The organism is Actinomadura decatromicini (genome assembly GCF_008121305.1).
GTDB lineage: Bacteria > Actinomycetota > Actinomycetes > Streptosporangiales > Streptosporangiaceae > Spirillospora > Spirillospora syzygii.
Window position 1 is genome coordinate 807,401 of the sequence record NZ_VSRQ01000001.1, and the last position, 227,454, is coordinate 1,034,854.

The following is a 227,454-nucleotide window of genomic DNA, read 5'->3' on the forward strand; positions in this document are numbered from 1 at the left end:
CTGGCCCGGGTGCTCGCGAAGTACCCCGTCACGGCCGTCGTCCACGCGGCCGGGGTGCTCGACGACGCGACCTTGGGCGCGCTGACCGCCGAGCGGGTGGACGCCGTCCTGCGTCCCAAGGTCGACGCCGCCTGGAACCTGCACGAGCTGACCCGCGACCGGGAGCTGAGCGCGTTCGTGCTGTTCTCGTCGGCGGCAGGGGTGCTCGGAAGCGCGGGCCAGGGCAACTACGCCGCCGCCAACACCTACCTCGACGCCCTCGCCCACCACCGGGCCGCGCTGGGGCTGCCCGCGACGTCGCTCGCGTGGGGGCTGTGGGAGGCGGCGAGCGGGATGACCGGCGCGATGTCCGGCGCGGACGTCGCCCGCATCGGCCGCCTCGGGCTCACCCCGCTCAGCACCGACGACGCGCTCGGCCTCTTCGACCAGGCGCTGTCCGCCGACCGGCCGCTGCTGGTGCCCGCGCGGCTCGACGTCGCGGCGGTCCGGAGCCGGGCCCGGCACGGCGCGCCGCCGCCGATGCTGCGCGGTCTGGTCCGGGCCCCGCGGCCCACCGGGCGGACGGGCGGCGGCGCGGGCGGCGCGGCGTGGCGGCGGCGCCTCGCCGGGATGTCCGAGGAGGACCGGGAGCGGGCGCTGCTCGACCTCGTCCGGACGCAGGTGTCCGTCGTCCTCGGGCACGCGACGGCCGGGACCGTCGACGCCGACCGCACGTTCAAGGAGCTGGGCTTCGACTCCCTGACGGCCGTGGACCTGCGGAACCGGCTGAACTCCGCGACCGGCCTGCGGCTGCCCGCCACGCTGGTCTTCGACCATCCGACCGCGACCGGCCTCGCCCGCCACCTCGCGGACGAGCTGCTCGACCGCGCCGCCGCCACCGCCGCCCCGATCGCGGTCACGGCGGTGGACGACGACGAGCCCATCGCGATCGTCGGAATGGCGTGCCGCTATCCGGGCGGCGTCCAGACGCCGGAGGACCTGTGGCGCCTCGTCGCCACGGAGACGGACGCCATCTCCGGCTTCCCGACCGACCGGGGCTGGAACCTCGAACAGCTCTACGACCCCGACCGCGAGCACGCCGGGACGACCTACACCCGGCACGGCGGGTTCCTTGCCGATGCCGCCGAGTTCGACGCCTCCTTCTTCGGCATCAGCCCACGCGAAGCGTTGGCCATCGACCCGCAGCAGCGGCTCCTTCTGGAAACGGCGTGGGAGGCGCTCGAACGCGCCGGGATCAGCGAGCCGTCCGTTCGCGGCAGCGCCACCGGCGTGTTCACCGGAGTCATGTACGGGGACTACCGGACGCGTTTCCTGAAGGCCCCGGACGGTTTCGAGGGATTCCTCGGCACCGGCAGTTACGGCAGCGTGGCGTCCGGGCGCATCGCCTACACGTTCGGGCTGGAGGGCCCGGCCGTGACCGTGGACACCGCGTGCTCGTCGTCCCTGGTCGCCCTGCACCTGGCCGCGCAGGCGCTGCGGCAGAGCGAATGCGACCTGGCGCTGGCGGGCGGCGTGGCGGTGATGGCCACGCCCGACACCTTCATCGAGTTCAGCCGCCAGCGCGGGCTGTCGGCGGACGGGCGCTGCAAGTCGTTCGCCGCGTCCGCGGACGGGACGGGCTGGAGCGAAGGCGCCGGAATGCTCGTCCTGGAACGGCTCTCCGACGCACGCGCGAAGGGGCATCCGGTTCTGGCGATCGTCCGCGGGTCCGCCATCAACCAGGACGGCGCGAGCAACGGCCTCACCGCGCCCAACGGGCCGTCGCAGCAGCGGCTCATCCGGCAGGCCCTCGCCAATGCCGGACTCCGGCCCGACGACGTCGACGCCGTCGAAGCCCACGGCACGGGAACGACGCTCGGCGACCCCATCGAGGCGCAGGCGCTCCAGGCCGTCTACGGGCAGGACCGGCCCGCCGGGCGGCCGCTCCGGCTCGGCTCCATCAAATCCAACATCGGCCACACGCAGGCGGCGGCGGGCGTCGCCGGGATCATCAAGATGGTCCAGGCCATTCAGCACGCCCGGCTCCCCCGGACGCTCCACGTCGACTCGCCCACCCCGCATGTCGACTGGTCGTCCGGCGCGATAACGCTGCTCGCCGAAAGCGAGGAATGGCCGGAGACCGAGCGTCCGCGCCGGGCCGCCGTCTCGTCCTTCGGGATCAGCGGGACGAATGCCCACGTCATCCTCGAACAGCCGCCCGCGGCCGAGACCTCGACCGGTGACGGCGACCCGCTGCCCTGGCTTCTGTCGGCCAAGACCGAACCGGCACTGCGCGAGCACGCCGCGCGCCTGCACGCCTACACCCGGGAGAATCCCGAACTCGATCTCAATAGCGCCGCTCGAGCGCTCACCACGCGGACGCATTTCCAGCACCGCGCCGCGATCCACGCCGCCGACCGCGGCGAACTGCTCGCGGCGCTCAGTGACCTCGCGAACGGAACGCCCTCGTCCGAGGCGCTCTACAACACTGCCCCGGCGCAGCCGAAAGTGGTGTTCGTATTCCCCGGGCAGGGCAGTCAATGGCCCGCGATGGCCACCGAACTCATCGAGAGCGCGCCCGCGTTCGCCGAGCACGTCCAGGCGTGCCACGACGCGCTGGCACCCCACACCACCTGGTCGCTCATCGACCTGCTCACCAACCCCGACCCCGAAGCGCTCAACCACGTCGACATCGTCCAACCCGCGCTGTTCGCGGTGATGACCAGCCTCGCCCACCATTACCGCACCACCTACGGGATCGTCCCGCACGCGGTCATCGGGCACTCCCAGGGAGAAATCGCCGCCGCCTACACAGCGGGCGCACTCACCCTCCCCCACGCCGCGGAAGTCATCGCGCAACGCAGCCGGGCGCTCACCACTCTCCAGAACACCGGGACGATGGCGTCGATCCCCGTCCCGCCGGACCGGATCCCGCGCCACCCCGACCTGCACATCGCCGCCACGAACGGGCCCAGCACCACCATCGTCTCCGGGCCGGTGAACCTTCTGGAAAGGCTGGTCGGCGACTACAACGACCAGAACATCCAGGCGCGGCTCATCCCCGTCAACTACGCGTCGCATTCGCCGAACATCGAGACCATCAGGGCCGAGCTGATCGGGACGATCTCCGATATCGAGCCGCGGGCGGCGAGCGTCCCGTTCTATTCCACCGTCACCACGTTCAAGCACGACGGTGAAGGACTCGACCCTGATTACTGGTATCGCAACGCGCGGCACACCGTCCGCTTCCAGGAGACGATCCACAACCTCCTCAACACCGGGCACACGCTCTTCATCGAAAGCAGCCCGCACCCCGTCCTGACCACGGCGATCCAGGACACGATCGACGCCACCGACCACGACGCGCACGCCATCGGCACCCTCCGCCGCGCAAAACCAGCCATTCACCACTTCACCCGCGCCGTCGCGACCGCCTACACCCACGGCGTGCATCCGACCTGGCCCACCGCCCTGGCCATCGCGCACGACCTCCCCACGTACCCCTTCCAGCGCGACCACTACTGGCTCAACGCGCCGAGCGGCGCGACCGACGCGAACGCGCTCGGCCTCGGCGGGGCGGGCCATCCGCTGCTCGGCGCGGTCGTCGACGCGCCCGAGGACGGCGACCTCGTCCTGACCGGCCTGCTGTCGCTCCAGGCGCAGCCGTGGCTCGCCGACCACGCGCTGAACGGGACCGTCCTGCTGCCGGGGACGGCGTTCGCCGAACTCGCGATCGCCGCCGGGGAACGCGCCGGATGCCGCCGGATCGAGGAGCTGACGCTGGAGTCGCCGCTGATCGTCCCGGAGCAGGGCGGCGTGCGGCTCCGGGTCACGGTCGGCCCGGCGGACGAGACGGGCCGCCGAAGCGTCGCCGTCCACTCGCGCCCGGACGACGAGCCGTGGACGCGCCACGCCGTCGGCCACCTCACCCCCGACGACGCCCCCGCCCATGCCCCCGCCGAGCGGGCCCCGGCCGAGTGGCCGCCGCCGGGCGCGGCGCCCGTCCCGCTCGACGGTCCCTACCTCACCCTCACCGAGCAGGGGTACGGCTACGGCCCCGCCTTCCAGGGCCTCCGGTCGGTCTGGAAGCGGGACGGCGAGGTCTTCGCCGAGGTGCGCCTCCCGGAGGAGGCGGGCGCGGACCCGTCCGGGTTCGGCGTCCACCCGGCGCTGCTGGACGCCGCGCTGCACCCGGTGATGCTCGGCGCGCTCGGCGCCCGCGAGTCCCGGCTGCTGCCGTTCTCCTGGTCCGGGGTGTCGTTCCACGCATCGGGCGCGGCCACGCTCCGGGTGAAGCTGACCGCGATCGGCGCGGACGGCGTCGGCCTGACCGCGACGACCGAGTCCGGCGCGCCGGTCGCGTCGGTGCGGTCGCTGACGCTGCGTCCGGCCGACCCCAAACGCCTCCGGCAGGGCGCCCGGCACCGGCCCCTCTACCAGGTGAACTGGGAGAAGACCGCACCGCCGACCGCCGCGCCGACCGGCGACTGGGCCGCGATCGGCGTGCCCGTCCCGGGCGCGCAGTCCTACCCGGAAAAGGACGCGATCGAGAACGTCCCTGACACGCTGTTCCTCTCCCCGCCTCCCGCCGCCGACGTCCACACCACCCTGAACGACCTCCTGACGTTCACGCAGGAGTGGCTCGCCGACGAACGGTTCGCCGACACCCACCTAGTCGTCGTGACACGCGACGCGATGGCCGTCCGCGACGAGGACACCGTCGGCGACCTGACGCACGCCGCCGTCTGGGGCCTGTTCCGCTCGGCCCAATCCGAGCACCCCGGCCGCTTCACCCTCCTCGACACGGACGCCGACCCGGACGACCCGGACGCGCTGGCCGCCGCCCTCGCCACCGGCGAGCCGCAGCTCGCCCTGCGCGGCGACGGCGCGTACATCCCGAGGCTCGGCCGCGTCGCGCCGGAGCCGGGGCCCGCGCCCGACCCGGACGGCACCGTCCTCGTCACGGGCGCGACCGGGGCGCTCGGCGGGCTGGTCGCGCGGCACCTGGTCACCGAGCACGGCGTCCGCCGCCTCCTGCTGGTCAGCCGGCGCGGACCGGCCGCCGAGGGCGCGGCCGAGCTCGTCGCGGACCTCACCGGGCTCGGCGCGGACGTCACCCTGGAGCCCTGCGACGCCGCCGACCGCGACGCGCTCGCCGCGCTCCTCGCCCGGGTACCGGCGGAGCATCCGCTGACCGCCGTGGTCCACACGGCCGGAGTGCTCGCGGACGGGGTGCTCGAAGCGCTCACCGCCGACCAGCTCGGCGAGGTGCTCCGCCCGAAGGCCGACGCCGCGCTCGCGCTGCACGACCTGACCCGCGACCTGGACCTGTCGGCGTTCGTCCTGTTCTCGTCCATGGCCGGGCTGATGGGGACGGCGGGCCAGGCGAACTACGCCGCCGCCAACGCCTTCCTCGACGGGCTCGCCGCACGGCGCCGGTCGGAAGGGCTGGCCGCGTGCTCGGTGGCGTGGGGCTGGTGGGAGGACGACGGCGGCATGATCCGCGACCTCGGCGACCGCGACCTGCGGCGGATGCGCCGCGCCGGGCTCGCCCCGATGTCCGCCGACTACGGCCTCGCCCTGTTCGACGCCGTGTGGACGGGCACTCGCCCGGCGGTCGCGGCGGCCAGGCTCGACGCGTCGCACGTCCGGGCCGGACGGGAGCAGATCCCGCCGCTGCTGCGTGGGCTGGTGCGCCCGGCGGTGCCGCGCGCCGACGAGGCGGCTGCGGGCGGCGCGGACGCGCTGCGCGAGCGCCTCGCCGCGCTGCCGCCGAAGGAGCGCACCGCCGCGCTGGTCGACCTGGTGCGGGCGAACGTCGCGACCGTCCTCGGGCACGCGACACCCGGTTCCGTCGAGCCGGACCGGGCCTTCAAGGAACTGGGCTTCGACTCGCTCACCTCGGTCGAGCTGCGCAACCGGCTGAACGACGCGACCGGGCTGCGGCTGCCCGCCACGCTCGTCTTCGACCACCCGAACCCCGGCGCGCTCGCCGCGTTCCTCGAAGACCGGATCCTCGGCCGGGACGACGACGCGCACCGGCCCGCGCGGGCGGCGGCGTCCGCCGACGAGCCGATCGCGATCGTCGCGATGGCCTGCCGCTACCCCGGCGGCGTGCGCGGCCCGCGCGACCTGTGGAGGCTCGTCGCGGACGGGGACGACGCGATCACCGGCTTCCCCGAGACGCGCGGCTGGCACGTCGAGGACCTGTACGACCCGGACCCGGACGCCCCCGGCAAGCTGTACGCGCGCGGCGGCGGCTTCCTCCACGACGCGGACGGGTTCGACGCCGACTTCTTCGGCGTCTCCCCGCGCGAGGCCCTCGCCACCGACCCGCAGCAGCGGCTCCTGCTGGAGACCGCGTGGGAGGCGATGGAGCGGGCCGGGATCGTCCCCGCGACGCTGCGCGGCACCCGCACCGGCGCGTTCGTCGGCGTCATGTACAACGACTACGCCTCGCGGCTGCACCGGGCGCCGGACGGCCTCGAAGGCTATCTGAGCACGGGCAGCGCGGGCAGCGTCGCGTCCGGGCGGCTCGCGTTCACGTTCGGGCTCGAAGGCCCGGCGGTCAGCGTCGACACGGCGTGCTCGTCGTCGCTGGTCGCGCTGCACCTGGCCGTCCAGTCGCTGCGCAACGGCGAGTGCGACCGGGCGCTCGCGGGCGGCGTCACGGTGATGTCCACGACGGACACGTTCGTGGAGTTCAGCCGCCAGCGCGGCCTGTCCCCGGACGGCCGGTGCAAGTCGTTCGCGGCGTCCGCGGACGGCACCGGCTGGGGCGAGGGCGTCGGCCTCGTCATCGTCGAGCGGCTGTCGGACGCGGTCGCGGCGGGCCACCCCGTGCTCGCGGTGATCAAGGGCTCGGCGGTCAACCAGGACGGCGCCAGCAACGGGCTGACGGCGCCGAACGGCCCGTCGCAGCAGCGCGTCATCCGCGCCGCGCTCGCCGACGCCGGGCTGGACCCGGCCGACGTCGACGCCGTCGAGGGGCACGGGACGGGCACCGTCCTCGGCGACCCGATCGAGGCGCAGGCCCTGCTCGCGACCTACGGCCGGGAGCGCCCGGCGGACCGTCCGCTGTGGCTCGGCTCGATCAAGTCGAACATCGGGCACGCCCAGGCCGCCGCCGGGATCGCCGGGGTCATCAAGATGGTCGAGGCGCTCCGCCACCGGACGCTGCCGAAGACCCTGCACGCGGACGAGCCGTCCCCGCACGTCGACTGGACGAGCGGCGCGGTCGGCCTGCTCACCGACACGATCCCCTGGCCGGACGCGGAGCGGCCCCGGCACGCGGCCGTCTCGTCGTTCGGGATCAGCGGCACCAACGCCCACCTGATCCTCGCCGAAGCGCCGGAGCCGGAGCCCGCCGCGGCACCGGTCGACGGGCCGCTGCCGGTCGTGCTGTCGGCGAAGACCGAGACGGCGCTCCGCGAGCAGGCGGCGCGGCTGGGCGAGTTCGTCAGGGAGAACCCCGACGCCGACCTGACCGAGATCGCCTACACCCTCACGGTCGGACGCAGCACCTTCGACCACACCGCGACGTTCACGGCCACCGACACGGGCGAGCTGCTCCGCGACCTGGACGCCTTCGCGTCCGGAGCCACCCCGCCCGACGTCCCCGAGGAGATCCCCGAGGACTGGCACGGGACGCTCAGCGCCCGCACCCACCACAACGCCGACGTCCCGACCTACCCGTTCGAGCACCGGCGGTACTGGATCCAGCCGACCGCGCCCGCCGGGGACCTCGGCCGCGCCGGGCTCGCCGCGACCCGCCACCCGTTCCTCGCCGCGGTGATCGAGCTGCCGGACGACAAGGGCCACCTGTTCACCGGGCAGGTCTCGCTCGACGCCCACCCGTGGCTCGCCGACCACCGGGTGCACGACACGGTCGTGCTGCCGGGCGCCGCGTACGCGGACCTCGTCCTGCACGCCGCCCACCACCTCGGCTGCGACACGATCGACGAGCTGGTGCTGCACGCGCCGCTGGTGCTGCCCGGCGAGGGCGCCGTCCAGATCCGGATCGTCACGAACCCGTCCGGGACGGACGGCCGCCACGACTTCACCGTCCATTCGCGGCCCGCCGACCGTCCGGGCGAGCGGGACGGCTGGACCCGCTACGCGGCGGGCGTCCTCCGCGCCGCCGACGAGACCGAGCAGGGCGGGCCGGGCACGACGCCGCCGCCGGACGCCGCGCCGCTCGACCCGGACGACGCCTACGACCGCCTCGCCGCGCTCGGCCTCCCCTACGGCCCCGCCTTCCAGGGCCTCGCCGCCCTGTGGGAGCACGGCGACGACCTGTACGCCGAGGTCAGGCTGCCCGAGGACGTCCCGGACGCGGCCGCGTTCGCGGTCCATCCCGCGCTGCTGGACGCCGCGCTGCACCCGTTCGCGCAGCGCGGCGACGCGCTCGCGCTGCCGTTCGCGTGGACGGGCGTCACGCTGTCCGCGACGGGCGCGACGGCCCTGCGGGTGCGGATCACCCCGACCGGGCCGGACTCGCTGGAGCTGGCCGCGACCGACGAGAACGGGCTGCCGGTCGTGTCCGTCCAGTCGCTGAGCACGCGCCCGGCCGGAGACGAGCTGTTCACGCAAGCGTCGCGTCCAGGCGGAGACTCGCTGTTCGAGCCGGTCTGGAAGCCCCTCCCCGCACCGGACGCCGCGCCGGACGGGGACCTCGCGATCCTCACCCCCGGCCAACTGGACGTCACCGGGCTCCGCGACTCGATCGCCGCCGGGACCCCGGCGCCCGAGTTCGTGGTCACGTCCTGGCGGTCGGACGGCGGCGACCCCGCCGCGGACGCGCACACGCTCACCCGCGCGCTGCTCGCCCTGCTCCAGGAATGGCTGGCCGACGACGCGTTCGCCGACACGAGGCTGGTCGTGCTCACGCACGGCGCTGTGTCCGCGAGCGACGGCGAGGCCGTCCGCGACCTGCCCGCCGCCGCGCTGTGGGGGCTGGTCCGCAGCGCGCAGGCGGAGCACCCCGAGCGCGTGCAGATCATCGACGTCGACGACGCATCCGGCGACGCGGCGATCAGCGCCGCCATCGCGAGCGGCGAGCCGCTGGTCGCCTTGCGCGACGGCGCTCCGCGCGTGCCGCGCCTCGTCCCGGCGGCGGACGCCGGCGCCGGGCCCGCGCTCGACCCGGACGGCACCGTCCTGATCACCGGCGGCACCGGGACGCTCGGCACGCTCGTCGCCCGCCACCTCGTCGAGCGGCACGGCGTCCGGCGCCTGCTGCTCGTCAGCCGCCGGGGCCCGGACGCCGAGGGCGCCCACGCGCTGGACGACCTCGACGCCCACGTCACCGTCGCCGCCTGCGACACCGCCGACCGGGACGCGCTCGCCGACCTGCTCGGCCGCGTCCCGGCCGAGCACCCGCTCACCGCCGTGGTGCACGCGGCCGGGCTCCTCGACGACGGCGTCCTGACCTCGCTCACCCCCGAGCGGCTGGCCGCCGTCCTGCGCCCGAAGGTCGACGCGGCCTGGAACCTGCACGAGCTCACCGGCGACCTGGACGCGTTCGTGCTGTTCTCGTCCGCCGCCGGGACGCTCGGCAACGCCGGTCAGGGCAACTACGCCGCCGCCAACGCCTACCTCGACGCGCTCGCCCGGCACCGCCGCGACCGCGGCCTGCCCGGCGTCGCGCTGCCGTGGGGGCTGTGGGCGACCGACAGCGGCATGACCGGCGGGCTCGACGCGGCCGACCGCTCCCGCCTCGGCCGGAACGGGATCCTGCCGCTGCCCACCGCGGACGCCCTGCGCCTGCTCGACCGGGCGCTCGCCGCCGGGGCGCCGCCGGTGCTCGTCCCGCTGAACCTGGACCGGGCCGCGCTGCGCGCCCGCGCCGAGGACGGGACGCTCCCGCCGCTGTTCGGCGACCTCGTCCGCGCCCCGGCCCGGCGCGCGGGGAAGGCGGCGCCGCAGCTCACCGCGCGGCTCGCCGGGATGTCCGGCGCCGAGCGGCGGGCGGCGCTGCTGGACCTCGTCAGGTCGCAGGCCGCCGCCGTCCTCGGGCACGGCGGGCACGCGGCGGTGGACGCCGACCGCGGCTTCATGGACCTCGGCTTCGACTCGCTCACCGCCGTCGAGCTGCGCAACCGGCTGAAGCGGGCCGTCGGGCTGCGGCTGCCGACCACGCTCCTGTTCGACTACCCGACGCCCGACACCCTCGCCGACTACCTCCGCGACCGGCTCGACGTGGGCGGCGACGCGCGGCCGTCCGTCCTCGCGGAGCTCGACCGGCTGGAGGGCTCGCTCGCGACGCTCTCCCCCGACCTGCGCGACGAGCTGGCCGGGCGGCTGTCCGGCCTGCTGACCCGGCTGACCGGCGCGGCGCAGCCCGCGAACGGGCCCGCGAGCGAGCTGGTCGGACGGCTCGGCACCGCGTCCGACGACGAGATGTTCAGCCTCATCGACGAGACGCTCAACGTGCCGGGCAAGGGCGGCGGCACCGGGACGAACGGCGAACAAGGGACGCTTTAGCCCGGGGTCCCACGATGGATCCCAAGCCGAAAACGTGCAGGAAAGGTGCCCGATGACCGTCCCCGACATCCGGCTACGCTCGGTCGCGACGACACTTCCGGGGCCCGCCGTCGACAACGCGACGCTGACCCGCAGGTTCTCCATGCCGAGCGCCTGGGAGACCTGGATCGACGACTTCGTCGGCACCAGGACCAGGCACTTCGCCGTCGATCTCGGCACCGGCGAGGTCCGGCACACGCTCACCGACCTCGGCGCGGCGGCGGGCCGCAAGGCGCTGGACGACGCGGGCGTCGCCCCCGGCGAGGTCGACCTGATGGTGCTGGCGACGTCGTCCCCGGACATGCTCATGCCCGCCACCGTCAACATGGTCGCGGACCGGCTCGGCATCGACGGGCTGCCCGCCTACCAGCTCCAGTCCGGCTGCACCGGCGCCGTGCAGGCGATCGACGTGGCCTGCCAGCTCCTGCGCGCCGGACGCGGCCGGACCGCCCTCGTCCTCGGCGCCGACTCCTGCGCCAAGCACCTCGACGTGACCGTCGACCCCGCCACGCTCACCCCCGCCGAGCAGATCAACGGCGTCCTGTTCGGGGACGGCGCGGGCGCGATGGTGCTCAGCACCGAGCCCGTGCCCGGCCGCGCCGTGCTGCGCGGGGTGCTGCTGAAGCTCGCCGGGCTCGGCCGTGCGCCGGGGCAGACCGTCGCCTGGTACGGGGAGCGCGGGCGCACCGGCGGGGACCGGCCGATCGGCGAGGACTACAAGGCGATCGAGGAGTCCGTCCCGGTCCTCGCGGCGGAGGCGCTCGACGAGCTGCTCGACGACCTGGACTGGAAGGAGTCAGACCTCGACTACCTGCTGCCGCCGCAGCTCTCCGGGCGGATGACCGCCCGCATCGTCGAACGGCTCGACGTGCCGGGCGCGCACGAGGTCTCCTGCGTCGCCGAGACCGGCAACACCGGGAACGCGCTGCCGTTCTTCCAGCTCGAACGGGCGCTGCCGCGGATGGTCGCGGGCGACCGCGCCGCCGCCGTCGCCGTCGAGTCCAGCAAGTGGATCAAAGCGGGCTTCGCACTGGAGAAGGTCTGACCCCCATGGACACTTCCGACAGCCGAGAGACCCTGCTCGACCTGCACCGCAGCGGCAAGCTCGTGGACCGCTACCCGGCCGTGCCGGGGCTGCTCGCCGAGCTGTCCGGCGCCGAGCTGGTCACCGCCGGGCGGCTGCTCGCCCGGCTCGACCCGGACGAGGTCGCCGCCGCCCATCCCGGCGTCCCGGCCGTGACCGTCGCCGTCACCGGGCACGGGACGCTGGCGCAGCTCGTCCCGCCGCTCACCGCCGAGCTGGCCAGGCACGGCCTGCTCGCCCGCCCGCTCGTCTCCGACTTCGACGGCTGGGTGTTCGACCTCGGCGACCCGGAGAGCGGGCTGTACGCGGCCGGGCCCGACCTGACGCTGTGCGTGCTCGACCACATGATCGTGTTCGACGAGCTGCCGCTGCCCTGGCGGCCGGACGACGTGGAGCGCGTCACCCGCGAGAAGGCCGGCCTGGTCGAACGGCTCGCGGAGCGGTTCCAGGAGTCGGGACGCGGGACGCTGGTGCTCAACACCGTCCCGCTGCCGCACCGGTTCGCCGCCCAGCTCGTCGACCACGGCTCGCGGGCCCGGCTCGGCGTGCTGTGGCGCGAGTTCAACGTCCGGCTGCTGCGGCTCGCGGAGCGGTTCCCGGCGGTGACCGTCCTCGACCTGGACCCGCTCGTCGCCGAGGGCGAGGCCGCGACCGACCCGAGGCTGAGCCAGTACGCGAAGGCGCACCTGTCCCCCGGCCTGCTCGCCCGGTACGCCCGCCAGGTCGGGCACCTCGCCCGGCACGTCACCGGACGGACGAAGAAGGCGCTCGTCCTCGACCTCGACGGGACCGTCTGGGGCGGCATCGTCGGCGAGGCCGGACCGGAGGGCATCGAGGTCGCGGACGGCTACCGCGGCGAGGCGTTCGCCGCGTTCCAGCGCGCCGTCAAGCAGATCGGCGCGCAGGGCGTCCTGCTCGCCGTCGTCAGCAAGAACGACCCCGAGCCCGTCGCCGCCGCGTTCCGCGACCTGCCCGGGATGACGCTGCGCGAGGACGACCTCGTCCGCATCGTGGCGAACTGGCGTCCGAAGCACGAGAACCTCACCGAGCTGGCCGCCGCGCTCGGCATCGGCGTCGACTCGTTCGTGTTCGTGGACGACAGCCCCTACGAGCGCGGCCTCGTCCGGCACGCGCTGCCCGGCGTCGCCGTCGTCGCGGTGGACGAGGAGCCCGCCCTGCACGTCGAGGCCCTGCTCCGGGACGGCTGGTTCGACGCCCGCGCGCTGACCGACGAGGACCACGCCCGCGTCGGCCGCTACCGCGCGGAACTCGACCGCAAGGACTTCCTCGACACCTTCGACTCCCTCGCCGACTACCTGCGGGGCCTGGACCTCAAGGTGCGCATCGCGGAAGCGGACGAGGCGCAGGTCCCGCGCCTCTCCCAGATCACGCTGCGGACCAACCAGTTCAACCTGACCACGGTCAGGCTCCAGCCGTCCGACGTGCGGGCCCTGCTGGACGGCCCGGACACGTCCGTCCTCGCCGTCGAGGCGGGCGACCGGTTCGGCGAGCACGGCGTCGTCGGCGCGCTGTTCCTGCGCCGCGACGGCGCCACGCTCCACATCGACAACTTCCTGCTGAGCTGCCGGGTGTTCTCCCGCGGCATCGAGCAGGCGTGCCTCGCGGCCGTCCTCGCGCACGCGCACGGCACCGGCGCGACCCGGGTGTCCGGGCACTACCGGACGAGCCCGAAGAACGGCAAGGTCGCGGACTTCTACCAGCGCAACGGCTTCGTCCCGGCCGGCGGCGACGAGCACGGCGACGGGACGGCCGCGCGCTTCGACCACGACCTCGCCGACATCCCAGACCCCCCGGAGCACATCCATCTGATCAACGGCCTTGGAGGCGAAGGTTCGTGAACACCATCGAGGAGTTCCGCGCGCTGCTGCGCGAGGAGCTCGGACTACCCGTGACCGACGAGGACCTGGCCGCGCCGCTCGACCAGGTCCCCGGCTGGGACTCCGTGCACGTCCTCTCCCTGCTCACCCTGCTGGAGCGGCGGACCGGCCGCAGCCTGCCGCTGAGCTGGTTCCTGGAGGCGAGCACGCTCACCGAGATCTTCGGGCTGGCCCGCACGGACACCCCCACGGGCACCCGGACGGACACCCGGACGACGGCGCCGTGAGCGTCGCGCCGATCGCCCGCGAGCGCCGCCCCACGCTGCGCTTCCTCGACGAGATCCGGTCGTTCGCGCCGGTCCACCTCGACACCGAGGTCGACATGACCGGCGTCCGGGCGCACCGGGCCGCCGCGCACGCCGCGGGCCGCCACTACTCGACCACGTCGTACGTGCTGCACGCCGCCGCGCGGGTGCTCGCCGCCCGGCCCGCCGCGAACGCGGCGATCCGCGGCCGCGTCCGGCCCAGGGTCGCGCGGTACGACACCGTGAACGGCAAGTTCACCATGGACCGGACGCTGGGCGGCGAACGCGTCGTCCTCTCCGCCGTGCTGGACGGCCTGGAGCGTGCGAGCCTCGACGACATCCAGGAGCGGCTCGACCGGTTCCGCGACGGCGACCCGGAGACGATGCCGGAGTTCGCCGGGGCCCGGCTGCTGCGGCGGCTCCCCTGGCCGCTCGGCACGCTCGCGTTCCGCGCCGGGGTGCGGCCGCTGCGCCGCCGCTCCGCGACCATGGGCACGTTCGCCGTCACGTCCCTCGCGCACCGTCCCGTCGACGGCTTCCACTCGGTCGGCGGGACGACGATCACGCTCGGGCTCGGCCGCACCGCGGACCGCCCCGTCGTCCGGGACGGGCGGGTCGCGGTCGCGCCGGTCATGCGGCTGAACCTCACGTTCGACCACCGGGTCATCGACGGCGCCGAGGCGGCCGACGTCCTCGCCGACCTCCGCGACGCCCTGGAGACGGTCAAGCCCGCAGACCTGCCCCCCGACCTGGCTCCCGTGGCCGGGGAGGGGCGGGAATGAACGATGTCCAGGAACTGAAGCGCTACGTCGGTGCGCACGCCCAGGGCCAGCGCATCAAGGGCTACCGCGAGCTGCTCGACCGGATCGAGGCGGACGAGGGCGGCGGCCCGGGGAGCTGGGTCGGCGAATGGGTCCGCGCGGGCGAGGCGCTGGAACGGCGCGGCCGCCACCTCGACGCCGCCCGCCACTACACGATGGCCAGGTTCCCGTTCGTGGACGGCCCCGACCGCCAGGACGCGCTGGAACGCGGCGTCCGCTCCATCGACCGGTGGGCGGCCGAGCGGCAGGACGTCGAACTCCTCACCATCGAGGCGGACGGCGGGACGGTGCGGTGCTGGGCGAGCGGCCTGTCCGCCGCCGACCCGAAGCCGCTGCTGGTGATCATGGGCGGGATCGTCACCGTCAAGGAGCAGTGGGCGCCGCTGCTCGCCGGGATGCGGCGGCTCGGCGTCGCCGGGCTCGTCACCGAGATGCCCGGCACCGGCGAGAACGGCCTCCGCTACGAGCCGGACTCCTGGCGGATGCTCCCCGCGATCCTCGACGCCGTCGCCGGCCGCGCCGACGTCGCCGACACCTACGCGATCGCGCTCAGCTTCAGCGGGCACATGGCGCTGCGCTGCGCGACCGAGGACCCGAGGCTGCGGGGCGTCATCACGGTCGGCGCGCCGGTCGGCGAGTTCTTCACCGACACCGGCTGGCAGCGGCGGCTGCCCCGGATCACCGTGGACGCCCTCGCGCACATGATCGGCGTCCCGTCCGGCGAGGTCGCGGGCGGGCTCGGCGAGTGGGCGCTGTCCGCCGCGCGGCTCGCCAAGCTGGACGTCCCCGTCTGCTACACCGCCAGCCTCCGCGACGAGATCATCCCGCCCGGGGACGTCCGGCTGCTGCGGGAGAACGTGCGGCGGCTCGAACTCGTCGAGCACGACGACGTCCACGGCTGTCCCGGGCACCAGCGCGAGACGCAGCTCTGGACGGTCGCGTCCCTGTTCCGCTGCCGGAACGTCCGCTCCCCGGCCGGCGGGCTGATCGGCCTGCTCCTGAAGGCCGAACGCGCCCGCGGCCGCCTCTCCCGAAACCGCTCCTGACCCCGCCCGGACCCCTCGCACCAGTGATCCCCGCCTCCCTGTCGCGAAGGGGAGGCGGGGACGGCCCGGGCCGCGCTCAGATGGCGCAGGCGTCGAGCCCGCGATCACCAGCGAGGATCGCCCGCTGGAGATCCTGCAACGCCCGGCACGGTTCGAGCCCCAACTCCTGGCTGAGGGTGTACCGCGCCGTCTGATAGACCTTCAGCGCGTCCGCCTGCCGCTCCGACCGGTACAGGGCGAGCATGAGCTGACGGTAGAAGGTCTCTCGCAGAGGATTCTCCGCGACCAGCGAATAGAGCCGCCCGACCAGCTCCCGGTGCCGGCCGAGCTGCAACTGCGCGTCGATCAGCAGCTCCATGCACTCCAGCCGCGACTCGGTGAGCCAGGTGACGAAGCCGTCGACGATCGGACCGGACCGCAGGCCCCCGAGGACCGGTCCGCGCCACAGGTTCAGCGCGTCGTCGAAACAGGCGATGGCCTCCGCGTGGCGACACTCCCGCGCGTGCGCCCGGCCCTGGTTCATGAGCTGCAGGAACACGTGGAAGTCGATCTCGTCGACGCCCTTGTGCAGGATGTAGCCCGACACCCGGGTGGCGACCGGGCTGTCCGCCCGGCCCGGACGGCGCAGGAACTTGCGGAGCTGGGACACGTAGACGTGCAACCCGGCGGTGGCCCGGCGGGGCAGCCCGTCGCCCCAGATCTCGGCCATCAGCCGGTCGAACGAGACGACCTGGTCGGAGCGGATCAGCAGCACCGCCAGTACCGTCTCGACCTTGCGCGCGCTGATCGCGGACGTCCCCGTCCCGTCGACCAGCCGCATCGGCCCGAGTAGCTCGTACCTCACGCTCTGCTCCCCCCAAGCGCCCGCGCGGCGCCGAGCGTTCCGACGACGGTGTCGATCACCTCGGCGGACGCGTCCTCAAGGTAGAAGTGCCCGCCGGGGAAGACGCGCAGGTCGCACGTCCCCGTGAAGTGCTCCTGCCACGCGATGGCCTCGTCCACCGTGGTCTGCGGGTCCGACTCGCCGACGAGGACGGTGACGGGGCAGTCCACGGGTGGTCCGGGCGTCCACGCGTAGCGCTCGATGGCCCGGTAGTCGTTGCGCACCGCCGGGAGGATGGACGCGAGCAGTTCCTCGTCGCGCAGCAGCCGCGCGTCGGTGCCGCCGACCCGGCCGAGTTCGGCGATCAGCTCGGCGTCGTCCATCGTGTGGACGGTCCCGGCCCGCCGCCGCGACGGCGCGCGCCGCCCGGAGGCGAAGAACCACAGCGGCGCCGTGCCCCGCTCGGCGGCGAACCGGCGCGCCACCTCGAACGCGACGACCGCGCCCATGCTGTGGCCGAAGAACGCGAACCGCGGCGACAGCCGGTCCGCGAGCACGGCGAAGATCTGGTCGGCCAGCCGCGGGACGCTGTCGACGGGCGGTTCGTGACGGCGGTCCTGGCGCCCCGGATACTGCAGGACGAGCGCGTCGATCTCCGGCGGCATGGCCTTCGACATCGGGAAGTAGTAGCTCGCCGAACCGCCCGCGTGCGGGAAGCAAACGAGCTGGACGTCACCGGGACCGTCCGGATGAAACCGGCGTATCCAACGGTCGTCCTCGCGGGAGCGTGGCATGTGCTGGTCCTTTCTCGGCCTGTGGACCGGCCTCGTCACTCTGCGATCTTGGTCCTGGTGGTCCACCGGAAGACCGCGGGTCCGTCCGCGGCGGCGTCCGCCGCGTCGACCAACTCGAAGTGCTCGTACCCTCCGCGGTGGGCCAGTTTGATCGTCCGCGCGCCGGCGTCCGCCCGGCACCGGCGCGTCGATTCGGGGATGTCCGCGGGGCCGCCGACGAGCGCGGCCTCCACCGTTCCGGGCTCCGCCGCGCGAGCGCCGGCGGACCTGCTGTCGGCTTCACTCATTTGACAGACCCTCCAACTCCCGAAGGTGGTCCGTGTCGACCACACCGCATCAATGATGCGAATATCACGGTTTGTAACGGAACACCCCTAGCACCCTTACTCCACCCCTAAGGCGATTCAGGGGGCCGAGTAGCGTCAGCGGCTGCCATAACATCGGCCCTCCCGATGGGGCCCGGCCACAACGCCCCAACTCGATGACCGAAACAAATCGACCCTGACTCTGTGATCAAGTTCCCAGATCTCGGTCCACTCCAGGTCAACCTTTGCGAATACCTGCTCAGAGCCTCATCGGCCGCCGCCCGATCCATTCCGGGCCCACATCACCGCTGGTCGCGCCGGAAGCCCGCTGATAGACTTACCGGTAATTAAGCATGATGCCTGGCACCGCGCGGGGGCGACTGCGCAGGGAATTAGAATTCGGTTCGGTTACGTGCGGGAACTTGACCGGGGGCTCCTCATGAGGCTGGTCGAACGAGATAACGATCTTCGTATGCTCGCCGACGCATTCGCCGGCCAGGGGGACGGCGACGGTTCACTGGCGCTGATCAGCGGGGCGCCCGCGACCGGAAAGACGGCACTGCTGCAAGAGTTCGCCGAGCAGGTCAGAGAAGTAGGGGCCGTATTTCTGGAGGCCATCGCCTCGCGCACCGAACAGGGCCAGCCCCTGGGTGTCATCGCGCAGCTCTTCCACGGTATGGAACTGCCCGCCGAGACCACCGAACACGTCGCCCGGCTCATCGACGAGGGCGTCCACTCCGCCGCGCGGGCCGGGTCCCCCGAACACCCCCCGACCGGAACGCCGCCGCATGTGCTGCGCGGCCTCTGCAATCTCATTCTCCACCTGGCCGAGAACCGCCAAGTGATCATCGGGATCGACGACGTCCACTACGCCGACCCGTTCTCCCTCGAATGCCTGCTCTACCTGGTCCGGCGCATGCGCACCACCCGGCTGCTGATCATCCTCAGCCAGTGCGACCGGCGCGTCCAAGGGCACTATCTGCAGTTCCGCGCGGAACTCTCCCGCCAGCCGCACTGCCGCACCATCCGGCTCGGCCTGCTCTCCGAGCAGGGGGTGGCGGGGCTCCTCGAAACCACCTACGGGCGGTCCGCCGCGCTCCGGCTGGCGCCGACCTTCCACGCGCTGAGCGGCGGCAACCCGCTGCTCGTGCACGCCCTGCTGGACGACCACCTCCCCACCTCGGTGGCCGAGGGCTCGGTGTCGTCCGAGGTCCCGCTCGGCGACGCGTTCACCCAGGCCGTGACCGCGTGCCTGTACCGGTGCGGCAGCGAGACCATGCAGGTCGCCCGCGCGCTGAATCTGCTGGGCGAGGAGGTCGCCCCGGCGGCGCTCGCCGAGGTGCTCGACCTCGACCCCGAGTCGGTCGGCCGGGCCGTCGGCACCCTGACCGCGGTCGGCCTGCTCACCGGCGGGCGGTTCCGGCACGACGCCGTCCGGTCCGCGATCTCCGACACGATCACCGCCGCCGACCGGGCCGCGACGCACCGGCGCGCGGCCCGCGTCCTGCACGACCACGGCGCGTCGGTCACGGTGCTGGCGCAGCACCTGCTCGGCGCCGACCAGGTCGACGAACCGTGGGTCGTCCCCGTCCTGGAGGACGCGGCGCAGGAGGCCCTCCAGCACGGCGCGATCGGCCGGGCGCTGGAGTTCCTCCGGCGGGCGCACGACCTCGCCACCAACGACGAGCAGCGGGCGGCGCTGAAGGCCGCGCTGGTCCGGGCCGAGTGGCGGGTCTCGCCGTCCGCCGCCGCCCGGCACCTGCCCGAGCTCATCCTGCACGCGCAGGAGGGGCGGCTGAGCTGGCAGGACGTGTCCGCCCTGATCGGCCATCTGATCTGGCACGGCCGGCTCGACGAGGTGGTCGGGCTGCTGACCGTCCTCGAACGGCGCCCGGCGCAGGGCACTCCCGGCGACGAGGCCCAGGTCGGGCTCGAAACGCTGCGGCTTTGGGTGTGTTGCCTGTTCCCTGAGCACCTTGGGGCGTTGCGACCCGATTGGAGCGTTCCCCAGCCCGCCGGGCTCGTCTCGTTCCGCGCCCTCGGCCAACTGCGCGCCGCCGACGTCCTCACCGACGCCCTCGACGGCGACATCGACGACAACACCGTCGTCGCCGCCGAGCAGGTCCTCCAGGGCGCGCAGTGGAGCAACACCCCGATGGCCTCCACGTTCGCGGCCGTCGCGGCGCTGATCTTCGCGGGCGAGCTGGACAAGGCCGCGCTCTGGTGCGACGCCCTGATCATGACCCCGGCGAACCGGCACGCGCTCGCGCAGCAGGCGCTGCTGTGGGCGATCCGGGGCGCGATCGAGGTCCGGCAGGGCCGGATGGCCGCCGCCGAGACGTCCGCCAGGACCGCGCTGAACCTGATCTCCCCGCAGGACTGGGGCATGTTCATCGGCCTGCCGGTGACGATCATGCTGGTGGCGACGACCGCGCTCGGCAAGTACCTGGAGGCCGCCCGCTACCTCGCGATGCCGGTGCCGGAGGTGCTGCTCCGCACCCCGCTCGGCCTGCACTACATGCAGGCCAGGGGACGGTGCAAGCTCGCCACCGACAACGGGCAGGCCGCGCTCGGCGACTTCGAGATGTGCGGCGAGCTGATGGTGAAGTGGGGGCTCGACCTGCCCATCCTCGTCCCGTGGCGGACCGACGCGGCCCGCGCGCTGCTCGCCATGGGACGGCGGCGGCAGGCGCGCGGGCTCGTCCACGAGCAACTCGCCCGGCTGACCTCCGAGCACGCCCAGGTCCGGGGCGTCTCGCTCGGCGTGCTCGCCGCCGCCAGCGACCCGGTCGACCGGCTCCCCCTGCTGAAGGACGCGGTCGCCACGCTCGACAGGTGCGGCGACCGCTGGGAGCTGGCCCGCGCGCTCGCCGCGCTGAGCCAGGCCCACCAGATGCTCGGCCAACGGGCCGAGGCGGCGGAGACGGCCGCCCGCGCGCGCCGCCTCGCCGAAGAATGCGGCGTTCCGGAAGAACAGTTGTCGCCGATCCATATTCCGCCTCCGGAAATGGCGTCGGACGTTTCGCTGGAAGAGGAGGAGGACGACCTCGGCGGCGGGCACTCGCCGGAGGAGCTGAGCGGCGCGGAACGGCGGGTCGCCGACCTGGCCGCACGCGGCCACACCAATCGGCAGATCGCCAGCATCCTTTTCATCACGGTCAGCACCGTCGAGCAGCACCTCACCCGGGTGTACCGCAAGCTCAACGTGAACCGGCGGTCCGACCTGCCGGGCAGGCTGCGCACCGGGGCTGAGGAACCCGAGCTGGCCGCCCACTGCGCCGGTCCGGGAGAGCATGCGACGGGCCGCCCCGAAGGCTGACTCAGCGCGACCGGACGACAACCCCTAGACGGCCGGGACAAGGGTCCCGGTTCCCCTGAATAGGGGTTTTGCGGCGAAAATCACGCTTATATTATTCGGGCACTGATTTTCGACCGAGAAACGGCGCGTTCGGCCGAGGAGGAAAATGGCATTCGCGGTCGGCCCGGTGGCGCCCCTGGGGGCGCGCGAATTCATGATCTTTCTGTTGCAGGTGGCATTGCTGCTCCTGCTGGCCCTGCTGCTCGGCGAGCTGGCGTCCCGGCTGAGGCTGCCGCCGATCGTCGGCGAGCTGTGCGCCGGGGTGATCGCGGGGCCGTCCGTCCTCGCCCAGCTCTCCCCCGAGCTGTCGGACTGGCTGCTGCCGCGGAACGCCGCCCAGTTCCACCTCCTGGACGCGGCGGGCCAGATCGGCGTGCTGCTGCTCGTCGGCCTCACCGGCATCTCGATGGACCTCGGGCTCGCCCGCCGCTACGGGACCACCGCGGCGCGGGTCAGCATCGCGGGGATCGCGATCCCGCTCTCGCTCGGCGTCCTCACGGGGCTCGCCCTGCCCGATTCGTTCGTCCCGGACGGGGCCGACCGGAGCACGTTCGTCCTGTTCCTCGGCGTCGCGATGGGGGTGAGCGCCATCCCGGTGCTCGCCAAGACGCTGATGGACATGAACCTCCTCCAGCGCGACATCGGCCAGCTGACGCTGAGCGCTGTGCTGATCGACGACATCGTCGGCTGGCTGCTGCTGTCGGTCGTCTCGGCCATGGCGACGACCGGGGTCCGGGCGGGCGAGGTCGCGCTCTCCTTCGGCTACCTGGGCCTCGTCATCGTGTGCGCGTTGCTCGCCTACCCGCTGGTCGGCAAGGCGCTTCGGCTGGCGGACGCCTCCGACCGCCGGGCCGGCGGCGGCGGAACCACGATCGCCGTCGTGACGACCCTGATCCTGCTCAGCTCCGCCGCCACCCAGGCGATGAAGCTGGAGGCGGTGTTCGGCGCGCTCGTCGCCGGCATGGTGATCGGCCGGAGCCCGGCCCTGGACCACGCGAAGCTCGGCCCGCTGCGCGGCGTCGTCCGGGCCGTCTTCGCGCCGCTGTTCTTCGCCACCGCCGGGCTCCGCATGGACCTCACCGCGCTCGGCCGTCCGAAGGTCCTGCTCGTCGGCGTGAGCGTGCTGGCCGCCGCGGTGGTCGGCAAGTTCCTCGGCGCCTACCTCGGGGCCCGGCTCAGCAGGCTCGGCCGCTGGGAGGCGGCCGCGCTCGGCGCCGGGATGAACGCGCGCGGCGTCATCGAGGTCATCATCGCGATGGTCGGGCTGCGGCTCGGCGTGCTGAGCCCCGAGATGTACACCATCATCATCCTGGTCGCCATCGTGACCTCGCTGATGGCACCACCCGTCCTCCGCGCCTGCATGGCGCGGGTGGAGACCACACCCGAGGAGTTGCGGCGCGCCGAACGCGCGCACTCCGTCCGTCTTCGTGAGGCTGATGAAGTTGCCTGAAGTCACCGCCGGTACCACCGGGCCCTGCCGATGAGTCCGCCGACGGAGGTCTACCGTCGGCGCACCGGCAGCGAGACCAAGACCGAGATCGAGAAGGTCGCCCTCGCGCTGTTCACCAGGAACGGCTACGAGGCCACCACCATGCGGGAGATCGCCGAGCAGCTCAAGATCACCAAGCCCGCCCTCTACTACCACTTCAGCAGCAAAGAGGAGATCATCCGGACGCTGTTCGAGGAGCACCTCGCCACCTGGGACGAGATCATCTCCTGGGCCGCGTCGCAGCCGCCGTCCCCCGACCTGCGCCGGGAGGTGCTCACCCGGTGGGCGAACGCCACCCGGCACCGGCGGATGGAGCTGATCAGGCTCGCCGTCGCCAACCAGGAGTCGATCAAGGCACTGGCGCCGCTGCGCACCGGCATGGCGAGCCGGCTGACCGAGCTGGTGACGATCCTGATCGGGCCGGACGCGTCCGTCCGCGACCGGATCCGCGCGCGGATGGCGGTGCTCAGCGTCAACATCGCGGTGATGACCGGTCAGGAGCTCGGCGCCGAGGAGAGCGAGATCCTGGACATCGCGCTGGAGGTCGCCCTCCGGGTGCTGCCCGACCTCGACGACGCCCCCGGGCAGCCGGACGGGTAGCCCCGCGGGCGACCGGACGGGCCGCGCGAGGTCTGCGTCACTGATGGGCAAAGTCGCCCGCTTCGGCGGCGTGTCGGCACTACGCTGGACGTCACAGAACGCTGTCGATACGCGCCGCACAGTAGTGCGTAGGAGCGGAAGTGAACGCACCCCGACCGGACGGCGTCCCGGAGCCGCGACGACTCGTCCACCACCCCGCCGTGAGCGGCCCGACAGTGCTGCGCATCCTGCTCGGCGGCCAGTTGCGGCGGCTGCGCGAGGCGCGGGACATCTCGCCCCGGGACGCGGGCGACGCGATCCGCGCCTCCGCGTCCAAGATCAGCCGGTTGGAGCTCGGCCGGGTCGGGTTCAAGAAGCGCGACGTCGCCGACCTGCTCACGCTGTACGGCGTGCTGGCCGACGACGAGCGCGAACCCCTCCTCGACCTGGCCGAGCGGGCGAACCGGCCGGGCTGGTGGCAGAGCTACAGCGACATCCTGCCGCCCTGGTTCGAGGTGTACATCGGGCTGGAGGAGGCGGCGTCGACGCTGCGCGTGCACGAGACGCGGCTCGTCCCCAAGCTGCTCCAGACCGAGGACTACGCCCGCGCCGCGCTCCAGATCATGCATCCGATGGCGTCCTCGAACGAGATCGAGTGCCGGGTGAACGTGCTGATGCGGCGGCAGCGGATCCTCGCCGGCGCCGCGCCCCCGCAGGTGTGGGCGCTGGTGGACGAGGCCGCCCTGCGCCGTCCGATCGGCGACGCCGACACCATGCGCGACCAGCTCGGCGCCCTGCTCGACGTGGTGCGCTCGAAGCGCGTCACCCTGCAGATCGTGCCGCCCGCGCGCAGCGCGATGACGGCGATGGTCGGCCCGTTCTCGCTGCTGCGGTTCGCCGAGCCCGACCTGCCGGACGTCGTCTACATGGAGCAGCTGACCAGCGCGCTCTACCTCGACAAGACCGCCGACCTCCAGGTCTACAAGCGGCACCTCGACCGGCTGTCGGTCAACGCGGCCCCGCCCGCCGACACCGAGCGCGTGCTGACGGAACTGCTCGCCGCGCTCCGCTGAGCCGGAACCGGAACGGGTCGGGTCATATTCTTTCCCGGTCGCCACTTTCATTGCACATTCCCCACGACCGGGCGAGAATTGGCGCCCAGCACGCTCATGCCCGATGGGCGCAGCCCTGAACGACCGCGACAGTGGGAGGCGAAGTCGTGACCGGCGACCCGTACGCCCCCGGCCAGGAGCCGGAGATCCAGATCGACACGAGCGTGGCTCACCCGGCCCGTGTGTGGGACTACTGGCTCGGCGGAAAGGACCACTACCCCGCCGACCAGGAAGTGGGCGACCAGCTCGAGGCGACCATTCCCGAGGTGGTGCTGTGGGCGCGCGCCGACCGCGAGTTCCTCGGCCGCCTGGTCCGCCACGTGATCGGCGAGGGCGTCCGGCAGTTCCTCGACATCGGCACCGGAATTCCCACCAACGACAACACCCACCAGGTCGCGCAGCGGCTCGCCCCGGAAAGCCGGGTCGTGTACGTCGACAACGACCCGATCGTGCTGGCGCACGCGCGGGCGCTGCTCACCAGTTCGCCCGAGGGCGCCACCGATTACATCGACGCCAATCTGCACGACCCCGACACGATCCTGACCGAGGCGGCGCGCACGCTCGACTTCTCCAAGCCCGTCCTCATCACGCTCATGGGCATTCTGGAGTTCAGCGTCACCGACGAGGCGTACACGGTCGTCGACCGGCTGCTCGAACCGTTCCCGGCGGGCAGCCATCTCGCGATCGCCTGTCCGAGCAACGAGACCAACACCGAGGCGATGGACGAGGTCGCCCAGAAATGGAACGACAGCGGCGCGACCCCGATCGTGATGCGCAGCGCCGCCGGGCTGACGCGCTTCTTCAAGAACCTCGAACTGCTGGAACCGGGGCTCGTCCCGCTGCCGAAATGGCGTCCCGACGCCGGCACCCTCTACGCCGACCGCGACATGGACTTCTACTGCGCCGTCGGCCGCAAGCCTTAGCGCGACGCCATGGCGGAACGTTTCATCCAGGCGAACGGCGTGGAACTCTGCGCCGAGGAGTTCGGCGACCCTGCCGACCCCGCGGTCCTTCTCGTGATGGGCCTCGGCGCGTCGATGCTGTGGTGGGACGAGGAGTTCTGCCGCCGCGTCGCGTCCGGCGGGCGGCACGTGATCCGCTACGACCACCGCGACACCGGACGCTCGGCGGCCTGGCCGCCGGGACGTCCCGGGTACACCGGCTCCGACCTGGTCGACGACGCGGCCGGGGTGCTCGACGCGTTCGGCGTCCCGGCCGCGCACGTCGTCGGCGTCTCGGCGGGCGGTGGCCTGGCGCAGCTCCTCGCGCTCGGCCGTCCCGGCCGCGTCCTCTCGCTGACGCTCGTCAGCACGTCGGCGGCGGTGCCGCCGGGACGTCAACTGCCGCCGCCCGCCGAGGCTTTCGGACGTTTCCTCTCCACCGCCGACGTCGACTGGTCGGACGCCGACTCGGTGGTCGAATACCAGGTCGGTTTCGCGCGGATGCTCGCCGGAGCCGAGCGGCCCTTCGACGAGGACGCGGCGCGGGCTCTGATCCGCCGCGACGTGGCGCGCGCCCGCGATTTCGCGGCCACGCGGAACCACGATTCCCTACCGGACGACGACCGGGAATGGGGAGCGCTCTCCACGATCGACGTGCCCACCGTGGTGCTTCACGGGACGGCCGATCCGATGTTCCCGATCGGCCATGGGGAGGCGCTCGCGGACGTGATTCCGGACGCGGCGCTCGTTCCGTTGGAGGGAGCAGGACACGGGTTGGAGCGGGCCGACTGGGAGACGGTCGTGGCCGCGGTCCTCGGGGTCAGCGAGCGCCGGGGACGGCGCCCATCGTCCACTGGCCGGTGGTGATGCGTTCGCGCAGTTCGTCGGCGCTGCCCGCGTGGACGATCAGGCTGCCGCCGCCGACGCCGCGCACGGCCGTCCAGCGGCGGCTGCGCCGGTCGAGCACGATCCCCCATCCACCCGCCGGCGTGCTGTTGAACTCGGCCCTGATCCGGGCCAGTTCCTGATCGCAGAGATCGTCGTCGCTCTGCTGATCCGTGCGCGGTCGGGCGCCTGACGCCGACGATGGTTCGGAGTGCATCGTGCCACTTCCTCGGGTTGTGGACTCCATCACATGCTGACCCGCGCGGGGGGCGATGCCCAATCCCACCCGCCTATAGCCGTGGGTTATGGCACGCGCGGACGGGGCGGGGCTGTCCGCCGCCGGGACCGGGTGCCAGGGTGGTGGCATGCGGATTCTCATCGTCGGCGCGGGGATCGTGGGGGCCGCGCTGGCCGACCGGCTCACCCGCCCGGACCGGGATGTCACCATCGTCGAGGAGCTATGGCCGGGTGGAGGGACGTCCGGCACGAGCTATGCCTGGCTGAACGCGAACGATCCTCACGACCCGGTGTACTACCGGTTCCGGACGGAGGCCCTGCGCACCTGGCGCGACCTGGCCGCCGGGCTCGGCGACCCGGACTGGTACCGCCCCACGGGGAACACCGTGTGGGCGACCGGCGGCGCGAAGGCCGAATTAGCGGACCGGGTAAGGCGCCTTACCGCCCTGGGCTATGCCGCCGAGCAGATCGACGCCGAACGGCTCCGGGCGATCGAACCGCACGTCCAGGCCCCGGACGACGCGTTCATCGCGCATTTCCCGGACGAGGGCCACATCCACGGGGAACCGGCCGCGCGCGGCCTCGTGCGGCGCGCGCACGACGCGGGCGCGGAGGTCGTCACCGGACACCGCGCCGTGCGCCTCACGCTCGACGGCGGCCGGGTGACCGGCGTCCGGCTGGACGACGGCCGGGACGTGCCCGCCGACCTCACCGTCTGCGCCGCCGGACGGCACAGCCCCGCCCTCCTCGGCACCGCCGGGCTCGACCTCCCGCTGGTCGACCCGGCCGCGCCCGGCTCGGCCGCACCCTGCCTCGTCGCGACCACCACGGCGACGGATAGCGTGCTGAACGGACTCGTCCACGCGCCCGGCCTGTCCGCACGGGCGACGGGAAACGGAGGGCTCGTGCTGGAGGCCGTCGAACTGGACGCCGGCATCGACGAGTCCGTCTCGCCGGAACGCGTCCAAGAGGTCGGCGAGGAGCTGCTCTCCCGTGCCAGGGCGGTCATCCCGGGACTGGACGCGGACGTCGCCGAAATGCGGCGGTGCGTCCGCCCGCTGCCGATCGACGGATATCCGCTGATCGGCCCGCAGGCGCCCGGCCTCTACACCGCCGTCACCCACAGCGGGATAACACTGGCGCCCCATCTCGCCAGGCTGATCGACCGGGAGATCGACGGCGATCCCGCACCCGAACTCGCTCCGTACCGGCCGGACCGGCCGCTCACGAATACCGGTGGATGACATGCGCTTCGCCATTTCCATTCCGCAGGACCTCGACGACCACAAGTTCGACCCGGACGAGTTCCGCGCGTTCATGCGGCGGGCCGAGGAACTCGACTTCGACAGCGCCTGGACGCAGGAGCAGGTGCTCGGGAAGGCGGCCCGGTCGAGCCCGCTGGAGGCGATGACGTTCGCCGCCGCGTGCACCGAGCGGATCCGGCTCGGCTGCTCGGTGCTCGTGACGCCGCTGCACAGCCCCGTCCATCTGGCGAAGAGCCTGAGCACGCTGGACCAGCTCAGCCGGGGCCGCGTCGAGGTCGGCGTCGGCTCGGGCGGGCAGGGCCGGATGTTCTCGGCGTTCAACGTCTCCCCGGACGGCCTGATCACCCGGTTCGTCGAGGGCCTGAACCTGATGAAGGCGTGCTGGACGCAGCCGTCCATCGATTTCGACGGGCGTTTCTGGCAGCTGCACGACGCGGCGATGGAGCCGAAGCCGTTCCAGAAGCCGCATCCGCCGATCTGGTTCGGCGCCCGGCATCCGAACGCGCTGCGCCGCGCCGTCGAGCACGGCGACGGGTTCTTCGGGGCGGGCTCGACGACGACCGAGAAATTCGTCGAGCAGGTGGGGATCGTCCGGGAGGCGCTCGCGGAATCCGACCGCGACACCGCCGGTTTCCGCATCGCCAAGCGCGTCTACGTCGGAATGGACGACGACGCCGACCGCGCGCGGGAAAGGTCGGCCGCCGCCCTCGAACGCATTTACGGGTCGGGCGACCTGCTTCCCGTCGCCGTCACCGGCCCGCCGGACGATTGCGTGCGCGGAATCCGCGACGTGGTGGACGCGGGCGCCGAACTCGTCCTCCTCACCCCGCTCTTCGACGACGCCGAGCAGATGGAGCGGTTCGCGGCCGAGGTCATCCCCGAGGTGCGCTGAGGACGGTCAGCCGCCCGTATAGGGGCGGGCGCTGGACTCGCGGATCTGGAGCTCGGGCGGCAGCGTGACCCGCTCGGGCTCCCCGCCGCGCATCATGCTGACGAGCAGGTCGACGCCCCGCGCCCCGACCTGCTCCATCGGCGAGCGGACGCTGCTCAGCGGGATCGTGAGCTGCGCGGCGATCGGCACGTCGTTGAAGCCGACGACGGCGACGTCCCGGCCGGCGCGCAGGCCGCGCTCGCGGAGCACACCGAGCACGCCGATGGCGGCGAAGTCGCTCACCGCGAAGATCGCCGACGGATGCGGGTCGTCGGCCAGCAGCCGCTCGGCGGCGAGCGCGCCGCCCGCCGCGTCGAAGCTCGCGTGGACGACCCGGTGCGCCGGCACGGGGTGGCCGCGGTCGGCGAAGTAGCGGGTGAAGGCGGCCGTGCGGTCGATGCCGTTGGCCGCGTACGGCAGCCCGGCCACCACCCCGACCCGGCGGTGCCCGAGCGCGTAGAGGTGCTCGGCGGCGAGCCGGCCGCCGAGCAGGTCGTCGCAGGTGACCGAGGGGTGGTCGGCGGCGCGCCGGTTGACCAGCACGAACGGGACGCCGTACGCGGCGAACTCGGCGACGAACGCGCCGTCCACGTGCGCGTCCCCGAAGATCATCGCGTCGACCCGGCGGGACAGCAGCATCTCGACGTGCGCCTGGCGGGTGGCGGGGTCGTCCCAGGAGTTGCTGACCATGGTGTGGAAGCCGTGCCGGGTCGCGGCCCGCTCGACGCCCTCGTAGATCGAGGCGAGCACCTGGTCGGTCAGCCGCGCCATCATGACGCCGAGCAGCCGGGTGCTCTGCCGCCGCAGCCCGGCCGCCTGGATGTCGGGCACGTAGCCGACCTCGCGGGCGACCTGCCGGACCCGCTCGGCGGTCGCCGCCGACGCGGCCCGCGCCCCGCTGGTCGTGCCGTTCAGGACCCGGGACACCGTCGACACGTGCAGCCCGGTCAGCTCGGCGATCGTCTTCAGCGTCGCCCGGCCGGGCGTCGCCCGCGGCGCCGGGCCGCCGGCCTCCTGCGGGGCCGCCCCTCGCATGACCACCCGAATCCCCTGGCCATCCACTCGCCGGACGATTCCGCGCACGGCTCTTGACAGGTCCCAGGTTAGCAGTCTCTTATTGTGCAAACGTTATAGCCAAACGTTTGCTCAGACGGTGTTCCCAGCCGGGAGGTGTGCGCATGGCGACCGGGATCCTCACCCCGCGGCGGACGCGGCCGGTCGCCTGGCCCCTCCTCCTCTGCGGCGGCGCCGTCCTGCTCAACGTGATCATGAAGGCGGCGGAGGACGCCCTGCCCGCCGCGCCGCCGGAGGCGGCGAGTCCCGCCGGACGCGGCCTGCGCGCCTGGGCCGTCTGGGTGCTGGGCGACACCAACGAGGCGCAGTTCTACAAGACCTCGCTGGCCGGGCTCGGGCTCCTGCTGTTCGCGGCGGGCGCGCACTACGCGGCGCGCCGCCGCCTGCGGGCCAGGGGCTTCGACATCGCCTACGGCACCGGCCTGTGGCCGTGGCTGCTCGCCGCGTCCGGGCTCTCGCTGCTGCTGTCCAACCTGCTGTGGGGCTGGACGCTCGCGCCCGACCTCTGGCAGCCGACGTTCGTGCCGTTCGTGTCGGTGGCGCCCTCGGTCGTCCTCATATACGGGGCCGGGTGGCGGGTCGCGCTGACCGCCGCCGGGCTCGGGGCCGTCCTCACGACGCCGGTGTCGATCCTCGTGGTCGAGCGTTTCTGCACGCCGCTGGATCTCCCGGCGGTGATCGGGAACGTCACCGGCATGTGGGTCGGCGCTCTGCTCGCGTTCGCGGTCTGCCGGGGGCTGCCCTGGATGACCGTCCCGCCGCCCCCGCCGGAGGCGGCCGCGCCGGAGGCGGCCGGGCGGGAGGAGCCGAGGGCGTGGCTGCCGCGCCGGGCGCTCGCCGACTTCAGCGAGGCGCAGTTCCACGGGAACGAGTGGGCGTCGCTCGGGCTGATCGGCGGCGCGGTGCTCGGCTGGGTCGTGAACACGGCCGGGCCCGCGTACGGCAGCGGCGTGTTCCCCGACCTGCTCACCGCGCAGATCCTCACGGCCGTGCTCGCCGTCTGGCTGTACTCGGAGCAGTGGCGGCGGCACGGCTGGTACCCGACGTTCGTGCCGGTCGTCTCCCTCGTCCCGGCGGCCGTGATCGCGGTCGGCGGCGGCTGGCCGGTGATCGTCCTCGCGTCGGCGGCCGGGGCGGTCGCGGGGCCGCCGCTGGCCCGCGCCATCGCGGTGCGGCTGCCCGCCGACTTCCATCCGTTCATCGGCAGCGTCATGTCGATGACCGTCATCACCCTGATCGGAGTGCCCGTGCTCAAGCTGCTCGACTCGGCGGGGCTCGTATGAGCGCGTCCCGCGTGAAGATCTTCTCGGCCCGCCGGATCGTCACCATGAACGGCGACGAGCCCGAGGCCGTCGCCACGCTCGGCGAGCGCGTCGCCGCGGTCGGGACGCGCCGCGACCTGCGCGACCGCTTCCCGGACGCGGAGGACGTCGACCTCGGCTCGGGCGTCCTGCTGCCCGGGTTCGACGACGCGCACGCCCACCCGTCCGTGCTGGCGGACGGCGGCCTCTACGTCGACCTCGCGCCCTCGGTCACCGGCAGCGCGGAGGAGGTGCGGCGGGCGCTCGCCGAACGCGCGGCGCGGACGCCCGAGGGCGAGTGGGTCGTCGGCCACAACTTCGACGTGTCCCGCACCGAGGACGGGCCGAGCGTCGACCGGGCGCTGCTCGACCGCGTCTCCACCCGGCACCCGGTGTTGATCATCCACTACTCGTACCACGGCGCGGTCGCGAACTCGCGGGCGCTGGCGGCGGCCGGATACGACGAGACGACCCCCGACCCGGTCGGCGGCGAGCTGGTCCGCGACGGCGGGCGGCTGACCGGCGTCCTGTACGAGCGGGCGTGGATGGAGGGCTACCTCGGGCACGGGTCGCGCCCGCCGCTGGTGCCGCAGCCGACCATGGACGCGCGGGTCGAGTCGCTGCGCCGCATGCTCGCCCGGATGAACGCGGCCGGGATCACCTCGGTGACCGACGCGATGGTCCACCCCGCCGACTGGGCGCTCTACCAGGCCGCGCGGGACGCGGGCGCGCTCACCGCCCGCGTCGGGATGCTGCTCTGGTACGAGTTCTTCGAGCCCGCGCGGGCCCTCGGCATGCGCACCGGCTTCGGCGACTCGATGCTGCGGTTCACCGGCGTGAAGATGATGACGGACGGCGCGGTGTCCGGCGGGACGTGCCTGTGCCGCGCCCCGTACCTGGGCACGCTCGGCGAGCGGACGGCCGGGATCCAGGTCATGCCGGACGAGGAGATCGCCGAGGTCGTCCACCGGGTGCACGCGGCGGGCAGCCGCCTCGCCGTCCACGCCAACGGGGACCTCGCGATCTCCAAGGTGCTGGACGCGATCGAGGCCGCGTCCGCCGCGACTCCCCCGCGTCCCGGCCAGACGCACCGCATCGAGCACTGCTCGGTCGTCGATCCCGAGCTGGTGGAGCGGATCCGGCGGCTGGGCGTGATCCCCGTGCCGTTCGGCGCGTTCATCTCCTACCACGGGCACAACCTCGTCCGGCACTACGGGACGGAGCGCGCCGCGCGCATCTCCCCGCACCGGACGTTCCGCGACGCGGGGATCACCGTGGCCGGGTCGTCCGACTACCCGTGCGGACCGCTGGAACCGCTGTTCGCGCTCCGGTCGATGACGACCCGCCGCGCGCAGGACGGGACCGTCCTCGGCCCCGACCAGCGGCTCACCCCGTACGAGGCGCTGGAGGTCTACACCGCCGGGTCGGCGGCGGCGTCCGGCGACGAAGCGGACAAGGGCCGCGTCGCCGTGGGCCGCCTCGCCGACTTCACCGTGCTCGGCGAGGACCCGCTGGGCGTCGAGCCGGAGGCGCTCGCGGACGTCCCCGTCCTGTCCACCTGGGTCGGCGCGGAGCGGGTCTGGCACGCCGATTCCGAGAGCGTCTGAGGAGGCCCCGATGCCCACCGTCCTGCCCGACGACCTGACCATCCGCCAGTTGCGCGAGCTGTACTCCCGTGGCGAGGTCACCCCGATGGACGCCGCCGACGACGCGCTCCGCCGTGTCGAGGCCGAGCCGGAGCTGCGCGCGTTCGCGCACGTCCGCGCCGACGAGGCCCGCGACGAGGCGCGGGCGGCGACGGCGCGGCTGGCGCGCGGCGAGCCGCTGGGCCCGCTCGACGGCGTGCCCGTCGCGGTCAAGAGCATGGTCGCGCTGGCGGGCCTGCCGCAGGACGCGGGCTCGCGCGTCCTGCAAGGACGCCTCGCGGGCCGGGACGCGACGCTGGTCGGCGCGTTGAAGCAGGCCGGGGCCGTGATCGTCGGCACCACCACCATGGACGAGTTCGCGCTCACCACGCTCGGCCCGGCCCGCAACCCGTTCGACCGGACCCGCACGGCGGGCGGCTCCAGCGGCGGGTCGGCGGTCGCCGTCCAGGCCGGGATGTGCTTCGCGGCCGTCGGGACCGACACCGGCGGCAGCGTCCGGATCCCGGCGGCGTGCTGCGCGGTCGTCGGGTTGAAGCCCACCTACGGCCTGGTGCCGACCGACGGGATCGTCCCGCTGGCCTGGTCGCTCGACCACGCGGGCCCGATCGGGCGCACCGCCGCCGACGTCGCGGCGACGCTGGACGTCCTGCTCAGCGGCACCGGGACGACGCCCCTCACGGCCGGGCTCGGCGGCGTGCGCCTCGGCGTGCCGTCCGAGGAGTATCTGAGCGTCACCGACCCGCACCTGCTGGCGGACTTCCGCGCCGCCCTCGCCGCCGCCGCCGACGCGGGCGCGGAGATCGTCGGGGTGGAGCTGCCCGACCAGGAGCGGGTGAAGGCCGTCCACTGGCCGGTGCTGTCCGCCGAGATGGCCGCCTACCACCTGCGCCGCTTCGGCACGGCCGAGGACCGCTACAGGCCGCCGATGAAGGACGGCATCGCCGCCGGGGCGACGGTGACGACGGAGGAGTACCTGACCGCCCAGCGCGGCCGTCCGGCGCTGCGCGCGGAGGTCGACCGGGTTCTCGGCAGGGTCGACGCCATCGTGCTGCCGACCCTCGCCATCGACCCGCCGGAGATGGGGCGCACGGTCGTGAAGCTGGGCGGGCGTCCCGAGGATGCCGTGGCCGCCATGGTCCGGTTGACCTCGCTGGCCAACCACACCGGGCACCCGGCGGTGTCCGTCCCGCCGGGCACCGCGCCGAAGGGCCGCCCGGCCGGGATCCAGCTCATCGGACGCCACTACGACGAGCACCGCCTCCTGTCGATCGCGGGCGGTTTGGAGGCCCTCTCCTAGCGCGGCACGTCGCCCGCTCGACGGGGCCGTACCGGTCGGTCGAGCGGGCGACGAGCGTGGCCGGGCCGGGCTACGGTTGGCCCGTGGCCACCTCGGGATACTCCGGCACTCCGCTCGCTAAGAAGATCGGCATCAAGGCCGGTCACCGGGTGCGATTCACCCATCGTCCGGAATCGTGGACGGTTCCGGACCTCCCCGACGGTTGCGCGGTCGCCGCCGGCGGGCCCGCGGACGCCGACGTCACCGTGGCGTTCTTCCGGGAGCTCGGCGACCTCGCGGCCGAGGGGCCGGACCTGGTCACCGACCTGGCCGACCACGCCATGCTCTGGATCGCGTGGCCGCGCAAGGCCGCCGGGCACGTCAGCGACATCACCGAGAACGACCTGCGCGACGTCTTCCTGCCGCTCGGCGTCGTGGACGTCAAGGTGGCCGCGCTCGGCGACGACTGGTCCGGCCTCAAGTTCGTCCGCCGGAAGGAGAACCGGAAAGCGTGATGCGGCGGCCCGGCTGCCTCGCGTGGCACGACACGGGGCGTTCTAGTGCCGGCGAGGCGGCCGGGCCGCCACGATCGGTGGGTCAGAGGGCGTGGATCAGGACGAGACGGCGCACTGGCCGCGGTCGGCGCGGCGCGGGCCGTCGGCCGTCGGCCGGATGTCGAAGTCGAAGATCTCGGTCGGCAGGTAGAGCGAGCAGCAGGCGTTCGGGATGTCGACGACGCCGCTCACCCGTCCCTCGATCGGCGCGGCGCCGAGCAGCAGGTACGCCTGCTCGCCGCTGTAGCCGAACGTCTTGAGGTACTCGATGGCGTTCAGGCAGGCGTTGCGGTAGGCGACGGTCGCGTCGTTGTAGAGGTTCGTGTCGGTCTCGTGGTCCACCGAGATGCCGATGAACGACACGAACTCCGAGTAGCGCGGCTCGACGTTGCCGGGCATGAAGATCGGGTTGTTCGTCACGCCGTACTTCTCCATGCCGCCCTTGATGAGGTCGACGTGGAAGTCGATGAAGCCGCCCATCTCGATGGCGCCGCAGAAGGTGATCTCGCCGTCGCCCTGGCTGAAGTGCAGGTCGCCGCCGGACAGCAGGCCGCCCGCGACGTGCACCGGGTAGAACACACGCGCGCCGCGCGTGAAGTTCTTGATGTCGTGGTTGCCGCCGTTCTCGCGCGGCGGGACGGTCCGCGCGCCCTCCGCGCCGACCTTGGCGAGCGCGTCCCCGGCGAGGTTCCCGGCGAGGACGCCCTCCGGCAGCGGCGGCAGCGCGAGCGGCGGCACCCGCGTCGGGTCGGTGTCGATCAGCGCCTGCTCGCGGGCGTTCCAGCGGGCGAGCAGCTCGGGGGACGGCGCCGTCCCGAACAGCCCCGGGTGCGTGATGCCGGTGAACCGCACGCCGGGGATGTGGCGGGACGTCGCCTGCTGGCCGTGGAAGTCCCAGATGGCCTTGTAGGCGTCCGGGTAGTGGTCGGTGAGGAAGCCGCCGCCGTTCTGCTTGGCGAAGATGCCGGTGTAGCCCCATCCCTGGCCGGGCCGCGGCCCGGTCTCCTGCGGGACGGGCCCGATGTCGAGGATGTCCACCACGAGCAGGTCGCCGGGCTCGGCGCCCTCGACCGCGATCGGGCCGCTCAGCATGTGGCACGGCGACAGGTCGACGTCGCGCACGTCGTTGGCGGAGTCGTTGTTGCCGATCTGGCCGTCCGTCCATTCGCGGCATTCGACCCGGAACTCCGCTCCCGGACGGACGGTCGCCGCCGCCGGGATGTCGGGATGCCACCGGTTGTGGCCGGGCGTGGCCTGCTCGCGCATGGATCGTGCCTGGTCGACGCTGAAGACGACTTCGGGCATTGCCTTACCTCCTGAAGATGTTTGCCGTGTGAACTTCTGGACCGCCGGGGCGGGCGGCGGTCAGGCTCCGGTGGCGGGTTCGGCGGGTTCGGCGGGTTCGGCGGGTTCGGCGGGCGCCGCGGCGCCGGTGCGTCCCGGCCGGGCGAGGACCCACAGCCCGGCGACGACGAAGACCGCGGCGACGGCGAAGACCGCCGCGAACGCGCCGGACGTCGAGTAGTGGTCGGTCAGCAGCAGGAACGCGGGCAGCACCGCCGTGCCCCACGCCGCGGCGAGGGTCACCCAGCCGGTGAAGGCGGTGAACTCGTCCCGCTTGAGCCCGAGGACGACGAAGAACAGGAACCACAGGAAGGACCAGCAGAGCCAGATGACCCCGAACGGATGGTCCTTGGCGTCGAAGAAGTTGATCCCCGCGAACACGATCGCGACCACGGACACGAACAGCGAGAACCAGCCGACGCCGGTGGTGTCGAGCCCGGCGAGCAGGCCGATGCCGACGTACAGATAGGTGAAGCCGAACAGGTAGATGCCCGCCGCCGCGGCGATCGCGGACACGTCGTCCCCCGCATTGACCAGCAGGATCGTCGGCAGGATCACCTGCATCGCGCCGACGAACAGGTTCAGCACGGCCGCCGCCCGCGCCTCGACGCGGCCGAGCAGCATCATCGCGTTGAGGAAGAGCACCGCGCCGACGTAGAGCAGGCCCACGCTCGCCATGGCGTCCTCCTCAGGGCCGTGGGAGCAGGGCGTGGCGCGGATCGGACGGCGGGGCGGGACGCCGCCGCGCCGGGGGCGGGCCCGACACGACCCGCGGCTCGTGCCTGCTCGCCTCCTGGGCGTCCAGCGCCCGGGTCAGCGGGGCGCCGGGACGGGTGAGCGACGGCGCCGTCCACACCCGGCGGGCGGTTCCCTCGCAGAGCGCGCAGCGCTGCTCGGACCGCGCCTCGCCCATCGGCAGCGCGAGGTCGAAGGGCCCGCAGCGCGGGCATCGGTACTGGTAGGTCACCATGACGAGCCTCCCATTTACTTTCCACAGAAAGTATTTCCTCCGGAAGCATCCGTCAATGAGGTCACCCGAAATACCGGCCGCGGTTCCGCGCCGGAGCGGCGCTGCTCACGGCCGTCCTCGCCCGGCGCCGGGCGGGGCCGACGCCCGCCCCGCCGCGCTCGGACGGATCTCGCGACCCACGCGCGGCGGCTTTTGTCAACGGCGGAGATCGCCTCCGGAACACCCGTGTGAAACGTACTAATTCGCCGTAGTTGCCCAGTTGAGGTGCTGCTTGTCTCGTGTGCGCGCCCGGCCGTCCGGCCGGGCGCGTCGAGCCTGGTCCGTCCCCCCGCTCCAGGAGGCACCTTGCCCAGGACACGCTTGACCGCCGCCACGGCGGTCGCGGTCTCCGGAACCCTTCTCACACTCGGCCTCGCCGTCCCCGGACGGGCCGAGCCGCCGCAGTCCCGTCCGCAACCGCCGCCAGGCGAGCGCGCCGAACTGGCGGACAAGGACGTCCGTCCCGGCCTGCTCGCGCCGACCGCGCGCCAGCAGAGCGCGGCGCGCGGCGTCACCGTCCGCTGGAACCGGCTCGGCACGCCCGCCGTCGTCACCCGCGACGGCGCCCTCGCCGACGGCCTGCCCGGCGGGCCGGAGCAGGTCGCGCGCGCGTACCTGACCGGCCACAGCGACCTGTTCGGCCTGGACGCCGCCGCCGTGTCCGCGCTGGAGAAGGTCGCCGTCAACCCCATCGGGGACGGCGCGGCCGTCCTGCTCCGCCAGCGCTTCGGCGGGCTGCCCGCCGGATACGACGGGCTCGTCGCGATCGGGGTGAGCGGCGGCAAGGTCGTCTCGGTCACCTCGACGCTGTCCCGCGACGGCGCGGCCCCGGCCCCCGCGACGCTCTCCCGGGACGACGCCGTCAAGGCCGCCGGGCGCGACGCGGGCATCGCCGCCAAGAGCGCCCGGGCGGCGCGGCTCGTCGCCGTGCCCACCGCGCAGGGTGCGCGCAGCGCCTACCAGGTCACGCTGATGGACGCCTCCGGCGCCGAGCCGAAGGCCGTCACGTCCTACGTCGACGCCCGCTCGGGCGCGGTGCTCGTCCGGGAGAACCTGGTCGACCACGACAGCGACAACCCGCGCTGGTCGGTGTTCCCGGCGACGCCGCCGGGCGACTACTCGTCCCGCGACACCCGCCAGACGTGGTGCTTCGCGCCCGCGCCCGGCTGCCGGTACGTCCCGGGCGGCGACCCGTCCAGCGGACGTCCGTGGGACGTCGACCCGGCGACCGGCGCGTCGACGAACACGAGCCTCGGCAACGCGGCCCGCACCTACGAGAACCGCGCGAGCAGCGACCCGTTCACGGTCGGAACGCGCACCAACGCGCCCAAGGCCGACCGCAACTACACCTACCCCTGGACCAACCAGTGGTTCCGGAGCAAGTGCGACCCGGCGACGCTGGACAGCCCGCAGGAGGCCGACCTCGAAGCGGCCATCTCGAACCTGTTCGTCCAGCACAACCGGATGCACGACTGGTCGTACCGGCTCGGGTTCACCGAGTCGGCCTGGAACATGCAGGTCGACAACGGGAACCGGGGCGGCAAGGGCGGCGACCCCGAGCTCGGGAACGCGCAGGCGGGCGGCCGGTTCGGGACCGTCCGCGACAACGCCAACCAGATCACGCCGCCGGACGGCACTCCGGCCATCACCAACATGTACCTGTGGCAGCCGATCGCGGGCTCGTTCTACTCCCCGTGCGTCGACGGCGACTACGACATGAGCGTCATCGGGCACGAGTTCAGCCACGCCATCTCCGGACGCATGATCGGCGGCCCGGACGGCGGCTGGCAGGGCGCGCAGGCCGGGGCGATGAACGAGAGCACGTCCGACCTGTTCGCCATGGAGTACCTCAACGAGTACGGGTTCCGGACGCCCGGCCTGACGCAGTACGTCACCGGCGCGTACGTGACCGGCGACCGGCGCACCGGCATCCGCAACTACGACATGAGTAAGAGCCCGCTGAACTACAGCGACCTCGGCTACGACCTCGTCGGGACGCAGGTCCACGCGGACGGCGAGATCTGGACGGCCACGCAGTTCGACGTCCGGCAGGCGTTCGTCGACGAGTACGGCCGCGGCAACGCGACCCTGCAGCGCAAGTGCGCCGAGGGGAAGGTCCCCGTCGCCAAGTGCCCGGGCAACCGGCGCTGGGCGCAGCTCTCGTTCGACGCGCTGCTGCTCATGGCGAGCGGCGCGGTCAGCTACGTCGACCACCGCAACGCGCTGCTCGCCGCCGACGCCATCCGGTTCGGCGGCAAGGACCACGAGCTGATGTGGAAGGTCTTCGCGCGGCACGGCCTCGGCAAGGACGCGGCCAGTACCGGCCCGAACGACGCCGACGCGCGGCCGAGCTTCGCGTCCCCGCTGTCGCGGAACGCCGACCTGACGCTCAAGCCCGGCGGCGACGCCAGGGGCGGCAAGGTCCGGCTGTACGTGGGCGACTACGAGGCGCGGGCCGTCCCGGTGGCCGACACCGACCCGGCCACGCCGCTCGGCGACTCGTTCCAGCTCGCGCCCGGCCGCTACTCGTTCCTCGCGGTCGGCGCCGGCTTCGGGCACAAGCGGTTCACCGCGACGGTCCGCGCGTCGCAGCGGACGCTGCCGGTGTCGATGTCCCGCAACGAGGCCGCCGCCGCGAACGGCGCGACCGCGTCCGGCGACGGGGGCTCGCAGCCCGCGCTGCTGGACGAGACCGAGACCACCAACTGGCAGTCGGTCGCGGCGCCGGTCGCGGGCCGGCAGGTGACCGTCGACCTCGCCGGGGACCGTCCGGTGCGGGTCGGGCGGGTGCAGGTCAGCGCGCTGCTGCGGCCGACCGTCGCGGACGACCCGGAGGGCCCGAACACCTCGCAGAACCGCTTCACGGCGCTGCGCGCGTTCCGGCTGCTCGCCTGCGACGCGACCAAGGCCGACTGCACGCAGAACACGTCGTACCGGACCGTCTACACGAGCCCGTCCGACGCCTTCCCCGCGGACCGTCCGCGGCCGACCGCGCCCGACCTGATCATGCGGTCGTTCGACCTGCGGGACGTCTCGGCGACGCACCTGCGGCTCCAGGTGGTCTCCAGCCAGTGCACCGGTGGTCCGCACTACGCCGGTGAGCAGGACGACGACCCGCGGTCCAACACCGACTGCGCGACCGCGAGCCCGCGGGCCGGGATCGTCCGGGCCGCCGAGCTCCAGGCGTTCGCCCGGTAGCCCGCCCGGCCCGCGCTGAACCGCGCTGAACCGCGCTGGACCGGCCGAAAGGCGGGGACGGAGCCCTCCGTCCCCGCCTTTCGCCTGCCGTGCTGACGGGAATGATCCGTTATGGGACAAGGCTGAGTCAGATAGTTTTCCTATCGAACAACGCTGCAATGATCGGGGCACCACGATTCCGCACGGTCTCTGACTGGGAGGACCACAATGAGACCCAGAACCGCCCTGAAGCTCGCGTTGTCCATCGTCGTCGCGGCCGCCGGGCTGACCGGCGCGCACGCCGCGACGGCGGCCCCGAACGCGGCGCCCGCCTGCTCGGACGGCACCGCCGTCCAGACCGACACCGGTCCGGTCTGCGGCATCGCGGGCAGCGCCGTCACGAACTGGCTGGGCGTCCCGTACGCCGCGCCGCCGCTCGGCGCGCTGCGCTGGGCGCCGCCCGCGCCGCACCCCGGCTGGACGACGCCGCTCCAGGCGACCGAGCTCGGCAGCCGCTGCCCGCAGCCCGCCGACTTCATGCCCGGATCCACCAACGAGGACTGCCTGAAACTGAACGTCCGGGTGCCGAAGGACGCGGGAAGCGGGCCACTTCCGGTCATGGTGCAGTTGCACGGCGGCGGGTTCCGGCTCGGGTCGCCGTCCGACGGGAGCAACCTCGCCGCCGAGGGCAAGGTGATCCAGGTCGAGGTGACCTACCGGCTCGGCATCATCGGGTTCCTGTCGCACGCGGCGCTCGGCGCGAACGCCGGGAACTACGGCCTCCAGGACCAGCAGGCCGCGCTCGGCTGGGTCAAGCGGAACATCGCGAAGTTCGGCGGCGACCCGGCCAACGTGACCATCTTCGGACCGTCCGCCGGGGGCTCCAGCGTGTGCGCCAACATGGCGTCCCCCACCGCGCACGGTCTGTTCGCCAAGGGCATCATCGAGAGCGGCGAGTACAACGGGCTGCTCGGCGTGAACACCACCTGGCAGCGCCAGGACTGCGCGACCAGGCTGCCCACCCAGGCCGAGGCGCAGCAGACCGGGGCCCGGTTCGCCGCCGCCGTCGGCTGCGGGACGGCCGCCGACGTCGCCGCCTGCCTGCGCCAGGTCCCGGTGCAGACGCTGCTGGACGCGGCCGGTGACGGCCTCGGCCCCGACAAGGGCACGCTCGCGCCGATCGTCGACGGGAAGACGCTGACGAAGTCGCCGGGCGAGGCGTTCGCCACCGGGGACTTCAACAAGGTGCCCGTCATCCACGGCGTGGCCAGGGACGAGACGCAGATGACCCCGGCCGAGACCCCGGCCCAGTACGAGGCGCTGATCAACCAGCACTACGGGACGCACGCCCCCGAGGTCCTGAAGCGCTACAAGCTGGCCAGGTTCCCGGACCCCGCGCCGTACATCGCGTCCCGGACGGTCCTCGCCGACGCCAGCTCCGTCTGCCCGGCGCTGCTCAACGACCGGCGGCTCGGCAAGCACGTCCCCGTCTACGCCTACCGGTTCGACGACACCAACGCGCCGCCGCTGCCGTTCATCGACAACTCGAAGCCCGTGGGCGCGTTCCACGTCGGGGAGTTCAGCTACCTGTTCCACGGCACGTTCCCCGGGCAGCCCCCGCTGACGCCGAACCAGAAGCCGATGCGGGCGCAGCTCGTCGCGGAGTGGACGGGCTTCGCCCGCGGCGGCGACCCGACCGTCAAGGGCGCCCCGCGCTGGACGCCGTTCACCTCGGCGAACCAGGCGCAGATGTCGCTGCTGCCCGCCGGGGACAGCCGGATGACCTCGGAGATCGCGAAGCAGCACCACTGCGGGTTCTGGTTGCGGTTCGCGCCGTTCACCGGCTGATCGGCTGAGCCCGACCGGGGCGTCGGGGCGACCGGAGATCCGGTCCCCCGGCGCCCCGGCTTCGTTCACATCGGCCGGTCCCGTTCACAACGGCACTCCCGTCCGTCCCGCCCCGCGACCGATCCACTCTCCCTCCAGTGCCTGTTGAAGACTTTTCACAATGGGTCAATAACGGCGGTCCGTTGGGAACCCGCGGCTCCTGCTCAGGACACGCTTCCTTTATCGTTGACGCATGTTCCGGCGCCGGTCCCGAACAGTGCCGACGCTCGGTCGCGTGCCGCCGGATCGCCCGCGCCCCCGGAGAATTGCGGGACAGTGCCATGAACGGTGATTTTCCGATGTACCGTGCCAACGGCCCGGCGTCCGACGCGAAAGCCGTCCGGGTGTTGGTGGTCAGCGACAATCCCATGTCGCGGATCGGGTTTCAGGCGTTGCTCGGCGCTTCTCCGGCGGTGCGCGTCACCGGCGGCGGAACGGTCGCCCGCGCGGTCGCCGGAGTCCGCGCGCACGCCCCCGACGTGGTGCTCCTCGACGCCTCGCCGCCGCCCGCGGGCGGGATCGGACGGCTCGCCCGGGCCGGCGGCCGGGTCGTCGTCGTCACCACCGCGCAGGACCCGCCGCTGCTCGTCCAGGCCATCGCCGCGGGCGCGCACGGCTGCCTCGTCTACGGCCACTTCGAGCCACAGGACCTCCCTGACCTGCTCGTCACCGCGGGTCGCGGGGAGGCGTGCCTGTCGCCGCCGGTGGTGACGGCGCTCGTCCGGTGGCTGCACGACGGCGGCGGGACACGCCGCCACGACAGCGGCCTCACCGCCCGCGAGGCGGAGATCCTGGAGCTGATCGCGGCGGGGCTCACCAACCGCCAGATCGCGCGCCGGCTGGTCATCTCCGAGAAGACCGTGAAGAACCACGCGCACCAGATCTACAAACGGCTCGGCGCGGACGGCCGCGAGCACGCGGCCGAGCGCTGGCTCGAACTTTATTCGGGCCCCCCTGCAACGGACCGGCCCTAACCAGGCAAAGCGCCGCGGAAAACCGATTTCCGCATGCCCGCGGAGTCCTAGGACCCGGCCCATCCCAAGATGGGCCCCCGCCGGGCTTTACTTGCCCGGCGAGGCCGCCGCATGATCTCTTAGGCCCGATCCAAAGGTTATTAATTCCATTTCTGCCAGCGTTGTGAACGGCTGTTGAATTTCGATTGCGGTCGTCATCCTGTCCAGGGAGGCTTGGTGAAACTCCTTCGCCGGCCCGCTCTCGGCGCCCTTACTGCGGTGCTGTTGGCGGGCGTCCTGACCGTCGGTCCACAGGGGGCGGCCTCGGCCGCGGGTCCCCGCGTCGACCTCAAGGTCCTCGTCGTCAGCGACGGCGGCGCCTCGGTGTCGGCCGTCGCCGGCCAGTTGGCGGCCGAGGGGGTGCCCTACAAGACCGTCGACCTGCGCGACGCGGGCCGCCCCAAGATCGACGCGGCCTTCCTCTCCGACACCGTGAACGGGACGCCGCGCGCCAAGTACCAGGGGGTCGTGCTTCCCAACTACGCGCCGTTCCAGGACACCGCCGAGATGACGGCCATCGCCGACTACGAGGTGAAGTTCGGGATCAGGCAGCTCGACGCCTACGTCTACCCGTCCGCCGCGGTCGGCCTGAACACCCCGACCTACTCCGGGATCCTCGACGGCACCGTCGCCGAGGTCCTCCCCGCCGGGCGCTCCGACGCGTTCCGGTACCTGCGCGGCCCGGTGCGGTTCAACGACCTCGCCCCCGACATCGACGAGAGCTACGGCTACGTCTCGACCCCGCTGCCGGACAACAAGGTCGCCGGGAAGACGTTCAAGCCGTTCGTGAACGTCGAGATCAAGGACAAGACGGGCACCATCGCGGGCGTCTACACCCACGACGGCCGCAGCGAGATGGTGCTGACCTACAGCGCCAACTACGAGCAGTGGCAGTCCAGGACGCTCGGCCACGGGCTGATCAGCTGGCTGACCAAGGGCGTCCACCTCGGCTACAACCGCAACTACCTCGCCGTCCACGTCGACGACGTGTTCATGCCCGACGCGCGGTGGAGCACCAAGGACAACTGCACGCCCGGCGAGGACTGCCCGAGCGGCGTCACGACGCCCGATATCCGCATGGACGTCGACGACGTGGTGCAGGCGACCATGTGGCAGCAGTACCAGAAGTTCAAGCTCGACCTGGCGTACAACGCGGGCGGCACCGTCGACTGGCGGAAGGATCACGGCCTCGACCTGCTGGGCGACTCCCTCCTCGCGGCCAAGGCCCAGTTCCGCTGGCTGAACCACACCTACGGGCACAAGTTCCTCGGCTGCAAGCAGGACACGTCGGTCCGGCCGTGGCAGTGCGTGAAGGACTCGGACGGCGACATCGAGTACGTCGACGAGAGCACCATCGAGCAGGAGATCACCAGGAACCTCGACTGGGCCCAGGAGAACGGCCTCTCGGTGCCGAAGACCGAGGTCGTCACCGGTGAGCACTCCGGCATGAAGGTCCTGCCGCAGCAGCCCAACGACAACCCGAACCTCGCCCCGGCGCTCGACCAGACCGACATCACCTGGCTCGCCGGCGACGCCTCCCGCGACCCCGCCATGCGCTCCATCGGGCAGGCGCGGACGATCCCCCGGCACCCGATGAGCGTGTTCTTCAACGTCGGGACCGAGCAGGAAGAGGTCGACGAGTACAACTGGATCTACACCAAGCGGGCGGACGGCGGAAGCGGCATCTGCGAGGACCACCCGGACGTGACCACCTGCATCAAGCCGCTCTCCACCGAGACCGGGTTCAAGTCCTACATCGTCCCGTCCGACACCCGGATCACGCTGTCGCACGTCACGGGCAACGACCCGCGCCCGCACTACGCGCACCAGTCGAACATCACCGAGGACCGGACCCTGTACACGCTGCTCGACAACGTCCTCGGCGAGTACCGGATGGCGTTCGACGACAACACCCCGGTCGTGAACGACCCGATGGCGTCGCTCGGCGCCGAACTGCGCCGCCAGGACCTCTGGAAGGCCGCGCTGAAGAACAACTCCAACATCACCGCCTACGTCCAGGACGGCAAGGTCACGGTCAGCGGGCCGGACGGCCTCAGCATCCCCGTCACCGCGCCGGAGGGGACGAAGGAGGGCACGGGCGGCAAGGTGTTCGGCCAGGCGTACGCCGGCGACCGGTCAGCCTACGTGCCCGGAGGAGTGACGCTCACGGTGCCCGGAGCCTGACCTTGGAGATCACCCTGGTGACGGAGGGGACCTATCCGCACAACTTCGGTGGTGTGAGCGTCTGGTGCGACCAGCTCGTGCGGGGCATGCCGGAACACCGGTTCAATGTCCTGGCGCTCACCACCACCGGAGCGGAGCCCACCGTCTGGGATCTGCCCGGGCACGTGACCGTGGAACCCGTCGCGATGTGGGGGCCGCCCTCCGGGCGGCCCCCGTCCCGCGGGGAGGCGCGGCGCTTCGAGCGGCTGTTCCGCTCGTTCCTCTATACCGTGCTCTCCCCGTCCGGCCGGATGGCGGACGTGTTCCCCCACATCCTGCGCGGGCTCTTCGACTTCGGGCGCACCAACGACCTCGGCGCCGCGCTCCGCACCGAAGGGCCCGTCCGCTGGCTGATGGACGCCTGGAACGACCAGCGCGCCCGGTTCGACGAGGTCGGCGTGCGGCCCACCGTCCACGACGCCCTGACCACCATCGACCTGCTGGAGCACATGCTCCGCCCGCTGCAGGGGCCGCCGCCGCGCGGCGACGTCGTGCACGCGGTGTCGAACGGCATCCCCGTCCTGCCGTGCCTCGCCGCCAAGTGGACCTACGGAACACCGTTCTGCCTCACCGAACACGGCATCTACCTGCGCGAACGCTACATCGGGATGCGCCGGGCGCAGTACCCGTACCCGGTGAAGTCGGTGCTGCTCGGCTTCATGCGGCTGCTGTGCGTCGCCGGGTACAAGGCCGCGGACCTGCTCACCCCCTGCAACCTCTACAACCAGCGCTGGGAGGTGCGCTGCGGGGCGGACCCCGAGATCATGGAGACCGTCTACAACGGCGTCGACCCGGCGCGCTTTCCCGCGGCCGGCGCCGAGCCCGCGGTGCCCACCCTGAGCTGGGCCGGCCGCGTCGACCCCATCAAGGACCTGGAGACGTTGATCCGGGCGTTCGCGATGGTCAGGGAGAAGGTCCCCGAGGCGAAGCTGCGGCTGTTCGGCGGCACCCCGGCGGGCGGCGAGCGGTACAAGACCCGCTGCGAGGACCTCGCCCGCGACCTCGGCGTCCTCGAGCACACCTCCTTCGAGGGACGGGTCGACGACATCAAGGACGCCTACGCGGCGGGCACGGTCGTCGTCCTGTCCAGCATCTCCGAGGGGTTCCCCTACACCCTGATCGAGGCGATGACCTGCGGCCGCGTGACGGTCTCGACGGACGTCGGCGGGGTCACCGAGGCGATCGCCGACACCGGGCTCGTCGTCCCGCCGCGGCAGCCGCGCCAGATGGCGGACGCCTGCCTGCGGCTGCTCGGCGACGAGATGTCCCGGCGGCGGCTCGGCCGGGCCGCCCGCGAGCGGGCGCTGGAGCTGTTCACCGTCGACCGCGCGGTGGACTCCTTCCGCGCGATCTACGACGGGCTGGTCGCCGCCGACGGGACGGAGCGGTGCGCGCCGGCCGAGGCGGAGGCGAGGCTCGCATGACCGCCGCGCCGGGGGACGTCGGGACGGGGCGGGAGCGCGTCGCGGAACTGCGCGAGCGCATGGCGGACCTGTGCGCCGGGGCCGTCGACCCGCTGGAGGTCACCGCCGGGCTGGAGGCGGAGGGGATCAACGACGAGGCGGCCCGCGGTTACGGCCACCCCGATGTGTTCTCCCTCGCCGAGGACCTCTACACGAGCACGCCGCGCCGCCCGCCGGAGGGCGAGCGGTCGGAGGCGCCGTGGCGGGCGGTGCCGTGGCGGCACCTGCTGCGCGGCGTCCTGTTCGGGCTGCCCGGACTCTGCTACGTCGTCGGCGCGCCGGTGCTGACGCGGACCGGGGCGGGCGTGCTGCTCGTCCTGTCCCTGGTGCTGGCCTGGACGGTCAGCCAGGGCACCGCCTACCTCGGGTACGTCCGGCTCGGGTACGGCAAGCGCGACGCCGCGTCGCTCGTGCTGCGGTACGGGCTCGGCGCCGGGCTGCTGCTCGTCGTGCCGGTGACGGTCGCGGCGGGCGAGCTGATGGACGCCGGGGCGATGGCGACCGCGATGTCCGCCGGGCTCGGCTGCTACCTGCTGTCCGCGACGGTCGTGCAGGTGCACGGCGGCGAGGTCCGGCTGTTCCTCGCGCTGCTGCCGGGCGTCGGCACGGCGGCCGTCCAGCTCGCCCGGCACCACGGCGGCCCGCTGCACTCGGTGCCCACCGCCGTGTGGGCGGCGTGGGCGATGTCGCTCGCGGCGACGACCGCGCTGGCGGTCCTCGCGACGCGGCGGCCGCGCGAGCCGGGCCGCAAGCGCGCTCCGGGGCGCAAGCGGGCCCCGGGCCGCGTCGTCACCCGCCGCGACCTCCGGTCGGCGCTGCCGTTCTCCCTGTTCGGCCTGCTGACCGGGGGGCTCCTCACGTACACGCTGCTGTCGGCGCTCGCCGGGCGGTCCGTCCCGGCGGGGACGACGACGGTGGCGGTGCTGTCGCTGTCGCTGTCGATGGGCGGCGCCGAATGGATCCTGTACGCCTACCGCCGCCGCGTCCACGACCTGCTCCGCACCCACACCGGCATGGACGCCTTCACGCGCGCCGCCCGCGCCGCGCTCGGCGGCGCCCTCGCCCGGTACGCGGCGTCGCTGCTCGGCCTCGTCGTCGCGGCGGCGATCGTCGCGCGGCTCCCCGCGACCGGGGTGAACCTGCGGACGCTCGGCGGCTTCGCCGAGCTCGGCTGCGCGTTCTTCCTCGCTCTGATCTTGCAGGCGTGCGCCCGGGTGGGCGTCGTCCTCGCCCTCTACACCTGTGCCCTCGCCGCCGAGGCCGGGGCCGCGCTGGCCGTGCCGCGCGTCGCGCCGGGCACCGTCCAGCTCGTCATCGCCGGAGTGCTGCTCGCCGCCCTGTCGGCGTACGCCGCACGTGTGTTAGCCCGCGCGACCTCCCACAGATAGTCCCCCCGCTGAAAGGCCAGGTTCCATATGAACAGCATGGTCGCCGTGACGGGAGCCGACGGTTTCATCGGCTCGCACCTCGTCGAAACGCTCGTGGACCGCGGGCACCGCGTCCGGGCAATGGTCCAGTACAACTCGTTCGGGTCGCACGGCTGGCTCGACTCGCTGGCGCCGGACGTCCTCGACGAGGTCGAGGTGGAGCCGGGCGACGTCCGCGACCGGGCCTCGGTGCGCGAGCTCGTCCGGGACGCCGAGGTCGTCTACCACCTCGCGGCGCTGATCACGATCCCCTACTCCTACCGGGCGCCGCAGTCGTACGTGGACACGAACGTCGCCGGGACGCTGAACGTCCTGGAGGCGGCCCGGGACCTGCGCACGCCGCGGCTCGTGCACACCTCCACCAGCGAGACCTACGGGACGGCGCAGCGCGTCCCGATCGACGAGTCGCACCCGATCCACGCGCAGTCGCCGTACGCGGCGACGAAGGTCGCCGCCGACCAGCTGGTCGCGAGCTACCACGCGTCCTTCGGGGTGCAGGCGGTGACGCTGCGGCCGTTCAACACGTTCGGGCCCCGGCAGTCGGCCCGCGCGTTCATCCCGACCGTGATCAGCCAGATCGCCGCGGACACCGGCGCCGTCGAGGTGGGGTCGCTGGCGCCGACCCGGGACTTCAGCTACGTCAAGGACACCGCGGACGCGTTCGTCGCCGTGGGCACCGCGCCCGCCGCCGACGTCGTCGGCGAGGTGTTCAACTCCGGCACCGGCCACGAGATCTCGATGGGAGACCTGGCCCGCACGATCGCGGGCCTGATGGGCGCCGCGCCGGAGTTCCGCTCGGCCGCCGCCCGGGAGCGGCCCGCGGCGTCGGAGGTCATGCGCCTCGTCTGCGACAGCGGCAAGCTGCGCCGCGCCACCGGCTGGCGGCACCGGCACACCCTCGAAGAGGGGTTGAAGGACACCGTCGAATGGTTCCTCGACCCCGCGAACCTGGCGCGCTACCGGCCGTCCACGTACAACATCTAGCCACTAGAGGCACGGAGAGAGACCATGCACGCCGTAATCCTCGCGGGTGGCAAGGGAGTGCGGCTCCGGCCGTACACGACGACCCTGCCGAAGCCGCTCGTCCCCATCGGCGACGAGTACGCGATCTTGGAGATCATGCTCCACCAGCTCTCCCGGCAGGGGTTCCGGTCGGTGACGCTCGCCATCGGGCATCTCGGCCACCTCATCCGGTCGTACGTCGGCGACGGAAGCCGCTGGGGCCTCCGCGTGGACTACGCGGTCGAGGAGGCGCCGCTCGGCACGATCGGCCCGCTGCTCACGATGCGGGACAGGCTCCCCGCCGAATTCCTCGTCGCGAACGGCGACATCCTCACCGACATCGACTTCGCCGCGCTGCTCCTCGAACACGCGGCGACGCGGCCCCCGCTGACCGTCGCCACGTACGCGCGGAAGGTGGACATCGACTTCGGCGTCCTCACGACGCAGGCCGGCCGGGTCATCGGCTTCAGCGAGAAGCCGACGCTCGACTACCAGGTCAGCATGGGCGTCTACGGCGTCTCGAACGAGGCGCTCGCCAAGTACGAGCCGGGCATCGCGCTCGGCTTCGACGAGCTCGTCCTGGACCTGCTCGCGGAGGGCCGGCACCCGCGCGAGTACCGGTTCGACGGGTACTGGCTGGACATCGGCCGCCCGGACGACTACGACCGCGCCAACGCCGAGTTCTCCAAGCTGCGGCCGCAGCTCATGGAGGGCCGCGTGGCGGTGACGGCGGGCGGTACGCCCGGCCAGAACGGGTCCGCCGGAAGCGGTGGCACGTGAGCCGGGTCCTGCTGGTCGGCGCGACGGGGTTCATCGGACGGCACGTCCGCGCGCGGGCGGCCGCCGCGGGCGTGGACGTCGTGCCGGCCGCCCGGACGCCCGAGCTCGGCGGGCTGACGCTCGACCTCGCCGAACGGGCCGGGCCGGTGGCGGACGCGCTCCGCGACGTCGGCCCGGACGCGGTCGTCAACTGCGCGGGCGTCACCCGCGGCGACCCGGCCGACCTCGTGCGCGGCAACGTCGTCGCCGTCGCGAACCTCGTGGCCGCGCTGACCGCGTCCCGCGTCGAGGCGCGGCTCGTGCACCTCGGGTCGGCCGCCGAGTACGGGGAGGTCCCGCGCGGCGTCCCCGTCTCGGAGGCCACGCCGCCGCGCCCGGTGTCGGCGTACGGCGTGACGAAGCTCGCCGGGACGGAGCTCGTCCGCGCCGCGGCCGGGGACGGCCTCGACGCCGTCGTGCTCCGCGTGTTCAACCCGATCGGCCCAGGGTCGCCCGAGTCGACGCTGGCCGGGCGGCTCGCCGCCGAGCTGCGCGGCGCGGCGGCCCGGGACGACGCGGAGGACATCCGGGTCGGCTCGCTCGCCGCGAGCCGCGACCTGATCGACGTCCGGGACGTCGCGGACGCGGTGCTCGCCGCCGTCCGCGCGGACGGCCCGCTGCCCCCCGTGCTGAACGTGGGCAGCGGGCGGGCGACGCCGCTGCGCGACCTCGCGGCCGGGCTGGTGCGCGTCACCGGCTCCGGGCGCCGGATCATCGAAGCCGCCGCCGGATCCGAACGATCGGCGGGCGTCGGCTGGCAGCAGGCCGACGTCAGGGCCGCCGGGCGCGCGCTCGGCTGGAAGCCCGCGACCGACCTCACCACCTCGTTGCGCGACCTATGGGCGGAGACGGCATGGCCTGGCAGATGAGCAGGACGCGGGGGCGGGTCTCGTCCGTCCTCGTACCCGCGTACTTCCATCCGGACGCCCCGGAATGGGCGGACCTCACGGACGAGCGCCTCAAGTGGGTGGTGTTCAACATCGCCAGCGGCCCCGGCAGCGTCCGGGACCGCGCGTGGGCCGCCGTCGCGCACCGCCTCGCGGCCAACGGCGTGGAGCTCGCGGGCTACATCGACACCGCCTACGGCGACCGCCCGCCCGAGGACATCGAGGACGACGTGGCGCGGTACCGGAAGTGGTACGGCATCCGGACGGCGTTCATGGACCAGGTGTCCGCGATCGCCGGGCACGTGCCCCGCTACTGCCGCGCCGTCGGGGCGGCGCAGGGGCGGGGCGCGGAGTGCGTCGTCCTCAACCACGGCATCTACCCGGACCCCGCGTACGCGCGGCTCGCCGACATGCTCGTCACGTTCGAGGGGCCGTGGTCGGCGTACCAGCACTTCCGGCCGCCCGCGTGGGCGGCCAGGGTCCCGGCCGAGACGTTCTGCCACCTCGTGTACGCGGCGCCGCAGGCCGTCCTCGCGGGGGCGCTGGCCCAGGCGGGACGCGGCAACGCGGGCGTCGTCTACGTCACGGACCGGGCGGGCGCGAACCCCTGGAGCGGTCTCCCCGACTACTTCGACCGCGAGATGGACCTCGTCTACCCGGACCGGTGACTCATCCGGACACGGAGCGCCCCGGCCGGCGGTACACGAACTCGTCGGCCCGGGGCGCCTCCGTCGCGGCGCGGACGAGGTCGTGGTCCGGGGACAGCGCGCACGCCGGATCGGTGCGCGCCGCGTCGCCGGTCAGGGCGTGCGCCTGGCAGCGGCAGCCGCCGAAGTCGACCTCGCGGCGCGGGCAGCTCCGGCACGGCTCGCTCATCCACCCGGTGCCGCGGTAGGCGTTGAACGCGGGCGACTCCGTCCAGATCCAGCCGAGCGGGCGCTCCCGGACGTTCGGCGCGTCCAGGCCGGGGATCGCGTAGGCGGCGGGGCACGGCAGCGCGGTGCCGTCCGGGCCGACCGTGATCGTCCGCGCGCCCCAGCCGCCCATGCACGGCTTCGGGACGCCCTCGTAGTAGTCGGGCAGCACCCAGACCAGCTCGGGCGCGTCCCGCTCCGCCCGCCACGCCGCGACCACGGCCTTCGCCGCGTCGAGCTGGTCGCGGGTCGGGAGCAGCGCGGCGCGGTTGCGCAGCGCCCACCCGTAGAACTGGGTGTTGGCCAGCTCGATCCGGTCGGCGCCCCAGCGGGCCCCGACCTCGATGATCTCCCGGAGGTTGCCGAGGTTGCGCCGGTGCAGGACGACGTTCAGCCCGAACGGCACGCCCGCGTCCCGGATCACCCCGGCGGCCTCCTCCTTCTCGGTGTAGGAGACCCGCCCGGCGATGAGGTCGGAGCCGGGGCGGCGCGCGTCCTGGAGGGAGAGCTGGACGCTGTTCAGCCCGGCGGCGAGCAGCTCGGCCAGCCGCCCGGCGGTGAGGCCGACGCCGCTCGTGACGAGCTGGGTGTAGATCCCGGAACGGTGCGCGGCCGCGACGATCTCGGCGAGGTCGGCGCGCAGCAGCGGCTCCCCGCCGGACACGTGCGCCTGGACGATCCCGAGCTCGGCGGCCTCGGCGAAGACCCGCGTCCACTCGGCGGCGGACAGCTCGGCGCTCGGCCGGACCAGTTCCAGCGGGTTGGAGCAGTACGGGCAGTGCAGCGGGCAGGCGTGCGTGACCTCGGCGAGCAGTCCCCACGGCGGGGGAACGTCGGCGGTCGTCATCGGAGCCATCCCTGCGCGCGGACGCGGTCCAGGAACGCGGGCACCTCGGCGTCGAGCGGCGCGTCCGGGAAGGTCTCGGCCAGCTCGGCGATGATGCCGTCGACGGTGCGGCTGCCGTCGCAGAGCCGCAGGATGCGGCCGCCGGTCCCGCTGAGCCGGACCGCGCGCTCGGGCATCAGCAGCAGGTCGGCGCCGCGGACGCGGTCGTACCGCAGGACGATCGAGCCGTCCAGCGCCGGACGCCACGCCGCGTCGGCGGAGTCGGCGGAGTCGGCGGGGGCGGCGGGGGCGGCGGAGCCGGCGGGGTCGGCCGGGGCGGCCGGGTCAGTCATCGGGTGCGGCCCCGCTCAGCTCGCACGCCTTCTCGACGGCGTCGAGCAGCGCCCACAGCACCTCGCACTTGAACGTGAACGCGGCCAGCACGCGCTCCTGGTCCTCCCGCGTCCGCGCCCAGGCGTGGACGAGCGCGAGCGCCTCCTCCGAGTCGCGGCGGCCCTGTCCCACGCGCACCTGGAAATAGCGCAGCCCCTCCGGGTCGACCCACGGGTAGTGGCGTTCCCACGCGGCGATCCGCGTGGCCATCAGTTCGGGCGCGTACAGCTCGGTGAGCGACGACGCGACCGCCTCAAGGGCGGAGCTCGTCCGGCAGAAGCCGACGTAGCCGTCCACGGCCAGCCGGACGCCGGGCAGCACGCCCTCGCCGGACAGCAGCGCGTCCCGGTCCAGGCCGACCGCCTCGCCGAGCCGCAGCCAGCGCTCGATGCCGCCGTCGCTCCCGTCTCCGTCCGGGGCGCCGTCGTGGTCGTGGATCCGGCGGATCCACACCCGGCGCAGTTCCCGGGACGGGAGCTTCGCCAGGATCAGCGCGTCCTTGATCGGGATGTTGCGCTGGTAGTGGAACCGGTTCAGCACCCAGAGGCGCAGCTCGGCCCGGGTCAGCGCGCCCTCGTGCATGCGCAGGTTGAAGGGGTGCCGGTGGTGGTAGCGGCGCTCCGCGAGGGTGTGCAGCCGCTCGTCCAGCACCGAGTCCGGCCAGGGCAGCGGCGCGGAGACGTCCTGCGCCGGCATCACCATGCTCATTCGTCGATCACCCTGCTCATTCGGCGGTCCGCGCTCATACGGTCCGCGCTCGTTCGGTCGGCGCTCGTTCGGTCGGCGCTCGTTCGGTCGGCGCTCATACTTCGATCACCGCTCCCTCTCCGGCGACCTCGATCCCCGCCGCGGCGAGCCGCCGGTGCCCGGGGTCGTCCGGGTCCACGAGGGGGTTGGTGTTGTTCAGGTGCGTGTAGAGGCGCCGCTCCGCGGGCAGCTCGCCGAGCCGCTCGACGGTGCCGTTCGGGCCGGTGATGGGCAGGTGGCCCATCTGGCTGGACGTCTTCTGCCCGATGCCGGTGCGGCGGGGCTCGTCGTCGTCCCAGAACGTGCCGTCGACGAAGACGCAGTCGGCGTCGCGGACGGCGCGCTCGAACTCCTCCGGCCAGTCGGCGAGGGCGGGCGCGTACACGGCGACCTTGCCGTCCCGCCGGTCGCGGACGCGCAGCGCGACCACCCAGGCGTCGTCCGGCTCCCTCAGGTCGGCGGCGTACCGGGGCCGTTTGCCCGACACGCGGACGCCCTGGATCTCCAGCGGCCCGCCGTCGATCGGCTCGGTCTCCTTCTGCGGGAGCGTCGTCCAGGAGACGCCCGCGTACGGGCCGAGGACCGCGTCCAGCCGGAGGCAGACCGACAGCGCCGACCGCACCGTGCCGGTCGCCGCGATCCGCAGCTCGGACGCCTCCCGGAGCCGGGCGATGCCGAGCGTGTGGTCCAGCTCGGCGTCGGTGAGGATCACTCCGGCGACCGGCGTGGCCCGCCGCTCCGGGCCGGGATGCAGGGCCGGATGGTCCTCGATCTGCTCGCCGATGTCGGGTGTGGCGTTGACGACGTACCAGCGGCCCGCCCCGGCCTCGACGGCGATGGAGGCGTGCCGCCGCCGCCAGGACGGGTTCGCGCGGGCGGCGGCGCACCCGGCGCAGGAACAGTTCCACTGGGGCACGCCGCCGCCCGCGGCGGTGCCGAGGACCAGCACGCGCATCGCGGGTCGGTCAGCCCTCGTCCGTCAGGTAGGCGGTGACCTCCATGGAGGTCTCCACGATCTCGTAGTCGGGAGTGACCCAGGTGTTCTCGGTCATGGTGCACCTTCCTCTCGGTTGCGGGGCCGGGCGGGCACGCCCACCCGGAGGCGCACCGAATCGTAAGGACGCGCCGGACCGCATTCCGAGGACGTGCGTGCCAGACATCATGAACTCCGTGCCAACCCGCCGCGCGCCTTCCGGCGGCGCCGTGGGCGCGAGTTGACCGGAACGTTGAGGCCCGGCGCGACAGACCGGGACGATCGTGGGTAGGTCAGGGGCGCTCACCATTCGGGAGGAGATTCGGCATGCGCGCCCTGACCGTCGAGCCGCCGAAGCGCGGGTCGCTGGCCGTCGTGGACGTCCCGGACCCGGAGCCCGGTCCGGACGACCTGCTCGTGGACGGCATCGCCGTCGGCGTCTGCGGCACCGACCGGGAGATCGCGGACGGCGACTACGGCAGCCCGCCGCCCGGCCGCGACCGGCTCGTCCTCGGGCACGAGTCGCTCGGCCGGGTGCTGGAGGCGCCGTCCGGCAGCGGGTTCTCCCCCGGCGACCTCGTCGTCGGCGTCGTGCGGCGGCCCGACCCGGAGCCGTGCGGGGCGTGCGCGCACGGCGAGTTCGACATGTGCCGCAACGGCCGCTACACCGAGCGCGGCATCAAGGGGCTGGACGGCTTCGCGAGCACGACATGGGCCGTCGAGTCCGCCTACGCGGTCGCGCTCGACCCGCGGCTCGCCGAGGTCGGGGTGCTGATGGAGCCGACGTCCGTCGTCGCCAAGGCGTGGGACCAGATCGAGAAGGTCGGCGCGCGGGCCTGGTTCGAGCCGCGCGTGGCGCTGGTGACCGGGGCGGGGCCGATCGGGCTGCTGGCCGCGCTGCTCGGCGTCCAGCGGGGGCTGGAGGTGCACGTCCTCGACCAGGTCACCGAGGGGCCGAAGCCGGGGCTCGTCGCCGACCTCGGCGCCGCCTACCACCACGGCACGCTGGACGACGCGGTCGCGGTCGCGACGCCCGACATCGTGATCGAGGCGACGGGGGCCTCGGAGCTCGTCCTCGGCGCGATGGCGAACAACGCGCCGTACGGCGTCGTCTGCCTGACCGGGGTGTCGCCCACCGGGCGGATGCTGCACGTGGACATGGGCGGGCTGAACCGCGACATCGTCCTGGAGAACGACGCGATCATCGGGTCGGTGAACGCCAACCTCGGGCACTACGCGGCCGCCGCCCGAGCCCTCGCGAAGGCCGACCCCGGCTGGCTCGGCGGGCTGATCTCGCGGCGCGTCCCGCTGGAGCGCTTCGCGGACGCCTTCACCCGCCACCGGGACGATGTGAAGGTCGTCATCACCCTGGCCGACTGACCGCCGCGCGGCCCCGGCTCTTGATCGAAAAAACAATTCATAATTAACCGCAGAAATAGGGCAAGCCGGGCCCGCGATATACGGAAAATCATGCGGTGAACGGGTACGGACGGCCAGGATGCGGGGCATGACCTTCCCGCTCATGCACGGGTACGACCACATCAATGTCGTGGCCGCGCTCGATCCGGTCGCGGCGGTGCGCGACCGGGAGCTCGGCGAGCGAATTCTGGAATACCCGAAGCTGCTCCCCGCCGGGTCCCCCGAGTTCGGGCACGCCGTGCAGGAGGACGGGGAGTGGCGGATCGGGTCGCTCGGCTCGGACGACCCGTCCTCGGCCAGATACGGCCTCGCCTTCGACCTCCGGACGGCCGCCGCCGACGAGCCGGACCCCGGCACCGCGGAGGCGATGCAGGCCGCCGCCGCGCGGCTCGACCCCGAGGAGGGCGACCAGCTCGCCAAGGACGAGTGGGAGCTCGGCCCCCGCCGCTACCGGATCGTCCGCGCGGAGAAGTTCATGCTGATCGGCGACCGGGTGATGGAGCCACCGCGCGCCACCGACGCCGACCTCGCCGCCGACGGCCTGCTGCGCGGCCACCCGCTCGACCCGGCCGCGCCGTGCGGGCAGTGGGAGGCGCAGCTGCGGCTGAACCTCGTCGGGTACATGCCGGTCGCGGGGACCGTCCCGGACGAGGTGCGCGCCGAGGCGCGGCACGCGATCCGCACGCACCCGGGCGTCGTGCTGCTGCCGCCGACGTTCGTCGTGGTGGAGGTGGCGGGCGACGCCTGGTCCCCGATCACCGGCGGGGACGCCCCGCACGAGGCCGTCGACCGGCTCGCCCGGCACTTCACCGACCTGCTGCCGAGGCTGCGCGAGTTCCAGGGCGACCCGGCGTCCGCCGAGGAGGTGGCCGAGTGGGAGGCGCTCGCCGCCGGGGTGCGGGCCGCGACCGGGCACCGGATCGTCGTGCGGGGACGCGAGTTCCGCACCGTCCGCGTGTCCCGGATGCTGCGGCTCGGCCGGGACGGCCCGGAGGCGCCCCGCCCCTGCGACCAGGCCCGCTACGGCCTGAACGCGGAAGCCTGACCCAGGTGCCCGATCCGGGCGCCTGACCGCCATTCTTACAGGCCAGATCAACCAATTCATGCACGCTTTAATTCCGGCCGCGCTATCAGCGGGTAAGGTGCGGACGAGGCGGTCCGCTGCCGAGCGGACGCTGATGGGATGGATGGGATCGTGCAGTCTCCCGACGAACCGGAAATCCGCGCCAACGAGCTCACCGGGACAATAGCGGGCTCCAGCGTCCAGGCCGGTTCCATCACGGGCGGCGTGCATATCAACACCGGGCTTCCGGCGTCGCTTCCGTCGCCCGCGCAACTCCCGGCCCCCGGATTGTTCGCGAACCGGCACGGCGAATTGGCGGAATTGCGGGCGCTCGCGGACGGCGCGGGCCTCGTGGTCGTCAACGGCCCGGGCGGCGTCGGCAAGACGACGCTCGCGCTGGCCTGGCTGCACGAGGTCAAGGCCGACTACGAGGGCCAGTTGTTCGTCGACCTGCGCGGCTTCTCGGGCGCCGAGCCGCTCCCGCCGGACGAGCCGCTCGGCCGCTTCCTGCGGGCGCTCGGCGCCGGCGCGGAGAGCGCGCCGACCGGGGTGGACGAGCAGGCCGCCCTGTTCAGGTCGCTGACCAGCGGCCGCCGCCTGATCGTGATGCTCGACAACGCGGCGTCGGCCGCGCAGGTCAGGCCGCTGCTGCCCGGCGCGGGCTCCTCGCTGGTCGTGGTGACGTCGCGGCGGCGGCTGTCCGGGCTGGTGGTGGACGGCGCGCGGTTCCTCGACGTCCCGCCGCTCGGCACCCGGGGCGCGCTGGAGCTGCTGGAGCGCCTCATCGGCCCGGACCGGATCGGCGCGGAGCGCGAGCAGGCCCGGTCGCTCGTCGCGCTGTGCGGGACGCTGCCGCTCGCGGTCTGCGCGTCCGGGGCCCGGCTCGCCGCCCGGCGGCGCTGGCCGATCGCCCGCGCGGTCGCGGAACTCGACGACGAGGCGCGCCGGCTGGCGGCGCTGCGCGCCGGTGAGGACGACATCTCCGTGGACGCCGTGTTCAACGCCTCCTACCAGGCCCTCGACGAGCCGCACGCGCGGGCGTACCGGCTGCTCAGCGTCCATCCGGGGCCCGACCTCGGGCTGGCCGCGGCGGCGTCGCTGCTCGACCGCGGCGCGGAGGCCGCGCGGGAGCTGCTGCAGGGCCTCGTCGAGGCGAGCCTCCTGCTGGAGGACGCCGACGAGCGCTACCGATTCCACGACCTCGTCCGTTTGCACGCGCGGGACAAGGCGCGCGAACCGGGCGCGGAGCCGGAGCGCGCGGCGGCGTTCGCGCGGCTCGCCGACTGGTACCTGACGACGGCGGTCGCCGCCGACCTCGCGCTGCTGCCCGGCCGCTGGCACCTCGGCCCCCGCTACGGGGCCGTCCGCCGCGAGGACGTCTTCCCCGACCGCCGGGAGGCCGTCGACTGGCTCGAACGCGAGCACCAGAACCTGTCCGCGGTGGCCCGCGCGGCGCACGACGGCGGGCTGCACGCGATGGCGTGGCAGCTCTGCGAGGCGATGTGGCCGCTGTTCGTCCAGCGCAAGCACTACCGGTCGTGGATCCGGACGCACGAGCTCGGCCGGGACGCCGCCGCCGCGTGCGGCGACCGGCGGGCCGAGGCGCGGATGCTCGAAGGGCTCGGCACGGCCCACCTCAACCTCCGCGACACCGCCGCCGCCCGGCCGTGCTTCGAGGCGGCGCTGGAGCTGGAGCGGGCGACCGGGCACCGGCTCGGCGAGGCGTCCGCCCTCGAAGGGCTCGGCAACGCGGCGCTCGCGACCGGCGACCCGTCCGGCGCGGCCGAGCTGTTCGGCGCGGCCCGCGACGTGCACGCCGAGCTGGACCGGCCGCGCGGCGTCGCGCTGATGCGGCGGCACCTCGGCGAGGCGCTCAGCGCGGCCGGCCGGCACGACGCCGCGATCGAGACACTGACCGACGTCCTCGCCACCTTCACCGAGCTGGACGAGCCGTACCACCGGGCCCGCACGCTGACCTGCCTCGGCAGGGCGCGGCTCGGCGCCGGGCGGCTGGACGAGGCCGCGCACGCGCTGCGCGGCGCGCTGGAGATCTCCCGCGCGGCGGGCGCGCCGCACGTGGAGGCCGACGCGCTGCTCGACCTCGCCGTCGTGGCGGCGCGCCGGGGCGACGCGACGGCCGAGCGCCGCGACCTCGAACGCGCCCTCACGATCTACGCCAGGCTCGGCTCGCCGCAGACGGAGGCCGTCAGGCGGCGGCTCGCCGGAACGCCGCCCGCCTCCTCCGGCGCCTGACCGCGGACGACCGTGAGCCGCGCCCCGGCCAGCGCGGCCGGCGGACGGCCCGAGCACACCCACAGGTGCAGGGCGGACGCGCAGCGCGCCACGTCGTCGTCGCCGCACGCGCCGCCGCCCGCGACGGGGACGAGCCGCGCCCGCCACCCGCGCACCGCGAGGAGGCATCCCCGAGGCGAGGCGACGGCGAGCACCAGGCACCCGGGGAAGTCCCCGGGGCCGCCGCCGCCCGGCCGGCGGACGATCACGTCCGCGCACGACAGCCAGGCCCACGACGTCACGCCGGGCCCGGCCACGAGGTGCTCGTCGGCCGCCGTCCCGTCCAGCCGCGCGGCATCGCGGACGGGTGAGCGCCGCAGGTGCACGAACAGCGGGGCCGTCCCGGCGGCGTCGATCAGGACGCCCTCCGCGCCGGAGCCCCGCCGGGCGCGGGGCCCGGCAGGGTCGTCCCAGGCGCGGACGAGCGCGACGTCCGCGCCCATCACGCCGCCCGCAGCGCGGGGAAGGGCACCGAGCCCGGCATCGGGACCGGGGTCACGTCGGGCGGACGGTCCCGGTCCGGCAGCCGTAACAGCCGGTACATCTCCCCCCGGATGAGCCGGGCGGCCTGCCCGGGACGCGAGCTGAGGTCGTGCCGGAGCGCCTCGTGCACCAGCGGCCCGTAGGCGTGGACGGCGTCGTCCACCTGCGGCGGCAGCGGCCGGTCCCAGTCGACGCGCGGCGCGACCGCGCCGAGCCGGGCGACGTGCGAGCCGGGCGCGACGCTGTCCTCGGGGAAGGCGCCGAGCAGCGCCGGGACGCCGAGGGCCGCGCCGTAGCAGGTCACCGAGCCGTGGTCGCCGATGACCCGGTCGGCGGCGACCAGCGCGGCGCGCCAGCCCTCCTCCGGCGGGACCAGCCGGACGCCGAGCCGCCGGCAGTCCGCGTACCACGACAGGATCTGCCGCCTGCCGTGCCACGTCCAGATGTGCGGATGGAGCGCGGCGACGACCTGGTACCTGTCGCGCGGCAGTTCCGCCGCGATCCGGTACAGCCGCTCCGGGTCGCCGCCGAGCAGCGAGTCCGGGCACCAGGTCGAGCTGACGAACACGAGGCACTGGTCCGGCCGGACGCCGAGCGCCGCGCGGTACGTCTCCCGGTACGGCACGCTCGCCACCAGCCGGTCGAGGCACGGGTCGCCGCCGACGAACGCGACCGGCAGCGCCTCCGGGCACTCGCGGGCGAGCCCGAGCAGGTGCCGGTCGTGCGGCAGGACGACCGACGACGGCACCACCCGCCCGGCGACGACGAGCCGTTCCCGGATCAGCCCCGTGACGGGGCGCTCCGCGGGCGGGCCGAGGCCGGGGCGCCGTCCGAGCAGCTTGCCGGGCCCCGAGCCGTGCGGCACGGTCAGGACCGGGGCGTGCAGGTTCTCCAGCATGCCGTGGCTCGCCGCGACCACGAGGTCGAAGCGCGACCGGACGGCCTGCGACCAGGGCATGACGAACCCGCCGAGGTCGCGGAGGAAGTCGTCCAGGCCGCCGGTGAACGGCGACGCGGGCGCGGCCGTGTAGGCGACGGCCACCCGGCGGTCGCTCTCCAGCAGCGGCAGGACGTCCGACAGCCGGGTCGCGGCCGTCAGGTGGTGCGCGACGGCGAGGACCGTGCGCCGCGCGGGCAGCGTCGATCCGCGCCGCGCGTCTAAACCGAAGGGACCGGACGCCCAGGCGTCCATCGTGCAGTCCATGCTCAACCTCCCTGGCAGGCGTGGCTCGGGCGGCCCGCCGGGCACACCCGCGCGGACGAAGTGGATGAAGTGGACGGAACGGACGGGGCGAACACGGTCTCGATGCGGTACGGCGGCGGCACCGGGTCCGCGACCGGGATGGTGGCGGGCTGCGGGAGCCGCAGCAGCCCGTACATCAGCCGGCGCATGTTGCGGTCGAACCGGCCGGGCGCGGAGGTGATCCGCTCCGCCACCGGCCGGACGCGCTCCGGCCGCCACCGCCCGGCCGCCTCGGCGAGCTGCGCGGCGACCGGGCGGTCCGGGACGAGCCGGACGGCGCCGTCCCAGCCCTCCCCCGCGTCCGGGGCGGCCCCGGCGAGCAGGACGGGGACGCCGACGAGCGTCCCGTACCGGGTGACCGGGCCCGGCGCGCCGACGATCCAGTCGGCGGCCACGAGCGCTGCGCGCCAGTCCGCGTCCGGCGGCAGGAGCCGCAGGCCGTCCCGCAGGTGGGCGCCCAGCCCGGGGGCCCCGGCGTCCCAGGCGCCGGGGCCGGGCTCCGGGACGCCCAGGACGTGGTAGCCGGACGCGGCCCCGCCGAGCAGGCGGCGCACGACGTCCAGACGTTGCGCGACGTCCGCCGACCGGCAGCGCGCGCCCGCGCAGGGAAGCGTCGCGTCCGGGAGCGCGACCACGGCGAGCCGGGCGCGCTCCCCCGCGCCGAGCGCCCGCCGGTAGAAGTCGCGCAGCGGCAGGCTCGCCACCAGCCGGTCGTGCGTGGCGTCGCCGACCACGACCGACGCCGCGCCCCGGACCGGGCGGTCCAGGTCGTGCGCGCACGCGTACACGGCCCGCGCCCCGCCCGGCACGGGCCGCGGCGTCCCGGGCCGGACGACCAGCGGGGCCCCCGCCCCGGCCGCCTGCGGCGACGCGGTGACGGCGAGGCCGAAGCCGCCGCCCTCGGCGTCCCGCCGGGACAGCGGCGCGGTGCCCGCGTCCCGGAGCATCGCCTCCACGGCGGCGGCGGACGGCCCGGGAGCCGCCGCGCACACCACGCGCAGCCGCGGGTCCGCGGCCGCGAGCCGCGCCACGTCGAGGGCGGGCTGCCCCGGCACGGGAGCGCCCACCACGATCAGCACTGTGCGCCGGTCGCCCGGGCGGCCCCACCAGCCCGGGTCGACGCCGGTCAGGGCCCGACGCCATTCGAAGCCGGACATCTTCGCCAATGAACCCCCTTTGACCTTGGATGCGGGAACCCGCTCTCCTCCGTCGCAGATCGAAATGACCTGCCCTCCGCATTCGAGTGTCGATCGGCGAACTTGACGAAAACTTGCAATCGTCCTGACTTGGTAAGTTGTCCGTCCCATGGTGGCCATGGGAGACGTGCTCGGGCCTGGCCATTGCGGACGGATGATGCAAAAATCGGCTCAGGAGGAGATTTCCACAAAGGGGCACCTGTGGAGTTCCGCGTGATAGGCCCCGTTGAGCTGTGGACAGACGGCCGGCGGCGCGACCTCGGAACGACGAAGGAACGGTGCGTCCTCGCCGTCCTGCTGCTGAGCCCGCGGCAGCCGGTGCCCGCCGACTCCCTCATCCGCCGCGTGTGGGGCGACCGCCCGCCCGCCAAGGCCAAGCAGGGCCTCTACACCTACATGGCCCGGCTGCGGGGGCGGCTCGCGGACGTCGACGGCGCCGCGCTGGTGTCCCGGCAGGGCGCCTACCTGATCGACGTGCCGGACGAGTCCGTCGACCTGCACCTGTTCCGGTCGCTGCGCATCCAGGCCAGGGCCATCGCCGAGAGCGGCGACGACGAGTACGCCCTCGACCACCACCGGCGCGCGGCCGAGCTGTGGCGGGGCGCGCCGCTCGCCGACCTGACCGGCGACTGGGCGGAGCGGACCCGGCAGACCCTGGAAGAGGAGTACCTGGCCGCCGCGATCGAGCGGATCGACATGGAGCTGTACCGCGGCAACCACTCCGACCTCGTCCAGGAGCTGGCGGAGCTGGCCGAGCGGTTCCCGCTGGACGAGCGGCCGGCCGAGCGGCTCATGGTCGCGCTCTACCGGTGCGGGCGCCCCGCCGAGGCCCTGGACGTCTACCGCGCCGCCCACGACCGCAACGTCGAGGAGTTCGGCACCGACACCGGGCCCGCGTTACAGGAATTGCAGCAAAAGATTCTGCGCAATGATCCGGCGCTGCTGCGCGTTCCGCGGACGCAGTTGAACGTCGATCAGCGTCCGCACAATCTGCCGCACGACCAGGGTTCCTTCGTCGGCAGAGAGGAAGAGCTGCGGCGCCTCCTGGACGCGGCGCCGACCGTCCGCGAAGCGGATTACGCGGCACCGCCGACGGGTTCGGTGACGACCGTAATCGCCATTGACGGAATGTTCGGAGTGGGAAAGACCGCGTTGGCCGTCCGGTTGGCGCACCGGCTCGCGGACCAATTCCCGGACGGCGCCCTCTTCCTCGAACTGCACGCGCACGACGCCCGGCAGGAGCCGGTCGACGCGGCCGCGGCGCTGGACACGCTGCTCCGCATGATCGGCGTGCCCGCGACCCGCGTCCCGCGCTCGCTGGACGAGCGGTCCGCGCTGTGGCGGTCGCGGCTCGCGGGCGGGCGGCTGCTCCTCGTCCTGGACGACGCCGCGGGCCACGAGCAGGTGCGGCCGCTCCTGCCCGCGTCCGCCGGGTGCCTGGTGGTGGTGACCAGCAGGCGGCGGCTGACCGGGCTGCACGACTCGGTGCCGCTGTCGCTGGACGTGCTGCCCGTCCGGGACGCGATCGCGCTGTTCATGACCATCGCCGGGCCCGGCCTGGAGGGCACCGACGCCGACCTCGCCGCCGTCGTCGGGCGCTGCGGGCGGCTGCCGCTCGCGGTCCGGATGGCGGCGAGCAGGCTGCGGCACCGCCGCGCGTGGAGCGTCGGCGACCTGCTCGCCCGGCTCGGCCCCGGCGACCGGCGGCTGGACGAGCTGCGCGTCGAGAACAACGAGATCACGGCCGTGTTCGAGGTCTCCTACCGCGGGCTGCCGGCGCAGCTCCGCGAGGCGTTCCGGGCGTTCGGGCTGCATCCGGGGCCGGACCTGACGGCGGCGGCCGCGGCGGCGGCGCTCGGCCGTCCCGTCCGGGAGGCCGAGCGGGTGCTGGAGGAGCTGCTCGACCGGCACCTGATCACCGAGCCGGTCAGCGGCAGGTGCCGGTTCCACGACCTCGTGCACGACTACGCGCGGCGGCTCGCCCGCGACGTCGACCCGGAGGACGAGCGGCGCCGGACCGTCCACCGCATCCTCGACTACTACCTCGCGGCGGCGGACCGGGCGGACCGGCTGCTGTCCCCGCAGCGGCGGTCGGGCCGCGTCCTGATCCGCTACCCGGCCCCCGAGCTCCCCGAGTTCGAGGACGAGGCGCAGGCCGCGGCGTGGCTCACCGCCGAGCACGACTGCCTGCTGAACGCCGCCGCCGAGGCGGACCGGAGCGGCCTGCCCGCGCACGTCGCCGGGCTCGCCCACGCCCTCGCCGGGCACCTGGAGTCGCGCGGCCTGTGGGACGCGGCGGCGCGCCTGCACACCCGCGCGATCGCCGCGCTGCGCGGCCTGGACGACGCGCCCGGCACCGCCCGCGCGCTCGCCGACCGCAGCCTCGTCCGGTTCCGCTGCGGCGAGTACGGCGCCGCGCGGGACGACGCCGAGGAGGCGCTGGCGATCCACCGCGCCACCGGCGACCGGCACGGCGAGGCCGACGTCCTCGGCCATCTGAGCCTGGTCCACTGGCACCTGTCGCGTTTCCCCGAGGCGCTGGAGCGCTGCCGCGAGGCGCTGGACATCCGCCGTTCCATGGGCGACCGGCACGGCGAGGCGCGCAGCCTCGACCACGCCGCCATCTTCCTCGAATTCACCGGCGACCACCGGGAGGCGGAGCGGCTGCGGCTGCGGGCGATCGACATGTTCACCGAGTTGGACGACCCGCGCGGCCGGACGATGGCGCTCAACAACATGGGCGATCTCCTGCTCCGCATGGGCAACGTCGACCGGGCGGTCGACTACTACGAGCGGACGGCCGCCGCCGCGGCCGAACTCGGCCGCCAGCACCAGGCGATCTCCCTGATCAATATGGCCAACGTGCACCGGCACACCGACGAGCCCGAGCCCGCGCTGCTGAATTACCGGAAGGCGCTCGCCATCTCCATGGAGATCGGCGACAAGCGCAGTTCTGTCGAGACGCTGATCGGCATCGGCGCGACCCTGCACAATATCGGCCGATTTCGCGAGGCGCTCATTCACCACGAGCGGGCGTTGGTCATTTCCCGCGCCATCAGCGAACGTTATGAGGAGACCCTCGCGCTCCGCCATCTTGGTGAAACTCTCGCGGCGTCCGGCCGTTATCCGGCGGCCGTCGACCATCTCCGGCGGGCGCACGCCTTGGCGACCGAAATAGGGGTGCCGTTCGAGATAGGCAAGGCGCTGGAGGGGCTGGGCACGGCGCTGCTTCACGTGCAGGGCCAGGAAGCCGCCCACGAGCACTGGCGCGACGCGGTCCGCGTGTTCGAGTCCATCGGCCTCCCCACCGACGACCTCCGTGGACGTCTCGCCGACTCGGACGAGATCACCGGCACCTAGGACAAACCACCCGTAACCATGCCAAGCAAAGTGGTAGGGGGACTGATCCCCTGATGATCCGAAATCTGCCACGCTGCCGGGACGGACCCGCTACAGTCAGGCGAAAGGCCGGGAAAGCCCCGGATTGTAGTGATAGATAGGAAAACTTCTTGCTTAAGCGCGTTTTCCTCGTGGCCGCCCTCGCCGCGACCACCCTGGCGGTGACCGCGGCCCAAGCGAGCGCAGCTGTGCTCGTCCACATGACGTAGCGGCGGTCAGCTCCTGGGCCGGGTGGGGTGGAACGTCCCACCCGGCCGCATTGTATCTCGCGAAGATCTTCCGGCCGTGGGAAACTCGCGGCGTCCACGACTTCCCCGCGTTGGAGGGACCCCATGACGGGGCATCCGGAGATCGACACGTCCGTCCCGCATTCGGCGAGGATCTGGAACCACTGGCTGGGCGGCAAGGACAACTACCCGGTCGACCGCGAGGTCGGAGACGACTTCGTCAGCATCTTCCCAGGCCAGGTCGATATCGCGCGCCATTCGCGGGCGTTCCTCGGCCGCGCCGTCCGGTACCTGGCGGGCGAGGCGGGGGTGCGGCAGTTCCTCGACGTCGGCACCGGCCTCCCGACCGTCGACAACACGCACGAGGTGGCGCAGCGCGTTTCACCCGACGCCCGCATCGTCTACGTCGACAACGACCCGCTCGTCCTCGTCCACGCCCGCGCACTGCTCACGTCCACGCCGGAGGGCGCCACGGCCTACGTGGACGCCGACATCCGCGACCCGGACGCGATCCTCGCGAAGGCCGCCGAGACCCTCGACTTCGACGAGCCGGTGGCGCTGCTGCTGCTCGGCATCCTCGGCCACCTCACCGACGAGGAGGACCCGGAGGGCGTGCTCGGCCGCCTCGTCGCGGCGCTCGCCCCGGGCAGCCACGTCGTGATCAACGACGGCACCGACGTGATCGGGACGCCCGGCGCGGACGGCGTCGACGAGAGCGCCCGCGCCCGCGCGATCACCCGGTACGTCCAGGCCGGGGGCGTCGCCTACAACCTGCGCTCGCCCGAGCGGATCACCGGCTACTTCTCCGGCCTGGAACTGCTGGAGCCGGGCGTGGTCACGGTGTCGCGGTGGCGTCCCGAGCCGTCCCCGTTCGGCGAGCCGCCCGCGGTGGACGCCTTCTGCGGGGTCGCCCGCGTCCCGTGACCGGGGCAACCCGAACTTCGAAATCTGTTGAGCCGTAGAACGCCCTGCCTTAATTCGCCATGCGTCATGATCAGCGGGCCGGTTACCCGTTGAGAGGAGCGTCGCGGTGCGAAGAGTGCTGGTCGGAGTGGTCGCCGCCGGGGTCGTCGTGGCCGGGGTCGTCCCGGCGTCCGCGGGCGCGCCGCCGCCGCCGGGAGCGCGGGGCGCGGACGGCGCCGGTTCGGGTGAGCGGCCGGACGCGCGGGCGCGGGCGCTGCCGCCGTCCGCCCGGGTCGGGACGCCGCGGTTCACGTCGTCGAGCAGTCCCGCGCCCGGCGTGGAGTTCCGGACGTTCGAGACGACCGGCGTCGGCGGCCCGGTGGTCGGCTACCTGGTGAACGTGGACCTGCGCAGTCCGGGCGTCCGGGTGGGCCTGCTGCATCCGCCCGCGATCGCGCAGCGGCAGACGGTGTCGGAGATGGCGGAGGCCCAGCGGGCCGTCGCCGGGATCAACGGCGACTTCTTCAACATCAGCGAGACGCATCCCGGGGTGCCGCCGACCGGCTCGTCGTCCGGCCCCGAGGTGGACGGCGGGCGGCCGCTCAAGGGCGCGGTGCCGGACGGCCAGCGGTTCGGCCCGGCGCTGCCGCCCGGCACGTCCGCCGAGGACGTCGTCGGGATCGCCGCCGACGGCCGCGCCCGCGTGGAGCGCCTGCACCTGACCGGCGTCGTCCGCACGGGCGGCGGCGGGAGGAAGGGCGTCGAGCTGCCGCTGCGCGGCCTCAACCAGTACGCGATCCCGGTCGGGAGCGCGGGCGCGTTCACCGCCGCCTGGGGCGCGGTGTCGCGGCGGCGCGCGGTCTGCGGGACGGACACCGCCCGCAACGCCCCGTGCAGCACCGAGACGGCGGAGGTCACCGTCCGGCGGGGCGTCGTGACGGCGGTGGCGGACGAGGTCGGCGCGGGCGCGATCCCCGCCGACACGGTCGTGCTGGTCGGGCGCGAGAAGGGCGCGGACGACCTGCGCCGCCTCCGTCCCGGCGACAAGGTGAAGGTCGACTACCAGTTCGCGACCCGCTACCGCTTCGCGGTGGGCGGGTTCCCGATCCTGCGGGACGGCGAGCCGCTCCAGGGCCTCGACCCGAAGGGCCCGGCCCCGCGCACGGCCGCCGGGGTGAGCCGCGACGGCCGCCGCGTGCTCCTCGTCGTGGTCGACGGACGCTCCGCCGAGAGCGCCGGGTTGACGGTCGCCGAGCTGGCGTCCCTGCTGGACGAGGTCGGCGCCGACGACGGCGTGAACCTCGACGGCGGCGGCTCGTCCGCGGTCGTCACCCGCGACGGCGACGAGATCGACGTCCGCAACGTCCCGTCGGACGGGAACGAACGGGCGGTCGCGAACGGCATCGGCGTCTTCACCGACGCCCGCCGCCGCTGAGAGCCGCACACAAGCGAAGGCGCGGGCGGCGCCGTGCACGACGCCGCCCGCGCGTTCTTCAGGGCACGATCACTGGCCGAAGGCCAGCAGGACGTAGCCCTTGTCATTCGGGTAGTTCACGAACATCTCGCCGGTCAGGACGTAGACCATCCCGTCGGCGATGACCGCGCCGCCGCCGCCGGAGAGGGCGCCGCCCCGTCCGGTGCCGCCGTTGACGGTCGGGAAGTCCGCGATCGTGTCGAACGCCCACAGCACCTTGCCGGTCTCGGCCGAGTAGGCGCGGAACTTGCCGTCCCCGCTGCCCTCCCAGACGATGCCGGGCGTGCTCGACACCGCGGGCGGGTGGGCGAGCCTGCACACGTTCGGGTACTGGGCCGCGCCGCCGGTGGTGCAGCCGTCCGACGGGTTCGGCGTGCTCCAGATGATGTGGCCGTTGACGGGGTCGATCGCGTACAGCGTGCCGGGGTTGCCCATGTAGGTCGCGACGTAGAGGCGCTGGCCGTCGAAGCTCGTCCCCCACTGGATGCCGCTCAGCCCGCCGCCGGGCTGCGGGGTGGAGAGCTGGCGCTGCCACACGATGTCGCCGGTGGCGGCGTCGAGGACGTGGTAGACGCCGACCTTCTGGCCGATGCCGACGAGCCGCTTGCCGCCCGCGGTGAACACGTTCGGGGCCGCGCCGAGGTCGAAGTCGAGCGCGGTGCCGTCCTTCAGGTTCGGGCAGTACTTCTGGTCCTCGGGGTTCTGGCTGTTGCACTCCCGGCGCCAGGTGTCGACGTCGGTCATCTTGCGCGTCCAGCGCTCCTTGCCCGTCGCGGTGTCGAGCGCGAGGACGGAGTCGAAGTGGCCGCCGCTGCCGGTGTAGTTCTGGCCCGTGCCGACGTAGATGGTCTTGGTCTCAGGGTCGATCGACGGGGTGCTCCACACGCCCGCGCCGGACGGCTCGTAGCGGGGCTGGCCGTTCGGCCAGGTGCCGTTCTGCTTCGGCTCGGGGACGGTGTAGTAGCGCCAGTCGAGCTTGCCGGTGTTGACGTCCATCGCGTCGAGGTGGCCGCGGAACGTGCAGCAGGCGTGGTCCTTGCCGAGGATGTTCTCGCCGCTGGACACGCCGACGTAGACCCGGCCCTCGTAGACGATCGGGGAGCTGGTCGTGTTGGCGCTGACGGTGGTGTCGACACGCTGCGACCAGGCGAGCTTGCCGGTCGCCTGGTCCACGGCGAAGAAGTAGCCGCGGGTGTCGCCGAAGAACACCTTGCCGCCCGCGACGGCGGCGCCGTCGCGGACCTGCGCCTGGCCGGTGCCGACGGTGCCGACGTTGAACTGCCACTTGACCTTGCCGGTCTTGGCGTCGGCCGCCCGGTAGATCCCGTCCGGGCCGCCGAAGTAGATCGTGTCGCCGACGACGGCGGGCTGGCTGTGCGGGGCGCCGGCCTGCTTCGGGAAGCCGAAGGCCCACTTGAGCTTCAGGTTGCCGACGTTCTCCGGCGTGATGGCGCGTTCGGCCGGGTTGTAGCGGGTGCCGTTGGTGTCCTTCTGCCAGGACGGCCAGTCCGCGGCGCGCGGGCGCCCGGACGCGGCCGGCCCGGAGGCGACGGCTCCGCTCACGACCAGGCACGCGGCGGCGACCAGCGCCGCCGCACGTCTCGTGAGACGCATGTCTCGATTTCCCTTCGGGAGCTGGACGCCTCGGGCCCGAGGCGATCGTGGGCCCGAGGCTGGCGGGGGTGCGAGGCTCCGGCGCGCCGGAGCCTCCGATCATCCGGACCCTCTGGGGCCAGGAGCTTGGCGGCCCACGGGCCGACGGCCCGGGGCGAGGGGTTTACTGGCGGGGTTTCAGGGGCTGGGCAGGGCCCGGGCGCCGCGGGGATCGCGCGCTCCCCGCGGTGCCCGGGTGTTGCGGGATGCCCCAGGCAGCACGCCCCGGACCAGCCGGTCCCGGAGCGCGCCCGTGTTGCGCCGGCTCACGGTCAACCGCGCGCCGCCGACCCGGAGCGTGCACCGCCCCGACTCGACGACCATCTCGTCGACGTGCGCGAGCGAGACCAGGTGCGACCGGTGGATGCGGACGAAGCCCGCGTCCCCCCATGCCTCCTCAAGGGCCGCGAGGGAGACCCGGACGAGGTGGCTGCCCGCCTGCGTGTACAGGCGCGCGTAGTCGCCCTGCGCCTCGGCGTACCGGACGTCCGACCGCCGGACGAACCGGACCGCGCGCCCCAGCCCGACGGGAATCAGCTCGTCGGCGCCGTCGTCCCTGCGGTCCCCGCCTTCCCCGGACCGCACGACGACCACGATCACTGTGGCTCCCATGGGTTCATGGAATCCGCGCGACCGAGGACGATCAAGGGGCGCATGCGACATCTGGCACGTACGGCACACGTTGCGGCATCCCACAACAACTCACTTCTTGAACGCGACGTACTTCGACCAGAAGTCGCAGTGGTGCTGCTGCGAGATCTCCCGCGTCAGCTCGCTGTCACCGGCCGAGACCAGCGAAAGCACCGCGTTGTCGGACGTGGTGAACGGCGTCCAGGCGGGCGTGCCGGGCACCTCGGGCGTCCCGGTGCGGGCGAAGCCCGTCCACTGGGAGACGACCTGCGCGGCGAGCGCGGCCTGGTTGGGGGTCAGTGCGGCCTGGTTGGGCAGCGGGCTGAGGAACGCGCTCTCGCTGATGTGGTACGCGCCGTTCGGCTTCGTCTTGTCCAGGAAGAACATCGGCGGCGCGTCGGCGTTGTCGTTCTGCCAGGCGTACACCTTGATCTTCTTGGCCATCCGCTGGTCGATGACCAGCGCGGGGCAGACGGAGTTGGAGTCGGCCACGATCGTCCGGTAGGCGATGAACCCGGTGGGGTCCGGGAACCGCTCGATCGGGTAGAGCTTCATGACCTGGTCCGCGATCGGCCCGTACTGCTGCTGGACGTTCGTCTTGTACTGCTCTGGCGTGGTGGCGGCCGGGAGCTGCGTCTCGTCGCGGTTCACCCCGTGCATCATCACGATGTCGTTGATGTTGCCGTCGGCGAACGCCTGGCCGGGCGACTGCGGGAGGACCTCGCCGTCCACGACCGGGCCCTGGGTGCCGACGTTGGCGCCGACGCCCCCGCCGGCCTGCTGGAGGAGCTTCTCCACCGGGACGGCCCGCAGGCACGCCGCCGCGTCGGCGACGTTCCCGCAGCCCACGGCGGCGGCGAAGCGGTCACCGGCCGCCTGCGCCTCGGCCTCGGTCGGCAGCTTGGCGGCGCAGTCCTGCGGCTGCCACTGGACGTCGTTGCCGAGCCGCGAGTTGTACTCGCCGCTCTGCGGGATGCCCTTCTGGAAGAGCCCCTTCGAACCCGGCGAGACGGCGTTGGCGCACACGCTCGACCCGCCCGCGGACGCACCGAAGATTGTCACGTTCTTCGGGTCGCCGCCGAACTTCGCGATGTTGGTCTGGACCCAGCGCAGCGCGGCCTGCTGGTCGCGGAACGCGTAGTTGCCCGCGTGCTCGCCGAAGCCCTTGTGCGTGAGGAAGCCCATCACGTTGAGCCGGTAGCGGACGCCGACGTGGATGACCGGCCCGGCCTTGACCAGGGTCTTGCCGTCGGACGGCCCGCCGAACCTGAAGCCGCCGCCGTGCAGCTCGACCATCACCGGCAGCGGGCCGGTGGCGTTCTGCGGCGCCGTGATGTTGACCTTCAGGCAGTCCTCGTTGGTCGACTGGTTGCCGAGCCCCTGCGGCTGCGCGCAGGGCTGGCCCTGCTCGGTGGCCTGGATCGGGGTCGTCCAGGCCGCGTGCGGCTGCGGCGCGGCCCAGCGGAGGTTGGCGAGGGGCGGCGCGGCGTACGGGACGCCGAGCCACGTCTTGACGCCGTCGGCGATGGTGCCGCAGACGGGGCCCTTGTCCGTGGTGACGGTCGTGCCGTCCGTACACGCCGCGATCTTGGCGGCGCCTCCTCCGTCGTCGGCCATGGCGGCGGGGATCGCGGGAGTGAGCGCGACCACCGCCGCGCTGACCGCCGGAAGCAGCCATCTCCGCGTTCTGCCCGGTGCTTTGCCCGGTGTCTTCATGCCTGTTTCCTTCACCGTCGGGAGCGGTTCGACGGGCGTCCGACATGCGCGCGGTCCTCGTGCCGACCTCGGCGTCGGCGGTCCCGTCGGCTGATCACCTCTCATCCTCGGTCGGGTGAGGACGGGCCTTGCCCCGGTGAGGCGGGCCGGATGAGAAGTGTTGACTCAGCGGCAGGACGATAAGTCCGCTCTCGGCGGGTTTGACAGATTCCGTCGGGCGGAGCGCGGCGGGCGGCGGCGTCCACTCGCCAAGCGGTCCCAAGGGGCGGTCCCCGGACGGCGCGGGCCCGGCGTCGCCGCGGCCCGTCCCGGAAGTCGGGAGGGGGGCTCGCGCGACCGGCCGCCGGGCGTTTACTCTACCAAACAATTGTTAGAAAGAAGGGGGGCGAGATGGACCTGGAGTTCGGAGCGGCGGACGAGGAGTTCCGCGCCGACGTGCGGGCCTGGCTGCGCGGACACGTCCCGGCCGAGCCGCTGCCGTCGCTGGAGACGGCGGCGGGCTTCGCCGCGCACCGCGAGTGGGAGCGGACGCTCGGCGCGGCCCGGCTCGGCGTCGTGTCGTGGCCGGCGGAGTACGGCGGGCGCGGCGCGTCCGCGCTGCGCTGGCTGATCTTCGAGGAGGAGTACTACGCGGCGGGCGCGCCGGGCCGGGTCAGCGCGAACGGCATCAACCTGCTGGCGCCGACGCTGCTCAAGCACGGCACGGCCGACCAGCTCGCGCGGGTGCTGCCGCCGATGGCGGCGGGCGAGGTGATCTGGGCGCAGGCGTGGTCGGAGCCCGGCGCGGGCAGCGACCTGGCCGGGCTGCGCGCCACCGCCACCCGGACGGGCGGCGGCTGGCTCCTCGACGGGCAGAAGACGTGGAGCTCGCGTGCCGCGTTCGCCGACCGCGGGTTCGGGCTGTTCCGCTCCGAGCCGGAGGCGGAGCGGCACCGCGGGCTCACCTACCTGATGTTCCCGCTGGACGCGGACGGCGTGACGGTCCGCCCCATCGGACGCCTGGACGGCAAGCCCGCGTTCGCCGAGCTGTTCCTCGACGGGGTGTTCGTCCCGGACGAGGACGTGATCGGCGACCCCGGCGACGGCTGGCGCGTCGCGATGGCCACGGCGGGCAACGAGCGCGGCCTCACCCTGCGCTCCCCCGGCCGCTTCACGGCGGCGGCGGAGCGGCTCGTCGCGCTGTGGAAGGAGCGGGCCGACCCGTCCGACACGGCGCTGCGCGACCGGGTCGCGGACGCCTGGATCAGGTCCCGCGCGTACCGGCTGAAGGGCTTCGAGACGATCTCCCGGGACGACGACATCGGCTCCGAGTCCAGCCTGAACAAGGTCTTCTGGTCGGAGCTGGACGTCGCGCTCCACGAGACGGCCCTCGACCTCCTCGGCCCGGACGGCGAGCTGGAGTCGGACTGGCTGGAGAACTACGTCTTCTCCCTCGCCGGACCGATCTACGCGGGCACCAACGAGATCCAGCGCAACGTGATCGCCGAACGCCTGCTCAGCCTTCCGAGGGGTTCACGATGAAGTTCGTTCTGTCGGATGAGCAGGCCATGTTCGGCGCGACGCTGCGGAAGCTGCTCGCGGAGGCGGGGACGCCGAAGGCGATCCGCGCGTGGGCGGCCGGGGACGCGGCCCCAGGCCGCGCCCTGTGGTCGGCGGTCGCGGAGGCCGGGGTGTTCGCGCTGGCCGTCCCGGAGGAGTTCGGCGGGGCCGGGCCGCTGCCGGTCGAGCTGGTCGTCGCGATGGAGGAGCTGGGGCGGGCCGCCGCGCCCGGCCCGTACGTGGAGACGCTCGCGGCGGCGGAGCTGCTGGGCGAGTCGCCGTGGCTGCGGCGGATCGCGGAGGGCGCGGCGGTCGTGTCGCTCGCCGTCCCGCACGCGCTGGACGCCGACGCCGCCGACCTCGTCCTCACCCTCGACGGCGTCGAGCGCGCGGCCGGGGAGCGGGCCGCGTCGCTGGACCCGGCGCGGCGGCTGTTCCGCGTCCCCGAGGGCGGCGGGTTCACCGATTTCGGGGCCCTGCTGTGCGCGGCGCAGCAGATCGGGCTCGGCCGCGCGCTGCTGGACGTGTCCGTCGAGTACGCGAAGACGCGGCGGCAGTTCGGGCGTCAGATCGGCGAGTACCAGGCGGTCAAGCACCATTTGGCGAGCGCGCTGGTCGAGCTGGAGTTCGCCCGCCCGCTGGTCTACGGGGCGGCGCTGTCGTACGGGACGCCGGACTTCGCGCGCGACGTCTCCGCCGCCAAGGTCGCCGCGTCGGAGGCGTCCTACGGGACGGCCAAGACCGCCCTCCAGGTGCACGGCGCGATCGGCTACACCGACGAGTACGACCCGTCGCTGTGGATCCGGAAGGCGCGCGCCCTGTACGCGGCGTGGGGCTCGGTGTCCGAGCACCGGGCGCGCGTCATGGCCGCCTTGTGACGAGGTCCTTCAGCTCGACGCGGCGGATCTTGCCGGACGCGGTCTTCGGGAGGTCGTCCACGAAGACGACCTCCCGGGGGACCTTGAAGTTCGCGAGCCGCTCCCGGCAGTGGGCGACGAGGTCGTCCGCCGTGGCGGCGCGGCCGGGGCGGAGCCGCACGTAGGCGCGCCCCACCTCGCCGAGCCGGGCGTCCGGGACGCCGACAACGCCCGACTCGGCGACGGCGTCGTGCCGGGCGAGGACGTCCTCGACCTCCGCCGGGTACACGTTGAACCCGCCGACGACGAACATCTCCTTCGTCCGTCCGGTGATGGCGAGGTTGCCGCGCTCGTCCAGGCGGCCCCGGTCGCCGGTGTCGAGCCAGCCGTCCTGGATCGCGGCGGCCGTCGCGTCCGGGTCGCCCAGGTAGCCCTTCATCACGTTGTAGCCGCGGACGAGGACCCGTCCGTCCGTCCCCGCCGGGAGCCGCCCGCCCGCCTCGTCGACGATCGCGACCTCCACGTCGGCGATGGGCCTGCCGCAGGTGGTGGCGATGGTCTCGGCGTCGTCGTCCACCGAGCAGGCGGACACCGTCCCGGTCGCCTCGGTCAGCCCGTACGCGGTCACGACCAGCGGGAACAGCTCGGCCCTCAGCCGCCGGACGAGCGCGACCGGCACGTCGGCGGCGCCCGTCACGGCGAGCCGCAGCGAGGACAGGTCGCGGCCGTCCCGGCCGGGCGCGTCGATCAGCGACGTGTAGATCGTCGGCGGCCCCGGCAGGACGGTGATCCGCTCCCGCTCGATCAGCTCCAGCGTCTCGGGGACGTCGAACGTCCGCTGGAGCACCATCGTCGCGCCCATCAGCAGGCACGCCAGCACGCCCGCCTTGTAGCCGAACGAGTGGAACAGCGGATTGACGATGAGGTACCGGTCGCCCGGCCGGACGCCCGTCCGTCCCGACCACGCCAGGAACGTGCGGACGTTCTGCTCGTGCGTGCACATCACGCCCTTGGGACGTCCCGTCGTCCCGGACGTGAACAGGATGTCGGCGATGTCATCGGGCTCGACCGCCGCCTCGCCGGGCGGCGCGGCCTTGGCGATGAAGTCGTCCCAGGCGGTGACGCCCGGCCGCGCGGGGCCGTTGAAGGTGACGATCGTTCGCAGCGCGGGCAGTCCGGGGACGTCGCCGGAGGCGTCGAGCCCGAGCATGCCCGGATAGTCGATGCCGAGGAACCCGTCCTCGACGAAGAGGATCCGCACCTCGGCCTTGGTGAGCGGCCAGCGGGCCTCGTCCCCCTTGAAGCGCGTGTTCAGCGGGACGAGCGTCGCGCCCGCGTGCAGCGCGCCGAGCACGGCGACGATCCAGCGCAGGCTGTTCGGCGCCCAGATGGCGATGCGGTCGCCCGACCGGATCCCGGCGGCGGCGAACGCGCCCGCCGCCTCCCGCACCCGCTCCCGAAGCTCGGCGTAGGTGACGCGGACGTCCCCGTCCACGACGGCCTCCACGTCCGGGAACGCCTCGGCCGCCCGCGCCAGCACACCCGGAATCGTCAGCTCGTCCATAACTTTCCATGATGACCACCACCCCGGCCCGCGAGCATCGCGCAGTCCCGCTCACCGATACCCCGGGCCGCGGGCGGCCGGACGCCGCCCGCGGCGCGGTCGTCAGCAGGTGCCGAGCATCGTGGTCAGGGAGTTCTTCTCGGCGCTGTCGACGGTGAGGCCGTAGTACCACTTGACCTGGATCCAGGCGCGGGCGTACGTGCAGCGGAAGGCGGTGCGCGACGGCTGCCACTCGGCCGGGTCCTTGTCGCCCTTGGCCTGGTTGACGTTGTCGGTCACGGCCCACAGCTCCGGGCCGCCGAGGTCGTTGGCGTAGGACTGGCGGCGGGCCGTCGTCCAGGACCAGGCGCCGGACGCCCACGCCTCCGAGAGCGGGACCATGTGGTCGATGTCGAGGTCGGACGCCTGCGTCCAGGTGGCGCCGTCGTAGGGCGAGTACCAGGAGCCGGACGTCGCGGCGCACGAGGAGTCGGTGACGACGTTCGTCCCGTCCCGCTTGAGGACCGTCTCGCGGGTGTTGCACGTGCCGGAGATGGTGATCCAGTGGGGGAAGAGGCTGCGGTCGTAGGTGTCGCCGTGGGACTCGGCGGCGACGGTCAGCTCGGCCAGCCGGGACGCGGCCGTGGCGGCGGACGGGATGTTCGGCGGGGTCGCGGACGCCGGTGTCCCGAGGACGCCGAGCAGCACCGCGCCGAGGACGGCGAGCAGCGGGAACAGGACCATTCGTCGCATGGGGTGCCCTCCTGCGGCCGTTCCCGGCCAGGGCCGGAGGCTCCTGAGGGGGGCGGGAACGGCGGCACTAGGACCGTGACATTTACGGTAAGTGTCTTAAATGTCACGCTTTGCCCAAGGCGCGGGGCGGGTTGGGCGGAAGCTGCCCTTGGCTCCTCGCGGCCGGGTGGCTGACCTGCGACGACGGCTGCCAGAAGGGGTGCCGGGAGGCGGTACGCGGGACCGTCGCGGCGGTGAAAACCTGGCTAACGCGCCCTTTCCGCGTCGGCTCGCTAGGCGTCGGCGCCGAGGATGAGGCCGCTCGTCGGGACGCCCGTCCCGGCGGTGACCAGGACGTTGTGCACGTCGCCCGGCTGGTTCGGCGACGTGCCGCGGACGAGCCGGACGCCCTCCGCGATCCCGTTCATCCCGTGGATGTACGCCTCGCCGAGCTGCCCGCCGTGGGTGTTGAACGGGAGCCGTCCGCCGATTTCGAGGTTGCCGTCCGCGATGAAGTCCTTGGCCTCGCCCTTGGCGCAGAAGCCCAGCTCTTCGAGCTGCGGCAGGACGAGCGGCGTGAAGTGGTCGTACAGGATCGCGGCCTGGACGTCGGCCGGGGTGAGCCGCGACTGCGCGTAGAGCTGCCGTCCGACGAGGCCCATCTCGGGGATGCCGGTGATCTCGGAGCGGTAGTAGCTCGTCATCATGTGCTGGTCGTTGCCGGACCCCTGCGCCGCCCCCCAGACCAGCGCGGGACGGTGCGGGAGGTCGCGGGCCCGCTCGGCGGACACGACGACGACGGCCTGCCCGCCGTCGCTCTCCTGGCAGCAGTCGAGGAGGCGGAGCGGCTCGGCGATCCAGCGGGACGCCTGGTGGTCCTCAAGCGTGATCGGGCGCCCGTGGAACCAGGCGGCCGGGTTGGCGGCGGCGTGGCGGCGGTCGACGACGGCGACGCGGCCGAAGTCCTCGCTGGTCGCGCCGTACTCGTGCATGTAGCGGCGGGCGAACATGGCGACCCACTGCGCGGGCGTCGCGAGACCGAACGGCGTCATCCACGAGTAGGCGGCGCGGTCCGCCCCGGCGCCCAGCGGACGGTCCGCCTGCCCCAGCCCGTACCGTTCGCCGGACCGCTCGTTGAACGCGCGGTAGCAGACGACCACGTCCGCGACGCCCGTCGCGACGGCCATCGCCGCCTGCTGGACGGTCGCGCACGCCGCTCCCCCGCCGTGCCCGATCCGGGAGAAGAACTTCACCTCGCCGATGCCCAGGTTGCGGGCGATGTGGATCTCCGAGCTGGTGTCGGCGGTGAAGGTGACCATGCCGTCCACGTCGGACGGCTGGAGCCCCGCGTCGGTGACGGCGGCGAGCACCGCCTCGCAGGCCAGCCGCAGTTCGCTGCGTCCGGAGTCCTTGGAGAACTCGGTCGCGCCGATGCCCGCGATCGCGGCGGCGCCCGGCAGCACGCTCATGCCCCGTCCTCTCCTACCAGTCGGACGACGACCGTGCCGGTGACGTGCGGGCCGATCGCGTTGACGCCGCGCACGGCGATCTCGACGCGGCGGTCCTCGGCGTGCTTGGCCGAGACCGATCCGGTCAGGACCATCGTGTCGCCGGGATAGTTCGGCGCGCCGAGCCTGATCCTGATCGCCGTGACGACGGCGGCGGGCCCCGCCCAGCCGGTCACATACCGGTCGACCAGCCCGTTCGTGGTCAGGATGTTCATGAAGACGTCCTTGGAGCCGCGCTCGACGGCGAGCGACGGGTCGTGGTGGACGTCCTGGTAGTCGCGGCTCGCGATGGCGGTCGCGACGATCAGCGTCCGGGTCAGCGGGATGTTCAGCGGGGGCAGCTCGTCGCCCACGGCGATGTCCTCGAAGCGGCGGCTCACAGGGCCGCCCCGAGCAGGGCCAGGTCGGCGGACGCGCCGCCGAGCGTCCCGGAGAGCTGCTTGCCCCACAGGAAGTGCCGGTGCACGGGGTAGTCGACGTCCACGCCGATGCCGCCGTGCAGGTGCTGGACGCGGTGGACGACGTTCAGCCCGCCCTCGTCCGACCACCACTTGGCGACGAGCACGGCCGTCTCGGCGTCCTCCCCGGCGGCGATCAGCGAGACGGCGTGCCACAGGCAGACGCGGAGCGCGTCGATCTCGATGTAGCAGTCGGCCAACTGGTGCTGGACGGCCTGGAACGCGGCGAGCGGGCGTCCGAACTGCTCCCGCCCGGCGAGGTGGGCGGCGGCCAGGCTCAGCGCGCCCTCGGCGACGCCGACCTGGGCGGCGGCGACCGCGACGCGCGCCAGCCTTAGCGCGGTGCCGAGCGCATCGGGGCCGAGGGGTTGGGCGGGGGCTGCGCTCAGGGTGAGGTGACCGGCGCTGTCGTGGGTGGTGGTCTCGGCGCGCTCCCAGGACGTGCCGGGCGCGGTCGCGTCGAGGAGGTAGAGGCCGGGGCCGTCCTGGGAGCGGGCCGAGACCAGCACGTGGCTCGCACCGTACGGCGTCGGGACGACCGCCTTCGTGCCGGTCAGAGCCCAGCCGTCGCCACCTGGTGCGGCGATGCAGCGCGGCTCGCCCGGGGTGAACTCTTCGAGCGCGAGGGTCGCGCGGTGCGAGCCGTCCGCGAACGCGGGCAGGAGTTCGCGCTGCTGAGGCGTGCCGTGCCCGGCGACGGTGAGCGCGGCGACGACGGCCGGCCACACCGGGACGGGCGCGACCGCGCGGCCCTGCTCCTCCAGCAGGACGGCGAGCCCGCCGACGCCGAGCCCCGCACCGCCCGCGTTTTCGGGGAGGGCGACGCCGAGCAGGCCCGCGTCGGCGAGCGCGGCCCAGAGCGTCTCGTCGAATCCGGTGTCCGATCGTTCCGCGGCCCTGATCCGTTCCTGCGTGGCGTGGTCGGTGAATATCCGCCGGGCGAGGTCCCGGACGGCCTCCAATTCCTCGCCAAGGGTGAAGTCCATTTAGCTGCCCTTCTTCTCGGCGGGACGGAACGCGGGCAGGGAAAGGTCGGGGTCCGGGTCGATCCAGTCGAGGACGACCGGCATTCCGATTTCGACGTCGGCGGGTTCGACGCCCGTGAGGTTGGCGATCAGTCGCGTCCCTTCCGCCAGCTCGATCACCGCGACGACCAGCGGGTAGTCGAATGCCGGGTGGCGCGGGTGGTGGTTGACGACGTAGGTGTAGACGTGTCCTTCGCCGGTCGACTCGACCGTGTCCCAGTCGAAGGAGCCGCATTGCGGGCAGCATGGGCCGGGCGGATGCCGCAGCGATTTGCATTCGACGCACCGCTGGATGACGAGGCGGTGCTCGCGGGCCGCGTCGAACCAGAATTCGTTGTCATGGTTGATCGCCGGTCGTGGGCGCAGGGGCTTCTTCGGCGGCTTTTCGGCGGGACGGAAGCGGAGTATCCGCCACAGTTGAGTCGCGACGACCTCGCCGTTCGCGTCCCGGTAGGTCTTCCGGGTGCTGATGAAGCGCCCGGGGCCGAGTGCGGTCTTCTTCTCCGGCGAGATCGACTCGACGGTCTCCTCCACGCTGACGCGGTCGCCCGGCACCAGTTCGCGGTGGAACTCGAACTCCGAATCGGTCGCGACGACGGACGTGTATCCGCCTTCGGCGAGCAGTTCGGTCAATTCATCGGCGGGCGAGCGGTCGGAGGACGGCCGGACGGACGCGGCGTAGCCGCGCATCGTCCACGCCTGCATCATCGACGCGGGCGCCACGATCCCATCGCGGCCCGTCGCCTCTGCGGCTTCCTCGTCCAAGTAGACGGGATTGTCGTCCTCCATTGCCTCGACCCAATGGCGGATCATCGGGACGTTCACCGCGTCCTGGCCGAAGCGGGGCGCCATCAGCTCGCGTCCCGTCCACGCTTGGAGGCGGGCCTCGTAGTCGGTCATGAGCGCCTCGACCTCGGCAGGCCCAGCCCTTGGACGGCGACCATGTCGCGCAGCACCTCGTTGACGCCGCCGCCGAACGTGTTCACGATTCCCTGTCTGGAGAGTTGCTCGATCTGCCCGTGCAGGACGGCGCCGGGCGACTCGGGGCGGATGCGTCCGGCCGCGCCGAGGATGCCGGTCAGCGTGCGCTGGACGTCGATGTGCGTCTCCGTCCCGTACGCCTTGGCGGCTCCGGCCTGCGCGCCGGTCAGCGTGCCCGCCTCCACGGCCATGGTCATCTTCCAGTTCATGAGCCGCATCGCCTCCAGCCGGGCGTGCGTGCGGGCCAGGTCGGCGCGCACCCAGGGCAGGTCGAGGACGCCGTTCTCGCGCGCCCAGTCGCGGACGTCCTCCCACAGCCGCACCATCCGGCCGCCGAGCGCGGCGAGGCCGATGCGCTCGTGGTTGAGCTGGGTGGTGATCAACGTCCAGCCGCCGTCGACGTCGCCGACCATGGCCGACGCGGGCACTTCGACGCCGTTGTAGTAGGTGGCCGTGACGACCATTCCGCCGACGGTCTGGATCGGGCTCCACGAGAAGCCGTCCGCGTCGGTCGGCACGATCAGGATGGAAATACCCTTGTGTTTGGGGGCGTCCGGGTTGGTCCGGGCGGCGAGCCAAATGTGGTCGGCGGTGTTCGCGCCGCTGGTGAACACCTTGCTGCCGTCGATGACGAAATGGTCGCCGTCGAGGACGGCCTTCGTGCGTAGGGACGCGAGATCGGTGCCCGCGTCGGGCTCGGTGTAGCCGATGGCGAAGACGATGTCGCCGGAGAGAATGCCGGGCAGATATGCGCGCTTCTGTTCGTCCGTTCCGTAGCGCATCAGCGTCGGACCGACCGTGTTCACGGTGACGAACGGGAACGGCAGCCCGGCCCGCTGCACCTCGTCGAAGAACACGAACTGCTCGGAGATCGACTTCCCCTGCCCGCCGTACTCCTCCGGCCAGCCGTAACCGAGCCAGCCGTCGTTGCCGAGCATCTTGACGATCTCGCGGAACCGGTCGCCGCCGACGCCCTGCTCCCCGGCGCGGCGGCGCACGTCAGCGGGCAGCAGGTTCGCGAAATAGGCCCTCAGCTCCGCGCGCAGTTCCCGGTGCGCCGCCGTCTCACGCAGATCCATACCAACCCCTCATGGAAGGAAGCGCTGACGTCCGGCGGCGGCGAACTCCGCGCGGAGCGCCTCCTTGTCGGCCTCGGTCATCAGCGCATATTCGGGCGCGCCCCGTCCGGCCCAGCGGTAGACGGGATCGGCGGTGCGCCAGCCGTCGAGCTGCATCTCCTTCTTTCTGAGCTTTCCGGAGCCGGTCGTCGGCAGCGCGTGCGAGACGCGGACGAAACGCGGTGCCCCCTTGGTGCCGAGATCGTCCTGAGCGGCGAGGAAGGCGGGGAAGTCGAGATCCTCGAAATCGACGCCGTCGGGGATTTCGATGGCCGCCATGACCTGGTCGCCGGAGCGCGGGTCGGGGACGCCGAACGCCACCGCGTCCACGACCTTCGGATGCCGCCGGACGACGTTCTGGGTGAGCAGCGCGGAGATGTTCTCCGAGTCGACCCGGATCCAGTCGCCGGACCGTCCGCCGAAATAGAGGAAGCCGTCGCCGTCGACGTAGCCGAGGTCGCCCGTCCAGTACCAGCCGTGCCGGACGCGCTCGGCGTCCGCCTCCGGGTTCTTGTAATAGCCCTCGAAGCGGTCGGCGCCGTCGATGTCGACGATTTCGCCGATGGCGGCTTCGGCGTTGGTGACGCGGCCGTGCTCGTCGAGGATGGCGGGGGCACAGATTTCGCGGGTCTCAGGGTTGACGATCCGGACGCCGTCGCGGGCCGGTCTCCCGAACGCGGTCGGCGGGGTGCCCGGCACCCGCTTGATCATCCCCGCGCTCTCGCTGGAGCCGTAGCCCTCCAGGAGTTCCGCGCCGAAGCGGCGGCGGAATTCGGCCTTGTCTTCCGGGGACGCTTCCGTGCCGAACCCGTGCGTGAGCGTGTTGTCGTTGTCGTCCGGCTGTTCCGGCGTGGCGAGAACGTAGCCGATGGCCTTGCCGACGTAGGTGAAGAACGTCGCGCCGTAATAGCGCACGTCAGGGAGGAATCCGGATGCGGAGAACTTCTCCGTCAGCACCACGGCCGCACCGACCGCGAGCGACGGCGCCCAGAGCGCCATCAGCGCGTTGCCGTGGAAGAGGGGCATCGGGCAGTAGCTGATGTCGTCGCGCTTGACGTCGTATTTGGCGGCGTTGTTGCGCCCCAACTCGGCGAGCCTGCCCTGCGAACAGCGCGCAGCCTTTGACGAGCCTGTCGTCCCGGACGTGAACAGCAGAAGCAGCTGCGTCTTGGGAGTAATCGAGGGGTCGTGCTCGGGCTCGCACACATGCGCCTCGACCTTGGCTCGATAACCGTCGTCATCGACGAGCAGGAAACGGTCGCGCGGGACGCCGATGTCGAGCCCGTCCAGCAGTTCGACCCCGGCGCGATCGGTGACGAGCACTTGGAGGTCGGTATGTCTGACCTCCTGCTCCAGATAGGAGCCGGTCCGGGTGGGGTTGATCCCGACGATCGTCGCGCCGCTCAGCGCCGCCGCGCCGAGCCACAGCACGTACTCGGGGACGTTGTCCAGCAGCACGCCGATGTGGAACGGTCCTTCCCGGCGCAGCGCGCGAGCCAGCCCGGCGCGGGTCGCGCTCTCCCGGACGACTTCGTCCCAGGTCCACGTCCGGTCCCGGCTGCGCAGGCCGGGACGGTCGTCTCCCAGCCTGGCCAGCAGCATCGCGGCGATCGTCTCGTCCCGCATGCGCGCTCAGCCCGGCTGCTCGACGAGGACGCAGCGCGTCCCGGTGTAGATCGTCGGCATGCACCTGTTGCAGTGGATGCAGAGCGACGTCGTGTCCGGCTTGTCCTTGATGCGGTTGATCAGGTCGGGCTCGCGCAGCAGCGCCCGCCCCATCGCGACGAACTGGAAGCCCTCCGCCATCGCCGTGTCCATGCCCGCCTTGTCGGTAACGCCGCCCAGCAGGATCAGCGGCATCTTCACCGCGGCGCGGATCCGCCGGGCGTCCTTGAGGAGGTAGAGGTCCTCGTAGGGGTACTCGTGCAGGAACCAGCGGCCGACCAGCCGCATGCCGAGCCGCACCGGCTGCGGCATGGCGGCGGCGAACTCGCGGAGCGGCGCGTCCCCCTTGAACAGGTACATCGGGTTGAGCAGCGAGCTGCCCGCGGTGAGTTCGAGGGCGTCGAGGGAGCCGTCCGCCTCCAGCCAGCGCGCGACCCGGGTCGCCTCGTCCAGCCCGAAGCCGCGGCGGACGCCGTCGTCCATGTTGAGCTTGGCGGTGATCGCGATGCGGTCGCCCACGGCGTCCCGGACGGCGCGCGCGATCTCCCTGGAGAAGCGGGCCCGGTTCTCCAGCGAGCCGCCGTACCCGTCCTTCCGGCGGTTGATCCGCGGGCTGAGGAACGAGCTGGCCAGGTAGTTGTGGCCCAAGTGGATCTCGACGGCGTCGAATCCGGCCTCGATCGCCATCCGCCCCGCGTGCGCGTGCCCCTGGACGACCCGGTCGATGTCGGCTTGCGTCGCCGCCTTGGTGAAGCCGGTGCTGGCGGCCGCGTAGAAGCGGCTGGGCGCGAGCGCGGGCAGGCGGTTGCTCCTCGACCCGGCGACCGGCCCCGCGTGCCCGATCTGCGCGGCGACGGCGGCGCCCTCGGCGTGCACGGCCTCGGTCAGCTTCCGCAGGCCGGGGAGGGCGTCGTCCGTCCAGAGGAGTTGCTTGCGCTCGGTGCGGCCGTCCGGCGCGACCGCGCAGTACGCCACGGTCGTCATGCCGACGCCCCCGGCCGCGTGCCGCACATGGAACTCGATCAACTCATCGGTGACCAGGCTGTTCTTGCTGAGCCCCTCGTACGTGGCCGCCTTGATCACGCGGTTCCGCAAGGTGACGGGCCCCAGTTTCGCGGGAGCGAGCACGTCGGGTATCGGGTCGTCCATGAGTCCTCCGTCCGGCCCACGACGTTAATCAGCGGGACGGCGGACGGCTCCGGAGATCCCGCTGACCGGGAGCGCTACCAGTCCCGGCGCGGGAACATGCGGTCCCTCAGGATGAGGTCCAGTGCCTTGGCCGCGGCCTCGACGTCCCCGCACGGCGAGACGAACCCCGCGCGCCCGTTCCCCGCCTCGAAGTACGCCCACGCCTCACCCGGCACCGCCCGGACGGTGACCACGGCCCCGACATCATCGGCCGCCCCACGCGCGTACACCCACAGCAACGGAACGGGAAACCGAAACTCCCGCTTCTCGTACAGCCCGACGCACCGCCACCCTTTCGGCACGAGCGCGACCCGCAGCAGCTCCAACCGCCTGACCGCTTCGTCGTGACCCAGGTGCGTCCGCAGTTCCAGGACGAGCCGCCACCGCGCGACCGCCTGACACACACCCCGCGCCACCTCACACACCCTTTCGCTCGACCCGGGCCCACACCCATTTCCCGTACGGCAGGGCCCGAAAGGCCCCGCACCCGGACGCCAGAGCCGCCACGAGCGGCAGCCCCCGCCCGCCGAGTCCGTCGTCGTCATCCCTGCGCACCGGCATGACGTCCGACGAGTCCCAGATCCCCAACCAGACGCCGCGCGCCTCCCGCGTGAGGCGCGCGCGGATCTCGCGCTCAGGCGTGTGCAGGACGGCGTTCGTCACCAGCTCACTGGCGATCAGCTTCACGTCATCGCGCAGCGCCGCGAGGCCCCAGGCGTCCAGCCGCAACTCCACCAGCATCCGCACCTGCGCGGGAGCCGTCCGCGCCGCGAGAAACCGCACGTCCAAGCACCCTGTCGCGACGTTCGCGGACGGGCACTCCATCACGACCACCGGAAGAGTTGCCGCAGCACCATGACGACCCGGTCCGCCGTGGCGGCCTCATGCCCGACGTCCCCGAGCACGTGCCCCCGCGTCCCGCCCCACCGGAACCACGTCCCGTCACAAGCGATCACGCGCTCCCCGTGAACCCCGAGCGAGGCGACCAACGTCCCCTCACACGACTCCACCCGAATCCCCCGCCGCCGAAGCTCCCCCGCCAACACCACCAGCGGCCCACCCTCGCAATCCGCCATGGATCCAGCTCCTTCCCAGTCGGCCCGAGGCCCTGGCCGGTGCGCCATCACCGCCCCAAGGCCGCTCGTTTCCCTGCGCCACGTGGTCACTCGGTGGCATTCTGTGTCCGCACAGCATGCACCCGATTGCAGCGCTCGTGCAATATGCTCGGCGAGAACAATTTGCACAGAGAGGTGATCATGGCAGGATCTCCGACCATGCGGCGGCGACGTCTGGCAGCGGAACTGCGACGGATCCGGACAGATGCAGGGATGTCGATAACGGAGGTGGTCGCGCAACTCGGCTGGCAGGGATCGAAGCTCTCCCGCATCGAGAACCGGCAGATCGGGATCAGCACCGCTGACGTGCGAAAGCTCCTCGACCTCTATGGCGTGAACGATCCTCGGCAGGTAGACCGCCTGGCGGAGATGGCACGTAGGGCGAAGGAGCGCGGATGGTGGGAGTCGTACGCCGCGACCTTGCCGACCGAGACCCGGACCATGATCGGCATAGAGACAGAAGCCTCGTTGATCTGCACCTACGAGCAGGCCCTTATCCCTGGCCTGCTGCAGACTCCCGACTATGCGAACGCCGTGATAAGCGCGGCACGTCCCACCGATTCACGGGAGGTCATCAACGAGCGCGTGGAGGTGCGGCTTGCCCGCCAGGCCCTACTGGAAGAGAACACCGCACCGCAACTCTGGGTCGTGATCAACGAAGGAGCTGCCCGGCAGATGGTTGGAAGCCGCGAGATCATGGCGTCTCAACTGAGGAGCCTGGCCGAGGCGCACAACAAGCGCAACGTTGTGGTCCAGATTCTTCCATTCACCGCCGGAGAGCACCCAGCCATGGTCGGGTCCTTCTCAGTCTTCACCTTCCCTGCCGAGGAGGATGCGGGTGCGGTCTACATCGAGACGATGAACAGCGCTTTGATCCTGGAGCAGCCGCACGATCTGCAGACTTACGGTGACGCCTTCAACCGCATCCGCGCAGCAGCGTTGTCCCCCAGGGACAGTCGGGACCTCCTCAGCTCGCTTACGGCAGATACGCTCTGACCGTAGAAGGGAGCACATATGCGGCCACGTCCAACTAAATCGATTTGGCGGACAAGCAGCCATAGCGGAGGAACTGGTAACTGTGTCGAGGTGGCAAGCCTCATAGCAGGCATCGGCGTGCGCGACAGCAAGGCACCCGGCACCGGTCACCTCTCGTTCAGCGCCAAGGCATGGGCCGCATTCGTGGCCAAGATACGAGACGGTCACCTCGACCTATCGTGAACCACGACTCAGGAGCGCGAGCCATGCCCTGCACGGACCTCTCCCACGTCATCGAGCGAAAGAGCACACGGTCCAACTCTGCGCCACGAGAGTGCGTGGAGGTCGCGGGGCTTTCCCACGCCGTCGCCGTGCGGGACAGCATAGACCCCATAGGCCCCATGCTGATGTTTCGCGCGCCGCATTGCGCACGTTCACGGACGCTGTGAGGCACGAGGAGTGCGCGTGACCTGCCGCGCGCTCAACGTGGCCGACCGATGCTGCCTTCACCGAGGCTGTGAGCCGCAGCGCTCACAATTTATCCTTACGACTTAGGCGCCGTCTTCCAGGACGCGGGGTGCTGCGATGAGCGCTCGGTCGGGTCCGCTCATACGGTCCGCGCGCATTGCCCTCGGTTGGTCGCAGGCGGACCTGGCTGATCGTCTCCACTGCTCACGTTCCACCGTGTCCCGTATCGAGACCGGTTCCCGGCTGCTGGACGATGTCGCCACCCTCCGGCGCCTCGCCGATGTATTGGAAATCCCTCCGGAGTTGTTCGGTGTGACCGCTACGGTGACAGGCGAGTCACCCGGGGAGGACGATGTGCGGCGCCGCGAGTTGCTGGCCACTCTTGCCGTCACCGCGGGCGCGACCGTCACCGGCCCTGCCCTCCGCTCCGCAGGCCCGGGCGGTACGAACGGGCAGGGTGCGCTGCTTGTGACGCGTCTCCGGGACGTTCTGCTCGGTACCGGTGCACGCGCCGAACCGATCCCGCCGTCCAAGTTGGCGGCCGCGCTGGCCGCCGCCTGCCGTGACTACGACGCCTGCGACTACGGTCGTCTCGCCGAGGGCCTGCCGCGTCTTCTGGCCGGTGGTCACGCAGCCGCGGGTGACGCGGGCGCCGCCACAGTGCTCGCGCAGACCTACAACCTGATCACCCGACTGATGATCAAGCTGGACGAGTCGCTGGGTTGGCTGGCCGGCGACCGTGCCCGAACTTTCGCCGAGCTCAGCGGTGATGTACTCGCGGCCGCCGAGGCGGCCCGGCAACTGGCGGTGCTCGCGCGTCGCAACGACTGGTTCGACCAAGCCACCGGCCTCGCCATGGCAGCGGCTGACGACGACGGGCTACAGGACGACCGGCCGGCGCACGTGGCGGCGCGCGGACAACTGGTGATGTCGGCGGCCTACACCGCAGCCCACGCTGGCGACCGAGGCGGGATGCGTGAGCTGACCGGTCAGGCCATGTCGATCGCCGCCCGGCTCGGCGGCGGCACGTTCCTCCGCCAAAACGGCGGCGGATTCGGAGTCACCGCCGTCCGTCTACACCTGATCTCGGCTGAGTACGCCGCCGGCGATCCGGCCATGGCGGTCCAGGCAGCCCGCGCCGTGCGACCACAGGCATTGCCGACCGCCGAACGCCGGGCCCGGTACTTCACCGATGTGGCACGCGCGTACGGGATGTGGGGACGCCGGGATGAAACACTGCGGGCGTTGCTGATCGCCGAGCGGATCGCACCCCAGGAAACCCGTACTCGCCCGGCGGTAAGGGAGCTGGTGAGCGGGTTGCTGGCCACCGGCCGCACCTCGCCGGACCTGCGCGGCCTGGCCGCCCGCTGCCGTCTCGGGTGAAGCGCCCCTTCGCCCTGAGCACGCCACTGGCCGCCGCACCAACTCGTGTGCACAATCCGCACACGATGTGCGCGACATGCACCAGCACCTGGTCGGTCGGTCTTACACGACGCACGGTAGAGCCACGACGACGGCGCCGACCAGGGTGCCGTACCAGCCACCATCGGGGAGGCATGTATGACGACCACCGTTCAGCCCACCACCGGTTCCGCTAGTACTCGCGCCAGACGCGACCCGCGCTCCTTCGTCACCCCGCAGGTCTGGGAGAGGCAGATTGCCCTTCTCGCCCGCGACCACCCCTTCGACACCGTGATGGCCGAACGCCTCTTCGGTCAGGCCGTCGCCTACCTCGTCACCGCCATGGAGATGTGGGACCGGAAACTGGAGATCGGCTGCGGTCCCCTGGTCGACATCGCCGTCCACGGGTTCATCCTCGACACCCGCAATTACCGCGACTTCTGCGACCGGCATTTCGGCCGGTTCCTCGACCACGTCCCGGCGATCGAGTTCAAGTACGACGGCTCGGTCGAGCGCACCGCCCACGTCATCGAAAACAACGGGTTCGCAATAGACCGACCGCTTTGGGAGGCCGACTTCGCAAAGTGCACCCCGTGCTACCCGGGAAGCAACTGCCACTGACGAGGCAGTCGACCGCCTGAGCGCACGGGCAGCAGGGCCGGAGCCGATGAACTCCGGCCCTGTTCCGCGTACGCGCGAGCGCGGGCGTCTGGTCAGCACTATCGTGGCGCGGGTTCCGTCGTAGCCGAGCCCGGGGACTCGCCCATGTCGTCCAGCCTTAGCGACCGCACCGGCTACTGGGATCGGTACGCCGAGAGGCAGGAAGAAGCGTCCAGTCCCGAGGAGGCGCTGAAGAACGCGTTCGGTTGGACTCAGTACCCCGGGCATGGGCCCGGCGACGAACTTCTCGGTGATCCTGTGACGGCCCTGGAACTCGGATTCGGACGTGGCGACGCCGTCGCCGCCCTGGCCGCCAAAGGGATCGCCGCGACCGGCCTGGACCTTTCGCCCGTGCAATGCGACCAGGCCCGTGAACACTGGGGCCACCTGCCCGGGGCCTGCTTCGAGCACGGCGACGCCGTGGAGTACCTCGCCCGTATCGACCGCCAATGGGACGCGATCTATTCCATTTGGGGCGCGCTGTGGTTCACCGATCCCGACGATCTACTCCCCCGTGTCCATGACCGCTTGGTCTCCGGCGGCAGGGTCGTTTTCTCCCATGCCCCGGCCGTTCCCAAGGCCTATGGCGTCCAGGGAATGTACGGCGACGGGCTCACCGGCCGACAGGTCTGGATCCATCGATGGGCCTACGAGCCCGAAACCTGGGCCGACATCCTCACCGACCACGGTTTCGCCGTCCTCGACGCCCATGTCGAGTCCGCCCTAGAACCCGACCACGTCGGGACCCTCATCGTCCAAGCCCTCAAGCCGTGAACATCTTGGGCTGAAGGCACTGGAGGTATCTGATGTCGGGGAACGTCCCCAGCTTTGCTGAGTTGCTCGGCTCGACGAAGTTCTCCGCGATTCACCTGGAGATGCGGGACACCTACACCCCGGCGGATCCGAAGTATCTGGCATGGCGAGAAACCGGCACGCTCGAAGGATTCGGCGCGGGCACCGCATGGTTCGACCTCATCCGCTCAGCGGTCGCCCGTGGCGTGACCGTCCGGCGGGCCCGCCTCGTCTCGGAGCCGGTCACCGACTACATCCGCTTCGAGCATGCCGTGACCGGTCGACACAACGTTCCGGCCGGAGAGCAGGTCCGATGGTTGTCCCGGCGCCGCGCCTCTGACCTGGCGCTGCCCGGCAACGATTTCTGGGTATTCGACGACCGGCTGGTGCGGTTCCACCACTTCTCGGGAGACGGACACGCTCTCGACGACGAGTTCAGCGAAGACCCGTCGGTGATCAAGTTGTGCGCCGACGCATTCGAGGCCGTGTGGTCGCGTGCCGTCGATCACGCGGATCACGCCCTGCGGTGATTGCGCCAGCCGCCGTCAGTGACCTGCCGCGTTGGCAGCGTGGCCGACCGATGCTGCCTTTACGGACGTTGTGAGCCGCACGCTCACAAATCATTCTTACGACTTAGGCGCCGTCTCCCAGGACGCAGGGTGCTGCGATGAGCGCTCGGTCGGGTTCAGGCAGGTGCGGCGACTTTTGCCTGGCAGGCGAAGCACAGCAGTGTGCGCTCCACCACGTGGCCCTGCGCGAACCGCTGGCCCAACTCGACGGCGTACTCGTCGCACTCAGGGCACGTCCAAGGGCCGAGCTGGCCCTGCTTCACCGAACGGATGATGCGATTCCACTCATCCTCGCTCATTTCGGGGAGCCTACCGTTCTCCGGGGCGTCGGCTCAGGAGCGGTCCGACGGTGTGCTGCTCATCAATGTGATCGGCGCCGTCGGGCAGTTCCAGCGCGACTTGCAGCACGAATTCACCGCTTTCGGGGCGCATCCCCCGCGAGAGCTACAGGAGCTGTCCATGTGCGGGTGATTCGCGGACGGCGCCGGATTTCTAGCGTGGCTTTCAGGTCGCAGCCGGTGCGACCGCTACAGAGGAGGCCACGATGAGTACAACGTCCACCGCACCGCACGCCGGAGGCCCCGGCCCGGACGTGGGCCCCGACGGTCACGACGCTCGCGGTGGTCGTCTCGGCCGGATCGTCCGCTCTCCGCTCGGCTGGATGCTGACGGGCATGGTCGGCGTCGGCGTGGTCTCGGGCCTGACCGCCACGGGTCCCGGTCCGGTTCCGGCACTGGGCGCGGTGGCCGCGGTGGCCGTGTACTGGCTGGTCATGCGCCGTCTCGCGCGACGCGCGACGCCGGAGATCGCCCGGCGGGGAGCCGGCCGGGAGGCGCTGCTGGGCGGCGCGATCGGCCTGGGCTTCGTCGCGGTGTCCGCCTTGCTGATCACGGCGTTCGGCGGCTACTCGTTCTCCTGGGCGGGCCATGGCTTCATGGCGGTCGTCTGGTCCGCGGTCATGGTGCAGATCGGCGCCGCGGTCACCGAGGAGTTGATGTTCCGCGGGCTCGCGCTGCAGGCTCTGGAACAGAGGTGGGGTAGCCGGGCCGCGATCGTGATCACCGGGTTGTTCTTCGGCATCGCCCATCTGGGCACTCCGGGAGCCAATGCGTGGAGTGCGCTGGCGATCGCGTTGGAGGCGGGCGTGATGCTCGGTGCCGCCTTCCTGTGGCGGCGTAACATCTGGTTCGTCGTGGGCCTGCACTTCGCTTGGAACACGACCGAGCAACTGCTCGGCATCCCGGTCTCCGGGCACGCATCCGAGGGCCTGTTCACCGTCGACGTGCATGGCTCCACTGTGCTGAGCGGCGGTGGCTTCGGCTTGGAGGCAGCGCTGGTGCCCGTCGTCATCGGTACGCTGCTCGCCTTCCGGATGTTCGTCCTCGCCCGCCGCGGCGGCCGTCTGCTGCCCCGCCGATCCGCACGACGCACTCAGACCGGTTGACCGGAGGAAACGGTAGTGATGTCCGCTCAGGCGCCCTGGAGCCGCGCGCTGCTCCGGGGGCCGCTCGACTGGTGGAAGGAGCAGGACGCCTTCCTCAAGGACGGCGTCCTCGCCCTCGCACTGGCCCTGTTGGCCTTCGTTCCCACCCTGTCCGGCATCGGAGCGCAGATCGGAGATCTGCCCGAGCGCCCGGCGAGCGCGCTGAGCGTCGGGCTGATCCTGGCCCAGACCCTGCCGCTGGCGGTCCGCCGGAGGTGGCCCGCGGGCTGTCTTGCCGTCGTCGCGGGCCCGTTCGCCGCGTACCAGGCGCTGGGCTTCGCGACGACGTTCGGGAGTCTGGGGCTCTACCTGGCCCTGTACTCGGCCGGGGCCCACCAGGTCCGCCTCCGCCATGGTCTGGCGGGCGCGGTGAGCGCGGGCTATGCCGTGCTCGCCCTCGTCCTGGACCGCCTCCGCTCACCGCTGGGCATCGCGGACTATCTCGCGTTCTACCTGGTTCTTGCCGCGTTCTGGCTGGTGGGGAGCATCGTGCGCACACGGCGGACGGAAGAGGCGCAGCGGCGGCGGCTGGCCGCCGAAGTGGCCACGGCCGCGGAGCGGGCACGAATCGCCAGCGAGCTGCACGATGTGGTCACCCACCACGTGACGGCCATGGTGGTCCAGGCGGACGCGGCACAGTTCGTGCTCACCTCCGCGCCGGACAAGGCGGGCGAGGGACTCTCGGCCATCAGCGACACCGGCCGCCGGGCGCTGACAGAGCTGCGCTACCTGCTCGACGTGCTGGAGGCGACCGGCGAGTCGGCGTCCGCGGACCCGGCGCGCGCGGACCAGGCACCCGCCCTGGGACGGCTCGGGGACCTCGTCGAACAGGCCCGCAGGTCGGGGCAGCCGATCGAGTTCAGCGAGCGGGGCGAGCGGCGAGCGCAGTCCGTGGACGTGGAACTGGCCGCGTACCGGGTGGTGCAGGAGGCGCTCACCAATGCGATGAAGTACGCCGCCGGGCAGCCGACACAGGTCCTGGTCCGGCACGGCGAGGAGCGCATCGAGATCACGGTGACCACCGACGCCTCCCCGGCGGCCGCACCCGCCGTCCGGGACGCGGCCCCCGCGGGCGGGCGTGGACTGGCGGGGCTGCGTGCACGGGCACGGATGGTCGATGGTGAACTGAAGGCCGGACCCCGGCCCGAAGGCGGGTTCGAGGTCCACGCCACGATTCCGTCCAAGCCCGCATCGGAGTGACCCCGTGAGCGATGCGCCGCCACCGATCCGTGTGCTCGTCTGCGACGATCAGGCACTGGTGCGCACCGGCTACGTCACCATCTTCTCCGCCCAGCCCGACATGGAGGTCGTCGGAGAGGCCGAGAACGGGCACGAGGCGGTCCAGGCCGCAGGGCGCCTGCGTCCCGACGTTGTGGTGATGGACATCCGGATGCCCCTGCTCGGCGGCATCCAGGCGACCCGGCAACTGGCCGGTCCCGACGCCGAGGCGCCACCGAAGGTGCTGGTCGTCACCACCTTCAACGTCGACGCCTACGTCTACGACGCGCTGCGGGCCGGGGCCAGCGGCTTCCTCCTCAAGGACGCGCCCCCGGCGGAGCTGGTCAACGGCGTCCGGACGGTCGCCAGAGGCGAGGCCCTGCTGGCCCCCGCCGTCACCCGCCACCTCATCGGCCACTTCGCCGAACACCTGCGCCCGGCCGATACGTCCCGGTCGGCCAGGGAGGACGTGGTCCGGGCACTGACCCCGCGCGAGTTGGAGGTACTCCAGCAGATCGCCGAAGGGCTGTCGAACGCGGAGATCGCCGCGAAGCTCTTCATCACCCCCGAGACGGTCAAGACCTACGTATCGAGGATCCTGTCGAAACTCGGCCTGCGCGACCGAGTCCAAGCCGTCGTCCTCGCCTACCGAATCGGCCTGGCACCCCCCACCGGCTGAACCTGTCACGGGGTGCGGAGGCGGCGGGTCAGGGTTGGGATCATTATTGTCGCGGGGATGAGGTGTAGGGCAATTAGGGCCGTGGTTGTGGCGGTGTTCGCTCCGGCGATTAGGGGTGGGATCAGCGAGATCGCGGTCAGGGACACCGTCGTCCAGAGGAATCGTGTGGCGGGGCGAGCGCTCCAGCGGAGGAGTGCGGCAGCGATTACGGTGCCCACTATCGAGAAGAAGCCGGTTACTACGGCGAAGCCGGGGAGCGGGATCGGCTCGCCTCCGTCGGGGATTTCGAAGTCGGCTCCGGCGGCGTGAGCGAGTGCGGCGGCCAGGGTGGTGGCCGCCATTGCTGCGAGTGTGGCGATCAAGCCGGTGGCTGCGAGGCCGCGGATTCGGTGTGATGCCGAGGGCGCGACGATCCCGGTGTCGTTCATGTTGTGCTCCATGGAGTGAATGGCGTCGGGGTTTGTTGAGGGGCGGGTGACGATGCGCACCGTCGCCGGGCGGCGGTCGGGGTTGCGTAGGGCGCGGACGCCGGTGCCGTGGAGCCAGAATCCGGCGTCGGGGCCGAGGACCGGGCCGGGCTCGCCGTCGCGGAGTTCCAGTTGCACCCGGCCCTGGATGACGACGGCGAACGCGTCGCGCCATTCGGTGGCGACAACCGCGACACGCTCGCCGCCGCGTAGCGCGAGCGTCGGCACCGGGGCTACTCGGCCGGGAGTCGCTCGGGGAGTCCGAGCTGCGGGAAACGGTCGCCGTGGAAGGTGGTGATCTCGGTGATCGTCCCGCCGGTGACGCGCAGGACGTCGATCGTCAGCGGCAGGTACGCGTCCTCGCGCCACTGGTAGAAGGCGACGGCGGGCTGCCGGTTCACGGCGGTCTGGACGCCGCGCAGGCCCTTCAGGTCCTCGAAGCCGCTGTCGACCCAATCGTTCACGATCGTGTCCCGGCCGACGTGCAAGCCCGGCGTGGGCGGCATCGAGAAGCGGACGTCCTCGCGCAGTAGCGCCGTGAGGCCGTCGATGTCCGTGGCCACGCTGGCTTCGGTGTAGCGGCGCACGAGTTCGCGCGTCCCGGCGTCCTCCGCGCCGCCGGTCCAGTCCTGGCGTTCGGCGGGCAGGTGCTCGCGCATGCCGGCGCGGGCCCGTTGCAGGGCGCTGTTCACGGAATTGACCGAGTCCCCGAGGAGTTCCGCGACGTCCTTCGCGGGCCAGCCGAGCACGTCCCGCAGGATCAGCACGGCCCTCGGACGCGGCGCGAGGTGCTGGACGGCGACCAGGTACGCCAGCTCGATCGTCTCCCGCGCGACGGCGACGCTCTCCGGCTCGTCGGCGTCGCCGGCAGGCAGCTCGTCCAGCAGCCGGTCGGGGTAGGGCTGCAGCCACGGCACCTCGCCGCCGGACGCGGGCTCCGGGCGGCGCCGGGCCAGCAGGTCCAGGCAGGCGTTGGTGGCGATCCGGTACAGCCACGCCCGGAACGTCGACCGTCCAACGAAGGTCTCGCGCCGCCGCCAGGCGCGCAGGAACGTCTCCTGGACGGTGTCCTCGGCGTCCTCGAACGACCCGAGCATCCGGTAGCAGTGGACGTGCAGCTCCCGCCGGTGCCGCTCCGCCAGCCCCGAGAACACCGGCTCGTCGACCTCGCCCAGACCGCTCACGCCCAGTTCCTCCAGCAGCGTGTTCGCGTTCATACCGTCACCCTTCCGCTTCGTCGCGTCCTTTCACAGGTAAGACGGGTTCGGGCGCGAGAACTCATCACCAGGGCCCTAACGGCGTCCGCCGCGGGCCGTGATCACCAGGGCGAGGACGGTCATCGCGGATAGGGCGCCCCAGACCGGTGTGAAGCTGTGGGTCGCGTCCTTGAGGAGGCCGAGGGACGGCGGGGCCAGGATGATGGCGACCTGGGTGACGGCCATGGCCAGGCCGAGGGCGAATCCGGTCTGGCCGGGCGGCGCCGATTCGGCCAGGTGGGCGACCCACGGGCCGTACCAGCCGATTCCGAAGAACCCGAGCCAGAGGAACAGCAGGGAAGCCGCGACGGGTGAGTGTCCGGCGGGGGTCATCAACGCGATCATCCCCGCGGTCACGGCGACCATGCAGGTCATGACGGTGCCGTAGCGTCCGGACGATCCGCCGCGGTCGCTCCAGGCCGCGAGGCAGACCCGTCCGGCGGCGCCCGCCCCTTGGGCCGCGACGAGGACGAGAGCCGCGTCGCCCGCCCCGATCGACGCCGCCTCGTGGAGATACAGCACGGTCAGGACGCCCACGGCGCTGTGCACGGAGACCAGGCACACCCCGGAAAGGACGATCCTCACCATGGGCGGTTCGCGGAGTATCCGCAGCCGGGCCCTGAGCGTGACGTCCTGATGTGCGCGCTCCTGGGGAGGGCCGTGGACGGGCGGCCTGCGGTAGAGGCCCATAAACGCGGCCGCTCCCGCGAGCGCGACGAGCCCGCCGAGCGTGAGCGTGGCCCGCCAGCCGAGGGCGGTGGCGAGGGCGGGCATCACGGCGGCGGCGAACACCCCGCCGAGCGGCAGGCCCGCTTGCCGGATGCCCATCGCCAGTCCGCGCTGGGACTCGGCGAACCAAGACGCCACCGATTTGCTCCCGCCAGGCTGGACGGTGCTGTACCCCGCGCCGACCATCAGCAGGACGAGGAGCAGCGACGCATATCCCGGCGCCATGCTGCCCAGGCCGAGGCTCACGGCGACGACGCTCGCGCCCGCGCCGACGACCCAGCGCTCGTTGTAGCGGTCAAGGAGTTCTCCCGCCACCAGCAGTCCGACCAGCGGGACCAGTTGGGCGGCCGAGAGGAGCAGTCCCAGTTGTGCCGTGCTCAGGTGCAGGTCACGTTGGAGATGGACGCCCATCGCGCCGATGCCCTGCACGAAGAACCCGGAGGCGGCTTGGGCGAAGGTGGCGACGCCGAGGATGGTCCACCGGTATCGCGGAGTCTGGTGCGACGTGGTGCCGGTCGGCGGGTGCGGGCGGACGTCCGTCACGGGCGCCAGCACAACGCGGGATCGGGATGGTCGAAGAAGCCGAGTTCCCGGTAGAGCGGCTCCCCGTCGTGCGACGCGTACAGATCCACTCGGACGGCGTCGCGCTCGCGGAACCAGGCGAGCAGTCCCTGCATGATCGCCCGTCCGTGGCCGCGCCGCCGATGGGCTGGATCGGTGACCATGCCGATGACGTGCCCGATGCGGCCGTTGCGCGAGTGCGGCCCGGGGAACCACTGCTCGACGGTCCCGATGCCGCAGGCGGCCAGGCCCCCGCCGTCGTCGCCGTCCACGACCAGGATCTGCGCGTCGTCGTCCTTCAGCTTCTCCTTGAAGACGCGGGCCAGCGCGTCGCGCCATTCATCGCCCGCTGAGGACGGGTTGAAGAAATCGCCGCCGAGGGTGTCGAACAGCAGCGCGCGGAGGCGGACGAGCTCGGCGATGTCGGTCTCCGTCGCCTGCCGGACCAGGGTGCCAGATGCCATGGCGCCCACGGTGCTGTAATAGGCTTATGCATCTCAACCCTTACGGCGCGGATGCCGTGAAACTGGCAGCCGACCTGGCCAACCGGCGTCCCGCGACAGCCGAAGAACTCGCGGACCGCTGCCGCGCCGCCGGCCTGGTACTGGAACGCCCCGTCACGCCGCGCGACCTGGACCAGACCCTGGCCCTCCTGGACGAGTGGGTGAAGATCGTCGACGCGGCGGCCGAACCCGAGCGCGCCGAGCGGGTCAACCGGCTGCTCGCGGCGGCCGTGGCCTACCCCCGGCTGACGGACCACGCGGGCAGCGGCTGGCATCTGCACTACCGCGACGACCTCCAGCCGCTCGGCGTCGTGCTGTCCGCGCTGATCCCCGTCGGCACCGCGCTGCACCTGACCGGACGCGGCATGCACCGGCTCAGGCGGTGCGCCGTCCGCGAATGCACCACGATCTTCGCCGACACGACCCGTCTCGGACGGCAGCGCTACTGCTCCCACCGCTGCGCCAACCGCGACGCCGTCCGCCGCCACCGCGCCCGAACCGCCCCGACACCCTGATCCGTCTTCACGCCCAGCGGGCGATGTCGCCAGGACGAAAGTGTCGTTCTGCCTTGACGCGGCACCCGTCACAAGTTGAACTCGGACGGGTCACGTCTTCAACGGGGGTGTGCGGGCTTCCTATGAAGCGGCGTCCACTCGGGGATTATTCGACTTAACCGTACGGGACGTTCCGCCGTGAGGAGATGGTGCACTGTGAGCATGTACCCAATGGGCAACCAGCCGGTCCTGCTGGCCATAGGGGACATCTCGCTCACGTCCACTCACGTAATCGTTCCGCACGGCCAGTACCCGCTCAACGGCACGGTTTGGACGGTGCAGGACTCCACCTACGTCCACGAGGGAATCCCGACCGTCGCGATCGTCCTGACGATCATTTTCGTGTGGTTCTGCCTTCTCGGCCTGCTTTTCCTGCTGATGAAAGAACGCCGCTATTCGGGGTTCGTGTCCGTATCGGTCACCGGCCCGGGGCTGTACCACACCGTCCAGTTCGCACCCGGCCCGCAAAGCGGATCATGGGCGGCGCAGATGGTCTCGCAGGCCCGAGCCATGGCCGCCGTCGCCCCACCCGTCTGATCCCTGCCGGTGGACCATTAGCCTTGGCGGTCAAGAGACCGGATGAGGTGGGTGGTCTGGTGCCGGAGTCTCGGGTCAATTCCGCTTCGGAGGCGGGGACCGACCTGCATCTCGAGGTGTCGGCCTCGGGGCCCCGGCGGGCGGCGGTGGCGGCGGGGCTGCGCGCGGCCGTGCGCAGCGGGCGGCTCGCGCCCGGGACCCGGCTGCCGCCGTACCGTTCGCTGGCCGCCGACCTGGGCGTCGCCCGCAACACGGTCGCGGACGCGTACGCCGAACTGGTCGCCGAGGGATGGCTGACCGCCCGGCAGGGCTCGGGCACCCGGGTGGCCGAGCGCGTCGCGGCCAAGCCGAAGCCCGTCCCGCGGAGGGGCCCCGAGCGCGAGCCCGCCGCCCACGACCTCCGGCAGGGGCAGCCCGACGCGGCGTCCTTCCCCCGCGCCGCCTGGGGCGCGGCCGTCCGCCGCGCGATCACCGCGGCGCCGCCCGACGCCTTCGCGCCCGCCGACCCGCACGGGCGTCCCGAACTGCGCCGGGCGCTCGCCGGATACCTCGCGCGGGCGCGCGGCGTGGCGGCCACGCCGGACCAGATCGTCGTCTGCGCCGGGTTCGCGCATGGGCTGCGGCTGCTCTTCGGCGGCGGCGTCCTGTCCGGGCCGCTCGCCGTCGAACCGTACGGCCTGCCGTTCCACCGCGGCATCCTCGCCGACGCCGGAGTGCGCACGCTCCCCCTGGGCCTGGACGACCGAGGCGCACGCACCGACCAACTGGCGTCTGGGCGCGGGCCGCGCGCCGTCCTGCTCACCCCGGCCCACCAGTTCCCGACCGGCGGCCCGCTGCTTCCGGCGCGCCGCGCCGAGGCCGTCGACTGGGCGCGCGGCCGGGGCGGCGTGGTGCTGGAGGACGACTACGACGGCGAGTTCCGCTACGACCGGGAACCCGTGGGCGCCGTCCAGGGGCTCGATCCCGACCACGTCGTCTACATCGGCTCGGTCAGCAAGAGCCTTTCCCCGGCGATCCGGCTCGGCTGGATGGTCCTGCCGCCGCATCTGGTCGGCGATGTGCTGGCCGCCAAGGGACAGCGCGAGGCGTGGACGGGCGTCACCGACCAGCTCGCGCTCGCGGAGTTCATCGAGTCCGGGCAGTACGACAGGCACGTCCGCCGCATGCGGCAGCGCTACCGCGCCCGCCGCGACCTGCTCGTCGCGGCGCTGGCCGAGCGCGCCCCGCACGTCGCCGTGACCGGCATCGCGGCCGGGCTGCACGCGGTCCTGCGCCTGCCGCCGGGCACCGAGGCGGCCGCCGTCGAGGCGGCCGCGCGGGCGGGCGTGGCGCTCGACGGCCTCGCGGCGTTCCGCCACCCGGACAGCCCCGAACCGCACCGCGACGGCCTGGTCGTCGGGTACGCCGCACCGTCCGAACACCGCTACCGACCGGCGCTCCACGCGCTGTGCCGAGTCCTTGCGGACGTCTGAACGACACTCCGCGGGTTCAGCCTTCGGCGAGCGCCTTCGACCACACGGGGCTCTCGAAGTAGTGGTTGTCGTACTGCTGCGAGCTGTCGCGGATGTCCTGCACCGTGGCCTCGCCCTGGTAGACGCGCTCCAGCAGCCGGTAGTAGTCGAAGCGCTGGAGGCCGGGCGTGAAGACCACCAGCAGTTCGGCCGCGCTGCCGGGGGCGGGCGCGAAGGCGTGCGGCACGGTCGGCGGGACGGTCAGGAAGTCGCCCTCGCCCAGGGTCACGATCTCCTCGTCCACCAGGACGCGCAGCGTGCCGTCGAGGACGAGGAACATCTCGGTGGCCTTGGTGTGGAAGTGCGCGGGAGCGCCCGGCGACCCCTTGTGGAGCGTGGCCTTGTTGGCGGTGAGTGCGCCGCCCGTCGCGTCCGCGTCGGCGAGCAGGGTGATCAGGCTCGTCGCGCCGTCCTGGAGCGACTCGGCGTGCTCGGCGCGGACCAGGACGGGCGCGGGCTGCTGGTTCGAGGTGGCGTTCATGGATCCTCCCGATGTCGGCCCCGGCTTCTCACCAGGAACTTCGTGCTGACACCGATGAATCTACGGCGCGCAGAGACCCATCTCATGGTTCATTCGGGGGCGAGATCCATGGGTCAATTTCATGGCGGTCGGCGCTCCGGGGCCCCGGTCGACCAGGCGGCGCGGGACCTCACATCCCGCTGACCCGGCGGGGGCCGGACGGCGTCCCTCACCCGAAACTGAACTTCTATTCCTATTTCCCCGGCGCCGGCTTCGACATCTGTGTTACGGAAAACAATTCGGCCGGAACTTATGCGGGAAACGGTCCTGGCCGGGCCGGTTTCATGCTGGCCGGATAAGGCAACAAAACGCGATCAAGCCTGCGGGTCGGAAGGTCCGCCCTACGCTGGAGGCGAGGTCAATTCCCGGCCGTGATCGGGGGCGTGTTTTGGTCGAGGCCTACCTCGCGTACGGGAGGGCGGATGCCCAATGGGTCCGGAAACTGTGGCGCCAACTCCACCGGCACGGGGTCGACGCGTTCTTCGACGAACTCGTCCTGCCAGGGGACAGCGTCATCCACTCGTTGGAACAGGCGCTCCGTGACACGACGGCGGGAATCGCGGTGTTCGGCCCCGGGCTCGCGGGCGACCGCTGGGCGCTCACCGAGTACGACGCGCTACTGGCCTCCTGCGCGGAAAAGGGGCTGCCGTTCATTCCGGTGACGTTCGGCGGCGCGCCGATTCCGCCCTTCGCCCGCGACTGGGCCTGGCTGGATTTCGCCGACGCCGACCCCGGCGGCGAGAAATTCGATCATCTGGCGGCCGGGCTGGCGGACACCCTCCGCGGCGGAGACACGACCGCCGGCCTGCACGAAGGGGACGTGCTGCGCGAGCCGCCCCGGCCATTGCGCGAACCCGCGCGGCGTTCCGTCGTGGTCTGCTACGCCCCGGCGGACGCCGAGTACGGCAGGAGCCTGGTGGAGCGCGTCCACGAGGCGGGCCTGCCGGTCTGGTCGGTGCGGAGCCTGCGTCCCGGCGACCGCCTCGTCTGGACGACCCGGCAACAGCTCCGCCACGCGACGGTGGTCGTGGTGGTGATGTCCCCGGCCGCGCAGGACTCCGAGGACGTCACCCGCATGATCCTCGAAGCCCAGTGGCACGAACGTCCCTTCTTCCCCGTGCTCGTCACCGGGCGAAGCCACTACCTGCTGGCCGATCTGTGGTGCGCGGACGCGCACGCGGGCGGCCCGCTCGGCGACGCGCCCCTCGCGCATCTCGTCGCGCTCCATGAGGCGTCGTCGCGCGGGCGTCCCCTGCCGGAGCCGGAGCTGCCGTCCGCGCCGCCCCCGTTCGCGGCCCGGTCGTCCGCGGGCCGGTCGTCCGAGGTCCGGTCGTCCGGGGCCCGGTCCGGCCGCGTTCCGGCGTCGTTCGCGTTGACGCGGCTGCGCGCCGCCCTGGCCGAGCGGGAGATCGAGCACGCCGACCTGCTCACGACGACGCTGCTGCTGGAGGCCGCGAACCGGCTCGAGTCCGGGGTGCTGCGGCGGCGCGACGCCGCGGCGCTGTCGCGCGACCTGCTGGTCGGGGTGGACGAGCTGTGGGCCGCCGCCACCGGCGGCCGCATGGGGTTCCGCGTCCAGGTGGGCATGGCGCCGATCGAGGGCAGGCGGCACTCCGACTTCCTCGCGCTGTCGAAGGAACTCGGCTGGCGCGTCTCGGACGACGAGGCGGTGCCCACCTATCGCGAGTTCGCCGCGCGGGCCCTCGACCGGTCCGGCTTCTTCCCGACGCTGCGCAACCCGCGCGGCGAACAGCGCATGGACTGGTACGACAACTGGACCCAGATGGCGCTGACCGTCCATGCCCGGCTACGAGAGTGCGGAGTCCGACCGTGAGCGTCTTCATCCTGTTACTGCTCCTCCTGCTGGCCGGAGCCGCGGCCGGTTACGTCTACTGGCTGGGCCGCCACGTCGTGCCCGCCGACCACGTCGGCGTCGTCCGGCGCGTGTGGGGCCGTCCGCACCCGGACGGGACGTACCGGAACGTGGTGCCGAACACCGGGCGCGGCGTGCTGGCGGGCACCCTCCCCCCGCAGCGGCCGACCTGGCTGATGCCCTGGCTCTACACCGTCGAGGCCGTGCCGCGGATCCACATCCCGGAGCGGATGATCGGCGTCGTCGTGGCGCGGGAGGGCCGCAAGCGCCCGCGCGACCGGCAGGTGGCGCTGCTGCCCAAGGGCGTGGACTGCGACCACTTCCAGAACGGCGAGGCGTTCCTCCTCCGCGGCGGCGAGGAGGGGACGCAGGCGGTGACGCTGCCCGGCGGCTCCTCCTACTCGATCAACACGGCGCTGTTCGAGGTGCGGACCGTGCCGCGCGCCTACGTCCCCGACGGGACGGTGGGCCTCGTGAAGGCGAAGGACGGCAGGGTCCGCGAGGCGGGCCAGCCGTTCGCGCGGCACGTCCCCTGCGACGACTTCCAGGACGGGACGGCGTTCCTGCGCGGCGGCGGCGAGCAGGGACGGCAGCTCGCCGTGCTCGCGGGCGGCACCTTCTACGACATCAACCCGGAGATGTTCGACGTGCTGACCACGGAGAACATCGGCGAGGGCAAGGAGGGGCTGGTCGCCGCGCAGCTCCAGCTGACGTCCGTCCCGGTGGGGCACACCGGCGTCGTGATCACCCGCGACGGCGCCGAGCCCGACGAGCAGGAGAAGGTCGGCCCGCGGGTCGACGGGCACCGCAACTTCCGGCTGCCCTGGGAGTTCGTCGCGAACGGCGGCCGCCGCGGCGTCCAGCAGGAGACCCTGAAGGAGGGCTCGGAGTACGCGCTCAACCCGTGGTTCGTCCGGGTGCTGCTGGTGCCGACGTTCCTGCTCAACATGGAGTGGAACAAGAAGGACTCCGCCAAGAAGGGCAACTACGACGCCCGGCTGCACGAGCTCGACCTGGAGACGAGCCAGGGGATCCGGCTGCGGGTCGAGGTGTCGCAGTCCCTGCGGATCCCGTCCGCCGTGGCGCCGCGGCTGGTCAGCGAGTTCGGCAGCTCCCCCGACTCGGGACGGCTGGCCGGCGGCGCGCTGACCGACGACCCGCAGCCCGTCCAGCGGTTCGTGGAACGGGTCCTCGGCGCCACCGTGGAGAACTACTTCGTGGAGATCACGGCCGACTCCACGGTGAAGGAGTTCCTGTCGGGCATCCTCGACATCCGCACGAACCTCAGCTCGCAGGTGCGCAACGCGCTCAAGGCGTGGGGAGTGGAGGCGGTCCGCACCAACATCGAACGGGTCAGGTCGCTTGACCAGGTGTACTACGACGAGCGGCAGCGGATCTTCAGCGAGGACACCCGGGGCGACCTCCTCACCAGGCAACTGGAGCACGCCGACGCCGAGCAGGCCATCGAGTTCAAGCGGATGGAGACCGAGAAGAAGCGCCTCGTCCTCGAGATCACGGCCGAGGCGGAGCTGCTCGGGGCCGACCACGTGCGGCTCTCGCGGATGATCCAGGACATGTCGAAGCTGCCCGTCCCGAACTACATCGGCGGCGACCTGTCGGGCTACCTGGAGTCCATGCCGATGAACCTGGTGCGCAACCTGCTGGAGCAGCTCCGCCAGGCCGAGAAGGACAAGGCGGTCGCCGAAGCGCCGCCCGTCCAGCAGATCACGCAGGCCGACAAGAAGCCCGATCCGCAGAACAATCCGTCGAGTCCGACCAAGCCGTCGGGCCCGGAGAAGCCGCTCCGCGCGGACGAACAGGACGTCGGCGAAGCGGGCGAGACCGTCTGACGGGGCGCGGCGACCGCGCGGCTCCCGGGCCGCGCGGCCCGGGGCTCACACGCGGGCGGGTCGTTGACCGCGCAGGGCCCGGACCAGCACGTCGAACCTCTCCTCGAACGGGGCCGGGGCGCGGAAGTCGACGCACCGGCGCGCGGCGAGGAACTCCGGCAGTTCGCCCGCGCCGTGGACGACGGGGATGAACCGCAGGCCGCGCTCGATCGACCGGGTCATCAGCGCGGCGTACTCCTCCCGGGTCACGGGCTCGTCCGGGGCGCGCGCCCCGACGATCATGAGCGCGTTCCGCGCCCCTCGGATCCCCGCCTCGACCCGCTCGACGAACAGGTCGCCTTCGCCGACGTCCCAGACGTCGAGCCACACCGTGAACCCTGCCGCCTCCAGCCGGACGGCGAGCCCCCGGGCCCACGTCTCGTCGTCGCGCGCGTAGGCGACGAACACGTCCCGATCATCACCGGTCTGTCCTCCGGCCGACGCGGCGGACGCCGACGACGCTCCCGCGGACGCCGCAGGCGAGGACGGCGGAGGGCCGGGGGACGCGGGAGGCGGGAGCGGGGTCGCGGCGCGCGACAGGCGGAACTGCCGGACCGCGTGGACGCTGCCGACGACGCCGGCGCTCGCGGCGACGACGCCCGCCGCCGCGCCGACCAGGGGGATGACCAGCGACAGAGTTCCCATCAGCGCCGTCCCGGCCTACCATCGGCAGCGAGCCATGGCGCGTCCGGATCATGCCCCGGGACGGCGGCTTTCCGCGATAAAAGACCGATTTCACGATTTTCTACTCCGGCGTCCGAATCATGGAGTGCCGGGACCGTGGTTGCCACCAATCCAGATTATTTGACCGTTACGCCAATGCGACAGCGCTTCCATTCGCCGGAGTCGGCCGAAGCGAGTGTCCGGACGGGGCCGTTCAAGACCGTCCCGCTGAGCGGTACGGCCTCGTGGACGACGCGGGCGGGGACGGAGAATGGGCCGTCCGGTGCGCACGAGGAGGTCGCGGGTGTCCAGTCCGATGGAGATCGTCCGGAAGCTGACCGGCCCCGGCGGTGAATTCGAGCTGCGGACCGAGGACGTCCTCGGCGCCCGGCTGCCCGTGTTCGCCAACCGCGCCCGGAGCCTCGGCGAGGTCCTCGAACGCTCCGCCGCGTACGGCGACCGCGACTACCTCGTCACCGCGTCCCGGCGGATCACGTTCGCCGAGCACGCGGCGGCGGTCGCGTCGATGGCGAAGGCGCTGCGGGACGATCTCGGCGTCGAGCCCGGCGACCGCATCGCGATCAACGCCGCCAACAGCCCGGAGTGGATCATCTCGTTCTGGGCGGCGATCGCGGCCGGCGCCGTCGCGGTCGGCTACAACGCCTGGTGGGCGCCGCGCGAGGTGGAGTACGCGCTCGGCCACACCGACCCGAAGATCGTCGTCGCGGACGAGAAGCGGGCGGCGCTGACGTCCGAGGACGTCCTCACCGTCGAGACCGACGTCCCCTCCCTGACCCGTCGCTATCCCGGCGCCGACCTGGACATTCCCGACGCCGCCGAGGACGACCCGGCCGTCGTCCTCTACACGAGCGGCACGTCGGGACGCCCGAAGGGCGCCGTCCACTCGCACCGCAACCTGACCTCGGTGATCGAGTACCACCGGTTCAACGACGCGATGCTGCGCGCGTCCGGGGACGACCCGTCCGCCCGCCGGTACCTGCTGGCGCTGCCGCTGTTCCACATCGCGTGCCTGCACAACCTGGCCGTCCCGCGGCTCGCCACGGGCACCGCGGTGGTCATGCACGAGGGCGGCTTCGACGTTGACGGGGTGCTCGGGCTGATCGAGAAGGAGCGGGTGACGAACTGGGGCGCGGTCCCGACGATGGCGCGCCGGCTGGTCGAGCACGGCGACCTGTCCCGCTACGACGTGTCGTCGCTGACGGCGTTCGCGCTGGCCACGGCCCCGTCGTCGGCCGCGTTCAAGGAGCGGCTGCGGTCGGTGTTCCCGCCCGCGAAGGGCGCGCTGGTCGACAGCTACGGCCTCACCGAGTCGTGCACCGCGATCTCCGTCGCGACGCCCGCCGACCTCGCCGAGGCGCCCGGCACGCTGGGCCGTCCGACGATCGGCGTCGAGCTGGAGATCCGCGGGCCGGACGACCGGCCGGTCCCGGACGGCGTCGAGGGCGAGGTCTGCGCCCGCAGCGCGTACAACATGATCGGCTACTGGCGGGACCCGGGCGCCACCGCGCGCGCCATCGACGCCGACCGCTGGCTGCACACCGGCGACATCGGGGTGCTGGAGCAGGGGCGGCTGCGGCTCACCACCCGCCGCTCCGACCTGATCATCCGCGGCGGGGAGAACGTGTACCCGGCGGAGATCGAGCACGTTCTCGCCGAGCATCCGGCGGTGCGGGAGTGCGTCGTCCTCGGCGTCCCGCATCCCGACCTCGGACAGGAGGTCGCGGCGGTCGTCGTGTTCACCGGGCTCCCGCCCACCCCGGAGGAGCTGACCGCCTATGTGCGCGAGCGCCTCGCCTATTTCAAGGTGCCGTCACATTGGCACATCACGTCCGACCCGCTCCCCCGCAACGCGACCGGAAAGGTCATGCGGAAGCAGGTCGAGGCGGACATGAACTGAATCCTCCGCCAGGCCGCGCCGCCGTATATCCGCCGACCTCGACCCGATTACCTGGACGCGGCGGGGGCCTTCGCGGGGCGGCTCACGTGTTCGGCGAGGAATTCCTCCCAGGTGTGGGTGCCATGGTCGGCGCCTTCCAGGACGAGGTTTTCGCCCGCGCGATAGACGCGGCCCACCTTGCCCGGGACGGGAATGGTCGGCAGCGCGCGGTGTTTCCCGCTCGCCCGCAGGTAGGTCCGGAGCAGTTCGTCCATCCCGTACACCCTGGGGCCGACCACGTCCGGCACCCGGCCGGCGGGGGCGCCGAGCGTCAGTTCCGCGAGCCGTTCCGCGACGTCGCGGGCGTCGACCGGCTGCATCCGGACTCCGCGAGGGACGGGGACGACCGGTGACTTCGTCAACGTCCGCACCACTTTCAGGATCAGGTCGTGGAATTGCGCGGCGCGCAGGATCGTCCACGGCACGCCGGATTCCCTCACGATCTTCTCGACCTCGTTCTGGGTCCTCACCCATTTCACCGGGAGCCGGTCCGCGGCGGTGACGGAGATCAGCACCAGGTGCTCGATATCGGCGGCCTTCGCGGCCCGCACCAGATTGCGCGCCACCACGTCGTCGCCCTTCGCGCCGCCCGCCAGATGCAGGACGACCGAGGCGCCTTCGACGGCCGCCCGCACCCCTTCGTCCTTGGCCAGGTCGCCGGTCGCGTAGTCGACGCCGTCCGCGGACGCGCGGGCGTGCCTGGTGAGCACGCGCAGGTCGCGGCCCGCGTCCCGCAGCAGCGGGACGACCTGCCGTCCGAGCGTTCCGGTGCCGCCGGTGACCAGGATCGTTGACGCCATGACTCCTCCAAGCCCTCGCCGGGGGATCGTCCCCGGCCGAACCGGTTCGATGCGCGGTTCACCACCAAGGACGGACCATCCACCGGTGGATGTGACATGGACTCTTGTGACATGGCCTTTTGTGACGTGAACCTCATCAGGCGCGGGCGCGGGCGCGGAGCCAATCGAGGGCCGAGGGCGCGGAACCGAGGACGGAGATGTGCCCATCATCCGGTGTGATGCGCAGCAGCGCGGTCGGGCAGTTCCGCGCCAGCCACCGGCCGTGGGAACTCGGGACGATCCGGTCCCGCTCCCCGTGGACGACGAGCAGCGGCGCCTTTATCGCGGCCGGGTCGAATCCCCAAGGCGCGACGTAGGCGAGATCGTCGTCGACCAGACCGCCGATTCCGTTCTCGACGGCGGGGCCGACCACGTCCTCGAACCACGACCATTCGCCTTGGAGGGCGGCGTGGTCGGCCGGAGTGAACATTTCCGGGTCGTATTCGGCGGCCGCTTCGTATCGCTCTTTCGCGGCCCGTCCGGCCGTGGCGGCGCGCAGCGAGGCGGCGCTGGAGGGGCCCATTCCCGCGAACCAGTCGAGCCCGTCCGCGCCGAAGGGCGCCAATGCCGAGACGCTGACCGCCCCGAGAACGCGGTCCGGCAGAAGCGCGGCGCAGGCCAGCGCGTGCGGGCCGCCGCCCGAATGCCCCATGACCGCGAACCGGTCGATGCCGAGCGCGTCGGCGACGGCCGCCGCATCGGCGGCGGCGGACGCCACATCGCGCCCCGGAACCGAATCCGAGCCGCCATATCCGGGACGGTCGAACGACACCCACCGAATGTCCGGGGCGCCCGCGAAAAGCGGACGCGGAGGCAGGCCGATGTTCGGTGTGCCGTGGTGCCAGAAAACGACGAGCGCACCGGCGGCGGCCGTCCCGGTGTCGTAGGCGTGCAGCCTTCGCCCGCCACCCGCGTCCACATCGAATTCGTCCACAGGCATGCCTCGACCGTACCGAATGGCCGGTTCGGCGTGGCCGTGCTGGTTGTGGGCGGGTTGTGCGCCTGGGAGCATCGGTCGCGAGCACGGAGAGCAGGGAGAGCAGCCGTGAGCAAAGACCCCGGGATCGACACGACCGTTCCGCATTCGGCACGCGTCTGGAATTACCTCCTCGGCGGCAAGGACAACTATCCCGTCGACCAGGCGGCCGGTGACGCCGTCTGCCAGGTCTTCCCGGGCATGGTCGACCTCACCCGCCATTCCCGCTACATGCTGGCGCGGGTGGTGCGCTACCTCGCCGCGGACGCGGGAATCCGCCAGTTCCTCGACATCGGGACCGGCCTCCCGACCGTGGACAACACCCACGAGGTCGCGCAGCGCATCGCGCCGGAATCGCGCATCGTCTACGTCGACAACGACCCGCTCGTGCTCGTCCACGCCCAGGCTCTGCTGACGAGCACGCCCGAAGGGGCGACCGACTACATCCAGGCGGACGTCCGCGATCCCGAGGCCATCCTGGAGCAGGCGGCCAAGACCCTGGACTTCAGCCGTCCGGTCGGGTTGATGCTCATGGGAATCCTCGGTCTCGTCGCCGATCACGACGAAGCGCTGTCGATCGTCGACCGGCTGATGTCGGCATTGCCCTCGGGCAGTCATCTCGCCGTCTACGACGGCACCGACGTCGATCCCGGATATGTCGAGGCCATCCGGCGGTACAACTCCGGCACCGGCGCCGTCCCCTACACGCCGCGTTCCATCGAGCAGATCGCGCGGTACCTCGACGGGCTGGAGGTGCTGGAGCCCGGCGTCGTCCTCGTGCCGGACTGGCGGCCCGACCCCAACCCGTTCGGCGACCCGCCCCTGGTGTCCTGCGCGGGCGGCGTGGGCCGCAAGACCTGAACCGGGCCCGCCCCTCGGACCGTGGTTGAATGAAATTCGGTTCTAGGAAAGGGCGACGGGAATGCGGGAGATCGCGGCGGCGGTGGCGGAGCCGATCGGACGGCTGGGCGGGGCGTTCATGATCTCCCGGGAGGCGAAGGCCTTCGCGGCGGAGACGGGCCTGTCCGGCTGGACGCCGTACTTCCGCGGCCGGTTCGGCGTCCTGGGCGAGGTCGACGCGGACGTCGTCCTGTCCGCCGCCGGGTTCTTCCCGGCCACGACGGTGCGCCACGCGTGGGAGGCGGGCGCGGGCCTCCCCGCGGCGGACGCCGCCGGCCGGTACGCCGCCGTCGCGCACGGCTTCGGCCGCCGCAAGCTCGCCGGCTTCGCCGCCGCGGACCGGCTGGCCGACCTGCTCCACCGCGTCGCCCGCACGGCCGACGTCGTCGGCGCGCCGGTCGCCGCGGGCTGGCGGGCGATGCCGCTGCCCGAGGACGGCCCGGCCCGGGTGATCCAGCTCGCGCACGTCGTCCGGGAACTGCGCGGGGGCCTGCACGTCGTCGCCGTGCTGGCGAGCGGGCTGAGCCCGCTGGAGGCGGTGCTGAGCGGCCGTTCGCCGCTGCTCCCGGACGGCGAGCCGAACGCCGAGTACTTCGGCTGGCCGCGCCCCTATCCCGAGGTCACGGACGAGATCCGGCGCCGCCACGACGAGGCGGAGCGCCTCACCGACGAGCTGATGGCGCCCGCCTTCGCGTCCCTCGACAAGGCGGAGGCCGACGAGCTGACCACCCTCCTGAACCAGGCGGAGAAGACCGTCTTCGGCGGGTGAACCGATAGTTAGCCCTTGCGCTAACCATCGTCTGCTCGCAATACTTTGCCTCATGGCACAGTATTCGGCGGAGCTGGACGGCGTGTTCGTCGCGCTCGCCGACCCGACCCGGCGGGCCGTCGTCCGGCGCCTCGGGCACGGGCCCACGAGCGTCGGCGACCTCGCGCGCGAGTTCCCGATGACCCTCCCCTCGTTCCTGAAGCACGTGCGGACGCTCGAAGCGAACGGGCTGATCCGCACGGTGAAGTCCGGACGGGTGCGCACCTGCGTGCTCAACCGCGAGCGGCTCGCCCTCGTCGACGACTGGCTGGCGGAGCAGCGGCGGGTCTGGGCGGAGCGCGCCGACCGCCTGGAACGGTTCGTCACCGAGGAGGACACCCCGTGAACCCCGATCTCGATCTCGCCTTGGAGCGCGTCATCCGCGCGCCGCGCGCGACCGTGTGGCGCGCCTGGACGGACCCGTCCCGGCTGGAGCGGTGGTGGGTTCCGGCGCCGTCCCGCTGCCGGGTGGAGCGCCTCGACCTGCGTCCTGGCGGGGCGTTCGTGACGCGGCTAAGCGAGGACGGGACGGCGGAGTTCGTCCCGCACTTGGACGCCTGTTTCCTCGCCGTGGACGAGCTGGAGCGGATCGTGTTCACCAACGCGATCGACGGCGCCTGGCGTCCGGCCGCCCCGGACCCCGTCGCGATGACCGCGACGATCACGCTGCGCGACCACCCGGACGGCACCGACTACCGGATGCTCGTCCGGCACGGCGACCCGGAGTCCCGCGACCGGCACGCGAAGCTCGGCTTCGCGGACGGCTGGGGCACGACCGCCGCCCAGCTCGCCGCACTCACCGAGGGGGAACAATGAAGATCACGGTCAGCCAGTTCGTCACGCTCGACGGGGTCAGCCAGGGCCCCGGCTCCCCGGACGAGGACACCAGCGACGGTTTCGCGCGCGGCGGATGGCTCGTCCCGCACATGGATGCGACGTTCGTCCGGCGCGCGTCCGGCTGGCTCGACCTCGCGGACGGCCTGCTGCTCGGCCGCCGCACCTACGAGGCGTTCGCCCGCGACTGGCCGAAGGTCACCGACCCGGCCGACCCGTTCGCCGAGCGCATGAACACGCTCCCGAAGTACGTCGTGAGCAGCACGCTCACCGAGGGGCCCTGGCACCCGACGACCGTCCTCGCCGGAGATCCGGTCCGGACGGTCGCCGAGCTCAGGACGCGGCCGGGGCGGGAGATCCAGGTCCACGGCAGCGCCCACCTGGCCGACACGCTCCTGGAGGCGGGCCTGGTCGACGTGCTGCGGCTCGTCGTCGCGCCGACGGTGCTGCGCGGTGGACGGCGGCTGCTGTCCGGGGCGGGCGACCCGTCCGGGCTGCGGCTCGTCCGGCATGAGGCGACGCCGAACGGGCTGCTGCTCCTCGAATACGAGACGACCGGCCGGGCCCGACAGGGTGAATACGAGGGCTTGAGCGCCTTCGTCTGATCACGCGGAGTTCCGGTAGGTGTGGAAGGCGCGCGTGGACAGCAGACCCGTCGCGACGGCCGCCGCCGCGAGCAGTCCCAGGCGCGCCGACACCGTGCTCCAGTCGGGGTGGGCGAGCATGGCCTCCCGTGCCGCGGCGACCGCCCATTCCACGGGGTTGTAGTCGGCGACGCGGCCGACCCAGGCGGGCGCGAGGCCGAGGTCCATCACGGCCGAGCTGAGGAACATCAGCGGCAGCGTGGTGAACTGGGAGATCGCGATGAGCGTCGCCTGCTGGCGGGTCAGCAGCGCGACGGCGCCGGACACCGCCGAGAAGATCACCGTCAGGAGCACCGCGGCGAGGACGGTGACGCCGACCCCGGCCGCGCCGCCCGAGAAGCGGGCACCGGCGGCCAGGGCGACGGCCATGATGACCAGGCTTTGGACGAGTGTCTGCACCGCCTGATAGGCCAGGGACGCGATCACCAGGGCTCCCCGATGGACGGGGGACGTGAGCATCCGGTCCATGACGCCACGGTCGATGTCCTGGAGGTGGGTCGTCCCCGCCCACGCGCTCGCGAACAGCGCGGTCATCATCACCACTCCCGGGGTGAGGAACTGGAGGAAGCCGCCGTGCGCGAACCCGGGAAGGTCCACGACCGAACGGAAGAGCTGCCCGAACAGCAGCAACCAGATCACCGGCTGGACGAGGCCGATGACGAGGAAGGCGGGCATCCTCCTCAGGCCGCGCAGCAGACGGCCGGTCAGGAGCGCGGAGTGGACGATCAAGGGTGCGGTGGTCACTCCGCCGCCTCCAGGGTCTTCGGGGCGGCGCCGGAGTCGAGGGCGCGGCCGGTGTGCCGGAGGTAGACGTCGTCGAGGGAGGGTCTGGCGAGCGTCGCGGACGCCACCGTGACGCCCGCTTCGTCCAGCGCGGCGAGCACGGGCGGCAGCGCTCGGGCGCCGTCATCGGTACGGCCGCGGACGGTGCTCCCGTCCAGGGTGATCTCCCGCAGTTCGGGGACCGTCCGCAGCGCCGCGAGCGCCCTGCCGTCGGGTCGGGCGAGTTCGACGTGGACCGCGTCGCCGCGCAGGCCGCTCTTGAGTTCGGCGGGGGTGCCTTCGGCGACGACCGTGCCGTGGTCGACGATCGCGAGACGGTCGGCAAGGTGGTCGGCCTCCTCCAGGTAGTGCGTCGTAAGAAGGACCGTCATGTCCTCTTCGTCGGCCAGCCGCGCGATCTCGGCCCACAGCTCGCTCCGGGCCTGCGGGTCGAGTCCCGTTGTCGGCTCGTCGAGGAACAGCACGCCGGGACGGTGCGTCAGCCCGAGGGCGACGTCGAGCTTGCGCGCCATGCCGCCGGAGTACGTCCGCACCGGCCGGTCGGCGGCGTCGGCCAGGCCGAACCTGTTCACGAGCTCGCGGGCCCGCGCCACGGCGTCCCGCCGGGACATGCCGTGCAGGCGTCCGGCGAGGACCAGGTTCTCGGTCGCCGTGCTCGCCGGGTCGGTGCCGGGCTTCTGGGACACGAAGCCGATCGTGCGGCGCACCCGTCCGGGGCGCTTCGCGACGTCGATCCCGGCGACCCTCGCCGTTCCCGCGTCGGCGGCCGAGAGCGTCGAAAGGATCTTGATCGCGGTCGACTTGCCCGCGCCGTTCGGGCCGAGCAGCCCGAAGACACTCCCTCTCGCGGCGGCGAACGTCAGCCCGCGCAGCGCCGCGACCGGCGTCTTGCGCCGTCCCGCCGGATACTTCTTCACCAGATCGACGGCCTCGACGGCCGGATCCGCCACCTGGGCAGCGCCCATCGTCACACCCCATGTCAGGAGAAGGTGTGACTTCCACCTTCCCGATGTCACCGGACATCAGGAGGCTGGAAAGCGAGGGCGGAACCCTACGGTGAGAAGTCGCTGCAGACGCTAGCACACGGGCTAGGCGGGGTGGGACGCGGCAAATTTCAGCAGGGACGCTGCGGTGTGCGGCGGGTCCTCCAGCATGGGCGAGTGCCCGATTCCGGGCATCAGCTCGATCGTCGCGCCCGGAACGGCCCGGTAGTCGGTGGCGGACGACGCGCGCCAGCGCCGGTCGTCCTGCCCGAAGATCACCAGCAACGGCTTGCCGAGCGGTGCCAGGCGATCGGGCAGCGGACGTTCTTCCAGGTAATGCTCGGCCTCCCGCGAGGTGGCGGTGAGCGAGTGGTAGGTCGTGGCGCGGACGTCGTCCATGAGCGCCCGCGGGATCTCGTAGCCGGGACGGCTGAACGCCGTGCCCAGGCTCCGCCGAACGACCCCGTCGGTGCGGAACCGCCACAGCAGTTGCCCGACGCCGGGGACGAACAGCAGGTTTCCGACGAACCCGTCGGAGATGAAGGCGTCCAGGCGGGGGCCGGAGTCGATGAGCGCGAGCGCGGACACGAGGTCGGGGCGGCGCTCGGCGAGGGCGGTGGCGACCGAGCCGCCGGTCGAGTGGCCGACCACGGTGGCGCGCCGGACGCCGATCCGGTTCAGCGCGGCGCCGACCTGCCGCGCCTGCTCGCCGACCGCGTAGCCGTCGCCGGACGGTTTGGCCGACCTCCCGAAGCCGAGCAGGTCGATCCGGACGACGCGATGCGACTTTGCCAGCAGCGGGACGACCGCGTCCCACCAGCGGGTCGACCCGCCGAGCCCGTGGATCAGGACGAGCGCGGGGGCGTCGCGCGGGCCGTCCTGCCGGACGAAGACGCTCCCACCGGGAAGGGACAGCGCCTCGCCGGTGGCCCCGACGTCCTGCCGCGACACCGCGACCGCGTTCCCGGCGAGCAGCCCCGCCACCGTGACGAGGACGGCCGAGGCGATGACGACGCGCCTTTTCCAGGTAGTCATGGCGCCACTGTCGCCGTCTCGTCCGGCCGGTGGCTTGAACGAATGTTCCGGCGTTCCCGGCCCCGCCTAGCATGGGGCGCATGCCGCCCAAGCTGCATGAACGGGACGGCTCGGCGGTATGGGACGTCGCGCGTCCGAAACAGCCGAGCCGGATACCCGGTGTCAGCATGGCCGGATTCCGGGACCGGGGCGTGTCGGCGGCGGCCCACCGGGCGGTTCCGCATCCGTCCGTGTCGCTGGCCTTGGAGCTCGGCGCGGGCGCACTCCTCGTGGACGACCCGGCCGGACGGCGGGTGCGCGGCAGCGTCGCCGCCGGGCTCGGCTTCGGATCCGGGACGCCGTGGGTGCGGGGCGAGCGGTTCGAGGCGGTGCAGGTGCGGCTGTCTCCGCTGGTCGCGGGCGCGATCCTCGGCGTCTCCCCCGCCGAACTGTCCGGCGCGGTCGTCGGGCTCGACGAACTGTGGGGACGGGAGGCGTCCCAGATCCGCGAACGACTGGACGCGGCATCATCCTGGCCAGAGCGTTTCGCGCTGACGGACGCGTTCCTCGCGCACCGCCACGCGCGGCCGTCCCTGGACCCGGAGGTCGCCTGGGCGTGGCGGCGCATCGTCGCCGGACGCGGCCTGACCAGAGTGGACGGCCTCGCCGCCGAAGTCGGATGGAGCCGCAAGCGCCTGTGGTCGCGGTTCCGTTCGCAGATCGGACTGCCGCCGAAGCGCGCCGCGACGCTGGTCCGCTTCGACCATGCCGCACACCGCCTCGCGCAAGGCGAGGACGCGGCCCGGGTAGCGGCGGAGACCGGCTACGCCGACCAATCCCACCTACACCGCGACGTAGTCGCCTTCACCGGCACGACCCCGACGAAGGTTGCCGGTGAACTGTGGCTGGCAATAGACGAATTCGCCTGGCCCACCACCCCGAAAACGCACAAGCGCCCGAAAGACTTGTAGTGCGCTTCATTTCCGGACGTTACCCGAATCACCGGGGCAGGGGTGTTCGGATGGTTTACCAGGAGCCGTTGAAGAAGGCTTGGAGGGCGGGGGCGGAATGTCCTGCGGTGTAGGTGTTCGCCACGGTGACGACGATCAGGGCCAGCGATAGCAGCACGGTCAGCGCGCCGAATGAGGCGAGGACGCGCCTGGCCCGTCGGCCCGACCGGTCGGTCCTGGCGAATCGTCTCCACAGCGCGACGCTGAGGGCGATGAAGACGGCCAGGACGGTCGCGGCTGTCACGGCCATCGCCGCGTGGTAGCGGGCGAAATCGTCGATCAGCAGGTCGAGTGCCGGCGAGTGCCCGCCCGCGCCCGGCGAGGCGGCCAACTGCCCCCGGACTTGACCCAACGTGCTGGTGAGCGCCGGGTCGGCCTTGCCACCGGACATCAGCATCGGCATCAGTGAGGAGAGCGGCGCGACCAGGCCCTGGACGTTGGCCATAAGCGCCGCCAGCGAGAACACCGCCCCCAGCGAGACGACGACCCCGGCCGAGACGAGAGCGGCCCGCTTCCCCGCCCCGAGGGCGTCGGCCCTCACGAACGCCTTCCAGACGATGATGCCGAGCGCGATCAGCACCCCCAGCATGAGCGCGGAGATCGCACCCTTGACCAGGTGGAAACGGAACCAGTAGTCGACCACCCGATCCAGTCCCGGAGTCACATCCCGGTCGCCCGACCTCCAGTATGCGACGAACGACTCACGAACAGCATCGCGAAGGTCGGGCTCATCATCGAAGCCGCCGCCAGATCCCACACCCGCCAATATCCAAGGGACGAAAACGAACGCGACCCCTAGGGCCGCGACCAAAACGACGAGCACCGCGGGGACGAGTCCGCGACTCCGAGACAGCGCCGCACGAGCAGCCATGAGAATCCCTTCGGCCAACACACCCTGGACCTCCCAGAAGCATGTCGCCGCCAGCCCCGCCCCACATCGCCCCCCGGCGTGACTCCCTCATCGGTACCGGGTGTGACTCGTCCGGCCCCTCCGTCATCCCCCCGACGAGCAATGCGCCGACAACTCCTCCTCGTCCCGTGATCAGGTGTGGACGTGGCAGGGCATTACGCAGACGAGGGCACCGGGGACGTGTTCGCGCACGGACTCCGCCAGCAGGATCGCGCCCTGGTCGTAGAGGAACCGGTAGCGGGGGCGGGTCGAGCGGACGGTCGGGACGAGCACGAGCAGCGGCCGCTCGTCCTGCGCGGCGGTTCGCGCTATGTACTCCAGGAGCGGGCGGATCCGCGTCTCGCGGGGGCTGGGGACGATCTCCAGGCGGACGCCGGGATCCCAGCGTTCCCACTGGTCGCGGAGGGTGCGGGCGTGCGTCTCGTCCGTGGACACGATGACCGCGACCGTCTCCTCGCCAAGGCTCAGCGCGGTGCTCAGCGCCGGGCCGGTCATCGCGCCGAAACGGTGCAGCGCGACGATCACCAGGCGTCCGGCCGGAGACGGCTCCGGACGGCGTTCCGGGAGCGTGCCGAGGTGCAGTTCGCGCGCCACCCCGTCGTAGTAGTGCCGGATGCGGGTGAACAGCGCGATCAGCAGCGGCACGACGACGACCACGACCCACGCGCCCTCGGTGAACTTCGTGACCAGGAGGACGAGGGTCGCGACGGCGGTGAGGGCCGCGCCCGTGCCGTTCAGCAGCGCCTTTCCGGCCCAGCGAGGCGGACGGGCGCGGGCCCAGTGCGTCACCAGGCCGATCTGGCTGATCGTGAAGCCGGTGAACACGCCGACGGCGAACAGCGGGAGCAGACGGTTCGTCCGGGCGTCCACGGCGATGAGCAGGAGTCCGGCGGCGGCGGCAACCGCCAGGACGCCGTAGCGGTGCACGGGACGTTCGCCGCGCAGCGCGAACAGGTGCGGCAGCCTGCGGTCCTTGGCCAGGAGGCTGAGCAGGACGGGCAGCCCGCCGAAGCTCGTGTTGGCGGCGAGGGTGAGCGCGATCGCGACGATGACGCTCGCCGCCTGGTACGTCCAGCCCGAGCCGAAGGCCCCGGCGGTGAGCTGGGCGAGGATCGTCACGCCGTCCCGTGGGACGACCATGTCGCGGCGGATCAGCAGCGCCAGCCCGACGAGCATGACGCCGAGGAGCGCGCCGAGCATCAGCTCGGTGCGCTGCGCGTGCGCGACGCGGGGACGCCGGAACATCGGGACGCCGTTGGCGATCGCCTCGACGCCGGTCAGCGCGGTGCATCCGGCCGCGAACGCCTTGAGCAGCAGCATCACGCCGAGCGCCTCGTCCGCGTGCGACACGACGCCGGAGCCGACCGTCGCGGCGGGGTGGGTGCGGGCGAGCCCGACCGCGACGATGCCGAGGATCGTCACGATGAACAGGAGGGTCGGCAGCATCAGCACGCGCGCGCTGTCGGCGATCCCGTACAGGTTCACGGCGGTCAGGACGACGAGCACCGCGAGCGACGTCTCCAGCAGGTAGGGCAGCAGCGCGGGGAAGGCGGAGGCGAGGGTGGCGGCGCCCGCCGCGAGGCTGACCGCGACGGTGAGGACGTAGTCGATGACGAGCGCGGCGGCGGCGAGGACTCCGGCGCGGGGGCCGAGGTCGTCGCGGGCGACCGCGTAGGAGCCGCCGCCGTCCGGGTGGACGGCGATGACCTGCCGGTACGACACGACGAGCACGGTCAGCAGCGCGACGATGACCAGCGTGACCGGCAGCGTGAGCCGGACGCGGGACGTCCCGGCGGCGACCAGCACGAGCGCGATGGCCTCCGGCCCGTAGGCGACGGAGCTGAGCGCGTCCAGGGACAGCGCGACCAGGCCCTGCACGCTGGTCAGGTGGTGCCGGTCCCCCTCGCCGTGCCGGAGTTGCAGCCTCGGGCGGCGGCGTCCGGCGAGCGGGTGGCGCGCGGGCAGGAGGGCGCGGGACGGGTCGGTCGTCCGTGCCGTGTCCGGGCGGGGGTCAGCCTTCGGCAAGGCGGGCGTCCGTCCCGAGAGCCTGCTTCTCGTCGGTCACGCGCATTCGGTGGACATTCCAGACTTTCCGGTTGGCGGGGATGGAGCGCTCCCGCCGACTATGCGCGCGGGCGGCGCGCCGCAAACCTCGTCCGGCGAGGGGCGGACATCGGCCGCCGCAATCTTGGCCGGACCTTGGTCGACGTGCGTCCGTCCGGCGCATTCGCGGGGCGACCGCTCAGCGGGACGATCCCGGCCCCCGAACTAGAACACGTACTAGCGTCCGTCGGACGTCCATCACGCATTTCTTTCCGGAGGACCCGATGAACCTCTCGCTCGCTGGCCGCGCCGCCGTCGTCACCGGCGCGGGCGCCGGGCTCGGCCGCGCCGAGGCGCTCGCGCTCGCCGCGCGGGGCGCCGCCGTCGTCGTCAACGACACGGGCCCTGCGGCGGACGACGTCGCCGCCGAGATCGTGAAGGCGGGCGGACAGGCCGTCGCGGTGCAGGGCGACGTCGGCGACTGGACGACGGGCGACGCACTGGTGTCCGCCGCCGTCGACACGTTCGGCTCCCTGGACGTCGTCGTCAACAACGCGGGCGTGCTGCGCGACAAGATGCTGTTCAACCTGTCGGAGCGGGACTGGGACGACGTGATCCACGTCCACCTGAAGGGGCACGCGGCCGTGTCCCGCGCCGCCGCCGCGTACTGGCGCTCCGCCAGCAAGGCCGCCGGAGGCCCGGTCTACGGGCGGGTGGTCAACACCGCGTCGGAGGCGTTCCTGTTCGGGTCGGCCGGGCAGCCGAACTACTCGGCGGCGAAGGCCGGGATCGTGGCGCTGACCCTGTCCACGTCGGCGGGCCTCGCGCGGTACGGGGTGCGCGCGAACGCGATCTGCCCGCGCGCCCGGACGGCGATGACCGAGGCGTCGTTCGGCGCGGGGACGTCCCCCGGCGGGCTCGACGCGATGGCGCCCGAGCGGGTCGGGACGTTCGTGGGCTACCTCGCGTCCCCGGCCGCCGAGAAGATCAGCGGGCAGGTGTTCGTCGTCTACGGCGACATGGTCGCGCTGATGGCCGCGCCGACCGTCGAGCGGAAGTTCACCGCGGCCTCCGGGGTGTTCTCCGCGGAGGAGCTCGGCGAGCGGCTCACCCCCTATTTCGAGGGACGCGACGCGCACCGGACCTACGCCGCGTACAGCGTCGCCGCACTCGACGAAACGGGCACGGTTTAGAAGACGTCCGGGCCGCGGAGGGTCGCCTCCGCGCCGCCGTCGACGTAGACGATCTGGCCGGTCATGTGGGTGTTCGCCGGGGAGACGAGCCAGCGCAGCGCCTCGGCGATCACCTCCGGGTCGGCGTAGCCGTTCAGCGGCATCGGGACGGCGTCGTTCATCGCCTTGAGCATGCGCTCGTCCTCGAACAGCGCGGCGCTCATCGGCGTCCGGACGACGCCCGGCGCGACCGCGTTCAGCGGGATGCCGGCGCCCGCCCACCCGGGCGTGACGCAGGTGCGGCGGAGCCAGCGCGCGACCGCCGCCTTCGACGACGGATAGAGCCTGTGCCCCGCCCCGGCCTCGACGACCTTCGCGGCCGCCCGCAACGCGGCGGGCTCGTCGCCGTCCAGGCAGGCGCGGACGACGGCGTCGTCCGCGGGCTGCGTCCCGGAGATCGAGCCGACGACGGCGGCGCGCGGGCTCTCGGCGCGGGCGAGGGCGGGACGGAGGCCGTCCAGCAGCGCGACCGCGCCGAAGTAGTTGACCTTGACGGTGAGGTCGGTGAAGTGCGAGACACCGGCGCTGGCGACGACGGCGTCCAGGGCGCCGCCGCATCTTTCCAGAGTTTCCGCGACCGCCCGCGCCCGTCCTTCGGGGACGCTCAGGTCGGCGGTCACGTCGGCGTCGCGCAGATCGATGCCGATGACGCGGTCGCCCTGGTCGCGGAGGAGCGCGGCGAGCGCCCTCCCGATGCCGGACGCGCTGCCGCTGACCGCGATCGTGCGAGCCGTCATGGTCTCCCTCTCTCTCGTCCCGGCGCGCGCCGCCCTGCCCATCGCGTCCGGATCCGGCCTCGGCGGCGGACGCGACGCTCCGGGCCATGACACCGGAAAGGCGTCGGCGGGCCGTCCTGGCCGTTCTGCGGAGGCGGTGTCAAGCCCGGCGCTTCTTGGAGCGCGGCGCGTTCGAGCGGGGCGCGAGGAGCAGGCGGCACGCCAGGCGGATGTCGCTCTCCACGTCGGCCATGGAGGCGCGCCCGTTCAGGCTCGACTGGAGCACCCCGTACCAGCACTGCATGACGAGCCGGACGAGCGTGACGTCCTGCACGGTCGGGTCGTCGATGCCGACCGCCCGCAGCAGGATGTCGCGGAACGTGTTGTCGATGTGCATCGTGTCCGGGACGGTCGCGACGTGCGCCGTGTTGGAGGCGTGCAGCATCGACGCCGACAGCACCGGCTGCGCCATGAGGTACCGGCTGGCCTGCACGAGCAGGTCGGCGACCGCGTCCTCGGGGCTGGTGCCCGGCGCGGGCGCGTGGACCTGCTCGCGGAGCCGGTCGACCTGCGCGGCCATCACCCCGGTGAACAGGTGGACCTTGGACGGGAAGTACCGGTACAGCGTCCCGATCGCGACCCCGGCCTCCTTCGCCACCTCGTGCATCTGGACGCGTTCGAGCGACTTCTCCCCGCCGATCCGGGCCGCGGCGCGCAGGATCCGGCGGCGGCGGTCGTGCTGCTCGGGTGAGCTCGGCTCGGCGGACGGCCGCGCCGACGAGATCCTCGCCACGATCCCTCCCCCACGGGTTCCGGCCGGGTTGCCCGAGTGCTCGCTCAGCGGCGGCTCGGGTGCTGACAAGGAACAATATCCGGCAGTCGCGGCGATGCCCGCGATCGTCGATACCGGTCAGTGGGACGCTCCGTCCCGCCGCCGCGACCCGCGCGCCTACCGTTTCGCCCCGTGCGCGGGGGCCTGAACGCTTACCGCGCCGTCCAGGACACGAGGAGGAGACAGGACGCATGAGAGCCCTCAGAGGTCTCGCCGTCACGGCCGCCGTCTGCGCGGGGACGGCGGGCATCGCCGTCCCCGCCGCCGCCCAGGCCGCGCCCGGCAAACGCGGAAAGTTGATCAGCGTCCGGCCGCTGGCCAACGCGGCGGCGCTGCCGAGCGCTGCGGCGAACCGGGCGATCGCCTACACGTCCGAGGGCGTCGGCGGCCGGAAGATCGTCGTGACCGGCACGGTCGCGGTTCCCCGGGGCCGGGCGCCGCGCGGCGGCTGGCCGGTGCTGAGCTGGGCGCACGGCACGACCGGGACGGCCGACGCGTGCGCGCCGTCCGCCGACACCGCCACCGGCCCCGCGCACGACTACCTGTCGATCACCGAGGCGTACCTCGACCGGTGGGTGTCGCGCGGATACGCCGTCGTCCAGACCGACTACGAGGGCCTCGGCACGCCCGGCGGGCACCCGTACATGAACGGCGCGAGCGAGGCGAACACCGTCCTCGACGTCGTCCGCGCCGCCCGCCGCGTCGACCACCGCATCGGCCGCGACTGGTTCGTCGCCGGGCACAGCCAGGGCGGCCAGGCGGCGCTCTACACGGCGGCGACCAGCGCGAACGACGTCCGGCTGAGGGGCGCGGTGGCGATCGCGCCGGGCTCGAACATGAGCCAGACCGCGGTGTACGTGAAGTCCCAGCACCCGGGGGCGGAGGCGGCGCTGCCGTTCCTGTTCGTCCTGCTCAACGGGGCGAACGCGGCCGACCCGACGTTCGTCCCGGAAGCCCTCCTGACCGCCGACGCCGCGCCCCTGGCCGCCGCCGGACGGACGTCCGCCTGCCTCGCGCAACTCCGGCAGATGAGCGCGGGCCTCCCCTTGGACAAGGTCTTCCGCCCGGACGCCGACCTCACCCGCTTCGAGAGCTACTACAACTCGCAAGAGGCGCTCGGTCTCACCCTGAACGTCCCGACGCTGGTGGCGCAGGGCACCGCCGACCGCGAGGTCTCCCCCGCCGCGACGCGGAACATCGTCAACGACCTCTGCAAACGCTACGACCGCATCGCCTACCGGACGTTCGACGGCGCCGACCACCGGGGCAGCATCAACGCGTCCTTCGAGACGTCCCTACAGTTCACCGAGTCCCTCCGCCAGGACGCTCCCACGCCCACCACCTGCTGAACGCACAGGTCGACGCCCGCTCTCCCCAGCCTGCCGCTCGTACTGGCCCCAGAGGTCGAGCGACTCGATCAGGACGTCCTCGACCTGCCGCGCCGCCGCCCGGTACGCCTGGGCCCGTCCGACGCACAGTCCCCCGTCCCGCACCCGGCCCTACCGCTCGCGGTGTGCCGGACGGCATTGGTGGCGACCTCGGAGACCATCAACTCAACATCGCCAAGGTCGAAGGACCCCGCGCACCCGTCCAGGGCCCGCCGCACCCGCCCGCGCACCTCCCGCACGTCCGCCCGAACCCGCCCGCCGAACACCTCTGTCCAAACGATCACACCGCCACCCCCGCCCAGCGAACCTCCGCTGCCGGAGGCGAGCCGTTGAATAGGTTCAGCATGAGTCCGACTCCTTTCCAGTCGGGCTGAGGCCCCGGGGCGGTGCTGTCATCACCACCCCGGGGCCGCTCCATTTCCCGGGACTTCCTGCGTGCGACCGCCGTCCCATGGAACGCTCTGCAAATGATGCATTACTCAGAGTGGTAGTGCAAGGGTTGCGTTAGCATTGCTTGCATACTCAAGATCGCCCCGAGCATGCCGCAGCGTGGGCCCCGCGTCCGAAGTCGTCCCAGGGAGAGAAGCCGACATGCAAACTCCGACTGTGCGCCTGCGGCGCCTCGCGGCTGAACTGCGCCGGCTCCGCAAGGACGCCGACCTCACCCGCGAGGAGGTCGTGGAACGCACCGGCGTCAACGTGACCACGCTCTACCGCATCGAGACCGCCCGCGTCCGTCCCCAGGCCCGGACCTTGACCGCCCTCATGGACGCGTACGGGGTGCGCGACCCCAAGCGCTCCGAGTTGACGACTCTGCTGAAGGAGTCGGCGCACCGCGGCTGGCTGCACACCTTCGCCTCCGACCTGCCGGAGCGCTACGCCTCCTACATCGAGTTCGAGTCAGAGGCACGCGAGGTGCTGAACTACGAATGCCTGTTCATCCCCGGCCTCCTCCAAACCGAGCGCTACGCCCGCGCCGCCGTCTCCGGCAGTGACCCAGAGTCCACGCGCGCACGCATCGAAGGCCGGGTCGACGCGCGATTGAAGAGGCAGGAAGCCTTGACAAAAGATCAGCCGTTGAAGCTCTGGGCAATCGTGGACGAGGCCGCCATACGCCGTGTCGTCGGTGGTCGTGAGGTCATGCTGGAGCAACTAGAGCACTTGCTGGCCGCCATCGAACTTCCGAACGTGCATCTCCAGGTGATCCCATTCGATACGGGAGCGCATGCCGGTATGCACGGCTCCTTCGTCATCATGAACTTCGCCGAGGCCATCGGGCCTGACATCGTGTACATCGAGAGCCAGGCGGAAGACCTCTTCCTCGAAGAGGAAGCGGACATCGCCCGGTATAACCTCGTAAGCACGCATCTTCGCGCGGGAGCGCTCAGCCCGAGCGCATCCGCTTCGTTGATCGCCACGGCCGCGAAAGACCTGCATCGGACCTGAGGAGCAACATGATCGCCCCGCATGACCCCTGGCATGCCCGGTGGCGAAGGAGTAGTCGAAGCGGCGCCAACGGCAATTGCGTCGAAGTCGCGAGCCTCGACACCAACATCGGCATCCGAGACAGCAAGGCCCCCGAGCACGGCCACATCACCCTCACCCCGAAGGCATGGGCCACCCTCACAACCCAGATCCGAGCCGGACACCACGACCCGGCGTGATATGTGGTGACGCCCCTGGACGTGGGTGGCGTGCTAGGCGTGTAGCGGGCAGGGTTAGCGGCCGGTGGTGTTGTCGAGTTGTTCGCGGAGGATGTCGGCGTGGCCGGCGTGGCGGGCGGTTTCTTCGATCATGTGGGTCAGGGCCCAGCGGACGCTGGGGGCGGGGCGGCCGGGGCGGGGGATCGGGGCGGCCAGGTCTGTGCAGGCGTCGAGGACCTTGTTCGCTTCCTCGACTGCGTCTCGGTAGCGGGTCAGGACGTCGGACGCGGTGTCTGTTGGGGCGGCTTGGAAGGTCGCCTGCCAGTCGGTGACTTCGTCGCCTAGGAACATCGCGCGTTCTACGTGGGTGAGGTGGTTCAGCAGGCCCAGCAGGTTCGTGCCGGACGGTACTCCAGGCGTTCTGACCCCGGGTTCGGGGGCGCCGTCGACCTTCGCGGCCATCGAGGTGCGGAGGTAGTCCAGGAAATCGCGGAGGGTCTCGGTCTCGCTGTTTCCGGTCCGGGGCGGTGGCGTGTCGCGGCGGCGTGTGGGCGGCATGGTGGCTCCTTCGGTAGGGCTCGGCCAGTCTTGCCAGCCCTTCCCGAAAGAGCGCGGATGTTTGCGGTTTCGGCAACGCCGGGCGGTCAGACGAGGTTGTCTTCCACCTTCAGGCCGAAGACGCCGCGGCCGTACATCGAGAGGGCGTGTTCGACGTCGTTGGCGACGTGGACGCTGCCCGCGTGGGCGTCGCGCCAGGCGCGTTCGATGACGTTTCCTCGGTGCAGGGAATTGCCTCCGGCCGTCTTGAACAGGATGTCGATCGCCTCGATGGCGCGTTCGGTGCCGCGCACCTGGTCGCGGCGGGCGCGCAGTCGCAGTTCCATCGGGATCTTCTCGTTGCGCCGCGCGTACTCGTGGATCTCCCGGACGTTCCGGTCGGTCTGCAGGATGGCGGCGTCGATCTCGGACGCGGCGCGGGCGACGGCGACCTGGGCGAACTGGTCCTCGACGAAGCGGCCGCCGCCGAGGCTGAGCCGGATCCGGTCGCGCATCCGCGCGACGTACAGGTCGTGGCAGCCCGCCGCCATGCCGATCACGCTGGCGGTGACGGTGCCGGTGAAGATCGTCCCGAACGGCATGCGGTAGAGCGGGCCGGGGTTGACCTTGCGGCCGGGGTTGCGGAGCTGCGCCTGCTCGAAGTTGCGCATCGCGCGGTGGCCCGGGACGAACGCCCGCTCCACGACGATGTCGTCGCTGGCGGTGCCGCGCAGGCCCATCGAGTCCCAGACCTCGCGGATCTCGTAGTCCGTCGCGGGGACGAGCACCGTCATGAAGTCGACCGGGCGGCCCTCCGCGCCCACGACCAGCGCGCCGAGCAGCGCCCACGACGTGAACTCGCAGCCGGACGAGAACGACCACCGGCCGGTCAGCTCGAACCCGCCGTCGACAGGGGTGAGGCGTCCGATCGGGGCGTAGGACGAGGCGACGAGCGTGTCCGGGCCCGCCGCCCACACCTCGCTCTGGGCCTCGTCCGGGAACAGGCCGAGGTGCCAGGAGTGGACGCCGAGCACCGCCGCGACCCAGCCCGTGGAGCCGCAGGCGCCCGAGATCGCGCGGATGACCTCGTAGAACGCGACGGGGTCGTCCTCGGCGCCGCCGTGCCGGGTCGGCTGGAGCATGCGGAACACCCCGGCCGCGGTGAGGTCGCGGACGGTCTCGGCGGGGATGCGCCCCTTCTCGTCCACGGACCGGGCCCGCTCGGCGATGCCGGGCAGCAGGCCGCGCACCGCGTCCAAGACCTCATTGCTCATCCCTGCTCCGTCCCTTTCTTCCCTCTGTCCGGCAGGACACCATGGCGACATTACGGCGCGGGCGCGGGCGTCCCGGCCACCGGGACTCACCGGACCGCACAGGCGGCCGCGACCTAACGTTCGACTGGACGACCCATCGCCGAAGGGATGATCCAACGTGACCGCAACCGAGCCGGACGCCGTCCGCGCCATCGAGGCGGAGGCCGTCTCCTCCCGGTTCGCCCGGGGATGGCACTGTCTCGGGCTGGCCGAGAAGTACCGGGACGGGAAGCCCCACACGGTCAACGCCTTCGGTCAGAAGCTCGTCGTGTTCACCGGCGCGGACGGCGAGACCAACGTCCTGGACGGATACTGCCGCCACATGGGCGGCGACCTCTCGCAGGGCACCGTCAAGGGGAACGAGATCGCGTGCCCGTTCCACGACTGGCGGTGGGGCGGCGACGGGCGGTGCAAGAAGATCCCGTACTCGCGGCGCGTCCCGCTGCGGGCGCGGACGGCGGCGTGGCCCACGATGGTCCAGGACGGGCTCCTGTTCGTCTGGAACGACCCCGAGGGCAACAAGCCGCCGGACGACGTGACGATCCCGGTCATCGAGGGCGCCACCCGTGACGACTGGACGGACTGGCGCTGGACGGAGACGACCGTCCACACCAACGCGCGCGAGGTCATCGACAACGTCGTGGACATGGCGCACTTCTTCTACATCCACAAGTCGTTCCCGACGTACTTCAAGAACATTTTCGAGGGGCACGTCGCGACGCAGATCATGCGGGGCCGGTCCAGGGACGACGCGCGCGAGCAGCGGGACGGCGGAGGCGGCGGCGGGCCGCGGATGCTCGGGAACAGCTCCGTCGCGTCCTACCACGGCCCCTCCTTCATGATCGACGAGCTGACGTACCACTACGAGGGCTACGACCTGCGCTCCGTACTGATCAACTGCCACTATCCGATCGACCAGGACTCCTTCTCCCTGCACTCGGGGATCATCGTCCAGCACAGCGACGCGCTCCCGCCCGAGGCGGCGGAGGCGACGGCGCGGAAGCTGTCCGACTTCATCCTGACCGGGTTCGAGCAGGACATCGAGATCTGGCGGAACAAGACACGCATCGACAACCCGCTGTTGTGCGAGGAGGACGGCCCGGTCTACCAGCTCCGCCGCTGGTACCGGCAGTTCTTCGTGGACGTCGCGGACGTCACGCCGGAGATGACCGACCGGTTCGAGTTCGAGATCGACACGACCCGTCCGGTCGAGTCGTGGCAGCGGGAGGTCGAGGAGAACCTCGCGCGCCGCGAGGCGCAGGGGGCCTCGGCGTGACCGTCCGGCAGGACGACCGGCTGCTGGACGGGCCGCTGCTGCCCGTCCGGTGCCGCCGTTGCGACGCCGAGGTGCTCGTCCGCAAGGCGAGCTGGGAGCAGACGAGCATCCAGTGGAACGCGGCGGCGCGGGCGGCGTGCACGGGCCTGAAGGGTGACCCGCACGCGACGTGCCCGGCGCTGCGCTCGGCGATCCAGGAGGCGGCGCTGACCGGCGCCATAGCGGTGATGGAGTGAGCGCGTGATCGACCGGTACGGGCCGTGGGCCGTCGTCGCGGGCGGCTCGGAGGGCGTCGGCGCGGCGTTCGCGCACCGGCTGGCCGACGCGGGGTTGAACCTCGTGCTGATCGCCCGGAAGCCGGGGCCGCTGGCGGAGACGGCGGACGCCGTCCGGGCGAAGGGCGTCGAGGTCAGGACGCTGGAACTCGACCTCGTCTCCCCCGACGCGCTGGCGAAGGTCCGTGAGGTCACCGACGGCCTGGACGTCGGCCTGCTCGTCTTCAACGCGGGCGCGAACAGCTACCGGCACGAGTTCGTCACCGGCGACCTGGACGGCTTCCAGGGCGTCATCGATCTCAACATCACGGCGCAGCTCGTGCTGACGCACCATTTCGGCGCGCCGATGAAGGAGCGCGGGCGCGGCGGGATCCTCTTGGTCGGGTCCCTCGCCGGGTACATGGGGCAGGCGCGGATCAGCGTCTACTCGGCGGTGAAGGCGTTCGGGCGGATCTTCGCCGAGGGGCTGTGGCTGGAGATGCGCGAGCACGGGGTGGACGTCCTGGAGCTGGTGCTCGGCGTGACCCGCACCCCGGCGATGGAGCGCGCCGGGCTCGACATGGACATCCCCGGCCTGCTCGTCGCCGATCCCGACGACGTCGCCCGCGAGGGCCTCGACCATCTGGCGGACGGCCCGGTCTGGGTCGCGGGCGGCAACTACGCGACCGCGCGGAGGCGGGCGGGGTTCCCGCGCGCCGAGCTGGTCGCGGACGCGCACGCCCTGATGCGGCGGATGCTGCCGGGAAGTTGACCTCAGGTTTGGTTGAGGTCATAGCGTCCCCTTCCAGACGACGAGGGAGGGGGCGACCATGCGGGTCGCGGGATTCGAGGAGCCGGGCGGACCGGACGTGCTGAAAGTGCTGGACGTCCCGGCGCCCGAGGCGGGGCCGGGCGAGGTGCGGGTCCGGGTGGTGACGGCCGGTGTGCAGCCGTACGACCTGGCCGTCCGGGAGGGCTGGACGCCGCCGGGGACGCCGCAGGGGTTCCCGCGCGTCCCCGGCAACGAGTTCGCGGGCGTCGTCGACCAGGTCGGCGCGGGCGTCGCCGGCGTGCGGATCGGGGACGAGGTGGTCGGCAACTGCCGCCTCCACGCGTACGCGGAGTACGTCGCGGTCCCGGCGGCGGCGGTGACGGCCCGGCCGGAGGGCATGCCGTGGGAGGTCGCGGGCGGCTTCCCGGCGGCCGTGATGACCCCGCACATCGCGCTTGAGGCGATGGGCGTCGGCGAGGGCGACACGCTGCTCGTGCACGCGGCGGCGGGCGCGGTCGGGACGGTCGCCGTCCAGCTCGCCCGGATCGCGGGCGCGACCGTGGTCGGCACCGCGAGCGAGGGCAACCACGACTACCTGCGCTCGATCGGCGCGATCCCGGTCGCCTACGGGGACGGGCTGGAGGAGCGCGTCCGCGCCGCCGCGCCCGGCGGGGTCGACGCCGCGCTCGACGGCGCCGGAGGCCACGCCCTCGACGTGTCGCTGAACCTCGTCAAGGACAGGGACCGCATCATCACGCTGGTCGACCACGCGCGCGCGGCGTCGCTCGGCGTCCGGACCACGCCGGACAGGCGGGCGGCGTCCCGCGTCGCCGAGGCGGGCCGCTTCTACGCCGAGGGTCGGCTGCGCGTCCACGTGCGCGGCGTGTTCCCGCTGGACCGCGCGGCGGACGCGCACCGCGAGGTCGCGACCGGCCACGGCCGCGGCAAGGTCGTCCTGACCGTCGGCGCCGCCGGGTAGCGCCGCGCGACGGAGCGGCTCGCCCGAACACCTGCCGCGGGCGGGCCGCTTGCCATCGGCGTTCCCTTCAGTGGGACGCGGCGGGGTTGCGCAGCGTGACGTTGATCCGGTTCCAGGCGTTGATCGCGGCGATCGCCATGACGAGCGCGGCGAGGTCGGCCTCGGCGTAGTGGTCGGCGGCGGCGTTCCAGACGTCGTCCGGCACTCCGGCGGGGTCGTCGGCGATCCGCGTGGCGGCCTCGGCGAGGGCCAGCGCGGCCCGCTCCTCGTCGGTGTAGAAGGGCGCCTCGCGCCAGGCCGCCACCGACCAGATCCGCTCGTCGGTCTCCCCCGCCTTCTTGGCGTCCCCGGCGTGCATGTTCACGCAGAACGCGCAGCCGTTGATCTGGCTGACGCGCAGCCTGACCAGGTCGAGCGTGCTCCGCGGGACGCCGCCGGCGTTGATGTACCCCTCCAGCGCGAGCATCGCCTTGTAGCCCTCGGCGGCCGGCTTCCGGATGCTCATCCGTGCCTGCATGCTGCTTCCTTCCCTAGATCTTGCTATGGAATATCCAGAATTCGTGGACGCGGACGCCCGGGCGCGTCGCGGTCAGGTGCGCAGGGCGGCGAACCAGGCGCGGGTCTCGGCGGGCGTGGACGGACGCCGCCGCTCGACGGTCTCCCGCAGGTCCGCGAGGGTCTGCGCGGCCAGCTCCCGGCGCCAGGCGAGCTCCGCCCGCCGCATGGACTGCGAGACGAGGCACCGCCTGCGGTAGTCGACCCCTTCGTGCTCGCCGGGGCCGCGCCGGAGGACCTCTTCGCAGCGGAACGCCTCCTCCGGGCCCTCGATGGCGGCCACCACGTCCATGAGCGTGATGTCCTCGGGGCGGCGCGCGAGCCGGAACCCGCCGCGCGGGCCGGGGGTGGACGCGAGGATCCCCGCGCGGGCCAGTGCCTGCAACTGCTTGTTCAGGTAGGCCGCGGGCAGCTCGTAGAACGCCGCCAGCCTGGCCGCCGGAACCGCCTCACCCGGCTCCACCCAGGTCAGGTTGAGGCAGCTGTGGATCGCCCACTCGACTCCCTCGCTCATCCGCATAATCTGGATATTAGACATCCAGGATTAGCGTCGCAACTCCGGGGCGCTCAGGGCGTGCCGGCGGCGGCGCGGCCCGCGCGGCGGCCGAAGAACGTGCCGTCGCCGAGGGACGTCCCGGAGACGTAGCCCTCGCCGTGCATGCCGGACGCCGCGCGTCCCGCCGCGTACAGGCCGAGGACGGGGACGCCCGAGCCGTTCAGGACCTCGCCGTCCACGGTGGTGCGCAGCCCGCCGAGCGTGAACCCGGCGACGCCGCTGCCGCCCTGGCCCGCGCCGCCGCCGAAGAACCCGGCGCGCGGGTCGATCGCCGCGAACGGGGCTCTCAACGGGCGCAGCCACTTCGGGTCCTTGTGGAAATACGGGTCCTCGCCCTTCTCTGCGTGCCGGTTGTAGGTCTCGACGGTCGTCTCCAGGGAGCCGGGCGGCATGCCGAGCGACGCCTCCAGTTCGGCGAGCGTCTCGGTGACGTACCGGGGGCGCAGGCCCCACCGGTCGGGCTCGGGGACGTCCTCGAACCCCTCTTCGTCGATGATCGTCCAGTAGGGGCCGGGCTGGTGCCTGACCGCGTGGACGCTCCAGTGGCCGGGGTAGACGTCCTCGTTGATGAAGCGGCGGCCGAGACCGTCCACCAGCATGCCGCGGCACACCATCGCGGGGAGGGCGGTGAGCGCGATCTCCACGACGCCCATCCGGCGGGTGGCGGCGCCGACCGCGGCGGCCATCCGGATGCCGGAGCCGTCGTCCAGGCCGTCGCTGACCTTGCCGTGGCCGAGCAGGACGGGCGCGTGGTCGGCGAGCATCTCCTCGTCGTCGACGAACCCGCCGGTCGTGAGGATCACCGCCGTCCGCGCCCGGTAGAGGACGGTCTTGCCGTACTTGCGCGCGACGACCCCGGCGACGCGGCCGTCGTCGTCCAGGACGAGGTTCGTCGCCAGCGTGTCGGTGTGCGCGGCGGCCCCGGCCCCGAGCGCGGCGGCCGCCAGCCGCTCCATGAGGATCCCGCCGCCGAACCCGGCCGCCGCCGGACGGTGCCCGCGCGGCACGGGCCTCGCGACGGTGTTGTACGGCCAGGAGTTCTCCCCCAGCCACATCAGCCCGTCGTCGGACATGGGCATCCACGTCGGCTTGTCATAGAAGGTCGAGTTGAACGGCACGCCGCATTCCCGGAGCCATTCGAAATGCTCGACGCTTCCGTCGCAGTAAAGCCGGAGTTTCTCGGTGTCGGCGTGCGGGCCGAGCGCCGCCTCCAGATAGGCGAACATCGTGTCGGGGTCGTCGTCGAAGCCGCACGCCTTCTGGATCGCGGTTCCGCCGCCCAGGTAGAGCTCGCCGCCCGACTGTGCCGATGAGCCGCCCGCGCCGCTCGCCCGTTCCAGGACGAGCACGTCCGCGCCCGCCCGCGCCGCCTCGAACGCCGCCGCCGCGCCCGCGCAGCCGAATCCGGCGACCAGCACGTCGCACTCGTGGTCGAACGCGGCCACGTCGCGCAGCGCGAACGGCTCGACCGAAGAACGGGAGGTCATCTATTTCCCCGGCGGGACGAAGGCGGCCAGCGGTTCGGAGCCGGACCAGTCATGGCCCCAGTAGCTGTCCTTGGTGATCTCTTCGGCGGTGTAGTAGGTCTCGTCGACGAGCATGCCCTCGCAGCCGTATTCGATGTCCCATCCGCCGGGCGCCCGGACGTAGAACGACACCATTTTGTCGTTGGTGTGCCGTCCCAGTGTCGAGGAGATGGAGAAGCCCTTCTCCTTGACGGTGTCGAGCGCGATGCCGACCGCGTCCAGCGTGTCGACCTCCACCATCAGGTGGACGAGCCCCGGGTCCCCGTCGTGCGGGGCCGGGCAGATCGCGATGCTGTGGTGCCGCTGGTTGACGCCCATGAACCGGATGCGGACCCGGCCGCCGCCGACCTTCATCGCACCGCGCGGCAGGAACCCGAGAACCTCGTTGTAGAACGCGGCCGTCTCGGCGAAGTTGGGCGTGGGAAGGACGACGTGCCCCATTCCCATGGCGCCGGTGATGAATTTCTGCGCGAATCCCGTCCGGACGGGGCTGTGGTCGAGCACCGGGCCGAAGAACACTTCGGCGGGCGTGCCGCCGGGGTCGGTGAACGCGATGACCTCTTCGGCGTCGCGCTCGGCGGCCTCTTTCGGGGCGAGCGTCCGGACCTCGCGGCCCGATTTCTCGACCGCCTCCCGGACGGCGGCCAGCGCGTACTGGTCGCGCACTTCCCAGCCCACGGCCAGCACTCTGTCGCTGTCGCCGGGCAATACCTGGAGGCGCGAGCGGCGCTCGTCCATGCGGAGGTAGAGGCCGTCCGGGTCGGGTCCGGCGCCCTCCGCGAACCCGAGCCCGTCGAGCGCGAACTCGCGCCACCGGTCGATATGGCGGGTCTGGACCTTCAGATATCCGAGCCCTCGGATCTGCGTCACTTGAAATGCACCTCTCCTCGTGGTTCAGATCATGGAGCGCATCGGGCCGTGCGGGGGCTCGATGTCCAGCTCGGTCAGCGCGGACACGTGGTAGACGGCACCGGGGACGTGAATGGCGTGCGCGAGCCCGACGTGCGCGTCCCGCCAGAACCGCTGGATCGGGTTGTCGTTGCGCATCGCGTTCCCGCCCGACCGGACGACGATCTCGTTCATCGCCTGCACCGCCCGCCACGCCGCCCGGACCTGGGTGCGGCGGCCCGCCGCACGCTCCGCGAACGTCGGCCGGTGGCCCGCCGCGACCTGGTCGTAGACGCGCGAGCAGTTGTCGAGCAGCGCCGTCCTGGACGCCTTGATCTCCTCCGCCGCCTCGCTGATCGCGTACAGCACGTACGGGTCGTCCTTGATCTTCGTGCCGGTGATCTGGACGCGGTTCCGCTGGTAGGCGAGGTGGTGGTGGAGCGCGCCCTCCGCGATCCCGATGACGGCGGACGTGATGCCGAGCGGGAACACGCAGGAGAACGGCATCAGGTAGGACGGGTTGGTCAGCCCCGCCTCGCGCGCGGCGGAACCGTCCACGACCTTGCCGTACTCCAGCGTCCGGTAGGCGGGGACGAAGGCGTCCTTGACGATGACGTCCTTGCTGCCGGTGCCCTTGAGCCCGGCGACGTCCCAGGAGTCCTCGACGATCTCGTAGTCGGACCGGGGCAGGATGAGGTGCAGCGAGCGGGGCGGCTGCGCGACCTTGCCGTCCGCGTCGCCGACCATCCCGCCGAGGAAGATCCAGTCGCAGTGGTCGGTGCCGGACGAGAACTGCCAGCGCCCGTTGAAGACGTAGCCGCCGTCCACCGGGCGGGCGACGCCCATCGGCGCGTAGGGGGACGCGATCCACACGTCCGGGTCGTCGCCCCAGATCTCGTCGCGGACCCTCGGGTCGGCGTAGGCCATCTCCCACGGGTGGACGCCGACGATCCCCGCGACCCAGCCGGTGGACCCGTCGAGCGAGGCGACGCCCATCACCGTCTCGGCGAACTCGCGCGGGTGGACCTCAAGGCCGCCGTGCGCCTCCGGCTGGAGCTGCCGGACGACCCCGGCCTCGCGGAGCGCCTGCGCGGCCTTGTCGTCCAGCCTGCCGAGGGCCTCGTTGGCGGGGCCGAGCTCGCGGATCTGCTCCGCCCGTTCCATGATCGTGTCGAGCACGCGGTTCGCCCGCCCTGCTGTCATCGCCTCTCCCGTGTCCGTGTTCAGCCGTCGTAGGTGATCTTGAGCCGGTCGCTGACCGGCCTCGCCTGGCAGGCGAGGATGAGGCCGTCGGCGAGGTCCCGCTCGTCGAGGACCGCGTTGGCGTCGAGCGTGACCTCGCCCTCCAGCGCCACGCAGGCGCAGGCGGAGCAGTTGCCCTCTCGGCACGAGAACGGCGCGTCGACCCCGGCGCGGAGCAGGGCGTCGAGGAGACGCTCGGATCGCGGCCACGGGACGGTCCGCGTCTCGCCGTCGATCTCGACCTCGATCTCGGCGGCGTCCGCGCTCGCCTCTGTCGCCTCTGGTTCGCCGGGGTCCTCGAACGGGTCGCCTTCCAGGGAGAAGAACCGTTCGACGTGGACGCGGTGCCCCAGGTCGCCGAGCACGCCCGTGACCAGGTCCATGAAGACCTCCGGGCCGCAGACGAACGCCTGCCGTCCGGTGTAGGGCAGGGCCAGGGAGCGGACGGCGGCGGACGTCGGCAACCCCTGCACCGACTCCAGCAGGTGGACGACCGTCAGCCGGTCGGGGTGCCGCTCGGTCAACGCGCGCAGCTCGCCCGCGAAGATCACCGAGCGTTCGTCCCGGTTGGCGTAGAGGAGCGCGACCCTGCCGCGCCCGCCCGCCAGGCACGACTTCAGGATCGACATGACCGGGGTGATGCCGCTGCCGCCCGCGACGAGCAGCAGGTCGTCGTCCAGCGAGGACGGCGTGAACGTGCCCGCCGGGCGCAGCACCTCCAGCACGTCGCCCGCCGTGACGTCGTCGCAGATCCAGTTGGAGCCGAGGCCGCCGTCCACCCGCTTGACCGTCACCTTCAGCCGGTCGTCGGTGAGCGGCGAGCTGCACAGCGAGTAGCAGCGGGCCGCCCAGCCGTCCCCGGCCGGGACCCGGACGGTCAGGAACTGCCCGGGCCGGTAGGAGAACCGGTCCCGGTCGCCCTCGGCGGGTTCGAGGACGAGCGAGCGCGCGTCCGCCGTCTCGTGGACGACGTCGACGACCCGCGCCTTCAACGCCGTCATGTCCCGGCGCCTCCGGCGCGGGCGGCGTGCCGCGCCGCGATGTAGCCGAACACGATGGACGGGCCGATCGTCGCGCCCGGCCCCGCGTACTCGTTGCCCATCACCGACGCGGACGAGTTGCCCGTCACGTACAGGCCCTCGATGACCGAGCCGTCTTCGCGCAGGACGCGGGCGTGCTCGTCGGACACCAGCCCGCCCTTCGTGCCGAGGTCGCCCACCTCCAGGCGGAAGGCGTAGTAGGGCGCGGTGTCGATGACGTCCAGGTTCGGGTTCGGCAGGTTCGGGTCGCCGTAGTAGCGGTCGTAGGCGGAGTCGCCGCGTCCGAACTCGGGGTCCTTGCCCGCGCGGGCGTGCCCGTTGAACGTCTCGACGGTCTTCGCCAGGGCGTCCGGCGGGACGCCGATCGCGGTCGCGAGCGCCTCGATCGTGTCGGCCTTGAACACGATCCCCGCGTCGTAGAACGCCTTCGGGATCGGCGCGCCCGGCAGGATCTGCGCGAACGGGTAGCGGGCGCGGGCCTTGGCGTCCATCACGAACCAGGCGGGGACGTGCCCGCCCGCGAGCTGGTCGTGGACGAAGTTGACGTACGGGGCGGCCTCGTTGGTGAAGCGCGTCCCGGCCGGAGACACGATGACCTGGCGCGGGATGGCGCGCTCGGACACGAGCGGGATCGTCGCCCCGGCCGGGTGCCGGACGGCGGGCATCCACCAGGCGTCGTCCATCAGGTCGAGCGCGGCGCCGAGGCCCTCGCCCGCGCGGATGCCGTCGCCCGTGTTCTCCCGGGCGCCCATGGCGAAGTCCTCCCGCCCGCCCTTCGGCAGGTAGCGGTCGCGCATGTCCTGGTTGTGGTCGAACCCGCCGGTCGCGAGGAGGACGCCCTTGCGGGCGCGGATCCGCAGCGTCGTCCCGTCCCGTTTCGCGGCGACGATGCCGGTGACGCGACCGTCCTCGCTGACCAGCTCCTTCATGCCGGTCTTCAGCCAGAGCGGGATCCCGGCGTCCTTGAGCGCCATCCGCAGCCGCGCGACGAGCGCGCGCCCGCCGGTCGCCATGTGCCGCCGCCGGACGAGGTTGGACGACACCCGCCACGCCGCGACCAGCGACGCCCGGCGTCCCGCCCAGGTGCGCTTCGCCATCGCGAGGTCGTGGTAGTCCTTGCTGGTGATCCAGAGGCCGAGCGGGCCCTTCATGTTGTTCGGACGCTGGTATCTCTCGTCCTCGCCGAGTTTGCGGGTGTCGAACGGCTTCGCCTCGATGGAGCGGCCGAGCGGGCGTCCGCCGTCCAGTTCGGGGTGGTAGTCGGCGTAGCCCTTCGTCCAGAAGAACCGCATCCATTTGCTCTTGCAGATGAGTTCCATGGCGGCGGGGCCGTTGTCGACGAAGGCGTCGAGCCGCGCGGCCGGGACGCGGCCCTGGGTGAGCAGGTCGAGGTAGCGGCGGATCGACTCGCGGCTGTCGTCGTGGCCGCGCGATTTCAGCGTCGGGTTGTTCGGGATCCAGATGCCGCCGCCGGAGATTCCGGTGGAGCCGCCGAACTTCGAGCCCTTCTCGACGACGAGCACGCTCATTCCCGCGTCGCGGGCGGTGAGCGCGGCGGCCATTCCGCCGCCCCCGCTGCCCACGACGACGAAGTCGAATTCGTGGTCCCAGCCGGTCATGATTCGTCCCCCTGGGTCAAGAAGGCGAGCACGGCGCTTTCCCAGGCGGACTTCTGCTCGATCATCACCCAGTGCCCGCAGTTCGGGAAGATGTTCACCTGGACGTCGGGGATCGTCCGCATCGGGACGAGGACCATGTCGACCGGGCTGACGCGGTCGTCCCGTCCCCAGGTGATGAGGGTCTTGGCCGTGAGCTTGTGGAGCATCGCCCAGTACGGCGGCTCGTCCGAAGCCGCCATCGCCTTCGCGCGGGCCGCCATCGCCTTCGACCCGTACATGCGGCGCGCGCCGGCGAGCGTGTCCGGGTCGGTGGCCTGCTCCCAGCGCTCCTCGATCATCTCCTCGGTGACGATCCGCCGGTCGTAGACCATCGAGTGCAGCCACCGGATCAGGCGTTCGCGGGTCGGGTCGTCGGTGAACTCCATCAGCAGCCTGATGCCCTCGCCGGGGCCGGGGCTGAAGACGTTGCGGCCGATCCCGCCGATCGTGACCAGCCGCCGGACGCGGTCGGGGTGCTCCACGGCGACCTGCGTCCCGACGATGCCGCCCATCGAGTTGCCGATCACGTCCACCCGGTCGAGGCCCAGGCCGTCCAGGAAGCGGACGACCGCGCCGCCCGCCGCAGCCATCGGGTGCTCGTCGGTCGGGTCGCTCACCCCGAACCCCGGGAATTCGAGGACCAGGCACCGGAAGCGCTCGGCGAACCGGGCGAGGTTCCCCCGGAAGTTCCGCCAGCCCGTGACGCCGGGGCCCGAGCCGTGCAGCATCAGCAGCGGCGGCCCCTCGCCCGCCTCGTGGTAGCGCAGGACGCCCCGGTCGGTGGCGAGTTCGCGCGACGTCGACTCGTGGGTCAACTCCGTGGGCATGGTCTCACTGTCCTCCGAGGATGGGCTTGCCCGGAACGTAATCGCGGCCGGGCCGGGGCCGTCCCGCCGATCCCGATCAGCGGGACGCGCGTCCCACGGCGGCCGTCCCCGGCCGGGTCCGCGGCGCCTTCCGCTCATCGGGACCGTCCGGGGCACTTGACCGTCATGGACACTTTGACTAGCACCACCCGTACGACCCGAACCGAGTTCTGGACGCGGGCAGCCCCCGCGACGACCCCAGAGGTGGACAGATGCCAGCCGACCGAGCGCTCACCGACAAGCCCGGAACCGCGCCCGGCGACGCTCCCGACCCGGCCGAGTTCCGCAAGGCCATGGCGGAGTTCGCCACCGGCGTCACCGTCGTCACCGCACTCGACGGCGGCGAGGCCGTCGGGTTCGCGTGCCAGTCGTTCGCGTCGGTGTCGCTTGAGCCGCCGCTGATCCTCTTCTGCGCGGACGTCCGCGGCCGGTCGTGGCCGCGGATCCGGTCCGCGGGACGGTTCTGCGTCAACGTCCTCGCCGAGGAGCAGCGCGACCTGTGCGAGCGGTTCGGGTCGAGCCGGGGCGCCAAGTTCGACGGCCTGGACTGGGAGGTGTCGCCCTGGGGCACGCCCGTGCTGCCGGACGTCCTGCTCTGCGTGCACGCGGTCGTCCACGACGTGCACCGGGCGGGCGACCACGAGGTGGTGATCGGCCGCGTCCTCGGCGTCGAGCGGCACGACGTCCGGGACGGCGCCTGGCGGCGGCCGATGGTGTTCTTCCGCAGCCGGTTCGGGATCAACGAGCCGGACGCGCCGATCGCGCCGGACCCGTGGGGCGTCGGCGACCGCTGGGGCTGGGGCTGACCCGCGGGCGGGCTCGTCCTCACATCCAGTCGCCGCGGCCGTCCACGGCGAGCAGCCGGTTCATCGTCTCCGGCGACCACGTCGCCGCCTCCGCGCCGCGCTCGGCCGCGCTCCGCCGGGCCCGTGCGCCCGCCCGGCCGCCGCCTCGCGTCGTGGAGCCGAGGCCGGGGAACAGGATCCGCGACGTCTCCCGCGCCGCCGTGACGACGAGCGGCGCGACGTTCTCCAGCGGCGCGCGGATGTCGCCGACCAGCGAGATCCCCGCGACCGGGCCCTCCGCGCCGCGGATGGCGGCGGCCACGCACGCGATGCCGGGGAACGACTCGCCGCGCTCGAACGCCAGCCCGCGGCGCTGCCGGATCCGGTGCAGTTCCTGGTGCAGCGTCCGGAGCTCGCCGATGGTGCGGCTGGTGAGCCGGGTGATCTCGGGGCCGAGCAGCGCGTCCACCCGCTCGGGCTCCAGCCACGCGAGCATCGCCTTGCCGAGCGCGGTGCAGTGCGCGGGCGCCCGCCCGCCGACCCTGGACGGCACGGACGCGGCGAGCCGCCCGCCGAGCTTGTCCAGGTAGTAGACCTCGGCACCGTCCAGGACGGCGAGGTGCGCGACGAGCCCCGTGGTGACCTGCAGTTCGTGCAGCAGCGGCGCCGCCGCCTCGCGGACCCTGCCGTGCCCGCCGTCCCGGCCGCCGAGGCCGAGGGCGCGCTGCCCGAGTCCGTAGCCGAACGAGTGGTGCGCGAGCCAGCGCTGCCGGACGAGCTGGTCCAGGATCCGGTGCGCGGTGGAGCGCGGCAGCCCGGTGCGGCGGGCGACGTCCTCCAGGGTCAGCCGGGCCGTCGGGCCGCTGAAGGCGTCCAGGATCAGCGTCATCCGCTCGATCATCGACGGCGGCGACTGCGCCTGGCGCGGCGGTGGTCCGGACGCCATGACCTCGGTCATCGCACCTCCCAGAGAACAACTGAAATGAATTCTGGTTATCTGGAATCTAGCAACCGCTTGGTCTTCTGGGAAGAGGTGGCGTAAAGCGAGGTCAGCCCGAGCTTCCCGAGCCCGCCCCGGCCCGCGTCGTGGGCAAAACACCGTGATAGAACGTTTTCCTGCGACGAGGGGAGCAACGATGCGTGTCGGCATCGTCACACCGGTGGTGGCGCAGCCGCCGCCCGGAGCCGCCGCCTGGGAGCGGGACGCGGGCATCGAGGACGTCGCGCGGATCGCCGAGACCGCCGACCGGCTCGGCTACCACCATCTGAGCTGCAGCGAGCACGTCGCCGTCCCGGTCGAGGCGGCCGAGCAGCGCGGCGGGGTGTACTGGGACCCGCTCGCCACCTTCGGGCACATCGCGGCGCGGACGTCCCGGATCCGGCTCGCCACGCACGTCCTGGTCGTCGGCTACCACCATCCGCTCGCGATCGCCAAGCGGTACGGGACGCTCGACCGGGTCAGCGGCGGGCGCCTCACGCTCGGCCTCGGCGTCGGCAGCCTCCAGGAGGAGTTCGCGCTGCTCGGCGCCCCGTTCGCGGACCGCGGCGCCCGCGCGGACGACGCGATCGCCGCGCTCCGCGCGTCCCTGTCGAAGCGGCTGCCGGAGTACCACGGCGAGTACTACGACTTCGCCGGGCTGGTCGTCGAGCCGCACGCCGTGCAGGAGCGCGTCCCTATCTGGATCGGCGGCCGGACGGCCCGCTCGCTGCGCCGCGCGCTGGACGCCGACGGCTGGGTCCCGTTCGGGCTCCCGCTCGGCACGCTCGCCTCGATGCTCGCGGACGCCGACGTCCCGGCCGGGTTCGACGTGGTGCTCGGGACGTCCCGCCCGCTGGACCCGATCGGCGACCCGGACGCGACCGGCGCCGCCCTCGCCGAACTGCGCGAGGCGGGCGCGACGATCGCGGGCGCCCGGTTCGCGTCCACCTCCCCCGACCATCACCTGGACCAGCTCGCCGCGCTGCGCGAGCTGGCCGACCCGTTCGAGCTGACCTTCGGGGAGGTGCGATGACCGACGTCGAGGCCCGGCTGAACGCGCTTGAGGCGCGGCTCCGCCTCCTGGAGGACGAGCGCGCCGTCACCCGGCTGATCCTGTCCTACGCCCCGCTGGTCGACAGCGGCTGCGCCGCCGACGTCGCCGCGCTGTGGGCCGAGGACGGCGTCTACGACGTGGACGAGCTGCTGATGTCCGGCCGCGCGGAGGTCGAGGCGATGGTCCGCTCCGAGGGACACCAGGGCTGGATCGCCGGGGGCTGCGCGCACTTCGCCGGGCCGCCGCACGTCATCGTGTCCGGCGACGAGGCGACCGCGACCGGCTACACCCTGATGATCGTGCACGGGCCGGACGGCTTCCTCGTGCGCCGCGCCACCGCGAACCGCTGGCGGCTGCGCCGCACGCCGCTCGGCTGGCGGGTGGTGAACCGGACGAGCCGCGTCCTGGACGGCCGCGCGGAGTCGCCCGACCTGCTCGCCTCGCACTTCCCGGGGGCCGTCCGGCACCGTCCCGGGCCTGAGGACGGCTAGGGCGTCATCGCCATGGCGGTCAGCACCCGCGAGGCCAGCCCGCGGTCGCCTTTCACGGTCACCGCGACGGCGTCGGGCGCGCACCGCCCCGCGGTCAGCCGGACGTAGGTCTCCCAGTCCATGGACAGCTCGACCGCCGGTTCGGCTTCGGCTTCGGCTTCGGCGTCGGCGTCGGCGGGCTCGGCGAGGTGGCCGCGGCCGTCGTCGTCCACCCGGACGGTCACGTCGAAGGAGGGCGGGCCGGAGATCCGGAACGCGACCGACCGGCCGGGCTCCGCGCCCGCCTTCCGCGCCACGACGCGCGGCAGGCCGGGGCTCATCAGCTCCCAGAAGCACCGCGCGGCCGGGGCGTCGAGGTTGCCGGGACGGCCGACCGCGCGGCGGACGTCCTGCTCGTGCGTCCAGCAGTCCATGGCGCGGAACTTCAGGAAGCGGGTGTAGGGGCCCTCGCGGCCGTCCGGGCACATGACGACGCGCTCCGGGTCCAGGCCGGGCAGCTCGGCGAGGCGGCGCTCCAGCGCGCCCGCGAGCTGCGCCGCGACGTCCGGGCCGGGCACCGGCCGCCGCGCGTGGACGGCGAGCTCCATGAACTTCCCGAAGTCGTTGCGGACGTGCTCGAACTCCGGGACCTCGACGTCCGGGGACGGGTCGCCCAGCAGGGCCAGCTCGACCCCGGCGAGGTGGGAGAACTGGTCCTTGACCGTCCAGCCGGGGCATTCGGTCGGGAGGTCCCAGTCGCGCCCGTCCAGCGTCGAGGCAAGCTCCAGGCTGGACCGGACCGTCTGCTCATAAGCAGCGATGATGGTGCGCACCCGAAGAGCGTACGCCGACCCGCGAAAACCGCCGCGCCCGCGCTATTCACTGATCACGAAGATGTGTATATAAATGTTATGGGGCGTACTCTGCCGTGCCGGAACTCGACCTGGGAGTTGATCGGTGTGACCGTGCGTGCGGCGCCGGCGTCCACCGCGGGCGAATGGCCCGCCACGCTCAGCGTGCAGGAGCTGCTCGAACAGGGCTGGCGGCCGAGCCCCTTCCGCGAGTTCGTCCTGAAAATACACAGCAGGTGCAATCTGTCCTGCGACTACTGCTACATGTACGAGATGGCGGACCAGAGCTGGCGGCGCCAGCCCCGCCGCATGTCACGGGCCACGATCGACCACGTCGCCGCCCGGATCGCCGAGCACGCGCGGTCCAACGCGCTGCCCCGTATCGCCGTGATCCTGCACGGCGGAGAACCGTTGCTCGCCGGTCCCGAACACATCAGGTACGCGGTCGACGCGGTCAATTCGGCCGTCGATTCTTCGACCTCGGTGACTTTCCATGTGCAGACCAATGGCGTACTGCTGGATTCGGTCTACCTGAAACTCTTCGACGAACTCGGCATTCTGGTGAGCGTCAGCCTGGACGGCGACGAGGAGGGCCACGACCGGCACCGCCGCCGCGCCAACGGAACCGGAAGCCATCAAGATGTCACCGCCGGGCTGCGCAGGCTGACGGCGCCCGCGTACCGCCACCTCTTCACCGGGCTGCTCAGCACGATCGACCTGGACAACGACCCGGTCGCCACCTACGAGGCGCTGGTCGCGCACGGTCCCCGCGTCGTCGACTTCCTGCTCCCGCACGGCAACTGGGACACCCCGCCGCCCGGCCTCGGCACCGGCTCCGGGACGCCCTACGGCGACTGGCTCGTCGCGGTGTTCGACCGCTGGTACCGGGCGCCCGTCCGGGAGACGCGGGTCCGGCTGTTCGCCGAGATCATCCGGCTGCTCCTAGGACGGCCCTCGCTCAGCGAGGGGATCGGCCTGTCGCCGGTCGCGGTCGCCGTGGTCGAGACGAACGGCGCCATCGAGCAGGTCGACACGCTCAAGTCGGCCTACGAGGGCGCGACCCGGACGTCCCTGCACGTCGCCCGCGACCCGTTCGACGCCGCGCTCATGCTGCCCGCCATGGCCGCCCGCCAGATCGGCCGCCGCGCGCTGGCCCCGACCTGCGCGGGCTGCTCGATCCACCGGGTGTGCGGCGGCGGGCTCTACACGCACCGGTACCGGTCCGGCACCGGGTTCGCCAACGCCTCCGTCTACTGCCGGGACCTGTTCCGCCTCGTGACCCACATCCGGGACGTGGTCGCCGAGGACATGGACGCGCTCAGGCGCAGGGTGTCCGGACACGTGGCGTCCGCCGAGGAGCGGGGTGCATGAACCCCAGCGTCCATGAGATCCCGGAAAAGCTCTTCCTGGCGCTCGCCGCCGGAGGCGGCGGCGAGTCCGCGGCGGATCTGCTGCTCAGGTCGCAGTACAGCAAGCGCCTCCTGCTGCTGCGCGGCGTCCTGGGCGCGGCGGGCCCGGCCGCCCGCGCCCACGGCCTCCTCGCGCGGATCCAGGACGCCGACCCGCGGGCCGTCGATGCCGTGCTGCGGTATCCGACGGTCGGCGAATGGGCGCGGCGCACCCTCGCCGACCCCGGTGCCGCCCGCCCGGGCGAGTACGCCGCGCTCGCCGCCGCGGCGGCGGTCAAGGCCGGATTCCGCGCCGAGATCGAGGTTCCGGCGCGTTCCGGCTTCGTCGTCCTGCCCGGACTGGGACGCGCACCGGTGCCCGGCCACGCGAGCACGCTCGTCCGGACGGGGCCCGGAGGAGCGGAGATCACGGCCGGGGACGTCCGGACCCGGCTCCCCGCCGACGTCCACGAGGACGCTCCGGGCTGGGAGGCGCTGCGCCGCCTGACCGCCTCGCACCGGGGCGCGGCCGTCGCCTTCCTCCTGGACGACCACGACCCCGACCGCATGCCCGGCGGCGGGCGGCTCCCCCACCGCCTGCCCCCGGACGAGCTGGAACACTGGCGCTCGACCCTCGCCGACGCCTGGCGGATCCTGGTCGACCACCACCGCCCGGCGGCCGAGGAGGTCGCCGCCCTCATCACCGTGCTGACCCCCCTCGCCCCGCCGGTCCGGGGCATGTCCAGCGCCAGTTCCCGGGACGTCTTCGGCAGCGTCGGACTCTCCAGCCCTCCCGACGCCGCCTCCTTCGCGGTCACGCTGGTCCACGAGGTCCAGCACGCCAAGCTGGCCGCGCTGCTGGACCTCGTCCGGCTGACCGGACCCGACGACGGCAGCACCCACTACGCGCCCTGGCGCGACGATCCGAGGCCGACCGCCGGGCTGCTGCAGGGCGCCTACGCCCACCTCGGCATCACGGCGTTCTGGCGCGCGCAGCGCCGTCACGAGAAGGGCGCGGCGGCGCTGCGCGCGGGTCGCGACTTCGCGCGCTGGCGGACGGCCACGGAGTACGTGATCCGCACCCTCGCCGCCAACGGCCGGCTCACTCCCGAGGGCGCCCTGTTCGTCGACGAGATGGGCCGCACCGTCCGGGCCTGGCTGGACGAGCCGGTGCCGGACGAGGCGCTCCGCCGCGCCCGCGACGCCGCCGACCGGCACCTGTCCGCCTGGCGGCGGCGCAACGGCATGCCCGTCGACCGGGGCTAGATGGGCGGCGGGTCGAAGTCGCAGTCGAGGCTCCGCCACTCGGCCGCGACGACGGCGTCCGGGTGCTCCGGGCCGAGCTTGCGCGCGTAGACCTCCATCGTCTCCTTGTGCAGCCGCGCGGCCTCCTCGTCGCCGTTCGCCCGCAGCGCGATGGCCAGGTTCGCGGCGCAGGCCAGCGTCATCGGGTGCTCCTCGCCGATCGTCGCCTTCAGCCTGCGGAGCGTCCCGCGCCCGAGCCGGCACGCCGACTCGGTCTCGCCCAGCACGAGCAGGTCGCTGGCCAGGTTGGTGGCCACGGTGAGCGAGTAGTGGTGGTCGCGTCCGAGCTTGAACTCGAGCCCGGCGAGCGCCTTCTCGTTCAGCTTCCGCGCGGACTCCGCGTCCCCGAACACCCGGCGCAGCAGCGCGAGGTTCCCGACGCAGCCGTGGCTGTACGGGTGCTCAGGGCCGTAGACCTTCGGATACCGGACGACGGTGTCGGCGGTGAGCTCCAGCGCCGAGTCGAGCTCGCCGAGGCTGCGCCGGCTGTTGGCGAGGGACATCGCGGACGCGAGCGTGTCGGGGTGGTCGAGCCCGAACAGCCGGACGTAACGGGCATGGTTCTCCTCGGCCAGCTCCAGCGACCGGGCCAGCTCGCCGGCCCGGCGCAAGGCGATGGCGAGGTCCTTGGCCACATGGAGCGTCAGCGGGTGCTCGGGGCCCACCTCGTCCACGCACTTGGCGTGCGCCTCCTCGCCGAGGTCGCACGCCTCCGCGAAGTCGCCGCAGAGGCGCACCGAGCGCGCCAACCCGCCGAGCGCGCTGTTGAGGTTGGTCGTGGAAATGTCCTCCATGGACTCGCGGTAGCGCAGGTAGACGTCCTCGTGCATGTCCCGCGACTTGACATGGTCGCTGTTCAGGCCGTGGTCCAGCGCCAGGTTGTGCATCGCCCGCAGTGTGTCGACCGCGGTGGGACCGAACACCTCCTCGTGCCGTTCCACCGAACGGAGGTCATGATCGCGGGCGTCCGCGAAGTCGCCGCGGGCCCGCAGGTCGGCGCCGAGCGAGTTCAGGAGCTGCAGCGTCATGCTGTGACGCGGGCCGACCAGCGCCTCCGTCCGCTCCATGGCCTTCAGGTTCGACTCGTAGGCGGCGCTGTACTCGCCTCTGTCGCGCAGGATGATGCCGAAATGCCGCTTGCCTCCAAGGAGGTCGAGATCGTCCTCCCCGGAGTCGGCCGCCCACTGGTCGAGGAGGCGTTCGATCAAGGTCTGCGCGAACGCGAAGTCACCCGACTGCCGCAGGTACCGGACGATGCTGAGAGCGAACTTGCGGACGTCCGGGTCCTGGCTCTGAGCGACGGCGGCAGGCTCGACGTGCTGGGTCAGTTCCGCATAGCGGCGCCAGCTCGCCGGGGAGTCCACGTCCTCGGACGGCATCGCCGCCACGAGGAGCATGTGCACCTCGCCGCGGAACCGCGCCTGATCGGCGGGAGGCAACTCATCCCGCAGCAGGGCTTGGATCAACCGGTGCACCTGGACGGTCCGGCTCTCTGGGTCGATCTTGGCAAGCGCGTACCGCCCCACCTCGCCGAACGCCCGGGCGAGCTTGATCGGGTTGCGCAGCAGCCCGGCCAGCGGCTGGCTCATGCCGGGCGGGGTGCGGCTGAAGACCTCCCGCGGGATCGGCTCCGGTCCGAAGAAGGCGCAGCAACGCAGCAGCTCGACGGCTTCGGGGAGCTTCTTGCGAAGGCTGTCCACCGACAGCCGCCACGCCGCCGTCATCGAGGCCGGATACTCAGTGGGTTTCCCCTCCTCCAGCAGCCGACGTGTGTACTCCGCGAGCAGCCGTAGGTACTCCGCGGCGGAGATGCCCGTCTCGGCCTGGAGGGCGCCCGCCTGTTCAAGTGCGAGCGGCAGGTCGCCCAATTCGTTCGCGAGGCGATCGGCGTCCTCCTCGTTGATGGTGCGCGGAAGGCGCTTGCCGAGGAAGGCGATGCTCTCCTCGCGGGTGAAGACGTCCACCTGGACGGTGTGGCCGACGCTGTCCCACCGCGGGTTGCGCGAGGTGATGAGGACGTGGCCGCCCTGCGGCAGAAGACCCTGGAGATCCTCCGGCTCGTCCGCGTTATCGAAGATCAACAGCCAGCGCCCGTACGGGTCGCCCCTCCGCAGCGCGTCGAGCACCGCGTTCGCGGCGTCCTCGGCGCCGAGGATCGCGGGCGACGGCAGCCCGAGGTGCGGCGCCAGATTCGCGAGCATCGGCAGAACGAGTTTCGGCTGGTCGGCTGGAATCCACCACACGATGTCGTAGTCGACCTGGTAGCGGTACGCGAACTCCACCGCCATCTGGGTCTTGCCCACCCCGCCTAAGCCGTGCAGCGCGTGCGGCAGCACGGCGGTGACCTGTCGGGAGATAGCGGTCTTGAGCTCGGTCAGCAACTCCTCACGTCCGGTGAAGTTCTTGTTCCGCAGCGGAACCTTCCCCCACACAGCCGGAACCGCCTGCGGGTGCGTCATGCGTCCCACCTCCGCACTTCGCCGAATCACTGTCGGACGACAAGCCGTCATGCACGTCCGGTTACCGTAATATCCCAGTCACGGCAGCGGCGAAATAGGTCACCAGCCACAAATCCACGAACAGCCGGGTTTTCTTGTCGAACGGATTTCGGTCCACACTCCAGGGTGTTTCGACACCGCCGCAACACGATTCACCCTTGGGCCGCGCGAGCGGACGAACCGCGATCGACCTAGGAATCCCCTAGCTTCGTTGATACATTTACTGATATGTAGCTTTATCGGCCTTCGCGCGGATGGCGGCCCGCGGGCGGCACCCTGCCTGAGGAGGCATCATGCAGCAGCAGGAGACCACAATCCAGGGCGGCCTGATCGACGTGTCCGGGCTCTCCCTCCATCAGTTGGGCGACGAGATCGGAGGGTCGGTCTTCGAGCAGACGCTCCGCGAGATCCTCGCCGCGCCGGGCGAGTCGGCCGTCTGCGGCTTCGACAGCATCGCCGCCCCGCCGCCGTCCGAGCGCTGAACACCCGCCATACGGGGCGAACGAGGCCCTGCGCGGTAGGAATGCGGCACAGGACTCGCTGGAAGCGGGCCAATTCCGGCAATGATCCAGACTCGGCCACCGACTCCACTAGAGTTCTGCCTGCGGTCCCATACTGCGGTGCCGTAGGTTCCGCTCGGGTCAGCACGTCATCAGCGACATTCCACACGCTTTACCGTAGCCGTCGATGAGTGGGAATCTCACGGGTTTGGCGCATGTCCTGCCCGGCTCCCGATCGGCGGGCGAGTTTCCCTGAGCGAAACCGGCCACCATGAGTGACAAGGAGGGGACACAAGGTGGCCGCCCCGGACGACGTGAAAGGCCACGTGAAATCACGGGCGGCGTTGCCGAGAGATTTCGCCTATTTGTGGAACGGATCGGCGGCCTCCCAACTCGGGAGCATGAACGCGGCCATAGCGCTTCCGCTGCTGGCCCTGTCGCTCACGCATTCCCCGGCCTTCGCCGGCTGGGTCGCCGCCGTCGGCACCGGGCCGCGGCTGCTGCTCTACCTGCCCGCCGGGATGGTGGCGGATCGTTTCAATCGCCGCCGCATCATGCTGACCTGCCAGTACACCCGCTTCGCGATCTCGACGATGCTGGCCGTCGGGCTCGTCCTCGACTTCCATCCCGGCCACCTGCTGGTCGCCGCGGCGGCCGCGGAAGGAGCGCTCGCCGCCCTCTACAACATGACCGAGGTCACCGTGGTACCCCGCATCGTCCCGGCCGACGCCCTTCCCGAGGCGATGGCGAGAAACGAGGCGCGCAGCCATATCGCGATGCTTCTCGGCCGGCCGCTCGGCGGCTTCCTTTACGGCCTCCACCGCTCCCTGCCCTTCGTCGCGGACGCCGCCTCCTCGCTGTTCTCCGCATTCACCCTCCATTGCATGCAACACAAGGGCTTCCGGGCGGAGGGGCGCACGGATCGGGAGTTATCCGGTTTCCGGGAGTGCTTCAGACTCCTGATGGATCATCCGTTCCTCTGGATGATGCTCATCATTTTCGCGGTGACGAACTTCGCCTTTCAGACCATCTTCTTGATGCTCATCATCCAGGCCGATCGCGAATTCGCCTCGACCTCGATGATCGGCATTCTGTTCGCGGCGTCCGGATTCGGCGGGACGCTCGGCGCCGTCGTCGCACCGCGGTTCTTCCGGCGCTACAGGCTGGCCGAGAGCGGACGGGAGATGCTTGTTCCGCTCTTCTGCGTCTGGGGCTGGTTCGTCATGACCTCGATCGTGGCGATCGGCAACGGCCCGCTGACAGGGCTGGCCGCCTGGGCCGGAATCAGCTTCATCGGCGCGCACATGAACGTGGCGCTCACCGTCTACCAGGCGACCAGGGTGCCCGACGAGAACCTGGCGAGGGTGGCGAGCGTCACCGGTGTCGTCACCCAGGGGGCGGTGCCGCTCGGCTCGCTGTCCGCCGGATATCTACTGTCGCTCGTGTCGAACACCAGCATCGTCACCGGGATCGTCATGGCGGTCACCCTCGCCGTCGCCGTGTTCAGCTCATGCCGCCTCTCGCTGAAAGGGCGAGTCGGGTGGCGGTTCTTCGCACTCCTGGACGATTCCAGAGCGTGGCGAGGGGCCCGCGCCGCCAAGCGACGTGCCGCACGGGAGGATGAATCGCCGCACCATGCCCCGCCACCGGTCCCGCAATCCAGCCCGGACAGCGAGCCCAATTTCGACAGAGCCCAATAGCGCAGTTTCGACTGAGCCGGAAATGGCCATCCCGGACGAACGACCTCCGGCGCGTACGATATGCCCACCGATGGGGGAGCCGCCGTAGTCCGGTAGCGAAGTGGGGGAATGTCGAACGTGACCTGGTCGCTGACGGTGGAAGATCAGTCCCGCCTGGTACAGGCCCTATGGAGAATGGACGCGTTACGCAAGCGAAGTTCCCGTGAACTGTGTTTTTCGCTGCTGGAACGGGAGCTCGGCCACCCGCTCCCCCTGACCCGGGACGACAAGGACATCAACGAGGTCTGGAATCTCGTCGACTACTGCCTCTCCCACACCGGCGCCCTCCACGCGCTGATGACCGTCGTCGAGCATCTCCACGGCGCCAGCACGCCGCTGGAGGAGGTCCGCCACCTGGTCGACGAGCTGTTGCCCGAGCCTCTGCTGCTCCCCCGGGAGCGGCGGGAGCTGGACCGTCTCGTCCGCGCCCTCGGCGACCACGCCGCCGAAGCCGTCGCGCCCGCCACGATCCGGGCCCTCTACTGGGAGGTGGCCGGCCCGTCCGGTCCCGCGCTGGACCTCGACCCCGGCGATCTGCGGCGCGTCCTCGCCAGGCTGGAGGATTTCACCTTCGGCGGCGACGGCGTCCCGCCGCTGCTGGCCTTCGTCGACGAACTCGCCGCGTACGCGACCGGCCATGTCGCCGCCGGCCTGCGACGTTGGGCGGACGACACGGCGCACCGGCTCGGCGTGCGCCGGGGCATCGCCGCGGCTCCGCGGCGCGCCACCGCACCGCGCAGTTATCTGATCATCGAGTTGCGGCCGGACGGGGCCGCGGCCGACCGGTACCTGGCGTCGGCGTGGTTGCAGGTCGAGGGCGAGCACGGGCTGATGCTGCACTGCGACGACGGCGACCCCGTCCCGTTCGACGGGCTGCCCGCCCTCGTCAAGGAGCTGCTGAGCGAGAACCCCCAGGTCGTCAACCGGCCCACGCCGGACATGACGCTGGAGTTCGTGCTGCCCGGCGACCTGCTCGGGACGCCGTTCGACCAGTTGCGGATCTCGGTCGACGGGCTGGAGCGGCGGCTCGGCATCGAGCACCCGGTGGTCGTCCGGAGCCTCGACCGGATGCGCAGGCGGTCCTACCACCACCACTGGCTCCGGAAATGGCACTGGCTGCGCGACAACCCCCACAGCGCCAAGGTGTGCTGGGTGACACAGCCCGGCCGGTACGGCGGTGAGAGTCTCTACAGCATGCTTCTCGCGGAGACGCCCTCGGTGTGCCTCGCCATGGCGTTCCCGCCGGGCCCGGACGGCGGCGACGCCTCCGCCGAGCTGCGCGCCGCGCTCCAGGCGGGCGTCCCGATCGTGGCCTGGTGCAGGCGCGGACGCGACCCGGAGCGCTTCGCGCACGAGTTCCAGGAGCTGCTCGACACGGGGGCGCTGACGCTGCCGGAGAGCGTCCTGTCCCTGCGCCGGGAGGCGCTGCGCGCGCTCGACGAGGCGCCGGACGGCGACCACCTCGGCCTCGACCTGACACTGCTCTTCGACGACGCCGACCGGCTGCCCGAACCCTACGTCCGGCTGAACGCGCCGGCCTGAGCCGCCTCTGGGAGGTTTCCGTGGCCAACGACACGGACCCGGTCGACACGGTCCCAGTCAACACGGACTGGATGATCTACCGGGGGGACGGCACGACGCACGACGGGCTGGACCGGCTGCCCGAGCCGCCGCCCTGGCGCCGCTTCGACGCCGGGAACGGCGCGCGGCCGCACCGGGGCGGCCTGGAGCGGGCGCTGTCGTACCGGCCGGACCCGAACGTCGTGACGATGGTGAACGTCGCGCTCCACCTGCGGCGTCCGCTGCTCGTCACCGGCAAGCCGGGGACGGGCAAGTCCACGCTCGCCTACAACGTCGCCCACGAGCTGGGGCTCGGGACCGTCCTCGACTGGCCGATCACCAGCCGCGCGACCCTCCAGGACGGCCTGTACCGCTACGACGCGATCGGACGGCTGCACGAGACGAGCCTGCGCCAGGCCGCCGCGCCCGGCGCCGGCACCGAGGCGCCCGACATCGGCCGCTACATCCGGCTCGGCCCGCTCGGCACGGCGCTGCTGCCGCGCCCGCGCCCCCGCGTGCTGCTCATCGACGAGCTGGACAAGAGCGACATCGACCTGCCGAACGACCTGCTCAACGTGTTCGAGGAGGGCGGCTACACGATCCCGGAGCTGGAGCGGCTCCCCGAGGACCAGGCGGTCGTGCACGTCATGCCCGCGAAGGGCGCCGAGCGGGTGCCGGTCGACCGGGGCCGGGTCCAGTGCGACGCGTTCCCGCTCGTCGTGATCACGAGCAACGGCGAGCGGGAGTTCCCGCCGGCGTTCCTGCGGCGGTGCGTCCGGCTGGTGATCGAGCCGCCGAGCCCGGAGCAGCTCGCCGCGATCGTGGAGGCCCATCTCGGCGCCGACGCGCGGACCGCGAGCGCCGACCTCGTCCGGGAGTTCCTGGACCGGCGCGAGCGCGGCGACCTCGCCACCGACCAGCTGCTCAACGCGGTCTACCTGTGCACCACGGGGTCGCGGCCGTCCGAGGCGACGCTGCGGGAGCTGGTGACCGCGATCCTGCGCCCGCTGGGCGCCGCCGGACCGGGATGATCCGCCGGTTGATCGAGGCGCTGGAGGCGCTCGATCCGCAGCCCACCGCCGAGGAGATCGCCGACGCGCTCTGGCTCGCGCGGCTCGCGCCCGCGGCGGAGCCCGCCGCCGCGCGGCCGCCCGCGCCGCCCGGTCCCGAACCGGCGCGCGACGCGCCGCCGCCCGCCGTCCTGGAGCCGCCGGACGCGGGCCTCGCCGCGCCGCCCCGGCCGGCCCGTCCGGCGGCGGCGTCGCCGCAGGCCCGGCTGCACGTCGGGGGGACGGCGCGGGCGGCGGGCGACCCGGTCCGCGCCCCGGCGGCGCCCGCGATCCCGCGCGCGCTGAGCCTCGCCCGCGCGCTGCGCCCGCTGCGCGGCCGGTCCTCGTCCCGGACGGTGGAGCACCTCGTCGAGGGCGCGACGGCGCAGCGCATCGCGGAGACCGGGATCTGGGAACCGGTCATGGAGCCCGCCCCGGAGCGGTGGCTCGACCTCGCGCTCGTCGTGGACGGCAGCTCGTCCATGGTCGTCTGGACGCGCCTCGCCGCCGAGCTGCGCACGCTGATGGAGCGGCTCGGCGCGTTCCGGGACGTCCGCGTGTGGCGGCTGAACGCCGACGACGGGACGCTCGTGCTGCGCACCGGGGAGGCGTCGTCCGGGCCGGGGCGCAGCCCGGACGAGCTGATCGACCCGACCCGCCGCCGCGTCGTCCTCGTCTTCAGCGACTGCATCGGCCGGGCCTGGGGCGACGGGCGGGCCGCCGCCGTCCTGGAGCGGTGGGCGCGGACGGCCCCGGTGGCGATCCTCCAGCCGCTGCCGCAGCGGCTGTGGTGGCGGTGCGCGGCGGCGGCCGAGCCCGTCTGGATCGGCGCGGACCGGGCGGGGCAGCCGAACGACCGGCTCACCGTCCGGCCGCGCGGCGGGCTCGGCGTCCCGCCCGGCGTCGCGGTCCCGGTGATGGAGCTGGAGCCCCGCTGGCTGCGCCCGTGGGCGGAGCTGGTCGGCGACGGGACGGGCCCGACCGCCGCCGTCGCCGTGTTCACCGGCGCGCCGCCGGTCCGGGACGTCCCCGGCGACGCGGACGAGGACGGCGACCGCCCCGCCGACGAGCGGGTGAAGCGTTTCCGCGCCGCGTCCTCGCCGACGGCGTTCCGGCTCGCGCGCTACCTCGCGGCGGCGCCGCTGCGGCTGGAGGTGATGTCGCTCGTCCAGCAGGCCACGCTGCCGGAGTCGACCTCGGCGCACCTGGCGGAGGTGTTCCTCGGCGGCCTGATGCGCCGCGCCCGCCCGGGCGTCGACCCGGACGGGGTCGAGTACGAGTTCCACGACGGGGTGCGCGACGTCCTGCTCAGCGGGCTCGGACGGGCCGAGGCGCTCGGCGTCCTGCGGAGCGTGTGGGAGGTCGTCCGGGGGCGGTGGGGCTCGGCGCAGGACTTCCCCGCGCTGCTGCGGGCCGTCCGGGAGGGCTCCGAGGACCTCCGCCAGGACCCGCCGTTCGCGCAGGTCGCGGCGCGGGTCCTGGCCCGGCTCGGCGGCCGGTACGCGCGGCTCGCCGAGCGGCTGGCCGAGGTGGCGGAGGGCGCGGCGGCGGAGGGCGCGGCGCCGACCGGTCCGCCGTCCGCGAGCGAGGGCGCGGGCCGGGACGAGCCCGACGACGGCGCTCGCGACGCCCCCGCCCCGCTGCTCGGCGGCGGCCTGCCGTCGCGCAACCCCGACTTCACCGGCCGCGACACGCTGCTCCGCGACGTCGGGACGAAGCTGTCCACCGCCGTGACGTCGCTCCTCCCCGCCGACCCGCGGCGGCTCGGCGGGCAGGGCAAGTCGCAGCTCGCCGTCGAGTACGCGCACCGCCACGCGGCCGACTACGACCTCGTCTGGTGGGTGCCCGCCGAGCAGATCACGCTGGCCAGGTCGTCGCTCGCCGACCTGGCCCGGCGGCTCGGCACGCCGCTGAGCGACGACGTGAACCGCACCGTCGAGCGGCTCCTGGACGCGCTGCGCGCCGGCCGCCGGCACGGGCGCTGGCTGCTCATCTACGACAACGCCGCCGACCCGGACGAGATCGTCCCGCTGATGCCCGTCCGGCGCGACGCGGCCGAGGGGCCGCTGACGACGGCCGTCCCCGGCGGGCACGTGCTGGTCACGTCCCGGGACCGCCGGTGGGCCGAGCGCACCGCCGCCGCCGACGTCGGCGTGTTCGAGCGCGCGGAGAGCGTCGCGCTGCTCTGCCGCCGCGCGCCCGGCCTCACCCCCGCCGACGCGGACCGGCTCGCCGAGCGGGTCGGCGACCTGCCGCTCGCGGTCGAGCAGGCGGCGGCGTGGCAGGCCGTCACGGGCCGTCCGAGCCGGGAGTACCTGCGGCTGCTGAACCGCAGGCTGCGGCGGGCGCCAGGGACGACCCCGTCCCTCGACTATCCAGCGGAGCTGGCCGCCACGCTCGGCCTCGCCTTCGAGCGCCTGCTGGAGGACTCCCCCGCCGCCGGACGCCTCCTGGAGCTGTGGGCGTTCTTCGGCCCCGAGCCGGTCGCGCGCGGGCTGCTGTCGGCGGGCGCGGCCGACAACACGCTCCCCGACGAGTTGCGCGCGACGCTCGCCGACACCGACCTGCTCCGCCGCGCCATGTCCGACATCAACCGCTACGCCCTCGGCCGCTACGACGCGGGGACGTGCAGCCTCCAGGTCCACCGGCTCGTCCGGGCGATGCTGCAGGACAGGCTCGCCGACGACGAGCGCGGGGCCGTCCAGGAGCGGGTGCACCGGATCCTCGCCGCCGCCACCCCGCGCACCCCGCCGGACGACGAGACCACCTGGGAGATCCGCGCCGAGATCGCCCCGCACGTGCTGCCCGCCGGGGTGATCGACGGCGCGTCCACCGAGGTCCGGGGGGTGGCGCTGGACCAGATGCGCTACCTCTACCTGCTCGGCGACTTCGAGGGCAGCCGCGCGCTCGCCGAGACCGCGCTCGCCCGCTGGCGGCCGGAGCTCGGCCCCTACGACGAGTCGGTGCTGATCGCGGGCCGCGAGCTCGGCACCGTGCTGCGCGCCCTCGGCGACCTCACCGCCGCGAACGCGCTGAACGCCGACATCCACCGGCGGACGACCGAGCGGTTCGGCCCCGGCCACTCGACCACGATGCGCGCCGCCCGCAACGTGGCCGCCGACCGGCGGCTGCGCGGGGCGTTCCGGCAGGCGCTCGACCTCGACCAGGACACGCTGCGCCGGATGGCCCGGCTGTTCGGGAGCGGGCACGTCGAGACGCTCCGCGTCGCCAACAACGTCGGCATCGACCTGCGGCTGCTCGGCGAGTTCGAGAAGGCGCGGCGGATCGACGCCGACTCCCTCGACCAGCTGCGCGCGAGCCTCGGGCCGCGCAACCGCAACAGCCTGCTCGCGATGAGCCAGCTGTCCCGCGACCTGCACGGGCTCGGCGACTACGGCGCGGCGGCCGCGCTCCAGCGGGACGCGCTGACGATCATGCGGGAGACGCTCGCGTCCGACCACGCCTTCGTCCTGCACACCGAGATGAGCTACGCCGTCGCGCTGCGCAAGCTCGGCGCGCACGCGGCGGCGCGGGCGCTCGCGGAGGACACGCTGCGGCTGCACCGGCAGCGCTACGGCGACGACCACCCGGACACGCTCGCCGCGCGGCGCGTGCTCGTCCAGGCGTACCTCGCGACGGGGGACGCGCGCAGCGCCCACCGGCTCGGCGAGACGGCCCTCGCCGGGCACCGCGACGTCCTCGGCATGGACCATCCGTTCACGCACGCCTGCGCGGCGGACCTCGCGACGGCGCTGCGCGAGTCGGGCGACCACGAGGGGGCGCGGGTGCTCGACGACACGTCCGCGCACGCGCTGCGCGAGAGCCTCGGCGCCGACCACTACTTCGCGCTGTGCTGCTCGGTCGGCCTGGTCAACGACCTGTTCCACATGGGGCGGCTGGAGGCGGCCCGCATCCGGTCCAACGAGACGCTGGAGCGGTTCCGGGCACGGTACGGGCCGGGCCACGTCTACGCGCTGGCGTCCGCCCACAACCACCAGGTGATCCGCGCCGCGCTCGGCCTGGAGGGGGACGGCGGGGAGCCGGTCCGGGCGCTGGCGGACGCGCTCGGCGCCGGCCATCCCGACGTGCGGGCGGCGGAGAGCGGACGGCTACTCGACTGCGACATCGCCCCGACGCCGCTCTGAGGCGTCCCAGCGCGGCGCGACCGGCGAGGCGTCGCCGGGCACCGCCGGGGCCAGCCACCGGGCGACCTCCACCGGATCGGGCGAGGCGCCCTTGTCCTGGACGATCCGCAGGTAGACGGCGGCGACGACCTCGGGACGGGCGGCGAGCGTCCGCGCCGCGTCGTCGCGGCCGCGGCCCAGCAGCGAGAGCGCGAGCCCGGCCCACGGCTCGGGACGCTCCGGCTCCGCCGCGATGAGCGCCCGGTAGGACGCGATCGCGGCGTCGTGCCGTCCCCGCACCTGCGCGAGGTCTGCGGCCGGTTCCCCCTGCGCGGCGAGCCGGGCGAACGCCGCCGGGTCGCGCAGCGACAGCGCCCGCAGGTCCGAGCGCGCGCCGGGCGTGCCGGGACGGACGTCGGCGGGCAGCAGCGAGGCGGCCGCCACGGCCGGGCCGGGGTCGGCCGACGGCCAGCGCGCGGCGGCGCGGCGGACCTCGTCCGGGTCGGGGCGAAGGTTGCGGAGCCGCCAGACGAGGGCGTGGTCGGCGGCGGTGCTCTCCGCCTGCCGCCGCGCGATGGTGGGCGGCGAGACGTCGGCCCACCGGTCCAGGGACGCGCGCATGCCCGCGACGAACCGCTCGCCCGCTTCGGTGAGGCGGCCCGAGGCCGGCAGCCGTCCGATCGCGTACGCGGTCTGCTCGCGCCACAGCGCGAACGCGTACTCGCCGTACGCCGCGTCGCCGCCCGTCAGCCGCCCGCGCCGCCGTCCCCAGAACGCGGTCACGCCGAGGTAGGCGTAGGCGCCCTGGAGCAGGCCGCCGAGCGGGCGGGGATCGTCGCGCCACGGCGAGTAGTGCCGCTCGCCCGGCCGGTCCGCGTACAGCGGGACGCTGCCGAGCAGCGAGCACAGCTTGACGTGCTGGAACTCGTGGACGAGCGACTCCGCGAACAGCAGCGCGTCGCGCGGCCGGGTGATCGCGACGGCGCCGAAGGCGTCCGCGCTGGTGGCGCTGAGGCCCCGCCGCCCGCCCTGCCCGCTCTGCCCGCCCTGCCCGTCGCGGGTCGCCAGCGGGACGAGCGCGTTCAGCCCGGCGGCCATCGCGGCGGCCCGACCGGGGTCGTCGGCGGCGATGAAGCGCCAGGCGCCGTCCAGGGTGCGCCGCCAGGCGTCGGCGGCGGCGCCGTCCAGCCGGTCGGCGGGCCCGAGCCGGTGGTTGTCCCGGTAGGGGTCGAGGTCGTCGAGATGGACGTCGAGCGTGCTTTCCCCAGCGGTGACCGACAGTCGGCGTAACCCGGACCACGGCGGGCGCGGTGAACGACAGCCCCGCCCGGACGCCCGCCGCGACGGCCACGTTCGCGAAGTGCGCCAGGTCGGGCCCGGCGGCGTCCGCCGAGCCCTCGCGCAGCCGCCGCAGGTGTCGTCCCTGCATCATCCCTGCCCGCCTACGGTAGTGCGCGGTGGCGCTTGCCGGGACGACCGAAAGGCAGCAGAGTTGAGACCGGGGGCCTGACGACGACGGAGGGACCAGCGGGCCTATGACGCCGGACGAACCTGTTCGTCGCGAGGGGGCTCGCGCCGGATGGCGTCCCTCGGGGCACTGCGTCATCGTCGGATGCGACATCGCGGGCTTCGGGGACGCGGACCGGAGCGACGACATCCGGCGGCACATGCGCGACGCCCTGTACACGCGGTTGGAGACGAGCCTCGCGGCCGGAGGGGTCTCCTTCGCCGACTCCTACTGGGAGGACCGCGGGGACGGCGTGCTCCTCGCCCTGCCGCCCGACGTCCCCGTCGAACCGCTGCTGGTCGACGTCGCCGACACGCTGCGCGCCGAACTGGCCCGCTACAACAAGGTCGCCGCGGACATCGCCCGGATCAGGCTGCGGGTGTCGGTGCACACCGGCGACGCCGAGTTCGACGGGCGCGGGCTCGTCGGCGCGGCCGTGAACCACGCCTTCCGGATCCTGGACGCGCCCGCCTTCAAGGAGGCGCTCCGCGAGTCGGGCGCGTGGTTCTCGCTGATCGTGTCCGAGCGGGTCTTCGAGGAGGTCGTCCGGCGCGCGGCGGGACGGATCGTCCCGGACGACTACCGGCGCGTCGACGTCGCCGTCAAGGAGACCGACGCCTCCGCGTGGATCCGGATCCCGGGGGCCGCCGCCCCGGTCGCGCGCGCTCCGCTGGACGTGGCGACGACCTCGCCGCCGCTCGCCGGGGAGCCCGCGCCGGACCGGCCGACGATCTTCACGCTGGTGGACCGGATGCTGGACGTCCCGCTGCTGGGCTCCGCGCAGGGCCGCGAGCGGGTCGTCGGCGCGCTGCGCCGGGACATCGCGGGGGCCGTCTCCCGGCAGGCCGAGGCGCGTCTCGACTGCTTCGCCATCCTCATGACCTGCCTGGACTATCCGGGCGGGCTGAAGGAGCTGGTCGACGTGACCAAGGGGCTGGCCGGGGAGTCGCTGTCCGTCCACCGCCTGGAGCAGGCCATCGCCCAGTTCCTCTGAGCGAGCCTCCGAGGCGGGTCAGGGGCGGGTCAGGGGTGCTCGGTGCGGAGGTGGTGGTGGAGGGTCGAGAGTTCGAGATGGGCCTGGTGGCAGCGCACACAGGCCCAGATGCCGCTGGGGATCGTGACGCCGCGCTCCGCCGCGTCGTCACGCGCGCACAGCAGCGTGTAGCTCTGGACGAGGCGCCGCCACGTCCGCCGGACCGCCGATGACATTCCCGCTCCCCTTCCGAGCCGTTCCGGGGGTGCGGAGGGTCGTCCCCTCCGCTTGAGCTGTTCCCCAGGATCGGCCCAGCATAGGGCAACGGGAATGTCAAGGCGAAACGCCGGAGATCACTGGCCGATCCGGACCCCGGGCTCGCCCATGCGGTACTCGAGCGGCCTCGTCCCGCGACGCCCGGGGACGTTGCCCGCGACGCGCGTCTTGAAGGTCGGCAGGATGGTCCGGCCGAAGGTGTTCTCCATCATCATCGCGGCGGCCACGTACAGGGCCAGGACGGCGCCCGCGACGAACAGCCAGCCGCCGACGTGCACGGCCCAGGTGGACGGGGTCCAGTAGCCGGCCGCGGTGAACCCCGAGCCGACCGCGAGACACGCCAGCAGCAGCGAGAACATCAGGTTCGCGCCGAGCGCCGCGAGGGCCGCCAGCCCGCTGATCACCGCCAGGGCCACCCACCAGAAGGCGAAGCCCTCGCGGAGGCTGCCGATGGTGGGCACCAGCGCGACCGGGACCGCGGCGATGCTGACGAGCATGAAGAAGAAGCCCCAGCCGAGAAAGAACGCCCCCCACATGCCGTGGACCGCGGTGGCCAGGCCGTCCCGCGCCCGGTAGGCCCACATGCCCGCCAGGAACTGGGCGAGGCCGCCGAAGGTCAGCACGAACGGCCACAGGATCAGCGGCGTGGCGGCGTTGCCGTACCAGCCGGCCTGCCAGGCGCCCACCATCATGAACGCCCCCGCGAGCCCGAACAGCCCGAGGATGGACGGCGCCGCGATGGGCGTCAAGGAGATTCGCGTCCTGTCCTCCCACAGGGCGTGCTCGCCCGGCAGGTCGCCCCCGCGATGGCCCGGGGCCACGGTCGTGGCGCCCTCGGCGGGCTCGGCCGCCCCGGCGTGCTCGTGGGACACCGGCGTTTCCGCGCGCTCTCTACGCCTTACCATGAGATCCCCCTCTGGAATCGAGAGCTGTAGACCCCTCCTAACCGGGCTTTAGTGGATCAAACTGCCCCAGACCGGATGTTGATGGATATATCCGGCAAATGATTCGGGCCTTTGCCGAATGGCGAGAAAGGCATGGCGAACCGATTACCCGCCGGGTGGTCCGAGCGGCCTTTTCGCCGGTCGCGTTCAGGCGCGGGGACGGCAGTGGATGCGCAGGCCGGGTGTGTCGCTCCAGCCGATCAGCCCGAACAGCTTGTCGAGGTGCGTCGACACCGCGTGCAGGACGAGCATCCGCCCCTGCTCGTGCAGCTCGCCCGCGGCCAGCGTGAAGGCGCGCAGACCCGCGACGTCCACGAAGTCGACGGCGCCGAGGTCGATGTGGACGTCCCCCGCCCCGCGGGCGCGGGCGCCGCGCACGGCGCGCGTCACGTCCGAGGAGTTCGAGACGTCGATCTCCCCGGCCATCAGCAGCCACGGGGACCCGGTCGCGGCGGCGATGCGCAGCAGCGCCGTGTCGTGCTCGACGATGTCGCACGGCACGCCGCGCTCGCCGGGCTCGGTGCCGCCCTCGCCTTCGGTGATCCGCCAGACCGTCATCCGCTCCTCGCCTCGGACCGGGGGCGCCACTACCGTGTGCGGCTCCGTATATGCAAGGCTCTCATCTGTCGGCCCCTCCTGAGCCCTACCGGGCCGGAAAACCACGATCGGGAGCCATTTCATGGACGAGAAGGCGATCCTGGAACGTATCAACGAGTTCATCGAGGAGGAGCACGCGCTGCGGCAGTCGCACGAGCGCGCCGAGACCAGCAATGCGGACGCGCAGCAGCGGCTCCGCCGGCTCGAAGTGGCGCTCGACCAGTGTTGGGACCTGCTGCGCCAGCGCCGGGCGCGCATCGCGGCCGGTCAGAACCCGGACGACGCGCACGTCCGTCCCGCCGGGGAGGTCGAGGGCTACCGGCAGTAGGGCCCGCAGGCAGGATCGCGCCCGGTCAGAGGTGCGGCAGGAGCCTCGCCGGGGTGATCGGCAGGTCGCGGACGCGGACGCCCGTCGCGTGGTGGACGGCGTTCCCGACGGCCGCCGCCGCGCCCACGATGCCGATCTCGCCGATCCCCTTGGACCCCATCGGGTTCAGGTGCGGGTCGGACTCCTCCACCCAGAACGCGTCGACGTCGCGGACGTCGGCGCAGGACGGCACGTGGTACTGCGCGAGGTCGCGGTTGAGGTAGTCGCCGAACTCGCCGTCCATGACGCTCTCCTCCATCAGCGCCATGCCGATGCCCATCGTCATGCCGCCGATGAACTGGGAGCGGGCGGTGAGCGGGTTGAGGACGCGCCCGACCGCGAACACGCCGAGCATGCGGCGGACGCGGATCTCGGCGGTGTCGGCGTCCACCTCGACCTCGGCGAACTGGGCGCCGAACGCGTGGCGGGCGTACTCGTCCCGGTCCTTGACCTCGGCGGACGTGTCGGCCGACGCCTCCAGCCCCTCGGGCGGGACCTCGCCGTTCAGCCTGCCCCGCAGGGACTCGCAGGCGCGGACGACGGCCGTCCCCCAGCTCGCAGTCCCGGACGAGCCGCCCGCGACCGACGCGCGCGGGAACGCGCTGTCCCCGATCTCGACCGTGACCCGGCCGATGTCCTCCTTGAGCGTCTCGGCGGCGATCAGGGTGAGCGCGGTGCGGGCGCCGGTGCCGATGTCGGCGGCGGCGATGCGGACGGTAAACGTCCCGTCCGGCTCCGCGCGGGCGGTCGCCCGGCCGGGCTGCATGTAGGCGGGGTAGGTGGACGCGGCGACGCCCGTCCCGACGAGCTTGCGGCCCTCCAGGCGCACGCCGGGGGCGGGGTCGCGTCCGGCCCAGCCGAAGCGGTCGGCGCCCTCCTGGAGGCAGGCGACGAGGTTGCGGGAGCTGAAGGGCAGGCCGCTCTCCGGCTCCCGGTCGGTGTCGTTGCGGACGCGCAGCTCCACCGGGTCGACGCCGGTGACGACGGCGAGTTCGTCCATCACCGATTCCAGCGCGTACATGCCGGGGGTCTCGCCGGGGGCGCGCATCCAGGACGGGGTGGGGACGTCCAGGGCGACGAGCCGGTGCGACGTCCGCCGGTGCGGCGCCTGGTACATGGTCCGGGTCGGTGTCGCCGTCTGCTCGGCGAACTCCCTGACCGTGGACGTCTGCTCGAACACGTCGTGGAGGATGGCGTTGAGGCGTCCGTCCGGGTCCGCGCCCAGCCTGACCCGCTGGACGGTCGGCGTCCGGTAGCCGGTCGTCGCGAACATCTGCTGCCTGGGGACGGCGAACTTGACGGGACGCCCCGTCACCCGCGCCCCCATCGCCGCCACGACGACATTGGGCTTGGGCATGCCCTTGGAACCGAACCCGCCGCCCACGTGCGGGGCGATGACACGTACCTGCGCCGGGTCGAGACCGAACACTTTCGCGATGGTCGACTGGACGGCCGACGTGCCCTGGGTCGAGTCGTAGAGCAGAAGGGACCCGTCCTTGTCCCAGAGGGCGAGCGTCGTGTGCGGCTCCATCGGATTGTTGTGCTCGGCGGGGGTCGTGTAGGTGACGTCCACGCGCACCGCCGAATCGGCGAACGCCGTCTCCGGTTCGCCTAGCTCGGTGTCGGTGGGGAAGACGGGATTCACCTTGTCGGGCTTGTAGAGACCGGGGTGGTCGGTGCGGAGCCTTACGTCGGGCTCCTCAGCCGCGTACTCGACCCGGACCAGACGTGCCGCCTCCCGCGCGGTTTCGAGCGTCTCGCCTATGACGGCCGCGACGAACTGTCCGCGGTAGGAGACCATCCGGGACTGGAACAGCGCTAGCTCGCCGTCTGCCTCGCTGTCCACTCGCGGCGCGTTCTCATGAGAAAGGACGGCGAGTACCCCAGGAAGGCTCTGCGCCGCCTCGACGTCGACGGACAGGACCTCGCCTCGTCCGACACTCGCCTGCACTGCCGCCGCATACGCGACGTTCTCCACGGGATACTCGAACGCATAACGCGCGGCACCCGTGACCTTCTCCCGACTCTCCAGACGCTCCGTCATAGTGTGTCCTCCAGTTCAGTGAGCGTCTGGACGATCAGGTTGCGGGCTAGCGGGACCTTGTAGGCGTTGTCGCGTAGTGGCTCGGCCTCGGCCAGTTCGGCGTCGGCGGCGCGGCGGAACGCGTCGGGCGTCGCGAGTGCGCCGCGCAGCTCCTCCTCGGCGCGGCGGGCGCGCCAGGGCTTGTGGGCTACGCCGCCCAGCGCCAGCCGGACGTCGCGCACGAGGCCGCCGACCACGTCCAGGGAAGCGGCTATCGAGACCAGCGCGAACGCGAATGACGCACGTTCCCTGACCTTCCGGTACCGGGACGGCATGCCGGGCGGCGGGACCTCCACCGCCGTGATGAGGTCGCCCGGTTCGAGCACGGTGTCGCGCTCCGGTGCGTCACCGGGGAGCCGGTAGAAGTCTTCGATGGGGACGACGCGCGCTCCGGCGCGACCCCTGATGTGCACCAGCGCGTCGAGCGCGGCCAGGGCCACGGCCATGTCGGACGGGTGCGTCGCCACGCATGCTTGCGAATGACCCAGGATCGCCAGGTTGTGGTGCTCGCCCTCTATGGCCGGACATCCGCTTCCGGGGTCTCGCTTGTTGCACGGCTTGGCGATGTCCTGGAAGTAGGAGCAGCGGGTGCGCTGGAGGAGGTTGCCGCCGACCGTCGCCAGGTTGCGTATCTGTCCGGACGCCCCTGCCAGGACGGCCTGCGCCAGCATCGGGTGCCCTTCGCGGACGGTCCGGTCGGCGGCGAGCGCGCTGTTGGTCACGGCCGCGCCGATGAGGACGCCGCCGTCCGGGTTCAACTGGATCTGGTCGTACGGGAGGTGCGCGACGTCCACGATCCTGGTCGGGGTCTCCACGCCGAGGCGCATCAGGTCCACCAGGTTGGTGCCGCCGCCAAGGTAGTAGGCGTCGCCGTTGTGGCGGTTGAGGGCGTCCTCAGCGCTGGTGGCGCGCTCGTAGGTGAACGGCCTCATGCCTCCGCCGCCTCCCTGCTCCGAGCCCCCGCGCGTACGGCGGCGACGATGCCGACGTAGGCGCCGCACCGGCACAGGTTGCCGCTCATCCGTTCGCGTATCTCGTCGTCGTCCAGGACGGGTTCGGCGCTGACGTCGGCTGTCGCCGCGCTGGGCCAGCCTTGGTCGACCTCGTCCAGCATGCCGGTCGCGGAGCAGAGCTGGCCGGGCGTGCAGTACCCGCACTGGAAGGCGTCGTTCTCGATGAACGCCTCCTGGACGGGGCTGAGCCGCTCGCCGTCCGCGAGTCCCTCGACCGTGACGACCTCGGCCGCGTCATGGGCGACGGCCAGGGCGAGGCAAGCGTTCGCGCGGCGTCCGTCTAGCAGGACGGTGCACGCGCCGCACTGCCCGTGGTCGCAGCCCTTCTTCGAGCCGGTGAGCCCGATGTCCTCGCGCAGGACGTCCAGCAAGGACGCGCGGGTGTCGACGTTGAGCCGGTGTTCGCGTCCGTTCACGACCAGGGTGAGGTCGGCGTGCACCGGGATGGCTTCGCTGTCCATGCCCGGGCCCCTACCCGGGATCGCCCGCCGATCACAGGGGTTCGGCGGCTCGCAGGAGTTCGGCGGCCGCGTCCACGGCGGCGCCCACATCTCCGTCGCGCGGGTACAGCAGCGACCGTCCGGCGACGACGCCCCGCACGCCGGGCGTCCGGAGGGCGCGCCGCCAGCCGTCCAGCGCCGGGCCCGGATCGCCGGACGCGTCGCCGCCGAGCAGCAGGACGGGCAGCGTCGTCGCCGCCACGACCCGCTCGACCTCCGCCACGACCGGCAGGCCCAGCCACGTGTACGCCGAGGTGACGCCGAGCCCGGACGCGACCGACACCGCCCGGATCATCGCCTCGGGCGACAGCAGGTTCCGCGCGTGCCCCTCGACGCGGTGCGACACGTACGGCTCGACCAGGGCCATCAGCCGGTGCGCCGCCAGCGCCGTCACCGCGTGGGCGCAGCCCTCCAGCGTCCGGGCGGTGGCGGGATCGGAGTCGTCAATGCGGAGGAGCATCTTGCCGCCGTCCAGGCGGGACGCAGCGATCGCCCGCGCGTCGTAGGCGGTGAAGCGGTCGTCGATCTCGAACGACGTCCCGGCCAGACCGCCCCGGTTCATCGAGCCGATCACGACCTTGCCGTCCAGGACGCCCAGCAGCAGCAGATCCTCGATCACGTCCGGCGTGCCGAGCACACCGTCCACGCCGGGACGCTCCAGCGCCACGCACAGTCGGTCGAGCAGCTCGCCGCGGTCGGCCATCGCCACCGGGTCGCGGCCCACCCCAAGCGTGCCGCGGGCGGGCTGGTCCGCCGCGACGAGCAGCAGCCGCCCGGACGGCCCGTCCCGGCGCGCCCGCGCCGCCGCGGCCTCGGCGATCGCCTCCGGCCTGGCGGCCCGCACGCCGGCGAGCTCACTGATCCGCACGCCGCCGAGTCTGGTGACGTCCGCGGCCCGGTGTCAATCCGACCGGTCGCGCAGCGTCGGCAGCTCGGTCCCGGTGAGCACCTCCGCGAGCTGGCGCGCCGTCTCGGAGGGCAGGGGCGCGGGCTGCCCGCGCCATTTCCGGGACGCGGCCAGCGCCGCCGCGCCCGCGCCGCCGCCGTACACGGCCGCCGCCACGAGCGCCGCCAGCTCGGGCGGCAGCTTCCGCTCCAGCAGCAGGACGTTCATCCGGTACGTGGCGGCCGTCGCCAGCATCCCGAACGCCCCGGCGACGACGCCCAGCCGCAACGCCGGGACGCGCCGCCTGGCCTTCTCCAGCATCTCCTGTTGCGCGGCGTCGGCGACCCGCCGGGCGATCAGGAGGTTCTCCTCCAGCGGGTCGCCGGTCCGCGCGGGATCGCGCGACTCCTTCATGACCACGCTTTACCCAGGGCTTTGCCGAAGAATCGGGAGAGCACAATGTCACCGTTCGTAACTTGTCGACTGCGGTAGGTTGCGTTCCCGGTAGTCCCGGAGGATCCCGACTCCGACAGAGAGGCCGGTCCATGCAACCGTTCGAGCTGCCCGACTTCTACGTCCCGTATCCCGCCCGGCTGAACCCGCATCTGGAGGGCGCGCGGTCGCACACCGTGGCCTGGGCGCGCGAGATGCGGATGCTGGACGACGCCCGCGACCCCGGCACTCCCGACGTGTGGACCGAGTCCCAGCTCGAAGCGATGGACTACGCCCTCCTCTGCGCCTACACCCACCCCGACTGCGACGCCACCGAACTCGACCTCGTCACCGACTGGTACGTCTGGGTGTTCTACTTCGACGACCATTTCCTAGAGGTCTTCAAGAAGCCGCAAGACCAGGAGGGCGCCCGCGTCTACCTCGACCGGCTCCCGCTGTTCATGTCGCTCGACCCGCCCGAGCCCCGCAACGCCGTCGAGCGCGGGCTGGCCGACCTGTGGGCGCGCACCGTCCCGGCCAAGTCGCAGGCGTGGCTCGCCCGCTTCTCCGAGAGCACGCTCAACCTGCTGCGCGAGTCGCGGTGGGAGCTGTCCAACATCAGCACGGGGCGCATCCCGAACCCGGTCGAGTACGTCGAGATGCGCCGCAAGGTCGGCGGCGCGCCCTGGTCCGCCGACCTGGCCGAGCACGCGGCGGGCATCGAGGTCCCCGAGCGCGTCGTCGGGACGCGGCCGCTGCGCGTCCTCAAGGACACCTTCGCCGACGGCGTCCACCTGCGGAACGACATCTTCTCCTACCAGCGCGAGACCGAGTCCGAGGGCGAGATCAACAACTCCGTCCTGGTGATGGAGCGGTTCCTGCACGTCGTCCCGCAGGTCGCCGCCGACACGGTCAACGACCTGCTGACGTCCCGGCTCCGCCAGTTCGAGAACACGACGGTCACCGAGCTACCGCACCTATTCGAGGACCATCGCCTGAAACCCGTGGAGCGGGCGAGTGTGTCCGCCTACGTGAAGGCGCTCCAAGACTGGCAGTCCGGATGCCACGAATGGCACCTGCGCTCCAGCCGCTACATGAACAAGAAGAAGCCGATCGGAATGTCGGCGACACGGATCCCCGCGCTGCTGAGGTCCGCGCGGATCAGCCTGCCGCACGTCCCCTACCAGCGGGTGGGGCCGACGCCGCTGCCCGACTTCGACGTCCCCTACCCGGCCCGCGTCAACCCGCACCGCGCCGCCGCCGGGCGCAAGACCGTCGAATGGTGCCGCGACATGGGCATGTTCGCCCCGCAGCCGCGCCTGCCCGACCCGATCTGGAGCGCCGAGTCGGTCACCGGAATGGCGCTGGAGATCTGCGGCGCGTCCCTCGCCCCGGACGCCTCCCCGGACGCCCTCGACCTCGCCGTCCAGTGGCTGGCCTGCGGAACCTACGGCGACGACTACTTCCCCGCCGTGTACAACCGCGACCGCGACATGGGCGGCGCGAAACTGTTCGCCGCCCGCGCGTCCGCGTTCATGCCGCTCGACTGCGGCGTCGCTCCCGCCCCGGAGAACGCCTTCGAGACCGCCCTCGGCGACGTCTGGCGGCGCACCGCCGAACCGATGACCCACGACGGCAGGCGCGAGTTCCGCGCGGCCGTCGAGCACATGGTCGAAAGCTGGCTCTGGGAGCTGAACAACCACCTCCAGTCGCGCATCCCCGACCCCGTCGACTACATCGAGATGCGCCGCCGCACCTTCGGCTCCGAGCTGACGATCGCCCTTGCCCGGATCGGGCGCGCCCACGAGATTCCCGCGCACGTCTTCGAGACCCGCACCCTCCGCGAGATCGAGGCGTCCGTCATGGACGTCGGCTGCCTCATGAACGACTGCTTCTCCTACCAGAAGGAGATCGAGTACGAGGGGGAGCTGAACAACGGCGTCCTCGCCGTGCAGAACTTCTTCGGCTGCGGACGCGACGAGGCGCTGCCCATCGTCAACGACCTCATCACGTCCCGCCGCCACCAGTTCGAGCAGCTCGCCGAGCACGAGCTCCCGGCCCTCTGCGACGAACTCGGCCTCGGCACGACCGCCCGCACCGCGCTGGCCTCCTACCTCGACGAGCTGCGCGACTGGATGGCGGGCATCCTCAAGTGGCACCGGGAGAGCGACCGCTACCACGAGCGGGCGGCGCCGCGCCCGCGCGTCCCGTCACCGTCCGGGCTCGGCACCTCGGCCTTCCGCCTGGCCGCGGGCGCCGGCTCGGCGCGCGCTCAGGCCGGGGACGGCTCGCCCTCCGGCGCGGGCCGCTGAGCGGGGATCATCAGGGTGTGGCGCTCGTCGTCGGTGAGCCGCCGGAAGACCCGGCCGCGCGCCCGCTCGACGAGCGCCGCGCCGTCGGTGACCGCCTCCCACACGCGCAGCGTCCGGTCCGCGGACGCGGTCGCGAGGCGGCCGCCGTCCGGCGACCACGCCACGTCCAGCACCTCGTCGTCGTGGACGGCCGCGACCGACAGCTCCCGCCCGGTCTCCGGCTCCCAGATCCGGACCGTCCGGTCCATCGACGCGGTCGCGACCCGCGACCCGTCGGGCGACCACCGCACCGACCACAGCCAGCCGTCGTGCCCGGTCAGCACCGACACCTCCGCGCCGTCCACGGCGTTCCAGACCTGCACCTCCGAGTCGCCGCACAGCGCCGCGACGAACCGCCCGTCCGGCGACCACGCCATCGTCCGGACGGCGCTCTTCGGCACGTTCAGCACCATGAGCTGCAGGCCCGTCCGCGTCTCCCAGACCCGCACGGTGCCGTCGGCCGACCCGCTCGCGAGGCGCTCGCCGTCCGGCGCCCACGAGACCGCGCGGACGGTGTCGCCGTGCCCGCGCAGCACGAGCGGCTCCCCGCCGTCCCGCCAGCGCCGCACGAGGACCGTCCGGTCGTCGGACGCCGAGGCGAGCCGGTCGCCGTCCGCCGACCACGCCACGGCCCGCACCCAGTCGTCGTGGTCGGCCAGGACGGCCAGCTCCGCGCCGTCCGCGCTCCAGATCCGCACCGTGCGGTCGCGGGACGCGGTCGCGACGCGCGCGCCGTCCGGCGACCACGCCGCCGCCCACACCGCGTCCGTGTGCCCGCGCAGGACGCGCGGGCCGCCGGCCGCCCAGATCCGCGCCGTCCGGTCGTCGGACGCCGTGACCAGCACTCCCGCCGCCGACCAGTCGACCGCCGACACCGCGCCCTCGTGGCCGCGCAGCACCTCGGTCTCCGCGGCGCGCTCGGCGTCCCAGAACCGGACGGTCCGGTCGTTGGACCCGCTGGCCAGCCGGTCGCCGTCCGGCGACCACGCCACCGCCCGCAGCGGCTCGCCGTGCCCGCGGAACACCGCGAGCTCGGTGCCCTCCGCCGCCGACCACAGCCGGATCGTGCGGTCGTGCGACGCGGTCGCGAGCCGCGCGCCGTCCGGCGACCAGGCGATCGACCACACCAGGTCGGCGTGGCCGCGCAGCACGGGGCCAGACGCGCCGGACTCGACGTCCCAGACGCGGCCCGTCCGGTCGTAGGAGCAGCTCGCCAGGCGCTTCCCGTCCGGCGACCAGACGGCCGTGCGGACGGTGTCCTCGTGCCCTTCCAGGACGGCCGTCTCCCGGTGGGTCTCCGCGTCCCAGATCCGGATCGTGCGGTCGTCGGAGGCGCTGGCCAGGCGCGTGCCGTCCGGCGACCAGGCCACGTCCCGGACCCAGCCGCCGTGGCCGGTGAGGGTCGCGGTCGCCGTGCCGTCCGCGGCGTCCCAGATCCGGACGTCCCCGTCGCGGGACGCGGTCGCGACGCGCGCGCCGTCCGGCGACCAGGTCACGCCCCAGAGCATGTCCCGGTGCCCGCGCAGGACGGCGACGCGGGCGTGCGCGGCGGCGTCCCACACGCGCGCCGTCCCGTCGTCGGACGCGGACGCGAGGCGCAGTCCGTCCGGCGACCACGCCACCGCCACGACCGGGCCCTCGTGCCCGCGCAGCGCGGCCACCTCGGCGCCGGTGGCCGCGTCCCAGACGCGCACCGTCCGGTCGGACGACGCCGTCGCCACCAGGGCGCCGTCCGGCGACCAGGCGACGGACCAGATCCGGTCCTCGTGGCCGCGCAGCACGCCCCGCACCCGGGACACCGCGAGGGCCGCCGACAGCGCCCGCCGCGCCAGCGGCGTCGGCGCGCACTCCTCGTGCGCGGCGAGCGCCAGCAGCAGGCTGCGCTCCGGGTCGGTGCGGAAGCCGGTGAGCGCCTGCCGGGCGATCGAGTCGGCCAGCCGCCGCATCGCGACGCCGTCCGAGCGGTGCGAGATCTCGACGAACTCGGCGGCGAGCGGCTCGACCGCGGCGAGGCCCGCGGCCTCCGCGACCCATTTGCGCGCCCCGGCCAGCCGGTCGCCGCGCAGCAGGTACGCCTCCTGGCGGCCGTAGCGGTCCCACTCGGCGGCCCACTGCTCCAGGTCGGCGATGCGGCGCAGCGTCTCGGCGTGCAGCGCGATCGTCTGCCGCAGCGGCGCCCACGCGGAGAACAGCGCCTCGTGCGAGACGTCGAACACGGCCTGCTCGCCGTCGCGCCCGCTGGTGCACAGCCGTTCGCGGACGAACGCGTCCACGACGAGGCGGGCGGGCCCGTCCAGCTCGTCCGCCGCGACCCGCCGCCGGGTCGGCCGCCCCTCGGTGAACTTGACGAACCTCAGCAGCGTCGGCAGGACGGGCGGCGCCGGGTCGAGCGCCTCCAGCTCGGCCAGCAGCCGGTCGGCCCGCCGGGTCAGCGCGCCGTCGACGCCGCCCGTCCGGCGGTAGTCCTCGGCGGTGACGGTGCCGTTCCGTCCGACGTGCAGGTACAGCTCGTGCAGCAGGTAGGCGAGCAGCGGCAGGGCGGTGCCGTCGCCGGTGTCGTCGGCCATCTGCGCGACGAGCTCCGGCGGCTCGAACGTCAGGCCCGCCCGCTCCGCCGGTTCGCGGATCACCGTCCGCAGCGCCGCCCGGTCGAGCGCGGTGACCGCGAACGGGTGCCGGAACATCTCGGCGAACGCGCCGCTGAGGAACGTCGTCAGGAACTCGGCCCGGAACACGAACACGACCCACAGCTTCGGGTCGGCGCCGAGGGCGTCGCGGACCATGCCGAGGAAGGCGTCGTCGTCGCCGCCGAGCGTGAGGATCTCCTCGGCCTGGTCGATGACGATCAGCACCGACCTGTTGCGGCGCCCGCGGCGCAGCGAGCCGAGGTAGCGGCGCAGCCGCCGCGGGTCGCGGCGCAGCTCGTCCGCGATGACGTCCGCGTCCGGCGCGTCGGAGCCGAGGGCGTCGGCGATGCTGTAGGCCAGCGACCGGAACGGGTCGTCCTCGGGCGTCATCGGTGGCAGCACAAGCCAGCGGCGCTGCTGCTCGACGCGCGGCAGGACTCCGGCGTGCAGCAGCGACGACTTACCCACGCCGGACGGCCCGGTCACCGCGATCGACCGCGGCTCGCCGCCCGGCCGGAGCCGCTCGACGAGCTCCTGGATCTCGGCGTCGCGTCCGAAGAAGACGCCGTCGTCGTCCTCGGTGAACGCGTCCAGCCCAGGATAGGGGGACCGCTCGTTCTTCCAGGTCGGCCGCGCCAGATTCCGCCGTTCCTGCCCCTTCTCCCAGGCCAGGACGACCGGGATCAGCAACATGCACAGGATGATGACGGGCAGCGCCCATTTCTGCACGACGTGCGTCGTCTGCGGCGAGACCTGCAATGCCAGGCCCAGCAGCGCCACCAGCAGAATCATCAAATAGCCGGGAAAGACAGGACCCTGCCGGCGCCCCCGCATACACATCCTCCGAGCCGGAAACACGCACGAACCGCGCGCCATGCTACTTGCGCGTCACCCGCTGTACATCAGCCGGCACCGCCACACCTCACCCTCGGGAGACCCGATGGTCATTCCCTGGGCAGATCCGAGCCGAGTGAATCGCGGACGGTCATCAGGGCGAAGCCGAGGAGGTTCAGGCCCCGCCACTCCGCCGGGCGCTCGGCGCGGGGGTCGTCGGCGGCCAGGCCGATGCCCCAGACGCGGTCCAGGGGGCTCGCCTCGACCAGGACGCGGTTCCGCGTGCCGACGAGGTATTCGCGCAGTTCTTCGTGCTGCCCGAACTTCGCCTCGTTGCCCTTGACGACAATGGCGACCCGGGCGTCCCGCCAAGCGTCGTCGTCGAAGCCTCGGACCCGCCGTCCGAGATCTTTCGCCTCGCTCGGATGGGACGCGGCGACGATCGCCTCCGCCGTTTCCGCGTCGCCGAAGAGGCGGGCCTTCTCCGCCATCATGTAGTGCTCGGCGGTCGCGTAGACGGTCCCGTCCACGGTGAAGGCGGCGAGCCACCATTGGCTGAGATAGCCCGGCCCCGGCTTCTGATGGCCCCAGAAGAACAGGTATTTCACGCCGCCCGCCTCGGCGGCCGGGATCAGTTCCGCCACCGACCGCGCCGAAAGGGCGTCACGCCGTTCGCTGTCCACCATGGCCGGCATCCTTTCTTCGCCCCGGGAATCAACGGACCGCGACGGTGGTTGAAAGGTGCGCCGCGGCCCGCGCGGGGGCACGCGGTCTAGACCATTTTGCGGAACCGGGTCCGGGGTCGGGAACATTTCCGTGTTCGCGGCCCGGCCGAATCAGGAGGACAGTACCGAAGATGAGCACCCCTCTGGCGAACCCTCGTCGCACCAAGATCGTCGCGTGGCCCGAGCGGCGCCCGGCGGAGCAGGACGCGGAGCGTCCCGCCGAGGCGGAGGCGAGAGAGGGAGCCGCGCATTGACGGCCGTCCGGCCGAATAGATCGGAGCCCGCCCGGGACGCGCGGGCGGGCTTCGCGTTTCCGCCGTCCCGCGAGCGCCGACGCGTGCGACCTGTGGCTCCGCGCGTCCGGCGGTAGCGTCCGCGGGGACGGGAAGGGGGGCGGCATTTGACGCAGACGGAGACCGTCGTCCGGCTCGTCCGGGACGTGTTCGGCGACGACGCCGTGGGCGCCTACCTGCACGGTTCGGCCGTGCTCGGCGGGCTCGGCCCGCACAGCGACCTGGACGTCCTCGCCGTCGTGAAACGGTCGATGACAGACGCCCAGCGCCGGATTCTCAGCGGATGGCTGCTCAAAGAATCGTGCTATCCGGCGCGCGGCGAGAAGCGTCCGGTGGAGCTGACCGTGGTCGTCCAGGACGTGATCCGGCCGTGGCGTTTCCCGCCGGAGTGCGAATTCCAGTACGGCGAATGGCTGCGCGACCAATTCGAGCGCGGGTGGACGTCGCCGCCGGGCCCGAGCCCCGACCTGGCCCCGCTGCTCACCATGGTCCTGTTCGGCGGCGTGGCGCTGTTCGGGCCCCCGCCCGGCGAGGTGCTCGATCCCGTCCCGCAGGGCGACCTCGTCCGCGGGATGACCGCCGAGATCCCGGGCCTCCTCGCGGAGCTGGAGACGGACACGCGCAACGTCGTCCTGACGCTGGCGCGCGTCTGGGCGACGGCGGCGACGGGCGAGATCCGCGCGAAGGACGCCGCCGCCGACTGGGCGCTCGACCGGCTGCCGGACGAGCACCGTCCCGTCCTCGCCCGGGCCAAGTCGGTCTACCTGGGGCGGGAGGGCGACCGCTGGGACGACCTCCGTCCCCGGCTACGGCCGTTCGCGGACCATCTCGTCGGCCTGATCGGGCACGCGGGCGGCTAGGAGCGCAGGCGGCTAAGGACGCAGGCGGCTGAGGACGCGGGCGGCTAGGGGCGCAGGCGGGCCGTGTAGAGGCCGTCGTCGGTGGCGGCGAGGAGCGTCCCGTCCGGGCTGAGGGCCAGCTCGGCGACCGGGGCCGGGACCTTGACGTCGTGGGACGGCGTGGAGTCGTCGGTGTCCCAGGCGAGGATCGTGCAGGGGTCGTCGTCCAGCGCGGCGGCGACGAGGAGCGAGCGGCCGGCCCCCGCGGCCGCCACCGGACGGCACGGCCCGGGGACGGTGAGGACCGCGACCCAGTCGCCGTTCAGGCACCGCACGTGCAGCGCGTTCCGCGCCGGCTGGACGAGCACCGGCCCCCGCGCGGACGCGGCCAGCACCACGTCGCCGAACGGGAGGGCCGCGATGTCCTCGCCGCGCTCCACGTCCAGGACGAGGACGTCGGCCTCACCGGCGAGGGCGACGAGCGGGCCGGACGCGGGCGCCGCGTGCAGGATCGAGCGGTCGATGGCCGTGCCGTGGCCGAGCCAGAGCGCGAACTCCGCGAGCCGGTCGCCGGACAGCGCGTCCCAGACGGCGACGCGCGCGTCGTTCGCCGGGCCGAACACCGCGACGACCGCGCCGCGGCCGCCGTGCGCGGCGAGGCCGAGCATGTCGGGCTGGCCGTCGATGACCAGCTCGTGCCCGGTGCCGGGACGCTGGACGTGCACGCGGTCGCGGTGCGTCCAGGCCACGATCGGGGTGTCCGCGACGGGGACGCCGAACGTCCAGTCGGCGCGGTCCGCAGGGAAGTCGGGGATCGGCGGGCCGAGCACGGCGCGCGCCACGAGGTCCAACACGAGACCGGCGTTGGCGCCTTGACCGGCCTGGGAGGCGAACGCCAGCGCGGTCCCCCCGGACGCCGCGGCGACGCCGTCGAACGAGCCGTCCGCCAGCGGGGACGCCAGCACGCTTTCGGGCATGCGAGGGAGGGTAGGGCACCGGACGGAGATCGTTCCGCGAAGTGGCGAAACCGTGCCCGTCCGGTGGGCGCGCCGAGTGGATCGAATCGTGCTAGGCGGCCGGTTCACCGGCGGCGCGGAGCCGTGCCGCCGCCTCCTCGGGCGGGACGTCGTTGATCCACGCCCCCATGCCCGACTCCGACCCGGCCAGGTACTTGATCTTTCCGGCGGCGCGCCGGACGGAGAACAGCTCCAGGTGCAGCCGGACGAGGTCCCGCCCCTCCCCGACCGGCGCCTGGTGCCAGCCCGCCACGTACGGGAGCGGCGCGGCGTAGAGGGCGTCGCAGCGGCGGAGCAGGTCGCGGTACAGGACGGCCAGCTCGTCGCGCTCCGCCGGGCCGAGCGCGGCGAGGTCCGGGACGTGCCGGTGCGGCGTCAGGTGCACCTCCACCGGCCAGCGCGCGGCGGCGGGGACGTAGGCCGTCCAGTGCCCGCCCGCCAGCACCACGCGCGGGCCGTCCCGCTCGGCCGCCAGCACGTCGCCGAACAGGCCGGGCCGCGCCGCCGCCATCGCGAGCGTCCGCCGGGTGCGCGGCGGGACGAACGGGTACGCGTAGATCTGCCCGTGCGGGTGGTGCAGCGTCGCGCCGATCTCGGCGCCCCGGTTCTCGAAGACGTAGACCTGCTCGACGTCCGGACGCGCGGACAGTTCGGCGGTGCGGTCGGCCCAGGCGTCCACGACCGTCCGGACGCGGGACACCGGCAGCGTCGCCGGCGACGCGGAATGGTCGTCGGTGTAGCACACGACCTCGCAGCGTCCGGCGCCGCGAGTGCGCTCGACGCCGTCCGGGGCCGCCGCCGGGACGGGCGGGGTGCGCGCGTCGAACGACGGGAACCGGTTCTCGAACACCGCGACGTCGTAGGCCGGGTCGGGGACCTCGGACGCGGGCCCGCCCGGGCACAGCGGGCACCGGTCGGCGGGCGGCAGGAACGTCCGGGCGTTGCGGTGCGCGGTGATCGTGACGTGGTCGCCGGTCAGCGGGTCGCGCCGCACCTCGCAGACCGGCTCGACGGGCGGCAGCCCGCGCGGGTCGGGGACGGGCGTCCGGCCGGGCGCCTCGTCGTAGTAGACGATCTCGCGGCCGTCCGACAGCCGAGCGCGGGTCCGGTGCACGACCGGGACCCTACAGCGCGGGGGTGATGTGCCCCGTCTCGGCCTCGTGCACGGCCAGCAGGTGCTTGACGAGCGTGGTCAGCACGTCCTTGCCGGACGTGCGGTCGCGCACGTCGCAGAGCACGACGGGCGTCTCCGGGACGAGGTCGAGCGCCTCCCTGATCTCGTCCGGGGTGTAGTCGTAGCCGTCGTCGAAGCAGTTCACGGCGATGACGAACGGCAGGCCGCGGTTCTCGAAGTAGTCGACGGCGGGGAAGCAGTCGGCGAGGCGGCGCGTGTCGGCCAGCACGACCGCGCCGAGCGCGCCGTAGGACAGCTCGTCCCACATGAACCAGAACCGGTCCTGCCCGGGCGTGCCGAACAGGTAGAGGATGAGGCCGTCGCGGATCGTGATGCGGCCGAAGTCCATCGCGACCGTGGTGGTGGTCTTCTGCTCGACGCCCTCGGTGTCGTCGACGCCGACGCCGCGGTCGGTGAGCAGTTCCTCGGTCTGGAGCGGGCGGATCTCGCTGACCGACCCGACCAGCGTCGTCTTGCCGACCCCGAACCCGCCCGCGACGAGGATCTTCACCGCCACCGGGACCGCCCCTTCGGGGGCGGGCGGATCCCCGGCGGCCTCGTCGGAGCGCGCGACCTCAGAGCGCTTGGAGACCATGGAGCACTTCCCTCAGCAGACGTTCCTTGGAGAGCGTGCTCTCCGGTCGGGGGCGGGTCGCGGTGATCAGCCGGTGGTGCAGCAGGTCGCCGAGCAGCACCCGGACGACGACGAGCGGCAACCGCAGCCGCGCGGCGATCTCCGCCACCGGTTGCGGCTGCACGCACATCTCCAGGATGTCGAAGTGCTCGGGCCCGATGCCGGGCGCGCCGCCGCGGGGCCGCGCCGCCGTCGAGATGATCGTGATCATGTCGAACGCCTCGCCGGTGGCGGGGCGGGCGCGCCCGCGCGTGAGCGCGTACGAGCGGACGATGGGCCCCGCCTCGTCATCGAGCCATTCGCTGCCAGGACCGGTCATCGGTCCGTCACGTGTCCTCGTCGCCGGCGGCGCGGGCGTCGTCTCTGCGTGGGTCGTCTCCGCGGGCCCCGTCTCTGCGGACGTCGGCTCCGCGAGCGCCGTCGACGATCTCGGCGCGGCCGCGCCGCGTGCCCCGCTGGATGGACGACATCATCGAGCGCAGCTCCTCGGGGCTCCGGCCGGGGCGCTCGGCGGCGCCCGGCGGGGGCGGCGCGCCGAGCGGCTGCTGCTCGCGGAGCTGCGACGCCATGTTCTCCTGCCGGACGCGCTTCGGCAGCGACGGGCGTGCGGCCGCGTCCCCGCTCGCGGGACGCCGCCGGACGTCGCGCGGCGACCTCGGCACACCGGGCTTCGACGGCTTCGGGGGCGGCGGCGGGGGCGGCGGAGCCGGCGGCTCGGCGGCGGACGGCGGCTCGCCCCACGCGGACGGCGCCTGGCGCTTCCTGGGCAGCGGCCCCTGCACCGGCTCCTCGAACACGGGGATGGGACCGGTCTGCGCGTCCGGGCCGGAGCGCGGGGCGGGCGGCGGGCTCTCCCGCCGCGGCGGCGGGGCGGAGGCGGCGGGCGGCGGCGGGGACGCGGCGTGCCGTCCCGGCAACTGGAGGACGGACCCGCCCTCGCCGAGCGCCGGTTCCGGGCCGAGCCCCGCTTCCGCGCCGAGGCCCGCGCCCTGGTCGAAGCCGTCGTCGAACGGGGCGCCGAGCCCGGGCGGGGCGCCGCGGCGCTGGCCGCCGACGACCGTGCCCACGGGGACGAGCGCGTCCTCCGCCCGGCGCGTGGTGAGGGACGGCGCGCCGCGCTCGGCGTCCGCGTCGTCCGGGACGACGAGATCCTCCGGCAGCAGCACGATCGCCGTCATCCCCCCGTACGGGGACGTCCGCAGCGTGACCCGGATGTTGTGCCGGCGCGCGAGCCGCCCGACCACGAACAGGCCGAGTTGCGCGCTGTCGGACAGGTCGAACTCGGCGGCCGTCGCGAGCCGCTCGTTCGCGGCGGCGAGGCTCGGCTCGTCCATGCTGAGCCCGCGGTCCTCGACCTCCAGCGTGAAGCCGTGCGACACCGCCTGCCCCTGCACCTGGACGGTCGTGTGCGGCGGCGAGAACGCCGTGGCGTTCTCGATCAGCTCGGCGAGCAGGTGGATCACGTCGGCGACGGCGGGCCCGACGATCGCGGCGCGGGTCATCGGCGCGACGTTGACGCGGGTGTAGTCCTCGACCTCGGACGCGGCGGCGCGGGCGACGTCCACGATCGCGACCGGGCTGCGCCAGCCGCGGCCCGGCGCCTGCCCGGACAGGATGATCAGGCCCTCCGCGTGCCGCCGCATGCGGGTGGCGAGGTGGTCGACGCGGAAGAGGTCCTCCAGGTCGTCGGGGGTCTCGATGCGGCGCTCCATCGCGTCCAGCAGCTTGAGCTGGCGGTGCAGCAGCGTCTGGCTGCGCCGGGCGAGGTTCACGAACACGTCGCTGACGTTGCGGCGGAGCGTGGCCTCCTCGACCGCGCTCTGGATCGCCGTCCGCCTGGCGGCGTTGAAGGCGTCCCCGACCTGGTCGATCTCGCGGGTGCCGAACGCGAGCGGCGGCGCCTCGGCGGCGACGTCGACCTCCTCGCCGCGCCGCAGCCGCCGGACCACGCCGGGCAGCCGCACGTCGGCGAGGTCGAGCGCCTCCCGGCGCAGCCCCGCCAGCTCGCGGATGACGGACCGCGCGACCCAGATCGCGAGGACGAGCGAGGCGACGACCGCGACGAGCCCGAGCGTCCCGGCGAGGACGACGCGCGTGATGATGCCCGACGAGATCGGCTCGGCGCGCTTCTCCGCGCCCGCCGACACCGCGAGCTCCAGGCCGCGCAGCCGGGTGAGGTTCGAGTCGGCGGTGGTCTTCCACAGCACCCCGCCCGGCCCGCCCGCGGACGCCACCGGACGGGCCGACGCGACGAACCGGTCCTCCAGCGTCCGCAGCCGCCCGTGCTCGGGCATCGCCACGACCCGCCGGTAGTACGCCTGGTCGGCGGCGCGCAGCTCGGCGGACGCGGACCCGTAGAGGGCGCGCTGCGTCCCGACGAGCTTGATGAACTGGGCGTGCTCCTCGGGCGTGATCCGCCCGGCGGCGAGCGCGCCCGCGAGCAGCGCGTCCTCCTGGGCGAGGATCTCGCGGGCGCGGGTCAGCGACGCCTCGTTGCGGGCGTCCTTCGCGACCTCGGAGTTGTTCAGCGTGGCGAGCGAGCCCTGCAGCGAGCCGACGTCGGCGAGCAGCGCCGTGTAGTCGGCGAACGCGCGGCCCCGGTCGGTGCGGCCCGCGTCGATGGCGCGGCGGCGGGCGTCCAGGCCGTTCAGCTCGGCGAGGATCCGGTCGGCCAGCCGCCGGGTGTCGGCCGGGGCGGCGTCGCGGGCGGACTCGTCGGCCGCCAGGCGGCGGAACAGGTCGGCCTGCCGGTCGGTGACGAGCCGTCCGGACTCCATCGAGGCCCGGTCGCCCTCCAGCCGCCCTCCGAGGTAGACGACCGACAGCCGCCGCTCCGCCTGGAGCGCGCTGCCGAGCGCGCCGGACGGGTACCCGTAGTGCTCCTGGACGGTCTTCACGTGCCGGAGGTTCAGGCCCTCCCCGAGCGCGATGCTCGCGGCGAACCCCCACAGCACGGTGAGCGAGACCACCGACACGGTGACCATCAGGATGACCTTGAACCGGATGGAGCGGAATCGCGCGGCCTTGGGAGCCCGCCGGTGGCCGGCGGCTGACTCGACGGCGGGGCCTCGTTTCGACACTGCGGCTGAACTTTCGCTCGGACGGACGACGATGACGGGGTTCTGGCGCGAGACGGACAGAGCGGGCGGGAAACGGAACGGCGGGGCGGGCGGAGAACGGGACCGGGGGGCGACGGAGCGAGCGGGAACGAAGCGGACGGGCGGGGAACAGAGCGGGCGGGGAACCGGCGGAGCCGGGGCGGTCGGAGCGGGCGGGGGGAAACGGGATCGGGGGCGACGGAGCAGGCGGGCGGGCGATGATCGGAGCCGGAGGGTCGGAGCGGGCGGGGGACGGCGGGGCGGGCGGGAATACGGAACGGACGGGGGACGAGAGGGGCGGGGGGTCGGCGCGCGACCCAGGAGAGCCTAGAACCGCGCGCCGCCGTGTGTCGACAGTTTCCAAATCATCACGTTTTGTATGCACGAACACGGCGAAATGCCCCTACGATGCCTCAGCGTGATGGCTCGTACTCCTCCAGCGACGAAATCGCGGCGCCCGAAGCGGCGGCGGGCCCTGCTCACGAGGGCCGCGCCGGCGGTGGGCGCGCTGTCCACGGCACTGGCGCTCGCCGCGTGCAGCGGCGGCTCCGGCTCGCCCGCCGCGCCGCCGCGGATCGACATGCCCCAGCAGCTCGGCGCGCCCGAAGGGCGGCTCGACCTCGTCGCCTGGACGGGGTACGCCGAGAACGGCTCGAACGACCGGAAGGTCGACTGGGTCACCCCGTTCACGCGGGCCACGGGCTGCAAGGTGAACACGAAGGTGGCCGACACGTCCGACTCGATGGTCGCGCTGATGAAGACCGGGCGGTACGACGGAGTGTCCGCGTCCGGCGACGCGAGCCTGCGGCTCATCTACGGCGGGCTGGTCGCGCCGGTCAACACGGGCCTGATCAGCAATTACGGCGACATCGCGGGCTACCTGAAGAACCAGCCGTACAACTCCGTCGACGGCAAGATGTACGGGGTGCCGCACGGCTACGGCGCCAACATGCTCATGTACCGGACGGACAAGATCTCGCAGCGGCCGACGTCCTGGAGCGTGGTCTGGGACGAGAAGTCCCCCGCCGCCGGGCACGTCGTCGCCTACGACTCCCCCATCTACATCGCCGACGCAGCGCTGTACCTCAAGGCCCACCGCCCCGACCTGAAGATCACCGACGTGTACGCGCTGGACGACGAGCAGTTCGACGCCGCGGTCGGGCTGCTCAAGCGGCAGCGTCCGAACGTCAACCAGTACTGGGCCAACTACCTGGACGAACTCCAGTCGTTCAAGAGCGGCTACAACTACGCGGGCACCGCGTGGCAGGTCACCGCGAACCTGGCGCTGGCGGAGCGGTCGCCGGTGGCGACCACGATCCCGGACGAGGGCGCGACCGGCTGGTCCGACACGTGGATGGTCTCGTCCAAGGCCCAGCATCCGACCTGCATGTACAAGTGGATGAACTGGATCACGACGCCGAAGGTGCAGGCCGAGGTCGCGCAGTGGTTCGGCGAGGCCCCCGCCAACCCGAAGGCGTGCGGCTTCACCGCGAGGGGCTTCTGCTCGACGTACCACGTCGGCGACCCCGGCTTCTACAAACGCCTGGCGTTCTGGAAGACGCCCGTGAAGGACTGCGGCGACGACCGGGGCGACAAATGCGTCGACTACTCCCGCTGGGCCCAAGCCTGGACCCAGATCAAGGGCTGACCTCGCCGTCCCGTGGGCACGGCCGCAGTCGGGAACAAGGGGACCCGGGCCGGGGTTCCGGCGGACATGGGCGACTACGGCAGACCACTGGAGTTCGGGTACTTCCTCGTCCCCAACGCGGACGACCGGCTACTCGACCTGGCCCGCGCCGCCGACCGCGCGGGCCTCGACCTCATCGGCGTGCAGGACCACCCCTACCAGCGACGCTACGTCGACACGTGGACGCTGCTCAGCATGATCGCGGCGGTCACGGAGCGCGTGCGGGTGTTCCCGGACGTCGCGAACCTGCCGCTGCGTCCGCCCGCCGTGCTCGCCAAGGCCGCCGCGAGCCTGGACGCGCTGAGCGGCGGACGCGCCGAGCTCGGCCTCGGCGGCGGCGGCTTCCCGGAGGCGGTCGAGGCGTTCGGCGGCCCCCGCCGCACCCCGAAGGAAACGGCGGACGCGCTGGCCGAGGCCGTCACCGTGATCCGCGAGGTGTGGAGCGGCGGCCGCAACCTGCGCTTCGAGGGCGACCACTACCGGCTCCGGGGCGCGAAGGCGGGGCCCGTCCCGGCGCACCGGATCGAGCTGTGGCTCGGCACCGGCGGACCGCGCGGCCTCGCACTCACCGGACGGGCCGCCGACGGCTGGCTGCCCTCGTCGTCCTGGGCCACCCCGGACAAGCTGCCCGCGCTGCACGCCCGCATCGACGAGGCCGCGGTCGCCGCCGGACGCGACCCGGCGGACGTCCGCAGGCTCTACAACGTCAACGGGACGATCACCGACGGCGCGTCCGACGGCTTCCTGCGCGGCCCCGCGTCCCAGTGGGCGGACGAACTCACCGACCTCGCCGTAGGTTCCGGCATGGACTCCTTCATCCTCTGGGCCGAGGGCGACCAAGAAACCCAGCTCAAGCGCTTCGCAGAGGAAGTCGTCCCGATCGTCCGCACCCAGGTAGCCCAAGAGCGCGCCACCTAACGACAGCGCGCCGCCTGCCCCGGCCGGGGCGGGCTAGGGCCAGCGGTAGTCGGCGTCGGCTACCGGGACGTGGTGTGGCAGGTAGCACTTCGTCGTCACATGCTCGTCCTTGCAGGCCAGGCACAGGTACGTGCGGTGGCCGCGCAGTCCGCGCCCCCGCGCGTCGCAGGGCGGGCACACGCACGGCGACCACCCGACGATGACACGCCCCGGGTCGAGCCGGTGCCCAGCCGGACACAGGAACGGCACATGCTCACGAGCGCCCCCACCACGCCCACCACCCGCCGCCCCGGCACCGCCCACGGACGCCGCCCGCCCTGCGGACGCCGCACCACCACCGGACGCCGCACGGCCGCCAGGCACGGCACCGCCCCTAGGCACGGCACCACCCCTAGGCACGGCACCACCCCTAGGCGCGGCACCACCCGTGGGCGTGGTACCGGCTGTGGGCGTGGGGTGGTCTGGAGGTAGGGCGTGGTGCTCGGAGGGCATCGGGCTACCCTACTCGAACATACTGTCGAGTCTATAGCCCGGTTTCAGAAGTCTCGGTGGGTCATTAACTGGGCTACGGCGCGTAGTTCGGCGGCGGCGGCCGGGTGGACGGCGGCGCCGTCGAGGTCGCGCAGGGCCTCGGCGAGCAGGGCGTCGGCGCGGGCCACCGCCCAGGCGCGGCCGCCCGCGGCGTCGATCAGCATGGCGACGTCGGACGCCTCGTCCGGGGTGAGCGGCGCGTCGCGCAGGTAGAGCGCGGCCAGCTCGGCGGCGGCCGGGCCGCCGGACGTCAGCGCCGCGACCACCGGCAGCGACTTCTTGCGGGTGTGCAGGTCGGAATGGACGGGCTTGCCCGTGACCGCCGGGTCGCCCCAGATGCCGAGCAGGTCGTCGGCGAGCTGGAAGGCCAGCCCGAGCCGCTCCCCGAACGCGCGGAGCCGCTCGACGCGGACGGGGTCGGCGCCGCCGTGCAGCGCGCCGAGCGCGCAGGACGCGCCGAGCAGCGCGCCGGTCTTGCGGCCCGCCATCGTGAGGCACTCCTCGACCGTCACGTCGCCGCGCTCCTCGAACGCGAGGTCGGCGCTCTGCCCCTCGACCAGCTCGATCACCGCCCGGCCGAGGACGCGGACCGCGCGGGCGATCACCGGCGAGCCCTCGACGGCGAGCGCCTCGAACGCGGCGGCGAGCAGCGCGTCCCCGGCGAGGATCGCGGCGCTCGTCCCGAACACGCTCCAGGCGGTCGGACGGTGCCGGCGGGTGAGGTCGCCGTCCATCACGTCGTCGTGCAGCAGCGAGAAGTTGTGCGCCAGCTCGACGGCGACGGCGGCGGGCAGCGCGGCGTCCGCCGTGCCGCCGACGGCCCGCGCGGCGAGCAGCGTCAGGGCGGGGCGGACCGCCTTGCCGCCCCCGCCGACGGCCGGGCGTCCCCGCTCGTCGCGCCAGCCGAAGTGGAACGCGGCGATGCCGCGCATCGCGTCCGGCATCGTCTCGACCGCGTCCCGCAGGGCGGGGTCGAGCAGGCGGCGGCTCCACGCGAGGATCTCGGCCGCCGGGCGGGCGGCGCCCGGCCGGGGATCGTCCGGCTCCGGACGGTGGTCGCAGCGGAGCATCGCCGGGTCGTCTCCCCAGACGGGCATGTCGTCCCCTCTCGTCGCGCGTCCCGGCTAGCGGGCGATCTCCACGTTCTCCAGCACACCGAGCGCGTCGGGGACCAGCACGGCCGCCGAATAGTAGGTGCTGACCAGGTAGGTCATGATCGCCTTGTCGTCGATGCCGGTGAACCGGACGGACAGGCCGGGGCGGACCTCGTTCGGTATCCCGGTGCGGGTCAGGCCGATGACGCCCTGGTCGTCCTCCCCGGTGCGCAGCGCGATGATCGAGCTGGCCCCGGACGGGGTGATCGGGATCTTGTCGCAGGGGAGGATCGGGACGCCCCGCCACGCCTGCGCGCGCCGCCCGTCGACCTCGACGGGCGGCGGGTACACGCCCCGGCGGGTGCACTCGCGGCCGAACGCGGCGATCGTCTTCGGGTGGGCGAGGAAGAGCCGCGTCTTGCGGCGGCGGGCGAGCAGCTCGTCCATGTCGGCGGGGGTCGGGGGCCCGCCCCGGGTCTGGATGCGGTGCCGCAGGTCCGCGTTGTGCAGCAGGCCGAAGTCGCGGTTGTTGACGAGCTCGTACTCCTGCCGTTCCCGGACCTCCTGCACGGTGAGCCGGAGCTGCTGTTCGAGCTGGTTCATCGGGCCGTTGTAGAGGTCGGCGACGCGGGTGTGGACGCGCAGCCGCGTCTGCGTCACGGCCAGCTCGTACTCGCGCGGCGAGGTCTCGTAGTCGACGAACGTGCCGGGCAGCTCCAGCTCGCCCTCGTGCCCGGACGCCAGCTCGATCGCCGCCTCGCCGTGCCGGGTCTGCGCGGGGGTGGGCGCGTCCCTGGCTCGTTCCAGATGGGCGCGGAGCGCGTCGTGCCGGTCGATCAGCTCCTCGACCGACTCGCGGGACAGGGTGAGGACGGTCGTCGGCGTGAGCGCGCGGTAGGTGTGCGGCCACTCCTCGTCCCGCGCGAACAGGACGCGGTCGCCGAAGAACCGCCCGCCGTCGATGATGTCGACGTGCGCGTCGGCGCCGTACTCGCCCGGCGTGGTCACCTCGACCTTGCCGTGCGCGATGAGGTGGACGCCGTCGGCGGGACGCCCGGCCTCCGCGATCGTGTCGCCCTGCGCGTACTCGTGCTGGACGAACCGTCCGGCGAGCACGTCGAGCGTCGCGGCGTCGCCGAGCTCGCGGAGCGGGGGCAGCTCCGCGAGCTCGGGCGGGACGACCCGGACCGCCGCGCCGTCGTTGACGAACGTCACGAGCCCGTCGCCTAGTCGGTAGGTGAGCCGCCGGTTCACCCGGTAGGTGCCGGCGTCCGCCCGGACCCACGGCAACTGCTTGAGCAGCCACCGGGGGGTGATGCCCTGCATCTGCGGGACGGACTTGGTGGTCGTCGCGAGGTTGCGGGCGGCCCTGGTGCCGAGCGCACGCTGGATCTCGGCGCCGTTCGGCGCCGCCGGGGGGAGTTCGGTCACGACGCGGCACCACCGTGGGCGACCTCGACGGACTCCAGCATCCCGAGCGCGTCGGGAACGAGCACGGCGGCCGAGTAGTAGGCGCTGACCAGATAGGAGATGAGCGCCTTCTCGTCGATGCCCATGAACCGGACGGAGAGCCCCGGCTGGTACTCGTCGGGCAGCCCGACCTGGTGCAGGCCGACCACGCCCTGCGCCTCCTCGCCGGTGCGCATCAGCAGGATGGAGCTGGTGCGGGTCCGGCTGATGGGGATCTTGTTGCAGGGGAAGATCGGGACGCCCCGCCAGCCGGGCACCTTGTGCCCGCCGACGTCGACGCTGTCGGGGTAGACGCCGCGGGCGCTGCACTCGCGTCCGAACGCGGCGATGGACTTCGGGTGGGCGAGGAAGAACGCGGGATCCTTCCAGACGAGGGCGAGCAGGTCGTCCATGTCGTCGGGGGTGGGTGGGCCGGACCGGGTGTGGATGCGCTGCGACAGGTCGGTGTTGTGCAGCAGGCCGAAGCCGCGGTTGTTGACGATCTCGTGCTCCTGGCGCTCGCGCAGCGCCTCGACGGTCAGCCGGAGCTGCTGCTCGACCTGGTCCATCGGCTCGTTGTAGAGGTCGGCGACGCGGGTGTGGACGCGCAGCACGGTCTGCGCGACGCTCAGCTCGTACTCGCGCGGGTGGAGCTCGTAGTCGACGTAGGTGCCGGGCAGCGTCGGCTCGCCCTCGTGCCCGGACGCGAGGTCGATCGTCGCCTCGCCGTGCTCGTTGTGCGCCCGCGCCGGGCCGGACCGGAACTCGTCGATGTGGGCCTGGAGGGACGACGACTGGCCGAGCGTCTCCTGGAAGTCGGCGGCGCTCATGCTGAGGATGGTGCAGGCGGTGAGCGCCTTGACCGTGTACTCCCAGCGCTCCGGCTCGGCGCCCTCGGCCGTCCCGACGAGGGCCTGCTCGCCGAAGAAGTCGCCGTTGGCGAGGGTCGCGTGGACCGCGTCGGCGCCGTACTCCCCCTGGCCTATCTGGCTGAGCTTGCCGTGCGCGACGAGGATGACCCGGTCGACCGGGGTGCCGCGCTCGACGACGACGTCGCCGGGCTCGTACTCCTGCTGGGTGAACCGGCCCGCGATGGCGTCCAGGGTCAGGTCGTCGTCGTAGCCGCGCAGCGGCGGTAGTTCGCCCAGCTCGCGCGGGATGACGCGTATGTCGGCGCCGGTGTTCACGAAGCTGACCCGGCCGTCACCGAGCGTGTAGGTCAGGCGACGGTTGACCCGGTAGGCGCCTCCCGCAGCCTGCACCCAGGGCAGCAGTTTCAGCAGCCACCGCGAGGTGATGCCCTGCATCTGGGGGACGGACTTGGTCGTGGTCGCCAGGTTCCGTGCCGCCGCGGTACCCAGGCTCAACTGCTGTTGGTCCTGCTGGCCCTGCTGTTCCTGCTGTTCGGTCACGTCCACACCACCGATTCGTCGCCGGGCTGATGGAAACGGCCGCGTTCGGCCAACGGTGACGCTACAGACGGTAATCGTCAGATCGCAATGAGCCATTGACCCCATCTCTGCTTTGCCGCAGCGCCACACAAGTCGCACCCGTACGTGACAACGCGGCCCGGTGGCGGCCTTATATGCGAACCGGCGCATATGAGCGGACGGTTATCATCGGCCCATGTCGTCAGCGTTCGCCGTGCTCGCCGAACCCACCCGCCGCCGCATTCTGGACCTTCTGCTGGAGCGCCCCCGGCCGGTGGGCGAACTGGTCGAGACCCTCGGGCTGACGCAGCCGGGAACGTCCAAGCACCTGCGCGTTCTCCGCGACGCGGGGCTCGTCAGGGCCCGCCGGGACGCGCAGCGCCGCGTCTACGAGCTGCGCCTCGAACCGCTGGCCGAACTGGACGCCTGGCTCGCCCCGTACCGGCGCGCGTGGAATTCTCGGCTCGACGCCCTGGAACGCCACCTCGACGCTGGTGAATGACTTGCCGCCCGGCACCTCCGGCAAGGCTTTCATCGCAGGTCAGCGACCCGGAGGGTGAGCGAAATCACCGTTTCGGGTGGCTTTGGTAAGGAATCCTGACGTGGTCCTGAAGTTGCCAAGGGTGAGCACCGGGCCCGCGGACGGGCCCGGCCGCATCCAGAGGGGAGGCTCACGGTGACCGCAGTCTGGACGGCCCTCACGATAGAGACCGGCACCGCGCTGGTGATCTCGGCCTCGCTGGCGGGCTGGGCCCGCCGGCTCTTCGCCACGGCCGAACCCGTGCCCGTGCCCGCCGAGCCGTCGGCGGGCTGACCCCGCGAACCACCACGAGGAAACGGACTACCTCGCCCCGGAGCCGGCAGGCTTCGGGGCGTCCTTCTCCCCGGCCTGCTCGATCGGCACCCCGGCGGTCTCCCGCAGCTTGAAGATCGGCACCAGCGCCACCAGCCCGGCGAGCATCAGGTAGTAGGCGGGGATGTAGTTGGAGCCCGTCACGTCGATCAGCGAGCCGACGAGGACGGCGGCCGTCCCGCCGAACAGGGACGTCGAGATGTTGTAGCCGATGGCGAACGCCCCGTACCTGACCTTCGTCGGGAACATCGCCGGGAACGTCGCGGCGATCACCGCGAGGATCAGCACCAGCAGCCCGCCGACGATCGCGTACCCGGCCGTGACCCCGACCGGGTTGTTGGTCTGCATCAGCGCGAACGCGGGCCACGCCAGGACGACGTAGCCGATCGCGGCCGTGATCAGCAGCGGGCGGCGCCCGATCCGGTCCGACAGCGCGCCCAGCGGGACGATCACCGTGATCATCACCGCCTCCACGCCGATCGTGATGAGCTGCGCGGTCGTGTCGTCCATGTCGAGGAAGTCGACCAGGTAGGACGGCATGAACGTCAGCAGCGTGTAGTCGGCGACGTTCAGCAGGAACACGATCCCGATGAGCATCAGGATGACGCGCCAGTAGCCCTGCAGCGTCTCCTTCAACGGGGACTGGGACTTCTTGCCCGCCTCCTCCATGTGCTGGAAGGTCGGGGTGTCCTCGATGCGCGTCCGGACGTAGAGGCCGACGAGCCCGAGCGGCAGCGCGAGCAGGAACGGGATCCGCCATCCCCAGCCGTACATCGCGTCGTGGCTGAGCGCGAGGTCCATCAGCAGCACCAACCCGGCCCCGAGGATGTAGCCGGTGAGCGTCCCGAGTTCGAGGAAGCTGCCGAAGAACCCGCGGCGGTGCGTCGGCGCGTACTCGGCGATCATCGTCGCGGCGCCGCCGTACTCGCCGCCCGTCGAGAACCCCTGGATCAGCCGGACCGCGAGCAGCAGCAGCGGCGCGGCGATGCCGATGGTGCCGTAGCCGGGCAGGATGCCGATCACGAACGTGGAGGTCGACATCAGGATGATGGTGGTCGCGAGCACCCGCTTGCGGCCGAGCTTGTCGCCCATCGGGCCGAAGAACATGCCGCCGAACGGGCGGGCCAGGAACGCCGCCGCGATCAGCGCGAACGAGCGCAGCGACGCGCTGCCGGACGCCTCCGCCGGGAAGAACACCGTGCCGATGATCGCCGTCATCACGCCGGCGCTGAACACCCCGAAGTCGAACCACTCCACACAGTTGCCGATCGCGGACGCGATCACCGCCCGATGGACGGCGGGCAGGTTGTCCTCCTCCTTCGCCGGGCGCGCTCCACCTGGCACGGTGCGCTGCTCCCGGCCGGGCCCCGGACCGGCGTCAAACGGCGTCTCCACGGGCGTTCTCTGCCCGAAGATCGGCAAAGCTAACGCCATTCCCCGGTGCCCTCGGGGCCGGTGGGAAGGCCGCCGTCAGGACTTGCGCGTGCGCTTCGCCGGGCCCCGGGTACGCGCGGGACGGGAGGGACGCGCCGATCCGGAGGCGTCGTCCTTCAGGAACTCGTCCGGAAGCGTCGGGAGGACGGTGGTGCGCTGCGGATCGTCCTCGACGTCCTTCACGGCGGCCTTCTCCTCAGTGGCGGGCTCAGACTCCGCCTCCGGCTCGGGCACGGGGTCGGGAAGCTCGTCGGTCCGCTGCGGATCGCCGTCGCCGCCGTCGAGCAGCTCGTCCAAGGTGGCGGTGCTCTGGGTGTCGCCCTCGCGGGGCCCCGGCTCGACGGGCAGGAGGTCGTCCTCGGGGATGGACATCAGCGCCTGCGTCTCCTGCGCCTCCCGGGTGATCACCCCACTGGCGAGGACGGTGTTGCGGTGCCGCAGCGCGCCGTTCTCGCGGAGCAGGTTGTCGACGTCGGCGCGGGCGCGGGCGACCCGGCGGCTCATCCGGACGTGCACCGCGAACCCGCCCGCCGCGACGCCCAGGATGAAGCCGGCGACCGGGAACCCGACCGCGCGCGGCGCGACCGTCGCCGCGAGCGCCACCGCGATCAGCGCGACGACCGCCCCAAGCGCGGGATAGCGATGCTCCATCCAGTCGAGGACGGCGTTGACGCGCTTGGGGATCCTCACTCCTCTTCTCCTCCACTCGGCTGGAACGGGGACAACGACCGGGCCGCCGCGCGATGTTCCGGCGACGATGGTCCCGATATCGATTTTCGATCGCGGCGCCGTCGCGCCGGAGCGAGCCGGTGCGCCGCCGGGCTCCGCAGCTCAGCGACCGGGTACGGTGCGGGCGCGCGCCGTCCGGGCGCCGCCGGCGCCCCCCGCGATCCCTGACCGGCGGGAGGCCGCTCGAAACACTAACAGGACGTGACGACCGCCTCGGCCGCGGCGCTCCGTCCGGGATGCGAGCACCGCTCCGCGCCGAATATCGTCCATGTATATGAGCGAAAACTTTGACGTCGTGGTCCTGGGCTCGGGCCCGGGCGGATATGTCGCCGCGATCCGGGCGGCGCAGCTCGGGCTGAAGACGGCGATCATCGAAGAGAAGTACTGGGGCGGCGTCTGTCTCAACGTCGGCTGCATCCCCTCCAAGGCGCTGCTGCGCAACGCCGAGCTGGCGCACATCTTCACCGCCGAGCAGAAGACGTTCGGGATCAACGTCGAGGGCCGGGTGTCCTTCGACTACGGCGTGGCGTACGAGCGGAGCCGGCGGGTGTCGGAGAAGCTCGTCAAGGGCGTCCAGTTCCTGATGAAGAAGAACAAGATCACGTCTTATGACGGGCGGGGGACGTTCACCGACCCGAACACCCTCCAGGTGGCGAAGTCGGACGGGTCCACCGAGACCGTCACGTTCTCGCACTGCATCATCGCGGCGGGCGCGCACACCAAGCTGCTGCCGGGGACGTCCCTGTCCGAGCGGGTCGTGACCTACGAGGAGCAGATCCTCAGCTCCGAGCTGCCGGAGAGCATCGTGATCGCGGGCGCGGGCGCGATCGGCGTCGAGTTCGCCTACGTCCTGCACAACTACGGCGTGAAGGTGACGATCGTCGAGTTCCTCGACCGGATGGTCCCGAACGAGGACGCCGAGATCTCCAAGGAGCTGGCGAAGCGCTACCGCAAGCTCGGCGTGGACGTCCTGACCTCCACCCGCGTGGACGCCATCGACGACTCCGGCGACAAGGTCAAGGTCACGGTCACCGGCAAGGACGGCGCGCAGAAGGTGCTGGAGGCCGACAAGGTCCTCCAGGCCATCGGGTTCCAGCCGAACGTCGAGGGCTACGGGCTGGAGAAGACCGGCGTGGCGCTGACCGAGCGCGGCGCGATCGACGTGGACGGCCGGTGCCGCACGTCCGTCCCGCACATCTTCGCGATCGGCGACGTGACGGCCAAGCTGATGCTCGCGCACGCCGCCGAGGCGATGGGCATCGTCGCGGCGGAGACCATCGCGGACGCCGAGACGATGGAGCTCGACTACGTGATGATCCCCCGCGCCACGTACTGCCAGCCGCAGGTCGCCTCCTTCGGCTGGACGGAGGCGCAGGCCCGCGACCAGGGCTACGACGTCAAGACCGCCAAGTTCCCCTACAGCGCCAACGGCAAGGCGCTCGGCATGGGCGAGGGCGACGGCTTCGTCAAGGTGATCAGCGACGCCAAGTACGGCGAGATCCTCGGCGCGCACATGATCGGCCCGGAGGTCACCGAGCTGCTGCCCGAGCTGACGCTCGCCCAGCAGTGGGACCTCACCGTCCACGAGGTCGCGCGCAACGTGCACGCGCACCCGACGCTGGGCGAGGCGATGAAGGAGGCCGTGCACGGCCTCGCCGGCCACATGATCAACCTCTGACGGCCGAAGGCCGGCGCCCCGCGGGCGCCGGCCGGGCCACCCGGGCTCAGCCGGCCGCGCCCCACCGGTCGAGGGCCGCGTAGGCGGGACGCCACGCGGTCTCGAACGCGGCGCGGGCGGGCTCGGGGAGGACGCCCAGCATCGCCGCCTCGGTCCCCTCGTCGACGCCGTCCAGCAGCCACGGGAAGATGCGCGGCCCGTCGGGCCCGATCTTCGTGCCGTGGACCTGCCCGAAGCGCGCCACGTGCTCGGGCGCGAGCACCTCGTCGATCAGCGGCAGCGCCGCCTCCTCCTCGTGCCGGAGGTGCGCGGTGACGCCGCCGGCGAGCGCCTCCACGAGCGGCGCGAGCGGCTCCGTGCCCGCGTCGATCGCCTCGACGACGGGGTCGATGACGGCGTGCTCGGCCTCCATCGCGTCCATGAGGGCGAGGTCGTCCGGGCGTCCGGCGAGGGCCTCGCGCATGGCGGGCCACAGCACCTCGTCCTCGGCGCTGTGGTGGACGTGCAGCGCCTTCTTGAACAGCTCCCAGCCGGGCGCCTCCGCGAGGACGCGGCGCGCCTCGTCCTCGGGGCGGGCGGCGACCTTGGCGAGGTGCTCCAGCTCCCTGCGGAGCGCGTTGTGCATGACGTACATGGCGGTCCAGTCGTACTTGGCCATGGTTCCTCTCCTTCCGGTACACCGCGATGACGGAGCGGAGGAGGGAAAGGTGACCGTTCAGGACGCCGGTGTGGCGGCCGTCTCCCCGGCGGGCTCGTTCGCCGGAGCCGGGGCGGGCTCGGCGGCGGCCGGGGCGGGACGGGCGAGGCGGCTCAGCAGGCGCTGGCCCTGGCGGGCGCTGATGTCCAGACGCCGTCCGAGCTCGGCGCCGGTGATGCCGGGTTCGGCGGCGATGATGCCGAGCGCGCGGGCCTCGGTGTCGGTGGCGACGCTGCGCGGCATCTGGCTGCGCCGGGTCTGATCCGGCGGGGTCTGGTCTCGCGGGGCCTTCTTCGCCGGGGCCTTCCGGCGCGCGGGCTTGTCCGGCGCGAGCGCGGGAGCGGGAACCGGCACCGGCTGCGGCTCCGGGGGCTTCGGCGGTTCCGGGGCCGTGAGGTCGGTGACGCGGACGAGCGCCTGGTCAAGCATGACGCCGTCGCGCAGCATCCACACCACGTCCGCCGGGGCCTTGGACTTCCACTTGCGGCCGTAGTGGTCGCCCAGCAGGGCGAGGGCGTGGCGGCGGCGCTGCTCGGCGTCCAGCGCGCGGGGGTAGGACGTGATCTGCCACAGCACCATGCGCCGCCACAGCCGGAACGTGGAGAACGGCGCGAGCAGCCACCGCGCGACCGGGACGCCCTCCCGGACGAGCCCCGCCGCGATCCCCGCGCGGCGGCGGATGGCGTGCCGGACGGCCTCGATGAACGTCACGAACAGCACCGGCATGGCGGCGTGCATGACCATGCCGGTGGCGTCGCCGTGCGCGGCGGACACGTTGAGCCAGACGGTCGCGGCGGTGAACGCGAACGCCATCCAGCGCAGCGCGGGCATGGGCATGGCCAGCCACTCCAGCAGGAGCGCGACCGACACCAGGGCGAGGATGCCGAGGTCCACCCCGGCCGGGACGATCCACGCCTGGTCTCCGAACCACGGCTCGGCCACGTCCTGGACGGACGCGAACGACCCGTACCCGCCGAGGCCCGCGAGCCCGGCGAAGAACAGCCCGCCCGCACCGGCCAGGACGCGCTGCGCCCTGGTCAGCGGCGCCTGCGAGACCGGCGCCCCGGAGAACGGCGCCGGGGCGAGCGTCTGGGCAGGCGTCGAGGCAGGCGTCGATGCCGTCCGCGCCTCGTCCATCGGCGTTCCTCCCGCACGGGGTGGCTAGATCACCCAGTGACGGTAGCGCGCCAGGGGGGCTGTACGGACGAATGTGTCAGAACCGCCCAGAACCCCCAGGCAGACGGGCCGCGAGCGCGGCGCGGACCGGCTGCGGACCGGCTGCGGACCGGCTAGCGGAGCGGGTTGAACGGGGCCAGCTCCGCCGGACGGCGCCCGGTGGCGATCATCTCGGCGAGGAGGCTTCCGGTGGCGGGGCCGAGGGTGATGCCCCACATGCCGTGCCCGCCCGCCGCGTACACGTTCGGCGAGCGGGTCGCGCCGATCAGCGGCAGCCCGTCGCGGGTGCACGGGCGGGACCCGACCCACTCGTCCCGCCGGTCGTCGAGGTCGGCGCCGCGCAGCAGCGGGCGCGCGGCGGCGACGATCGCGTCGATCCGGCGCGGGTCGAGCGGGGCCTCCGGGTCGCGGAACTCCATCATCCCGGCGACGCGGAGCCGGCCGTCCATCGGCGTGCAGGCGACGCGCTGGGCGGGGAAGTAGACGGGGCCGTCCGGGACGCGGTCCATCGGCACGCTGAAGCTGTAGCCGCGGCCCGCCTGGACGAGCGCGCGGACGCCGAACCGGCGGGCCAGCCCGCCGAGCCACACGCCGCTCGCGATCACCGCGGTGTCGTAGCGCTCGGCCTCGCTCCCGGCGGTGCGCACGGCGACGCCGCCCGGGACGTCGCGGATCTCGGTGACGGCCGCGCCCGCCTGGATCTTGCCGCCGCGGTCGAGGACGGAGTCGGCGAGCGCGTGCACGAACCGTCCCGGCTCGACGAACCGCTGGCCGCGCAGCAGCACCGCCGCGCCGATCTCGTCGGACAGCGCGGGCGCCACCCGGCGGGCCTCGTCCCCGTCGATGACCTCGTACTCCAGGGCCTGGCCCGCCGCGCGGATGTGCTCGACCTCGTCCAGCAGGAAGCGGCGCTCGTCGGCCGTCCGGTAGGCGGCGACGAAGGACCCGGCGTCGCGGGTCTCGGCCTTGACGCCGCCCGCGACCAGCGCGTCGAAGCTCGGCAGCGCGCGGCCGTTGATCGGCACCAGCGACTCCATCGAGCGCCGCCACCGGGCCGCCGTGCTGTTGCGCGCGAACCCGGCGAGGAAGCGGAGCAGCCGCAGGCTCGCGGTCGGCGGGACGTAGACCGGCGACGTCGGGCTGAGCACCGCGCGCAGCCCGTAGGAGAGGACGGCGGGCTCGGGCAGCGGGGTCGCGAGGCCGGGCGTCAGCCAGCCCGCGTTGCCCCAGGACGCGCCCGCCGCGACGTCCCGCTTGTCGTACACGGTGACGTCGGCGCCGTGCTCCTGCAGGAACCACGCGGTGGACAGCCCGACCATGCCCGCGCCCACGACGGCGACACGACGCGGACCGGCGTTCGTAGCCATGGCCCTTCCCCTCCAAAGTCGACGGTGACACCTCGATGGTGACGCGGGACGCCGCCGGAGCCTCTGTCCATTTCGGCCAATATCGGTGCGGCGCATAGTGTGAAAGGCACAATGCTCAGCCTGACCGACCTCGTCGACGCCCTCGGCCCCGGCCTGCTCCGCCTGGTCACGGCGGGCACCGGGGTGAACGGCGACCCGCAGGTGCACGACGTCGTCCTGGCCGAGCCCGGCGAGGCGGCCGGGCAGCCGGGCGAACTCGTCCTCGGCGCGGGCGTCGCCGGACCGCGCGACGCGGTGGCGCTGCTCGAACGCGCCGCCGCCGCGGGCGCCGCCGGGGTCGTGCTGAAGGCGCCGCTCGCCGACGACCCCGCCGTCGTGGACGCGGCCGGGCGGCTGCGTCCCGCGCTCGTCGAGCTTCAGCCGGACACGTCGTGGACGCACGTCGTCTGGCTCGCGCGCGGCGCCATCGACCGAGCCTACGCGCCGCAGCCCGGCGCGGCGGACGGCGGCGTCCACGACGACCTGTTCGCGCTCGCCGACACGGCGGCGGAGATCGCGGACGCCCCGGTGACGCTGGAGGACGCCCGCTCCCGCGTCCTCGCCTACTCGGGACGGCAGGACAGGGCCGACCCGGCGCGCGTCTCCACGATCGTAGGACGGCGCGTCCCGGCGCAGGTCATCGCGCATCTGCGGGCCTGCGGGGTGTTCCGCAGCCTGGCCCGGTCGAGCGATCCGGTGCACGTCCCGGCCGGGCCGGACGGGATGCTGCCGCGGCTCGTGATCCCGGTGCGCGCCGGGGGCGAGTGGCTCGGCTCGATCTGGGTGGTGGCGCGGACGCCCGTCCCGCCGGACCGGGTGCGGCGGCTGGCCGACCTAGCGTCCGTCCTCGCGCTGCACCTGCTGCGGCTGCGCGCCGAGGCCGGGGTGGCGCGGCGGGTGCTCGCCGACCAGTTGCGCGGCGCGCTGCGGAACGGCGCGGACGGCGTCCCGGTCCCGCCGCCGTGGCGCGTCGCGGCCCTCGGCGGCGGCACGGACGGCGACCTCCGGCAGCGGCTCGACCTGTGGGACGCGATCGCCCGCCGCTTCGGCTGGCACCGCCCGCTGCTGACCGACGTCGACGACACGCTGTTCGCCGTCCTCACCGACCCGCCGGGCCCGCGCCGGGACGCGGGGTCGATGGCGTGGCTGCGGAACGTGCTGGTGCAAGTGCGGGCGCACGACCGGACCCTCTACGCGGCGGCGGGCGGCCCGGCCCCCTCCCCCGCCGACCTCCCCCGCGCGCGGTCCGAGGCGGCGGAGCTCGCGGGCCTCGTCGCGTCCGGCCGGCTGCCCGCCGGGACGGTCCTGCTGGAGGACGCCTGGGACGCCGTCGTCGTCGAACGCGCGCGCAGGGCCGCCGGCGGCCCGGTGCCCGGCGGGCCCGTCCCGGACCTCCGCGCGCACGACGCCGCGAACGGGACGGCCTTCCTTTCCACGCTCGCCGCCTGGCTCGACCATTTCGGCGACACGAAAGGCACGGCGGACGCGCTCGGCGTCCACCCGAACACGTTGCGGCACAGGCTCCGGCGCATGTCCGAGGTGACGGAACTCGACCTCTCCTCGCCCCGGCGGCGGCTCGCGCTGCGCCTCCAGCTCACCGCCCTCGAAGAGGACCCCGCGACGCGCAACGAATAGCGCGGAAAGCGTTGAAAGACGCAACGAAAGACCAGATCAGAGCAAGGTTCGCGGATTGGATCGCACGTCGTTCGTTTCTAGGCTTTCGCTGTCCGACCTTCCCAACGAACGCCTCTGGAGATGCGCATGAGCGTTCTGCCGGCGACCGATCCAATCCCCCAGCGGACGGCGACGCGGCGGCACTTCCTGATGTGCCGTCCCGACCATTTCACCGTCGCCTACGCCATCAACCCGTGGATGGACCCGGCGGCCGGCACCGACACGGCGAAGGCGGTCGAGCAGTGGGAGGCGCTGCGGGCGACCTACGTCTCCCTCGGGCACGAGGTCAGCCTCATCGACCCGGTCGCGGGCCTGCCCGACATGGTGTTCGCGGCAAACGGCGCGCTGGTCGTCGGCGGGCGCGTCTACGGCGCCCGGTTCGCGCACCCCGAACGGCACGCGGAGGGCCCGGCCTACAGCGCGTGGTTCCGGAGCAACGGGTTCGGCGAGGTGCTGGAGCCCGAGCACACCAACGAGGGCGAGGGCGACTTCCTCACCCTCGACCACGTGATCCTCGCCGGAACGGGGTTCCGCACCGACCTCGCCGCCCACCAGGAGGCGCAGGAGTTCCTCGGCCGTCCCGTGGTGACGCTCCGGCTCGTCGACCCGCGCTTCTACCACCTGGACACGGCGCTGTTCCCCCTCGGCGACGGCAACGTGGCCTACTACCCCGGCGCGTTCTCCCCCGGCAGCCGGACGGTGCTGGAGCGGCTGTTCCCGGACGCGGTCGTCGCGGACGAGCGGGACGCGGCCGTCCTCGGCCTCAACGCCGTGTGCGACGGACGCCACATCGTCATCGACGCCGAGGCGACCGGGCTCATCGCGAGCCTTCGCATCCACGGATATGAGCCCGTTCCCGTGAATATGTCGGAACTCCGCAAGGCCGGGGGTGGACCGAAATGCTGCACCCTTGAGCTGCGCTTCTGACCCCTGCCGGACACAGGGGTGCCGCCGCCGCACGGACGCCCACTAAGTTTGCCGGGTGACCGAATGCAGCGTTCCGGACTGGTGGGCCGGGCTGACCGCCGAAAGGCTCGGCGTGGACTGGCTCGACCCGGCCGACTGGGAGCCGGCCTGGCAGCACGTCGAGGAGTCCGGGACGATGTCCCGCGAGCACCGCGACCTGGACGACGAACTGCTGCGCAAGGGCAAGCTGCTGGTCGGCACCGGCCCCGGGACGGTCCGCCGGTGGACGGGGCAGCGGCTCGCCGCCGCCTGGTACTTCGACCCGGACGAGCCCGGCCTGCTGTGGTGCGCGCTCGGCGGCTTCTACCCCGCCTGGCTGTGGATCCCGCTGCGGCCGACGGCGGCGGGCGTCCGGGCGGTGCTCGGCGCGCCGTTCCCGGCGCGGCCCGCGCCGCGCGCGGAGCTGACCAGGTTCGTCCGCGGGTTCCTCGGCGCGCTGCACCAGGTCACGGTGCCGTACGTGCCGGTGGAGGACCCGTCGTGGGCGGCCGTCCCGACCGATGAGCTCGTCCCCCTGGACGGCGCGGCCCTGGACCGTTACATGAAGACCGTGAAGTTCGCCGACCCGCAGCCGTGGGGCGGGGCCCGCGAGGAGGACCCCTACCCCGAGGAGCTGCCCTGGGACGCGGGCCACCTGACGGACTTCCTGCCCGTCCGGGACGGGCACCGGATGCAGCGGCTCGGGCGCGTCCCGTCCATGACGTGGCGGACGCTGCACTCCAGGTCGCACCTGTCCGTCGAGATCCACACGCGGGAGGTCGTCTGCGCGGCGGTGCGGTACCGGCCGTCGCCGGAGAGCCACCGCGCCGTGGTGCGGCGGGTCAACGAGGTGCACGGCGACCGCTTCCCCGAGGACCTGCCGCTCGACGCGGTCGGCGTCCTCGCGGGCTGGGAGTTCGACGTCGAGGACGACCTGTACCACCACCTCGACGACCCGGACGCCGACACCGCCGGGTTCGCGCTGCGCTGCCTCGCCGCGCTCCGGCACGGCGACCTGCGCCGGACGCTGGAGCTGCGGGAATGGGCGGCCCACCCCGATCCCGCGGTGCGCGCCGACCTCGTCCTCGTCGCGCACTCCTACGACCACCGGTTCCTCCTCCAGGAGCTGGCGCTCGCCGAGACCGACCCGGGCGAGCTGGCGCGGCTGGAGGACCTCCTCGACCGCGCGCCGGGCCCGGACGCCTTCAACGCCTTCCGCGACGACTTCGGCGGCGCCCCCGTGATGGTGGACGAGTCCGGCCTCCCCGTCGACACGTGGGACGAGGAGGACGTGTGACCGGAGCGAAGCGAGGATCACGACGTCCTCCTCTCGGGGGCCTGGGGGTCGCCCCCCAGAAAGGCAGGGACGTGTGACCGGGACGGTCGCCGCCGAGGAGGCGGTGCTTCAGGACGGCACGGTGCTGCTCGCCGAGCAGGCGGAGCGCGGCGTGCTCGAATCCCTCGCCGCGGGCCGGGGCTGGCGGCGGGCGGCGATCAGCACCGCCGGGTTCGGCGAGATGGAGCAGGTCGCGTGGCAGGCGGGCGTCGCGTTCGTCCTCTACAGCGAGGTGCACGTGCTCGGGCACCGGGTCGTCCGGGTGACCGGCGACGACGCGGCCGTGGTGGACGAGACGCTCGGCGTCGTCCGCGCGGCGCTGCCGACCGTCGCGCCGGACGCGCTGCTCGACGTGCTGCTGGCCGTCCCGCACGCGGACGCGCGGGAGAGCATCCGCGCGCTGAACGGCCTGCGCGCCGCCGACATGTGGAACTGCGCGGACGGCACCGAGCCGCCCGCCGACCCCCGCTACCGGACGGCCGTCGAGCACGCCGTCCTGCACCCGGAGCGGCAGGTGGTGCGGGCACTGGTGTACGCGGTCGGCGACCTGATGACCGTCCGTCCCGGGCTGGCGGAGCCGATCCTCGCGCTGCGCGGCGCGGACGGCCCGGCGCGGGACGTCATCGACGACTTCGCCGCCTTCTGCGACCGCCGCTAGCTCACTCCCTACGCCTCACTCCCTGCGCCTCACTCCTTGCGCGGGCGGGCGCGCAGGTGGAGCCGCTCGCCCTGCGGACCGAACAGGCTGAGCGCCTCGACCGTCCCGCCGTGGCCGCCGAACCAGTGCGGCAGCCGGGTGTCGAACTCGGCGGCCTCGCCCGGCTCCAGGATCAGGTCGCGGCCCGCGAGGTGCAGCCGCATCCGGCCGTTCAGGACGTACAGCCAGTCGTAGCCCTCGTGGACGCGCGGCTCCGGCTCCGGGATCCGCTCCGGGACGATCATCTTGAACGCCTGGAGCCCGCCCGCGCGCCGGGTCAGCGGCAGCACGACCATGTCGTTCATCCGGCGCGGCCGCGGCCTGATCCGCGGGTCGCCGATCTCGGGTGCGCCGACCAGCTCGTCCAGCGGGACGTGGTGGGCCTGCGCGAGCGGGAGCAGCAGTTCGAGGCTCGGCCGCCGCTTGCCCGACTCCAGCCGGGACAGCGTGCTCACCGAGATGCCGGTCGTCTCCGCCAGCGCGGTGAGCGTGATGCCCCGCTCCTGCCGCAGCCGCTTGAGCCTCGGCCCGACCCCGGCCAGGACCTCTTCGGTCGTCTCCATGCCTTCATTGCAGGAACGGCAATCCGTTTTGTCAAACGGGCACGAGCTAGGCTGGTCGGCCATGGAACCGGGCGAGCGTCGGTGGCGGGACGAGCGAGCGGTGCTGAACGCCTCTCGCGGACGCCTCGGCCAGGCGGCGTCCGCCCTGTATCCGGACGTCCCGCGCGTAGCAGGCACACCGCTCCTGTGCCGTCCGGAATGGATCCCCGACGCCCCGATCCCGCTGGAGGACGTCCGCCTCCAATGGGACGCCCGTCCCGAACCCGCGGCCGTCACCGACCCGCCCGACGGCCTCCCGCCCGGCTACCGCACGTACGCCGAGGCCATGGCCGCGCTCGCGCCGCCGAAGGTGTTCGAGGACCGGCCGAGCCACCGCCTCCTCGCCGCGCGTCCCCCCGTGCTCCGCCTCGGCCCAGCCCGGTACTTCGACGGCGTGAACGTCGCCGAAGCGGTGGCGCACGAACTGTCCGCCGAAGTGGACGGCCTCCCCGTCCGGCGACGGATCGGCGACCCGTGCGACCTGGCCCGCCGCGCCGCCCTGCCCGCGATCACGACGCTGACCGTCACCGCGTCCGGGTCGTACGTGCTGCACCGGCGCGACCCGGCGAAGGTCGCGCACGCCGGAGGGCTCTACCAGGTGATGCCGGTCGGGCTGTTCCAGCCGCTCGGGGACGAGCCGCCCGACATGTGGTCCTGCATGGTCCGCGAGTACGCCGAGGAACTGCTCGGCGGCGACGAGGACTACGGCGACGGGTTCGTCCAGGAGGAATGGCCGTTCCACCGCGCGCTGACCTCGGCCCGCGCCGAGGGACGGCTGCGCGCCCACTTCCTCGGCCTCGGCGTCGACCCGCTGACGTTCGCGCTCGACCTGCTCACGGTCGTCGTCGTTGACGACGACGCTTTCGCCGAGTTCTTCGGCGGGCTCGTCGCGGTCAACGCTGAGGGCGAGGTGTCGACGGCGCCGTTCGACGGGCCCGTCCCGGCGCCGATGCAGCCCGCGGGCGCCGCCGCGCTCGGACTCGCCCGGCGGCACCGCGCGGCGCTCGGCCTCACTCCCCGCTGAGCACCCGCTCCTGCTCTTCGAGGGCCCGCTCTTCCAGGGCCTCGCGGCTGAGCTCGCGCAGCTCGTCCAGCGCGTCCACCAGGTGGTCGACGATCTCGGACGGGTCGGGGATCAGCTCCCGGCAGGCGACGATGCCGACGTCCACCTTCCCGTCGTAGGAGAACACGGTGATGTTCAGCCCGCCGGTGATGTCCGTGATGACGGAGATCGGGTAGTAGCCGAGCACCCGCGCCCCGCACAGGTACAGCGGGAACTGCGGGCCCGGCACGTTCGACACGATCAGGTTGATCGGACGCAGCGACATCGCGGGCGCGGCCTGCAGCGCGAGCCGGGTCAGCGCGCCCGCGACCGGCGCGGGGATCAGCCCGCTCATGTCCTGCACCCAGCTCCCGGACGACCCGGTGAACCGCCGCTTGGCGCGGTCCATGTCGCGGCGGACGGCCGCGTACCGGTCGGCCGGGTCCGGGACGTCGGTGGCGAGCGGCGTCGCCATGACCGACACCTGGTTCCCGCCGTCGCCGCGGTTGCCGCGCCGCCGCAGCGACACCGGCACGGCCGCGACCAGCGGACGCTCCGGCAGCTCGCCGCGCTTGTCCAGCCACTGCCGCAGCGCGGTCGCGCACAGCGCCATCACCACGTCGTTGACGCTGCCGCCGAGCCCGCGCCGGATCTGCTTGATGTCGTCGAGCGGAAGCTCGCCGCAGGCGACGGAGCGGCGGCGGCCGATCGGCTGGTTGAACGGCGTCGGCGGCGCGCTCATCCGCGGCGCGCGCGGCACCTCCCGGCGGCGCAGCGCGCCCTGCACGACCGACGACATCAGCCCGACCCCCGGAAGCGACGACAGTCCGGGGATCTCGTCCAGGTAGGGGGCCGCGCGCGCGACCGACAGCGCCGACCGCACCGGGTGCATCGCCGTGTTCAGCAGCCCCGCGCGGACCATCTCGGCGGGCCGCGGCGCGCGTGCGGGCTCGGTCTCGTCGGCGGGGACGTCGCGGGGCTCGGGCGACAGGTCCAGCAGCGCGGCGAGCGTCTCGGCGGCCGTCACGCCGTCGATCGCGGCGTGGTGCACCTTCACGTAGACGGCGGTCCGGCCGCCGATCAGGCCCTGGATCAGGAACATCTCCCACAGCGGGCGCGACCGGTCGAGCGGCTGCTCGTGCAGCATCGCGACGACGTCGGCGAGCTGCCGGTCGTCGCCGGGGGCCGGGAGCCCGATCTCGAAGATGTGCCGCCCGGGGTCGAAGTCGGGGTCGTCCTCCCAGTACGGACGGTCCAGGCCGAACGGCACCTGGACGAGCCGCTGCCGCAGCGGACGGGCCGCGAGGTGCGCCCGGCTCCGCACGAGTTCGGCCACCCCCTCGACCGTCAGCCGGCCGTCCGGGCACGAGGCCGCGTCGACGATGCCCAGCCCCGCGATGTGGGCGTGGGTGGTGCCGGTCTCGGCGTTGAGGAAGGTGGCGTCCACGGTGGTCAACTGGCTCATGGGCTCTCTCGTCCGTCCGCTCGTCCGCTCGTCGTGCGCCATACCTGCTCTTCTAGGAGTTATGCGCTCGGGGGACGGCAGGTCAACGCTGCCCGCATGGAAGTAACTAGGACTTAACAGGGCGTTTCACGCACTTCATCTGGCTGTTTCTCAGCACCGGGGGAAGATTTTGCCTCCATCAATCCTGATGCTGTCAGAAAACTTCACATGTCCGACCGAGCGGATCCGTTCCCCGGACGACCACATGATCACCACACTAGGGTTGTGCCCCATGACGGCACGACCACTCTCGGAGATCGTCGAAGCGGGGTGGGCGACCGCGCTGGAGCCGGTCGCCGGGACGATCGCCGCCGCGGGCGACTGGCTGCGCGCCGAGATCGCCGCCGGGCGCCGCTACCTCCCCGCCGGGAACCACGTCCTGCGGGCCTTCACCCAGCCGTTCGACGACGTCCGCGTCCTCATCATGGGGCAGGACCCCTACCCGACGCCGGGCCACCCGGTCGGGCTGAGCTTCTCGGTCGCGCCCGACGTCCGCCCGCTGCCCGCGAGCCTGATCAACATCTACCGCGAGTACTGCAGCGACCTCGGGCACCCGGAGCCGTCCAACGGCGACCTCACCCCCTGGACGGAGCAGGGCGTCTGCCTGCTCAACCGCGCGCTGACCGTCATGCCCGGCAAGCCCGGCTCGCACCGCGACAAGGGCTGGGAGCAGGTCACCGAACAGGCCATCCGCGCCCTCGCCGCCCGCGGCCGCCCGCTCGTCGCGATCCTCTGGGGCCGCGACGCCCGCAACCTCAAGCCGCTGCTCGGCAACGTCCCCTGCATAGAGTCGCCGCACCCGAGCCCCTACTCGGCAGACCGCGGCTTCTTCGGCTCCCGCCCCTTCTCCCGAGCCAACCAACTCCTGGAACAACAGGGCGCAAGCCCAGTCGACTGGAAGCTGCCTTAACTCCCAGGGGGCGACCCCCTGGAACCCCCGTTGCTCGCGAGGGGCCGTTTCCCGAATCGCGTTCGCTCTCGGGAAACGGCCCCTCGCTCGGCGGGTCGGGCGACCTCCGGCCTTGGCGGCCTCCGGCCGCCCGACCCGGAAGGTCGCTCAGGCGTAGTCGTCGGGGAGGCGGTGGAGGAGGGTGGCGAACTCGCCGGAGGCCTCCGGGCTCGCGGAGAGGGGGGTCAGGCGGCGTTCGCCGTGGCTCCAGTAGACGCCGGGGGCGCAGGGGTCGTCGGCGTCGGCGTGCATCTCGCGGACGACGTCGGCGAACACCGGGAGCACCTCGCGGACGGCCGTCGAGGTGATGGGGTACAGGAGCAGCGTGCTGTGGCAGGGGACGCCGACGAGCGCGCCGTGCTCGTTCGGCCACGGGAGGAACTGGTCGACCTCGCTGAGCAGCGCCGACACGTAGCGGCTGCCCGGCTTGGAGACGACGCGGACGTTGCGTCCCGGCAGCAGCGGCTGATCGCGGACGGCGACGTCGGCCAGCTCGCGGTCGTGCGTGTTCGTCATCACATAGCCGAGCTTGTGGAGGCCGAGCAGCCCGGCGCGGGCCTTCGTGAGGGGGCCGCCGTAGCGCGGGTGCTCGATCATGACCATGGCGTCGAAGTGGTCGCCCGCCGGGACGACGACGAGGCCCTCCCGGTCGCGGGGCGCGAGCTTCGGCACGATGCGCAGCCGCAGCAGCTCCCGGACGTCGCCGAACAGCTCCATCTCCCCCACGGCGAGGAACGCGCGGTCGCCGACCTCGCGGACCCACTCGTCGACCACCCGCGGCCACGCCGAGCGGGGGGCCCGGGCGCAGCGTTCCAGCACCGTCCAGCTGGAGGCGCGGGCCTCCGAACGGCCGACGGGGAGGACGACCTCGGAGGTGCCGGAGTCGAACCAGGCGCTGGGCGCCAGGGCGGGAAGCACGTCGCGGATGAGCGCGTGCACGTCCGCCGCCGCGTCCAACGGTTCCATGCTCATCCCCTTTCACCCTTCGGGGCCCTTTCGGCCGTCAGCGGATCACGTCACCCCCTTACCTTCTCAGGTTTCCGGCCCGTTGTGCGATCCATCGCGAAGCCCGCCCACGCTCGCTGATCATGAACGGAGCAAGTACGGTGCTCACATGCCCGAAATCGTGTACCCGCCGGTGATCAAGACCGCTCAGGCCGTGTTCAAAGTCCTGAACATCAAGATCCGTCTGGAGGGGGCCGACCGGATCCCCCGCACCGGCGGCGCGGTGCTCGTCAGCAACCACGTCAGCTATCTCGACTTCATCTTCGCGGGCCTCACCGCGCACCCGAACAAGCGGCTGGTGCGGTTCATGGCCAAGAAGGAGATCTTCGACAACCGGATCGGCGGGCCGCTGATGCGGGGGATGAAGCACATCCCGGTCGACCGCGACGCGGGCGCCTCGTCCTACGCGGCGTCGCTGCGGGCGCTGAAGGCGGGCGAGATCGTCGGGGTGTTCGCGGAGGCGACGATCAGCCGCTCGTTCACGGTGAAGGAGATCAAGAGCGGCGCGGTGCGGATGGCGGTGGGGGGCAAGGTGCCGCTGATCCCGGTCGCGCTCTGGGGTCCGCAGCGGCTCTGGACGAAGGGCCACAAGCGCCGCCTGCTGCAGCGCGGGGTGCCGGTGACGATCCTCGTCGGCGAGCCCATGTACCCGAAGCGCGGCGACGACTACGACCAGATCACCCGCGACCTGCACGCCGCGATGTCGGAGATGCTGGAGAAGGCGCAGCGGGAGTACCCGGACGTCCCGAAGCCGGGCGAGACCTGGTGGCAGCCCGCCTACCTCGGCGGCACGGCCCCGACGCCGGAGGAGGCGGAGAAGCTCGACCTGGAGGAGGCCGAGTCCCGCCGCGCCGCCCGCGAGGACGGCTGACAACCGCTAATTGAGTGGACGCTGTCCACCGCCGACCTCGATCATTCTTGCCATGACCACGTCGCAGGAGAGGTCGCGCGAAGTCCTTCATCTCGTCGAGCCCAGGGAGAACGTCACGGACCCGGGTGCCGAGTCGACGCTGCCCGTGGTCTTCAACCTCAGCGACAACAACTCGCCCGCCGACGTCATGGACGTCCTGTCGCTGCGCCCGTTCGCGTCCGGGGAGCAGCCGTGGTCGCGGTCGACGCGGCTGGAGAACGTCCGGGCGGACGCGCCGCTGCGTCCCGCCGACGCCCGGATCGTGCGGGTCGCGCACGAGAAGGGCAAGGAGTCGGTGCTCGCCGAGGGCGACGGCTGGACGCTGCTGACGAACCGGTGGAAGAGCGGCGTCGCGTACCTCGCCGTGTCCGCGGTGAGCGACGAGCTGGCGCAGGAGGTCTTCGACACGTCCGTGAAGGACGCGACCGAGCCGCCGAAGGTGGACGAGTCCAGCGTCGAGATGGGCTTCTGGCACATGGGGACGCACGGGCCCGTCCGCAACGAGCGCGCGATCACCGCCGACTCGTGGGACGACATCCGGTCCAACTACACCGCGCAGGTGGCGGAGGCGCTGGACGAGGTCATGGCCCTGACCCGCGAGGACGTGTCCGGACGGCTGCTGCTCCTGCACGGCCCGCCCGGCACCGGCAAGACGACGGCGCTGCGCGCCCTCGCCCGCGCCTGGAAGGACTGGTGCCAGTCCGACTGCGTCCTCGACCCCGAGGCGCTGTTCGGCACGCCCAGCTACCTGATGGAGGTCGCGGTCGGCGACGGCGATGACGACGACGAGAACCGGCGCTGGCGGCTGCTCGTCCTGGAGGACTGCGACGAGCTGATCCGCGGCGAGGCGAAGCAGTCGACGGGCCAGGGCCTGTCGCGGCTGCTGAACCTCACCGACGGGATGCTCGGGCAGGGCCGGGACGTCCTCGTCGCGATCACCACGAACGAGGATCTCGCGATGCTGCACCCGGCGGTCGTCCGGCCGGGCCGCTGCCTCGCGCAGATCGAGGTGGGACGGCTCACCCGGGCCGAGTCCGTGGCCTGGCTCGACGGCGCCGACGCCGACCCGGCCGAGATCTCGGCGGACGGCGCGACGCTCGCCGAGCTGGCGGCGCTCCGCAAGGGCGAGCGGCGCCCCGAGAACCGGGACGCGCCCGCCACCGCGACCGGCTTCTACCTCTGACGGGTTCTGCCCTAGCCGATCTTGGCGAGGGCCTGCTCGATGTCGGCCCAGAGGTCGTCCGGGTGCTCAAGGCCGACGGACAGCCGCACGGTTCCCTCGCCGATCCCGGCGGCGGCGAGGGACGCGGCGTCCATCCGCCGGTGGGACGTGCTCGCCGGGTGCATCACGAGCGACGCGACGCTGCCGAGCGACGGGCCGAGCGAGATGAGCCGGACGGCGTCGGAGAACACCCGTCCGGCCTCCCGCCCGCCGGTCAGCTCGAAGGCGAGGACGCCGCCGCACCCGTCCGGCAGCAGCCGCCGCGCCGCCTCGTACTGCGGGTGCTCGGCGAGCCCCGGATGGTGGACGCGCTCGACGGACGGGTGCGTCGCGAGACGGCGCGCCAGGTCCAGCGCCGACTCGCTCTGCCTCGCCACGCGCAGCGGCAGCGTCGCGAGCCCCCGCACGGTCAGCCACGCGGCGAACGGGTCGGCGACCGAACCCAGCTCGACGGCGTGGTCCCACACGCGATGGCGCACGTCCGAGTCGGCGAACACGGCGGCGCCGCCGATGACGTCACCGTGCCCGCTCAGATACTTCGTCGTGGAATGGATGACGATGTCGACGCCGTGCTCTATCGGCCTGCACAGGAGCGGCGCGAAAGTGTTGTCGACGACGGTCAGCACGTCCGTTCCCTGGACGGCGGCGGTGAACGCGGGCAGGTCCGTGACGTGCGTGGTGGGGTTCGCGACCGTCTCCAGGTAGAGGAGGCGGGTCTCGGGACGGAGGGCGTCGCGCACCTCGTCCGGGTCGTCGCCCGATATGAAGGTCACGTCGACGCCCCACCGCTCGGCGAGGTCCTGGAGCAGCGCGAACGTCCCGCCGTAGAGGGCGGTCTGCGCGATGACGTGGTCGCCGCCGCGCAGCAGCCCCATCAGGACGGCGTTGACGGCCCCCATGCCCGACCCCGTGGCGAGCGCACCCTGCCCGCCCTCCAGTTCGGTGAGAGCCTGTTCGAGGGAGCGGACGGTCGGGTTGCTCATCCGCGCGTACATGTACGCCTCGTCCGGCCCGGTGAAGGCGGTGGCGAGGTCGTCGGCGGCGTCGAACGCGAAAAGGTGGCCCTGGTAGATCGGCACCCCGAGCGGACGGCTCCCCGCGGGCTGGAGCACCGGCGGGTGGACGGCTCGGGTCTGCGGATGGTGTCCGGTCATGTCCCCAGCCTGCGTCGCGGCCCGGCCACCGGAAACGGCCAATCGCGAGCAGTGGCCCGGGCCGCGCCCCCGTCGTTCTCGCGGCGCCGGACCACCCGCTCGTCCCGCTGGGGTCCCCCGACCCCCACCGGACCCCCATCCGGGGCCAAAGGCCCGGCCGGGGGCGCACCGGCGCCCCCGCCGCCCGGTACGGTTCCCGTCGCCGGCTCACCCACCCCGCGAGGGCGAGCCGGCGATCGGGTCGTTCCGGTCGGGGGACGGTCGATGTCCCTCGGCCGGTGAAAAGAGCATCTCGTCTCGGGCGCCCGCGTACCATCCGGGAGATCACCGCCATGTCGGGCGCGCCGGTGCGGGTCGGGTACGTACGTGGTACGGGTTCGCTACGGGGTGGCCCGCGCGAACAGGCGTCGGTACCCGCGCCGCAGGCCGTGGAGATCACTGACCGGCTCGGCGAACGGCGCCCGCAGATCGAACGACGACGGGCCGCGCGGCGGCGGCGCGGAGCGGCGCAGCCACAGTCCGTACCGGTCGAGGCCGAGCGGCCGGACGGGTCCGGGCGGCGCCGCGTCCGGGAGGATCCGCGTCAGGTCGTCGCGGTGGCACTTGTCGAGATGGGTGAGGATGCCCGCCTCGACGGCGACGAACGGGTCGGGCGCGGCGTCCGCGTACTCCCCCGGTTCGAGGGTGGCGGTGCCCCAGGCGTCCTCGATCTCGACCTGTTCGACGTCGAGGGCGAGGATCGTCCACTCCCGGTCGCCTTCGTGCGGGGCGGCGAGGTCGAGCAGTTCGGGACGCGGGTGCGCGTGCGCGAGGCGGAGCGCGGCGGCGCGCAGCTCGCCGTCCGGGACCTCGGTCAGCCGGCCGCGCAGCCGCGCCCGGCCGCGGACCCGGTCGGCGAGCGCGACCGGCGCGACGTCGAACACCCGCAGCGTGGCGGGCGGGCCCGGGGCGCCCGCGGGCGCGGCGGCGAGCGCGGCGCGGGCGGCGGACGTCGACCGGACCAGCAGCAGCGGCCGCCCGCCGCGGTCGGTGGTATGCGCCGGGACGGGCGCGCAGGGGACGCCGGGCGCGGTGAGGACGCCGTCCGCCATCCCGTAGGCGAGGGTGCGGGCGCGCTCCGCCGCCGTGGGCCCCTGCCCGGTCCGCGTGCTCCGCGTGGTCTCCGCTCCCGCCACCGTGCCTCCTCCGCTCAGGAAGTTAGGGTTACCTAACTTAGGCATACCTAACCACCAACGAGGCAGGTCGGACAACCCCGGCGAGCCCGGAGACGGGTCAGTGCAGCGCGCCGAGCTCCGCGCGGGCCGTCGCCCGGAGGGTGCGGAGGGCGTCCACCAGGACGCGGCGCTGCTCGTCCGGAAGCGGCCCGGCGAAGTGCTCCCGCAGGGTCTCGGCGTGGACGCGCAGCGCCTCGTCCAGCTTCGCGCGCCCGGCGGGGGTCAGCTCCACGAGCTGGCGGCGGCGGTCGCCCGGCGCCTGCGTGCGGCGGACGAACCCGGCGTCCTCCATCCGGTCGACGATCCGGGTCATGCCGCCGCTGGTCAGGATCAGGTCGGCGGCGAGGTCGCCCATCGTCAGCGGCCCCTCGCCCGGCCGGGACAGCTTCAGCAGCACCTCGAACACGGCGTGCCGGATGCCACAGCGGCGCTCCAGCTCGCGGCCCGCGATCCGCTCCAGCGCCGACGCCGCGCTGAGCAGCGCGCCGAACTCGTGCACCAGCGCGTCGGGGACGACCGCGCCCCGCTCTTCCTGCGGCTTCGTCACGGTCGCCATGATGCCCTGCCTTCGTCGTGCGTTCCGGTCGTCCGCATAACGCGCGACCACCCCGCGCGGCTTCCGCCCGGGGTGGTCGCGTCCGGTTCCTCGTCAGTTCTTCGGCTTGTCGCTCTTCTCCGCCTTCGGCGTCGGCGACGTCGCGCCGCCGCCCGGGACCGCGGGCAGCCCGCCCTGCTGGCGGTTCCTGTTCTGGTCGTTGATGCCGGACGGGTACTGCTGGGTGATCTTCCACTCTCCGTCGATCTTGCCCAGCGAGAGCCGCAGCAGCGTCGCGGGCTCGTCCACCGCGCCGCTCTTGGTCTTCAACGTGAGGTCCAGCATGAGCACCGCCGTGGCGAACCGGCCGTCGACGCTCCCGACGAACACCTGGTTGGTCTTCGTGGTCAGCACCATCTGCGGGTCGGCCTGGAACGCGCTGGCCACGGTCGGCAGCGCGTTCTTCTTGTACTCCTCCAGCAGGTCGCCCGCGAGGAGCTTCTGCACCTTCGCCGACTGCGCCTGGTAGTTCCCGGCGTTGTAGTTGTAGACGATGTCCCCGTAGGCGGACGCGACCTTGCTCACCGCGTCGCGCTCGTCCTGCTTGGACGACTGGGCACTCGCGCTGCGCCACTGCCAGAGCGCGAGGCTCGCCAGCAGGGCGACCAGCACGACCACCACGACCGCCTGCGGCACGCCCAGCCCGAACACCGTCTGCCCGGCGGGGCGCGGCTCCTCGTCCGGCTCGTCCGCGGTCTCCGCGTCCTCCACGGGCGGGCGCGGTTTCGGCGGCGCCTTCACCGGCTTCGCGGTCGAGACCGGCTTCGCCTTGGCGACCGGCTTCGGCTTCGGCTTCGCCTTGGCGGGACGGGGCGCGGGCTCTTCCTCCGCCTCCTCGGCCTCGTCCTCGGCGTCGAGTGCCTCCAGGACGTCGTCCAGGTCCTCGTCGTCGATGACCTCGATGACCCGGACCCGGCGCTTCCGCTTGGCGGCGGGACGCGCCTTCCGCACGACGGCCGCCGCCTCCTCCTCGGCCAACGCCGCCTCCGCCGCCTCCTCGGCCGCCGCGTCCTCCTCGGCCTGGACCGCCGCGTCCTCGACGGCCTCGCCCTTGGTGGTCTTGGCTGTCACTTCGGGTACTCCTCGCGGTTGGGGTCAGTCCTTGCGCCGGCGCAGCCGGGCAAGGCGGGACACCACGGGCACCGAGCCCATCATGACCCTGATCAGCACCAGCAGGGCGATGACCGGGGGCACGTACACTAGCCACGCCGGCGGCCCGCCGGAAGACCCGTCGCCGTTGTTCGCGGCCTTCCTGGCCTGCAGGTTCTTCTGGTCGAGCGAAGGGTCGTGGGTGGGGATCGTCCCGCCCGGATCCTTCGCCCTGTACGGCTTCTGCTTGGTGTCGGCGGGCATCCGCCCGCCGGGGCAGGTCGGCACTTTGTTCACCCGCGGCTGGGCCAGCGGGTACTTGTACTCGACCGTCGCGAGCTTCTTCAACGTCACCTGGAAGACGACGTTCAGGACGGGCTTGCCCTGGTCGATCCCGATCACGTTGTCCAGGACGACCTTCAACTGCGGCGCGTACTTGAACGTGTCGCTCAGGTCGTTCAGGTAGTCGGGGTTGTAGCGGGACAGGCCCCACGTGCCGAGCGCGTCCACGGCGCAGCCGAAGTCGGGTTCGGTCTTGTCCAGCAGGTCGTTGACGGTGTCGAGCAGGCCGGGCCCCCGGTCGCGCAGCTCGGCGATCTGGCCGCGCACCTGGCTGAGCGCCTGGATCAGCGCGGCGAGGTTGTCGACGCCCGCGCCCAGCGAGCCGCGGTTCTGGTTGAGCACCCTTGTGACGCGGCCGAGGTCCTTCGTGAGGCCGTCGAGCAGTTCGGTGTTCTCCGCGAACGTCTTGGTGAGGTCGTCGCCGCCGTTGATGATCTGGCGGAGCGAGTCCTCGCGTCCGGACCAGCCCTCGGCCAGCTCGTGGGTGAGCACCTTCGCGTCGTCCGGGTCGATGGCCTTGAGCGTGTCGATGACCGCGCCGAACAGGTCGCCGTACTTGGGCGGGACCTTGGTCTGCGACACCGGGATCACCGTGCCCGGCCGCATCGGCGGCGCCCCCGCCTTGCCGGGACCCGGGGTCAGCTCGACCACGGGCTCGCCGACCGCCGACTTGCGGGCCGCCGCCGCCCGCACGCCCTGCGGGATCTTGACGCCGCGGTCTATGTCGAGCCGGACGACGACCCGGTCCTTGGCCAGCCTCACCGAGTCGATCTTCCCGACCCGCAGGCCGAGGTAGTCGACCTCGAAGTTCGGGTGCAGGCCCGGCGACGACTCGAACTCCACCGTGATGTGGTACGGCCGGTCGATGAAGTCGAACCGGATGACGTTGCTGAACGCCCACACCGCCATCAGCACGGCGAGCCCGGCGAAGACCGCCAGGTTGATCGTCAGCCGCCGGCTCATCCCCGTCCTCCCAGGATCTCGTCGAGGTCGGGCAGGGCGCCTTCGAGCTCCTTCGGCAGCTTCGGCGTCCCGTCCTGCCGCGCGCCGGGCGCCTTCTTCGTCTTCGGCGGGGCGCTGAGGCCGGGGAAGATCGGCGTGCCGTCCGGCCAGACGATTCGGACGATCGGATACAGGAGGAGCTGGCCGTCGTAGCTGGCCTTCGGCAGCTTGTCGCTGAACTCGACGAGGCCGTCCACCAGGGCGGTGAGCCGCTTGCGGTCGTTGCCGAGCTGCTGCAGGACGGGGTCGACGTCGTTCAGCAGGGCGCGGAACCGGCCGATGCGGCCCTCCAGCACCTTGTCGTTCAGCTCGCGCGCCATCTTCGTCAGCCGGTCGACCGTTTTAATGATCTTGTACTTGTCGTCGTTCAGCATCCGGGTCGTGCGCTCCAGGCGGCCGGGGGCCTCGTCGAGCGCGTCCGAGCCCTTGGCGAGCGACCGGCCGAGCCGGGCGAACCGGTCCACGGACTCGCCCAGCTCGCGGCGCTGCTCGGCGAACATCCGGAGCAGGTCGCTGGTCTGCGCGATCGTCGTGTTCAGCTTGTGGCCGTTGCCGTCCAGCGCGGTGGCCCCGGCGTTCACGACGGCGGCGACGTCGTTGCCCGCGAGCTTCTGGATCAGCGGCCCGGCCTGCCCGACGACCTGCTCGAACGCGGGCTGGACGCTGGTCTCGGCGATGCGGTCGCCGGAGGCGAGGAACGGGCCCCGGTCCATCCGCGCGCCGGGCGGCATCCGCAGGTCGACGTAGTTCTCGCCGAGCAGCGACGTCACCTTGATCTCGGCCCTGGTGCCCTTCGGGACCTTGACGTCGTCCTCGATCGACAGCGTCACCCGCGCCTTGTAGCCGGCCAGCTCGACCTTCGTGACGCTGCCGATCGTGATGTCGGACATCTTCACGCTGTGCCCGGCGACGAGCCCCTGCACGTCGTCGAACGTGGCGGTCAGCTTCAGTCCGCCGCCCGGCGAGCCCGCCGTCTTGTACGAGCAGCCCGCGACCGCGAGGGCCGCCACGAGGACGATCAGAAGTCGGCGGCCCATCAGTTGGCTCCGTTCTGCCAGGGACAGTTGGAGTTGGGCTTGGGCAGCGGGCAGCCCACGTTGTCGCTGTTCATCAGGCCCTTGAGCCACGTCCGCAGGAAGGCGTCGGTGGCGAAGCGGATCTGCAGCGACTTGTTCTTCGGGTTGTAGCCGCCGATCAGCGCCTCGCTGATGCCGGGGAGGACGTGCAGCAGTTGCGCGATCTCCTTGGCGTCGCCTTTCAGGACGAGCGCCGTCCGGGTCAGCACGGCCAGGTCGTACGGCAGGTTGCCCTTGTACTTCTTGAGCAGCCTGTCGCCGTTCTTCGCCAGTTCGAGGACGCCGTCGATGAGTTGCTGCAGCTCACCGCGCTCGTTGGCGAGCACCCGGCTCGCCTCGCCGAAGTCGCGGATCACCGTGCCGAGGACCTGCTCGCGTCCGCGCACCACCCCAGCGAGGCGGCTGAGGTTCCGCGCGACCTCGATCAGCTCCTCGTCCTGCCCGGCGACGTTTTCGACCAGGCGGGCGCTCTGCTCAAGGGTCGCGTTGAACTCCCTCCCGTTGCCGTTCACTGTGTCGGCGGCGTTGCCGAGCGCGGTCTGCATCTTCGTCGGGTCGAGCGCGTTCGCCAGGTTCGTGAACGAGCTGAGCGCGTCGTCCACCTCGACGGGGACGTGGGTGCGCTCGATCGGGATGACGTTCGCGGTCTCCTTCGGCTCACCCGGATGCCACGCCGGATGCAGGACGAGGTTCCGCTCCCCGATCAGGTTCAGCGGGACGATCGACGCCTGCACCCCGCGCGGCAGCGGGACGTCCCGCCGCAGGTGGAACGTCACCTTCACCTTGTCGCCCTGGTTCTCGACCTTGTCGACCAGGCCGACGTCCGCGCCCATCACCTTGACCTTCGACTCCGGGTAGAACGACCGGGCCTTCGGGACGAAGACGACCATCGTGCGCCCGTCCCCGCCGGACGGGACGGCCGAGCACCCGCCGAGCGTCGCCACCATGGCGAGCCCGAGCGCGGCGGCGATCCTCCTCATCAGCCGCCTCCCTGCTGGCGTCGCGTCGAGATCGGTCCGGGCGGTTGCAGCGGGCCGAGCCCGGTGAGCACGCCCTCGATCCACTGGCCGTTGCCCTTGAGGTTGGCGACCTGCTGGAACGTCGGGCCGAGCAGCGAGAAGTCGGCGTTCAGCGCGTCCATGTTGGGCGCGAGGCGGGTGGTCAGCAGGTGCAGGTTGTCGAGCAGCGAGTCGATCTCCTTCTGGTTCCTGGAGATCACGTTCGACAGCGTCCGGACCGTGCTGTTGCCCTGGCCGATCGTCGCGGCCAGCTCGTCGCGCCGCTGGACGAGCGTCCGCAGCAGCACCTGGCTGGCGTCGAGGATCTCGCGGAGCTTGGCGTCCTTCGCGGCGAGCGTGCCGGTGATCGTCTTGCTGTTCTCGATGAGCTTCTGGACCTCGGGGTAGGAGTCGTTCAGCATCCGCGACAGGTCCTGGACGTTGACGAGGACGCGGCGCAGCTTCACCGCGCCCGGCGACTTGATCTCGGTGACCTCGGTGAGCAGCTTGTCGATGCTGCGCTGGTCGAGCGTGCCGACGATGTTCTGCGCGCCCTCCAGCGCGTCCGGGACGGTGAACGGGACGCTCGTGCGCGTCAGCGGGATCCGCCGCCGGGACTCGGGGACGTCCGCCATGTACGGCTTCCCGACCGGTCCGGACAGCCGTAGGTACCGGCCGCCCATCAGCGTCGTCGTCTGGATCTCCGCCCGCGTCTTCGGCCCGAGGTCGATCCCGGAGTTCACGTGCCAGGTGACGATGATCTTGCCATGCCGGAAGTCGGGCTCGACCGAGGTGATCCGGCCCGACTTCACGCCCGCGACGCGGACGTCCTGCCCCTTCTTCAACCCGGCGGCGTCGGTGAACTCGCCGCTCATCGTGTAGCCGCGCTCGAACAGGTGGAGTTGGCCGACCGCGAACGCGAACACGCAGCCCGCGGCGAGCGCGGCGAGGGTGACGATCGCGACGAGCTTCTGGTCGACGTCCCGCAGCGACTTGAGGGCCATCAGCCGCCCACCCCCAGCAGCATCTTCTTGAGCTTGGCGAGGTCGTCGGCGGACGGCGACCCGGCGCCGGGCGACTTCGGAAGCTGCATCGGGAACGGGCACGGGCCCTGCATGATGTTCAGGCAGAGCGCGTTGGTGCGCAGGTAGTGGCCGCCGTTCGCGGACGCGAAGAGCTGCCGCAGGGTGAGCGGCAACTGCCGCACCATCGTCTCCAGATTGTCGACGTTGAGGCGGAACGTCTCGGCGAACTTTCCGAGGTTGCCGATGATGCGGGCGAGCTGCGCGTCGTTGCCGCCGAGCACCTGGTTGAGGTTGGTCGTGACGCCGGAGATCTCCACGACCGCGCTCTCCAGCAGCCGCCGGTTGTTCGCGAAGACCTTCGTCAGCGACGCCAGGTTGTCGATGCTCGCGGCGATCTGCCGGTCGCGGGTGGCGACCGCCGCGCTGACCGTCTCGTAGTCCGCGATCATTCCCTTGATCGTGTTCTTGCGGGCCGCGAAGGTCTGGAGCAGCGCGTCCAGGTTGTCGGTCAGCAGCGAGACGTTCTGCTCGTTGCCGTCCAATGCTTGGGAGAACGAGAACAGGATCTTGTTGAGCTGGTTCGGGTCGAGGTTGCGGGTCAGCGGGCCGAGGCTGTTCACGATGTCGCCGAGGTCCACCACTGATCGGGTGCGCGGGACCCGGTCGCCATTGCCCAGCTTCGACGGGCTCGTCCCCGGCTCCAGGTAGACGACCCGCTGCCCCATCACGTTGCGCCACCGGATCGCGGCCGTCGAGTCGGACGGGACGCGCACGTCCTTGTCGACCGCCAACTCGACCACGGCCTTGCCGCGCACCACCTTGATGCCCTTGACCTGGCCGACGGGCGTCCCGGCGACCTTCACCGCGTCGCCCTCCAGCAGGCCGGTGACGTCGTCGAACGTCGCCGTCAGCCGGTAGCGCGGGGTGAAGCTCGTGCCGAGGATCTGCTGCCCGATGGAGAAGGTGAGCAGCCCGGTCACCGCCACGAACGCGAGGAACTTCACGATCGTGGCGTACTCGGGGCCGCGCGCGGCCTTGCCGCGCATGCGCGGGCTCACGGCCGTCCCCCCGCGCCCGCGCCGGGGAGCGGCGTGTCGAAGGCCGTCCGCGCGGGCTTGACGGGGCAGATGTCGATGAGGATCTGGCAGATGTCGAGCGGGAGGTCGTCGCGGGCCTGCGCGATCAGCGTGCCCTCCGGCCCGGGGACGCGGATGATCTGCGACAGCAGGCCGAAGAACCCGGTGAGGCTGTCCTCCAGGACGGGGAGGTCGCGGCGGCGCCCGTTCACCACGGCGGCGACCTGCCCGCCCGTGTCGATGATCGAGCCGAGGTTGCGCCCGTGCTGCTGAAGGCTGGTGCCGAGCGTGTCGCCGAGGCGGCTCGACTGGTCGAGGAGCTGCGACACCTTGTCCGGACGGTCGCTGACCGCCTTCGACAGCCGGTTGAAGTCGCCCGCGAGCCCGGTGATCGTGCCGCCGCGGGACGCGAACGTGCCCGACAGGCCGTTGATGTCGTCCAGCAGCGCCTGGATCGCGGCCCTGTCCTTGTGGGTGGCGTCGATGACGGTGGCGCCGTTGCCGATCGTCCGGCGCAGCGCGGGGCCCTGGCCGGACAGACCGGAGCCGAACACGTGCAGGATGGTGCCGACCTCGTCCGGGTCGATGGCCTTGGTGAGCCGGTAGGTCGGCCAAGCCGTGTCGGACAGCTCCTCCGGGTCGTGGGTCTTCACGACCCGTCCGCCGTCCTTCAGGTAGGGGCCGGTCAGCTCGTGCGCGCCGAGTTCGAGCGTCAGGTCCTTCGGGCCGAACACCGAGATCGGCTCGACGGACGCGACCGCCGTGTCGGCGACCTTGATCCCCTTGTCGACCCGGAACCGGACGTTGACGCGCCCGTCGCCGGACAGCGTGATCCTGTCGACGGCGCCGACCGCGATGCCGCGCACCTTGACGTCCGACTTGCCGGGGTCGAGGCCCTGCCCGGCGCGTCCGAAGCTCGCGTCGTAGTAGGTGGAGCCCTCGTGCGACTGCGTCGACCCGAGCGCGACGAACGCCGCGGCCGCCGCGATGACCCCGGCGCCGACCAGGCCGAAGATCGTCCGGGAGCGGGCGGACAGTGTCTCGTCGCTCATCCGGTCAACCTCACCGTGCTGCCGTGGCCCCAGAAGATGTACGACAGGACCAGGTTCATCAGGATCATCAGGATGGTGGACTCCCGGATGGCGCGCCCGGCGGCGACGCCGACGCCCACCGGGCCGCCCGCCGCGTAGTAGCCGCGGTAGCAGTGGATGAACATGATGATGAACGCGAACACCGCCACCTTGATGACGCTGTAGAAGACGTCGATCGGCGGCAGGTAGAGGTGGAAGTAGTAGTCGTAGATGCCGGGCGACAGGCCGAAGTACTGGATCGTGATGAACCTGGTGGCCCAGAACGCCATGAACAGCGAGACGAGGTAGAGCGGCACCAGCGCGATGACCCCGGCGGCCACCCGCGTGCACACGAGGTAGGCCAGCGAGTTGATGCCCATGACCTCCAGCGCGTCGATCTCCTCGGAGATCCGCATCGCGCCGATCTCCGCGGTGAACCCGGTGCCGACCTGCGCGACCAGCGCGACGCCCGCGATGATCGGGGTGACCTCGCGGACGTTGGAGTACGACGACACGAGCCCGGTGAACGCCTCCGCGCCGATGCGCTCAAGACCGGGGTAGCCCTGGAGGCCGACCATCGCGCCGGTGGCGAGCGACATCGTCGCGATCACGAAGATCATGCCGCCGCCGATGACGAGCGCGCCGACGCCGACCGTGATGTCGCTGACCTGCTTCGCGAGCGTCTTGCCGTACTTGCGCCGCAGGATGATGTCGACGAACAGGTGGTACAGGACGCGGCCGAGGAAGACCGGCAGGTCGGCCGAGGGCATCAGCCCGGCGGTCCGGCCCCGCACGGCCCGGCCGAACCTGCGGACGGGGGAAATGGCGACCATCAGAACCTCGGTGGGAAGAGGACCTGGTAGAGCATGGTGAGGATGTAGTTCGTCGCGAACACCACGATCGAGGTGACCACCACCGCGCGGTTCACCGCGCGGCCCACCCCCACCGGGCCGTAGTCGCAGTTCATGCCCATGTAGCAGGCGACCGCGGCGGCGATGAACCCGAACACCCACGCCTTGAACAGCGTGATCACCAGGTCGGAGAACTGGAGCAGCGTCGTCGCGCCGTCGAAGAACGCGCCGGGGCTGACGCCCTGCTGGATGACGTTGAAGTAGTAGCCGCCCACGACGCCCGCCAGGATCACCACCGAGCAGAGCAGGCCGGACACCGTGCTCGCCGCCCACAGCCTGGGGGTGACCAGGCGGTGGATCGGGTTGATGCCCATGACCTCCATCGCCGCGAGCTCGTCGCGGATGTTGCGCGCGCCCATGTCGGACGTGATCGCCGACCCGCCGACGCCGGACACCAGCAGCGCGGCGGCGAGCGGCGCCACCTGCTGGATCATCGCGGCGGTCAGCAGCGCGCCGGTGCCGGACTGCGCGCCGAGCTGCCGCGCGATGTCGCCGACCTGCAGCGAGATGGTCGCGCCGAGCGGCACCGCGATGAGCATCACCGGGACGCTCGTCACGCGCGCGAGGAACCAGCACTGCTCGACGAACTCGCCCCACCACTGGCGCAGGTCCCAGGTGCGGCGCAGCCCTTCGAGGAGGGTCACGCACAGCAGCCCGGTCTCGTCGAGCGCGCGTCCGAACCGCCTGCGCGCGAGGTCGGGGGCCTTGGCCAGGCTCGCGGCCATCAGCCGCTGTCCTCCCCTGGACGGGGCGGGCCGCTCCGGGGGGACCCGGTTCCCTCCGCGGGAGGGTCGTGAAGGGACATACCAGCCTCCTTCGTTCTCGGACGTCGGCGCTCATCCGATGCTCCGGTCGTCGCCGGGCACGGCGGCGCCGCGTACTGCTCGTTCGCGCGCCACCGTGGTCTCGGCCGAGACCGGGATCACACGCGGCGCCCGCGCCCTGGCAAGCACTCGGGCACCGCCTGTGATCTGAGGCACTCTATTGGAAGAAGGTCTAAGAAGCGAGTACTTACATAAGGGATTTGTCCGAAGCTACGATCGGCCGGTGCAACCGAGGCGCGACAGGACGACCCCGACATGACCGCTGACATGACCGCTGACATGACCGCCGACGTCACCGAGGAACTCGCGGAGGACACCACGGAGGATCTCGCGGGCGATCCCGAGGACTTCACGGACGACCCGGAGGAACTCGCGGGCGACCCGGGCGATCCGGGCGACGGCGTGGACCCGCTGGTCATGGGCGTCCGGGACCGCTGGGAGGCGCAGGGCCTCAGCGGCGGCCCCTGGCCGTTCATGGCGATCTGCGCGGTGGGACGGCTCAACCAGCTCCTCAAGAAGGCCCTGGACGCCGAGCTCAAGGGGCTCGTCCTCTCCCGGACCGGCTACTTCCTGCTGACCACGCTCGCCCTGACCACCCGCGGGCAGGCGCGGCTCAGCACGCTCGGCCGGATCCTGATGGTGCACCCGACGACGGTGAAGCTGACGGTCGACCAGCTGGAGGCGGCCGGGTTCGTCGCCAGGACGCCGCATCCGCGCGACCGGCGGGCGACGCTCGTCCGGATCACCCCCGCCGGGCGCGACCGGGCCAACGAGGTCGCCCTCGCGCTCGAAGCGCCGGACGGCGCGCTCGCCGTCTTCGACGACATGCACCGCGACCTGTTCGAGGCGCTGCAGCCGGCGCGGCTCGCGGCGGGCGACGTCGAACTGCTGAATCCGGACGAACAACGCGGATAAGGGACGGGACGACGGGCGCGGCGGTGAACCTTGTGCCACTCTGTCCCCGTACTTGCTCAGCAGACGGTACTCGCCGCGCGGACGGCCGCCGGTCGTCGACGGCCGCCGTCCCCTGACGACAGGACCCCGGGCGATAAGGCAGTCTTCTCCTATGCCACAGAGTCACGGCACGCGCAGACGTCCCTCCGCCCCCGCCGGGCGCGGCCGCTCCGGCGCGCGGCGCGCGACCCGGGGACCGGGGTCCGACCAGGCACGCGGCGGCGTCCGGGACGACCGCGGACTCCCGAAGGTGCCCGCTCCGCGCGAGCCGTCCGACCCGCTGGACGACCGTCCGTCCGGGGGACGGCGGCTGCGGCGGATGCTCACGAGCAACGTCACGATCATGATCGTCGCGATCGGCGCGCTGGCGGCGGCGGTCGTGCTGGTCGACATCGGGCGCTTCGTCGACGGCGGCGCGAAACCGCCGAAGGCCGCCGCCCCCGACCTGTCGACCAACGACATGCTCGCCAAGCTGACGTCGGCGTCCGACATGGACGCGGTCACCGCCGACGCGATCGCCGCCGCGAAGAAGCGCGCGTACGAGCTGCACCAGAAAGAGCTGAAGCGGCTCAAGGAGAAGGCGAAGCGGGACGCGGCGGCCCGCGCGAAGCTCAAGGAGCAGCAGGAGCGCGAGCGGCTCGCCAAGATGAACCCGAGCGCCGGGCAGAACAAGGAGTACGGCAAGAAGATGAACGCCCTCAAGGGCTGGGGGCGCTGCTGGTCGTCGCTGCTGACGCTGTGGAACCACGAGAGCGGCTGGAACGAGCGCGCGGAGAACCCCGGCAGCGGGGCGTACGGCATCCCGCAGGCGCTGCCCGGCTCCAAGATGATGAGCGCTGGACCCGACTGGCGTACCAGCACCCCGACGCAGATCGCCTGGGGGCTCGGCTACATCAAGGCCCGCTACACCGACCCGTGCGGCGCGTGGGCGTGGTGGTCGTCCCACCACTGGTACTGATCCCTCCGGGCGGGCGCGGCCTGGCACGATGGTGGGATGCGGACGGGCAGAGCGCGGCAGGCGAACGGAGCGGACGACGGCTCGGGCGGCGGCGACTCCGGCGGCGGACGCCAGTGGGCGCGGGCCGACGCGACCAGGCAGGCGCTGCTGTCCGCGGCGCTCGAGGTGTTCGCCGACCGCGGCTACGCGGACGCGGGCATCGCCGAGATCGTCGAGCGGTCCGGGATCAGCGTCGGCAGCCTCTACCACCACTACGGCGGCAAGGCCGGGCTGTACGTCGCGCTGTGGGAGGAGCTGTCCGCCGAGCAGGAGGCGAGCGCGGCGCAGGCGGTGTCGGCGGCGCGCAAGGGCGGCGAGGCCGACCCGATCGCGCTGTTCATCGCGGGCGCCCGCGCCTACCTGCGGGTGTGCTGGGAGCGGCGGGAGGCGGCGCGGCTGTTCCTCGCCGGGGAGGGGCCGTCCGGGTCGTCGCTGATGCGGCGCAGCCGGGCGCAGAAGTGGATCGCGCAGAACACGAAGCTGCTCGGCGGGCCGTCCGGCGGGGCGCCGGCGGGACGTCCCGAGCAGGTGCTGAGCCTCGTCCTCACGACGGTGATCGGCGAGGCCGGACGGGAGATCGCGACGGCCGAGGGCGAGGCCGACGCGACGGAGATCATCGAAGAGGTGTGCCGCATCCTGATCCGGCTCGCCCGCTGAGCCGCCGGACGCCTCTCACCGGGCGGGCGTCCAGACGATCCCCACCGAGCGGACGTGCGCGGGCTGCGGCGGCAGGGTGCGCAGCCGCGCCGCGGTCAGCGGCCGTCCGGCGGGCACGAGCCGCCGCCGGACCGCGCGCGGCGGCAGCGCGGCGCGCGGCACGAGCACCGGCCCCGGCCGGACGGCGTCCCGCCGCCGCGCCGCCCGGCGCGCGAGCCGCAGCCTGAGCAGCAGCAGCGTCACGGCCGACGACATCGCGGCGAGGAACCCCGCCTGGAGCGCGCCCAGTTCGTTCAGCGTGAACGGCTTGTCGGGCAGCGTGTGGAGGCTCGCCACCGGGACGAACGGCCCCGCCGCCTGCTCCGGCGCGACCTGCGGCGGCGCCACCGGCGGCAGCGCCACCTGCGGTATCGCGACGCCCGCCAGCGGGTCGAACCCGGACGGGGTCAGCGGCGGGACGCCGGGCGGCAGGTTCGCGAGGCTCACCCCGGGCGGCGGCGCGCCGGCCGGGTCCGTCACGATCAGCTTGTAGGAACCGGACGCACCCCTGGCCTTCGCCGCCGACACGTCCGCGCGCAACGTGATCACGCCGGGCTTCGCGTCGGACGGCGCCCGCACCGTCGCCTGCGCCGAGACGCCGCCGCCCCCGACGCCGCCGAGGTTCCGCGCCGGCGGCCCGACCGAGGCGCCGGACGCCGACAGCCGCAGCACCGCGCCCGTCGCCGTCGCGTTCGCGGACGTGACCCGCACGGTCGCGGTGACCGAGCCGCCGGGACGCACCGTCGCCGACGACACCGTCAGCCCGAGCGCCAGCACGGGAGTCTTCGGCTTGGCCGGCGGCTTCGTGGGCGGCTTCGTAGGCGGCTTGGTCGGCCGCCCGGTGGTCGGCGGCTTCGTGGGCGGAGCGGTGGGCGGATCGGTTTTGGGTGGGTCGGTCTTCGGAGGATCCGTCTTCGGGGGGTCGGTCTTGGGCGGATCTGTCTTAGGCGGGTCCGTCTTGGGTGGGTCGGTCTTAGGCGGGTCCGTCTTCGGAGGGTCGCTCTTCGGAGGGTCGGTCTTGGGCGGGTCCGTCTTCGGAGGGTCGCTGGGCGTCTCGCTCGGCGACTCGCTCGGCGTCCCGGACGCGCCGCCGCTCGGGTCGGCCGTCGGCTCCGCCGCGGTCACCGGCGGCGTCGCCGTGCCGATGAGCGCCACCGCGCCCAGTCCAGCCAGGATCGATCCCGCCGATCGTGAGCGCACCCTGAACGCACCTCCACCGCGTCGCGGCCGTCTCCGCGAATTATGCCGAATTGGATGGAAGCACGCGCCCAGGACGCGAATCAACCCCACGCATCGAGCCCCAGGTCAACCACCCGTCTCCGGTCATCCTGAATTCCGAGATTGCCATGACATTGATCATTAAACCCCGCCATGTCCTTCTTTTTCATGATCACAAAACGTGAGTAAAGCTCACGACCGCCCTTGCCGACATTTCCCAGCAAATCACCCGAGACCACACCCCAGTTGATCATGATGACGGGCGGGGTGCCACACTGCTGGACATGACTCTCGGGACGATCGTGCTGACCGGCGCGGCGGGCAGCGTCGGCACCGCGCTGCGCGCCCCGCTGCGCGCGGCGGCCGAGCGGCTGGTGCTCGCCGACCGCGTCCCGCTCGACGCCGAGGCGCCGAACGAGGCCGTGTTCCGGGCCGACCTGTCCGACCCGGCGGAGGCGGCGCGAGTCGTCCACGGCGCGGAGGCGGTGGTCCACCTGGCGGGCGTCTCCGACGAGGCGCCCTTCCCCGACCTGGTCGAGGGCAACATCCTCGGGACGCAGCGCGTCCTGGAGGCGGCGCGGGTGGCGGGCGTGCCGCGCGTCGTCCTCGCGAGCAGCAACCGACTGACCGGTCTCTACCGGTCGACCGAAACCGTCTCGGCCGTGATGCCGCCGAGACCTGACGGCCTGTACGGGGTCAGCAAGGTCGCCGTCGAGGCCCTCGGCCGCCTCTACGCCGACAAGTTCGGGCTGGACGTCGTGTGCCTGCGCATCGGCAGTCTCGAACCGCGTCCGAGCGAGCCCCGGCACCTCGCCACCTGGCTCAGCCACCGGGACTGCGCGGGCTTCGTGCTGGCGGCGCTGACCGTCCCGGCGCCCGGGTTCCTCGCCGCCTACGCGGTTTCGGACAACGCCCGCCGCTTCTGGGAGCTGGACGAGCGCCTCGGCTACACGCCGGTCGACGACGCCGCGTCCTACGGCGTCCCGGACACGTTCGTCGGCCCCGACGTGCCGCAGGGCGGCGATTTCGCGTCGCCCGCGTTCACGCTCAAGTACCTCTCCGACGTTTCGGAGGGGGACGGGTGATGTTTAGGGTCACACTGGACGCGATGGACCGTTATCCTGACCTTCGGGTTACCGGTTCCTGACGGAAAGTCGAAGGGTCCATGCCAACGTCGACCTGGTTCCGCCTCAATGTCGCCAAGCGCGAGCGCGTACTCGAAGTGGCGATGCGGGAATTCGGCGAGAACGGGTACTCGACGGGCAGTCTCAACACCATCGCGCGCGAGGCGGGGATCGCCAAAGGCTCCCTCTTCCAGTACTTCAGCGACAAGCTGGAGTTCTACGCGTTCGTCTGCGACGAGGCGTCCCGCCGCGTCCGCGAGGAGATGGAGCGCCGCATCGCGCGGGTCGACTTCGAGCAGTCCTTCGACGAGTGGCTGTTCGACGTCCTCTGCGACTGGACCGAGTACATGGCCGACCACCCGCTGGAGCGCGGCGTCACCGCGGCGACGAACTTCGAGCTCGACAACAGCGTCCGGTCGGTCGTCCGCGACACGGCCAACCAGCACTACCTCCAGGTCATCCATCCGACGCTGAAGCTGTGGCGGGAGCGGGGCGAGATCCGCGAGGACGCCGACCTCGCCGTCCTCGCGACGTGGCTGATGACGATCCTGCCGTTCCTCGCGCTCGCCCCGTACTACGACGGCCTCGACCCGATCCACGAGCTGCGCGGGCGGACCCCGGCCGAGCAGCGCCCGGTGATCCGCCAGCTCATCGCGGGCTTCCGCCCGATCTTCGCGCCCGCCAAGTAGCTCAGGGGGCCAGGTCGTACTCCGCCGGCCTCGCCTTGCGGGACCCGGCCCAGTACTCGAACGTGTGGCCCGGCCACAGCGTCCGGTTGACGCCCGCGTCGTCCAGGTACCAGCTGCTGCAGCCGCCCTCGTTCCACACGGCGCGGCGGAGCCGGCGCTGCAGCCGGTCGTTGAAGCGGCGGACGGCCCTCGGCTTCGGCTCGATGGTGTCCGCGCCCGACTCCTGGAGCAGCCGCAGGCAGCTCAGCACGTGCTGGATCTGCACCTCGATCATGAACACGACCGAGTTGTGGCCGAGGCCGGTGTTCGGGCCGAGCAGCATGAAGAAGTTCGGCATGCCGAGGATCGTCGTGCCGCGGTGCGCCTCGATGCCGTCCGCCCAGATCTCCTGGAGCTTGACGCCGCCGCGCCCGGTGACGCGCAGGTCGGTGAGCGCGTCGGTGACCTTGAAGCCGGTGCCGTAGACGATGCAGTCGACCTCGTGCTCGCGCCCGTCGGCGGTGACGACGGAGTGCTCGCGGACCTCGGTGATCGCGTCGGTCACGAGCTCCACGTTCGGCCGCGTGAGCGCCGGATAGTAGTCGTTGGACAGCAGGATCCGCTTGCAGCCGATCGTGTAGTCGGGCGTGACCTTGGCGCGCAGCTCCGGGTCGTCGATCTGGGACTTGATGTGGCGGCGGGCGATCGCGTCCTGGACGCCGGACAGCCGCGGGTCGATCGTGAACCCGACCGCGCGCGCCTCGAGCGTCCAGTAGATCGCGGCGCGGAACGCCCGCGCCGCGCCGGGGACGTGCCTGAACACCGTCCGGACGGGCTTCGGGATGGGCTGGTCGGGCTTCGGCTGCACCCACGGCGGCGTCCGCTGGAACACCACTACCCGCCCTGCTTGCTCTGCCACCTTCGGGACGAACTGGATCGCGGACGCGCCCGTCCCGACCACGGCGACGCGCTTGCCGGTCATGTCGTAGGAGTGGTCCCACTCGGCGGAGTGGAAGGCGGTGCCGCGGAACCGCTCGGTGCCCGGCAGGTCCGGGTAGGACGGGACGTGCAGCGCCCCGATCCCCGACACGACGGCCTTCGGGGTGAGGACCGTCCCGTCCGCGAGCGTCACCTTCCAGCGCCGCGCGCCGTCGTCGTACTCCATCGAGTCGACGGCCGCGCCGAAGCGGATGTGCTCGCGCACCCGGTACTTGTCGGCGGTGCGCTCCAGGTAGGCGCGGATCTCGGGCTGCGGGGCGAACATCCGCGACCAGCCCGGGTTCAGCTCGAAGGAGAAGGAGTACATGTGCGAGGGGACGTCGCAGGCGCAGCCCGGATAGGTGTTGTCGTGCCACGTCCCGCCGAGCGCCTCGCTCTTCTCGAGGACGACGAAGTCGTGGAAGCCGGACTGCTTGAGCCTGATCGCCATGCCGAGGCCGGCGAAGCCGGAGCCGATGACGACGATCGCCGGGGCGCGCTCGCTCATGATCCATCCCTCTCGCGTAACCTACTCCGGGTAAGTTACCGGGAGTAGGTTACTGACGGTAGGTCCAATGACTAGGATTCTCCTGTGAGCAGCACCACACCGCGACGGCGGCGCATGTCCCGCGCCGAGCGCGAGCGGCAGATGCTGGACGTGGCGGAGGAGGTCTTCGGCGACCGCGGCTACCAGGCCACGTCCATGGACGAGATCGCCGAGCGCTGCGGCGTCTCCAAGCCGATGCTCTACGAGTACTTCGGCTCCAAGGACGGCCTGCTCCTCGCCTGCATCGGGCGCTCCAAGGCCGAGCTGTTCGACGTGACGCGGAAGGCGATGGCGGGGGCGAGCACGCCGCGCGAGATCCTCTGGCACGGCATGCTCGCCTACTTCGGGTTCGTCGAGGCGCACAGCAGGTCGTTCGCGATGCTGCTGCGCGGGTCGCTGTCCGCGCCGCCGTCCACGGCGGAGGCGATCGAGGCGACGCGCGAGCAGCAGAGCACGCTGATCGCCGGGGTGCTGACCGCGTTCGCGCCGGCCGCCCCCGCCACCGTGATCGAGGCGTTCACGCAGATCATCCTAGGCGGCAGCGAGCGGCTCGCGCAGTGGAAGGCGCGCCGCCCCGAGGTGTCGGCCGAGGAGGCCGCCCGCCATATGACCGACTTCTGCTGGAGCGGCCTCAGCCCCTACCTCCCGGACGCCGCGGAACGCGCTCCGGACGCCCGCTGAGTACGGTTGGATCACTCCATTCCGTCCGGATTCCTCGGAGGTCTGCATGCCACTCGCGCAGTTCGACGGAGCGCTCGCCGTGGTCACCGGAGCCGGCGCCGGGATCGGCCGGGCGACCGCCCTCGCGCTGGCCGAGCGCGGCGCGAACGTCGTCGCCGCGGACATCGACCTCGCCGCCGCCGAGCGCACCGCCGCGCTCGCGAAGTCGGTCGGCGCGGGCGGCACCGCCTACCAGGTGGACGTGTCGGACGCCGCCGCGATGGAGAGCTTCGCCGCCGCGGTGAAGGAGGCCCACCGCGCGCCGGACATCGTCGTCAACAACGCCGGGATCGCGGTCGCGGGCTCGTTCCTCGACACGTCCCTGGAGGACTGGGACCGGATCGTCGGCGTGAACCTGTGGGGCGTCGTCCACGGCTCGCGGCTGTTCGGCAGGCAGATGCACGACCGCGTGCACACCCTGCCCAACAAGCCCGACAAGCCGAACCTCGGCGGGCACATCGTCAACATCGCCTCCGCCGCCGCGTACACGCCGACGCGGACGCTGCCCGCCTACTGCACGACGAAGGCCGCCGTCCTCATGCTGAGCGAGTGCCTGCGCGCCGAGTTCGCGGGCTCCCGCATCGGCGTCACGGCCGTCTGCCCCGGCTTCGTCACCACCGACATCGTCGCGAACGGCACCTTCGTCGGCGACGCGGAGGCGGGCGAGCGGACGCGGCAGCGGAGCCTCAAGGCGTTGAAGGCGCGCAACTACCCGCCGGAGCGGGTCGCGGAGCGGATCGTCAACGCCATCGTCAAG

General features: G+C 72.6%; 204 protein-coding genes (2 of these 204 only partly in view). 101 read left to right on the plus strand and 103 right to left on the minus strand.

Features of this window, described 5'->3' with window-relative positions; genetic code table 11:
* The 6 genes in view from FXF68_RS42940 to FXF68_RS03080 are tightly spaced (at most 52 nt apart) and all read left to right on the plus strand, a layout consistent with a single transcriptional unit that may run on beyond the window.
* Positions 1-10,464, plus strand: partial view of a type I polyketide synthase gene (locus FXF68_RS42940; RefSeq protein ID WP_222869785.1) — the 3' portion only. The gene continues 8,208 nt to the left of window position 1, outside the view; only the last 10,464 of its 18,672 coding nucleotides appear in the window; the start codon falls outside the window, past its left edge; the stop codon is at positions 10,462-10,464.
* Between the two features lie 52 nt (positions 10,465-10,516).
* Positions 10,517-11,548: a 3-oxoacyl-ACP synthase III family protein gene (locus FXF68_RS03060; RefSeq protein WP_148757347.1), complete on the plus strand. Its 1,032-nt coding sequence runs from the start codon at positions 10,517-10,519 to the stop codon at positions 11,546-11,548.
* Positions 11,549-11,553: 5 nt separating this feature from the next.
* Positions 11,554-13,446 carry an HAD-IIIC family phosphatase gene (locus FXF68_RS03065; RefSeq protein ID WP_148757348.1) on the plus strand — a complete coding sequence of 631 codons (1,893 nt, stop codon included), beginning with the start codon at positions 11,554-11,556 and terminating at the stop codon, positions 13,444-13,446.
* Positions 13,443-13,712: an acyl carrier protein gene (locus FXF68_RS03070; protein ID WP_148757349.1), complete on the plus strand. Its 270-nt coding sequence runs from the start codon at positions 13,443-13,445 to the stop codon at positions 13,710-13,712. Before FXF68_RS03065 ends, FXF68_RS03070 begins: the two co-directional genes overlap by 4 nt.
* Entirely contained in the window at positions 13,709-14,512 is an 804-nt protein-coding gene (locus FXF68_RS03075; protein ID WP_148757350.1) for a 2-oxo acid dehydrogenase subunit E2, read from the plus strand. Before FXF68_RS03070 ends, FXF68_RS03075 begins: the two co-directional genes overlap by 4 nt.
* On the plus strand, positions 14,509-15,597 hold the full coding sequence (locus FXF68_RS03080) for an alpha/beta hydrolase (RefSeq protein WP_148757351.1): 1,089 nt from the start codon (positions 14,509-14,511) through the stop codon (positions 15,595-15,597). The genes FXF68_RS03075 and FXF68_RS03080 overlap by 4 nt, the downstream gene beginning before the upstream one ends.
* A gap of 76 nt (positions 15,598-15,673) precedes the next feature.
* On the opposite strand, the gene FXF68_RS03085 is transcribed toward FXF68_RS03080, so the two are convergent.
* The 3 genes from FXF68_RS03085 to FXF68_RS03095 are packed head-to-tail and all read right to left on the minus strand — an operon-like array spanning position 15,674 to position 17,501.
* Positions 15,674-16,441, minus strand: a complete 768-nt coding sequence (locus FXF68_RS03085; RefSeq protein ID WP_148757352.1) for an AfsR/SARP family transcriptional regulator — start codon at positions 16,439-16,441, stop codon at positions 15,674-15,676.
* A complete protein-coding gene (locus tag FXF68_RS03090) occupies positions 16,438-17,214 on the minus strand; it encodes a thioesterase II family protein (RefSeq protein ID WP_148348642.1) in 777 nt (258 codons plus the stop codon). The genes FXF68_RS03085 and FXF68_RS03090 overlap by 4 nt, the downstream gene beginning before the upstream one ends.
* Before the next feature lie 35 nt (positions 17,215-17,249).
* The gene (locus tag FXF68_RS03095; protein WP_148348641.1) at positions 17,250-17,501 is read right to left on the minus strand and encodes a DUF5988 family protein; all 252 of its coding nucleotides are present in this window, start codon (positions 17,499-17,501) and stop codon (positions 17,250-17,252) included.
* A gap of 457 nt (positions 17,502-17,958) precedes the next feature.
* Between FXF68_RS03095 and FXF68_RS03100 the strand changes: the two genes are divergently transcribed.
* The 6 genes from FXF68_RS03100 to FXF68_RS03125 all read left to right on the plus strand — a co-directional run bounded on the left by FXF68_RS03100 (position 17,959) and on the right by FXF68_RS03125 (position 25,865).
* The gene (locus FXF68_RS03100; RefSeq protein ID WP_281292148.1) at positions 17,959-20,838 is read left to right on the plus strand and encodes a helix-turn-helix transcriptional regulator; all 2,880 of its coding nucleotides are present in this window, start codon (positions 17,959-17,961) and stop codon (positions 20,836-20,838) included.
* 145 nt (positions 20,839-20,983) lie between these two features.
* Positions 20,984-22,327 carry a cation:proton antiporter gene (locus FXF68_RS03105; RefSeq protein WP_148757354.1) on the plus strand — a complete coding sequence of 448 codons (1,344 nt, stop codon included), beginning with the start codon at positions 20,984-20,986 and terminating at the stop codon, positions 22,325-22,327.
* Between the two features lie 30 nt (positions 22,328-22,357).
* The gene (locus tag FXF68_RS03110) at positions 22,358-22,966 is read left to right on the plus strand and encodes a TetR/AcrR family transcriptional regulator (RefSeq protein ID WP_148757355.1); all 609 of its coding nucleotides are present in this window, start codon (positions 22,358-22,360) and stop codon (positions 22,964-22,966) included.
* Positions 22,967-23,106: 140 nt separating this feature from the next.
* Positions 23,107-24,018, plus strand: a complete 912-nt coding sequence (locus FXF68_RS03115; RefSeq protein ID WP_246178218.1) for a helix-turn-helix domain-containing protein — start codon at positions 23,107-23,109, stop codon at positions 24,016-24,018.
* A gap of 146 nt (positions 24,019-24,164) precedes the next feature.
* Positions 24,165-24,980, plus strand: a complete 816-nt coding sequence (locus FXF68_RS03120) for an SAM-dependent methyltransferase (RefSeq protein WP_148757356.1) — start codon at positions 24,165-24,167, stop codon at positions 24,978-24,980.
* Between the two features lie 9 nt (positions 24,981-24,989).
* Positions 24,990-25,865, plus strand: coding sequence for an alpha/beta fold hydrolase (locus tag FXF68_RS03125; protein ID WP_148757357.1), 876 nt, complete (start codon positions 24,990-24,992; stop codon positions 25,863-25,865).
* On the opposite strand, the gene FXF68_RS03130 is transcribed toward FXF68_RS03125, so the two are convergent.
* Entirely contained in the window at positions 25,819-26,100 is a 282-nt protein-coding gene (locus tag FXF68_RS03130) for a hypothetical protein (RefSeq protein WP_148757358.1), read from the minus strand. The genes FXF68_RS03125 and FXF68_RS03130 overlap by 47 nt on opposite strands.
* A gap of 148 nt (positions 26,101-26,248) precedes the next feature.
* Between FXF68_RS03130 and FXF68_RS03135 the strand changes: the two genes are divergently transcribed.
* Together FXF68_RS03135 and FXF68_RS03140 are read left to right on the plus strand one after the other, a co-directional pair.
* Positions 26,249-27,364, plus strand: a complete 1,116-nt coding sequence (locus FXF68_RS03135; RefSeq protein WP_187437688.1) for an NAD(P)/FAD-dependent oxidoreductase — start codon at positions 26,249-26,251, stop codon at positions 27,362-27,364.
* A 1-nt stretch (position 27,365) separates the two neighbouring features.
* Positions 27,366-28,277, plus strand: coding sequence for an LLM class flavin-dependent oxidoreductase (locus FXF68_RS03140; protein WP_148757360.1), 912 nt, complete (start codon positions 27,366-27,368; stop codon positions 28,275-28,277).
* 6 nt (positions 28,278-28,283) lie between these two features.
* Here FXF68_RS03140 and FXF68_RS03145 read toward each other — a convergent pair whose 3' ends face one another.
* Entirely contained in the window at positions 28,284-29,351 is a 1,068-nt protein-coding gene (locus tag FXF68_RS03145; protein WP_148757361.1) for a LacI family DNA-binding transcriptional regulator, read from the minus strand.
* A 143-nt stretch (positions 29,352-29,494) separates the two neighbouring features.
* On the opposite strand from FXF68_RS03145, the gene FXF68_RS03150 reads away from it, so the two are divergent.
* The 4 genes from FXF68_RS03150 to FXF68_RS03165 all read left to right on the plus strand — a co-directional run bounded on the left by FXF68_RS03150 (position 29,495) and on the right by FXF68_RS03165 (position 34,128).
* Complete coding sequence (locus FXF68_RS03150) at positions 29,495-30,673, plus strand: hypothetical protein (protein ID WP_148757362.1); 1,179 nt, start codon at positions 29,495-29,497, stop codon at positions 30,671-30,673.
* Complete coding sequence (locus FXF68_RS03155; RefSeq protein WP_148757363.1) at positions 30,670-32,298, plus strand: amidohydrolase; 1,629 nt, start codon at positions 30,670-30,672, stop codon at positions 32,296-32,298. The genes FXF68_RS03150 and FXF68_RS03155 overlap by 4 nt, the downstream gene beginning before the upstream one ends.
* A 10-nt stretch (positions 32,299-32,308) precedes the next feature.
* Positions 32,309-33,634, plus strand: a complete 1,326-nt coding sequence (locus FXF68_RS03160) for an amidase (RefSeq protein WP_148757364.1) — start codon at positions 32,309-32,311, stop codon at positions 33,632-33,634.
* Between the two features lie 83 nt (positions 33,635-33,717).
* Positions 33,718-34,128 carry a DUF3052 family protein gene (locus tag FXF68_RS03165; RefSeq protein ID WP_148757365.1) on the plus strand — a complete coding sequence of 137 codons (411 nt, stop codon included), beginning with the start codon at positions 33,718-33,720 and terminating at the stop codon, positions 34,126-34,128.
* Between the two features lie 96 nt (positions 34,129-34,224).
* On the opposite strand, the gene fmdA is transcribed toward FXF68_RS03165, so the two are convergent.
* Genes fmdA through FXF68_RS03180 form a run of 3 tightly spaced genes read right to left on the minus strand, consistent with a single transcriptional unit; the run spans position 34,225 to position 36,481 of the window.
* A complete protein-coding gene (gene fmdA / locus FXF68_RS03170; protein WP_148757366.1) occupies positions 34,225-35,472 on the minus strand; it encodes a formamidase in 1,248 nt (415 codons plus the stop codon).
* Between the two features lie 60 nt (positions 35,473-35,532).
* On the minus strand, positions 35,533-36,189 hold the full coding sequence (locus FXF68_RS03175) for an AmiS/UreI family transporter (protein WP_148757367.1): 657 nt from the start codon (positions 36,187-36,189) through the stop codon (positions 35,533-35,535).
* 10 nt (positions 36,190-36,199) lie between these two features.
* A complete protein-coding gene (locus FXF68_RS03180; protein ID WP_148757368.1) occupies positions 36,200-36,481 on the minus strand; it encodes an FmdB family zinc ribbon protein in 282 nt (93 codons plus the stop codon).
* A 345-nt stretch (positions 36,482-36,826) separates the two neighbouring features.
* On the opposite strand from FXF68_RS03180, the gene FXF68_RS03185 reads away from it, so the two are divergent.
* The 10 genes from FXF68_RS03185 (at position 36,827) to FXF68_RS03230 (ending at position 51,086) form a co-directional block, all read left to right on the plus strand.
* Positions 36,827-39,718, plus strand: coding sequence for a M36 family metallopeptidase (locus tag FXF68_RS03185; RefSeq protein WP_148757369.1), 2,892 nt, complete (start codon positions 36,827-36,829; stop codon positions 39,716-39,718).
* Positions 39,719-39,925: 207 nt separating this feature from the next.
* Complete coding sequence (locus tag FXF68_RS03190) at positions 39,926-41,545, plus strand: carboxylesterase/lipase family protein (protein ID WP_148757370.1); 1,620 nt, start codon at positions 39,926-39,928, stop codon at positions 41,543-41,545.
* 320 nt (positions 41,546-41,865) lie between these two features.
* Positions 41,866-42,558 carry a LuxR C-terminal-related transcriptional regulator gene (locus FXF68_RS03195; RefSeq protein WP_148757371.1) on the plus strand — a complete coding sequence of 231 codons (693 nt, stop codon included), beginning with the start codon at positions 41,866-41,868 and terminating at the stop codon, positions 42,556-42,558.
* Between the two features lie 216 nt (positions 42,559-42,774).
* Positions 42,775-44,781: a hypothetical protein gene (locus tag FXF68_RS03200; protein WP_222869786.1), complete on the plus strand. Its 2,007-nt coding sequence runs from the start codon at positions 42,775-42,777 to the stop codon at positions 44,779-44,781.
* Between the two features lie 17 nt (positions 44,782-44,798).
* Positions 44,799-46,244: a GT4 family glycosyltransferase PelF gene (gene pelF, locus FXF68_RS03205; RefSeq protein WP_222869787.1), complete on the plus strand. Its 1,446-nt coding sequence runs from the start codon at positions 44,799-44,801 to the stop codon at positions 46,242-46,244.
* Positions 46,241-47,671, plus strand: a complete 1,431-nt coding sequence (locus FXF68_RS03210; protein WP_148757373.1) for a hypothetical protein — start codon at positions 46,241-46,243, stop codon at positions 47,669-47,671. The genes pelF and FXF68_RS03210 overlap by 4 nt, the downstream gene beginning before the upstream one ends.
* Before the next feature lie 36 nt (positions 47,672-47,707).
* The gene (locus tag FXF68_RS03215; RefSeq protein WP_222869788.1) at positions 47,708-48,694 is read left to right on the plus strand and encodes a GDP-mannose 4,6-dehydratase; all 987 of its coding nucleotides are present in this window, start codon (positions 47,708-47,710) and stop codon (positions 48,692-48,694) included.
* Positions 48,695-48,718: 24 nt separating this feature from the next.
* On the plus strand, positions 48,719-49,492 hold the full coding sequence (locus FXF68_RS03220) for a sugar phosphate nucleotidyltransferase (RefSeq protein WP_148757375.1): 774 nt from the start codon (positions 48,719-48,721) through the stop codon (positions 49,490-49,492).
* Complete coding sequence (locus FXF68_RS03225; RefSeq protein WP_148757376.1) at positions 49,489-50,400, plus strand: NAD-dependent epimerase/dehydratase family protein; 912 nt, start codon at positions 49,489-49,491, stop codon at positions 50,398-50,400. The genes FXF68_RS03220 and FXF68_RS03225 overlap by 4 nt, the downstream gene beginning before the upstream one ends.
* On the plus strand, positions 50,385-51,086 hold the full coding sequence (locus tag FXF68_RS03230; protein ID WP_187437689.1) for a spherulation-specific family 4 protein: 702 nt from the start codon (positions 50,385-50,387) through the stop codon (positions 51,084-51,086). Before FXF68_RS03225 ends, FXF68_RS03230 begins: the two co-directional genes overlap by 16 nt.
* A gap of 1 nt (position 51,087) precedes the next feature.
* On the opposite strand, the gene pqqE is transcribed toward FXF68_RS03230, so the two are convergent.
* From pqqE to pqqA, 5 genes are all read right to left on the minus strand, one after another.
* Positions 51,088-52,179, minus strand: coding sequence for a pyrroloquinoline quinone biosynthesis protein PqqE (gene pqqE / locus FXF68_RS03235; protein ID WP_148757378.1), 1,092 nt, complete (start codon positions 52,177-52,179; stop codon positions 51,088-51,090).
* On the minus strand, positions 52,176-52,511 hold the full coding sequence (gene pqqD / locus FXF68_RS03240; RefSeq protein ID WP_148757379.1) for a pyrroloquinoline quinone biosynthesis peptide chaperone PqqD: 336 nt from the start codon (positions 52,509-52,511) through the stop codon (positions 52,176-52,178). Before pqqD ends, pqqE begins: the two co-directional genes overlap by 4 nt.
* Positions 52,504-53,259 carry a pyrroloquinoline-quinone synthase PqqC gene (gene pqqC, locus FXF68_RS03245; protein ID WP_246178220.1) on the minus strand — a complete coding sequence of 252 codons (756 nt, stop codon included), beginning with the start codon at positions 53,257-53,259 and terminating at the stop codon, positions 52,504-52,506. The genes pqqD and pqqC overlap by 8 nt, the downstream gene beginning before the upstream one ends.
* A 94-nt stretch (positions 53,260-53,353) precedes the next feature.
* Complete coding sequence (gene pqqB, locus FXF68_RS03250) at positions 53,354-54,253, minus strand: pyrroloquinoline quinone biosynthesis protein PqqB (protein WP_148757380.1); 900 nt, start codon at positions 54,251-54,253, stop codon at positions 53,354-53,356.
* A 10-nt stretch (positions 54,254-54,263) separates the two neighbouring features.
* Entirely contained in the window at positions 54,264-54,581 is a 318-nt protein-coding gene (pqqA, locus tag FXF68_RS44690) for a pyrroloquinoline quinone precursor peptide PqqA (RefSeq protein WP_148757381.1), read from the minus strand.
* A gap of 17 nt (positions 54,582-54,598) precedes the next feature.
* Between pqqA and FXF68_RS03260 the strand changes: the two genes are divergently transcribed.
* The 3 genes from FXF68_RS03260 to FXF68_RS03270 all read left to right on the plus strand — a co-directional run bounded on the left by FXF68_RS03260 (position 54,599) and on the right by FXF68_RS03270 (position 59,006).
* Positions 54,599-55,651 (plus strand): glucose 1-dehydrogenase, encoded by a 1,053-nt coding sequence (locus tag FXF68_RS03260; RefSeq protein WP_148757382.1) that lies wholly within the window; start codon positions 54,599-54,601, stop codon positions 55,649-55,651.
* A gap of 127 nt (positions 55,652-55,778) precedes the next feature.
* On the plus strand, positions 55,779-56,735 hold the full coding sequence (locus tag FXF68_RS03265; protein WP_148757383.1) for a DUF5954 family protein: 957 nt from the start codon (positions 55,779-55,781) through the stop codon (positions 56,733-56,735).
* 150 nt (positions 56,736-56,885) lie between these two features.
* Positions 56,886-59,006 carry an ATP-binding protein gene (locus FXF68_RS03270; RefSeq protein WP_187437691.1) on the plus strand — a complete coding sequence of 707 codons (2,121 nt, stop codon included), beginning with the start codon at positions 56,886-56,888 and terminating at the stop codon, positions 59,004-59,006.
* Here FXF68_RS03270 and FXF68_RS03275 read toward each other — a convergent pair.
* The 3 genes from FXF68_RS03275 to FXF68_RS03285 are packed head-to-tail and all read right to left on the minus strand — an operon-like array spanning position 58,925 to position 61,928.
* Entirely contained in the window at positions 58,925-59,488 is a 564-nt protein-coding gene (locus FXF68_RS03275) for a hypothetical protein (RefSeq protein WP_148757385.1), read from the minus strand. The genes FXF68_RS03270 and FXF68_RS03275 overlap by 82 nt on opposite strands.
* Complete coding sequence (locus FXF68_RS03280; protein ID WP_148757386.1) at positions 59,488-60,732, minus strand: hypothetical protein; 1,245 nt, start codon at positions 60,730-60,732, stop codon at positions 59,488-59,490. The genes FXF68_RS03275 and FXF68_RS03280 overlap by 1 nt, the downstream gene beginning before the upstream one ends.
* 2 nt (positions 60,733-60,734) lie before the next feature.
* Positions 60,735-61,928, minus strand: a complete 1,194-nt coding sequence (locus FXF68_RS03285) for a hypothetical protein (protein WP_148757387.1) — start codon at positions 61,926-61,928, stop codon at positions 60,735-60,737.
* A 252-nt stretch (positions 61,929-62,180) separates the two neighbouring features.
* Here FXF68_RS03285 and FXF68_RS03290 point away from each other — a divergent pair, with 252 nt between their 5' ends.
* From FXF68_RS03290 to FXF68_RS03300, 3 genes are all read left to right on the plus strand, one after another.
* Positions 62,181-65,327, plus strand: a complete 3,147-nt coding sequence (locus tag FXF68_RS03290) for an AfsR/SARP family transcriptional regulator (protein WP_148757388.1) — start codon at positions 62,181-62,183, stop codon at positions 65,325-65,327.
* A gap of 371 nt (positions 65,328-65,698) precedes the next feature.
* The gene (locus tag FXF68_RS03295; protein WP_148757389.1) at positions 65,699-66,517 is read left to right on the plus strand and encodes an SAM-dependent methyltransferase; all 819 of its coding nucleotides are present in this window, start codon (positions 65,699-65,701) and stop codon (positions 66,515-66,517) included.
* Positions 66,518-66,623: 106 nt separating this feature from the next.
* Entirely contained in the window at positions 66,624-67,931 is a 1,308-nt protein-coding gene (locus FXF68_RS03300) for a phosphodiester glycosidase family protein (RefSeq protein ID WP_148757390.1), read from the plus strand.
* A 69-nt stretch (positions 67,932-68,000) separates the two neighbouring features.
* Here FXF68_RS03300 and FXF68_RS03305 read toward each other — a convergent pair whose 3' ends face one another.
* The 3 genes from FXF68_RS03305 to FXF68_RS03315 form a co-directional block, all read right to left on the minus strand.
* On the minus strand, positions 68,001-69,584 hold the full coding sequence (locus FXF68_RS03305) for an outer membrane protein assembly factor BamB family protein (RefSeq protein WP_148757391.1): 1,584 nt from the start codon (positions 69,582-69,584) through the stop codon (positions 68,001-68,003).
* A gap of 177 nt (positions 69,585-69,761) precedes the next feature.
* A complete protein-coding gene (locus tag FXF68_RS03310; protein ID WP_246178224.1) occupies positions 69,762-70,235 on the minus strand; it encodes a LytR/AlgR family response regulator transcription factor in 474 nt (157 codons plus the stop codon).
* A 90-nt stretch (positions 70,236-70,325) separates the two neighbouring features.
* Complete coding sequence (locus tag FXF68_RS03315) at positions 70,326-71,969, minus strand: carboxylesterase/lipase family protein (protein WP_148757393.1); 1,644 nt, start codon at positions 71,967-71,969, stop codon at positions 70,326-70,328.
* Between the two features lie 390 nt (positions 71,970-72,359).
* Here FXF68_RS03315 and FXF68_RS03320 point away from each other — a divergent pair, with 390 nt between their 5' ends.
* Entirely contained in the window at positions 72,360-73,490 is a 1,131-nt protein-coding gene (locus FXF68_RS03320) for an acyl-CoA dehydrogenase family protein (protein WP_148757394.1), read from the plus strand.
* Positions 73,487-74,386: an acyl-CoA dehydrogenase family protein gene (locus FXF68_RS03325; RefSeq protein ID WP_148757395.1), complete on the plus strand. Its 900-nt coding sequence runs from the start codon at positions 73,487-73,489 to the stop codon at positions 74,384-74,386. The genes FXF68_RS03320 and FXF68_RS03325 overlap by 4 nt, the downstream gene beginning before the upstream one ends.
* On the opposite strand, the gene FXF68_RS03330 is transcribed toward FXF68_RS03325, so the two are convergent.
* The 12 genes from FXF68_RS03330 to FXF68_RS44360 all read right to left on the minus strand — a co-directional run bounded on the left by FXF68_RS03330 (position 74,370) and on the right by FXF68_RS44360 (position 85,539).
* On the minus strand, positions 74,370-75,929 hold the full coding sequence (locus FXF68_RS03330; protein WP_148757396.1) for a FadD3 family acyl-CoA ligase: 1,560 nt from the start codon (positions 75,927-75,929) through the stop codon (positions 74,370-74,372). The genes FXF68_RS03325 and FXF68_RS03330 overlap by 17 nt on opposite strands.
* 102 nt (positions 75,930-76,031) lie before the next feature.
* Positions 76,032-76,661 carry an HNH endonuclease family protein gene (locus tag FXF68_RS03335; protein WP_148757397.1) on the minus strand — a complete coding sequence of 210 codons (630 nt, stop codon included), beginning with the start codon at positions 76,659-76,661 and terminating at the stop codon, positions 76,032-76,034.
* Between the two features lie 272 nt (positions 76,662-76,933).
* Positions 76,934-78,109 (minus strand): lipid-transfer protein, encoded by a 1,176-nt coding sequence (locus tag FXF68_RS03340; protein ID WP_148757398.1) that lies wholly within the window; start codon positions 78,107-78,109, stop codon positions 76,934-76,936.
* Complete coding sequence (locus FXF68_RS03345; protein ID WP_148757399.1) at positions 78,106-78,528, minus strand: MaoC family dehydratase; 423 nt, start codon at positions 78,526-78,528, stop codon at positions 78,106-78,108. The genes FXF68_RS03340 and FXF68_RS03345 overlap by 4 nt, the downstream gene beginning before the upstream one ends.
* A complete protein-coding gene (locus tag FXF68_RS03350; RefSeq protein ID WP_148757400.1) occupies positions 78,525-79,592 on the minus strand; it encodes an acyl-CoA dehydrogenase family protein in 1,068 nt (355 codons plus the stop codon). Before FXF68_RS03350 ends, FXF68_RS03345 begins: the two co-directional genes overlap by 4 nt.
* Positions 79,593-80,531, minus strand: a complete 939-nt coding sequence (locus FXF68_RS03355; protein WP_148757401.1) for a bifunctional MaoC family dehydratase N-terminal/OB-fold nucleic acid binding domain-containing protein — start codon at positions 80,529-80,531, stop codon at positions 79,593-79,595.
* Positions 80,528-81,691, minus strand: a complete 1,164-nt coding sequence (locus FXF68_RS03360) for an acyl-CoA dehydrogenase family protein (protein WP_148757402.1) — start codon at positions 81,689-81,691, stop codon at positions 80,528-80,530. Before FXF68_RS03360 ends, FXF68_RS03355 begins: the two co-directional genes overlap by 4 nt.
* 9 nt (positions 81,692-81,700) lie before the next feature.
* On the minus strand, positions 81,701-83,356 hold the full coding sequence (gene casI / locus FXF68_RS03365) for a steroid-22-oyl-CoA synthetase (RefSeq protein WP_148757403.1): 1,656 nt from the start codon (positions 83,354-83,356) through the stop codon (positions 81,701-81,703).
* A 6-nt stretch (positions 83,357-83,362) separates the two neighbouring features.
* Complete coding sequence (locus FXF68_RS03370) at positions 83,363-84,544, minus strand: NADH:flavin oxidoreductase (RefSeq protein WP_148757404.1); 1,182 nt, start codon at positions 84,542-84,544, stop codon at positions 83,363-83,365.
* Positions 84,545-84,618: 74 nt separating this feature from the next.
* Positions 84,619-84,987 (minus strand): hypothetical protein, encoded by a 369-nt coding sequence (locus tag FXF68_RS03375; RefSeq protein ID WP_187437692.1) that lies wholly within the window; start codon positions 84,985-84,987, stop codon positions 84,619-84,621.
* A gap of 13 nt (positions 84,988-85,000) precedes the next feature.
* The gene (locus FXF68_RS03380; protein WP_148757406.1) at positions 85,001-85,366 is read right to left on the minus strand and encodes an ATP-binding protein; all 366 of its coding nucleotides are present in this window, start codon (positions 85,364-85,366) and stop codon (positions 85,001-85,003) included.
* 41 nt (positions 85,367-85,407) lie between these two features.
* Entirely contained in the window at positions 85,408-85,539 is a 132-nt protein-coding gene (locus FXF68_RS44360; RefSeq protein WP_281292118.1) for a hypothetical protein, read from the minus strand.
* A 318-nt stretch (positions 85,540-85,857) separates the two neighbouring features.
* Here FXF68_RS44360 and FXF68_RS03385 point away from each other — a divergent pair, with 318 nt between their 5' ends.
* From FXF68_RS03385 to FXF68_RS03415, 7 genes are all read left to right on the plus strand, one after another.
* A complete protein-coding gene (locus FXF68_RS03385) occupies positions 85,858-86,694 on the plus strand; it encodes a helix-turn-helix domain-containing protein (RefSeq protein ID WP_281292149.1) in 837 nt (278 codons plus the stop codon).
* 18 nt (positions 86,695-86,712) lie between these two features.
* A complete protein-coding gene (locus FXF68_RS03390) occupies positions 86,713-86,916 on the plus strand; it encodes a DUF397 domain-containing protein (protein ID WP_148757408.1) in 204 nt (67 codons plus the stop codon).
* 23 nt (positions 86,917-86,939) lie between these two features.
* Positions 86,940-87,122 (plus strand): DUF397 domain-containing protein, encoded by a 183-nt coding sequence (locus FXF68_RS03395; RefSeq protein WP_148757409.1) that lies wholly within the window; start codon positions 86,940-86,942, stop codon positions 87,120-87,122.
* Positions 87,123-87,258: 136 nt separating this feature from the next.
* On the plus strand, positions 87,259-88,524 hold the full coding sequence (locus FXF68_RS03400) for a helix-turn-helix transcriptional regulator (protein ID WP_148757410.1): 1,266 nt from the start codon (positions 87,259-87,261) through the stop codon (positions 88,522-88,524).
* A gap of 177 nt (positions 88,525-88,701) precedes the next feature.
* Entirely contained in the window at positions 88,702-89,163 is a 462-nt protein-coding gene (locus tag FXF68_RS03405) for a glycine-rich domain-containing protein (RefSeq protein ID WP_148757411.1), read from the plus strand.
* Positions 89,164-89,460: 297 nt separating this feature from the next.
* Positions 89,461-89,976, plus strand: coding sequence for a class I SAM-dependent methyltransferase (locus FXF68_RS03410; protein ID WP_342787097.1), 516 nt, complete (start codon positions 89,461-89,463; stop codon positions 89,974-89,976).
* A gap of 32 nt (positions 89,977-90,008) precedes the next feature.
* Positions 90,009-90,524, plus strand: a complete 516-nt coding sequence (locus FXF68_RS03415; protein WP_148757413.1) for a DUF6879 family protein — start codon at positions 90,009-90,011, stop codon at positions 90,522-90,524.
* A gap of 155 nt (positions 90,525-90,679) precedes the next feature.
* Here the strand turns inward: FXF68_RS03415 and FXF68_RS03420 are convergent, their stop codons facing one another.
* Positions 90,680-90,862 carry a hypothetical protein gene (locus tag FXF68_RS03420; protein WP_148757414.1) on the minus strand — a complete coding sequence of 61 codons (183 nt, stop codon included), beginning with the start codon at positions 90,860-90,862 and terminating at the stop codon, positions 90,680-90,682.
* Between the two features lie 245 nt (positions 90,863-91,107).
* Here FXF68_RS03420 and FXF68_RS03425 point away from each other — a divergent pair, with 245 nt between their 5' ends.
* The 3 genes from FXF68_RS03425 to FXF68_RS03435 are packed head-to-tail and all read left to right on the plus strand — an operon-like array spanning position 91,108 to position 93,943.
* The gene (locus FXF68_RS03425) at positions 91,108-92,007 is read left to right on the plus strand and encodes a CPBP family intramembrane glutamic endopeptidase (RefSeq protein WP_148757415.1); all 900 of its coding nucleotides are present in this window, start codon (positions 91,108-91,110) and stop codon (positions 92,005-92,007) included.
* An 18-nt stretch (positions 92,008-92,025) separates the two neighbouring features.
* Positions 92,026-93,246, plus strand: coding sequence for a sensor histidine kinase (locus tag FXF68_RS03430; protein WP_187437694.1), 1,221 nt, complete (start codon positions 92,026-92,028; stop codon positions 93,244-93,246).
* Positions 93,247-93,250: 4 nt separating this feature from the next.
* Positions 93,251-93,943 carry a response regulator gene (locus tag FXF68_RS03435; RefSeq protein ID WP_148757417.1) on the plus strand — a complete coding sequence of 231 codons (693 nt, stop codon included), beginning with the start codon at positions 93,251-93,253 and terminating at the stop codon, positions 93,941-93,943.
* A gap of 5 nt (positions 93,944-93,948) precedes the next feature.
* On the opposite strand, the gene FXF68_RS42945 is transcribed toward FXF68_RS03435, so the two are convergent.
* The 4 genes from FXF68_RS42945 to FXF68_RS03455 all read right to left on the minus strand — a co-directional run bounded on the left by FXF68_RS42945 (position 93,949) and on the right by FXF68_RS03455 (position 97,420).
* A complete protein-coding gene (locus FXF68_RS42945) occupies positions 93,949-94,638 on the minus strand; it encodes a DUF6069 family protein (RefSeq protein WP_148757418.1) in 690 nt (229 codons plus the stop codon).
* Positions 94,639-94,643: 5 nt separating this feature from the next.
* Positions 94,644-95,627 (minus strand): RNA polymerase subunit sigma-70, encoded by a 984-nt coding sequence (locus tag FXF68_RS03445; protein ID WP_148757419.1) that lies wholly within the window; start codon positions 95,625-95,627, stop codon positions 94,644-94,646.
* A gap of 75 nt (positions 95,628-95,702) precedes the next feature.
* A complete protein-coding gene (locus FXF68_RS03450) occupies positions 95,703-96,938 on the minus strand; it encodes an MFS transporter (protein WP_148757420.1) in 1,236 nt (411 codons plus the stop codon).
* Complete coding sequence (locus FXF68_RS03455) at positions 96,935-97,420, minus strand: GNAT family N-acetyltransferase (protein ID WP_148757421.1); 486 nt, start codon at positions 97,418-97,420, stop codon at positions 96,935-96,937. Before FXF68_RS03455 ends, FXF68_RS03450 begins: the two co-directional genes overlap by 4 nt.
* 26 nt (positions 97,421-97,446) lie before the next feature.
* Between FXF68_RS03455 and FXF68_RS03460 the strand changes: the two genes are divergently transcribed.
* From FXF68_RS03460 to pdxR, 3 genes are all read left to right on the plus strand, one after another.
* Positions 97,447-97,974, plus strand: a complete 528-nt coding sequence (locus FXF68_RS03460; protein WP_148757422.1) for a CGNR zinc finger domain-containing protein — start codon at positions 97,447-97,449, stop codon at positions 97,972-97,974.
* Positions 97,975-98,169: 195 nt separating this feature from the next.
* On the plus strand, positions 98,170-98,550 hold the full coding sequence (locus tag FXF68_RS03465; protein WP_222869789.1) for a hypothetical protein: 381 nt from the start codon (positions 98,170-98,172) through the stop codon (positions 98,548-98,550).
* Positions 98,551-98,609: 59 nt separating this feature from the next.
* A complete protein-coding gene (gene pdxR, locus FXF68_RS03470) occupies positions 98,610-100,022 on the plus strand; it encodes a MocR-like pyridoxine biosynthesis transcription factor PdxR (protein ID WP_187437695.1) in 1,413 nt (470 codons plus the stop codon).
* A gap of 16 nt (positions 100,023-100,038) precedes the next feature.
* On the opposite strand, the gene FXF68_RS03475 is transcribed toward pdxR, so the two are convergent.
* Positions 100,039-100,542 carry a cupin domain-containing protein gene (locus FXF68_RS03475; protein ID WP_148757424.1) on the minus strand — a complete coding sequence of 168 codons (504 nt, stop codon included), beginning with the start codon at positions 100,540-100,542 and terminating at the stop codon, positions 100,039-100,041.
* A 427-nt stretch (positions 100,543-100,969) separates the two neighbouring features.
* Between FXF68_RS03475 and FXF68_RS03480 the strand changes: the two genes are divergently transcribed.
* Positions 100,970-102,415: a toll/interleukin-1 receptor domain-containing protein gene (locus FXF68_RS03480; RefSeq protein ID WP_187437696.1), complete on the plus strand. Its 1,446-nt coding sequence runs from the start codon at positions 100,970-100,972 to the stop codon at positions 102,413-102,415.
* Entirely contained in the window at positions 102,412-104,304 is a 1,893-nt protein-coding gene (locus FXF68_RS03485; protein WP_148757426.1) for an SPFH domain-containing protein, read from the plus strand. Before FXF68_RS03480 ends, FXF68_RS03485 begins: the two co-directional genes overlap by 4 nt.
* A gap of 45 nt (positions 104,305-104,349) precedes the next feature.
* On the opposite strand, the gene FXF68_RS03490 is transcribed toward FXF68_RS03485, so the two are convergent.
* Positions 104,350-104,988: a toll/interleukin-1 receptor domain-containing protein gene (locus tag FXF68_RS03490; protein ID WP_148757427.1), complete on the minus strand. Its 639-nt coding sequence runs from the start codon at positions 104,986-104,988 to the stop codon at positions 104,350-104,352.
* A 322-nt stretch (positions 104,989-105,310) separates the two neighbouring features.
* Here FXF68_RS03490 and casG point away from each other — a divergent pair, with 322 nt between their 5' ends.
* Positions 105,311-106,924 carry a steroid-24-oyl-CoA synthetase gene (gene casG, locus FXF68_RS03495; protein WP_246178232.1) on the plus strand — a complete coding sequence of 538 codons (1,614 nt, stop codon included), beginning with the start codon at positions 105,311-105,313 and terminating at the stop codon, positions 106,922-106,924.
* Between the two features lie 47 nt (positions 106,925-106,971).
* Here casG and FXF68_RS03500 read toward each other — a convergent pair whose 3' ends face one another.
* Both FXF68_RS03500 and FXF68_RS03505 read right to left on the minus strand, forming a co-directional pair.
* Positions 106,972-107,763 (minus strand): SDR family oxidoreductase, encoded by a 792-nt coding sequence (locus tag FXF68_RS03500; RefSeq protein ID WP_148757428.1) that lies wholly within the window; start codon positions 107,761-107,763, stop codon positions 106,972-106,974.
* A 136-nt stretch (positions 107,764-107,899) separates the two neighbouring features.
* On the minus strand, positions 107,900-108,742 hold the full coding sequence (locus FXF68_RS03505) for an alpha/beta fold hydrolase (RefSeq protein ID WP_148757429.1): 843 nt from the start codon (positions 108,740-108,742) through the stop codon (positions 107,900-107,902).
* 105 nt (positions 108,743-108,847) lie between these two features.
* Between FXF68_RS03505 and FXF68_RS03510 the strand changes: the two genes are divergently transcribed.
* The 5 genes from FXF68_RS03510 to FXF68_RS03530 all read left to right on the plus strand — a co-directional run bounded on the left by FXF68_RS03510 (position 108,848) and on the right by FXF68_RS03530 (position 111,925).
* Positions 108,848-109,639 carry an SAM-dependent methyltransferase gene (locus FXF68_RS03510; protein ID WP_148757430.1) on the plus strand — a complete coding sequence of 264 codons (792 nt, stop codon included), beginning with the start codon at positions 108,848-108,850 and terminating at the stop codon, positions 109,637-109,639.
* A gap of 61 nt (positions 109,640-109,700) precedes the next feature.
* On the plus strand, positions 109,701-110,447 hold the full coding sequence (locus FXF68_RS03515) for an SCO6745 family protein (protein WP_148757431.1): 747 nt from the start codon (positions 109,701-109,703) through the stop codon (positions 110,445-110,447).
* A 52-nt stretch (positions 110,448-110,499) separates the two neighbouring features.
* On the plus strand, positions 110,500-110,832 hold the full coding sequence (locus FXF68_RS03520; RefSeq protein ID WP_148757432.1) for an ArsR/SmtB family transcription factor: 333 nt from the start codon (positions 110,500-110,502) through the stop codon (positions 110,830-110,832).
* Positions 110,829-111,302 carry an SRPBCC domain-containing protein gene (locus FXF68_RS03525; RefSeq protein WP_148757433.1) on the plus strand — a complete coding sequence of 158 codons (474 nt, stop codon included), beginning with the start codon at positions 110,829-110,831 and terminating at the stop codon, positions 111,300-111,302. Before FXF68_RS03520 ends, FXF68_RS03525 begins: the two co-directional genes overlap by 4 nt.
* Complete coding sequence (locus FXF68_RS03530) at positions 111,299-111,925, plus strand: dihydrofolate reductase family protein (RefSeq protein ID WP_148757434.1); 627 nt, start codon at positions 111,299-111,301, stop codon at positions 111,923-111,925. The genes FXF68_RS03525 and FXF68_RS03530 overlap by 4 nt, the downstream gene beginning before the upstream one ends.
* Here FXF68_RS03530 and FXF68_RS03535 read toward each other — a convergent pair whose 3' ends face one another.
* The 3 genes from FXF68_RS03535 to FXF68_RS03545 all read right to left on the minus strand — a co-directional run bounded on the left by FXF68_RS03535 (position 111,926) and on the right by FXF68_RS03545 (position 114,765).
* The gene (locus tag FXF68_RS03535) at positions 111,926-112,708 is read right to left on the minus strand and encodes an ABC transporter permease (protein WP_148757435.1); all 783 of its coding nucleotides are present in this window, start codon (positions 112,706-112,708) and stop codon (positions 111,926-111,928) included.
* Positions 112,705-113,712: an ATP-binding cassette domain-containing protein gene (locus FXF68_RS03540; RefSeq protein WP_148757436.1), complete on the minus strand. Its 1,008-nt coding sequence runs from the start codon at positions 113,710-113,712 to the stop codon at positions 112,705-112,707. The genes FXF68_RS03535 and FXF68_RS03540 overlap by 4 nt, the downstream gene beginning before the upstream one ends.
* A 123-nt stretch (positions 113,713-113,835) precedes the next feature.
* Entirely contained in the window at positions 113,836-114,765 is a 930-nt protein-coding gene (locus tag FXF68_RS03545; protein WP_148757437.1) for an alpha/beta fold hydrolase, read from the minus strand.
* An 80-nt stretch (positions 114,766-114,845) separates the two neighbouring features.
* On the opposite strand from FXF68_RS03545, the gene FXF68_RS03550 reads away from it, so the two are divergent.
* Positions 114,846-115,715, plus strand: a complete 870-nt coding sequence (locus FXF68_RS03550) for a helix-turn-helix domain-containing protein (RefSeq protein ID WP_148757438.1) — start codon at positions 114,846-114,848, stop codon at positions 115,713-115,715.
* A gap of 55 nt (positions 115,716-115,770) precedes the next feature.
* Here FXF68_RS03550 and FXF68_RS03555 read toward each other — a convergent pair whose 3' ends face one another.
* Complete coding sequence (locus FXF68_RS03555) at positions 115,771-116,418, minus strand: hypothetical protein (RefSeq protein WP_222869791.1); 648 nt, start codon at positions 116,416-116,418, stop codon at positions 115,771-115,773.
* Between the two features lie 378 nt (positions 116,419-116,796).
* Positions 116,797-118,689 (minus strand): APC family permease, encoded by a 1,893-nt coding sequence (locus tag FXF68_RS03560; protein ID WP_222869792.1) that lies wholly within the window; start codon positions 118,687-118,689, stop codon positions 116,797-116,799.
* A gap of 302 nt (positions 118,690-118,991) precedes the next feature.
* Between FXF68_RS03560 and FXF68_RS03565 the strand changes: the two genes are divergently transcribed.
* The gene (locus tag FXF68_RS03565; RefSeq protein WP_148757439.1) at positions 118,992-119,900 is read left to right on the plus strand and encodes a 3-oxoacyl-ACP reductase; all 909 of its coding nucleotides are present in this window, start codon (positions 118,992-118,994) and stop codon (positions 119,898-119,900) included.
* On the opposite strand, the gene FXF68_RS03570 is transcribed toward FXF68_RS03565, so the two are convergent.
* Both FXF68_RS03570 and FXF68_RS03575 read right to left on the minus strand, forming a co-directional pair.
* Entirely contained in the window at positions 119,897-120,676 is a 780-nt protein-coding gene (locus tag FXF68_RS03570; protein ID WP_148757440.1) for an SDR family oxidoreductase, read from the minus strand. The genes FXF68_RS03565 and FXF68_RS03570 overlap by 4 nt on opposite strands.
* A 139-nt stretch (positions 120,677-120,815) precedes the next feature.
* Entirely contained in the window at positions 120,816-121,448 is a 633-nt protein-coding gene (locus FXF68_RS03575; protein ID WP_148757441.1) for a TetR/AcrR family transcriptional regulator, read from the minus strand.
* Positions 121,449-121,678: 230 nt separating this feature from the next.
* On the opposite strand from FXF68_RS03575, the gene FXF68_RS03580 reads away from it, so the two are divergent.
* The 3 genes from FXF68_RS03580 to FXF68_RS03590 all read left to right on the plus strand — a co-directional run bounded on the left by FXF68_RS03580 (position 121,679) and on the right by FXF68_RS03590 (position 124,539).
* Positions 121,679-122,836 carry an alpha/beta hydrolase family protein gene (locus FXF68_RS03580; RefSeq protein ID WP_148757442.1) on the plus strand — a complete coding sequence of 386 codons (1,158 nt, stop codon included), beginning with the start codon at positions 121,679-121,681 and terminating at the stop codon, positions 122,834-122,836.
* A 645-nt stretch (positions 122,837-123,481) separates the two neighbouring features.
* The gene (locus FXF68_RS03585) at positions 123,482-124,321 is read left to right on the plus strand and encodes a helix-turn-helix domain-containing protein (RefSeq protein ID WP_246178247.1); all 840 of its coding nucleotides are present in this window, start codon (positions 123,482-123,484) and stop codon (positions 124,319-124,321) included.
* A gap of 8 nt (positions 124,322-124,329) precedes the next feature.
* Entirely contained in the window at positions 124,330-124,539 is a 210-nt protein-coding gene (locus tag FXF68_RS03590) for a DUF397 domain-containing protein (RefSeq protein ID WP_148757444.1), read from the plus strand.
* 54 nt (positions 124,540-124,593) lie between these two features.
* On the opposite strand, the gene FXF68_RS03595 is transcribed toward FXF68_RS03590, so the two are convergent.
* Positions 124,594-125,076 carry a DinB family protein gene (locus FXF68_RS03595; protein ID WP_148757445.1) on the minus strand — a complete coding sequence of 161 codons (483 nt, stop codon included), beginning with the start codon at positions 125,074-125,076 and terminating at the stop codon, positions 124,594-124,596.
* 86 nt (positions 125,077-125,162) lie between these two features.
* The gene (gene hsaA, locus FXF68_RS03600; protein WP_148757446.1) at positions 125,163-126,329 is read right to left on the minus strand and encodes a 3-hydroxy-9,10-secoandrosta-1,3,5(10)-triene-9,17-dione monooxygenase oxygenase subunit; all 1,167 of its coding nucleotides are present in this window, start codon (positions 126,327-126,329) and stop codon (positions 125,163-125,165) included.
* 157 nt (positions 126,330-126,486) lie between these two features.
* On the opposite strand from hsaA, the gene FXF68_RS03605 reads away from it, so the two are divergent.
* From FXF68_RS03605 to FXF68_RS03620, 4 genes are read left to right on the plus strand one after another with little or no spacing between them, the layout of a single operon-like run.
* Positions 126,487-127,644: a 3-ketosteroid-9-alpha-monooxygenase, oxygenase component gene (locus FXF68_RS03605; RefSeq protein ID WP_148757447.1), complete on the plus strand. Its 1,158-nt coding sequence runs from the start codon at positions 126,487-126,489 to the stop codon at positions 127,642-127,644.
* Entirely contained in the window at positions 127,641-127,880 is a 240-nt protein-coding gene (locus FXF68_RS03610) for a ferredoxin (RefSeq protein WP_148757448.1), read from the plus strand. Before FXF68_RS03605 ends, FXF68_RS03610 begins: the two co-directional genes overlap by 4 nt.
* A 4-nt stretch (positions 127,881-127,884) precedes the next feature.
* Positions 127,885-128,670: an SDR family NAD(P)-dependent oxidoreductase gene (locus FXF68_RS03615; RefSeq protein WP_148757449.1), complete on the plus strand. Its 786-nt coding sequence runs from the start codon at positions 127,885-127,887 to the stop codon at positions 128,668-128,670.
* Between the two features lie 58 nt (positions 128,671-128,728).
* Positions 128,729-129,649: an NADP-dependent oxidoreductase gene (locus FXF68_RS03620; RefSeq protein WP_148757450.1), complete on the plus strand. Its 921-nt coding sequence runs from the start codon at positions 128,729-128,731 to the stop codon at positions 129,647-129,649.
* Positions 129,650-129,716: 67 nt separating this feature from the next.
* Here FXF68_RS03620 and FXF68_RS03625 read toward each other — a convergent pair whose 3' ends face one another.
* From FXF68_RS03625 to FXF68_RS03660, 8 genes are all read right to left on the minus strand, one after another.
* Positions 129,717-130,154 carry a carboxymuconolactone decarboxylase family protein gene (locus FXF68_RS03625; RefSeq protein ID WP_246178249.1) on the minus strand — a complete coding sequence of 146 codons (438 nt, stop codon included), beginning with the start codon at positions 130,152-130,154 and terminating at the stop codon, positions 129,717-129,719.
* 84 nt (positions 130,155-130,238) lie between these two features.
* Positions 130,239-130,718 (minus strand): RrF2 family transcriptional regulator, encoded by a 480-nt coding sequence (locus FXF68_RS03630; RefSeq protein WP_246178252.1) that lies wholly within the window; start codon positions 130,716-130,718, stop codon positions 130,239-130,241.
* Between the two features lie 53 nt (positions 130,719-130,771).
* Positions 130,772-132,247: an FAD-dependent oxidoreductase gene (locus FXF68_RS03635; protein WP_148757453.1), complete on the minus strand. Its 1,476-nt coding sequence runs from the start codon at positions 132,245-132,247 to the stop codon at positions 130,772-130,774.
* A complete protein-coding gene (locus tag FXF68_RS03640; protein WP_148757454.1) occupies positions 132,248-133,156 on the minus strand; it encodes a VOC family protein in 909 nt (302 codons plus the stop codon).
* 24 nt (positions 133,157-133,180) lie between these two features.
* Entirely contained in the window at positions 133,181-134,377 is a 1,197-nt protein-coding gene (locus FXF68_RS03645; protein ID WP_148757455.1) for an acyl-CoA dehydrogenase family protein, read from the minus strand.
* A gap of 20 nt (positions 134,378-134,397) precedes the next feature.
* Positions 134,398-135,417 carry a ferredoxin--NADP reductase gene (locus FXF68_RS03650; protein ID WP_148757456.1) on the minus strand — a complete coding sequence of 340 codons (1,020 nt, stop codon included), beginning with the start codon at positions 135,415-135,417 and terminating at the stop codon, positions 134,398-134,400.
* Complete coding sequence (locus FXF68_RS03655) at positions 135,414-137,075, minus strand: FAD-binding protein (protein WP_148757457.1); 1,662 nt, start codon at positions 137,073-137,075, stop codon at positions 135,414-135,416. The genes FXF68_RS03650 and FXF68_RS03655 overlap by 4 nt, the downstream gene beginning before the upstream one ends.
* A complete protein-coding gene (locus tag FXF68_RS03660) occupies positions 137,072-137,941 on the minus strand; it encodes an alpha/beta fold hydrolase (protein ID WP_148757458.1) in 870 nt (289 codons plus the stop codon). The genes FXF68_RS03655 and FXF68_RS03660 overlap by 4 nt, the downstream gene beginning before the upstream one ends.
* Before the next feature lie 251 nt (positions 137,942-138,192).
* On the opposite strand from FXF68_RS03660, the gene FXF68_RS03665 reads away from it, so the two are divergent.
* Positions 138,193-138,786: a flavin reductase family protein gene (locus FXF68_RS03665; RefSeq protein WP_148757459.1), complete on the plus strand. Its 594-nt coding sequence runs from the start codon at positions 138,193-138,195 to the stop codon at positions 138,784-138,786.
* Positions 138,787-138,805: 19 nt separating this feature from the next.
* On the opposite strand, the gene FXF68_RS03670 is transcribed toward FXF68_RS03665, so the two are convergent.
* A complete protein-coding gene (locus FXF68_RS03670; protein WP_246178256.1) occupies positions 138,806-139,723 on the minus strand; it encodes an IclR family transcriptional regulator in 918 nt (305 codons plus the stop codon).
* 178 nt (positions 139,724-139,901) lie between these two features.
* On the opposite strand from FXF68_RS03670, the gene FXF68_RS03675 reads away from it, so the two are divergent.
* Positions 139,902-140,777, plus strand: a complete 876-nt coding sequence (locus tag FXF68_RS03675) for an LLM class F420-dependent oxidoreductase (RefSeq protein WP_148757460.1) — start codon at positions 139,902-139,904, stop codon at positions 140,775-140,777.
* A complete protein-coding gene (locus tag FXF68_RS03680; protein WP_148757461.1) occupies positions 140,774-141,289 on the plus strand; it encodes a nuclear transport factor 2 family protein in 516 nt (171 codons plus the stop codon). The genes FXF68_RS03675 and FXF68_RS03680 overlap by 4 nt, the downstream gene beginning before the upstream one ends.
* On the opposite strand, the gene FXF68_RS03685 is transcribed toward FXF68_RS03680, so the two are convergent.
* On the minus strand, positions 141,286-142,101 hold the full coding sequence (locus FXF68_RS03685; RefSeq protein WP_148757462.1) for a maleylpyruvate isomerase family mycothiol-dependent enzyme: 816 nt from the start codon (positions 142,099-142,101) through the stop codon (positions 141,286-141,288). The two genes, FXF68_RS03680 and FXF68_RS03685, sit on opposite strands and share 4 nt — an antisense overlap.
* 126 nt (positions 142,102-142,227) lie before the next feature.
* On the opposite strand from FXF68_RS03685, the gene FXF68_RS03690 reads away from it, so the two are divergent.
* Both FXF68_RS03690 and FXF68_RS03695 read left to right on the plus strand, forming a co-directional pair.
* Positions 142,228-143,490 carry an FxsB family cyclophane-forming radical SAM/SPASM peptide maturase gene (locus tag FXF68_RS03690; protein ID WP_342787098.1) on the plus strand — a complete coding sequence of 421 codons (1,263 nt, stop codon included), beginning with the start codon at positions 142,228-142,230 and terminating at the stop codon, positions 143,488-143,490.
* Complete coding sequence (locus tag FXF68_RS03695; protein ID WP_148757464.1) at positions 143,487-144,773, plus strand: HEXXH motif domain-containing protein; 1,287 nt, start codon at positions 143,487-143,489, stop codon at positions 144,771-144,773. The genes FXF68_RS03690 and FXF68_RS03695 overlap by 4 nt, the downstream gene beginning before the upstream one ends.
* Here the strand turns inward: FXF68_RS03695 and fxsT (FXF68_RS03700) are convergent.
* Complete coding sequence (gene fxsT, locus FXF68_RS03700) at positions 144,770-147,271, minus strand: FxSxx-COOH system tetratricopeptide repeat protein (protein WP_148757465.1); 2,502 nt, start codon at positions 147,269-147,271, stop codon at positions 144,770-144,772. The two genes, FXF68_RS03695 and fxsT (FXF68_RS03700), sit on opposite strands and share 4 nt — an antisense overlap.
* A gap of 332 nt (positions 147,272-147,603) precedes the next feature.
* Between fxsT (FXF68_RS03700) and FXF68_RS03705 the strand changes: the two genes are divergently transcribed.
* From FXF68_RS03705 to fxsT (FXF68_RS03725), 5 genes are all read left to right on the plus strand, one after another.
* On the plus strand, positions 147,604-147,792 hold the full coding sequence (locus tag FXF68_RS03705; protein WP_148757466.1) for a hypothetical protein: 189 nt from the start codon (positions 147,604-147,606) through the stop codon (positions 147,790-147,792).
* Between the two features lie 314 nt (positions 147,793-148,106).
* Positions 148,107-149,510: an MFS transporter gene (locus FXF68_RS03710; RefSeq protein ID WP_148757467.1), complete on the plus strand. Its 1,404-nt coding sequence runs from the start codon at positions 148,107-148,109 to the stop codon at positions 149,508-149,510.
* A 108-nt stretch (positions 149,511-149,618) separates the two neighbouring features.
* The gene (locus tag FXF68_RS03715; protein ID WP_281292121.1) at positions 149,619-151,091 is read left to right on the plus strand and encodes a VMAP-C domain-containing protein; all 1,473 of its coding nucleotides are present in this window, start codon (positions 149,619-149,621) and stop codon (positions 151,089-151,091) included.
* Positions 151,092-151,111: 20 nt separating this feature from the next.
* The gene (locus FXF68_RS03720; protein ID WP_246178261.1) at positions 151,112-152,140 is read left to right on the plus strand and encodes an AAA family ATPase; all 1,029 of its coding nucleotides are present in this window, start codon (positions 151,112-151,114) and stop codon (positions 152,138-152,140) included.
* A gap of 8 nt (positions 152,141-152,148) precedes the next feature.
* Positions 152,149-156,303, plus strand: coding sequence for an FxSxx-COOH system tetratricopeptide repeat protein (gene fxsT / locus FXF68_RS03725; protein WP_148757469.1), 4,155 nt, complete (start codon positions 152,149-152,151; stop codon positions 156,301-156,303).
* Here the strand turns inward: fxsT (FXF68_RS03725) and FXF68_RS03730 are convergent.
* A complete protein-coding gene (locus FXF68_RS03730) occupies positions 156,268-157,563 on the minus strand; it encodes an aKG-HExxH-type peptide beta-hydroxylase (protein ID WP_342787108.1) in 1,296 nt (431 codons plus the stop codon). The two genes, fxsT (FXF68_RS03725) and FXF68_RS03730, sit on opposite strands and share 36 nt — an antisense overlap.
* A 386-nt stretch (positions 157,564-157,949) precedes the next feature.
* Here FXF68_RS03730 and FXF68_RS03735 point away from each other — a divergent pair, with 386 nt between their 5' ends.
* On the plus strand, positions 157,950-158,783 hold the full coding sequence (locus FXF68_RS03735; protein WP_148757471.1) for an effector-associated domain 2-containing protein: 834 nt from the start codon (positions 157,950-157,952) through the stop codon (positions 158,781-158,783).
* Between the two features lie 29 nt (positions 158,784-158,812).
* On the opposite strand, the gene FXF68_RS03740 is transcribed toward FXF68_RS03735, so the two are convergent.
* From FXF68_RS03740 to FXF68_RS03750, 3 genes are all read right to left on the minus strand, one after another.
* Positions 158,813-158,998, minus strand: coding sequence for a hypothetical protein (locus FXF68_RS03740; protein WP_148757472.1), 186 nt, complete (start codon positions 158,996-158,998; stop codon positions 158,813-158,815).
* Positions 158,999-159,115: 117 nt separating this feature from the next.
* Positions 159,116-159,943: an acetate uptake transporter family protein gene (locus tag FXF68_RS03745; RefSeq protein ID WP_148757473.1), complete on the minus strand. Its 828-nt coding sequence runs from the start codon at positions 159,941-159,943 to the stop codon at positions 159,116-159,118.
* 186 nt (positions 159,944-160,129) lie between these two features.
* Positions 160,130-160,540, minus strand: a complete 411-nt coding sequence (locus tag FXF68_RS03750; protein ID WP_187437697.1) for an STAS domain-containing protein — start codon at positions 160,538-160,540, stop codon at positions 160,130-160,132.
* 121 nt (positions 160,541-160,661) lie between these two features.
* Here FXF68_RS03750 and FXF68_RS03755 point away from each other — a divergent pair, with 121 nt between their 5' ends.
* A complete protein-coding gene (locus FXF68_RS03755; protein WP_148757475.1) occupies positions 160,662-160,907 on the plus strand; it encodes a DUF2630 family protein in 246 nt (81 codons plus the stop codon).
* 25 nt (positions 160,908-160,932) lie between these two features.
* Here the strand turns inward: FXF68_RS03755 and FXF68_RS03760 are convergent, their stop codons facing one another.
* From FXF68_RS03760 to FXF68_RS03780, 5 genes are read right to left on the minus strand one after another with little or no spacing between them, the layout of a single operon-like run.
* A complete protein-coding gene (locus FXF68_RS03760; protein ID WP_148757476.1) occupies positions 160,933-162,990 on the minus strand; it encodes a xanthine dehydrogenase family protein molybdopterin-binding subunit in 2,058 nt (685 codons plus the stop codon).
* Positions 162,987-163,961 (minus strand): FAD binding domain-containing protein, encoded by a 975-nt coding sequence (locus FXF68_RS03765; protein WP_148757477.1) that lies wholly within the window; start codon positions 163,959-163,961, stop codon positions 162,987-162,989. Before FXF68_RS03765 ends, FXF68_RS03760 begins: the two co-directional genes overlap by 4 nt.
* The gene (locus FXF68_RS03770; RefSeq protein WP_187437698.1) at positions 163,958-164,503 is read right to left on the minus strand and encodes a (2Fe-2S)-binding protein; all 546 of its coding nucleotides are present in this window, start codon (positions 164,501-164,503) and stop codon (positions 163,958-163,960) included. The genes FXF68_RS03765 and FXF68_RS03770 overlap by 4 nt, the downstream gene beginning before the upstream one ends.
* A 31-nt stretch (positions 164,504-164,534) precedes the next feature.
* Positions 164,535-165,410: a Cgl0159 family (beta/alpha)8-fold protein gene (locus FXF68_RS03775; protein WP_148757479.1), complete on the minus strand. Its 876-nt coding sequence runs from the start codon at positions 165,408-165,410 to the stop codon at positions 164,535-164,537.
* Between the two features lie 33 nt (positions 165,411-165,443).
* Positions 165,444-165,842, minus strand: a complete 399-nt coding sequence (locus FXF68_RS03780) for a phage holin family protein (protein WP_148757480.1) — start codon at positions 165,840-165,842, stop codon at positions 165,444-165,446.
* A 131-nt stretch (positions 165,843-165,973) separates the two neighbouring features.
* Here FXF68_RS03780 and FXF68_RS03785 point away from each other — a divergent pair, with 131 nt between their 5' ends.
* On the plus strand, positions 165,974-168,172 hold the full coding sequence (locus tag FXF68_RS03785) for a terpene synthase family protein (protein ID WP_148757481.1): 2,199 nt from the start codon (positions 165,974-165,976) through the stop codon (positions 168,170-168,172).
* Here the strand turns inward: FXF68_RS03785 and FXF68_RS03790 are convergent.
* Together FXF68_RS03790 and FXF68_RS03795 are read right to left on the minus strand one after the other, a co-directional pair.
* Positions 168,133-171,630, minus strand: a complete 3,498-nt coding sequence (locus FXF68_RS03790; protein ID WP_187437699.1) for a WD40 repeat domain-containing protein — start codon at positions 171,628-171,630, stop codon at positions 168,133-168,135. The two genes, FXF68_RS03785 and FXF68_RS03790, sit on opposite strands and share 40 nt — an antisense overlap.
* Positions 171,631-171,782: 152 nt before the next feature.
* Positions 171,783-172,358 (minus strand): riboflavin biosynthesis intermediates N-glycosidase, encoded by a 576-nt coding sequence (locus tag FXF68_RS03795; protein WP_148757483.1) that lies wholly within the window; start codon positions 172,356-172,358, stop codon positions 171,783-171,785.
* Between the two features lie 170 nt (positions 172,359-172,528).
* Between FXF68_RS03795 and FXF68_RS44365 the strand changes: the two genes are divergently transcribed.
* Together FXF68_RS44365 and FXF68_RS03800 are read left to right on the plus strand one after the other, a co-directional pair.
* Entirely contained in the window at positions 172,529-172,651 is a 123-nt protein-coding gene (locus tag FXF68_RS44365; RefSeq protein WP_255220377.1) for a hypothetical protein, read from the plus strand.
* A 146-nt stretch (positions 172,652-172,797) separates the two neighbouring features.
* Entirely contained in the window at positions 172,798-173,550 is a 753-nt protein-coding gene (locus FXF68_RS03800) for an aminoglycoside adenylyltransferase family protein (RefSeq protein ID WP_148757484.1), read from the plus strand.
* 44 nt (positions 173,551-173,594) lie between these two features.
* On the opposite strand, the gene FXF68_RS03805 is transcribed toward FXF68_RS03800, so the two are convergent.
* The 5 genes from FXF68_RS03805 to FXF68_RS03825 all read right to left on the minus strand — a co-directional run bounded on the left by FXF68_RS03805 (position 173,595) and on the right by FXF68_RS03825 (position 179,337).
* Entirely contained in the window at positions 173,595-174,506 is a 912-nt protein-coding gene (locus FXF68_RS03805; RefSeq protein WP_148757485.1) for a hypothetical protein, read from the minus strand.
* Between the two features lie 91 nt (positions 174,507-174,597).
* Entirely contained in the window at positions 174,598-175,659 is a 1,062-nt protein-coding gene (gene galT / locus FXF68_RS03810; protein WP_148757486.1) for a galactose-1-phosphate uridylyltransferase, read from the minus strand.
* 10 nt (positions 175,660-175,669) lie between these two features.
* Positions 175,670-176,314: a GTP-binding protein gene (locus tag FXF68_RS03815; protein WP_148757487.1), complete on the minus strand. Its 645-nt coding sequence runs from the start codon at positions 176,312-176,314 to the stop codon at positions 175,670-175,672.
* Entirely contained in the window at positions 176,295-176,672 is a 378-nt protein-coding gene (locus tag FXF68_RS03820; protein WP_148757488.1) for a DUF742 domain-containing protein, read from the minus strand. The genes FXF68_RS03815 and FXF68_RS03820 overlap by 20 nt, the downstream gene beginning before the upstream one ends.
* Before the next feature lie 7 nt (positions 176,673-176,679).
* Positions 176,680-179,337, minus strand: a complete 2,658-nt coding sequence (locus tag FXF68_RS03825) for a sensor histidine kinase (RefSeq protein ID WP_148757489.1) — start codon at positions 179,335-179,337, stop codon at positions 176,680-176,682.
* A gap of 535 nt (positions 179,338-179,872) precedes the next feature.
* On the opposite strand from FXF68_RS03825, the gene FXF68_RS03830 reads away from it, so the two are divergent.
* Both FXF68_RS03830 and FXF68_RS03835 read left to right on the plus strand, forming a co-directional pair.
* Complete coding sequence (locus tag FXF68_RS03830; protein WP_148758179.1) at positions 179,873-181,099, plus strand: ABC transporter substrate-binding protein; 1,227 nt, start codon at positions 179,873-179,875, stop codon at positions 181,097-181,099.
* A 66-nt stretch (positions 181,100-181,165) separates the two neighbouring features.
* Complete coding sequence (locus FXF68_RS03835) at positions 181,166-182,056, plus strand: LLM class flavin-dependent oxidoreductase (RefSeq protein WP_148757490.1); 891 nt, start codon at positions 181,166-181,168, stop codon at positions 182,054-182,056.
* Positions 182,057-182,089: 33 nt separating this feature from the next.
* Here FXF68_RS03835 and FXF68_RS42055 read toward each other — a convergent pair whose 3' ends face one another.
* The 4 genes from FXF68_RS42055 to FXF68_RS03850 all read right to left on the minus strand — a co-directional run bounded on the left by FXF68_RS42055 (position 182,090) and on the right by FXF68_RS03850 (position 186,542).
* Positions 182,090-182,236, minus strand: a complete 147-nt coding sequence (locus tag FXF68_RS42055) for a hypothetical protein (protein WP_187437700.1) — start codon at positions 182,234-182,236, stop codon at positions 182,090-182,092.
* 356 nt (positions 182,237-182,592) lie between these two features.
* Positions 182,593-183,657 carry a family 2 encapsulin nanocompartment cargo protein polyprenyl transferase gene (locus FXF68_RS03840; RefSeq protein ID WP_148758180.1) on the minus strand — a complete coding sequence of 355 codons (1,065 nt, stop codon included), beginning with the start codon at positions 183,655-183,657 and terminating at the stop codon, positions 182,593-182,595.
* A 54-nt stretch (positions 183,658-183,711) separates the two neighbouring features.
* Positions 183,712-185,112: a family 2B encapsulin nanocompartment shell protein gene (locus FXF68_RS03845; RefSeq protein ID WP_246178264.1), complete on the minus strand. Its 1,401-nt coding sequence runs from the start codon at positions 185,110-185,112 to the stop codon at positions 183,712-183,714.
* Complete coding sequence (locus tag FXF68_RS03850) at positions 185,109-186,542, minus strand: family 2B encapsulin nanocompartment shell protein (RefSeq protein WP_246178266.1); 1,434 nt, start codon at positions 186,540-186,542, stop codon at positions 185,109-185,111. Before FXF68_RS03850 ends, FXF68_RS03845 begins: the two co-directional genes overlap by 4 nt.
* 214 nt (positions 186,543-186,756) lie before the next feature.
* Here FXF68_RS03850 and FXF68_RS03855 point away from each other — a divergent pair, with 214 nt between their 5' ends.
* Together FXF68_RS03855 and FXF68_RS42060 are read left to right on the plus strand one after the other, a co-directional pair.
* Complete coding sequence (locus FXF68_RS03855) at positions 186,757-187,062, plus strand: ArsR/SmtB family transcription factor (RefSeq protein ID WP_148757492.1); 306 nt, start codon at positions 186,757-186,759, stop codon at positions 187,060-187,062.
* A gap of 174 nt (positions 187,063-187,236) precedes the next feature.
* Entirely contained in the window at positions 187,237-187,374 is a 138-nt protein-coding gene (locus FXF68_RS42060) for a hypothetical protein (protein ID WP_187437701.1), read from the plus strand.
* 27 nt (positions 187,375-187,401) lie between these two features.
* On the opposite strand, the gene FXF68_RS03860 is transcribed toward FXF68_RS42060, so the two are convergent.
* Positions 187,402-188,808, minus strand: coding sequence for an MFS transporter (locus FXF68_RS03860; protein ID WP_246178269.1), 1,407 nt, complete (start codon positions 188,806-188,808; stop codon positions 187,402-187,404).
* A gap of 75 nt (positions 188,809-188,883) precedes the next feature.
* A complete protein-coding gene (locus FXF68_RS03865; protein WP_148757494.1) occupies positions 188,884-189,537 on the minus strand; it encodes a hypothetical protein in 654 nt (217 codons plus the stop codon).
* A gap of 313 nt (positions 189,538-189,850) precedes the next feature.
* Between FXF68_RS03865 and lpdA the strand changes: the two genes are divergently transcribed.
* Positions 189,851-191,254: a dihydrolipoyl dehydrogenase gene (lpdA, locus tag FXF68_RS03870; RefSeq protein ID WP_148757495.1), complete on the plus strand. Its 1,404-nt coding sequence runs from the start codon at positions 189,851-189,853 to the stop codon at positions 191,252-191,254.
* A gap of 46 nt (positions 191,255-191,300) precedes the next feature.
* Here the strand turns inward: lpdA and FXF68_RS03875 are convergent, their stop codons facing one another.
* From FXF68_RS03875 to FXF68_RS03885, 3 genes are all read right to left on the minus strand, one after another.
* The gene (locus FXF68_RS03875) at positions 191,301-191,912 is read right to left on the minus strand and encodes a hemerythrin domain-containing protein (RefSeq protein ID WP_148757496.1); all 612 of its coding nucleotides are present in this window, start codon (positions 191,910-191,912) and stop codon (positions 191,301-191,303) included.
* 57 nt (positions 191,913-191,969) lie between these two features.
* Complete coding sequence (locus FXF68_RS03880) at positions 191,970-193,088, minus strand: DUF2637 domain-containing protein (protein ID WP_148757497.1); 1,119 nt, start codon at positions 193,086-193,088, stop codon at positions 191,970-191,972.
* 152 nt (positions 193,089-193,240) lie between these two features.
* On the minus strand, positions 193,241-194,494 hold the full coding sequence (locus tag FXF68_RS03885) for an NAD(P)/FAD-dependent oxidoreductase (RefSeq protein ID WP_148757498.1): 1,254 nt from the start codon (positions 194,492-194,494) through the stop codon (positions 193,241-193,243).
* A 111-nt stretch (positions 194,495-194,605) separates the two neighbouring features.
* On the opposite strand from FXF68_RS03885, the gene FXF68_RS03890 reads away from it, so the two are divergent.
* The 4 genes from FXF68_RS03890 (at position 194,606) to FXF68_RS03905 (ending at position 199,146) form a co-directional block, all read left to right on the plus strand.
* Positions 194,606-196,168, plus strand: a complete 1,563-nt coding sequence (locus FXF68_RS03890; protein ID WP_148757499.1) for a PucR family transcriptional regulator — start codon at positions 194,606-194,608, stop codon at positions 196,166-196,168.
* 126 nt (positions 196,169-196,294) lie between these two features.
* A complete protein-coding gene (ddaH, locus tag FXF68_RS03895) occupies positions 196,295-197,134 on the plus strand; it encodes a dimethylargininase (RefSeq protein ID WP_148757500.1) in 840 nt (279 codons plus the stop codon).
* Between the two features lie 55 nt (positions 197,135-197,189).
* The gene (locus FXF68_RS03900; RefSeq protein WP_148757501.1) at positions 197,190-198,449 is read left to right on the plus strand and encodes a hypothetical protein; all 1,260 of its coding nucleotides are present in this window, start codon (positions 197,190-197,192) and stop codon (positions 198,447-198,449) included.
* A 73-nt stretch (positions 198,450-198,522) separates the two neighbouring features.
* Entirely contained in the window at positions 198,523-199,146 is a 624-nt protein-coding gene (locus FXF68_RS03905; RefSeq protein ID WP_148757502.1) for a hypothetical protein, read from the plus strand.
* Positions 199,147-199,175: 29 nt separating this feature from the next.
* On the opposite strand, the gene FXF68_RS03910 is transcribed toward FXF68_RS03905, so the two are convergent.
* Positions 199,176-199,748, minus strand: coding sequence for a helix-turn-helix domain-containing protein (locus FXF68_RS03910; RefSeq protein ID WP_148348484.1), 573 nt, complete (start codon positions 199,746-199,748; stop codon positions 199,176-199,178).
* A gap of 61 nt (positions 199,749-199,809) precedes the next feature.
* On the opposite strand from FXF68_RS03910, the gene FXF68_RS03915 reads away from it, so the two are divergent.
* Positions 199,810-200,811, plus strand: a complete 1,002-nt coding sequence (locus FXF68_RS03915; RefSeq protein ID WP_148757503.1) for a transcriptional regulator — start codon at positions 199,810-199,812, stop codon at positions 200,809-200,811.
* Here the strand turns inward: FXF68_RS03915 and FXF68_RS03920 are convergent.
* Positions 200,798-202,294 carry a WS/DGAT/MGAT family O-acyltransferase gene (locus FXF68_RS03920; protein ID WP_148757504.1) on the minus strand — a complete coding sequence of 499 codons (1,497 nt, stop codon included), beginning with the start codon at positions 202,292-202,294 and terminating at the stop codon, positions 200,798-200,800. The two genes, FXF68_RS03915 and FXF68_RS03920, sit on opposite strands and share 14 nt — an antisense overlap.
* A 271-nt stretch (positions 202,295-202,565) precedes the next feature.
* Between FXF68_RS03920 and FXF68_RS03925 the strand changes: the two genes are divergently transcribed.
* On the plus strand, positions 202,566-203,243 hold the full coding sequence (locus FXF68_RS03925) for a uracil-DNA glycosylase (RefSeq protein WP_148757505.1): 678 nt from the start codon (positions 202,566-202,568) through the stop codon (positions 203,241-203,243).
* A 147-nt stretch (positions 203,244-203,390) separates the two neighbouring features.
* On the opposite strand, the gene FXF68_RS03930 is transcribed toward FXF68_RS03925, so the two are convergent.
* Entirely contained in the window at positions 203,391-204,254 is an 864-nt protein-coding gene (locus FXF68_RS03930) for a hypothetical protein (RefSeq protein ID WP_148757506.1), read from the minus strand.
* A gap of 142 nt (positions 204,255-204,396) precedes the next feature.
* Between FXF68_RS03930 and FXF68_RS03935 the strand changes: the two genes are divergently transcribed.
* On the plus strand, positions 204,397-205,158 hold the full coding sequence (locus FXF68_RS03935) for a lysophospholipid acyltransferase family protein (protein ID WP_148757507.1): 762 nt from the start codon (positions 204,397-204,399) through the stop codon (positions 205,156-205,158).
* A gap of 52 nt (positions 205,159-205,210) precedes the next feature.
* Complete coding sequence (locus FXF68_RS03940) at positions 205,211-206,380, plus strand: DUF5925 domain-containing protein (RefSeq protein ID WP_148757508.1); 1,170 nt, start codon at positions 205,211-205,213, stop codon at positions 206,378-206,380.
* 11 nt (positions 206,381-206,391) lie between these two features.
* On the opposite strand, the gene FXF68_RS03945 is transcribed toward FXF68_RS03940, so the two are convergent.
* The 12 genes from FXF68_RS03945 to FXF68_RS04000 all read right to left on the minus strand — a co-directional run bounded on the left by FXF68_RS03945 (position 206,392) and on the right by FXF68_RS04000 (position 218,696).
* Positions 206,392-207,573 carry a trans-sulfuration enzyme family protein gene (locus tag FXF68_RS03945; protein WP_148757509.1) on the minus strand — a complete coding sequence of 394 codons (1,182 nt, stop codon included), beginning with the start codon at positions 207,571-207,573 and terminating at the stop codon, positions 206,392-206,394.
* A gap of 380 nt (positions 207,574-207,953) precedes the next feature.
* Positions 207,954-208,748, minus strand: a complete 795-nt coding sequence (locus tag FXF68_RS03950) for a DUF2470 domain-containing protein (protein WP_187437702.1) — start codon at positions 208,746-208,748, stop codon at positions 207,954-207,956.
* Positions 208,749-208,845: 97 nt separating this feature from the next.
* Positions 208,846-209,334 (minus strand): MarR family winged helix-turn-helix transcriptional regulator, encoded by a 489-nt coding sequence (locus FXF68_RS03955; RefSeq protein ID WP_246178274.1) that lies wholly within the window; start codon positions 209,332-209,334, stop codon positions 208,846-208,848.
* A gap of 102 nt (positions 209,335-209,436) precedes the next feature.
* The gene (locus FXF68_RS44370; protein WP_187437703.1) at positions 209,437-210,453 is read right to left on the minus strand and encodes a hypothetical protein; all 1,017 of its coding nucleotides are present in this window, start codon (positions 210,451-210,453) and stop codon (positions 209,437-209,439) included.
* A 24-nt stretch (positions 210,454-210,477) separates the two neighbouring features.
* Complete coding sequence (locus FXF68_RS03965) at positions 210,478-211,776, minus strand: MCE family protein (protein WP_148757512.1); 1,299 nt, start codon at positions 211,774-211,776, stop codon at positions 210,478-210,480.
* Positions 211,773-212,852 (minus strand): MCE family protein, encoded by a 1,080-nt coding sequence (locus tag FXF68_RS03970; protein WP_148757513.1) that lies wholly within the window; start codon positions 212,850-212,852, stop codon positions 211,773-211,775. Before FXF68_RS03970 ends, FXF68_RS03965 begins: the two co-directional genes overlap by 4 nt.
* A complete protein-coding gene (locus FXF68_RS03975; protein ID WP_148757514.1) occupies positions 212,852-213,871 on the minus strand; it encodes an MCE family protein in 1,020 nt (339 codons plus the stop codon). Before FXF68_RS03975 ends, FXF68_RS03970 begins: the two co-directional genes overlap by 1 nt.
* Positions 213,871-214,893 carry an MlaD family protein gene (locus FXF68_RS03980; protein ID WP_148757515.1) on the minus strand — a complete coding sequence of 341 codons (1,023 nt, stop codon included), beginning with the start codon at positions 214,891-214,893 and terminating at the stop codon, positions 213,871-213,873. The genes FXF68_RS03975 and FXF68_RS03980 overlap by 1 nt, the downstream gene beginning before the upstream one ends.
* Positions 214,893-215,972, minus strand: coding sequence for an MCE family protein (locus tag FXF68_RS03985; protein ID WP_246178277.1), 1,080 nt, complete (start codon positions 215,970-215,972; stop codon positions 214,893-214,895). The genes FXF68_RS03980 and FXF68_RS03985 overlap by 1 nt, the downstream gene beginning before the upstream one ends.
* Positions 215,969-217,042, minus strand: a complete 1,074-nt coding sequence (locus FXF68_RS03990) for an MCE family protein (protein ID WP_148757516.1) — start codon at positions 217,040-217,042, stop codon at positions 215,969-215,971. The genes FXF68_RS03985 and FXF68_RS03990 overlap by 4 nt, the downstream gene beginning before the upstream one ends.
* Entirely contained in the window at positions 217,039-217,893 is an 855-nt protein-coding gene (locus FXF68_RS03995) for an ABC transporter permease (RefSeq protein ID WP_148757517.1), read from the minus strand. The genes FXF68_RS03990 and FXF68_RS03995 overlap by 4 nt, the downstream gene beginning before the upstream one ends.
* Entirely contained in the window at positions 217,893-218,696 is an 804-nt protein-coding gene (locus tag FXF68_RS04000; protein ID WP_067903283.1) for an MlaE family ABC transporter permease, read from the minus strand. The genes FXF68_RS03995 and FXF68_RS04000 overlap by 1 nt, the downstream gene beginning before the upstream one ends.
* A gap of 354 nt (positions 218,697-219,050) precedes the next feature.
* Here FXF68_RS04000 and FXF68_RS04005 point away from each other — a divergent pair, with 354 nt between their 5' ends.
* The 3 genes from FXF68_RS04005 (at position 219,051) to FXF68_RS04015 (ending at position 221,403) form a co-directional block, all read left to right on the plus strand.
* Complete coding sequence (locus FXF68_RS04005; protein ID WP_246178292.1) at positions 219,051-219,710, plus strand: MarR family winged helix-turn-helix transcriptional regulator; 660 nt, start codon at positions 219,051-219,053, stop codon at positions 219,708-219,710.
* 151 nt (positions 219,711-219,861) lie between these two features.
* Positions 219,862-220,707 carry an aggregation-promoting factor C-terminal-like domain-containing protein gene (locus FXF68_RS04010; protein WP_148757518.1) on the plus strand — a complete coding sequence of 282 codons (846 nt, stop codon included), beginning with the start codon at positions 219,862-219,864 and terminating at the stop codon, positions 220,705-220,707.
* A gap of 36 nt (positions 220,708-220,743) precedes the next feature.
* Positions 220,744-221,403 (plus strand): TetR/AcrR family transcriptional regulator, encoded by a 660-nt coding sequence (locus tag FXF68_RS04015; RefSeq protein WP_148757519.1) that lies wholly within the window; start codon positions 220,744-220,746, stop codon positions 221,401-221,403.
* Between the two features lie 15 nt (positions 221,404-221,418).
* Here FXF68_RS04015 and FXF68_RS04020 read toward each other — a convergent pair whose 3' ends face one another.
* Together FXF68_RS04020 and FXF68_RS04025 are read right to left on the minus strand one after the other, a co-directional pair.
* Entirely contained in the window at positions 221,419-222,642 is a 1,224-nt protein-coding gene (locus FXF68_RS04020) for a hypothetical protein (RefSeq protein ID WP_148757520.1), read from the minus strand.
* Between the two features lie 80 nt (positions 222,643-222,722).
* Positions 222,723-222,914, minus strand: a complete 192-nt coding sequence (locus FXF68_RS04025) for a hypothetical protein (RefSeq protein WP_148757521.1) — start codon at positions 222,912-222,914, stop codon at positions 222,723-222,725.
* 30 nt (positions 222,915-222,944) lie between these two features.
* Here FXF68_RS04025 and FXF68_RS04030 point away from each other — a divergent pair, with 30 nt between their 5' ends.
* Together FXF68_RS04030 and FXF68_RS04035 are read left to right on the plus strand one after the other, a co-directional pair.
* Positions 222,945-223,745 (plus strand): NAD-dependent epimerase/dehydratase family protein, encoded by an 801-nt coding sequence (locus FXF68_RS04030; RefSeq protein ID WP_148757522.1) that lies wholly within the window; start codon positions 222,945-222,947, stop codon positions 223,743-223,745.
* An 80-nt stretch (positions 223,746-223,825) separates the two neighbouring features.
* Positions 223,826-224,473, plus strand: a complete 648-nt coding sequence (locus FXF68_RS04035; RefSeq protein WP_148757523.1) for a TetR/AcrR family transcriptional regulator — start codon at positions 223,826-223,828, stop codon at positions 224,471-224,473.
* A gap of 1 nt (position 224,474) precedes the next feature.
* Here the strand turns inward: FXF68_RS04035 and FXF68_RS04040 are convergent, their stop codons facing one another.
* Positions 224,475-225,938, minus strand: a complete 1,464-nt coding sequence (locus FXF68_RS04040; protein WP_148757524.1) for a flavin-containing monooxygenase — start codon at positions 225,936-225,938, stop codon at positions 224,475-224,477.
* A gap of 84 nt (positions 225,939-226,022) precedes the next feature.
* On the opposite strand from FXF68_RS04040, the gene FXF68_RS04045 reads away from it, so the two are divergent.
* Together FXF68_RS04045 and FXF68_RS04050 are read left to right on the plus strand one after the other, a co-directional pair.
* Positions 226,023-226,658, plus strand: a complete 636-nt coding sequence (locus FXF68_RS04045; RefSeq protein ID WP_246178295.1) for a TetR/AcrR family transcriptional regulator — start codon at positions 226,023-226,025, stop codon at positions 226,656-226,658.
* A gap of 46 nt (positions 226,659-226,704) precedes the next feature.
* A protein-coding gene (locus tag FXF68_RS04050) for an SDR family NAD(P)-dependent oxidoreductase (protein WP_148757525.1) crosses the window boundary here: on the plus strand, positions 226,705-227,454 show its 5' portion. It continues 111 nt past the right edge of the window; 750 of the gene's 861 nt are visible here — the first part of the coding sequence; its start codon is at positions 226,705-226,707; its stop codon lies beyond the right edge, outside the window.

Coding starts and splice junctions, on each gene's coding strand:
- FXF68_RS03060 (WP_148757347.1), top strand. CDS start 10,517: ATGACCGTCCCCGACATCCGGCTACGCTCGGTCGCGACGACACTTCCG.
- FXF68_RS03065 (WP_148757348.1), top strand. CDS start 11,554: ATGGACACTTCCGACAGCCGAGAGACCCTGCTCGACCTGCACCGCAGC.
- FXF68_RS03080 (WP_148757351.1), top strand. CDS start 14,509: ATGAACGATGTCCAGGAACTGAAGCGCTACGTCGGTGCGCACGCCCAG.
- FXF68_RS03090 (WP_148348642.1), bottom strand. CDS start 17,214: ATGCCACGCTCCCGCGAGGACGACCGTTGGATACGCCGGTTTCATCCG.
- FXF68_RS03095 (WP_148348641.1), bottom strand. CDS start 17,501: ATGAGTGAAGCCGACAGCAGGTCCGCCGGCGCTCGCGCGGCGGAGCCC.
- FXF68_RS03100 (WP_281292148.1), top strand. CDS start 17,959: ATGAGGCTGGTCGAACGAGATAACGATCTTCGTATGCTCGCCGACGCA.
- FXF68_RS03105 (WP_148757354.1), top strand. CDS start 20,984: ATGGCATTCGCGGTCGGCCCGGTGGCGCCCCTGGGGGCGCGCGAATTC.
- FXF68_RS03110 (WP_148757355.1), top strand. CDS start 22,358: ATGAGTCCGCCGACGGAGGTCTACCGTCGGCGCACCGGCAGCGAGACC.
- FXF68_RS03125 (WP_148757357.1), top strand. CDS start 24,990: ATGGCGGAACGTTTCATCCAGGCGAACGGCGTGGAACTCTGCGCCGAG.
- FXF68_RS03130 (WP_148757358.1), bottom strand. CDS start 26,100: ATGCACTCCGAACCATCGTCGGCGTCAGGCGCCCGACCGCGCACGGAT.
- FXF68_RS03135 (WP_187437688.1), top strand. CDS start 26,249: ATGCGGATTCTCATCGTCGGCGCGGGGATCGTGGGGGCCGCGCTGGCC.
- FXF68_RS03140 (WP_148757360.1), top strand. CDS start 27,366: ATGCGCTTCGCCATTTCCATTCCGCAGGACCTCGACGACCACAAGTTC.
- FXF68_RS03145 (WP_148757361.1), bottom strand. CDS start 29,351: ATGCGAGGGGCGGCCCCGCAGGAGGCCGGCGGCCCGGCGCCGCGGGCG.
- FXF68_RS03150 (WP_148757362.1), top strand. CDS start 29,495: ATGGCGACCGGGATCCTCACCCCGCGGCGGACGCGGCCGGTCGCCTGG.
- FXF68_RS03155 (WP_148757363.1), top strand. CDS start 30,670: ATGAGCGCGTCCCGCGTGAAGATCTTCTCGGCCCGCCGGATCGTCACC.
- FXF68_RS03160 (WP_148757364.1), top strand. CDS start 32,309: ATGCCCACCGTCCTGCCCGACGACCTGACCATCCGCCAGTTGCGCGAG.
- fmdA (WP_148757366.1), bottom strand. CDS start 35,472: ATGCCCGAAGTCGTCTTCAGCGTCGACCAGGCACGATCCATGCGCGAG.
- FXF68_RS03175 (WP_148757367.1), bottom strand. CDS start 36,189: ATGGCGAGCGTGGGCCTGCTCTACGTCGGCGCGGTGCTCTTCCTCAAC.
- FXF68_RS03180 (WP_148757368.1), bottom strand. CDS start 36,481: ATGGTGACCTACCAGTACCGATGCCCGCGCTGCGGGCCCTTCGACCTC.
- FXF68_RS03190 (WP_148757370.1), top strand. CDS start 39,926: ATGAGACCCAGAACCGCCCTGAAGCTCGCGTTGTCCATCGTCGTCGCG.
- FXF68_RS03195 (WP_148757371.1), top strand. CDS start 41,866: ATGAACGGTGATTTTCCGATGTACCGTGCCAACGGCCCGGCGTCCGAC.
- FXF68_RS03210 (WP_148757373.1), top strand. CDS start 46,241: ATGACCGCCGCGCCGGGGGACGTCGGGACGGGGCGGGAGCGCGTCGCG.
- FXF68_RS03215 (WP_222869788.1), top strand. CDS start 47,708: ATGGTCGCCGTGACGGGAGCCGACGGTTTCATCGGCTCGCACCTCGTC.
- FXF68_RS03220 (WP_148757375.1), top strand. CDS start 48,719: ATGCACGCCGTAATCCTCGCGGGTGGCAAGGGAGTGCGGCTCCGGCCG.
- FXF68_RS03230 (WP_187437689.1), top strand. CDS start 50,385: ATGGCCTGGCAGATGAGCAGGACGCGGGGGCGGGTCTCGTCCGTCCTC.
- pqqE (WP_148757378.1), bottom strand. CDS start 52,179: ATGACGACCGCCGACGTTCCCCCGCCGTGGGGACTGCTCGCCGAGGTC.
- pqqD (WP_148757379.1), bottom strand. CDS start 52,511: ATGACTGACCCGGCCGCCCCGGCCGACCCCGCCGGCTCCGCCGCCCCC.
- pqqC (WP_246178220.1), bottom strand. CDS start 53,259: ATGAGCATGGTGATGCCGGCGCAGGACGTCTCCGCGCCGCTGCCCTGG.
- pqqB (WP_148757380.1), bottom strand. CDS start 54,253: ATGCGCGTGCTGGTCCTCGGCACCGCCGCGGGCGGCGGCGTGCCCCAG.
- pqqA (WP_148757381.1), bottom strand. CDS start 54,581: ATGGTGAGCGCCCCTGACCTACCCACGATCGTCCCGGTCTGTCGCGCC.
- FXF68_RS03260 (WP_148757382.1), top strand. CDS start 54,599: ATGCGCGCCCTGACCGTCGAGCCGCCGAAGCGCGGGTCGCTGGCCGTC.
- FXF68_RS03265 (WP_148757383.1), top strand. CDS start 55,779: ATGACCTTCCCGCTCATGCACGGGTACGACCACATCAATGTCGTGGCC.
- FXF68_RS03275 (WP_148757385.1), bottom strand. CDS start 59,488: ATGGGCGCGGACGTCGCGCTCGTCCGCGCCTGGGACGACCCTGCCGGG.
- FXF68_RS03280 (WP_148757386.1), bottom strand. CDS start 60,732: ATGGACTGCACGATGGACGCCTGGGCGTCCGGTCCCTTCGGTTTAGAC.
- FXF68_RS03285 (WP_148757387.1), bottom strand. CDS start 61,928: ATGTCCGGCTTCGAATGGCGTCGGGCCCTGACCGGCGTCGACCCGGGC.
- FXF68_RS03295 (WP_148757389.1), top strand. CDS start 65,699: ATGACGGGGCATCCGGAGATCGACACGTCCGTCCCGCATTCGGCGAGG.
- FXF68_RS03305 (WP_148757391.1), bottom strand. CDS start 69,584: ATGCGTCTCACGAGACGTGCGGCGGCGCTGGTCGCCGCCGCGTGCCTG.
- FXF68_RS03310 (WP_246178224.1), bottom strand. CDS start 70,235: ATGGGAGCCACAGTGATCGTGGTCGTCGTGCGGTCCGGGGAAGGCGGG.
- FXF68_RS03315 (WP_148757393.1), bottom strand. CDS start 71,969: ATGAAGACACCGGGCAAAGCACCGGGCAGAACGCGGAGATGGCTGCTT.
- FXF68_RS03320 (WP_148757394.1), top strand. CDS start 72,360: ATGGACCTGGAGTTCGGAGCGGCGGACGAGGAGTTCCGCGCCGACGTG.
- FXF68_RS03325 (WP_148757395.1), top strand. CDS start 73,487: ATGAAGTTCGTTCTGTCGGATGAGCAGGCCATGTTCGGCGCGACGCTG.
- FXF68_RS03330 (WP_148757396.1), bottom strand. CDS start 75,929: ATGGACGAGCTGACGATTCCGGGTGTGCTGGCGCGGGCGGCCGAGGCG.
- FXF68_RS03335 (WP_148757397.1), bottom strand. CDS start 76,661: ATGCGACGAATGGTCCTGTTCCCGCTGCTCGCCGTCCTCGGCGCGGTG.
- FXF68_RS03340 (WP_148757398.1), bottom strand. CDS start 78,109: ATGAGCGTGCTGCCGGGCGCCGCCGCGATCGCGGGCATCGGCGCGACC.
- FXF68_RS03350 (WP_148757400.1), bottom strand. CDS start 79,592: ATGGACTTCACCCTTGGCGAGGAATTGGAGGCCGTCCGGGACCTCGCC.
- FXF68_RS03355 (WP_148757401.1), bottom strand. CDS start 80,531: ATGACCGACTACGAGGCCCGCCTCCAAGCGTGGACGGGACGCGAGCTG.
- FXF68_RS03360 (WP_148757402.1), bottom strand. CDS start 81,691: ATGGATCTGCGTGAGACGGCGGCGCACCGGGAACTGCGCGCGGAGCTG.
- casI (WP_148757403.1), bottom strand. CDS start 83,356: ATGCGGGACGAGACGATCGCCGCGATGCTGCTGGCCAGGCTGGGAGAC.
- FXF68_RS03370 (WP_148757404.1), bottom strand. CDS start 84,544: ATGGACGACCCGATACCCGACGTGCTCGCTCCCGCGAAACTGGGGCCC.
- FXF68_RS03385 (WP_281292149.1), top strand. CDS start 85,858: ATGCGGCGGCGACGTCTGGCAGCGGAACTGCGACGGATCCGGACAGAT.
- FXF68_RS03390 (WP_148757408.1), top strand. CDS start 86,713: ATGCGGCCACGTCCAACTAAATCGATTTGGCGGACAAGCAGCCATAGC.
- FXF68_RS03395 (WP_148757409.1), top strand. CDS start 86,940: ATGCCCTGCACGGACCTCTCCCACGTCATCGAGCGAAAGAGCACACGG.
- FXF68_RS03400 (WP_148757410.1), top strand. CDS start 87,259: ATGAGCGCTCGGTCGGGTCCGCTCATACGGTCCGCGCGCATTGCCCTC.
- FXF68_RS03405 (WP_148757411.1), top strand. CDS start 88,702: ATGACGACCACCGTTCAGCCCACCACCGGTTCCGCTAGTACTCGCGCC.
- FXF68_RS03415 (WP_148757413.1), top strand. CDS start 90,009: ATGTCGGGGAACGTCCCCAGCTTTGCTGAGTTGCTCGGCTCGACGAAG.
- FXF68_RS03420 (WP_148757414.1), bottom strand. CDS start 90,862: ATGAGCGAGGATGAGTGGAATCGCATCATCCGTTCGGTGAAGCAGGGC.
- FXF68_RS03425 (WP_148757415.1), top strand. CDS start 91,108: ATGAGTACAACGTCCACCGCACCGCACGCCGGAGGCCCCGGCCCGGAC.
- FXF68_RS03430 (WP_187437694.1), top strand. CDS start 92,026: ATGTCCGCTCAGGCGCCCTGGAGCCGCGCGCTGCTCCGGGGGCCGCTC.
- FXF68_RS03445 (WP_148757419.1), bottom strand. CDS start 95,627: ATGAACGCGAACACGCTGCTGGAGGAACTGGGCGTGAGCGGTCTGGGC.
- FXF68_RS03455 (WP_148757421.1), bottom strand. CDS start 97,420: ATGGCATCTGGCACCCTGGTCCGGCAGGCGACGGAGACCGACATCGCC.
- FXF68_RS03460 (WP_148757422.1), top strand. CDS start 97,447: ATGCATCTCAACCCTTACGGCGCGGATGCCGTGAAACTGGCAGCCGAC.
- FXF68_RS03475 (WP_148757424.1), bottom strand. CDS start 100,542: ATGAACGCCACCTCGAACCAGCAGCCCGCGCCCGTCCTGGTCCGCGCC.
- FXF68_RS03490 (WP_148757427.1), bottom strand. CDS start 104,988: ATGGGAACTCTGTCGCTGGTCATCCCCCTGGTCGGCGCGGCGGCGGGC.
- FXF68_RS03500 (WP_148757428.1), bottom strand. CDS start 107,763: ATGGCGTCAACGATCCTGGTCACCGGCGGCACCGGAACGCTCGGACGG.
- FXF68_RS03505 (WP_148757429.1), bottom strand. CDS start 108,742: ATGCCTGTGGACGAATTCGATGTGGACGCGGGTGGCGGGCGAAGGCTG.
- FXF68_RS03515 (WP_148757431.1), top strand. CDS start 109,701: ATGCGGGAGATCGCGGCGGCGGTGGCGGAGCCGATCGGACGGCTGGGC.
- FXF68_RS03520 (WP_148757432.1), top strand. CDS start 110,500: ATGGCACAGTATTCGGCGGAGCTGGACGGCGTGTTCGTCGCGCTCGCC.
- FXF68_RS03530 (WP_148757434.1), top strand. CDS start 111,299: ATGAAGATCACGGTCAGCCAGTTCGTCACGCTCGACGGGGTCAGCCAG.
- FXF68_RS03540 (WP_148757436.1), bottom strand. CDS start 113,712: ATGGGCGCTGCCCAGGTGGCGGATCCGGCCGTCGAGGCCGTCGATCTG.
- FXF68_RS03545 (WP_148757437.1), bottom strand. CDS start 114,765: ATGACTACCTGGAAAAGGCGCGTCGTCATCGCCTCGGCCGTCCTCGTC.
- FXF68_RS03550 (WP_148757438.1), top strand. CDS start 114,846: ATGCCGCCCAAGCTGCATGAACGGGACGGCTCGGCGGTATGGGACGTC.
- FXF68_RS03565 (WP_148757439.1), top strand. CDS start 118,992: ATGAACCTCTCGCTCGCTGGCCGCGCCGCCGTCGTCACCGGCGCGGGC.
- FXF68_RS03570 (WP_148757440.1), bottom strand. CDS start 120,676: ATGACGGCTCGCACGATCGCGGTCAGCGGCAGCGCGTCCGGCATCGGG.
- FXF68_RS03580 (WP_148757442.1), top strand. CDS start 121,679: ATGAGAGCCCTCAGAGGTCTCGCCGTCACGGCCGCCGTCTGCGCGGGG.
- FXF68_RS03590 (WP_148757444.1), top strand. CDS start 124,330: ATGATCGCCCCGCATGACCCCTGGCATGCCCGGTGGCGAAGGAGTAGT.
- FXF68_RS03595 (WP_148757445.1), bottom strand. CDS start 125,076: ATGCCGCCCACACGCCGCCGCGACACGCCACCGCCCCGGACCGGAAAC.
- hsaA (WP_148757446.1), bottom strand. CDS start 126,329: ATGAGCAATGAGGTCTTGGACGCGGTGCGCGGCCTGCTGCCCGGCATC.
- FXF68_RS03620 (WP_148757450.1), top strand. CDS start 128,729: ATGCGGGTCGCGGGATTCGAGGAGCCGGGCGGACCGGACGTGCTGAAA.
- FXF68_RS03625 (WP_246178249.1), bottom strand. CDS start 130,154: ATGAGCATCCGGAAGCCGGCCGCCGAGGGCTACAAGGCGATGCTCGCG.
- FXF68_RS03630 (WP_246178252.1), bottom strand. CDS start 130,718: ATGAGCGAGGGAGTCGAGTGGGCGATCCACAGCTGCCTCAACCTGACC.
- FXF68_RS03635 (WP_148757453.1), bottom strand. CDS start 132,247: ATGACCTCCCGTTCTTCGGTCGAGCCGTTCGCGCTGCGCGACGTGGCC.
- FXF68_RS03645 (WP_148757455.1), bottom strand. CDS start 134,377: ATGACAGCAGGGCGGGCGAACCGCGTGCTCGACACGATCATGGAACGG.
- FXF68_RS03650 (WP_148757456.1), bottom strand. CDS start 135,417: ATGACGGCGTTGAAGGCGCGGGTCGTCGACGTCGTCCACGAGACGGCG.
- FXF68_RS03655 (WP_148757457.1), bottom strand. CDS start 137,075: ATGACCGGCTGGGACCACGAATTCGACTTCGTCGTCGTGGGCAGCGGG.
- FXF68_RS03660 (WP_148757458.1), bottom strand. CDS start 137,941: ATGCCCACGGAGTTGACCCACGAGTCGACGTCGCGCGAACTCGCCACC.
- FXF68_RS03665 (WP_148757459.1), top strand. CDS start 138,193: ATGCCAGCCGACCGAGCGCTCACCGACAAGCCCGGAACCGCGCCCGGC.
- FXF68_RS03670 (WP_246178256.1), bottom strand. CDS start 139,723: ATGACCGAGGTCATGGCGTCCGGACCACCGCCGCGCCAGGCGCAGTCG.
- FXF68_RS03675 (WP_148757460.1), top strand. CDS start 139,902: ATGCGTGTCGGCATCGTCACACCGGTGGTGGCGCAGCCGCCGCCCGGA.
- FXF68_RS03680 (WP_148757461.1), top strand. CDS start 140,774: ATGACCGACGTCGAGGCCCGGCTGAACGCGCTTGAGGCGCGGCTCCGC.
- FXF68_RS03695 (WP_148757464.1), top strand. CDS start 143,487: ATGAACCCCAGCGTCCATGAGATCCCGGAAAAGCTCTTCCTGGCGCTC.
- fxsT (WP_148757465.1), bottom strand. CDS start 147,271: ATGACGCACCCGCAGGCGGTTCCGGCTGTGTGGGGGAAGGTTCCGCTG.
- FXF68_RS03705 (WP_148757466.1), top strand. CDS start 147,604: ATGCAGCAGCAGGAGACCACAATCCAGGGCGGCCTGATCGACGTGTCC.
- FXF68_RS03715 (WP_281292121.1), top strand. CDS start 149,619: ATGTCGAACGTGACCTGGTCGCTGACGGTGGAAGATCAGTCCCGCCTG.
- FXF68_RS03735 (WP_148757471.1), top strand. CDS start 157,950: ATGCGCGACGCCCTGTACACGCGGTTGGAGACGAGCCTCGCGGCCGGA.
- FXF68_RS03740 (WP_148757472.1), bottom strand. CDS start 158,998: ATGTCATCGGCGGTCCGGCGGACGTGGCGGCGCCTCGTCCAGAGCTAC.
- FXF68_RS03745 (WP_148757473.1), bottom strand. CDS start 159,943: ATGGTAAGGCGTAGAGAGCGCGCGGAAACGCCGGTGTCCCACGAGCAC.
- FXF68_RS03750 (WP_187437697.1), bottom strand. CDS start 160,540: ATGACGGTCTGGCGGATCACCGAAGGCGAGGGCGGCACCGAGCCCGGC.
- FXF68_RS03755 (WP_148757475.1), top strand. CDS start 160,662: ATGGACGAGAAGGCGATCCTGGAACGTATCAACGAGTTCATCGAGGAG.
- FXF68_RS03760 (WP_148757476.1), bottom strand. CDS start 162,990: ATGACGGAGCGTCTGGAGAGTCGGGAGAAGGTCACGGGTGCCGCGCGT.
- FXF68_RS03765 (WP_148757477.1), bottom strand. CDS start 163,961: ATGAGGCCGTTCACCTACGAGCGCGCCACCAGCGCTGAGGACGCCCTC.
- FXF68_RS03770 (WP_187437698.1), bottom strand. CDS start 164,503: ATGGACAGCGAAGCCATCCCGGTGCACGCCGACCTCACCCTGGTCGTG.
- FXF68_RS03780 (WP_148757480.1), bottom strand. CDS start 165,842: ATGAAGGAGTCGCGCGATCCCGCGCGGACCGGCGACCCGCTGGAGGAG.
- FXF68_RS03785 (WP_148757481.1), top strand. CDS start 165,974: ATGCAACCGTTCGAGCTGCCCGACTTCTACGTCCCGTATCCCGCCCGG.
- FXF68_RS03790 (WP_187437699.1), bottom strand. CDS start 171,630: ATGATTCTGCTGGTGGCGCTGCTGGGCCTGGCATTGCAGGTCTCGCCG.
- FXF68_RS03795 (WP_148757483.1), bottom strand. CDS start 172,358: ATGGTGGACAGCGAACGGCGTGACGCCCTTTCGGCGCGGTCGGTGGCG.
- FXF68_RS44365 (WP_255220377.1), top strand. CDS start 172,529: ATGAGCACCCCTCTGGCGAACCCTCGTCGCACCAAGATCGTCGCGTGG.
- FXF68_RS03805 (WP_148757485.1), bottom strand. CDS start 174,506: ATGCCCGAAAGCGTGCTGGCGTCCCCGCTGGCGGACGGCTCGTTCGAC.
- FXF68_RS03815 (WP_148757487.1), bottom strand. CDS start 176,314: ATGGTCTCCAAGCGCTCTGAGGTCGCGCGCTCCGACGAGGCCGCCGGG.
- FXF68_RS03820 (WP_148757488.1), bottom strand. CDS start 176,672: ATGACCGGTCCTGGCAGCGAATGGCTCGATGACGAGGCGGGGCCCATC.
- FXF68_RS03825 (WP_148757489.1), bottom strand. CDS start 179,337: ATGGTCACCGTGTCGGTGGTCTCGCTCACCGTGCTGTGGGGGTTCGCC.
- FXF68_RS03830 (WP_148758179.1), top strand. CDS start 179,873: ATGGCTCGTACTCCTCCAGCGACGAAATCGCGGCGCCCGAAGCGGCGG.
- FXF68_RS03835 (WP_148757490.1), top strand. CDS start 181,166: ATGGGCGACTACGGCAGACCACTGGAGTTCGGGTACTTCCTCGTCCCC.
- FXF68_RS03840 (WP_148758180.1), bottom strand. CDS start 183,657: ATGCTCCGCTGCGACCACCGTCCGGAGCCGGACGATCCCCGGCCGGGC.
- FXF68_RS03855 (WP_148757492.1), top strand. CDS start 186,757: ATGTCGTCAGCGTTCGCCGTGCTCGCCGAACCCACCCGCCGCCGCATT.
- lpdA (WP_148757495.1), top strand. CDS start 189,851: ATGAGCGAAAACTTTGACGTCGTGGTCCTGGGCTCGGGCCCGGGCGGA.
- FXF68_RS03875 (WP_148757496.1), bottom strand. CDS start 191,912: ATGGCCAAGTACGACTGGACCGCCATGTACGTCATGCACAACGCGCTC.
- FXF68_RS03880 (WP_148757497.1), bottom strand. CDS start 193,088: ATGGACGAGGCGCGGACGGCATCGACGCCTGCCTCGACGCCTGCCCAG.
- FXF68_RS03885 (WP_148757498.1), bottom strand. CDS start 194,494: ATGGCTACGAACGCCGGTCCGCGTCGTGTCGCCGTCGTGGGCGCGGGC.
- FXF68_RS03890 (WP_148757499.1), top strand. CDS start 194,606: ATGCTCAGCCTGACCGACCTCGTCGACGCCCTCGGCCCCGGCCTGCTC.
- ddaH (WP_148757500.1), top strand. CDS start 196,295: ATGAGCGTTCTGCCGGCGACCGATCCAATCCCCCAGCGGACGGCGACG.
- FXF68_RS03910 (WP_148348484.1), bottom strand. CDS start 199,748: ATGGAGACGACCGAAGAGGTCCTGGCCGGGGTCGGGCCGAGGCTCAAG.
- FXF68_RS03915 (WP_148757503.1), top strand. CDS start 199,810: ATGGAACCGGGCGAGCGTCGGTGGCGGGACGAGCGAGCGGTGCTGAAC.
- FXF68_RS03920 (WP_148757504.1), bottom strand. CDS start 202,294: ATGAGCCAGTTGACCACCGTGGACGCCACCTTCCTCAACGCCGAGACC.
- FXF68_RS03925 (WP_148757505.1), top strand. CDS start 202,566: ATGACGGCACGACCACTCTCGGAGATCGTCGAAGCGGGGTGGGCGACC.
- FXF68_RS03930 (WP_148757506.1), bottom strand. CDS start 204,254: ATGAGCATGGAACCGTTGGACGCGGCGGCGGACGTGCACGCGCTCATC.
- FXF68_RS03935 (WP_148757507.1), top strand. CDS start 204,397: ATGCCCGAAATCGTGTACCCGCCGGTGATCAAGACCGCTCAGGCCGTG.
- FXF68_RS03940 (WP_148757508.1), top strand. CDS start 205,211: ATGACCACGTCGCAGGAGAGGTCGCGCGAAGTCCTTCATCTCGTCGAG.
- FXF68_RS03945 (WP_148757509.1), bottom strand. CDS start 207,573: ATGACCGGACACCATCCGCAGACCCGAGCCGTCCACCCGCCGGTGCTC.
- FXF68_RS03965 (WP_148757512.1), bottom strand. CDS start 211,776: ATGAGCCGGCGGCTGACGATCAACCTGGCGGTCTTCGCCGGGCTCGCC.
- FXF68_RS03970 (WP_148757513.1), bottom strand. CDS start 212,852: ATGGGCCGCCGACTTCTGATCGTCCTCGTGGCGGCCCTCGCGGTCGCG.
- FXF68_RS03975 (WP_148757514.1), bottom strand. CDS start 213,871: ATGAGGAGGATCGCCGCCGCGCTCGGGCTCGCCATGGTGGCGACGCTC.
- FXF68_RS03980 (WP_148757515.1), bottom strand. CDS start 214,893: ATGGCCCTCAAGTCGCTGCGGGACGTCGACCAGAAGCTCGTCGCGATC.
- FXF68_RS03990 (WP_148757516.1), bottom strand. CDS start 217,042: ATGAGCGACGAGACACTGTCCGCCCGCTCCCGGACGATCTTCGGCCTG.
- FXF68_RS03995 (WP_148757517.1), bottom strand. CDS start 217,893: ATGGTCGCCATTTCCCCCGTCCGCAGGTTCGGCCGGGCCGTGCGGGGC.
- FXF68_RS04000 (WP_067903283.1), bottom strand. CDS start 218,696: ATGGCCGCGAGCCTGGCCAAGGCCCCCGACCTCGCGCGCAGGCGGTTC.
- FXF68_RS04005 (WP_246178292.1), top strand. CDS start 219,051: ATGACCGCTGACATGACCGCTGACATGACCGCCGACGTCACCGAGGAA.
- FXF68_RS04010 (WP_148757518.1), top strand. CDS start 219,862: ATGCCACAGAGTCACGGCACGCGCAGACGTCCCTCCGCCCCCGCCGGG.
- FXF68_RS04015 (WP_148757519.1), top strand. CDS start 220,744: ATGCGGACGGGCAGAGCGCGGCAGGCGAACGGAGCGGACGACGGCTCG.
- FXF68_RS04025 (WP_148757521.1), bottom strand. CDS start 222,914: ATGATCAACTGGGGTGTGGTCTCGGGTGATTTGCTGGGAAATGTCGGC.
- FXF68_RS04030 (WP_148757522.1), top strand. CDS start 222,945: ATGACTCTCGGGACGATCGTGCTGACCGGCGCGGCGGGCAGCGTCGGC.
- FXF68_RS04035 (WP_148757523.1), top strand. CDS start 223,826: ATGCCAACGTCGACCTGGTTCCGCCTCAATGTCGCCAAGCGCGAGCGC.
- FXF68_RS04040 (WP_148757524.1), bottom strand. CDS start 225,938: ATGAGCGAGCGCGCCCCGGCGATCGTCGTCATCGGCTCCGGCTTCGCC.